The 211,210-nt window shown below is 72.7% G+C and carries 129 protein-coding genes, 1 tRNA gene, 1 rRNA gene, 1 pseudogene and 1 riboswitch; of the genes and pseudogenes, 39 read left to right on the forward strand and 93 right to left on the reverse strand.

Annotation, left to right across the window (positions count from 1 at the left end; translation table 11 throughout):
- Window positions 1–93 precede the first annotated feature (93 nt).
- Both ACZ6I1_RS14755 and ACZ6I1_RS14760 read right to left on the reverse strand, forming a co-directional pair.
- Window positions 94–897: an inositol monophosphatase family protein gene (locus ACZ6I1_RS14755; RefSeq protein ID WP_469287079.1), complete on the reverse strand. Its 804-nt coding sequence runs from the start codon at window positions 895–897 to the stop codon at window positions 94–96.
- Window positions 898–909: 12 nt separating this feature from the next.
- Window positions 910–2,073, reverse strand: a complete 1,164-nt coding sequence (locus tag ACZ6I1_RS14760) for a ferrochelatase (RefSeq protein WP_469287081.1) — start codon at window positions 2,071–2,073, stop codon at window positions 910–912.
- A 168-nt stretch (window positions 2,074–2,241) separates the two neighbouring features.
- Between ACZ6I1_RS14760 and ACZ6I1_RS14765 the strand changes: the two genes are divergently transcribed.
- Window positions 2,242–3,495 carry an MFS transporter gene (locus tag ACZ6I1_RS14765; RefSeq protein WP_469287083.1) on the forward strand — a complete coding sequence of 418 codons (1,254 nt, stop codon included), beginning with the start codon at window positions 2,242–2,244 and terminating at the stop codon, window positions 3,493–3,495.
- Window positions 3,449–4,774, forward strand: coding sequence for a D-arabinono-1,4-lactone oxidase (locus ACZ6I1_RS14770; RefSeq protein ID WP_469287085.1), 1,326 nt, complete (start codon window positions 3,449–3,451; stop codon window positions 4,772–4,774). The genes ACZ6I1_RS14765 and ACZ6I1_RS14770 overlap by 47 nt, the downstream gene beginning before the upstream one ends.
- A gap of 13 nt (window positions 4,775–4,787) precedes the next feature.
- Here the strand turns inward: ACZ6I1_RS14770 and ACZ6I1_RS14775 are convergent, their stop codons facing one another.
- Window positions 4,788–5,543, reverse strand: coding sequence for a hypothetical protein (locus tag ACZ6I1_RS14775; protein ID WP_469287087.1), 756 nt, complete (start codon window positions 5,541–5,543; stop codon window positions 4,788–4,790).
- A 495-nt stretch (window positions 5,544–6,038) separates the two neighbouring features.
- On the opposite strand from ACZ6I1_RS14775, the gene sepH reads away from it, so the two are divergent.
- On the forward strand, window positions 6,039–7,088 hold the full coding sequence (gene sepH / locus ACZ6I1_RS14780; protein ID WP_469287089.1) for a septation protein SepH: 1,050 nt from the start codon (window positions 6,039–6,041) through the stop codon (window positions 7,086–7,088).
- Between the two features lie 68 nt (window positions 7,089–7,156).
- On the opposite strand, the gene ACZ6I1_RS14785 is transcribed toward sepH, so the two are convergent.
- Window positions 7,157–8,002 carry a sulfurtransferase gene (locus ACZ6I1_RS14785; RefSeq protein WP_469287090.1) on the reverse strand — a complete coding sequence of 282 codons (846 nt, stop codon included), beginning with the start codon at window positions 8,000–8,002 and terminating at the stop codon, window positions 7,157–7,159.
- 171 nt (window positions 8,003–8,173) lie between these two features.
- Here ACZ6I1_RS14785 and ACZ6I1_RS14790 point away from each other — a divergent pair, with 171 nt between their 5' ends.
- Window positions 8,174–8,956 (forward strand): VOC family protein, encoded by a 783-nt coding sequence (locus tag ACZ6I1_RS14790; RefSeq protein WP_469287093.1) that lies wholly within the window; start codon window positions 8,174–8,176, stop codon window positions 8,954–8,956.
- 17 nt (window positions 8,957–8,973) lie between these two features.
- Here ACZ6I1_RS14790 and ACZ6I1_RS14795 read toward each other — a convergent pair whose 3' ends face one another.
- Complete coding sequence (locus tag ACZ6I1_RS14795) at window positions 8,974–9,432, reverse strand: type II 3-dehydroquinate dehydratase (RefSeq protein WP_469287095.1); 459 nt, start codon at window positions 9,430–9,432, stop codon at window positions 8,974–8,976.
- Between the two features lie 399 nt (window positions 9,433–9,831).
- Here ACZ6I1_RS14795 and ACZ6I1_RS14800 point away from each other — a divergent pair, with 399 nt between their 5' ends.
- On the forward strand, window positions 9,832–11,148 hold the full coding sequence (locus ACZ6I1_RS14800) for a helix-turn-helix transcriptional regulator (RefSeq protein WP_469287097.1): 1,317 nt from the start codon (window positions 9,832–9,834) through the stop codon (window positions 11,146–11,148).
- 66 nt (window positions 11,149–11,214) lie between these two features.
- Here the strand turns inward: ACZ6I1_RS14800 and ACZ6I1_RS14805 are convergent, their stop codons facing one another.
- Both ACZ6I1_RS14805 and ACZ6I1_RS14810 read right to left on the reverse strand, forming a co-directional pair.
- On the reverse strand, window positions 11,215–12,069 hold the full coding sequence (locus ACZ6I1_RS14805; RefSeq protein ID WP_469287100.1) for a metallophosphoesterase family protein: 855 nt from the start codon (window positions 12,067–12,069) through the stop codon (window positions 11,215–11,217).
- A 139-nt stretch (window positions 12,070–12,208) separates the two neighbouring features.
- Complete coding sequence (locus ACZ6I1_RS14810) at window positions 12,209–12,988, reverse strand: thioesterase II family protein (protein ID WP_469287102.1); 780 nt, start codon at window positions 12,986–12,988, stop codon at window positions 12,209–12,211.
- 203 nt (window positions 12,989–13,191) lie between these two features.
- Here ACZ6I1_RS14810 and ACZ6I1_RS14815 point away from each other — a divergent pair, with 203 nt between their 5' ends.
- The gene (locus ACZ6I1_RS14815) at window positions 13,192–13,389 is read left to right on the forward strand and encodes a ferredoxin (RefSeq protein ID WP_469287103.1); all 198 of its coding nucleotides are present in this window, start codon (window positions 13,192–13,194) and stop codon (window positions 13,387–13,389) included.
- Between the two features lie 7 nt (window positions 13,390–13,396).
- Here the strand turns inward: ACZ6I1_RS14815 and ACZ6I1_RS14820 are convergent, their stop codons facing one another.
- A complete protein-coding gene (locus tag ACZ6I1_RS14820) occupies window positions 13,397–14,647 on the reverse strand; it encodes a cytochrome P450 family protein (protein WP_469287105.1) in 1,251 nt (416 codons plus the stop codon).
- A gap of 137 nt (window positions 14,648–14,784) precedes the next feature.
- Window positions 14,785–15,531, reverse strand: coding sequence for a class I SAM-dependent methyltransferase (locus tag ACZ6I1_RS14825; protein WP_469287107.1), 747 nt, complete (start codon window positions 15,529–15,531; stop codon window positions 14,785–14,787).
- A 410-nt stretch (window positions 15,532–15,941) separates the two neighbouring features.
- Here ACZ6I1_RS14825 and mhpA point away from each other — a divergent pair, with 410 nt between their 5' ends.
- A complete protein-coding gene (gene mhpA / locus ACZ6I1_RS14830) occupies window positions 15,942–17,582 on the forward strand; it encodes a bifunctional 3-(3-hydroxy-phenyl)propionate/3-hydroxycinnamic acid hydroxylase MhpA (RefSeq protein ID WP_469287109.1) in 1,641 nt (546 codons plus the stop codon).
- A gap of 45 nt (window positions 17,583–17,627) precedes the next feature.
- Here mhpA and ACZ6I1_RS14835 read toward each other — a convergent pair whose 3' ends face one another.
- The 22 genes and pseudogenes from ACZ6I1_RS14835 to ACZ6I1_RS14940 form a co-directional block, all read right to left on the reverse strand.
- On the reverse strand, window positions 17,628–18,527 hold the full coding sequence (locus ACZ6I1_RS14835; RefSeq protein WP_469287110.1) for an ROK family protein: 900 nt from the start codon (window positions 18,525–18,527) through the stop codon (window positions 17,628–17,630).
- Window positions 18,528–18,541: 14 nt separating this feature from the next.
- Window positions 18,542–19,234 (reverse strand): HAD-IA family hydrolase, encoded by a 693-nt coding sequence (locus ACZ6I1_RS14840; protein ID WP_469287112.1) that lies wholly within the window; start codon window positions 19,232–19,234, stop codon window positions 18,542–18,544.
- A gap of 84 nt (window positions 19,235–19,318) precedes the next feature.
- Window positions 19,319–20,395 carry a Gfo/Idh/MocA family protein gene (locus ACZ6I1_RS14845; protein WP_469287114.1) on the reverse strand — a complete coding sequence of 359 codons (1,077 nt, stop codon included), beginning with the start codon at window positions 20,393–20,395 and terminating at the stop codon, window positions 19,319–19,321.
- Entirely contained in the window at window positions 20,392–21,552 is a 1,161-nt protein-coding gene (locus ACZ6I1_RS14850) for a DegT/DnrJ/EryC1/StrS family aminotransferase (protein WP_469287116.1), read from the reverse strand. Before ACZ6I1_RS14850 ends, ACZ6I1_RS14845 begins: the two co-directional genes overlap by 4 nt.
- 229 nt (window positions 21,553–21,781) lie before the next feature.
- Window positions 21,782–22,594 (reverse strand): shikimate dehydrogenase family protein, encoded by an 813-nt coding sequence (locus tag ACZ6I1_RS14855; RefSeq protein WP_469287118.1) that lies wholly within the window; start codon window positions 22,592–22,594, stop codon window positions 21,782–21,784.
- Complete coding sequence (locus tag ACZ6I1_RS14860) at window positions 22,591–23,895, reverse strand: 3-deoxy-7-phosphoheptulonate synthase (protein WP_469287120.1); 1,305 nt, start codon at window positions 23,893–23,895, stop codon at window positions 22,591–22,593. Before ACZ6I1_RS14860 ends, ACZ6I1_RS14855 begins: the two co-directional genes overlap by 4 nt.
- Window positions 23,892–24,965: a 3-dehydroquinate synthase family protein gene (locus tag ACZ6I1_RS14865; RefSeq protein ID WP_469287122.1), complete on the reverse strand. Its 1,074-nt coding sequence runs from the start codon at window positions 24,963–24,965 to the stop codon at window positions 23,892–23,894. The genes ACZ6I1_RS14860 and ACZ6I1_RS14865 overlap by 4 nt, the downstream gene beginning before the upstream one ends.
- A 6-nt stretch (window positions 24,966–24,971) precedes the next feature.
- Window positions 24,972–26,315: an NAD(P)/FAD-dependent oxidoreductase gene (locus tag ACZ6I1_RS14870; RefSeq protein ID WP_469287125.1), complete on the reverse strand. Its 1,344-nt coding sequence runs from the start codon at window positions 26,313–26,315 to the stop codon at window positions 24,972–24,974.
- Between the two features lie 87 nt (window positions 26,316–26,402).
- Window positions 26,403–27,179: an arylamine N-acetyltransferase gene (locus ACZ6I1_RS14875; RefSeq protein WP_469287127.1), complete on the reverse strand. Its 777-nt coding sequence runs from the start codon at window positions 27,177–27,179 to the stop codon at window positions 26,403–26,405.
- A gap of 14 nt (window positions 27,180–27,193) precedes the next feature.
- Window positions 27,194–37,831, reverse strand: coding sequence for a type I polyketide synthase (locus tag ACZ6I1_RS14880; RefSeq protein ID WP_469287129.1), 10,638 nt, complete (start codon window positions 37,829–37,831; stop codon window positions 27,194–27,196).
- Window positions 37,832–37,881: 50 nt separating this feature from the next.
- A pseudogene (locus ACZ6I1_RS14885) lies at window positions 37,882–43,380 on the reverse strand (type I polyketide synthase); the annotation flags it as partial.
- Window positions 43,381–43,501: 121 nt separating this feature from the next.
- Window positions 43,502–54,340: a type I polyketide synthase gene (locus ACZ6I1_RS14890; RefSeq protein WP_469287131.1), complete on the reverse strand. Its 10,839-nt coding sequence runs from the start codon at window positions 54,338–54,340 to the stop codon at window positions 43,502–43,504.
- Window positions 54,341–54,377: 37 nt separating this feature from the next.
- Window positions 54,378–65,075: a type I polyketide synthase gene (locus ACZ6I1_RS14895; RefSeq protein ID WP_469287133.1), complete on the reverse strand. Its 10,698-nt coding sequence runs from the start codon at window positions 65,073–65,075 to the stop codon at window positions 54,378–54,380.
- 30 nt (window positions 65,076–65,105) lie between these two features.
- On the reverse strand, window positions 65,106–82,124 hold the full coding sequence (locus ACZ6I1_RS14900; RefSeq protein WP_469287135.1) for a type I polyketide synthase: 17,019 nt from the start codon (window positions 82,122–82,124) through the stop codon (window positions 65,106–65,108).
- A gap of 75 nt (window positions 82,125–82,199) precedes the next feature.
- The gene (locus ACZ6I1_RS14905; RefSeq protein ID WP_469287136.1) at window positions 82,200–83,393 is read right to left on the reverse strand and encodes a cytochrome P450; all 1,194 of its coding nucleotides are present in this window, start codon (window positions 83,391–83,393) and stop codon (window positions 82,200–82,202) included.
- 52 nt (window positions 83,394–83,445) lie between these two features.
- The gene (locus ACZ6I1_RS14910; protein ID WP_469287138.1) at window positions 83,446–84,072 is read right to left on the reverse strand and encodes an FMN-dependent NADH-azoreductase; all 627 of its coding nucleotides are present in this window, start codon (window positions 84,070–84,072) and stop codon (window positions 83,446–83,448) included.
- A gap of 340 nt (window positions 84,073–84,412) precedes the next feature.
- Entirely contained in the window at window positions 84,413–85,399 is a 987-nt protein-coding gene (locus tag ACZ6I1_RS14915; protein ID WP_469287141.1) for a Gfo/Idh/MocA family protein, read from the reverse strand.
- Window positions 85,396–86,358, reverse strand: coding sequence for a Gfo/Idh/MocA family protein (locus tag ACZ6I1_RS14920; protein ID WP_469287143.1), 963 nt, complete (start codon window positions 86,356–86,358; stop codon window positions 85,396–85,398). Before ACZ6I1_RS14920 ends, ACZ6I1_RS14915 begins: the two co-directional genes overlap by 4 nt.
- A gap of 217 nt (window positions 86,359–86,575) precedes the next feature.
- Entirely contained in the window at window positions 86,576–87,226 is a 651-nt protein-coding gene (locus tag ACZ6I1_RS14925) for a thymidine kinase (protein ID WP_469287145.1), read from the reverse strand.
- Between the two features lie 81 nt (window positions 87,227–87,307).
- On the reverse strand, window positions 87,308–88,513 hold the full coding sequence (locus ACZ6I1_RS14930; RefSeq protein WP_469287147.1) for an alkaline phosphatase family protein: 1,206 nt from the start codon (window positions 88,511–88,513) through the stop codon (window positions 87,308–87,310).
- Entirely contained in the window at window positions 88,513–89,112 is a 600-nt protein-coding gene (locus ACZ6I1_RS14935) for a DUF5998 family protein (RefSeq protein WP_069924106.1), read from the reverse strand. The genes ACZ6I1_RS14930 and ACZ6I1_RS14935 overlap by 1 nt, the downstream gene beginning before the upstream one ends.
- 52 nt (window positions 89,113–89,164) lie before the next feature.
- On the reverse strand, window positions 89,165–91,969 hold the full coding sequence (locus tag ACZ6I1_RS14940) for a bifunctional acetate--CoA ligase family protein/GNAT family N-acetyltransferase (protein ID WP_469287150.1): 2,805 nt from the start codon (window positions 91,967–91,969) through the stop codon (window positions 89,165–89,167).
- Between the two features lie 184 nt (window positions 91,970–92,153).
- Between ACZ6I1_RS14940 and ACZ6I1_RS14945 the strand changes: the two genes are divergently transcribed.
- The gene (locus ACZ6I1_RS14945; RefSeq protein ID WP_362052369.1) at window positions 92,154–92,435 is read left to right on the forward strand and encodes an HPr family phosphocarrier protein; all 282 of its coding nucleotides are present in this window, start codon (window positions 92,154–92,156) and stop codon (window positions 92,433–92,435) included.
- A 264-nt stretch (window positions 92,436–92,699) separates the two neighbouring features.
- On the opposite strand, the gene ACZ6I1_RS14950 is transcribed toward ACZ6I1_RS14945, so the two are convergent.
- From ACZ6I1_RS14950 to ACZ6I1_RS14965, 4 genes are all read right to left on the reverse strand, one after another.
- The gene (locus ACZ6I1_RS14950) at window positions 92,700–93,377 is read right to left on the reverse strand and encodes a GntR family transcriptional regulator (RefSeq protein ID WP_469287152.1); all 678 of its coding nucleotides are present in this window, start codon (window positions 93,375–93,377) and stop codon (window positions 92,700–92,702) included.
- 201 nt (window positions 93,378–93,578) lie between these two features.
- Entirely contained in the window at window positions 93,579–94,376 is a 798-nt protein-coding gene (locus ACZ6I1_RS14955; protein WP_469287153.1) for a M23 family metallopeptidase, read from the reverse strand.
- 12 nt (window positions 94,377–94,388) lie between these two features.
- Window positions 94,389–94,548, reverse strand: a riboswitch (cyclic di-AMP (ydaO/yuaA leader).
- Window positions 94,549–94,754: 206 nt separating this feature from the next.
- Window positions 94,755–96,122 carry a M16 family metallopeptidase gene (locus ACZ6I1_RS14960; RefSeq protein ID WP_469287309.1) on the reverse strand — a complete coding sequence of 456 codons (1,368 nt, stop codon included), beginning with the start codon at window positions 96,120–96,122 and terminating at the stop codon, window positions 94,755–94,757.
- Window positions 96,123–96,142: 20 nt separating this feature from the next.
- Complete coding sequence (locus ACZ6I1_RS14965) at window positions 96,143–97,492, reverse strand: M16 family metallopeptidase (protein WP_469287155.1); 1,350 nt, start codon at window positions 97,490–97,492, stop codon at window positions 96,143–96,145.
- A 193-nt stretch (window positions 97,493–97,685) separates the two neighbouring features.
- On the opposite strand from ACZ6I1_RS14965, the gene ACZ6I1_RS14970 reads away from it, so the two are divergent.
- Window positions 97,686–100,142 carry a DNA gyrase/topoisomerase IV subunit A gene (locus ACZ6I1_RS14970; RefSeq protein WP_469287157.1) on the forward strand — a complete coding sequence of 819 codons (2,457 nt, stop codon included), beginning with the start codon at window positions 97,686–97,688 and terminating at the stop codon, window positions 100,140–100,142.
- Window positions 100,143–100,251: 109 nt separating this feature from the next.
- Window positions 100,252–102,306: a restriction endonuclease gene (locus tag ACZ6I1_RS14975; RefSeq protein WP_469287159.1), complete on the forward strand. Its 2,055-nt coding sequence runs from the start codon at window positions 100,252–100,254 to the stop codon at window positions 102,304–102,306.
- On the opposite strand, the gene ACZ6I1_RS14980 is transcribed toward ACZ6I1_RS14975, so the two are convergent.
- Both ACZ6I1_RS14980 and ACZ6I1_RS14985 read right to left on the reverse strand, forming a co-directional pair.
- The gene (locus ACZ6I1_RS14980) at window positions 102,303–103,436 is read right to left on the reverse strand and encodes a CobW family GTP-binding protein (protein WP_469287161.1); all 1,134 of its coding nucleotides are present in this window, start codon (window positions 103,434–103,436) and stop codon (window positions 102,303–102,305) included. The two genes, ACZ6I1_RS14975 and ACZ6I1_RS14980, sit on opposite strands and share 4 nt — an antisense overlap.
- A 14-nt stretch (window positions 103,437–103,450) precedes the next feature.
- Window positions 103,451–104,605 (reverse strand): citrate synthase/methylcitrate synthase, encoded by a 1,155-nt coding sequence (locus ACZ6I1_RS14985; RefSeq protein ID WP_469287163.1) that lies wholly within the window; start codon window positions 104,603–104,605, stop codon window positions 103,451–103,453.
- A gap of 70 nt (window positions 104,606–104,675) precedes the next feature.
- On the opposite strand from ACZ6I1_RS14985, the gene ACZ6I1_RS14990 reads away from it, so the two are divergent.
- From ACZ6I1_RS14990 to ACZ6I1_RS15000, 3 genes are all read left to right on the forward strand, one after another.
- Window positions 104,676–105,902, forward strand: coding sequence for a citrate synthase (locus ACZ6I1_RS14990; RefSeq protein ID WP_469287165.1), 1,227 nt, complete (start codon window positions 104,676–104,678; stop codon window positions 105,900–105,902).
- A 120-nt stretch (window positions 105,903–106,022) separates the two neighbouring features.
- Window positions 106,023–107,639, forward strand: coding sequence for a sensor histidine kinase (locus ACZ6I1_RS14995; protein WP_469287167.1), 1,617 nt, complete (start codon window positions 106,023–106,025; stop codon window positions 107,637–107,639).
- On the forward strand, window positions 107,636–108,334 hold the full coding sequence (locus ACZ6I1_RS15000; RefSeq protein WP_469287170.1) for a response regulator: 699 nt from the start codon (window positions 107,636–107,638) through the stop codon (window positions 108,332–108,334). The genes ACZ6I1_RS14995 and ACZ6I1_RS15000 overlap by 4 nt, the downstream gene beginning before the upstream one ends.
- A 17-nt stretch (window positions 108,335–108,351) precedes the next feature.
- Here the strand turns inward: ACZ6I1_RS15000 and ACZ6I1_RS15005 are convergent, their stop codons facing one another.
- From ACZ6I1_RS15005 to ACZ6I1_RS15015, 3 genes are all read right to left on the reverse strand, one after another.
- Window positions 108,352–109,944, reverse strand: coding sequence for a solute symporter family protein (locus ACZ6I1_RS15005; protein ID WP_469287171.1), 1,593 nt, complete (start codon window positions 109,942–109,944; stop codon window positions 108,352–108,354).
- Window positions 109,941–110,426, reverse strand: coding sequence for a DUF485 domain-containing protein (locus tag ACZ6I1_RS15010; protein ID WP_469287173.1), 486 nt, complete (start codon window positions 110,424–110,426; stop codon window positions 109,941–109,943). Before ACZ6I1_RS15010 ends, ACZ6I1_RS15005 begins: the two co-directional genes overlap by 4 nt.
- Before the next feature lie 144 nt (window positions 110,427–110,570).
- On the reverse strand, window positions 110,571–112,691 hold the full coding sequence (locus tag ACZ6I1_RS15015) for a DNA gyrase/topoisomerase IV subunit B (protein WP_469287175.1): 2,121 nt from the start codon (window positions 112,689–112,691) through the stop codon (window positions 110,571–110,573).
- 448 nt (window positions 112,692–113,139) lie between these two features.
- Here ACZ6I1_RS15015 and ACZ6I1_RS15020 point away from each other — a divergent pair, with 448 nt between their 5' ends.
- A complete protein-coding gene (locus ACZ6I1_RS15020; protein WP_030028922.1) occupies window positions 113,140–113,373 on the forward strand; it encodes a DUF7455 domain-containing protein in 234 nt (77 codons plus the stop codon).
- 123 nt (window positions 113,374–113,496) lie between these two features.
- Here the strand turns inward: ACZ6I1_RS15020 and ACZ6I1_RS15025 are convergent, their stop codons facing one another.
- The 7 genes from ACZ6I1_RS15025 to ACZ6I1_RS15055 form a co-directional block, all read right to left on the reverse strand.
- Complete coding sequence (locus tag ACZ6I1_RS15025) at window positions 113,497–114,432, reverse strand: S1 family peptidase (RefSeq protein WP_469287177.1); 936 nt, start codon at window positions 114,430–114,432, stop codon at window positions 113,497–113,499.
- Between the two features lie 112 nt (window positions 114,433–114,544).
- Complete coding sequence (locus tag ACZ6I1_RS15030) at window positions 114,545–116,128, reverse strand: RNA polymerase sigma factor (RefSeq protein ID WP_469287178.1); 1,584 nt, start codon at window positions 116,126–116,128, stop codon at window positions 114,545–114,547.
- Window positions 116,129–116,511: 383 nt separating this feature from the next.
- Complete coding sequence (locus ACZ6I1_RS15035; RefSeq protein ID WP_469287179.1) at window positions 116,512–117,453, reverse strand: FadR/GntR family transcriptional regulator; 942 nt, start codon at window positions 117,451–117,453, stop codon at window positions 116,512–116,514.
- 136 nt (window positions 117,454–117,589) lie between these two features.
- The gene (locus tag ACZ6I1_RS15040; protein ID WP_469287181.1) at window positions 117,590–119,449 is read right to left on the reverse strand and encodes an ATP-binding cassette domain-containing protein; all 1,860 of its coding nucleotides are present in this window, start codon (window positions 119,447–119,449) and stop codon (window positions 117,590–117,592) included.
- A gap of 170 nt (window positions 119,450–119,619) precedes the next feature.
- On the reverse strand, window positions 119,620–120,366 hold the full coding sequence (locus ACZ6I1_RS15045; protein ID WP_446594517.1) for an NUDIX hydrolase: 747 nt from the start codon (window positions 120,364–120,366) through the stop codon (window positions 119,620–119,622).
- Between the two features lie 102 nt (window positions 120,367–120,468).
- A complete protein-coding gene (locus ACZ6I1_RS15050) occupies window positions 120,469–122,457 on the reverse strand; it encodes a glycogen debranching N-terminal domain-containing protein (RefSeq protein WP_469287183.1) in 1,989 nt (662 codons plus the stop codon).
- A 209-nt stretch (window positions 122,458–122,666) separates the two neighbouring features.
- Window positions 122,667–123,929, reverse strand: coding sequence for a DUF4192 domain-containing protein (locus ACZ6I1_RS15055; RefSeq protein ID WP_469287185.1), 1,263 nt, complete (start codon window positions 123,927–123,929; stop codon window positions 122,667–122,669).
- Between the two features lie 123 nt (window positions 123,930–124,052).
- Here ACZ6I1_RS15055 and ACZ6I1_RS15060 point away from each other — a divergent pair, with 123 nt between their 5' ends.
- Both ACZ6I1_RS15060 and ACZ6I1_RS15065 read left to right on the forward strand, forming a co-directional pair.
- On the forward strand, window positions 124,053–126,212 hold the full coding sequence (locus ACZ6I1_RS15060) for a RecQ family ATP-dependent DNA helicase (RefSeq protein WP_469287187.1): 2,160 nt from the start codon (window positions 124,053–124,055) through the stop codon (window positions 126,210–126,212).
- A gap of 215 nt (window positions 126,213–126,427) precedes the next feature.
- On the forward strand, window positions 126,428–127,057 hold the full coding sequence (locus ACZ6I1_RS15065; protein WP_469287188.1) for a hypothetical protein: 630 nt from the start codon (window positions 126,428–126,430) through the stop codon (window positions 127,055–127,057).
- Window positions 127,058–127,148: 91 nt separating this feature from the next.
- Here the strand turns inward: ACZ6I1_RS15065 and ACZ6I1_RS15070 are convergent, their stop codons facing one another.
- Entirely contained in the window at window positions 127,149–127,799 is a 651-nt protein-coding gene (locus ACZ6I1_RS15070; protein WP_469287311.1) for a hypothetical protein, read from the reverse strand.
- A gap of 76 nt (window positions 127,800–127,875) precedes the next feature.
- On the reverse strand, window positions 127,876–128,586 hold the full coding sequence (locus ACZ6I1_RS15075) for a ribonuclease HII (RefSeq protein ID WP_469287191.1): 711 nt from the start codon (window positions 128,584–128,586) through the stop codon (window positions 127,876–127,878).
- A gap of 662 nt (window positions 128,587–129,248) precedes the next feature.
- Here ACZ6I1_RS15075 and ACZ6I1_RS15080 point away from each other — a divergent pair.
- The gene (locus ACZ6I1_RS15080; protein ID WP_469287193.1) at window positions 129,249–130,802 is read left to right on the forward strand and encodes an MFS transporter; all 1,554 of its coding nucleotides are present in this window, start codon (window positions 129,249–129,251) and stop codon (window positions 130,800–130,802) included.
- A 69-nt stretch (window positions 130,803–130,871) separates the two neighbouring features.
- Here the strand turns inward: ACZ6I1_RS15080 and ACZ6I1_RS15085 are convergent, their stop codons facing one another.
- From ACZ6I1_RS15085 to nrdR, 7 genes are all read right to left on the reverse strand, one after another.
- Complete coding sequence (locus ACZ6I1_RS15085; protein WP_469287195.1) at window positions 130,872–132,566, reverse strand: DUF4153 domain-containing protein; 1,695 nt, start codon at window positions 132,564–132,566, stop codon at window positions 130,872–130,874.
- 181 nt (window positions 132,567–132,747) lie between these two features.
- On the reverse strand, window positions 132,748–133,665 hold the full coding sequence (locus tag ACZ6I1_RS15090; RefSeq protein WP_469287197.1) for an ADP-ribosylglycohydrolase family protein: 918 nt from the start codon (window positions 133,663–133,665) through the stop codon (window positions 132,748–132,750).
- 11 nt (window positions 133,666–133,676) lie between these two features.
- Window positions 133,677–134,336, reverse strand: coding sequence for a histidine phosphatase family protein (locus ACZ6I1_RS15095; RefSeq protein ID WP_469287200.1), 660 nt, complete (start codon window positions 134,334–134,336; stop codon window positions 133,677–133,679).
- Between the two features lie 83 nt (window positions 134,337–134,419).
- Window positions 134,420–135,025 carry a YdbC family protein gene (locus ACZ6I1_RS15100; RefSeq protein ID WP_469287202.1) on the reverse strand — a complete coding sequence of 202 codons (606 nt, stop codon included), beginning with the start codon at window positions 135,023–135,025 and terminating at the stop codon, window positions 134,420–134,422.
- A gap of 32 nt (window positions 135,026–135,057) precedes the next feature.
- Window positions 135,058–135,900 carry an arylamine N-acetyltransferase family protein gene (locus ACZ6I1_RS15105; RefSeq protein WP_469287204.1) on the reverse strand — a complete coding sequence of 281 codons (843 nt, stop codon included), beginning with the start codon at window positions 135,898–135,900 and terminating at the stop codon, window positions 135,058–135,060.
- A gap of 187 nt (window positions 135,901–136,087) precedes the next feature.
- Window positions 136,088–138,979 (reverse strand): vitamin B12-dependent ribonucleotide reductase, encoded by a 2,892-nt coding sequence (locus tag ACZ6I1_RS15110; protein ID WP_469287206.1) that lies wholly within the window; start codon window positions 138,977–138,979, stop codon window positions 136,088–136,090.
- Between the two features lie 140 nt (window positions 138,980–139,119).
- Entirely contained in the window at window positions 139,120–139,632 is a 513-nt protein-coding gene (gene nrdR, locus ACZ6I1_RS15115; RefSeq protein ID WP_469287208.1) for a transcriptional regulator NrdR, read from the reverse strand.
- Between the two features lie 472 nt (window positions 139,633–140,104).
- Here nrdR and lexA point away from each other — a divergent pair, with 472 nt between their 5' ends.
- Window positions 140,105–140,896, forward strand: a complete 792-nt coding sequence (lexA, locus tag ACZ6I1_RS15120; RefSeq protein WP_469287211.1) for a transcriptional repressor LexA — start codon at window positions 140,105–140,107, stop codon at window positions 140,894–140,896.
- A 110-nt stretch (window positions 140,897–141,006) separates the two neighbouring features.
- Here the strand turns inward: lexA and ACZ6I1_RS15125 are convergent, their stop codons facing one another.
- The 5 genes from ACZ6I1_RS15125 to ACZ6I1_RS15145 form a co-directional block, all read right to left on the reverse strand.
- Window positions 141,007–142,977 (reverse strand): ATP-dependent DNA helicase, encoded by a 1,971-nt coding sequence (locus tag ACZ6I1_RS15125; protein ID WP_469287213.1) that lies wholly within the window; start codon window positions 142,975–142,977, stop codon window positions 141,007–141,009.
- A gap of 52 nt (window positions 142,978–143,029) precedes the next feature.
- Window positions 143,030–144,940, reverse strand: coding sequence for an IucA/IucC family protein (locus tag ACZ6I1_RS15130; protein WP_469287215.1), 1,911 nt, complete (start codon window positions 144,938–144,940; stop codon window positions 143,030–143,032).
- A 98-nt stretch (window positions 144,941–145,038) separates the two neighbouring features.
- Window positions 145,039–145,737: a GNAT family N-acetyltransferase gene (locus tag ACZ6I1_RS15135; protein WP_469287217.1), complete on the reverse strand. Its 699-nt coding sequence runs from the start codon at window positions 145,735–145,737 to the stop codon at window positions 145,039–145,041.
- A gap of 30 nt (window positions 145,738–145,767) precedes the next feature.
- Window positions 145,768–147,756, reverse strand: coding sequence for an IucA/IucC family protein (locus ACZ6I1_RS15140; protein WP_469287313.1), 1,989 nt, complete (start codon window positions 147,754–147,756; stop codon window positions 145,768–145,770).
- Window positions 147,757–148,638: 882 nt separating this feature from the next.
- Entirely contained in the window at window positions 148,639–149,952 is a 1,314-nt protein-coding gene (locus ACZ6I1_RS15145) for a diaminobutyrate--2-oxoglutarate transaminase family protein (RefSeq protein ID WP_469287219.1), read from the reverse strand.
- 349 nt (window positions 149,953–150,301) lie between these two features.
- Here ACZ6I1_RS15145 and ACZ6I1_RS15150 point away from each other — a divergent pair, with 349 nt between their 5' ends.
- On the forward strand, window positions 150,302–151,471 hold the full coding sequence (locus tag ACZ6I1_RS15150; RefSeq protein ID WP_469287221.1) for a trypsin-like serine peptidase: 1,170 nt from the start codon (window positions 150,302–150,304) through the stop codon (window positions 151,469–151,471).
- A gap of 85 nt (window positions 151,472–151,556) precedes the next feature.
- Here the strand turns inward: ACZ6I1_RS15150 and hflX are convergent, their stop codons facing one another.
- From hflX to miaA, 6 genes are all read right to left on the reverse strand, one after another.
- A complete protein-coding gene (hflX, locus tag ACZ6I1_RS15155; RefSeq protein ID WP_469287223.1) occupies window positions 151,557–153,062 on the reverse strand; it encodes a GTPase HflX in 1,506 nt (501 codons plus the stop codon).
- 104 nt (window positions 153,063–153,166) lie between these two features.
- Window positions 153,167–154,606, reverse strand: coding sequence for a M1 family metallopeptidase (locus ACZ6I1_RS15160; protein ID WP_469287226.1), 1,440 nt, complete (start codon window positions 154,604–154,606; stop codon window positions 153,167–153,169).
- 113 nt (window positions 154,607–154,719) lie between these two features.
- Complete coding sequence (locus ACZ6I1_RS15165; protein ID WP_469287228.1) at window positions 154,720–156,864, reverse strand: RelA/SpoT family protein; 2,145 nt, start codon at window positions 156,862–156,864, stop codon at window positions 154,720–154,722.
- Between the two features lie 140 nt (window positions 156,865–157,004).
- A complete protein-coding gene (gene dapF, locus ACZ6I1_RS15170) occupies window positions 157,005–157,880 on the reverse strand; it encodes a diaminopimelate epimerase (protein ID WP_469287230.1) in 876 nt (291 codons plus the stop codon).
- 34 nt (window positions 157,881–157,914) lie between these two features.
- A complete protein-coding gene (locus tag ACZ6I1_RS15175; RefSeq protein WP_469287315.1) occupies window positions 157,915–158,496 on the reverse strand; it encodes a hypothetical protein in 582 nt (193 codons plus the stop codon).
- Window positions 158,497–158,628: 132 nt separating this feature from the next.
- Window positions 158,629–159,567, reverse strand: a complete 939-nt coding sequence (gene miaA / locus ACZ6I1_RS15180) for a tRNA (adenosine(37)-N6)-dimethylallyltransferase MiaA (RefSeq protein ID WP_469287232.1) — start codon at window positions 159,565–159,567, stop codon at window positions 158,629–158,631.
- A 256-nt stretch (window positions 159,568–159,823) separates the two neighbouring features.
- Here miaA and ACZ6I1_RS15185 point away from each other — a divergent pair, with 256 nt between their 5' ends.
- Both ACZ6I1_RS15185 and ACZ6I1_RS15190 read left to right on the forward strand, forming a co-directional pair.
- The gene (locus ACZ6I1_RS15185) at window positions 159,824–159,982 is read left to right on the forward strand and encodes a gliding motility protein (RefSeq protein WP_469287234.1); all 159 of its coding nucleotides are present in this window, start codon (window positions 159,824–159,826) and stop codon (window positions 159,980–159,982) included.
- Window positions 159,983–160,005: 23 nt separating this feature from the next.
- Window positions 160,006–160,248: an antitoxin gene (locus ACZ6I1_RS15190; protein ID WP_469287236.1), complete on the forward strand. Its 243-nt coding sequence runs from the start codon at window positions 160,006–160,008 to the stop codon at window positions 160,246–160,248.
- 93 nt (window positions 160,249–160,341) lie between these two features.
- Here ACZ6I1_RS15190 and ACZ6I1_RS15195 read toward each other — a convergent pair whose 3' ends face one another.
- Window positions 160,342–161,061, reverse strand: coding sequence for a class III extradiol dioxygenase subunit B-like domain-containing protein (locus tag ACZ6I1_RS15195; protein ID WP_469287238.1), 720 nt, complete (start codon window positions 161,059–161,061; stop codon window positions 160,342–160,344).
- Between the two features lie 34 nt (window positions 161,062–161,095).
- Entirely contained in the window at window positions 161,096–162,613 is a 1,518-nt protein-coding gene (gene miaB / locus ACZ6I1_RS15200; RefSeq protein ID WP_469287240.1) for a tRNA (N6-isopentenyl adenosine(37)-C2)-methylthiotransferase MiaB, read from the reverse strand.
- Between the two features lie 106 nt (window positions 162,614–162,719).
- Here miaB and ACZ6I1_RS15205 point away from each other — a divergent pair, with 106 nt between their 5' ends.
- Window positions 162,720–163,715, forward strand: coding sequence for a TAXI family TRAP transporter solute-binding subunit (locus ACZ6I1_RS15205; RefSeq protein ID WP_469287242.1), 996 nt, complete (start codon window positions 162,720–162,722; stop codon window positions 163,713–163,715).
- Window positions 163,716–163,782: 67 nt separating this feature from the next.
- Here ACZ6I1_RS15205 and ACZ6I1_RS15210 read toward each other — a convergent pair whose 3' ends face one another.
- Both ACZ6I1_RS15210 and ACZ6I1_RS15215 read right to left on the reverse strand, forming a co-directional pair.
- Window positions 163,783–164,748 (reverse strand): ROK family protein, encoded by a 966-nt coding sequence (locus ACZ6I1_RS15210; RefSeq protein ID WP_469287317.1) that lies wholly within the window; start codon window positions 164,746–164,748, stop codon window positions 163,783–163,785.
- Window positions 164,749–164,807: 59 nt separating this feature from the next.
- Window positions 164,808–165,878 carry a LacI family DNA-binding transcriptional regulator gene (locus ACZ6I1_RS15215; RefSeq protein WP_469287244.1) on the reverse strand — a complete coding sequence of 357 codons (1,071 nt, stop codon included), beginning with the start codon at window positions 165,876–165,878 and terminating at the stop codon, window positions 164,808–164,810.
- 258 nt (window positions 165,879–166,136) lie between these two features.
- Between ACZ6I1_RS15215 and ACZ6I1_RS15220 the strand changes: the two genes are divergently transcribed.
- Window positions 166,137–167,390 carry a glycoside hydrolase 5 family protein gene (locus ACZ6I1_RS15220; RefSeq protein ID WP_469287246.1) on the forward strand — a complete coding sequence of 418 codons (1,254 nt, stop codon included), beginning with the start codon at window positions 166,137–166,139 and terminating at the stop codon, window positions 167,388–167,390.
- Between the two features lie 25 nt (window positions 167,391–167,415).
- The gene (locus tag ACZ6I1_RS15225) at window positions 167,416–169,605 is read left to right on the forward strand and encodes an endo-beta-N-acetylglucosaminidase (RefSeq protein WP_469287248.1); all 2,190 of its coding nucleotides are present in this window, start codon (window positions 167,416–167,418) and stop codon (window positions 169,603–169,605) included.
- A gap of 10 nt (window positions 169,606–169,615) precedes the next feature.
- On the opposite strand, the gene ACZ6I1_RS15230 is transcribed toward ACZ6I1_RS15225, so the two are convergent.
- Together ACZ6I1_RS15230 and ACZ6I1_RS15235 are read right to left on the reverse strand one after the other, a co-directional pair.
- Complete coding sequence (locus tag ACZ6I1_RS15230) at window positions 169,616–171,028, reverse strand: sensor histidine kinase (protein ID WP_469287251.1); 1,413 nt, start codon at window positions 171,026–171,028, stop codon at window positions 169,616–169,618.
- Window positions 171,029–171,040: 12 nt separating this feature from the next.
- Window positions 171,041–171,745, reverse strand: coding sequence for a response regulator transcription factor (locus tag ACZ6I1_RS15235; RefSeq protein WP_469287253.1), 705 nt, complete (start codon window positions 171,743–171,745; stop codon window positions 171,041–171,043).
- A gap of 270 nt (window positions 171,746–172,015) precedes the next feature.
- On the opposite strand from ACZ6I1_RS15235, the gene ACZ6I1_RS15240 reads away from it, so the two are divergent.
- The 8 genes from ACZ6I1_RS15240 (at window position 172,016) to ACZ6I1_RS15275 (ending at window position 178,316) form a co-directional block, all read left to right on the forward strand.
- Window positions 172,016–172,801: an amino acid ABC transporter ATP-binding protein gene (locus ACZ6I1_RS15240; RefSeq protein WP_384215979.1), complete on the forward strand. Its 786-nt coding sequence runs from the start codon at window positions 172,016–172,018 to the stop codon at window positions 172,799–172,801.
- Between the two features lie 144 nt (window positions 172,802–172,945).
- Complete coding sequence (locus ACZ6I1_RS15245; protein ID WP_469287255.1) at window positions 172,946–173,794, forward strand: glutamate ABC transporter substrate-binding protein; 849 nt, start codon at window positions 172,946–172,948, stop codon at window positions 173,792–173,794.
- Window positions 173,795–173,877: 83 nt separating this feature from the next.
- Window positions 173,878–174,552, forward strand: a complete 675-nt coding sequence (locus tag ACZ6I1_RS15250; protein ID WP_469287257.1) for an amino acid ABC transporter permease — start codon at window positions 173,878–173,880, stop codon at window positions 174,550–174,552.
- A complete protein-coding gene (locus tag ACZ6I1_RS15255) occupies window positions 174,549–175,442 on the forward strand; it encodes an amino acid ABC transporter permease (protein WP_469287259.1) in 894 nt (297 codons plus the stop codon). The genes ACZ6I1_RS15250 and ACZ6I1_RS15255 overlap by 4 nt, the downstream gene beginning before the upstream one ends.
- A 154-nt stretch (window positions 175,443–175,596) precedes the next feature.
- On the forward strand, window positions 175,597–177,177 hold the full coding sequence (locus ACZ6I1_RS15260; RefSeq protein ID WP_469287261.1) for an FAD-dependent monooxygenase: 1,581 nt from the start codon (window positions 175,597–175,599) through the stop codon (window positions 177,175–177,177).
- A 33-nt stretch (window positions 177,178–177,210) separates the two neighbouring features.
- Window positions 177,211–177,297 (forward strand): putative leader peptide, encoded by an 87-nt coding sequence (locus ACZ6I1_RS15265; protein WP_351045220.1) that lies wholly within the window; start codon window positions 177,211–177,213, stop codon window positions 177,295–177,297.
- A 78-nt stretch (window positions 177,298–177,375) separates the two neighbouring features.
- Window positions 177,376–177,927 (forward strand): cupin domain-containing protein, encoded by a 552-nt coding sequence (locus ACZ6I1_RS15270; protein ID WP_469287262.1) that lies wholly within the window; start codon window positions 177,376–177,378, stop codon window positions 177,925–177,927.
- The gene (locus ACZ6I1_RS15275; RefSeq protein ID WP_469287264.1) at window positions 177,924–178,316 is read left to right on the forward strand and encodes a rhodanese-like domain-containing protein; all 393 of its coding nucleotides are present in this window, start codon (window positions 177,924–177,926) and stop codon (window positions 178,314–178,316) included. The genes ACZ6I1_RS15270 and ACZ6I1_RS15275 overlap by 4 nt, the downstream gene beginning before the upstream one ends.
- A gap of 84 nt (window positions 178,317–178,400) precedes the next feature.
- Here the strand turns inward: ACZ6I1_RS15275 and recX are convergent, their stop codons facing one another.
- Both recX and recA read right to left on the reverse strand, forming a co-directional pair.
- Window positions 178,401–178,964 carry a recombination regulator RecX gene (gene recX, locus ACZ6I1_RS15280; protein WP_469287266.1) on the reverse strand — a complete coding sequence of 188 codons (564 nt, stop codon included), beginning with the start codon at window positions 178,962–178,964 and terminating at the stop codon, window positions 178,401–178,403.
- A gap of 3 nt (window positions 178,965–178,967) precedes the next feature.
- Window positions 178,968–180,080 carry a recombinase RecA gene (gene recA, locus ACZ6I1_RS15285; RefSeq protein WP_469287268.1) on the reverse strand — a complete coding sequence of 371 codons (1,113 nt, stop codon included), beginning with the start codon at window positions 180,078–180,080 and terminating at the stop codon, window positions 178,968–178,970.
- 186 nt (window positions 180,081–180,266) lie between these two features.
- Between recA and ACZ6I1_RS15290 the strand changes: the two genes are divergently transcribed.
- A complete protein-coding gene (locus ACZ6I1_RS15290) occupies window positions 180,267–180,857 on the forward strand; it encodes a GNAT family N-acetyltransferase (RefSeq protein ID WP_469287270.1) in 591 nt (196 codons plus the stop codon).
- Window positions 180,858–180,931: 74 nt separating this feature from the next.
- Complete coding sequence (locus ACZ6I1_RS15295) at window positions 180,932–181,687, forward strand: Clp protease N-terminal domain-containing protein (protein ID WP_469287271.1); 756 nt, start codon at window positions 180,932–180,934, stop codon at window positions 181,685–181,687.
- Here the strand turns inward: ACZ6I1_RS15295 and ACZ6I1_RS15300 are convergent.
- Entirely contained in the window at window positions 181,641–182,729 is a 1,089-nt protein-coding gene (locus ACZ6I1_RS15300) for an AI-2E family transporter (RefSeq protein ID WP_469287319.1), read from the reverse strand. The two genes, ACZ6I1_RS15295 and ACZ6I1_RS15300, sit on opposite strands and share 47 nt — an antisense overlap.
- 341 nt (window positions 182,730–183,070) lie before the next feature.
- Entirely contained in the window at window positions 183,071–183,265 is a 195-nt protein-coding gene (locus tag ACZ6I1_RS15305) for a DUF3046 domain-containing protein (RefSeq protein WP_469287274.1), read from the reverse strand.
- Between the two features lie 81 nt (window positions 183,266–183,346).
- On the opposite strand from ACZ6I1_RS15305, the gene ACZ6I1_RS15310 reads away from it, so the two are divergent.
- Window positions 183,347–184,333 (forward strand): hypothetical protein, encoded by a 987-nt coding sequence (locus tag ACZ6I1_RS15310; RefSeq protein WP_469287275.1) that lies wholly within the window; start codon window positions 183,347–183,349, stop codon window positions 184,331–184,333.
- Here the strand turns inward: ACZ6I1_RS15310 and ACZ6I1_RS15315 are convergent.
- The 3 genes from ACZ6I1_RS15315 to ACZ6I1_RS15325 all read right to left on the reverse strand — a co-directional run bounded on the left by ACZ6I1_RS15315 (window position 184,302) and on the right by ACZ6I1_RS15325 (window position 186,265).
- Window positions 184,302–184,610, reverse strand: coding sequence for an AzlD domain-containing protein (locus ACZ6I1_RS15315; RefSeq protein ID WP_469287277.1), 309 nt, complete (start codon window positions 184,608–184,610; stop codon window positions 184,302–184,304). The two genes, ACZ6I1_RS15310 and ACZ6I1_RS15315, sit on opposite strands and share 32 nt — an antisense overlap.
- On the reverse strand, window positions 184,607–185,314 hold the full coding sequence (locus ACZ6I1_RS15320) for an AzlC family ABC transporter permease (protein ID WP_469287279.1): 708 nt from the start codon (window positions 185,312–185,314) through the stop codon (window positions 184,607–184,609). The genes ACZ6I1_RS15315 and ACZ6I1_RS15320 overlap by 4 nt, the downstream gene beginning before the upstream one ends.
- Before the next feature lie 114 nt (window positions 185,315–185,428).
- Window positions 185,429–186,265 (reverse strand): AraC family transcriptional regulator, encoded by an 837-nt coding sequence (locus ACZ6I1_RS15325; RefSeq protein WP_469287282.1) that lies wholly within the window; start codon window positions 186,263–186,265, stop codon window positions 185,429–185,431.
- Between the two features lie 80 nt (window positions 186,266–186,345).
- On the opposite strand from ACZ6I1_RS15325, the gene ACZ6I1_RS15330 reads away from it, so the two are divergent.
- A complete protein-coding gene (locus tag ACZ6I1_RS15330) occupies window positions 186,346–190,935 on the forward strand; it encodes an ATP-dependent helicase (protein WP_469287283.1) in 4,590 nt (1,529 codons plus the stop codon).
- Here the strand turns inward: ACZ6I1_RS15330 and ACZ6I1_RS15335 are convergent, their stop codons facing one another.
- Complete coding sequence (locus ACZ6I1_RS15335; protein WP_469287285.1) at window positions 190,936–191,643, reverse strand: NADPH-dependent F420 reductase; 708 nt, start codon at window positions 191,641–191,643, stop codon at window positions 190,936–190,938.
- Window positions 191,644–191,924: 281 nt separating this feature from the next.
- On the opposite strand from ACZ6I1_RS15335, the gene ACZ6I1_RS15340 reads away from it, so the two are divergent.
- Together ACZ6I1_RS15340 and ACZ6I1_RS15345 are read left to right on the forward strand one after the other, a co-directional pair.
- On the forward strand, window positions 191,925–192,719 hold the full coding sequence (locus ACZ6I1_RS15340; protein ID WP_469287287.1) for an Fpg/Nei family DNA glycosylase: 795 nt from the start codon (window positions 191,925–191,927) through the stop codon (window positions 192,717–192,719).
- A gap of 36 nt (window positions 192,720–192,755) precedes the next feature.
- Entirely contained in the window at window positions 192,756–193,526 is a 771-nt protein-coding gene (locus ACZ6I1_RS15345) for an SDR family NAD(P)-dependent oxidoreductase (protein ID WP_469287289.1), read from the forward strand.
- On the opposite strand, the gene ACZ6I1_RS15350 is transcribed toward ACZ6I1_RS15345, so the two are convergent.
- The 9 genes from ACZ6I1_RS15350 to ACZ6I1_RS15390 all read right to left on the reverse strand — a co-directional run bounded on the left by ACZ6I1_RS15350 (window position 193,474) and on the right by ACZ6I1_RS15390 (window position 207,864).
- Window positions 193,474–193,767: a hypothetical protein gene (locus ACZ6I1_RS15350; RefSeq protein ID WP_469287291.1), complete on the reverse strand. Its 294-nt coding sequence runs from the start codon at window positions 193,765–193,767 to the stop codon at window positions 193,474–193,476. The two genes, ACZ6I1_RS15345 and ACZ6I1_RS15350, sit on opposite strands and share 53 nt — an antisense overlap.
- Window positions 193,768–193,961: 194 nt before the next feature.
- Entirely contained in the window at window positions 193,962–194,342 is a 381-nt protein-coding gene (locus tag ACZ6I1_RS15355) for a helix-turn-helix domain-containing protein (RefSeq protein WP_069922226.1), read from the reverse strand.
- Window positions 194,343–194,451: 109 nt separating this feature from the next.
- Window positions 194,452–195,009 carry a CinA family protein gene (locus ACZ6I1_RS15360; RefSeq protein WP_469287294.1) on the reverse strand — a complete coding sequence of 186 codons (558 nt, stop codon included), beginning with the start codon at window positions 195,007–195,009 and terminating at the stop codon, window positions 194,452–194,454.
- Window positions 195,006–195,662, reverse strand: a complete 657-nt coding sequence (gene pgsA, locus ACZ6I1_RS15365) for a CDP-diacylglycerol--glycerol-3-phosphate 3-phosphatidyltransferase (RefSeq protein ID WP_469287295.1) — start codon at window positions 195,660–195,662, stop codon at window positions 195,006–195,008. Before pgsA ends, ACZ6I1_RS15360 begins: the two co-directional genes overlap by 4 nt.
- The gene (rimO, locus tag ACZ6I1_RS15370) at window positions 195,659–197,167 is read right to left on the reverse strand and encodes a 30S ribosomal protein S12 methylthiotransferase RimO (protein ID WP_469287296.1); all 1,509 of its coding nucleotides are present in this window, start codon (window positions 197,165–197,167) and stop codon (window positions 195,659–195,661) included. The genes pgsA and rimO overlap by 4 nt, the downstream gene beginning before the upstream one ends.
- Before the next feature lie 137 nt (window positions 197,168–197,304).
- Window positions 197,305–198,201: a helix-turn-helix domain-containing protein gene (locus tag ACZ6I1_RS15375; protein WP_469287298.1), complete on the reverse strand. Its 897-nt coding sequence runs from the start codon at window positions 198,199–198,201 to the stop codon at window positions 197,305–197,307.
- A gap of 244 nt (window positions 198,202–198,445) precedes the next feature.
- Window positions 198,446–201,250, reverse strand: a complete 2,805-nt coding sequence (locus ACZ6I1_RS15380; protein WP_469287300.1) for an FtsK/SpoIIIE family DNA translocase — start codon at window positions 201,248–201,250, stop codon at window positions 198,446–198,448.
- A gap of 127 nt (window positions 201,251–201,377) precedes the next feature.
- Complete coding sequence (locus ACZ6I1_RS15385; RefSeq protein WP_446594636.1) at window positions 201,378–202,058, reverse strand: response regulator; 681 nt, start codon at window positions 202,056–202,058, stop codon at window positions 201,378–201,380.
- Window positions 202,059–202,332: 274 nt separating this feature from the next.
- Window positions 202,333–207,864, reverse strand: a complete 5,532-nt coding sequence (locus tag ACZ6I1_RS15390; protein WP_469287303.1) for a HAMP domain-containing protein — start codon at window positions 207,862–207,864, stop codon at window positions 202,333–202,335.
- 166 nt (window positions 207,865–208,030) lie between these two features.
- Between ACZ6I1_RS15390 and ACZ6I1_RS15395 the strand changes: the two genes are divergently transcribed.
- Complete coding sequence (locus ACZ6I1_RS15395; RefSeq protein ID WP_469287305.1) at window positions 208,031–210,613, forward strand: SpoIIE family protein phosphatase; 2,583 nt, start codon at window positions 208,031–208,033, stop codon at window positions 210,611–210,613.
- Window positions 210,614–210,634: 21 nt separating this feature from the next.
- Here the strand turns inward: ACZ6I1_RS15395 and ACZ6I1_RS15400 are convergent, their stop codons facing one another.
- The 3 genes from ACZ6I1_RS15400 to rrf all read right to left on the reverse strand — a co-directional run.
- Window positions 210,635–210,856: a hypothetical protein gene (locus ACZ6I1_RS15400; RefSeq protein ID WP_469287307.1), complete on the reverse strand. Its 222-nt coding sequence runs from the start codon at window positions 210,854–210,856 to the stop codon at window positions 210,635–210,637.
- Between the two features lie 180 nt (window positions 210,857–211,036).
- A tRNA-Thr gene (locus tag ACZ6I1_RS15405) sits at window positions 211,037–211,112 on the reverse strand.
- A gap of 5 nt (window positions 211,113–211,117) precedes the next feature.
- Window positions 211,118–211,210, reverse strand: a 5S ribosomal RNA gene (gene rrf, locus ACZ6I1_RS15410); the annotation flags it as partial.

Genomic DNA, 211,210 nt, shown 5'->3' on the forward strand with positions numbered 1-211,210 from the left:
AGGCGGGCGGCGTTGCTCCGGAGCGCACAGGCCCGTGCCCGGGCGTACCGCACCCGGAAGAACTCGCTCTCCTCGCCCTGCACGAGCAGCCGGTCAGTCGTGCCAGGCCCCCGCCTCGTCCAGCAGCGGCTGCAGTGAGGCGAACACCGCGGGCGAGGCCGCGAGGACGAGCTCGCCCGAGGCCGGCTCCCCCGGCCGGCCGCCGGTCCGGGCCCCCGCCTCCCGGGCGATCAGGTCGCCCGCCGCCAGGTCCCAGGGGTTCAGCCCGCGCTCGTAGTACCCGTCGAGCCGGCCGGCGGCCACGTCGCACAGGTCCAGCGCCGCCGAGCCGCCCCGGCGGATGTCCCGCACCAGCGGAATGATCCCCGCCACGACCTCGGCCTGGCGGGCCCGCCGCGTCTGGACGTAGGCGAAACCGGTCCCCAGCAGCGCCTGGTCCAGCGGCGCCGCCGGACGGCAGGCGAGGCGCACCTCGCCCAGCCAGGCGCCGCCGCCGAGCACCGCGTGGTACGTCTCCCCGCGCATCGGCGCCGCGACGACGCCCACCACGGTCTCGCCCTCGTACTCGGCCGCGATGGACACGCCCCAGCTCGGCAGCCCGTAGAGGTAGTTCACGGTCCCGTCCAGCGGGTCGACGACCCACCGCACCCCGCTCGTCCCGGGTCTGTCCGCGCCCTCCTCGCCCAGCAGCCCGTCCTCCGGCCGCCGCTCGGCGAGGATGCCGGTGATCAGCTTCTCGGCCGCGATGTCCATCTCGGTCACCACGTCGATCGGGCTGCTCTTCGTCGCGGCCACCGCCAGATCGGCCGGCCGGCCGTCGCGCAGCAGGGCTCCGGCCTGCCGGGCGGCCTCCAGGGCCACGTCCAGCAGTTCGGCCTTCAGGTCGTCGGAGATCAAGGTTCCTCTTCCCTACGCGTACGGACTGTCGGCGCCCGCGGCCGCGGGCCGCGGTGTCCGCCCCGGGCAGCAGCCCACGGCGCACACGTCATGGCTCTGCCCCAGCATGCCGACCCAGCACTCTTCGGGGGTTTCGCCGCGTTCCCTGGCGGCCCGCTCCAGGACGAGCTCCCGTACGGCCTCGGCGAGGTCCGCGCCGACGGTCGCGGAGCGCGCGACGGGCAGGCCCAGTTCGGCGGCCTTGGCGGTGGCCTCGGTGTCGAGGTCGTAGAGGACCTCCATGTGGTCGGAGACGAAGCCGATGGGCACCATGACCACGGCCGGTGCGCCCGCCGCGTGCAGGGCCTCCAGGTGGTCGCAGATGTCCGGCTCGAGCCAGGGGATGTGCGGGGCGCCGCTGCGGGACTGGTAGACGAGCTGCCAGGGGTGGGCGTTGCCCCCGGTCCGCACGGCCACCTCGTCCGCGATGACCTCGGCGACGTCGAGGTGCTGCTTGACGTACGCGCCGCCCTCGCCGCCCTCGGTGTGGTCCTCGACGGGCCCGGACGTATCGGCGGCGGCCGTCGGGATGGAGTGGGTGGTGAAGGCCAGATGGGCGCCGGCCCGGGTCTCCTCGGGCAGCGTGTCCAGGGCGGCGATCACCCCTTCGATCATGGGGTCGAGGAAGGCGGGGTGGTTGAAGTAGTGCCGCAGCTTGTCCACGCGCGGCAGTTCCAGCCCTTCGGCCTCCAGGGCGGCCAGCGCGTCGGCGAGGTTCTCGCGGTACTGGCGGCAGCCCGAGTACGAGGCGTACGCGCTGGTCGTGAGCACGGCGATCCGGCGGCGGCCGTCGGCGACCATCTCGCGCATCACGTCGGTCAGGTACGGAGCCCAGTTCCGGTTGCCCCAGTAGACCGGGAGGTCCAGCCCGTGCCGGGCGAAGTCCTTGCGCAGCGCGTCCAGCAGGGCGCGGTTCTGCGCGTTGATCGGGCTGACCCCGCCGAAGCCGAAGTAGTGCCCGCCGACCTCCTTGAGCCGCTCGCGCGGGATGCCGCGCCCGCGCGTGACGTTCTCCAGGAAGGGCACGACGTCGTCGGGTCCCTCGGGCCCCCCGAAGGAGAGCAGCAGGAGGGCGTCGTACGGGGCGGCGAGGCCTTCGGCCCTGGGCCGGGCGGCGGCGGGGAGCTGGTCTGACATGCCTCGAATCCTGCCACCCGGCTTCCGTGCGCGGGAATCGGCCCGGCCCGGGACCCGGCCCCAGCAGAGGTAAGGTAACCCTAAGTTCCCACGTCGGGAGCGTTCCCCGTGCGGGTGCCATGGCCCCGGCCGTAACCTGTATGGGCCGATGATCCTTACGGAGGGCCCTTGCCCAGTCCCTATCGCGCCATCTTCGCGGTCCCCGGCACCAAGGGGTTCAGCGCTGCCGGCCTCATAGGCAGGCTGCCGATATCCATGGTCGGGGTCGGCATCCTCACGATGATCTCCGAGATCACCGGCCGCTACGCGATGGCGAGCGCCCTCACCGGCACCCTCGCCCTGGCCGCGGCCGTGATCGGCCCGCAGGTCTCGCGGCTGGTCGACCAGTACGGCCAGCGGCGGGTGCTGCGCCCCGCCACCCTGGTCTCCGTGGCCGCGGTCGCCGGGCTGCTGGTCGCCGCCGCGAACGGCTGGCCCGACTGGACCCTCTTCGTGTTCGCCGCGATCGCCGGCTGCGTGCCGAGCGTGGGCTCGATGATCCGCGCGCGGTGGACCGTGATCTACCAGGACTCCCCGCGCGAACTGCACACGGCGTACTCCTTCGAGTCCGTGGTCGACGAGGTGTGCTTCATCTTCGGCCCGATCATCGCCATCGGCCTGTCCACCACCTGGTTCCCCGAGGCCGGTCCGCTGATCGCCGCCGGCTGCCTGCTGGTGGGCGTCTGGCTGCTCACCGCGCAGCGCGCCACCGAGCCCCCGGCCCACCCGCGCAGCGCACACGGGGGCCACACCTCGGCCCTGCGCTCCCCCGGCCTGCAGGTGCTGACGCTCACCTTCGTGGCGACCGGCGCGATCTTCGGCTCCATCGACGTGTCGACCCTGGCCTTCGCCGAGGAGCAGGGGCACAAGTCCTGGGCCAGCTTCATCCTGGCGATCTGGGCGGCGGGGTCCTGTATCGCCGGAATCGTCTTCGGCCTGCTCCATCTCAAGGGCCGGACCGAACTCCGCTGGATACTGGGCATATGTGCGATGGCCGTGAGTATGATCCCCCTCCTACTGGCCGGGAACCTTCCGTTTCTGGCCGTGGCGCTCTTCGTCTCGGGCCTCGCCATCGCTCCCACGATGATCACCACGATGGCCCTGATCGAGGCGCACGTACCACGCGCGAAGCTGACCGAGGGCATGACCTGGATCAGCACCGGCCTCGCGGTCGGCATCGCGATCGGCTCGTCGGCGACCGGTCTGGTCATCGACGCGGCGGGCGCGCAGCGCGGGTTCGTCGTCTCCGTCGCGTCGGGGGTGGCCGCGGCGGCGGTGGCGTTCGCGGGATTCCGCAGGCTGACGAAGCCGGCGCAAGGGGAGGAGCCAACCACCGATGGGGACGGCGACAGCAGGGCAGAAAAGCCAGACCGCGTGGCGTAACTGGGCGGGCAACGTCTCCGCCACGCCCGCGCGGACGGTGACCCCGGCCTCGGTCGGGGAGCTCCAGGAGGCGGTCCGCCGGGCCGCCGGACAGGGCCTGCGCGTGAAGGCGGTCGGCACCGGCCACTCCTTCACCGCGGCCGCGGCCACCGACGGGGTGCTCGTACGCCCCCAGGCGCTGGCCGGGATCCGGTCGATCGACCGCGCCGCCGGCACGGTCACGGTGGCGGCGGGCACGGTCCTCAAGGACCTGAACACGGCCCTGGCCCGGGAAGGCCTGTCGCTCACGAACATGGGCGACATCATGGAGCAGACGGTCTCCGGCGCCACCAGCACGGGCACCCACGGCACCGGCCGCGATTCGGCCTCCATCGCCGCCCAGATCCGCGGCCTGGAGCTGGTCACGGCCGACGGACAGCTGCTGGCCTGCTCCGAGGAGGAACGTCCCGAGGTCTTCGCGGCGGCCCGGCTCGGCATCGGGGCCCTCGGCATCGTCACCTCGCTCACCTTCGCCGTGGAGCCGCTGTTCTTCCTGACCGCCCGTGAGGAGCCCATGGGCTTCGACCGGGTGACGGCCGAGTTCGACCAGCACGTCGCGGAGAACGAGCACTTCGAGTTCTACTGGTTCCCGCACACCGGCAACTGCAACACCAAGCGCAACAACCGCAGCCAGGGCCCCGCGGCCCCGCCGGGGCCGGTGAGCGCCTGGATCGAGGACGAGCTGCTGTCCAACGGGGTCTTCCAGGCGGCCAATTCGCTGGGCCGCGCGGTCCCGGCCACCATCCCCGCCATCGCCCGCGTGGCCAGCCGCGCGCTGTCGGCGCGCACGTACACGGACATCCCGTACAAGGTGTTCACCACCCCGCGCCGGGTCCGGTTCGTGGAGATGGAGTACGCACTCCCCCGCGAGCAGCTGGTCGAGGCCCTGCGGGAGCTCCGGGCCATGGTCGAGCGCTCCGGGCTGCGCGTCAGCTTCCCCGTGGAAGTGCGCACGGCTCCGGCGGACGACATCACGCTGTCCACCGCATCGGGCCGCGAGACGGCGTACATCGCGGTGCACATGTACCGGGGGACGCCTTACCAGGCCTACTTCACGGCGGCCGAGCGCATCTTCACCGCGCACGGCGGCCGGCCTCACTGGGGCAAGGTGCACACGCGGGACGCGGAGTACCTCGCCGGGGTCTACCCGCGCTTCGCCGAGTTCACGGCGCTGCGCGACCGGCTGGACCCGGACCGGGTGTTCGGCAACGACTACCTGCGGCGGGTCCTGGGCGACTGACCCCGTCACGGCATCAGGGAGCGCTCTGCTGCTGCCCGGACGGCGTCGGCGCGTCCGGGCTCGGGGGCGGCGTCGGGGTGGGCGTGGGAGTCGGGGTGGGCGTGGGGGTCGGCGTCGGGGTGGGCTTCGGAGGGGACGGACGGGGCGTCGGGTCCCCGGAGTCCGAGGGGCTCGGACCGGGGTCCGGGCCGCGGCTCCCGCCGCCGGGCGTGGCCGAGGGGTCCGGGTCGGTCCCGGAGCCGGGGGTCCGTCCGCCCTTCTCTCCGCTGCCCGGCTCCTTGCGGGGCGTGGCGGGCCGGTGGTCGGGCGCCTTGCGGGTGCCCCCGGAGAGGATCGTTCCGCCGTCCGCGCTGACCGAGGTGCCGGCGATCGCCTCGTAGCCCCCGAGGCCGCCCAGGGCGAGCGCGAAGGCTGCGCCGGCGGCCACGGCCGTGCGCTTCCAGCCCCGTACGCGGGTGCCGTGCACGGTGGCCTCGCCGAACCCCTCCGCGTGCACGGTCTCGCCGGGCAGCGGTGACCGGCGGGACCCGGGGCGGGCGGTCTCGCGCAGCTGGTCGGCGGTGCGCCGGAAGAAGTGCTGGATGACGGGGCCGCCGGCGGTGGCGACGACGCTGACCACACCGGCGCCCAGGATGGTCCCGTACACGCCCATCTTCGAGGCGAGGAGGGCCGCCGCGACGGTGGCGAGCGAGCTGCCGGCCACCTGAGCGGCGCTCAGGTCGAGCTTCTTCTTCTCCGGTTCGACGTCGTGCGTCGTCTTCTGACCCATCGCCATCCCCTGTGTGTCCTGCCTCTCCCGCGCCGGAAGCCTTCAGCAGTTACCGACACCCGAGCGAAACGATTAGTTCCGTTTCTGTGGATTATGTGAAGCAAGACACCCGGAAACGGACACGGGTGCAGATGGAGCCCGCCGGAGGGCATGCCAACTCCCGCCGACCGGGAGAACTTCGGCGGCGCGGCGGTCCACCCAGGTGGCCCGAATGGAGTACTGTGACGAGCCCTGGGGTCGTCCTTCCTTACGGATGTCCGGACTCGGGAGAGGGGGCCGATTGATGGAAAACGGCACTCAAAGACCGGTGATGCCGCGGTATCGCACGGGTTCCTGCTGCGCACAGTAATCGTTCGGTCACTGTGTGTGCCCAACAGGTAACCGTGCCATAACGGCGATCAAGGGCGCATGCCCGACACGCCGGTTTAACTCGGCAAGGTTGTGGCAGGCTGCACCCGGGCAGGCCACACTCGACTAGCGGAAGCAGCGACGCACGTGACGTCGGCAGGCACCACCCGGGAGGTCCCCATGCCCGAACTGCGTGTCGTGGCCGTCTCAAATGACGGCACACGACTGGTGCTCAAGGCTGGGGACAGCACGGAGTACACGCTTCCGATCGACGAACGGCTGCGGGCCGCCGTGCGCAACGACCGCGCGCGCCTGAACCAGATCGAGATCGAGGTGGAGAGCCACCTCCGCCCCCGCGACATCCAGGCCCGCATACGGGCCGGTGCCTCCGCGGAGGAGGTCGCCCAACTCGCCGGCATCCCCGTCGACCGCGTACGCCGCTTCGAGGGACCGGTGCTCGCCGAGCGCGCGTTCATGGCCGAGCGCGCCCGCAAGACGCCGGTGCGCCGTCCCGGTGAGAACACCGGACCCCAGCTCGGCGAGGCCGTGCAGGAGCGGCTCACCCTGCGCGGGGCCGAGAAGGAATCCGTGCAGTGGGACTCCTGGCGCCGCGACGACGGCACCTGGGAGGTCCTCCTCGTCTACCGGGTCGCGAGTGAGACGCACTCCGCGAGCTGGACGTACGACCCGCCGCGCCGGCTGGTCGTGGCCGTGGACGACGAGGCGCGCTCGCTGATCGGCGAGTCCGACGACCTGCCCGCCACGCCGGAACCCAGCTTCCCCTTCGTGCCGAGGATCGCGCGGCTGCCGCGCGACCGGCCGCTGGACCGTGCCCTCGACCGCCAGTTGGAGCGGCCGGTCGCCCCCCAGCCGGATCCGGAGGAGGAGCGGGACACGCTGACCAGCCTGCTGGAGGCGGTTCCGAACTTCCGCGGCGACATGGTCGTCCCGGACCGGACCGAACCTCCGGCGGAGGAGGCCGAGGCGGAGGAACCGCCGGCTCCGGCCGCCTCGGCGGGCGCGGGCTCCGCGTACGCCGACGTCCTCATGCCCCGGACCGTGGCCGGCCACCGCGACCGGCTGACGGGAACCACCGACCGGCAGGCCGAGGCGGACGGAGTCCGTCCGGGCCGCCGCGCGGCGGTGCCCAGCTGGGACGAGATCGTCTTCGGCACCCGCCGCAAGAAGCAGGAGTAGCGCGCGGCCGCCCCGGACGGGACCTTCGGGCCCTTCCGGGGCGGACCGGCGCGAACGGGCTCCGGCCGCTACTGCGGCAGCGGGCCCGTGGCCACCGGGCGGTCCGGGTCGGAGGACCACTCCGACCAGCTGCCCGCGTAAAGGTCGGAGGGGATGCCCGCCACCTCCAGGGCCAGCACCTCATGGGCGCCGGAAACGCCCGAGCCGCAGTACACGCCGACCGGGGTGTCCCCCGAGACGCCGAGCGCGGCGAAGCGGGCCCGCAGCGCCTCCGCCGGCAGGAAACGGCCGTCCGGACCCACGTTCTCCGTGGTCGGCGCCGAGAGCGCACCCGGGATGTGGCCGGCGACCGGGTCGATCGGCTCGACCTCCCCGCGGTACCGCTCCCCCGCACGCGCGTCCAGGAGCACCCCCGCACGCGCCCGTGCGGCCGCTCCGTCCGCGTCGAGCAGCCCGACAGCTCCAGGAGTTGGCTTGAAATCGCCCTCCGGAGGAGTCACCCGGTCAGCCGACACGTCACCTCCTGCTGACGTCCACGCGGCCAGGCCGCCGTCCAGCACCCGTACGTCCTCGTGCCCCGTCCAGCGCAACAGCCACCACGCCCGGGCGGCGGCCCACCCCTGGCCGCCGTCGTACACGACCACCGGGACGTCCGCGGAGACCCCGGCCCGCCGCATCACCGCCCCGAAGGCCTCCGGGTCCGGCAGCGGGTGGCGCCCGCCCGACCCCGCCGGACCTGCCAGTTCGCGGTCGAGGTCGACGTACACCGCGCCGGGCAGGTGGCCCGCCTCGTACGCGGGGCGCTGGTCGGGGCCGCCCAGCTGCCATCGGACGTCCAGCAGCACGGGAGGCCGGGAACCGGCCAGCTCGCTCATGAGTTCGGCGGCGGAGAGGATCGTTGTTGTCGCATTCATACGGGCCATCTTCCTCCCCGCCGGACACCCCCGTAACAAGACCGTCACCGGCCGGGCACCCTGATCCGGTCACTCTCCCCCGGACCCCGAAAGTCCGGCCCGGTCGGGGCGCGGCGAGGCCCCCCGAGTGGAAGCATCAGCAGCGGAAGCGGCACGACGGAGGAGCGGTACATGACCGAGGCAGCGGAAGCAACGCGGCGCACGCCCGGCACCCCTTGCTGGGTGAGCCTCATGGTGCACGGTCTCGGCACCACCGAGGACTTCTACGCCGATCTGTTCGGCTGGGAGTACGTACCGGGCCCCGAGCAGCTCGGCCCGTACGTCCGGGCCCTGTTGGACGGACGGGAGGTGGCCGGCATCGGCGAGATGCCGCCGGACCGCCACCTCCCGGTCGCCTGGACCACGTACCTGGCCACGGACGACGCCGACGCCACCGCCGAGACGATCCGCTCCTGCGGCGGCACCGTCGCGGTGGGTCCGCTGGACGCGGGCATCGCGGGCCGGGTGGCGATCTGCTCCGACCCGCTGGGTGCGATCTTCGGGCTGTGGCAGGCGCAGAGCCACATGGGCACGCGGCTGCACGGCGCCCCCGGCACTCCGGTCTGGAACGAGCTGGTCACCCAGGACACCTCGGCGGTCGCCAAGTTCTACGAGCACGTCTTCGGCCACGAGGCGCAGACGCACTCCACCGCCTCGGACGACTTCGACTACGTGACCCTGCTCCTGGAGGGCCGCCCGGTGGCCGCCGTGCACGGTGTCGGCCGGTCGCTGCCGCACGACCGGGGCCCGCACTGGATGGCGTACTTCGAGGTCGAGGACACCGACGCGGCCGCCGTCCGGGTCCGCGACCTGGGCGGCCGGGTCCTGGAGCCGCCCCGCGAGGGGCTCACCGGGCGGGTGGCCACGGTCGCGGACCCCGAGGGCGCGGTCTTCGCGCTCGTACGGTCGCGGTAGCGGTCGCGGTCGCGGCACTAGGCGACGGGGGTGCGGGGCTCCGCCGCCGACAGGTGCATCAGTGCCTGGGCGGCCAGTCGGTAGCCGAAGGCTCCGAGACCGACGACCACACCGCTGGCCAGCGGGGCGATCACCGACTCGTGCCGGAACTGCTCGCGGGCCCAGACGTTGCTGAGGTGCACCTCGATCCAGGGCGGTGCATAGCTGGCCAGGGCGTCGCGCAGGCTCCATCCGGCGATCATCAGGGCACCGGGATTGACGATCGCGCCGACCGTGGTGTCGTGGTGCTCGTGGATCGCGCGGACGAGGTCCCCTTCCGAGTCGTGCTGGACGGAGCGGACCTCCCACCCCTTGACGCCCACCTCCTCGGCGACCGCCTTCTCGATGTCGGACAGCGTGTCCGTGCCGTATATCTCCGGCTCGCGCCGCCCCAGAATTCCCAGATTGGGACCGTTCAAGAGAAGTACGACACTCAAGGGGACACCTCGCTGTTCACACCGCCGGCGAATTCCGATCCCTGGCCATGGTGTCGGTGCCGCCGGTGATGCGCCATCATCAGAATTGATAGTTCCAGCGGCATCTTTCGAAGAAGTGCTGCACGCCTGCTCGAAACCCGCTCGGGCCGCACTGGAGATCGCCTGCACGCCCCGTCCGTCCCGGTCCCGGGAGATCCGGCGCCGGCCCCGTGCGCGCAGGGGTCCGCGGGAGCCGGCCCGCATGGCGTCAACCGGCGGGGGGCGTACGGCAGTCGGCCGTATCCCGATCTCCTCTCGAGGGGTTCCTGAGGACCCGCCACCTAGGCTCCCCCGAGAACTCTGCCGGTACCACCACAGGAACGACGCGGCGTGATTGATGATCCCCTGACAGGAGATGTGATGCTCGATTCCCTGTTCCGCTTGGAGCTGCCGCTCGCCTTTTCCACCATTGGAGCTTGTGGCAATGCCACGTGTGAGACCGTCAGACTCGCTGCGCTCTCCTCTTCGGCCTGGTCGCGCGGCGAACTCACGGAGGCGCTGCGCCTGGCGGACACGGCTGCCCAGGGGGATCCCGAATGCGGCGGGGCCTGCACAGGACCGGCGACGGTCTGGTACTCCTCCTTGCTGGTCGCCATCCGCGAGCTCGTGTCCGGGGCGCGGGCGCTCGCCCGCATCGAGGAGCTGACGGTCGGCGCCGAGGACGCCGGCGGACTCGTGGCGGCTTCGCTGATCTGCGCCGGGGACCTCGCCCTGGCGCAGGGAGACGTCAACTCCGCTGTCGGTTCGGTGGGCAGGGGCATTCACCAGGCGCAGCAGGCCGGCCTCCACGGCCTGCTTCCCGACGCGCACACGGTGATGGCGCTCAGCGCACTGCGGCAGGGCAACATGAGCCTGAGCCTCGAATTCGTGGATCAGCTGCGGGACGACGCCCTGCTCGGCCGGACGACGGACCGGCCCAGCCAGTACGCCTGGGCCGCGGCCCAGCTCCTGGAGGTCCAGGGCGGTGCGAAGAGCGCTGCTCATTTCATCGTGGGCATCGTGACGGACGACCAGCTCCTGCTGGAGCTGCTGGCCTCGCAGCCGGCCGCGGCCGCCTGGCTCGTCCGGGCCACGCGGGAGCTGGGCGACGCGTCGCTCGCCCGGCGGGTGGCGTCCGAGGCTTCCTCGCTCGCCGCGCGCAACCCCGGGCTCCGCTCGGTGGAAGCGGCGGCGGTCCACGCCGGCGGGCTGCTCGAGGACCAGCCCGAGCGACTCGTCGCCGCGGCCGAGTCGCACCTGGACCCGTGGGCCGGCGCGTCCGCCTGGGAAGACGCCGGGAAGCTCCTTGCCGCCCTGAGCCAGGAACGCGATCGGGCGGTCGAGATACTCGAACGGGCCGTGGACGGGTACACGAACGCCGGGGCCCCGCGCGATGCCCGCAGGGTCGTGAGCAAACTCCGCTCGCTCGGTGTGCGGCGCGGCCGCTATCCGCGCTACGTCAGCCAGGACGGTGTGAACACCGGCTCGCTGACCGAGACCGAAGCCGCCGTGGCCGAGCTGGTGAGCCACGGGTTCACCAACTCCCAGGTCGGCGAGCACCTGTTCATATCCGGTCACACCGTGGCGTTCCACCTGAAGAAGATCTTCCGGAAGCTGAACGTGGCGTCCCGTGTCGAGCTGACGCGTGCCTGGAGCCGTATCTCGGACGGGGCCGCCGAGCCCGCGTCCATGGGTTAGGGGGTCATCCGCCGGCCGGGCCCGCCTGCGGGGTCCGGTCGGCTTCGCCGTGGGGCGGTGACCCGGTCACGGGGCCTCCACCGGAAGGATGCGGCGCAGCTTTCCCGGTGGTCCCGGGCGCTTGCGCCACTCGCGGGGGTATCCCACGGAGACCTCCTCGAAGCGGACGCCCTCGTGGTAGGTGGTCCGCGGGATGTGGAGGTGGCCGTAGACCATGGCGGCCACGCGGAACCTGCGGTGCCAGTCGGCGGTCAGCCGGGTCCCGCACCACATGGCGAACTCCGGGTACCACAGGACGTCGGTCGGATGCCGGTGGAGCGGGTAGTGGTTGACGAGGACGGTCGGCAGGTCGGCGGGGATTTCGGAGAGCCTGCGCTCGGTCTCGGCGACCCTGGCCCGGCACCAGGCCTCGCGGCTCGGGTAGGGGTCGGGGTGCAGCACGTACTCGTCCTGGCAGACGACTCCGGTGCTGTGCGCGTAGGCCAGTCCCTGCTCCTTGGTGGTGCAGCCGTCCGGCAGGAAGGAGTAGTCGTACAGCAGGAACAGCGGAGCCACGGCCACGGGGCCGCCCGGGCCCTCCCAGACGGGGTAGGGGTCTTCGGGGGTGGTGACGTCCAGTTCGCGGCACAGCTCGACCAGGTGCTCGTAGCGTGCGACGCCGCGCAGGGTGACGGTGTCGCTCGGGTGGCTCCACAGTTCGTGGTTTCCGGGGACCCAGACGACCTTGCGGAAACGGCTCGCGAGGGTCTTCAGGCACCAGCGGACGTCGGCCACGGTCTCCGCCACGTCCCCGGCCACCAGGAGCCAGTCGTCGTCCGACTCGGGTGCCAGCCGCTCGACCAGGGCGCGGTTCTCGGCGTAGTTGAGGTGGAGGTCGCTGATGGCCAGCAGCTGTCCGGCACCGCCGGAGGTCCTGGTCATCGCTCGCTCCCTTCAGCGCTCACGCGTCGCGGCGGACTGGACGTCATACATCTCTCCTCCTGGCACTCGTCGAGTGCCGGCCGAGCCCTCCGCTCGAGGGCGACCACAAGTTCTCCCACCGGGGCGGGCGGTGGGGGCGTCAGGTCCGTCCGGTGGCGCCGGCAGCCTGCCGGTCCAGCCGCTCCGCCAGCAGTTCGACCACGCGTGCGCTCTGGTCGACGAGGTAGAAGTGGCCTCCCGGCAGTACGTGCAGGTCCGTCGGTCCGGTGGTGTGGTCCTGCCAGGCCGCCGCTTCGTCGATCGAGACCCGGGGGTCGGCGTCTCCGGTGATCACCGTCACCGGGCAGTCCACCTTCCGGCCGGGAACGTGCCGGTAGGTCTCGACCGCCCGGTAGTCGCTGCGGATCGCCGGCATGATCATTTCCAGCAGTTCGGGATCGGTCAGCATGGCCGAGCTGGTGCCGCTCAGCTTCCGGAGCTCGGCGATCATCTGATCGTCCGACTCCATGTGGATCCGCTCCTCACGCTCGCAGGAGGGCGCCCGCCGGCCGGAGGTGAAGAGGCGTACGGGAGAGGGCAGGCCGGCGTCCTGCATGCGCAGCGCGACCTCGTACGCGAGGACGGCTCCCATGCTGTGTCCGAACAGCGCCAGGGGCCGGTCGTCGAGCCGGCGCACGGCCTCGAATATCTGATCGGCCAGGTGCGGCAGGCTGGGGATGTTCGGCTCGTGGCGCCGGTCCTGACGGCCCGGGTACTGGATCGCCAGCACCTCCACCGCGGGGGCGAGCGCCCTGGACATCGGGAAGTAGAAGCTCGCCGATCCGCCGGCATGCGGCAGGCACACCAGGCGGACCGCGCTGTTCGGCGCCGGGTGGGACCGGCGCACCCATTTTTCGACATGCTCCGCTGTGTGGGGCACGAACAGAATTCCTTCCGGGAATCGCCCTCGGTGCTGCTGTTCCACCGCGGGTCGAGCAAGAATCGATGGCGGGATCCGCACCGACCCCGATACTTCCCCTGTCTTTTCAGGAGCGTAGGACAGGCGCGACGGGCCGGACATCCCCCGACCTGATAGGTCGCCCCGAACCGCTCGGGCCGCCATTGCCGCAGGAGGCAACCACCATGAGGATCACCGCGGACACCGACAAGTGCATCGGTGCGGGCCAGTGCCTGTTCACCGAGCCGGACCTGTTCGACCAGAACGAGGTGGACGGCAGGGTCGTGGTGCTGAATGCCGAGCCCGACGGCGAACTCCTGGCGCAGAAGGCCCGTGAGGCCGTCTACCTCTGCCCGAGCCGCGCGCTGTCGCTGGCCGAATGAGCGGTGCTCAGCCGAGCCGCAGCGGGAGTTCGGCGACCGCGGTGAACCCGGTCCGCAGCACCCACGGGATCTCCTCCCGCGGCACGGCGAGGGACAGGTCCGGGAAGCGGGTGAACAGCGCGTGCAGCGCCACCTCCGCCTCCTGGAGGGCCAGCGGCGCGCCGAGGCAGTAGTGGGCCCCCTGTCCGAACCCGAGGTGGCCCGTCCCGGTCTCCCGGCCGATGTCCATCCGCTCGGGAGCGTCGAACTGGCGGGGGTCGGTGTTCGCGGAAAGGATCAGCGGCAGGACCGGCGCGCCGGCCGGGATCCGCACGCCGCCCAGCTCGACGTCCTCGGCCGGGTACCGGGGGTTCCCGAACTGGGTGGGCCCCAGGCGCATGAGCTCAAGCACCGCCTGCGGCCACCGGGACGGGTCCTCGCGCAGCAGCGCGAGCTGGTCCGGGTTCTGGAGCAGGGCCAGCACCGAGTTGCCGATCAGGTTCATCGTCGTCTCGTGCCCGGCGAGCACGAGGGCGAAGACCAGCTTGACCATCTCCCGGTCGGTGAGGCGGTCGCCGTCGTCCTCCTGGGCCTGCACCAGTGCGGTGATCAGGTCGTCACGCGGCTCGGCGCGACGCTTGGCGATCACGTCGAACATGTGGTCCGCGCACTGGCGGAAGACGGTCGGGAGCTTCTCGACGTGCTCCAGCGGCGCCATCAGGACGCGCCCCCACCGGTACCAGTCCGCACGGTCGGCCTCGTCGATCCCGACCAGCTCGCAGATCACGGTGGCGGGCAGCGGGAAGCAGAACGCCGCCATCAGGTCGACCGGGGCGCCGCCGCGTCCCGCCTCGGCCATCGCGTCGAGGAGGGTCGCGGTGACCTCCTCGACCCGCGGGCGCAGCCTGGCGACGCGGCGGGCGGTGAACGCCCGGGAGACCAGCCTGCGCAGCCTCAGGTGGTCGGCGCCGTCGATTTCGATCAGCTTGCCGGAGAGGTAGTCGACCACGTCGGTGGGGATGTCGAGCTTCTTCATGACGGTGAACCGGCTGCCCGAGCCGGGCACCGAGGCCGGGTTGTTGAGGAACAGCGGGTCGGTGAGGACCCGGCGCACGTCGTCGTAGCGGGTGACCAGCCACATCGGCGGCCCGCCCATCATCGAGCCGGTCAGTACCGGCGCCTGCTCGCGCATCCGCGCGTGCCCGGCGAACGGGTCGGCTACCAGGTCCGGCGAAAACAGGTCGACCTGGGCGGCCGGGTTCTCGGCGGTGGCGGTCATGGATCTACCCTTCGTGTCGAAGACGGAGCGGGGCCGGGGGACGGCCGCGCGGCCGGCTGCCGAAGGAGCAGCCGGCCGCGTGGAAGCCCGTGCGCGGGACGGGCCGGTGGGCTGGCAGCGGCGTCGCTGCCGCGGTGCTAGCCGGCGCGGACGGCCGTGAGCTGCCAGACGGGGGCCTTGATCTCGCCCTCCAGCTCCTCCTCGGGCCACTTGAAGGCCGGGTCGAAGGCGACCGGCGCGTCGGGGGCGCCCTCGGCGGGCTTCACGCCGAGCATCGCCCGGATCCCCTCGTGGGTGAGGGTGGTGTCGTACTCGGCCAGGTGCAGCGAGGTGATCTCGAACTTCTCACCGACGTTCTCGCGGAGGTTCTGCTCGGTGACCCGCTGCACGGTCGGGAACGGCGCGTGCGCCTCCGCGGCGAAGACCCACAGGTGCAGCTTCGCACCGGGCTTGGTGGCACGGTGCAGCGCGGCGATGTAGTCGCGCTGGCCCTGCTCGTTCAGGCAGTGGTACAGCGCGCTGTCCACGACGGTGTCGAAGCGGCCCTCGAAGCCCTCCAGGCTGGTGGCGTCGGCGACGGTGAACTCCACGTCGACCCCCTGGGCCTTGGCGCGCTTCGAGGCCTCCTGGACGGCGGTCTTCGCCGCGTCGATGCCGGTGACCTTGTGACCGCGCGAGGCGAGGAAGATGGAGTTGCCGCCGAGGCCGCAGCCGATGTCGAGGACGTCACCGCTGATCTCGCCCGCGTCCTCCAGCGCGATCAGGACCGGCTGCGGACCGCCGATGTCCCACGGCGCCGGGGGGCCGACGCGGGTTTCTCCCTTGTAGCTCTCGTAAAAGGCGTCCAGGTCGAGATTTTCCACGGAAACCTGATTTCCGGTCACACGAGCCTCCAGCGAATTGTTCAACGAGAATGATTTTCGGCATCCGGCCGCGCTGACATATTGTCGGTCACGGGAATGCTCTCAGCCCGGCAGCGGTGGCCCGCGCGCCTTGCATTGTCCTTCCACACGCTAGGACAGGCACCGCCGGGCGGACATCCCCCGATCTGATAGGCCGTACGCGAATCCGGCGGGCCCTTAGGGCATGGAAGACCGGCTGAACATCCCTCAACCTGGTAGTAATTCCCGTTCCTTGACACGCCGCGAAGTGCCGCAATATTATTCTGGCAATTTTCCAGCGTGGCGGAATTCAGCCTTCAAACAGCGCGGACCTGTGAAGTCTTCCCTGACGCCGTTTTTCGAAGTGCACACTGATCTGCCCACGGCATGCGACGAGGGGCACGATGCCAACCATGCGAACGAACGACACGTACGCGAATCCGACGGACACGGACGTCGTCATCGTGGGCAACGGGCCGATCGGTGCCGTGCTCTCGGTGCTGCTCGCCCAGCGCGGCTGGCGGGTGACGGTGCTCGAACGCCGGCCCCGGCCCTACCGGCTTCCCCGGGCGACCAGTTTCGACGGGGAGACCGCGCGGCTGCTGGCCGGCACCGGGATCGGCCCGGACCTCGGCGGGGTCACCGAGCCGGCGAACGGCTACCAGTGGCAGACCGCGGCCGGAGCGGTCCTGCTGGACATCGGCTTCACCACGGCCGGCCCCTACGGCTGGCCGGACGCCAACACGATGCACCAGCCGGCCCTGGAGGACCTGATCGCGGCCAGGGTCGCGGCGCTCCCCGGCATCACGGTGCTGCGCGGGCACGAGGTCGTGGGGATCACCGACGGCCCGGACCGGGTGGAGGTGACGGCGGTCACCGACGACGAATCGACCCGGGTCTTCTCCGCGAGGTGGGTCGTGGGCTGCGACGGCGCCAACAGCTTCGTGCGCGACCACCTCGACGTCTCCGTCACGGACCTCGGGTTCTCCTACGAGTGGCTGCTGTGCGACGTCGAACTGCACGAGCCGCGCGAGTTCACCCCCAGCAACGTGCAGATCTGCGATCCGGCCAGGCCCACCACCGTGGTGGCCAGCGGACCGGGGCGCCGGCGCTGGGAGTTCATGCGGCTGCCGGGCGAGAGCGCGGCCGAGCTCAACCGGGACGACACGGCCTGGCGGCTGCTGGCGCCGTTCGGCGTCACCCCGCAGACGGCCACCCTGCTGCGCAGCACCACGTACATATTCCAGGCCCGTTGGGCGGATCAGTGGCGCGTGGGCCACGTCCTGCTGGCGGGCGACGCGGCCCACCTCATGCCGCCCTTCGCGGGGCAGGGCATGTGCTCCGGCATCCGGGACGTCGTCAACCTGGCGTGGAAGCTGGACCTGACGCTGCGCGGCCTCGCCGACGAGTCCCTGCTGGACAGCTACACCGAGGAGCGCCGCGCGCAGGCCAAGGAGGCGATCTTGGCTTCGGTCCAGCTGGGCCGGGTGATCTGCGTGACGGACCCGGCGGCGGCCGCCGAACGGGATGCCACGGTGCTCGCCAACCGGCGCGGCCGGCCGGCGGCCCGGCCGGAGCCGGCGAAGCCGCTCTCGGGCGGGCTGTTGCACCGGCCGTCGGGCACGGAGGCGGCCGAGCCGCCCGCGGGTGCCGTCGTACCGCAGGGGCGCGTGGGCGGGACGGGCGGCAGCGGGCTCTTCGACGAGGTCGTCGGCCGCGGTTTCGTCCTGCTGACCACCGAAGACCCGCAGACCGTGCTCGACGAGGAGCGGCTCTCGTTCCTGGCCGGGCTGGGGGCCCATGTGGTGCGGCTGCTGCCGCGCGGGCAGGCGCCGCAGGACCGCGGCCCGTCCGGTGTCCTCGGTGTGGTGGACCTGGACGACGTCTACGTGCCGTACCTGGCGCGGTACGGGGCGACGTCCCTGCTCGTCCGTCCGGACTACCACGTCTTCGGTGCCGCGAGCGGCCCGGGCGGCGCCGGAGCGCTGGTCGACGACCTGCGGGACCGGCTGCGTGCCGCGGTGCCGGCCGGTGCGGTGCACCGGGCCGGCTGACGGGTCCGACGGGGCGGGTCCGACGGGTCGGGTCCGACGGGTCGGTCAGGACGCGACCAGTCGGGCGAGCGACACCGCCCCGCGCAGCGACGACAGGCCGCCCAGCGCTGCCGGTTCCACCGGCAGCGGGGGCTGGCCGGGGCGGGCCAGCTCGGCGAGGCGGTCCGACACCATGGCGACGAGGCCGGGGATGCCGGCCGCGAAGCCGCCGCCGATCAGGACCAGCCGCGGGTGGACCAGTTCCTGGACCCCGGACACCGCGGCGGCCAGGGCCCGGCACGTCCCGTCGACCGCGGTGACGGCCCAGGGCTCCGCGTCGCCGAGCGCCCGCCGCAGTTCCTCGAAGGTGGCGGGCGCTCCGCGCAGTCGGGCCGCGCGGCTCAGGGTGGCCGGTCCCGAGGCGATCGCCTGGAGGCATCCGCGGCGGCCGCAGACGCACCGCGCACCGTCCATGTCGACGATCACGTGTCCGATCTCGAACGAGCCGCGGCCGAGCCCGGGGCAGAGTGCGCCCTGCAGGACGAGGCCGCCGCCGATGCCGGTGCCGACCCCGAGGTAGAGCAGGTCCTCGCAGCCCGATGCCTCCGCCTCCGCGAGGGCGCCGAGGTCGCCGTCGTCGGCCCAGGCCACGGCCGCCTCGGGGAACAGCGCACGCAGCGACTCGTCCAGAGCGAGGCCGTTCCACTCGGGACGGCTGGGCCAGGCCGTGATCCGGCCGTCGGGTCCGGCCGTCCCGGGCATCGCGACGCCCACCGCCCGCAGGGGCGCTTGCAGCCGGGTGCGCAACTCGTCGACGTGCCGGGCGAGTTGCGCCAGGTCCCGGGCTGCGCTGTGCCGCGGGTCCCAGCGGAACGAGGACTCCTCGACACACTCCGCGCCGGCCTCGACCCGGAAGGCGACCTTGGTGCCCCCGATGTCGACACCGAGGTGATGTGCCTGCTCCACGGTCTCGGACGGCCTCAGCCGCGGGGCACGGAAGGGCACAGGGCCAGCAGGTCGGCGGGGCGGTGCAGGACGGCGCCGGGCCGGGCTGCCAGGAGCTCCTCCTCGTCGTCCACTTCGGCCCACAGCGCGGCGGCCGAGGCCACGCCGGCGCCCTTGGCGCTGGCGAGGTCGGTCGGTGCGTCACCGACCATGATGGCCGCCTCGGCCGGCATCCCCAGCAGGTGCAGCGCGTGCTCCACGATGTCCGGGGCGGGCTTCGGGTTGGCGACCTCGTCCGAGCCGATGACGTGGTCGAAGAAGGGCAGCAGGCCCAGCGTTTCGAGCAGGGAGCGGGCCCGCGGCCCGCTCTTGCCGGTGGCCACCGCGAGCTTGTAGCCCCGCGCGCGGAGGGTCAGCAGCAGCTCGGAAATGCCGTCGAAGACCGGGACGCGGGGCGCGAGCCGGTAGCTCTCGCGGACGAACGGCTCCTCCATCTCCAGCGGGAGGTCCATGATCCGCATGATGTCCGGGAAGTAGCGCCCCTGGTGGCGCCGGTACTCCTCGAACGGAGCCGGGCCGTCACCGACGACCTCCTTGTAGGCGATGGCGAACGCCTCCTCCATCACCGCGAAACTGTCGACGATGACGCCGTCCAGGTCGAAGATCACGGCGCGCCTGGCCGGCGGCAGCGTCCCCGCCGGCGATCGCCCTACCGTTGTGACTGTCATGTGATGCCCATTCCGTACGTCTGGTCGTTCTCATGGAGCCGGTGATCGCACCGGCTTTCCCGCACTGGTGCCGTGGTCACGGCACTAGGCGGGCACGGCACTGCGGGCGCGCACGGAGCGCGCCGACGCGTAGAAGTCCTCGATGACGCGGACCGTCGTACGGGCCTCGCGGATGGACCTGCCGCGGTTGGCGGGATCGGCCAGGATGGCGGCGAGGCCGTCCAGCTGGCGCCGGTACTCGTTGCCGATCGGCTCGTCGGGCACCGGGACGGACGTGGTGGTGCCCTCGCGGGTCAGCGTCAGCACCGACTGGGGCTGGCGGTTGGGGCTGAAGCCGAAGGTGCACTTGAGTTCGGCGGTTCCGTTGCTGCCCACCACCTGGATCGTGGACACGTCCCGGGCCTCGTGCGAGGCCCAGCTGGCGTGCAGGGCGACGGAGACGCCGTCCTCGCGGACGAAGAAGCCCCGGGCGGTGTCCTCGACGTCGCCGCCGGCGTCGGCGGCGGGCTGGTCCTGCCGCCATGCCGCGCTCCAGGAACCGATGTTCACGAAGTCGTTCGCCGTGACGCCGACGACCTGGGTGAAGCGGGACGGGCCGAGCAGGGAGGCGAGCGTGTCGAGCAGGTGCCATCCGAGGTCGAACAGCACGCCGCCGCCGGCCTTGCTGCGCTGCGTGAACCAGCCGCCGGCCTTGGGGATTCCGCGCGCCCGGACCCAGGACAGGTCCACGTGGCGGACGTGACCGAGGTCCGGTACCAGCTGCGCCAGGGCTCCCACGTCGCTGCGGTAGGGGGCGGCGCTGCCTGCGAGCAGCATGGCGCCGCCGCCGCGTTCCGCGGCTGCCAGGGTGTCGGCCTCGTCGGAGGTCAGGCACACCGGCTTCTCCAGGAACACGGAGATGCCCTTGCCGAGCAGGGCCGCGGCCACTTCGGCGTGCAGGAAGTTGGGTACGGCGACGACGGCGAGGTCGACCGATCCGGGGGTCAGCGCGTCCACCGTCGGGTGGACGGGAATGCCCAGCGTCCGGTCGAACGCGGCGCGTGCGGCCGGTTCGGTGTCGGTGACGGCCACCACCTCGAAGTCGGCGTGCTCGCGCAGCAGGGGGAGCCAGAGCTCCCGTCCCGCCCAGCCGAGCCCGACGATGGCCACCCGGACGCTCATGCGGTGCTCACCGCGTCGGCGATGATCTCGGCGGTGCGGTGCATGTCTTCCTCGCTCGCGAGCAGCGTGCGGTGGTGCAGCCAGATGCAGTCCTGGCTGATGGCCTCGGAGTGGGGGCAGCGCTCGGCGAGCTCGTCCGGGGTGGCGTCGGGTGCGCCGATCTCCCAGAAGGCGTCGGTGCGGTAGATCGCGCGGAACCCTGCGAACGCCGGCAGGCCGGCCTCCACGAGACGGTCCACGAGGGCGTTGCGGTCGTCCTCCGCCAGGCCGGGGACACGGAACATCGCCATGTAGTGCGAGGGGACGTCGGTGCGCTCGTCGCCCCGCTGCGGGACCACTCCGTCGATCGACTCGAGGAGCTTGGAGAGCAGGGCCCAGCGCTCGTGGCGGACCGCTATCTGGCCGTCGAGGCGGCGCAGCTGCGCCCGCAGCACCGCGGCGGAGAACTCGTTGAGGCGCAGGTTCGAGCCGGCGATCGCATGGCGGTAGCGGCGGTCGGTGCGGGGCCGTCCGCAGCTGTGCCGCAGGAAGGCGTTCTCGTACATCGCCGAGTCCGGGAAGAGGACGGCGCCGCCTTCGCCGGCGGTCATCAGCTTGCCGTTCTGGAAACTGAACGCGGCGACCGAACCGAGCTCGCCGACCCGCTTGCCCTGCCAGCGGGCGCCGTGGGCGTGCGCGGCGTCCTGGAGCAGCGGGACGCCCGTGTCGGCGGAGAGCTTGCCGAGGGCGTCCATGTCCGCCAGGAAGCCCGCCATGTGCACCGGCATGATCGCCCGGGTCCGCGAGGTCACGGCGGCGGCGGCCGATGCCACGTCGATGGAGTAGGTGTCCGGGTCCACGTCCACCGGGACCGCGACCGCGCCGAGCCGCTGCGCCGCCTGGGAGGACGAGATGAAGGTGAAGGCCGGGACGATGACCTCGGAGCCCGGACCGACGCCCATGACCTGGAGGGCGAGTTCCAGTGCGTGGGTTCCGTTCGTGACCGCGAGGGCGTGGGCGGCACCGTGGTGCTCGGCGAACTCCTGCTCGAAGGAGTCGACTTCGGTTCCGCCCATCCGCCACCACTGGCCCTGCTCGAGTGCGCGGACCAGCCCTTCGCGCTCGTTCTCGTCAAACTGAGGCCACTGGGGGAATTCCGGCGCCTGTCGCACGTTCATGTTTCTCCAAAGAAATGGATCTGACTCGACGCGAGGTGCGAAGCGGGCGGGGCAGCGTGCCACAGAGAAATACGCGCGCGCACGAGCACGTGACGTCGAGATCGCGGAAGAGGCGCACACTCCGCCCCGTGCAGCGTCATGTGCAGTCAGAAAGAGTTGAATTACGGGTCCAATGTAGAGGTTCTACCCGAGGCCCCGCACCCCTAGATTCGGTAGTCGCACGGGTAATTCAGCGCAGATCGAAGAAAACTCGATAGGAATTCAGTTGCCCCTCGAGCATGTGAATGCCGTGGTGGACGGGATGTCCCAGTGCGGCCGCTGCACGGAGGAGCCGCGTCTCACGGGGTTTCATGACGATGTCGGCCACCACGGTGTCCGCCGGCAGCGAGTCCAAGGGGAACGGGAACGGATCTCCCCCGTGCATGCCGAGCGGTGTGGCGTTCACGGCGATGTCGACGTCCCGCAGGCGCGGTTCGTCCAGGGCGCACACCCGGCCCGGCCAGTGCGCGTCCAGGCGGGCGACCAGGGCGCCGAGTTTCGCGGCGTCGCAGTCGTACACCGCCAGCCGGTCGGCACCGGCCGTCAGGAGCGCGGCGGCGATGGCACTGCCCGCCCCGCCGGCGCCGACGAGCGCCGCACGGCGGCCGCGAGGGTCGTGCCCGGCGCCGAGGAGGCCCGACACGAAGCCCGAGCCGTCGAAGTTCTCGGCGAGCCAGCTGCCGTCGGCTTCCCGGCGCATCACATTGGCGCTTCCGACGATGTCCACGGTCGGGCCGCAGCGGTCGGCCAGCCGGCGGACGGCGACCTTGTGGGGAACGGTGATGAACATGCCGTCGAGGTTCTCCACCCGCTGCAGCCCGCGCACGACGTGCTCGAGGTTCTCCGGGCGGGCGTGCACCGGGACGACCACCGCGTCGATCTGCAGGCTCGCGAAGATCGGACGCATCAGCGCGGGTGCCTGGACCTGGGCGACGGGGTCCCCCAGGACGGCGTACAGACGGGTGGTGCCCGTGATGGGGATGCCGTGAGCGCGTCCGGTCATCGCAGCGCCGCCTTGGCGTCCGCGTCGATGTGCGCCTCGATGTGCGCCTCGCTGCCGAGGGCGCCGCGTGCCGACAACCGGGCGACGCCGTAGGCGAGTTGTATCGACTGCTCCGCGTTGAGGCGGGGATCGCAGGCCGTGCGGTAGCGGGCCGGCAGGTCGGCTTCGGTCACTCCTCCCGAAGGACCTCCGAGGCATTCCGTGACGTCATCTCCGGTCACCTCGACGTGGATGCCGCCGGGGTGGGTGCCCAGCCGCCGGTGGACTTCGAAGAATCCGGCGATCTCGTCGGCTATGTGCCGGACGTCGCGCGTCTTGTACCCGTTGGCCGAGGTGAAGGTGTTGCCGTGCATCGGGTCGCACTGCCAGATCACCTGGTGACCGGTCGCGGTGACCTTCTCCACGATCGCCGGCAGGACGTCACGGACCTGTGTGTGCCCCATGCGGCTGACCAGGGTCAGCCGGCCGGGTTCGTGGTGCGGGTCGAGCCGGCGCACGTACGCGGCGGCCGTCTCGGGGCTGGTGCCCGGACCGATCTTGAGGCCGATCGGGTTGGAGAGCAGTTCCGCGAACGCGATGTGCGCGCCGTCGAGCTGACGGGTGCGCTCACCGATCCACAGGAAGTGCCCCAGCCCGCTGGACAGCCGGCGTTCGGGCCCCGTGGCGTCCACCCGCAGCAGGGACTTCTCGTAGTCGAGCAGGAGCGCCTCGTGGCTGACGTAGACCTCGTCGAAGGAACGGACCAGCGCCATCGCACCCGCGGCGTCGGCGTAGGCCCGCAGCATCCGGTGGGGATCGGGCGTCCGGGCCGCGAGCGTGGGCTCGACGGAGTTGACCATGTCGCCGCGGTAGACGGGCAGGCCCTGTGCGTCGACCGCCTGGGAGCGGGGCTTGGCGTACTGGCCGGCCATCCGGGCGATCTTGACGACGGGGAGTCCGGTGCCGCGGGCGAGCACCGCGGCCATGTCCACGAGCGTGCGCAGGTTGGCCCGCAGGTGGGCACCGGTGTTCCCGGCGAAGGTCTCGGCGCAGTCGCCGCCCTGGAGCAGGAAGGCCTCCCCGCGCGCGACCGCGGCGAGGCGGCCGCTCAGCCGTGCCGTCTCGGCCTGCGCCACGATGGGCTCGGCCCGGCTCAGCGATTCCACCGCGTCTCTGGCCCGTTGCGGGTCCGGCCAGGCCGGCTGCTGCGCGGCAGGCCTGGCCAGCGCTTCCTCCAGCCTGCCGAACAGCAGGCGGTCCGCCGGGAGGGCGGCACCGGCCGATCCGTCGAGATCGGCCGGCCACTGCGTCACACGCGTCATTTCTGCACCACATCGGTCGTGGAGGCTCCGGGCGCGGCGGCGCCGACGAGGTCGGCCGTCCGTGCTCGGGGCATCCGGTCAAGGACCCGCGCGACCACCTGTGGGGGCACGTCGCTCACCAGTTCCGCGCCCTTCGGGCCGTCCAGAACGAATCCGAGTCCGGTCATCGCCTTCTTGTCGTGCCGCATCAGATCGATGAGGGCGGCGGGTTCGGTCTCGAGGGGCAGGGCCGTGGGGAGGCCGTAATACCGGACGACGTCCAGGTGCTCCTCCACCCGTGCCTCGCCGATACGGCCCAGGGCGCCTGCGAGCCGGCCCGCGAAGACCGTCCCGATGGCCACCGCCTCGCCGTGGCGCAGCGCGAAGCCGGTGGCCTTCTCCAGGGCGTGGCCCAGCGTGTGGCCGTAGTTGAGCAGGTGCCGCAGTCCGGTGTCCCGCTCGTCCTGTTCCACGATGCCGGCCTTGAGGGTCACGCTGGCGGTGATCTGCTCCTCCAGTGGCAGTCCGCGCAGGTCCGGTGCGCCGATGAAGTGGCAGCGGGCGATCTCGCCGAGTCCGTTCAGCATTTCCCGGCGCGGCAGGGTGGACAGGTAGTCGGTGTCGCACAGCACCGCGCTGGGCTGCCAGTACGTGCCGACCAGGTTCTTGCCGGCCGGCAGGTTCACCGCCGTCTTCCCGCCGACGCTGGCGTCCACCTGCGCGAGCAGCGTGGTGGGCAGGTGGATCACGGGGACGCCCCGGTGGTAGAGCGCCGCCGCCAGCCCGACCACGTCGGTGGTCGTGCCGCCTCCGCAGGAGACGACGACGTCGGACCGGGTGAGCCCGAAGCGTACGAACTCACCGCACAGCGCCTCCACCGTGGCGAGGGTCTTGTCCTGTTCGCCGTCCCGGGCCGGCAGCAGCAGGGTCTCGACACCGGTCTCGGGCACCCATTCCTCCGGGCGGGCAGACACGACGACGGCCCGTCTGGCGCCCAGCCGTTGGATGATCTCGGCGAGCGAGGTGCGCACCCCCGGGCCGATGAGCACGTCGTACGCATGGTCTTTGAGCCGCAGAGGAATGGAAGCCATCACGTCCTACCGACCTGCCGTCGCCCGGTAGACGCGCGCCGCGGCCCGCTCCTTACGGTCGAATGCGTCCAGCTGGGGGTAGGCCGGGCAGCCGTACACGCGCTTGAACGGCGCGAACGTGTCCCACTCGGTCCGCCTCCGCATCTCTTGTGCCATGGGGTTGTGCTCACTCCAGAAGTCGCCGCCGATCAGGCGGATCACGTACTTCTCCAGGGCTTCCCGCGCCGTGGAGCGGGCGGCGTCGGCCGCCACCGACACCAGCTCGCCCTCGTAGTAGGCGTGGATGAGCCGGATGTAGGTGTCGTAACCGGTCTTGAAGAAGTTGGAATAGGTTTCGAACAGGCGGGCCTCGGACGCGGGATCGGCCAGCGCCGCCCCGATCGTCTCGGCCGCGCGGACGGCGGTGGCGGTTGCCACCAGCACGCCGCCGGAGAACATGGGGTCACCGAAACAGCCGGCGTCTCCGACCATGGCCCAGCCGGGACCGGTGACGGTGTCCGAGTGGTAGCAGTAGTCGGTTTCGACCTTGAGGTCGGTGGTGGGGCGGGTACCGGTCAGGCGCGCGGTGATCCGCGGGATCCTGGCCACGTGCTCCTCGAACGCCTTCTCGGACGTCGTCCCGCGCAGCACGTCGCGCGGCATGACGGTGCCCACGCTGATGGCGTCCTTGGACAGCGGGATCGCCCAGACCCAGCCGTCGTCGTGGGCGCCGACCTGGATGTCCCCCTCGACACCGAGGTTGTGGCTCTCGTCGAGTCCCTCGTAGTGCCGGTACACGGCCACCATGCGGAGCTTCTCGAGGGTCTTGCGGAGCCCGAAGCGGTGGGCGATCCGGCCCGCCCGACCGCTCGCGTCGACGACGTAGGCCGACCGCACCTCGTGGTCCTGGCCCTCGCGCTGGTAGCGGACGCCCACCATGCGGTCGCCGTCCATGAGCAGCTCGGTGACGTTCGCCCCGAAGAGGACCTTCGCCCCGGCTGACGCAGCCTGTTCGGTGAGCATTTTGTCGAACTTGGCGCGTTCGACCTGGAATGCACTTTGGTGCCGGCCCTCGCCCTGCTTGGTGAAGTCCGCGCGGAAGACGCCCTCGAAGAACTTCGTCTCGGTGGGGTCGATGAACTCGCCGCCGAACTTGGGGACGTACCCCTGGGCCTCCACTGCCTCGCGCAGGCCGATCTGCTCGAACAGGCCCATCATGTACGGCAGCAGGGACTCGCCTATGTGGAAGCGGGGGAACTCGTCCTTCTCGAGCAGCACCACGGAGTGTCCCTGCCGGGCGAGCACCAGGGCACTCACCGCGCCGGCAGGTCCTCCGCCGATCACAACTACGTCAGCCGTTTCTCTTTCCATCGTCGTTCTCCCTTTCGTGTTCCGACTCGTTCGAATGTCATTCGTGCTGAGCGGTGGTACGTGTGGGGGGTGGGAGTTGCGGGGATGTCAGCCGAGCGGGCCGGACAGAATGCCGGTGATCAGCATCCGGTGCTCGTCGTCATCCATGATCGTGCGCACCTGTTCGCGGCCGTCGCGGACCGTCAGGTACCGTCGCTGTTTCATGACGACCTGACCGTTCTCGAGGGTCCGACCGCACAGGACTTCTTTGTCGTCGTGTTTTTCCGGGTCCGACAGGATGCCGCGGAAGCTGTCTTCCAGTTCCTTCCAGTCGTCCCATTCCCGGGCTTTCGTGGTGAAGGTGTAGACGACGCTCCACCGGGTGACCGCTCCGCGGCGCTGCAGAGCGATCTCGGAACCCTGGTCGACCAGCCGGAACTGGCTGCCGTACTGGGACTGCACCGCGTCGGTGACCAGCAGCGGCTCCGTGTAGGAGGGGCCGGGGTAGCCGACGTCCACGAGCCATTCGTCGCCGTCCAGGGCCACGCGGTTGAACATGTGCTCCACGCCGAGCCCGAAGGTGTCCCAGCCCAGGGCGGTGCTGCCCGCGATCAGCGTGACGTCGTAGCCCAGCTCGCGGAGCAGCCTGTGGAACATCCGGTTCAGGTGGTAACACGCGCCGCCCTGCCCGTCGATGACGGTCTTCTCGAACAGGGCGTCCTCGTCGAGGTCGACGATGGCCACTCCGTCGCTGAGGTCGTAGGCGAAGCTGTTGTACGGAAGTGCCATGAGGTGGCTCTTGTGGAGCTTGCGCAACGTCGCGATGTCCACACCGGTTTCGCCCTCGCAGCCGATGCGCCGGAGGTACCTGTTCACGTCGAACATGTCATCACCTTCTTTCAGACGGAGATCGCTACGGGGTGTGCGGCCTGGTCGCCGCACATCAGCTCGTGCAGGTACCCGGCGAGCAGTCCGGGCGTCGGGTAGTCGAAGACGAGGTTCGGGGAGAGCTTCGTCTCGGTGATGTTGCGGAGCCGGTTGCGGAGTTCGATGGCGGTCAGGGAGTCGAAGCCGATCTCGAAGAGCCCCTGGTCCGCGTCGAAGTGGTACGTCGGGCTGTATCCCAGGACGGCGGCCACCTGGGCCCGTACCAGGTCCAGCAGGACCTGCGCCTGCTCGGGGGCGGTCAGTCCGGCGAGCCGTTCGGTCAGCCGGCGGGGATCCTCACCGGTGCCCGCCGCCTGTACCAGCTGCCGTCCTGCCCGTACCAGGCCGCGCAGCAGGTGCGGGACTCCCCCGCCGGCCGCGGCCTGGGTGCGCAGGGTCCGCAGGTCCAGCTTGGCCGGTACCAGTTGTGCGTGACTCGATCCGGAAGCGGCGTCGAAGAGTTCCATGCCCTCCGCCGGGGTGATCGGCAGCAGGCCGCCGCGCCGGTTCATGCGGTTCCTGGTGAGGTCGTCGATGTGTTCCGCCATGCCGTTGCTCTGCTCCCACAGGCCCCAGGCCAGTGAGAGACCCGGCAGGCCGGCGGCCCGGCGGTCGGCCATCAGCCCGTCCAGGAAGGCGTTCGCCGCCGCGTAGCTGCCGCTGCCGGCGCCCATGAAGACGGCCGAGACGGACGAGTAGACGATGAAGGCGTCGAGGTCGAGGCCGCGGGTCAGCTCGTCGAGGTGGCGTACCGCGTCGACCTTCGGCGCGAACACCCTCGCCAGGCGCTCCGGGGTCAGCATCCCGATCACGCCGTCGTCCGTGACACCGGCGGTGTGCACGACACCGGTCAGGCGGTGCTCGGCCGGCACGGAGGCCAGCAGGGCCTCGACCTGGCCGCGGTCGGACACGTCGCAGGCGACCGCGGACACGGCAGCGCCCTGTTCGGTGAGGTCGGCGACGAGTTCGGCCATGCCCTCGGCGTCGGGACCGCGGCGGCTGGCCAGCAGCAGGTGCCGGACCCCGTGCCGTGCGACCAGGTGGCGTGCCACCAGGCCGCCCAGCGAACCGGCTCCCGAGACGAGGACGGTGCCCTCCGGCCCGAACACGGCCGGAGCGTCGGGGGCTTGGTCGGCGACCCGGGCGAGCCGGGGTACGGACAGGGTCGTTCCGCGCACGGCGATCTGCGGTTCGCCGCTGGCCAGCACCGCTGCCAGCACCTGTTCCAGGTCGCCTTCGGCGGCGGGGTCGGTGTCCAGCAGGATGATCCGGTCGGGGTTCTCCGCCTGGGCGGCACGGACCAGACCCCACACCGCCGAACCGGCGGGGTCGCTGACCGCACCGTCACCGGCGGGCACCGCGCCCCGGGTCGCGACGACCAGCCGCGACTCCTCCAGCCCGGTTCCGGCCAGCCAGCACTGCACGACGTCGAGCACCCGGCAGGCGAGGCCCAGTACCGCGTCCTCATCGCCGGCGCTGGTGCCGATGGCTTCCATGACGGCCAGCGCGGGGGCCGCTGCGCCCGTTTCCACGTCGTCGGCCAGCGTCGCCACCTGTTCCGCGGTGGCCACGGCCACCCACGACGGCGAAGGCTCCGTCCGCCGGGTCAGGGGCAGTTCGTTCCACTGCACGTGGAACAGCGCGTCGGCGCCTGCCGTGGCCGCGGCCGTCTCCAGCTGCTCGGTGGACACCACGCGGCCCACGAGCGAGTCCATCGTGACGACGAGGCCGCCGGCCTCGTCCGCCGCCTGGAACGACATCGCGTCGTCCTCGTTGCGTGCGATGCGCACGCGCAGCACCGAGGCACCGGCCGCGTGCAGCTCGAGCCCGTTCCATGCGAACGGCAGCTGCAGTTCCTGGTCGTCGTCCCCGCCGTCCGCGTTGCCGTCGGCGGCCGCCGCGGCAGCGGTCAGCATGGCCGAGTGCAGGGCCGCGTCCAGCAGCGCGGGGTGGATGCCGAACCGGTCGGCTTCCTTGCGGTGGTCCTCGGGCAGGGCGACCTCGGCGAAGAGTTCCTCGCCCCGGCGCCATACCGCCTGTACGCCCTTGAACGCGGGGCCGTACCCGTACCCGACCTCGGCGAGCCGGCCGTAGCCGCTGCTGATGTCCACCTGCCGTGCGTCGGCCGGGGGCCAGGCGGCGAAGTCGAATCCGGAGCCGCTGCCGTTCGCCCGGACGGTGACGGCCAGCATGCCGGTGGCGTGCCGGGTCCACGCGTCCGCGCCGCCCTCGCCACTGGCGTCCTCACGCTGGGAGTAGACGTCCACGGTGCGCGAGCCGGTCTCACCCGGGCCGCCCACCACGACCTGGACGCGCACGCCGCCGTGCTCGGGCACCACCAGCGGCGCCTCGATGACCAGCTCTTCCAGCACACCGCACCCGGCTTCGTCACCGGCGCGCACGGCGAGCTCCACGAGCCCGGTACCCGGGACCAGCACCACGCCGCGCACGCGGTGGTCGGCGAGCCACGGGTGTGTCCGCAGCGACAGGCGGGAGGTGAAGATGAACCCGTCGGAGTGCGGCAGCTGCACCACCGCGCCGAGCATCGGGTGATCGGCCCCGGCGAGGCCCAGCGAGGCCGCGTCGGTGGGCTGCCCGGCCGGCTTGAGCCAGTAGTGCTGGTGGTCGAAGGCGTAGGTCGGCAGGTCCACGCGCCGGGAGGCCGCCCCCTGCGGCAGGACACCGCTCCAGTCCACGGCCACGCCGCGGACGAACAGCTCGGCCATCGAGGCGAGGAGCCGGCGCGGGCCGCCGTCCTCGCGCCGCAGCGAGCCCGTCACCAGGGCCTCGGTACCGGCGGCGTCGACGGTCTCGGTGATCGGCTGGACCAGCACCGGGTGGGCGCTGACCTCGACGAACACGCCGTGGCCCTGGCCCAGCAGAGCGGTCACGGCCGGGCCGAAGCCGACCTGCGCACGCAGGTTCCGGTACCAGTAGCCGGCGTCGAGTACGCCGGCGTCCTGGATCCAGGCCCCGGTGACGGTCGAGTAGAAGGGGACCTTCGGCGCCTGCGCGCCGACCCCGGCCAGTTCCTCGGCGAGCGCGTCGTGGATGTCCTCGACGTGCCGGGTGTGCGAGGCGTAGTCCACCGCGACGCGGCGTACGCGGACGCCTTCGCCCGACAGGGCCTCCAGGGCCTCGTCCAAGGCCTCGGCGTCACCGGCGATGACCACCGACGACGGGCCGTTGACGGCGGCCACCTCGACGCGGTCGGCCCACGGCTGGATCCGCGCGACCGCTTCTTCGGCGCTCAGTGCGACGGAGGCCATGCCACCGCGTCCGGCGAGCTCCGAGGCGATGACCTGGCTGCGCAGCGCGACCACGCGCGCCGCGTCCTCCAGCGAGAGGGCTCCGGCCACGCACGCGGCGGCGATCTCGCCCTGGGAGTGGCCGAGCACCGCGTCCGGCTTGACGCCCACGGACTGCCACACCGCTGCCAGGCCGACCATCACGGCGAAGCTCGCGGGCTGGAGTACGTCGACCCGCTCCATCAGCTCGGGCTCGGTGTCACCGCGCAGGACGTCGATCAGCGACCAGTCCACCCACGGCTCCAGCGCAGCCGCACACTCCGCGATGCGCTCCGCGAAGACCGGCGAAGAGTCGAGGAGTTCACGACCCATGCCCGCCCACTGGGAGCCCTGGCCCGGGAACACCCACACGACCTTGCCCGGCGTACCCGAACCGGTGGCGCCGGATACGACGCCGGGCGCGTCCTCGCCCCGGGCCAGCGCTTCCAGCCCGGCCAGGGCCTCCTGGTCGGAGTCGGCGACGATGACCGCGCGCTCGCCGAAGACGGCACGGCCCGATACCAGCGCCCCCGCCATGTCCGCCAGGGACACCTCGTCGGTGTCCTCGAGGAACGCCGCCAGCCGGCCGGCCTGACCGGCCAGGGACGCGGCGCTGCGCGCCGACACCACCAGCGGGACGACACCCGAAGGCGCCGGCTCCGCCGTCGCGGACTCCGCCTCCTGCGGGGCCTCCTCCAGGATCAGGTGCGCGTTCGTTCCGCTGATACCGAACGAGGAGACACCGGCCCGGCGCGGGCGGCCGTTCCGCGGCCATTCCCGGGCCTCGGTCAGCAGTTCCACCGCGCCCGCCGACCAGTCGACCTGACTCGTCGGCTCGTCCACGTGCAGCGTCGGGGGCATGACGCCGTGGCGCAGCGCCTGCACCATCTTGATCACGCTGGCCACACCGGCCGCGGCCTGCGAGTGACCGATGTTCGACTTCAACGAGCCCAGCCAGAGCGGCTGCTCCGGGTCCCGGTCCCGCCCGTACGTGGCGAGCAGCGCCTGCGCCTCGATCGGGTCGCCCAGGGCCGTACCCGTGCCGTGGCCCTCGACCACGTCCACATCGGCCGGGGTGAGGCCCGCGCTGTCCAGCGCCCGGCGGATCACCCGCTGCTGCGACGGGCCGTTCGGGGCGGTCAGGCCGTTCGACGCGCCGTCCTGGTTGACGGCGCTGCCCCGCAGCACCGCCAGGACGCGGTGGCCGCGCTCGCGCGCCACCGACAGGCGTTCCAGCGCCACGATGCCGACGCCCTCGGCCCAGCCGGTGCCGTCGGCGCCGTCGGCGTAGGACTTGCAGCGCCCGTCAGCGGCCAGGCCGCGCTGGCGGGAGAACTCCACGAAGGTGCCGGGGGACGCCATGACCGTCGCGCCGCCGGCGAGCGCCATGGAGCATTCGCCCTGCCGCAGTGCCTGCGCCGCGAGGTGCATGGCCACGAGCGAGGAGGAACAGGCGGTGTCGATGGTGACGGCCGGGCCTTCGAAACCGAAGACGTACGAGACGCGGCCGGATGCCACGCTTGCCGCGGACGCCGTCGCCGCGAAGCCCTCCAGCTCCGGCGCCTCGCCGGCGCCGGCCCCGTAGCCCTGGCTGGAGACACCGGAGAACACTCCGACGTCGGTGCCCTTCAGCGTGGCCGGGTCGATCCCGGCCTGCTCCATGGCCTCCCAGGAGGCCTCCAGCAGCACGCGCTGCTGGGGGTCCATGGCGAGGGCCTCACGCGGCGAGATCCCGAAGAACGCCGGGTCGAAGAGCCCCGCTCCCTCCAGGAAGCCGCCCTGACTGGTGTACGAGGTACCCGAGCTGTCGGGGTCGGAGTCGAACAGGCCGTCCAGGTCCCAGCCGCGGTCGTCGGGGAAGGACGACATGCCCTCACGGCCTTCGGACACCAGCTGCCACAGGCCGTCGGGATCCGTCACTCCGCCCGGCAGGCGGCACGCCATGCCGACGATCGCGATGGGTTCTTCGGGGTCCGCGACGGCGGCCGTGGCCGGGGCGGGGGTGCTCGCCACCGTGTCGCCGAGCTCGTCCCGCAGGTAGCGGGCGAGCGCGAGCGGGGTCGGGTAGTCGAAGACGAGGGTGGCGGGAAGCTTGAGACCGGTCTCCTCGCGGAGCCGGTTGCGCAGTTCCACCGAGATGAGCGAGTCGAACCCGGCGTCCTTGAACGCCGTTTCCGCTCCGACACCGCCGGGCCCGGTGTGCCCGAGCACGAGCGCGACCTGGGCACGCACCAGGTCGAGGAGCAGTGCCTCCTGCTCTGCCGCGCCGAGCCCGGCCAGGCGGCGGACCAGCCCGCCGTCCCCGGCGGACGCCGTCCGCGCGAGCTGCCGGCCCACTCGTACCAGGCCGCGCATCAGGGGCGGGACGCCGGCACCGGCCGCCGCGTCGGCCCGTACGCTGCGCAGGTCCAGCTTGACCGGCACCACCAGCGCCTGGCCGGACGCCACAGCGGCATCGAACAGGTCCATGCCCTCGGTGGCGGAGATCGCCTGCACACCACCGCGGCTCATACGGGCCTGGTCGGCTCCGCTGAGGTGGGCGGTCATGCCGTTGATCTGCTCCCACAGGCCCCAGGCCAGCGAGAGACCCGGCAGCCCGGCAGCCCGGCGGCCGGCCACCAGGCCGTCGAGGAAGGCGTTCGCGGCGCCGTAGTTGCCCTGGCCGGCGGATCCGAACACGCCCGAGGCGGACGAGAACACGACGAACGCGTCGAGGTCCAGGCCACGGGTCAGCTCGTCCAGGTGCCGTACGGCGTCCACCTTCGGAGCGAACACCTTCGCCAGCCGCTCGGGCGTCTGCGCGGCGATCACACCGTCGTCCAGCACACCGGCGGTGTGCACGACTCCGGTCAGGGGCTGCTCGGCCGGGACCGAGGCCAGCAGAGCCTCGACCTGGGCGCGATCGGACACGTCACAGGCCGCCACCGACACGGCGGCACCCTGCCCGGTCAGCTCGGCGACCAGGTTCTCCATGCCCTCGGCGTCCGCACCGCGACGGCTGGCCAGCACCAGGCTGCGTACGCCGTGCCGCGAGACCAGGTGCCGGGCGACGAGCGCACCCAGCGAGCCGGCGCCCGTGACCAGGACCGTGCCGTCCGGTCCGAAGACCGCCGGGACCTCGGACGCCTGAGCGGCGGTGCGGGCGAGCCGGGGGACGGTGAGGGCCGCTGCGCGCACCGCCACCTGCGGCTCGTCGCAGGCCAGTACCGCGCCCAGAACGGTTTCGATGCCGTCGGCGCAGGCCGGGTCGGCGTCGGCCAGGACGATCCGGTCGGGGTTCTCGGCCTGCGCGGCACGCACCAGACCCCACACCGCCGAACCGGCCGGGTCGCTCACCGCGCCGTCACCGGCGGGCACCGCACCGCGGGTCACCACGACCAGCCGCGACTCCTCCAGCCCCGAGGCGGACAGCCATGCCTGGACCACACCCAACACGCGGGAGGACAGGGCCAGTACGGCGTCTTCGCCGTCGCCGCCGACCGCGTCCAGCAGCGCCACCGCCGGGGCTTCCGCGCTGTCGGCGAGAGCCTCCACGTCGGCGGCGGTGGTCACCGTCACCCACGACGGCGACTCCTGCACGCCCTGCGCCGCGGCCGGCTCGGTCCATTCCACCTGGAACAGCGAGTTGGCGGTCGCGGTGTCCGCCGCCGTCTCCAACTGCTCGGTGGACACCGGCCGGGACACCAGCGAGTCCAGCGTGACGACCAGGCCGCCGGCCTCGTCGGCCGCGACCAGCGAGACGGCGCCGGGACCGCCGGGCGCCATGCGCACCCGCAGTGCCGTGGCACCCGCGGCGTGCAGTTCCAGCCCGTTCCACGCGAAGGGCAGGACCGGCTTCCCGGCGTCCTCGGCCGCCGTGGCGGTTGCCGCGCCGAACATGCCGGTGTGCAGGGCCGCGTCCAGCAGCGCCGGGTGGAGGCCGTAGCGGGCGGCGTCCTTGCGCTGCTCCTCGGGCAGGGCCGCCTCGGCGAAGAGTTCCTCGCCGCGCCGCCACACCGCCCGCAGGCCCTGGAAGACCGGGCCGTAGCCGTAGCCGCTCTCGACCAGGCCGGCATAGAAGTCCCCGACCTCGACCGGCTGGGCACCCGGCGGGGGCCAGGCGGTGAAGTCGAATCCGGCGGCGCTGCCGCCGGCCTGACCGGTGGCGGACAGCATGCCGGTGGCGTGCCGCGCCCACACGTCCTCGCCGGCCTCGCCGGCGACGTCCTCGCGCTGGGAGTACACGTCGACGGTGCGCGAGCCGTTCGCACCCGCGGCGCCGACCGCGACCAGTACCCGTACGCCGCCCTGCTCGGGCACCACCAGCGGCGCCTCGATCACCAGCTCTTCCAGGACACCGCATCCGACCTCGTCGCCGGCGCGCACGGCCAGCTCCACCAGCCCGGTGCCCGCGACGAGCACCACGCCGCCGACCCTGTGGTCGGCCAGCCAGGGGTGCGTGCGCAGCGACAGGCGGGAGGTGAACACCAGCCCGTCGGACTGCGGCAGGCGCACCACCGCGCCCAGCAGCGGGTGGTCGGCGGTGGCCTGCCCCAGCGACGCGGCGTCGGTGGCCTGCGCGGCCGGCTCGAGCCAGTAGTGCCGGTGGTCGAAGGCATAGGTCGGCAGGTCCGCCCACGCGGGTCCCGCCGCCTGCGGCAGTACGCCGCTCCAGTCCACGGCCACGCCGCGGACGAACAGCTCGGCCATGGAGGCCAGCAGCGTCTGCTCCCCCGGGCGGCCGTCGCGCAGGGCGGCGATGCAGGTGACGTCGGTGTCCGCGGCGCCGGCCGTCTCCTCCACGAGGCCGGTGAGGGCCGCGCCGGGGCCCATCTCCACGAACAGGGTGCCGCCGTACTCGACGGCGGCGGCGATCCCTTCGGCGAACCGCACGGGCCGGCGCACGTGTCCGGCCCAGTACTGCGGGTCGGCGAGCTCACCGGGCGCGGCCAGCCGCCCGGTCACGTTGGAGACCACCGGAATGACCGGCGTCTGCCAGGCGACGTCGGCCAGCTCGGCGGCGAACTCGGCGAGCATCGGCTCCATCCGCAGCGAATGGAACGCGTGCGAGACCGCCAGCCGCTTCGTCTTGTGTCCGCGCTCCCGCATCCGGTCGGCGGCGGCGAGGACCACCTCCTCCTCACCGGAGAGCACGACGGAGGACGGGCCGTTGACCGCCGCGATCTCCACGCCCTCACCGAGCAGCCCGGCGACTTCTTCCTCGGTGGCCGCCACCGCGACCATCGCCCCGCCCGGCGGCAGCGCCTGCATCAGCCGGCCGCGGGCCGCGACCACGCGCGCCGCGTCCTGGAGCGACAGCGCGCCCGCCGCGTAGGCCGCGGTGATCTCGCCGATCGAGTGCCCGATGACGACGTCGGGCCGCACACCCCAGGACTCGACCAGCCGGAACAGGGCGCTCTCCACGGCGAAGAGGCCCGCCTGCGTGAACACCGTCTGGTTGAGGAGTTCGGCGCTGCCGTTCACCTTGCCCAGGACCACGTCCCGTACCGGGTGGTCGATCCACCCGGCCAGATGCGCGTCCAGCTGCTCACACGCCTCGTCGAACGCCTTCGCGAACACCGGGTACCGGTCGTACAGCTCCTGGCCCATGCCCACGCGCTGCGAGCCCTGGCCGGGGAACACCCACACGACCTTGCCCGGCGCCGCCGAGCCGGCCGCGCTGCCGGTCACCACGCCGGGCGCGTTCTCGCCGCGCTCCAGCGCCCGCAGCCCGTACAGGGCCTCCTCGTCCGAACCGGCGAGGACCACCGCGCGTTCACCCAGCAGCGCACGGCCCGACAGCAGCGCCCCGCCGAGGCCCGCCAGGGACACCCCGCCGGCGGCGGATTCCACGTACGACGCCAGGCGTCCGGCCTGACCCGCGAGCGAACCGGCGCTGCGCGCCGACACCACCAGCGGTACGACCCCGGCGGGAGCCTGCTCTTCGGAGGCGGGCTCCGACTCCTCGGCCGGGGCTTCCTCCAGGATCACGTGCGCGTTCGTGCCGCTGACGCCGAACGAGGACACGCCGGCGCGGCGCGGGCGGCCGCTGTCCGGCCACTCCCGGGCCTCGGTCAGCAGCTCCACCGCGCCCTCGGACCAGTCCACCTGGGTGGTGGGCTTCTCCACGTGCAGTGTGGGCGGCATGACGCCGTGCCGTATCGCCTGCACCATCTTGATCACGCCGGCCACGCCCGCGGCGGCCTGCGTGTGACCGATGTTCGACTTCAGGGAGCCCAGCCACAGCGGCCGCTCCGGCTCCCGGCCCTGGCCGTACGTCGCGAGCAGCGCCTGCGCCTCGATGGGGTCGCCGAGGGCCGTACCGGTGCCGTGGGCCTCGACGATGTCGACGTCCGCCGGGACCAGTCCGGCGTTGGCCAGCGCCTTGCGGATGACGCGCTGCTGCGAGGGACCGTTCGGGGCGGTCAGGCCGTTGGAGGCGCCGTCCTGGTTGACGGCGCTGCTCCGCAGTACGGCCAGCACCTGGTGGCCGCGCTCGCGCGCCACGGACAGCCGCTCGAGGACGACCACGCCGACGCCTTCGGCCCAGCCGGTGCCGTCCGCGCCGTCCGCGAACGCCCTGCAGCGTCCGTCGCCGGCCAGCACCCGCTGCCGGGAGAAGGCCACGAAGGTGCCGGGCGTGGCCATCACCGTCGCGCCGCCGGCGAGCGCCATGGAGCACTCGCCCTGCCGCAGTGCCTGCGCGGCGAGGTGCATCGTCACCAGCGAGGAGGAACAGGCGGTGTCGACGGTGACGGCCGGGCCTTCCAGGCCCAGTACGTACGACACGCGGCCCGAGGCCACGCTCGATGCTCCGCCGGTGCCCGCGAAGCCCTCCAGCTCCGGCGGAATGGCACCGACGCCGGCCCCGTAGCCCTGGGTGAACACCCCGGAGAACACTCCGACGTCGGTGCCCTTCAGGGAGACGGGGTCGATGCCGGCGCCTTCCAGCGCCTCCCAGGAGGTTTCCAGCAGCAGCCGCTGCTGCGGATCCATCACGATCGCTTCGCGCGGCGAGATCCCGAAGAACCCCGCGTCGAACAGCCCCGCACCCTGAAGGAATCCGCCCTGATCGGTGGAGGACGTACCCGCGTGGTCGGGGTCCGGGTCGAACAGCCCCTCCAGGTCCCAGCCACGGTCTTCGGGGAAGGACGACATCGCGTCGCGGCCCTCGGACACCAAGCGCCACAAGTCCTCCGGCCCCGTCACGCCGCCCGGGAACCGGCACGCCATGCCGACGATCGCGATCGGCTCGTCAGCGTGGCGCGAGCCCTGCTGACGCAGGGTGTGCAACTCGGTCGTGACGCGCTTGAGGTACTTGAGGAGTTTTTCGTCCGTGGCCATTCTTTAGTCCTTACGAAGGTTTGATGGAACCGCAAAGCATTGAACTGGTTTCAGATGAGCCCGAATTCACCGTCGATGAAGTCGAAGATTTCATCGGCGGACGCGGATTCCAGTTGCTCCGCCACCGTGGAGGCGTCCGTCGCCTCGAGCACTCCGTTGCACCTAGCCACCAAACCCTGAAGGCGAAGGGCGATACTAGATTTCTGGTCGAGGGGCAGACCAGTGATCAGCGCCTCGACGTCCTCGATCTTCGCGGTCACGCGGGAAAGCACGTCGTCGCTGGTCCCGAGCTCGTCGCGGAGGTAGCGGGCGATGGTCAGCGGGGTGGGGTAGTCGAAGACCAGCGTGGCCGGAAGCTTCAGACCGGTCGCCTCCCGCAGCCGGTTGCGCAGTTCCACCGAGGTGAGCGAGTCGAACCCGGCGTCCTTGAACGCCATGTCCGCCCGGACGCTTTCCGCTCCGGCGTGCCCGAGCACGACCGCGACCTGGGAACGCACCAGATCGAGGAGCAGTTCTTCCTGTTCTGCGGCGCCGAGCCCGGCCAGGCGATCGGCCAGCCCGCCGTCCGTGGCGGACGCCGCGCGGGCCACCTGCCGGCCGGCCCGTACCAGGCCCCGCATCAGGTGCGGGACTCCCGCACCGGCCGCGGCCTGGGTGCGCAGCGTCCGCAGGTCCAGGTTGACCGGCACCAGCAGCGTCTGCCCGGACCGGGCGGCGGCATCGAACAGTTCCATGCCCTCCGCCGCGGTCATCGCGAGGACGCCACCGCGGCTCGCGCGCGCCTGGTCGGCTCCGCCCAGGTGGGCGGTCATGCCGGTGGCCTGCTCCCACAGGCCCCAGGCCAGCGACTGGCCGGGCAGGCCGGCCGCGCGGCGGACGGCCATCAGTCCGTCGAGGTAGGCGTTGGCGGCGCCGTAGTTGCCCTGGCCGGCGGATCCGAAGACGCCCGAGGCGGACGAGAACACGACGAACGCGTCGAGGTCCAGGCCGCGGGTCAGCTCGTCCAGGTGCCGTACGGCGTCCACCTTCGGAGCGAACACCTTTGCCAGCCGCTCGGGCGTCTGCGCGGCGATCACACCGTCGTCCAGCACACCGGCGGTGTGCACGACTCCGGTCAGGGGCTGCTCGGCCGGGATCGAAGCCAGCAGGGCCTGGACCTGGGCGCGGTCGGACACGTCACAGGCCACCGCCGACACGGCGGCACCGTGCTCGGTCAGCTCGGCGACCAGGTTCTCCATACCGTCGGCACCGGGGCCCTTGCGGCTGGCCAGTACGAGGCTCCGTACGCCGTGCCGGGTGACGAGGTGGCGGGCCACGAGGGCGCCCAGGGCGCCGGCGCCGGAGACCAGCACGGTCCCTTCCGGCCCGAACACCGCCCGTCCGTCGGCAACCTCGCCGCCGGCGCCGGCCCGGACGAGCCGGGGGACGGTGAGGGCCGCGGCGCGTACCGCCACGTGCGGTTCGCCGCAGGCCAGCACCTCGCCCAGAACCGCTTCCGCTCCTTCACCGGAGGCCGGGTCGGTGTCGATGAGGATGATCCGGTCCGGGTTCTCGGCCTGCGCGGCGCGGACGAGACCCCACACCGCCGATCCTGCCGGGTCGGTCACGGTGCCGTCGCCGGCGGGGACGGCGCCCCGGGTCGCCACGACCAGCTGCGACTCCTCCAGCCCGCTCGCGGACAGCCAGGCCTGGACCACCCCCAACACGCGGGAGGTCAGCGCCAGTACGGCGTTCTCGTCGTCGGCGCTGCCCACGGCCTCCAGGAGCGCCGCCGTGGGCACCACGCTTTCGGCGAGGGCCGCCACGTCGTCGGCCGTGGCCACCGGCACCCACCACGGGGCATCCTGCGCCCCCTCGACCGGGGGCAGCCCGGTCCACTCGACTCCGAACAGGGAGTCGGCGAGCTTCGCGTCCGCTGCCGTCTCCAACTGGCCTGCGGCGACTGGCCGGGAGACCACCGAGTCCGCCGTCAGGACGAGCCCGCCCGTCGGGTCGGCGGCCTCCACCGACACCGCGTCCGGACCCACCGGAGCCAGCCGCACCCGCAGCGCCGAAGCACCCACGGCATGCAGCACCAGCCCGCTCCAGTCCAACGGCAGCCGCACCGACTCCGCGATCGCGTCGGAGTCCGTCCCCGCGTGCAGGGCCGCATCCAGCAGCGCCGGATGGACACCGAACTTCCCGGCCTCCTTGCGCTGCTCCTCGGACAGCGCGACCTCGGCGAAGACCTCCTCGCCGCGGCGCCACACCGCCCGCACACCCTGGAACGCCGGACCGTAGCCGTAACCGGCCTCGGCCAGACCGGCGTAGAACTCCCCGACCTCAACCGGCTGCGCACCGGCCGGCGGCCAGGCAGCGAAGTCGAACCCGGAACCACCCGTGTCACCGGACGACTCCGACAGCACACCCGTCGCATGCCGCGTCCACACGTCCCCGCCGGCCGCGTCCTCACGCAGCGAGTACACCTCCACCGTGCGCGATCCGGACTCACCCGGACCACCCACCGCGACCTGGACCCGCACACCACCCTGCTCCGGCACCACCAACGGCGCCTCGACCACCAGCTCTTCGAGGAAGCCATGGCCGAACTCATCACCGGCGCGCACCGCGAGGTCGGCGTACACCGCACCGGGGACGACGACAGCACCGCCGATCGCGTGATCGGCGAGCCAGGGGTGCGTGCGCAGCGAGAGCCGCGAGGTGAAGACCAGCCCGTCGGACTGCGGCAGTTGCACCGCCGCGCCCAGCAGCGGGTGGTCGGCCGCGGCCAGTCCGAGCGAGGCGGCGTCGGTGGCGGATTCGCCCGGCTTGAGCCAGTAGTGCTGGTGGTCGAAGGCGTAGGTCGGCAGGTCCACGCGCGCCGATGCCTGCGGCCGTACGTGGTTCCAGTCGAGCGCGATGCCCCGGACGAACAGCTCGGCCATCGAGGCCAGCAGCCGTCGCAGACCGCCGTCCTCACGCCGCAGCGAACCGGTCACCACCGCATCCGTCTCGGTGGCGTCGGCGGTCTCGGTGATCGGCTGGACCAGCACCGGGTGGGCACTGACCTCCACGAATACGCCGTGGCCCTGCCGCATCAGGTCGGCGACGGCGGGGCCGAAGCCCACCTGGCCGCGCAGGTTGCGGTACCAGTAGCCGCCGTCGAGCACGCCGGCGTCCTCGATCCACGTGCCGGTGACGGTCGAGTAGAACGGCAGCTTCGGCGCCAGAGCAGTCACTCCGGCCAGGGTCTCGGCGAGCGCCTCGCGGATGTCCTCGACGTGCCAGGTGTGGGAGGCGTAGTCCACGGCGACGCGGCGTACGCGGACACCGTCGCCGGACAGGGCCTCCAGGGCCTCGTCCAGCGCCTCGGCGTCACCGGCGATGACCACGGACGACGGCCCGTTGACCGCGGCCACCTCGACGCGGTCGGCCCACGGCTGGATCCGCGCGACCGCTTCGGCCTCGTCGAGTGCGACCGAGGCCATACCGCCGCGCCCGGCCAGGTCCTTGGCGATGGCCTGGCTGCGCAGCGCGACCACGCGCGCCGCGTCCTCCAGCGAGAGGGCTCCGGCCACGCACGCGGCGGCGATCTCGCCCTGCGAGTGACCCAGCACCGCGTCCGGCTTGACGCCCACGGACTGCCACACCGCTGCCAGGCCGACCATCACGGCGAAGCTCGCCGGCTGGAGTACGTCGACCCGCTCCATCAGCTCGGGCTCGGTCTCACCGCGCAGCACCGCCATCAGCGACCAGTCGATCCACGGCTCCAGCGCAGCCGCACACTCCGCGATGCGCTCCGCGAAGACCGGGGAAGAGTCGAGGAGTTCACGGCCCATGCCCGCCCACTGGGAGCCCTGGCCCGGGAACACCCACACGACCTTGCCCGGGGAACCGGCACTGCCGGACACCACACCAGGCGCGTCCTCGCCGCGGGCCAGCGCCCGCAGCCCGTACAGGGCCTCGTCACGCGAACCGGCGACGACCACCGCGCGGTCACCGAAGACCGCGCGCTCCGACACCAGCGCCCCGGCCACGTCCGCGAGGGAGACGCCCTCGGCGCCTTCGAGGAACTCCGCCAGCCGCTCCGCCTGGCCGGCGAGGGAACCGGCGCTGCGCGCCGACACCACCAACGGCAGCTCTCCGGTGTGGGCCTGGGGCTGCTCCGCCTCTTCGGTGTCCGTCACCGGCTCCTCGGGTGCCTCTTCGAGGATGAGGTGCGCGTTCGTTCCGCTGATGCCGAACGAGGAGACGCCGGCCCGGCGCGGGCGGTCGCCGCGCGGCCATTCCCGGGCCTCGGTCAGCAGCTCGATCGCGCCCTCGGACCAGTCCACCTTCGTCGACGGCTCGTCCACGTGCAGGGTCGCCGGGAGCACCCCGTGCCGCAGCGCCTGCACCATCTTGATCACACCGGCCACACCGGCAGCCGCTTGCGTGTGGCCGAGGTTCGACTTCGAGGAACCCAGCCACAGCGGGTTCTGGGGGTCCCGGTCACGTCCGTACGTGGCGAGCAGCGCCTGCGCCTCGATGGGGTCGCCCAGGGTCGTACCGGTGCCGTGGCCCTCCACCGCGTCCACGTCGGACGGCGAAAGCCCGGCGTTGGCCAGTGCCTTGCGGATCACCCGCTGCTGCGAGGGCCCGTTCGGGGCGGTCAGGCCGTTGGAGGCGCCGTCCTGGTTCAGGGCGCTGCCGCGCATCACGGCCAGGACCCGGTGGCCGCGTTCCCGCGCCACCGACAGCCGCTCCAGCAGCACCACGCCGACGCCTTCGGACAGCCCCATGCCGTCCGCGCCGTCCGCGTACGCCTTGCACCGTCCGTCGCCGGCGAGGCCGCGCTGCCGGGAGAACGCCATGAAGGTGCCGGGTGTGGCCATCACCATCACACCGCCGGCCAGCGCCAGCGAGCAGTCGCCCTGCCGCAGCGCCTGCGCGGCGAGGTGCATCGCGACCAGCGACGAAGAACATCCGGTGTCCACCGACACCGCAGGACCCTCGAAACCGAATACGTACGAGACGCGGCCGGACGCCACGCTCGACGCCGTGGCCGCGCCCGCGAAGGCCTCCAGCTCCGGCGCGACCGCACCGCCGCCGGTTCCGTATCCCTGGTTGGACACGCCGGAGAACACTCCGACGTCGCTGCCCTTCAGGGAGGTGGGGTCGATTCCGGCGCCTTCCAGCGCCTCCCAGGAGGTCTCCAGCAGCAGCCGCTGCTGGGGGTCCATGGCGAGGGCCTCACGCGGCGAGATCCCGAAGAACCCGGCGTCGAAGAGGCCCGCCTCGTGGACGAATCCGCCCTGGCTGGTGTAGGAGGTGCCGGCGCTGTCGGGGTCCGGGTCGATCAGCGCCTCCAGGTCCCAGTGACGGTTGTCGGGGAACTCGGAGACGGTGTCGCGTCCGTCGACCACCAGCTTCCACAGGTCCTCGGGCGAGGACACACCACCGGGGTACCGGCACGCCATGGAGACGATGGCGATGGGCTCCCGCGCCTGGTCCTCGACCTCGCGCAGCCGCTTGCGGGCATCGCGGGCGTCGGCGATGGCCCTCTTGAGGTAGTCGCGGAGTTGTACCTCGTCAGCCACTGAATTCAGCTCCCAGGAAATCGATGTGTGCGTTGCTGTGGGTGGTGGTGGTCCCGCACCGTCCTGCGGGCCGTACGGCCGGGCCCACCCGGGCCCGGCCGTACGGTCCGGCTCAGCTGTCGAGCCGGTCGAAGATCGCGAACAGGTCCTCGTCACTGGCGGTTTCGAGGTCCTGGTCGGACGCTTCCGCGGTTCCCGCGGCCCCGGGACCGCCTGCCGCTTCGGCTGCCTTCAGCAGTTCCCGCAGGCGTACGGCGATCCGGTCGCGGGCCTCCGCGTCGGAGGCCGCGGACGCGATGGCCGCGTCCAGACCGGCGAGGCCGGCCAGTACCGAGTCGGCGGGAGACGCCTTGTCGACCGCGAGTTCGTCGCACAGGTGGCGGGCGAGCGCGATCGGGGTGGGGTAGTCGAAGACCAGCGTGGCCGGAAGCTTCAGGCCGGTCGCCTCACGCATCCGGTTGCGCAGTTCCACCGAGGTGAGCGAGTCGAATCCGGCGTCCTTGAACGCCGTCTCCGCCCGGACCCCGTCCAGCCCGGCGTGCCCGAGCACGACCGCGATCTGAGCACGGACCAGGTCGAGGAGCAGCGCCTCCTGCGCTGCCGCATCGAGCCCGGCCAGCCGGTCGGTCAGCTGCCGGCGCTCGTCGCCGGCGACGACCGCCTGCGCCTGCTGGCGGCCGGCTCGCACCAGGCCGCGCAGCAGGTGCGGAACCCCGCCGCTGGCCGCCGCGTCCGCACGCGCGGCCCGCACGTCCAGCTTGACCGGCACCAGCAGCGCCTGACCGGACCCCAGGGCCGCACCGAAGAGCTCCATGCCCTCGGTGGACGTGAGTGCCGTGATTCCCCCGCGTCCCTCACGCCGGCTCATCTGAGCCTTGGTGAGGTCGTCGATGGTGTCCCCCAGGTTGGTGGCCGTCTGCCACGGGCCCCAGGCCAGCGACAGACCCGGCAGGCCTGCGGCCCGACGGTGTGCCATCAACCCGTCCAGGAAAGCATTCGCCGCGGCGTATCCGCCACTACCAGCTCCCATAAAGACAGACGATGCGGAGGAGTAGACGATGAAGGCGTCGAGGTCCATGCCGCGGGTCAGCTCGTCGAGGTGCTGCACCGCGTTGACCTTCGGCGCGTACACCGCTGCCAGCCGCTCCGGGGTCAGCGCCCCGATCACGCCGGCGTCGAACACACCGGCGGTGTGCACGACTCCGGTCAGGGGGTGCTCGGCCGGGACGGAGGCCAGCAGGGCCTCGACCTGGCCGCGGTCGGACACGTCACAGGCCACCGCCGACACGGCGGCACCGTGCTCGGTCAGTTCGGCGACGAGTTCCGCCACACCCTCGGCGTCCGGACCCCGACGGCTGGCCAGCATCAGATGCCGTACGCCCTGCCGGGTGACCAGGTGCCGGGCGGCCAGTGCGCCCAGCGAACCGCCACCCGACACCAGGACCGTGCCGTCCGGCCCGAAGACCGTGGCGCCGTCCTGCTCCTCGCCGGTGACCCGGACGAGCCGGGGGACGGTGAGGGTCGCTGCGCGCACCGCGATCTGCGGCTCGCCGCCGGCGAGCACCTCACCCAGAACGGATTCGATTCCGTCGGCGGAGGCCGGGTCGGCGTCGACCAGGACGATCCGGTCGGGGTTCTCCGACTGGGCGGCACGGACCAGACCCCACACCGCCGATCCGGCCGGGTCGCTGACCGTGCCGTCACCGGCGGGCACCGCGCCGCGGGTCAGCACGATCAGCCGCGATTCCTCCAGCCCGGTTCCGGCCAGCCAGGCCTGGACGACGGCCAGTACGCGGGAGGACAGGGCCAGTACGGCGTCCTCGGTGTCATCGCCGACGGCGTCCAGCACGGCTGCCGCCGGCACGCCGAGGCCCGATGCCACGTCGTCGGCCAGGGCCGCCACCTCGTCCGCCGTGGCCACCGGCACCCACCAGGGCGCAGGGTCCACCCCGGTGGCCGGGGGCAGCTCGGTCCATTCCACGCCGAACATGGAGGAGCGGCTCTCGTCCGCCGCGGCGGCATCCAGCTGCTCCACGGACACCGGCCGGGACACGAGCGAGTCCATGGTCACCACCAGGGCGCCGGCCGCGTCGGCGGCCTCGACCGACAGCGCGTCCGGACCGGCCGGGGCGACCCGTACCCGCAGGGCCGAGGCACCGGCGGCGTGCAGGACCATGCCGTTCCACGCGAACGCCAGGACCGCCTCGCGGGGTTCTGCGTCCGCCGCGCCCGCCGCGGTACCGGCGGTGCCGGCCTGCAGGGCCGCGTCCAGCAGCGCCGGGTGGATACCGAACTTCTCGGCCTCCTTGCGGTGTTCCTCGGGGAGGGCGACCTCGGCGAAGACCTCGTCGCCCCGGCGCCATACGGCCCGCACGCCCTGGAAGGCCGGACCGTAGTCGAATCCGCTCTCGACCAGGTCGGCGTAGAGGTTCCCGACCTCGACCGGCTGTGCACCGGCCGGAGGCCAGGCAGTGAAGTCGAAGCCGGTGCCGCGCGTCTGGGCCGACGCCGACAGCTGGCCCGTGGCGTGCCGCGTCCACACGTCCGCGTCACCCTCGCCCATGGCGTCTTCGCGCTGGGAGTACACCTCCACCGGGCGCGAGCCGTTCGCGCCGGGACCGCCGACGGCGACCTGGACGCGTACGCCGCCCTGCTCGGGTACCACCAGCGGTGCCTCGATCACCAGCTCTTCCAGCACACCGCATCCGGCTTCGTCACCGGCGCGTACGGCGAGCTCCAGCAGCCCGGTGCCCGGCAGGAGCACCACGCCGCCGATCGCGTGATCGGCCAGCCAGGGGTGCGTCCGCAGCGACAGCCGCGAGGTGAAGACCAGGCCGTCGGACTGCGGCAGGCGCACGACGGCACCAAGGAGCGGGTGGTCGGCTCCGGCCAGTCCCAGCGAGGCGGCGTCGGTGGCGGACTCGCCCGGCTCCAGCCAGTAGTGCTGGTGGTCGAAGGCGTACGTCGGCAGGTCCACGGGCGCCGATGCCTGCGGCAGTACGTGGTTCCAGTCGAGCGCGATACCGCGGACGAACAGCTCGGCCATCGAGGCGAGGAGCCGGCGCAGGCCGCCGTCCTCGCGCCGCAGCGAACCGGTCACCACCGCTTCGGTGTCGGTGGTGTCGGCGGTCTCGATGATCGGCTGGACGAGCACGGGGTGGGCGCTGACCTCGACGAACACGCCGTGGCCCTGCTCGAGAAGCCCTGCGACGGCCGGGCCGAAGCCCACCTGGCCGCGCAGGTTCCGGTACCAGTAGTCCCCGTCGAGTACACCGGCGTCCTCGATCCACGTGCCGGTGACCGTCGAGTAGAACGGCACCTTCGGCGCCAGCGCGTCGACCCCCTCGAGGGCCTCGGCGAGGGCTTCGCGAATGTCCTCGACGTGCCGGGTGTGCGAGGCGTAGTCCACCGCGACGCGGCGCACCCGGACACCCTCGCCGGACAGGGCCTCCAGGGCCTCGTCCAGGGCCTCGGCGTCACCGGCGATGACCACGGAGGACGGCCCGTTGACCGCGGCGACCTCGACCCGGTCGGCCCACGGCTGGATCCGCGCGACGGCCTCCTCGGCGCTGAGCGCGACGGAGGCCATACCGCCCCGCCCGGCCAGGTCCTTGGCGATGGCCTGGCTGCGCAGCGCGACCACGCGCGCCGCGTCCTGGAGCGACAGCGCACCCGAGACGCAGGCGGCGGCGATCTCGCCCTGGGAGTGGCCCAGCACGGCATCGGGTTCGACGCCCACGGACTGCCACACCGCTGCCAGGCCGACCATCACGGCGAAGCTCGCGGGCTGGAGTACGTCGACCCGCTCCATCAGCTCGGGGTGGGTGTCACCGCGGAGCACCGCCATCAGCGACCAGTCGGTCCACGGCTCGAGCGCGGCCGCGCATTCCGCGATGCGTTCCGCGAAGACCGGCGAGGACTGGAGGAGTTCACGGCCCATGCCCGCCCACTGCGAACCCTGGCCCGGGAACACCCACACGACCTTGCCCGGCGTACCGGAACCCGCGCTGCCGATCACGACACCGGGCGCGGTCTCGCCCTGCGCCAGGGCCCGCAGCCCCGGCAGGGCTTCCTCGGCCGAGTCGGCCACGATGACCGCACGCTCACCGAAGACGGCACGGCCCGTGACGAGGGTCCCGGCCACGTCCGTCAGGGACACCCCGTCGGTGTTCTCGACGAACGCTGCCAGGCGTCCGGCCTGACCGGCCAGGGACGCGGCGCTGCGCGCCGACACCACCAGCGGGACGACACCCGCGGGCGCCTGCTCCGCCGTCGCGGGCTCCGCCTCCTGCGGGGCCTCTTCCAGGATCAGGTGTGCGTTCGTTCCGCTGATGCCGAACGAGGAGACGCCGGCCCGGCGGGGACGGCCGTTCTGCGGCCATTCCCGGGCCTCGGTCAGCAGCTCGATGGCGCCCTCGGACCAGTCCACCTGGGTCGTGGGCTCGTCCGCGTGCAGGGTGGGCGGCATGACGCCGTGGCGCAGCGCCTGCACCATCTTGATGACACCGGCCACACCGGCCGCGGCCTGCGAGTGACCGATGTTCGACTTCAGCGAGCCCAGCCAGAGCGGCTGCTCCGGGTCCCGGTCCCGCCCGTAGGTGGCGAGGAGGGCCTGCGCCTCGATGGGGTCGCCCAGGGCCGTACCCGTGCCGTGGCCTTCCACCACATCGATGTCGGCCGGGGAGAGTCCGGCACTGTCCAGCGCCTTGCGGATCACCCGCTGCTGCGAGGGCCCGTTCGGGGCGGTCAGGCCGTTGGAGGCGCCGTCCTGGTTGACGGCGCTGCCCCGCAGCACCGCCAGGACGCGGTGGCCGCGCTCGCGCGCCACCGACAGCCGCTCCAGCAGCACCACGCCGACGCCCTCGGACAGCACCGTGCCGTCCGCGCCGTCCGCGTACGCCTTGCACCGCCCGTCGGAGGCGAGGCCCCGCTGGCGGGAGAAGGCGGTGAAGCCGCCGGGCGAGGCCATGACCATGGCGCCGCCGGCGAGGGCCATGGAGCACTCGCCCTGGCGCAGTGCCTGCGCCGCGAGGTGCATCGCCACGAGCGAGGACGAGCAGGCGGTGTCGACGGTGACGGCCGGTCCCTCGAGGCCGAGGACGTACGACACACGGCCGGACGCCACGCTCGAAACCGACCCGGTGACGGCGAAGCCCTCCAGTTCCGGCGCGTCGGCACCGACTCCGTAGCCCTGGCCGGACACGCCGGAGAACACTCCGACGTCGGTGCCCTTCAGGGAGTTCGGGTCGATGCCGGCGCCTTCCAGCGCCTCCCAGGACGTCTCCAGCAGCAGCCGCTGCTGGGGGTCCATGGCGAGGGCCTCACGCGGCGAGATCCCGAAGAAGCCGGCGTCGAAGAGGCCCGCGTCGTGGAGGAAGCCGCCCTTGCTGGTGTACGAGGTACCCGCGTTCTCGGGGTCCGCGTCGAACAGGCCGTCCAGGTCCCAGCCGCGGTCCTCGGGGAAGGACGACACCGCGTCCCGGCGTTCGGACACCAGCCGCCACAGGTCCTCCGGCCCGGCCACGCCGCCCGGCAGGCGGCAGGCCATGCCGACGATCGCGAGCGGTTCACCCTCGTCGGCCGCCACGGCCGCGGATGCCACCCGTGCGGGCGCCGCCGGCGCGGGCGCCACGTCGCCGAACTCCTCGCGCAGGTAGCGGGCGAGGGCCAGCGGGGTGGGGTAGTCGAAGACGAGGGTGGCGGGGAGCTTCAGGCCGGTCGCCTCACGGAGGCGGTTGCGCAGTTCCACGGAGGTGAGCGAGTCGAAGCCGACGTCCTTGAACGCCATCTCCGGACGGACACCCTCCGGTCCGGCGTGGCCGAGTACGACCGCGGCCTGCGCACGCACCACGTCGAGCAGCAGTGCGTCCTGTTCGGCCGAGGTGAGCCCGGCCAGGCGGCCGGCGAGCCCGCCGTCCGTGGCGGAGGCCGCCCGCGCGACCTGCCGGCCCGCCTTCACCATGCCCCGGAGCAGGTGCGGGACCGCCCCGCCGGCTCCGGCCTGGCTGCGCAGCGTCCGCAGGTCCAGCTTGATCGGCACCAGCAGCGCCCGGTCCGCGTGCAGGGCCGCGTCGAACAGGTCCATGCCCTCGGCCGCCGTGATCTCCAGCACGCCGCTGCGGCTCGCACGAGCCTGGTCGACGTCGCCGAGGTGGGCGGCCATGCCGAGGGTCCGCTCCCACAGGCCCCAGGCGAGCGAGATGCCCGGCAGGCCCGCCGCCCAACGACGGGCCATCAGGCCGTCGAGGAAGGCGTTCGCCGCCGCGTAGTTGCCCTGCGCGCCGCCTCCGAACACTCCGGCGACGGACGAGTAGACGATGAAGGCGTCGAGGTCGAGGCCGCGGGTCAGCTCGTCGAGGTGGCGTACCGCGTCCACCTTCGGCGCGAACACGCCGGCCAGCCGCTCCGGGGTCAGCGCCCCGATCACGCCGTCGTCGAACACGCCGGCGGTGTGGATCACACCGGTCAGGCGGTGCTCGGCCGGGAGGGAGGCCAGCAGCGCCTCGATCTGGCCGCGGTCGGACACGTCACAGGCCGCCACCGACACGGCGGCACCCTGCTCGGTGAGCTCGGCGACGAGCTCCTGCGCACCTTCGGCGTCCGGACCCCGACGGCTGGCCAGCACCAGGTGCCGGACCCCGTGCCGGGTGACGAGGTGACGGGCGACGAGAGCGCCCAGGGCTCCGGTACCGCCGGTGACCAGGACGGTGCCTTCCGGCCGGAACACGGCGGGGGCATCCGGGACCTCACCGCCGGCCCGGACGAGCCGGGGGACGTGGAGAGCCGTTCCGCGGACGGCGACCTGCGGCTCGCCGCAGGCCAGCACCGCGCCCAGCAGCGGCTCCACATCGCCTTCGGCGGCGGTAGCGGCGTCGGCGTCGGCGTCGATCAGGACGATCCGGTCGGGGTTCTCGGCCTGCGCGGCACGCACCAGACCCCATACCGCCGCTCCGGCCGGGTCGCTCACCGCGCCGTCACCGGCGGGCACCGCACCGCGGGTCAGCACGACCAGCTGCGACTCCTCCAGCTCGCTCGCGGTGAGCCACGTCTGCAGCATCTCCAGCACGTGGGAGGACAGGGCCAGTACGGCGTCGTCGGCGTCACCGCCGAGTGCTTCCAGGACGGCGACCGCCGGCGCTCCGCCGTTGCCGGCCAGGGCGGCGATGTCGTCCACCGTGGCCACCGGCACCCACTGCGGCGAGGGCTGCGGCCCTTCGGCGGCGGACAGCTCGGTCCACTCCACCCCGAACAGCGAATCGGCGACCATCGTGTCCGCCGCCGTCTCCAGCTGCTCTGCGGACACCGGCCGGGACACCAGCGAGTCCATCGTCACCACGAGGCCGCCGGCCGCGTCGGCGGCCTCGACCGACAGCGCGTCCGGACCGGCCGGGGCGACCCGTACCCGCAGGGCCGAGGCACCGGCGGCGTGCAGGACCAGGCCGTTCCACGCGAACGCCAGGACCGCTTCCCCGGATCCGTCCTCGGTCGTGCCCGCCCGGGTGACGAAGGTGCCGGCCTGCAGGGCGGCGTCCAGCAGCGCCGGGTGGATTCCGAACTTCTCGGCCTCCTTGCGCTGCTCCTCGGGCAGGGCGACCTCGGCGAAGACCTCCTCGCCGCGGCGCCATACGGCACGAAGCCCCTGGAAGGCCGGACCGTAGCCGAAGCCGCTCTCGGCCAGCTCGGCGTAGAAGTCCCCGACCTCGACCGGCTGCGCACCGGCCGGGGGCCACGCGGCGAAGTCGAACGTCTGCCCCGTCGCGTGTGCGGGCGCGGGGGCCAGCATGCCGGTGGCGTGCCGCGTCCAGGCGTCCGCGCCGCCCTCGTCGAGGACGTCCTCGCGCTGGGAGTACACCTCCACCGTGCGCGAGCCGTTCGTACCCGGACCGCCGACGGCGACCTGGACGCGTATGCCGCCGTGCTCGGGCACGACCAGCGGTGCCTCGATCACCAGCTCTTCGAGGACGCCGCACCCTGCTTCGTCGCCGGCGCGTACGGCGAGCTCCAGCAGCCCGGTGCCCGGCAGGAGCACCACGCCGCCGATCGCGTGATCGGCCAGCCAGGGGTGGGTCCGCAGCGACAGCCGCGAGGTGAAGACCAGGCCGTCGGACTGCGGCAGGCGCACGACGGCACCCAGGAGCGGGTGGTCGGCGGTGGCCTGTCCCAGCGAGGCGGCGTCGGTGGCGGACTCGCCCGGCGCGAGCCAGTAGTGCTGGTGGTCGAAGGCGTACGTCGGCAGGTCCACGCGCCGGGAGGCCGACGCCTGCGGAAGTACCTGGTTCCAGTCGAGCGCGATACCGCGGACGAACAGCTCGGCCATCGAGGCGAGCAGCCGGCGCAGACCGCCGTCCTCACGCCGCAGCGAACCCGTCACCACCGCCTCGGTACCGGCGGCGTCGACGGTCTCGGTGATCGGCTGGACCAGCACCGGGTGGGCACTGACCTCGACGAACACGCCGTGGCCCTGCTCGAGAAGCCCTGCGACGGCCGGGCCGAAGCCCACCTGGCCGCGCAGGTTCCGGTACCAGTAGTCCCCGTCGAGTACGCCGGCGTCCTCGATCCACGTGCCGGTGACCGTCGAGTAGAACGGCACCTTCGGCGCCAGCGCGTCGACCCCCGCGAGCGTCTCGGCGAGGGCTTCGCGGATGTCCTCGACGTGCCGGGTGTGGGAGGCGTAGTCCACGGCGACGCGGCGCACGCGGACACCGTCGCCGGACAGGGCCTCCAGGGCCTCGTCCAGGGCCTCGGCGTCACCGGCGATGACCACGGAGGACGGCCCGTTGACCGCGGCCACCTCCACCCGGTCGGCCCACCGCTCCAGACGCGCGACCGCTTCGGCCTCGTCGAGTGCGACGGAGGCCATACCGCCCCGCCCGGCCAGGTCCTTGGCGATGGCCTGGCTCCGCAGCGCGACCACGCGCGCCGCGTCCTCCAGCGACAGGGCACCCGCCACGCACGCGGCAGCGATCTCACCCTGCGAGTGACCCAGCACCGCATCGGGCTTGACACCGACCGACTGCCACACCGCTGCCAGGCCGACCATCACGGCGAAGCTCGCGGGCTGAAGTACGTCGACCCGCTCCATCAGCTCGGGCTCGGTCTCACCGCGCAGTACGTCGATCAGCGACCAGTCCACCCACGGTTCGAGCGCGGCCGCGCACTCGGCGATGCGCTCCGCGAAGACCGGGGAGGAGTCGAGGAGTTCACGGCCCATGCCCGCCCACTGCGAACCCTGACCCGGGAACACCCACACGACCTTGCCCGGTTTGCTCGAGCCGGCCGCGCTGCCGGTCACGACACCGGCCGCGTTCTCGCCGCGTGCCAGCGCCCGCAGACCGTGGAGGGCCTCTTCGTTCGTACCCGCGACGACCACGGCGCGGTCGGTCAGCAGCGCACGGTCGGAGACCAGTGCTCCGGCCACGTCCGCGAGGGACCCCTCATCGGAGCCCTCGACGAACGCGGCCAGCCGCCCGGCCTGACCGGCCAGGGACGCGGCGCTGCGCGCCGACACCACCAGCGGGACGACACCCGCGGGCGCCTGCTCCTCGGAGACGGGCTCCGCCGCCTCCTGCGGCGGTGCCTCTTCCAGGATGAGGTGCGCGTTCGTTCCGCTGACGCCGAAGGCGGAGACGCCGGCCCGGCGCGGGCGGCCGTTCTGCGGCCACTCCCGGGCCTCGGTCAGCAGTTCCACCGCGCCGGCGGACCAGTCGACCTGGGGGGTGGGTGCGTCCACGTGCAGGGTCGCGGGCAGGATTCCGTGCCGCAGCGCCTGCACCATCTTGATGACACCGGCGACGCCCGCGGCGGCCTGGGTGTGTCCGAGGTTGGACTTGAGGGAGCCGAGCCACAGCGGCTGCTCCGGGTTCCGGTCGCGCCCGTACGTGGCGAGGAGTGCCTGCGCCTCGATGGGGTCGCCCAGGGTCGTACCGGTGCCGTGCGCCTCCACCGCGTCCACGTCGGACGGGGAAAGCCCGGCCCCGGACAGCGCCTTGCGGATCACCCGCTGCTGCGACGGGCCGTTCGGGGCGGTCAGGCCGTTCGACGCGCCGTCCTGGTTGACGGCGCTGCCCCGCAGCACGGCGAGGACCCGGTGGCCGCGCTCGCGCGCCACCGACAGCCGCTCCAGTACCACGACGCCGGCGCCTTCGGCCCAGCCGGTGCCGTCAGCCGAGGAGGAGAACGCCTTGCAGCGTCCGTCGGCGGCCAGGCCGCGCTGGCGGGAGAACTCCACGAAGGCGGCGGGCGTGGCCATCACCGTCGCGCCGCCGGCGAGCGCCATCGAGCACTCGCCCTGCCGCAGCGCCTGCGCCGCCAGGTGCATCGCGACCAGCGAGGAGGAGCAGGCGGTGTCGACGGTGACCGCCGGGCCCTCGAGGCCGAGGACGTACGACACGCGGCCGGACGCCACGCTCGACAGTGTGCCGGTGACCCCGAAGCCCTCGGCCTCCGGTGCGTCGGCACCGGCCCCGTAGCCCTGAGTGGACGTCCCGGAGAAGACTCCGACGTCGCTGCCCTTCAGGGAGAGCGGGTCGATGCCGGCAGCCTCCAGTGCCTCCCAGGAAGCCTCCAGCAGAAGGCGCTGCTGGGGGTCCATGGCGAGGGCCTCACGCGGCGAGATCCCGAAGAACCCGGCGTCGAACTGCGCTGCCTCGTGGAGGAACCCGCCCTTGCTGGTGTACGAGGTACCCGCGTTCTCGGGGTCCGCGTCGAACAGGCCCTCCAGGTCCCAGCCGCGGTCCTCGGGGAAGGACGACACCGCGTCCCGGCCCTCGGCCACCAGCCGCCACAAGTCCTCCGGCCCCGCCACGCCGCCCGGCAAACGGCACGCCATGCCGACGATCGCGATCGGCTCGCGGGAAGCGCCGAGGAGCTGGCGGTTCTGCTTCTTCAGCGAACCGACTTCTTCCAGCGACTTCCTTAGCGCCTCGACGACCTTTTCATACGACGCACTCACTTAACTGCCCCAATCATTTAGCGGTTTCGAAGGATCTTCAGTCGCCGAGCGCCATGTGAACGAGATCGTCGACGCCCAGCTCGGCGATCGCCCTTTCGTCGTCGGCCTCGTCCGTAGCGCCGATTTCCAGATCGCCGTCGCCGAGGGCGACCAGCTTGACCAGGGCATCCATCAATCCGGCTTCCCGGAACCGGGCCAGCGGGAGGGATACGAGTGCGTTACGCAGCCGTTCCTCGTCCACGTCCATGTCATTCGCGTGGTTGTCCGGGAGCAATTCGTGGTGCAGGTGGCGGGCGAGTGCCATCGGGGTGGGGTAGTCGAAGATCAGCGTGGCCGGAAGCTTCAGTCCGGTCGCCTCGCACAGCCCGTTGCGCAGGGCCACCGAGGTGAGCGAATCGAATCCCGCTTCCTTGAACGCCGTCTCCGCCCCGACACCGTCCGGCCCGGCGTGCCCGAGCACGACCGCGGCCTGGGCACGCACCAGGTCGATGAGCAGTTCTTCCTGTTCTGCCGCGGTGAGCCCGGCCAGGCGACGGATCAGGCCGCCGTCCGTGGCGGTGGCCGCCCGCGCGACCTGACGGCCGGCCCGTACCAGGCCGCGCAGCAGGTGCGGGAGTTCCCCGCCTGCTGCCGCCTGGGTGCGGAGCTTCCGCAGGTCCAGCTTGATCGGCACCAGCAGCGCCTGGCCGGATGCGACGGCGGCGTCGAAGAGTTCCGTGCCTTCCGCCGCCGTCAGTCGCAGGCCGCCCTGGTCGGCGGTCTGCTGCCACTGGCCCCAGGCCAGCGACTGGCCGGGCAGTCCGGCCGCGCGGCGGACGGCCATCAGTCCGTCGAGGTAGGCGTTGGCGGCGCCGTAGTTGCCCTGGCCGGCGGTTCCGAAGACGCCCGAGGCGGACGAGAACACGACGAACGCGTCGAGGTCCATGCCGCGGGTCAGCTCGTCCAAGTGCCGTACGGCGTCCACCTTCGGAGCGAAAGCCGTCCGCAGCTGCTCCGGGGTGAGCGCGGCGATCACGCCGTCGTCCAGCACTCCGGCGGTGTGTACGACTCCGGTGAGGGGGTGCTCGGCCGGGACCGAGGCCAGCAGGGCCTCGACCTGGGCGCGGTCGGACACGTCGCACGCCGCCACCGACACGACCGCGCCCTGTGCGGTGAGTTCGGCGACCAGGTCCTGGGCGCCTTCGGCGTCCGGGCCCCGGCGGCCGGCGAGCACGAGGCTCCGTACGCCGTGCCGGGTGACGAGGTGGCGGGCCACCAGGGCACCCAGGGTGCCGGTACCGCCCGTGATCAGGACCGTGCCGTCCGGCCGGAACGCCGTCGGGGGAACCTCGGCGACCTCGCCGGTGACCCTGACGAGCCGCGGGGCGGAGAGAGCGGTTCCGCGTACCGCGATCTGCGGCTCGCCGCTGGCCAGCACCGGGCTCAGTACGAGCTCCAGATTGCCTTCGGCAGCGGGGTCGGTGTCGAGCAGGATGATCCGGTCCGGGTTTTCGACCTGCGCGGCGCGGACGAGACCCCACACCGCCGATCCTGCCGGATCGGTCACGGTGCCGTCGCCGGCGGGGACGGCGCCCCGGGTTGCCACGACCAGCTGCGACTGCTCCAGACCGCTCGCGGACAGCCAGGCCTGCACGACCGCCAACACGCGGGAGGTGGTCGCCAGTACGACGTCGTCGGCGTCGCCGCCGGCCGCTTCCAGCAGCGCCACTGCGGGAACGTCGGCGCTCTCGGCGAGGGCCGCCACGTCGTCGGGCGTGGCCACCGGCACCCACCACGGGGACGGCTCGGCCACGTCGGCCGGGGGCAGCTCGGTCCACTCCACCCCGTACAGCGAGTTGGCGACCGCCGTGTCCGCCGCCGTCTCCAACTGGCCTGCGGCGACTGGCCGGGAGACCACCGAGTCCACCGTCAGGACCAGCCCGCCCGTCGGGTCGGCGGCCTCCACCGACACCGCGTCCGGACCCACCGGAGCCAACCGCACCCGCAGCGCCGAAGCACCCACGGCATGCAGCACCAGCCCACTCCAGTCCAACGGCAGCCGCACCGACTCCGCGATCGCGTCGGAGTCCATCCCCGCGTGCAGGGCCGCATCCAGCAGCGCCGGATGGACACCGAACTTCCCGGCCTCCTTGCGCTGCTCCTCGGACAGCGCAACCTCGGCGAACACCTCCTCGCCGCGGCGCCACACCGCCCGCACACCCTGGAACGCCGGACCGTAGCCGTAACCGGCCTCGGCCAGACCGGCGTAGAACTCCCCTACCTCAACCGGCTGCGCACCAGCCGGCGGCCAGGCAGCGAAATCAAAACCGGAACCACCCGTGACACCGGACGACTCCGACAGCACACCCGTCGCATGCCGCGCCCACACGTCCCCGCCGGCCGCGTCCTCACGCAGCGAGTACACCTCCACCGTGCGCGATCCGGACTCACCCGGACCACCCACCGCGACCTGGACCCGCACACCACCCTGCTCCGGCACCACCAACGGCGCCTCGACCACCAGCTCTTCGAGCACACCGCATCCGGCCTCGTCGCCGGCCCGAACGGCCAGTTCCACCAGCGCGGTGCCCGGGAGGAGGACGACGCCGCCGACCGTGTGATCGGCCAGCCACGCGTGCGACCGCAGCGAAAGCCGCGAGGTGAAGACCAGCCCGTCGGACTGGGGCAGCTGCACCACGGCACCCAGCAGCGGGTGGTCGGCGGTCACCTGCCCCAGCGAGGCGGCGTCGGTCGCCGACTCGGCCAACTGGAGCCAGTAGTGCTGGTGGTCGAAGGCGTACGTCGGCAGGTCCACGCGAGCCGATGCCTGCGGCAGTACGTGGTTCCAGTCGAGCGCGATACCGCGGACGAACAGCTCGGCCATCGAGGCCAGCAGCCGTCGCAGACCGCCGTCCTCGCGCCGCAGCGAGCCCGTCACCAGGGCATCGGTGCCCGTGCTGTCGACGGTCTCGGCGATCGGCTGGACCAGCACCGGGTGGGCACTGACCTCGACGAACACGCCGTGGCCCTGGCCCAGCAGCTCCGCCACGGCCGGGCCGAAGCCCACCTGCGCACGGAGGTTCCGGTACCAGTAGCCGCCGTCGAGCACCCCCGCGTCAGACACCCAACCGCCTGTCACGGTCGAGTAGAACGGCACCTTAGGGGCCAGCGCATCGATCCCCGCGAGCGTCTCGGCGAGGGCTTCGCGGATGTCCTCCACGTGCCGGGTGTGGGAGGCGTAGTCCACGGCGACGCGGCGTACGCGGACACCGTCGCCGGACAGGGCTTCCAGGGCCTCGTCCAGTGCCTCGGCGTCACCGGCGATGACCACCGACGACGGCCCGTTGACGGCGGCCACCTCGACCCGGTCGGCCCAGCGTTCCAGACGCGCGACCGCTTCGGTCTCATTCAGGGCGACGGAGGCCATACCACCACGCCCGGCCAGGTCCTTGGCGATGGCCTGGCTGCGCAGCGCGACCACGCGCGCCGCGTCCTCCAGCGACAGGGCACCCGCCACACACGCGGCGGCGATCTCACCCTGCGAGTGACCCAGCACCGCGTCCGGCTTGACACCGACCGACTGCCACACCGCCGCCAGACCCACCATCACCGCGAAGCTCGCCGGCTGGAGCACGTCGACCCGCTCCATCAGCTCGGGCTCGGTGTCACCGCGCAGTACGTCGATCAGCGACCAGTCCACCCACGGTTCGAGCGCGGCCGCGCACTCGGCGATCCGCTCCGCGAAGACCGGGGAGGAGTCGAGGAGTTCACGGCCCATGCCCGCCCACTGCGAACCCTGGCCCGGGAACACCCACACGACCTTGCCCGGGGAACCCGCGCTGCCGATCACGACACCGGGCGCGGTCTCGCCCTGCGCCAGGGCCCGGAGCCTCGTCAGGGCTTCCTCGGCCGAGTCGGCGACGACCACCGCGCGCTCACCGAAGACCGCGCGGCTCGACACCAGCGCCCCGGCCACGTCCGCGAGGGAGACGCCCTCGGCGCCTTCGAGGAACGTCGCCAGCCGCTCCGCCTGACCGGCGACGGAGGCGGCGCTGCGCGCCGACACCACCAGCGGGACGACACCCGCGGGCGCCTCCCCCGTGACGGGCTCCGCCGCCTCCGGCGGCGCCTCCTCGAGGATGAGGTGTGCGTTCGTTCCGCTGATGCCGAACGAGGAGACGCCGGCCCGGCGCGGGTGTCCGGACCGCGGCCATTCCCGGGCCTCGGTCAGCAGCTCGATGGCGCCCTCGGACCAGTCCACCTTCGTCGAGGGCTCGTCCGCGTGCAGGGTGGCGGGCATGACGCCGTGGCGCAGCGCCTGCACCATCTTGATGACTCCGGCGACACCGGCCGCGGCCTGGGTGTGACCGATGTTCGACTTCAACGAACCGAGCCAGAGCGGCTGCTCCGGGTTCCGGTCCCGCCCGTACGTGGCAAGGAGGGCTTGCGCCTCGATGGGGTCGCCCAGGGCCGTACCCGTGCCGTGGCCCTCGACCACGTCCACATCGGCCGGGGTGAGGCCCGCGCTGTCCAGCGCCCGGCGGATCACTCGCTGCTGCGAGGGACCGTTCGGGGCGGTCAGGCCGTTGGAGGCGCCGTCCTGGTTGACGGCGCTGCCGCGCAGCACCGCCAGGACGCGGTGGCCGCGCTCGCGCGCCACCGACAGCCGTTCGAGGACCACCAGGGCGACGCCCTCGGACAGCACCGTGCCGTCCGCGCCGTCCCCGTACGCCTTGACCCGCCCGTCGCCGGCCAGGCCGCGCTGCCGCGACATGCCGAGGACGCCGATCGGGGAGCCCATCACGGCGACACCGCCGGCGAGCGCCATGGAGCACTCGCCCTGGCGCAGTGCCTGCGCCGCGAGGTGCATCGCCACGAGCGACGAGGAGCAGGCGGTGTCCACCGTGACCGCCGGGCCCTCGAAGCCGAAGGTGTACGAGACGCGGCCGGAGGCCACGCTGCCCGCCGTGGCGGTGGTGACGAAGCCTTCGAGTTCCGCCGGCATGTCGGTGAGGGACTCGAGGTAGTCGTGGATGGAGACGCCGGAGAAGACGCCGATGTTGCCGCCCTGGGCGGTGGTGGGGTCGATGCCCGCCCGTTCCAGCGCCTCCCAGGAGGTTTCCAGCAGCAGCCGCTGCTGCGGGTCCATGGCGAGGGCCTCGTTCGGCGAGATGCCGAAGAAGCCGGCGTCGAACTGTGCGGCCTCGTGGAGGAATCCGCCCTTGCTGGTGTACGAGGTGCCCGCGCTGTCCGGGTTCGGGTCGTAGAGGCCCTCCAGGTCCCAGCCGCGGTCCTCGGGGAAGGTCGTCATGCCTTCGCGGCGCTCCTGCACCAACCGCCACAGGTCCTCGGGACCCGCGACGCCGCCGGGCAGCCGGCAGGCCATCCCGACGATGGCGATGGGCTCGTCGGGGTCCGCGACGACGGTGACGGCCGCGGCGGGGCTGCCCTCGGCCGCCTCGCCGAGCTCCTCGCGCAGGTGCCGGGCGAGGACCACCGGGGTGGGGTAGTCGAAGATCAGCGTGGCGGGCAGCTTGACGCCGGTCGCGGCGCTGAGCCGGTTCCGCAGCTCGACCGCGGTCAGGGAGTCGAACCCGATGTCGCTGAATCCGCGGGTGCCCTGCGCCAGTTCGGGGCCGCTGAAGCCCAGTACGGCGCTCGCCTCGTCCTGGACGATGGTCAGCAGGATGCTCTCCTGCTCGGCCGGGGCCAGCCCGGCGAGGCGGCGGACCAGTCCGCTGCTGTCGCCGGCCGCGGCCCGCGCCAGGCGGCGGCCCGCACGGACCAGGCCGCGCAGCAGGTGCGGGACTCCCCCGCCGGCCGCCGCCTGGCTCCGCATGGTCTTCAGGTCCAGCTTGATCGGCACGAGCAGTGCCTGGTCGGCGTGCAGGCCGATGTCGAGGATGTGGAGGCCTTCGGCCGGGGTCATCGCCAGGACGCCACCGCGGCTCATACGGGCCTGGTCGACGGCGCTGAGGTGGGCGGTCAGGCCGTTGGTCTGCTCCCACAGGCCCCAGGCGAGCGAGAGGCCCGGCAGGCCCGCCGCGCGGCGGACGGCCATCAGTCCGTCGAGGAAGGCGTTCGCCGCCGCGTAGTTGCCCTGTCCGGCGGACCCCATGAGCGAGGCGGCGGACGAGAACACGACGAACGCGTCGAGGTCCAGGCCGCGGGTCAGCTCGTCGAGGTGGCGTACGGCGTCCACCTTCGGCGCGAACACTCCGGCAAGCCGCTCCGGGGTGAGGGTGGCGATCACGCCGTCGTCCAGCACACCGGCCATGTGGACCACACCGGTCAGGGGGTGCTCGGCCGGGACCGAGGCCAGCAGGGCCTCGACCTGGCCGCGGTCGGACACGTCGCAGGCGACGACCGACACGGCGGCGCCCTGCCCGGTCAGCTCGGCGACCAGGTCCGCGGCGCCCTCGGCGTCCGGGCCGCGGCGGCCGGCGAGCAGGAGGTGCCGGACCCCGTGCCGGGTCACCAGGTGGCGGGCCACCAGCGCGCCCAGGGCGCCGGTGCCACCGGTGACCAGGACGGTCCCTTCGGCGCCGAACACCGCGGGGACCTCGGGCACGTCACCGCCGGCGCGGACGAGCCGGGGGGCGGAGAGGGTCGTTCCGCGGACGGCGACCTGCGGCTCACCGCCGGCCAGGACCGGGCCCAGCACGGTGCGCAGTACGGATTCCGGCGCGTCGCCGGAGGCCGGGTCGGTGTCGATGAGGATGATCCGGTCGGGGTTCTCGGCCTGGGCGGCGCGGACCAGACCCCACACCGCCGATCCGGCCGGGTCGGTCACGGTGCCGTCGCCGGCGGGGACGGCGCCGCGGGTCAGCACGACCAGCTGCGACTCCTCCAGACCGGTCCCGGACAGCCAGGCCTGGACGACCTCCAGCACGCGGGAGGTGGCTGCCAGTACGGCGTCCTCTCCGTCGGTGCCGGCCACCGCCTGCAGGACGGCGACCGCCGGGACTCCCGCGCTCCCGGCCAGGGCCTCGACGTCGCCGGCGCCGGACACCGGCACCCACATCGGCGTCGGCTGCGCGCCCTGGGGCGCGGACAGCTCGGTCCACTCGACGCCGAACAGCGCGTCGCGGCTCTCGTCGCCCGCCGCGGCGCCCAGCTGGTCGGCGGACACGGGCAGGGAGACCAGCGAGTCCATGGTCAGGACCATGTCGCCGGTCTCGTCGGCGGCCTGGAACGACAGCGCGTCGGGGCCGCACGGGGCGATCCGTACGCGCAGTGCCGAGGCGCCCACCGCGTGCAGGACGAGGCCGTTCCACGCGAACGGCAGGACCTGGCGGTCGTCGTCCGGGTTGGCGAAGGCGTTGGTGTGCAGGGCGGCGTCCAGCAGTGCCGGGTGCATGCCGTACTTGCCGGCCTCGTCCCGCTGTTCCTCGGGCAGGACGGCCTCGGCGAAGACCTCGTCACCGCGCCGCCACACCGCCCGCAGGCCCTGGAACGCCGAACCGTACGCGTAGCCGCGCTCGAGCAGGTCGGTGTAGAAGGTCGCGATCTCGATCGGCTCGGCGCCCTGCGGCGGCCACGCGGCGAAGTCGAACCGCTCCGCCGTGGCGCGGGTCGTCGACGACTCCGCCAGGAGTCCGGTGGCGTGCCGCGTCCATTCGTTCGTACCGCTCTCGCCGTCGGCGTCCTCGCGCTGGGAGTACACGTCCACCGAGCGCGAGCCGGTCGCGTTCGGGGCGCCGACCGCGACCTGCAGCCGCACGCCGCCCTGTTCGGGCAGCACCAGCGGCGCCTCGATCACCAGTTCTTCCAGGACGCCGTAGCCGAACTCGTCGCCGGCCCGCACGGCGAGGTCGACGTACATCGTGCCGGGGATGATCACGACGCCGCCGATGGCGTGACCGGCCAGCCACGGGTGCGTGCGCAGCGACAGCCGCGAGGTGAAGACCAGCCCGTCGGACTGCGGCAGCTGCACCACCGCGCCCAGCAGCGGGTGATCGGCTCCGGTCAGGCCCAGCGAGGCCGCGTCCGTGGCCGATCCGGCCATCTCGATCCAGTAGTGCTGGTGGTCGAAGGCGTACGTCGGCAGGTCCACGCGTGCCGACGCCGCGCCGGCGGGCAGCACGTGGGCCCAGTCCACGGCCACGCCGCGGACGAACAGCTCGGCCATCGAGGCCAGCAGCCGTCGCAGGCCGCCGTCCTGGCGTCGCAGCGAGCCGGTCACGACCACGTCGGTGTCGGTGGTGTCGACGGTCTCGTTGATCGGCTGGACCAGCACCGGGTGGGCGCTGACCTCGACGAACACGCCGTGGCCCTGGGCGAGCAGGTCGGCGACGGCCGGGCCGAAGCCGACCTGGCCGCGCAGGTTGCGGTACCAGTACGCGGCGTCGAGTACGCCGGCTTCCTCGACCCAGGTGCCGGTGACGGTGGAGTAGAACGGCAGCTTCGGCGCCTGCGCGCCGATCCCGGCCAGTGCTTCGGCGAGCGCGTCGCGGATGTCCTCGACGTGCCGGGTGTGCGAGGCGTAGTCGACGGCCACGCGCCGGATCCGGACGCCCTGGTCCTCCAGCGCGTCCAGGGCGTCGTCGAGGGCCTCGGCGTCACCGGCGATGACCACGGAGGACGGGCCGTTGACGGCGGCGACCTCCACGCGGTCCGCCCAGCGTTCCAGGCGGGCGACGGCCTCGGCCTCGCTCAGCGCGACGGACGCCATGCCGCCGCGCCCGGCGAGCTGCTGGGCGATGGCCTGGCTGCGCAGGGCGACCACGCGCGCCGCGTCGTCCAGGGACAGCGCCCCGGCGACACAGGCGGCGGCGATCTCGCCCTGGGAGTGGCCGAGCACCGCGTCGGGCTCGACGCCCACGGACTGCCACACCGCGGCCAGGCCGACCATCACGGCGAAGCTGGCGGGCTGCAGGACGTCGACCCGGTCCAGCAGCTCGGGCTCGGCGTCGCCGCGCAGGACGTCGATCAGCGACCAGTCCACCCACCGCTCGAGCGCGGCCGCGCACGCGGCGATGCGCTCGGCGAAGACCGGGGAGGAGTCCAGGAGTTCGCGGCCCATGCCGGCCCACTGCGAGCCCTGGCCGGGGAACACCCACACGACCTTGCCCGGGGTGCCCGAACCGGTCACCACACCGGCCGCGTTCTCGCCGCGGGCCAGCGCCTGCAGCCCGGCCAGTGCCTCGTCGTTCGAGCCCGCGAGCACCACCGCGCGCTCGCCGAGCACGGCGCGGCCCGACACCAGCGTTCCGGCGATGTCCGCGAGCGGCACCTCGTCGGCGCCCTCGACGAACTCCGCCAGCCGTCCGGCCTGGGCGGCCAGCGAAGCGGCCGTCCCCGCCGACACCACGAGCGGCACCACACCGGCGGGCTGCGCCTCGTCCGTGACGGGCTGCGCCTCCTGGGCGGGCGCCTCCTCCAGGATCATGTGCGCGTTCGTGCCGCTGGCTCCGAAAGCGGAGACGCCGGCGCGGCGCGGACGGCCGTTGTCCGGCCATTCCCGCGCCTCGGTCAGCAGCTCCACGGCGCCCGCGGACCAGTCGACCTGGGGGGTGGGCGCGTCTATGTTCCGGGTGGCCGGGAGGGTTTTGTGGCGCAGCGCCTGGACCATGTTGATCACGGCGGCGACGCCGGACGCGGCCTGGGTGTGTCCGATGACGGACTTGACCGATCCGAGCCACAGCGGCTGCTGCGGGTCACGGCCCTGGCCGTAGGTGGCGAGCAGCGCCTGCGCCTCGATCGGGTCGCCGAGCACGGTGCCCGTGCCGTGGCCCTCGACGGCGTCCACGTCGGCCGGGGAGAGGCCGGCGCTGTCCAGCGCCTTGCGGATGACCCGCTGCTGCGACGGTCCGTTCGGGGCGGTCAGGCCGTTGGAGGCGCCGTCCTGGTTCACGGCGCTGCCGCGGATGACGGCCAGCACCTGGTGGCCGCGCTCCTGCGCCACCGACAGCCGCTCCAGGAGGACCACGCCCACGCCCTCGGCCCAGCCGGAGCCGTCGGCGCCGGCGGCGTAGGACTTGCAGCGGCCGTCGAAGGCGAGGGCGCGCTGTCGTGCGAAGCCGACGAAGCCGCCGGGCGTCGCCATCACCGTCGAGCCGCCCGCGAGCGCCATGGAGCATTCGCCCCGGCGCAGTGCCTGAGCGGCGAGGTGGATGGCGACGAGCGAGGAGGAGCACATGGTATCGACCGTCACCGCGGGGCCTTCGAGCCCGAGGGTGTAGGAGACGCGGCCGGAGGCGACGCCTCCGGCGGTGCCCAGGGCGCGTTCCAGGCTGAGGTAGCCCTCGAAACCGCTGAGGTCCGGTGCGTAGTCCTGGTGCACGACTCCGGCGAACACGCCGATGTCGCTGCCCCGCACCGAGTGGGGGTCGATGCCGGCCCGCTCGAAGGTCTCCCAGGACACCTCGAGCAGCTGGCGCTGCTGGGGGTCCATGGCGAGGGCCTCGCGCGGCGAGATGCCGAAGAACCCGGCGTCGAACTGGGCCGCGTCGTGCAGGAACGCGCCTTCCCGTACGTACGTCGTACCGGGGTTGTCGGGATCCGGGTGGTAGAGGCCCTCGACGTCCCAGCCGCGGTCCTCGGGGAACGTGGAGTAGACGTCGGCGCCCTCGGACACCACCCGCCAGAAGTCCTCCGGTCCGCGGATCCCGCCGGCGTACCGGCAGGCCATGGACACGATCGCGATGGGCTCCGAGGCTGCCGCGACGAGTGTGCTGTTCTCCTGCTGAAGCCGGGCGTTCTCCTTCAGCGAGGCACGCAGTGCCTCAACGACCTGCTGGTCGGGCGCCGACATATCCATCCTCCACGATTCGTTCACAGGCGATCAGCTCGTCTTGCCCAGGGCCCGTTGCACCAGGTCGGCAACGTCCATGGCATCGATCAGTTCCACGTCGGCGGCGGCCGCCGACGGTTCCGCTTCCAGGGCGTCCGCATCCGCGTCCGCGCCGGTCTCGGCCAGGCCGAGGAGGGTGTCCAGTACGCCGGCCTCCTTGAACCGGGCGAACGGCACGGACGCCAGGACCTGCCGGAGTTCTTCCTCCCGCTCGTCCAGGCCGTCGTCGGTCTCCCGCAGGAGCTCGGAGCGCAGGTAGCCGACCAGCGCTTCCGGCGTGGGGTAGTCGAAGATCAGCGTCGCGGGCAGGCGCAGTCCGGTGGCCGCGTTCAGGCTGTTGCGCAGGTTGACGGCGGCGAGCGAGTCGAAGCCGACCTCCTGGAACGCCTGGCGCGGGCCGATGCCCTCCGCGCCGCTGTGGCCGAGGACCGTCGAGGCGTGGCCGCGGACCAGGCGGAGCAGGATGCGGTTCTGCTCGGCTTCCGCGACCGCCCGCAGGGAGTCCGCGAGGGACGAGGCGGCCTCGCTGTTCTCGCCGTCGCCCTGCAGGGCCTGAAGCGCTTGCCTCGCCTCGGGCAGATCGGCGAACAGGGGGCTGGTGCGGACCGAGGTGAACGCGGGAATGAACGCGCCCCAGTCCATGTCGGCGACGGCCACGAACTTCTCGTTGCCCTGTACCGCCTGCACCATCGCCGTCACCGCCAGCTGCGGGCCCATGGGAAGGACACCGCGGCGGCGCAGCTGTGCGAGGGCTGCCTCGTCCATGCCCACGCCGATCTGGTCGAGGGCTCCCCAGGCGATCGACGTCGCCCGCAGTCCGCGGGCGCGGCGCCACTCGATCAGGGCGTCGAGGACGGCGTTCGCCGCTCCGGACGGGCCCTGGCCGCCGCCGCCCCACACGCCGGCGATCGAGGAGAACACGACGAACGCGTCGAGCGGCGTGCTCTCGAACAGCTCGTCGAGCCATACGGCCGTGTCCACCTTGGCGGCGAACACCTCGGCGAGGTCGTCCACGCCGGTGTCGTCGATGGAGCTGGTCTGCTGGATGTCGGCGGCGTGCACCACGGCCGTGAGCGGCCGCTCCGCGTCCGTCGCGGACACCAGCTGTGCGAGCGCGTCCCGGTCGGTGTCCTCGCAGGACTCCACCGTGGTGGCCAGGCCCAGCCCCGCCAGTTCGGCGCGCAGTTCGGGCACGCTCCGGTCGGGTGCGTGCGCGGTGGTCGTGATGACGAGGCGGTCGGCGCCGGCCTGGGCGAGCCAGAGCGAGACGTGCTTGCCGAGTCCTTCGGCGCCGCCGGTCACCAGGACCGTGCCCCGCGGGTGCCAGCCGGTGTCTCCGGTGGAGTCCGGTACGGGCTTGCGCACCAGCCGTCGGGTGTAGACGCCCGAGCGCCGGACCGCGAGCTGGTCCTCACCGGCGGCGGAGTTGAGCACTCCGAGCAGGTACTGGGCCGTGCGCGGGTCGTTGGTGACGGGCAGGTCGACCAGACCGCCCCAGCGGTCGAGCCGTTCCAGCGCGGCCGCGCGGCCGAGGCCCCACAGCGACGCCTGCGCCGGTGAGGCGAGGGTGTCGTGGATGCCGATGTTCACGGCGCCCCTGGTCAGGCACCAGAGGGGCTGCGCGGCGTTGTTGTCGCCCAGGGCCTGGATCAGCGCGAGCGTGGGCGCCGTGGCCGCGGTGGGGTCCTGCGGACCGGTTCCGGTCTGCTGGTCCATGGCGAGCAGGGACAGCACGCCGGTCAGGTCGTGTTCGGCCAGGATCGCGGCCAGCCGCTCGGCGAGCTGCTTGCGGGTGCGGTCGCCCTCGCCGACCTCCAGCAGGACGGTGCCGAGTCCGAGACCGGTCAGCTCGTCCAGGAGGGCGTCGGCCGCACTGCCGTCCGGGCGTCCGGACGGTACGACGACCAGCCAGCGGCCGCCCGGTACGCCGGCCGCTTCGTGGTCGAGCGGCTGCCAGGTGACGTGGTAGCGCAGCTTCTCCGCCGTCGACCTCTCGCGGCGCTTGCCCCGCCACTGCGCCAGTACGGGCACGACGGTGTTCAGGGCGCTGCGCTCGTCGGTCGACGCCATCTCGAGCAGCGCGCCGAGGGAGTCCAGGTCGGCCTGCTCGACCGCGGTCCAGAAGTCGGAGTCCGCGCCTTCGGCCGCATCTGCGGCTTCGGCGGCCCCTTCCGCCTCCTGCAGCCAGTAGCGCTGGCGGTCGAAGGCGTAGGTCGGCAGGTCCACGCGCCGGGAGGCCCCCGTCTGCGGCAGCATCCCGTTCCAGTCGAGCGCGATACCGCGGACGAACAGTTCGGCCATCGAGGCGAGCAGCCGTCGCGGGCCGCCGTCCTGGCGCCGCAGCGAACCGGTCACCACCGCGTCGGTCTCGGTGGCGTCGGCGGTCTCGGTGATCGGCTGGACCAGCACCGGGTGGGCACTGACCTCCACGAACACGCCGTGGCCCTGGCCCATCAGCTCGGCCACGGCGGGACCGAAGCCCACCTGGCCGCGCAGGTTGCGGTACCAGTAGTCGCCGTCGAGCACGCCGGCGTCCGCCACCCAGCCGCCGGTCGCGGTGGAGTAGAAGGGCACCTTCGGCGCCTGCGCGCCGATCCCGGCCAGTGCTTCGGCCAGGGTGTCGCGGACGTCCTCGACGTGCCGGGTGTGCGAGGCGTAGTCCACCGCGACGCGGCGCACCCGGACGCCTTCGCCCGACAGGGCCTCCAGGGCCTCGTCCAGGGCCTCGGCGTCACCGGCGATGACCACCGACGCCGGGCCGTTGACCGCGGCGACTTCGACCCGGTCCGCCCACCGCTCCAGACGGGCGACGGCCTCGTCCGCGCTGAGCGCGACGGACGCCATGCCGCCCCGCCCGGCCAGGTCCTTCGCGATGACCTGGCTGCGCAGGGCCACCACGCGCGCCGCGTCGTCCAGGGACAGCGCCCCGGCGACACAGGCGGCGGCGATCTCGCCCTGGGAGTGGCCGAGCACCGCGCCCGGCTCGACGCCCACGGACTGCCACACCGCTGCCAGGCCCACCATCACGGCGAAGCTGGCCGGCTGGAGTACGTCGACCCGCTCGATGAGCTCGGGTTCGCTCTCGCCGCGCAGGACGTCGATCAGGTCCCAGTCGACCCACGGCTCCAGTGCGGCGGCGCATGCGGCGATGCGCTCGGCGAAGACCGGGGAGGAGTCGAGGAGTTCGCGGCCCATGCCCGCCCACTGGGAGCCCTGGCCGGGGAACACCCACACGACCTTGCCCGGCTTGCCCGACGCGGCGCTGCCGGACACCACACCGGGTGCGCTCTCGCCCCGGGCCAGCGCCTGCAGTCCTGCCAGCGCCTCCTCGTCGGAGCCGGCCACCACGACCGCGCGCTCACCCAGCACCGCACGGCTCGACAGCAGCGATCCGGCCACGTCCGCCAGGGACACCCCGTCGGTGTTCTCGACGAACGCCGCCAGCCGCCCGGCCTGACCGGCCAGGGAAGCGGCGCTGCGCGCCGACACCACCAGCGGGACGACACCCGCGGGCGCCGGCTCCGCCGGGACGGGCTCCGCCTCCTGCGGCGGTGCCTCCTCCAGGATCAGGTGCGCGTTCGTTCCGCTGGCTCCGAAGGAGGAGACCGCGGCCCGGCGCGGGCGGCCGTGCTGCGGCCACGCGCGGGCCTCCGTCAGCAGCTCCACCGCGCCGGCGGACCAGTCGACCTGGCTCGTGGGCTCGTCCACGTGGAGCGTGGCGGGCATGATGCCGTGCTGCATGGCCATGACCATCTTGATCACACCGGCCACGCCGGCTGCCGCCTGGGTGTGACCGATGTTGGACTTCAGCGAGCCGAGCCACAGCGGCCGTTCCGGGTCGCGGCCCTGGCCGTACGTGGCGAGCAGCGCCTGCGCTTCGATCGGGTCGCCCAGGGCCGTACCGGTTCCGTGGGCCTCCACGACGTCGACGTCCGCCGGAGTGAGTCCGGCCGTGTCCAGTGCCCGGCGGATCACCCGCTGCTGCGAGGGCCCGTTCGGGGCGGTCAGACCGTTGGAGGCGCCGTCCTGGTTGACGGCGCTGCCGCGCAGCACCGCCAGGACCCGGTGACCGCGCTCACGCGCCACCGACAGCCGCTCCAGCACCACCACGCCGACGCCCTCGGCCCAGCCGGTGCCGTCCGCCTCCGAGGAGAACGCCTTGCAGCGCCCGTCGGCGGACAGGCCCCGCTGCCGCGAGAACTCCATGAAGGCGTCCGGACTGGCCATGACCGTCGCACCGCCGGCGAGCGCCATCGAGCACTCGCCCTGCCGCAGTGCCTGCGCCGCCAGGTGCATCGCGACCAGCGACGAGGAGCACGCCGTGTCGACGGTGACCGCCGGTCCCTCGAATCCGAACACGTACGAGACGCGGCCCGAGGCCACGCTGGCCGCCGTACCGGTCATGAGGTAGCCCTGGACGTCTTCGGGGACCTGGTGGAGGCGGGTCACGTAGTCGTGGTGGACGATTCCCGTGAAGACGCCGATGTCACGGCCCCTGACGGACAGCGGGTCGATGCCCGCCCGTTCCAGCGCCTCCCAGGAGGTCTCCAGCAGCAGCCGCTGCTGGGGATCCATGGCGAGGGCCTCGCGCGGGGAGATCCCGAAGAGCCCGGCGTCGAACTGCGCGGCCTCGTGGAGGAATCCGCCCGAGCGGGTGTAGCTGGTACCCGGGTGGGCGGGGTCCGGGTGGTAGAGGCCCTCGAGGTCCCAGTCGCGGTCGAGGGGGAAGCCGGACACCGCGTCGCGCTGCTCGGCCACCAGCTTCCACAGTTCCTCGGGGCTGTCGGCTCCGCCCGGCAGGCGCGTGCTCATCGCGACGATCGCGATGGGCTCGTCGGAGACCGGCGCCGCCGTGGGCGCGGTGGGCACCGTGACGCCCTCACCGAGCAGTTCGGCCCGCAGGTAGTCCGCGAGAACGGCCGGTGTCGGGTAGTCGAAGACCAGCGTGCTGGGCAGGTTCACCCCGGTGAGGTCGCGCAGGCGGTTGCAGAACTTCACCGCGCTGAGGGAGTCGAAGCCGAGGCTCTTGAAGGACTGCTCCGCGTCGAAGCCGTCGGCGTCGCGGTGGCCGAGTACGACCGCCGTGGTCTCCTGGACCATGTCCGCCAGGACCTGGTGCTGCTCCGCGGCGGACAGTCCCGCCAGCCGGCCGGCGATCGCCTCGCCCGCTCCTTCGCTGCGCGACACCACGCGCCGGGTGACGGCGGCGGACGGCGTCTGCGCGTCGGCAGCCGCGGCCACGGGCCCGGCCGGTGCGCCGGCGCTCTCCGCCGCGCCCTCGTGGGGCGGGGCGGCCAGGGTCAGCGGGCCGAGGAGCGCGACCGGTTCGCCGGTGGCGTCCGCGAGCTCGAGCAGGTGGCGGCCGTCCGCGTCCGGCGTGATCCGCAGCCGCAGCGAGGCGGCGCCTTCCGCGTACACGGCCAGACCGGTGGACGCGGACAGGTCACGGTCGGCGACACGGTGTCCGGCCGTCGGCGGGTTGCCGGCGGTACGGGAGTCCAGGACGCGCAGTGCCGTGTCGAGGAGCGCCGGGTGGAGCGTGAACTCGGAGGCCTCATCGGCTAGTTCGTCCGGGAGGGCGAGCTCCGCGAAGATCTGCCCGTCCTGCTGCCACACCCGGTGCGCCCCCGGCAGGAGCGCGCCACCGTCGGCGGGCAGCGGCCAGGTCCGCAGGTCGAAGGCCGGCTGCGGCATTCCGGGAACCAGCACGGCTCGTGCGTGGCAGGTCCAGGGCGCCCGCTCCGGGTCGAGGGGCCGCGTGTGGACGCGGGCCCGGCGCCGGCCGTCGGGGCCGGGGCCGTCCACCGACACCCGTACCTGGGCGTTTCCGTGCTCCGGCACCGTCAAAGGCGCCTCGACGACGATCTGTTCGACGCTTCCGCAGGCCACCTCGTCGGCGGCCCGGACGATCATCTCCAGGAGCGCGGCGGCCGGGATCCTGGTCGTGCCGTCCGCGGTCACCCGGCCGGGGAACCGGCTCAGGCTGCGGGGCGACAGCTGCCCGGTGAGCACGACGCCGTGGTCGCCGTGGTCGCCGTCGTCGCCCGGCATGTCGATGACGGTGCCGAGCAGCGGGTGCCGGGCACTGGAGGCGCCGAGCGCTTCCGCGCCGCCGGCCGGGGTCTCGTCGGACTCGACCCAGTACCGCTGGTGCTGGAACGCGTAGGTGGGCAGGTCGGTTCCGGCCGCCGTGGCCGGGCGGCCGAGGACGGTCGCCCAGTCCAGGGCCACACCGCGTACGTGCAGTGCGGCGAGGGCGGTCACGACGTCGGCGGCCTCCGCGCCGTTCTTGCGCAGGGTGGCGATGCAGCTCTGCTCCGGCGCGCCGAGCGTGCCGAGCGCCATCGCCGCGAGGGCGCCCCCGGGGCCGATCTCGAGGAACGTCGTCGCTCCCTGGCCGCTCAGCGAGGTGACCGCGTCGCTGAACCGCACGGCGCTGCGTACCTGGTCGACCCAGTACGCGGGGCTGCTCAGCTGCCCCTCCCCGACGAGCTCGCCCGTCAGGGTGGACACGACCGGAAGGACACCCGGCCGGTACGAGAGGCTTTCCGCGACCGTGCGGAACTCGTCGAGCATGGGCTCCATGAGCTGGGAGTGGAAGGCGTGGCTGACCTGCAGCCTGCGCGTCTTGCGCCCCTGGCCCGCCAGTTCCCCGGCGAGGGCGAGCACGGCGTCCTCGACGCCGGAGAGCACCAGCGCGTCGGGGCCGTTCACGGCGGCGACGCACACCGCACCGTTCGCCCGCTCCAGCAGGGGCGCGACGTCGGCCTCGGTCGCCTGGACGGCGACCATGGCGCCGCCTTCGGGCAGGGCCTGCATCAACCGGCCGCGCGCGGCGACCAGTTTGCCGGCCTCGTCCAGGGTGAGCACGCCGGAGACGTGCGCGGCGGTGATCTCGCCGATCGAGTGGCCGGCGAGGAGGTCCGGTCGGACCCCCCAGGACTCGAAGAGCCGGAACAGCGCGGTCTCCAGGGCGAACAGGGCGCCCTGCGTGTACATGGTCCGGTCGAGCAGTTCGCTGTCGGGCGTGCCGGGGGCGGCGAACACCACCTCGCGCAGCGGGCGCGCCCCGTGGTCGCGCAGGTGCTCTTCCACGGCGGCGCACGCGGCGGCGAAGGCCTCGCGGAAGACCGGGTGGGTCGCGGCGAGTTCGCGGCCCATGCCGGCCCACTGGCTGCCCTGGCCCGTGAAGAGGAGGGCCAGCTTGCCCGGGGCCGGGGTGCCGGAGACGACCGCGGGGGCGGCGTCACCGCGTCCGAAGGCGCTCAGGTCAGCGGTGAGCTGTTCCCGGTCGGAGGCCAGGACGACGGCACGGTGGTCGAGCTGGGCACGCGTGGTGGCCAGGGCGTGCGCGGCGTCGGTGAGGCGCAGGCCGGGCCGGTCGTCGAGGAAGCGGGCGAGCCGCTCGGCCTGGCCGCGCAGTGCGGCCGGGGTCCGCGCCGATACGGGGACCGGTACGGGGACGCCCGCGGGCCCGGGTGCCGGCAGGGGCTCCGGCTCCGGCGTGACCGGCTGCTGGGGGGCCTCTTCGAGGACGACGTGCGCGTTGGTGCCGCCGATGCCGAAGGAGGACACGCCGGCCCGGCGGGGCCGGCCGTTCCTCGGCCAGTCGCGGGCCTCGGTCAGCAGTTCCACGGCGCCCGCGGACCAGTCGACGTGGGTCGAGGGACGGTCCACGTGCAGCGTCTTGGGCAGGACGTCGTGCCGCATGGCCATGACCATCTTGATCACGCCCGCGACACCCGCCGCACCCTGGGTGTGCCCGATGTTCGACTTCACGGAACCGAGCCACAGCGGCTCGTCGCCCTGCCGGTCCTGGCCGTAGGTCGCCAGGAGCGCCTCGGCCTCGATCGGGTCGCCCAGCGTCGTACCCGTGCCGTGCGCCTCCACCACGTCCACGTCGGACGGGGCGAGCCCGGCACCGGCCAGGGCCTTGCGGATCACCCGCTGCTGCGCGGGACCGTTCGGCGCGGTCAGGCCGTTCGACGCGCCGTCCTGGTTCACGGCCGAGCCGCGGACCACGGCCAGCACCTGGTGGCCCCGGCGCCGGGCGTCCGACAGCCGCTCCACCAGGAGCAGCCCGGCGCCCTCGGACCAGCCGGTGCCGTCCGCGCCGTCCGCGAAGGCCTTGCACCGGCCGTCGGGGGCCAGTCCGCGCTGCCGGGAGAACTCGACGAACGTCTCCACGGTGCCCATCACCATCACACCGCCGGCCAGTGCCATCGAGCACTCGCCCCGGTTCAGCGCCTGCGCCGCCAGGTGCAGGGCCACCAGCGAGGAGGAGCAGGCCGTGTCGACGGTGAGGGCGGGACCCTCGAAGCCGAGGTGGTAGGCGATGCGGCCGGAGGTGACGCTGCCCGAACCGCCGGTGAGGCGGAATCCCTCGACGCCGGACGCCTGGTGCATCCGCATGCTGTAGTCGTGGCTGTTGACTCCGACGAACACGCCGACGTCTTCTCCGGCGAGCGTGGTCGGGTCGATCGCGGCCCGCTCGAACGCCTCCCAGGACGTTTCCAGCAGCAGCCGCTGCTGCGGGTCCATGGCGAGGGCCTCGTTCGGCGAGATGCCGAAGAACGCGGCGTCGAACCCGGCGGCGTCATCGAGGAACGCGCCGTGGCGTACGTACGTGGTGCCGGCGTGGTCGGGATCCTCGTGGAAGAGCCGGTCGATGTCCCAGCCCCGGTCGTCGGGGAACTCGGTGACGACGTCGATCCCGTCGGCCACCACGCGCCACAGGTCCTCCGGGCTGTTCACGCCGCCGGGGAAGCGGCATGCCATCGCCACGATCGCGATCGGCTCGTCCTCCGTCGCGACGGTGGCGACCGGCGCGGAGGGTCGCTCCGACGTGCCGCCGAAGAGCTTGGTGCGCAGGTGCTCGGCGAGCGTCGTCGGCTTCGGATAGTCGAAGATCATCACCGGGGAGAGGGTGAGCCCGGTCGCGGCGGCGAGCCGGTTGCGCAGCTCCACCGCCATCAGGGAGTCGAATCCGGCCTCCTTGAAGGTCCGGTCGGCATGGACGGCGTCGGCGGTGGCGTGTCCGAGCACCTCGGCCGCGTTCCGCCGTACCAGCTCGACCAGGGCCTCGGTCTGCTCGGCGTCGCCCAGACCGGCGATGCGCTCCCGCAGGGACGCGGGCCCGGACGGAGCGGCGGCACGTGCCGCCGGCCGCGGCGACGGGGCCAGACCCCGCAGCAGCGGCGGGACCGGAGCGTCGGCCGCCGCGGCCCGCAGAGCGGACACGTCGAACTTCGCCGCCACCAGGGCGGCGGCGGTGCCCGCGTCGGTGCCGCCCAGGGCGGCGTCCAGGAGGGCCATTCCCTCGGTGCCGGAGAGGCCGCTCATCCCGATGCGCTTGTTGCGTCGCAGGTCGGCGGCGCTCAGGTGCTCGGTCATGAAGCTGACCGTCGCCCAGTAGCCCCAGGCGAGGGAGACGGCCGGCAGACCGAGGCCGTGCCTCCGGCGTGCCAGCGCGTCCAGCCAGGCGTTGGCCGCGGCGTAGTTGGCCTGTCCGGGGTTGCCCAGCACGCCCGCGGCCGAGGAGAACAGCACGAACGCGGCGAGGTCCAGGTCGCGGGTCAGCTCGTGCAGGTGCAGCGCCGCGTCCACCTTCGGCCGCAGCACGGTGTCGACGCGTTCCGGGGTCAGCTCGGTGAGCACCCCGTCGTCGAGGACACCGGCGGAGTGCACCACGGCGGTGAGCGGGTGCTCGGCAGGTATCTCCCGCAGGAGCGCCTCGAGTTGGGAGCGGTCGGCCGTGTCGCACGCGGCGATGGTGACGGACGCGCCCAGCGCGGTCAGCTCTTCGTGGAGTTCCGGGGCATGGCCGCGGCGGCCGGCGAGGACCAGGTGCCTGATGCCGTACGCGGTGACCAGGTGCCGTGCGGTCATCGCACCCAGCGTTCCGGTGCCACCGGTGATCAGTACGGTGCCTTCGGTGTCGAGCGGGCGGGGGTGCTGCCCGGCGCCGGGAACCGCTCCGCCCGGCGGGACGGCCACGCGGGCCAGCCGGGGCACCTCCGCCACGCCGCCGCGCACCCTCATCTGGGGTTCGCCGCTCAGTACCACGCCCGGCAGGGCGGACCGGGAGGCGTCGTCGAGGTCGGCCAGCACGATCCGGTCCGGGTGCTCCGACTGCGCCGAGCGCACCAGGCCCCATACCGCTGCCGCGTCGAGGTCGGCGTCGCAGTCTCCGGTGACCACGGCCAACCGGGTCTCGGCGAGGGCCGGTTCGGCCAGCCAGGCCTGGAGTACGGCCAGTGCCGCGTTGACCGAGGCGCGGGGGTCGGCGTTCGCCGCGGCGCTGCCGGCCTCGACCTCGTACAGCAGGACGCCGGGCGCCGGGGCGGCCGTTCGGGCCGAGGCGGCGACGTCCTCGGCGGTGGCGACGGGCACGATGTCGAGGGGCCGCTCCACGGCGGGAAGCGCACACGGGGTCCAGTCGACGCGGAACAGGGCGTCGTGCGTCAACGCTCCGGTGATCCCAGCCTGTTCGGGTGAGAACGGAGTTCCGCGGACGGCTTGGACGGCCATGACGGGCTGCCCCGTCGGGTCGGTCAGCTGCAGACCGGTGCCCTCGGTCGACGTTCCGCCCTCGCGCACGTGCAGCGCGGTGGCGCCGGATGCCAGCAGGGAGACACCGGTCCACACGGACGGGAGCATGCCGTCGGAGAGGACCGTGCGGACGGCGGCGTCCAGCAGGGCGGGGTGCACGCCGTAGCGGCCCGCATCACGGAGGGCGGTACCGTCCAGGGCGACTTCGGTGGCGGGCCCGGTGCTCGGGGGCATCACGCCGGTGGCGGTGGGAGCCAGCGCACCGTGCGCGTGGCGCGTCCACGGCGCGTCCAGAGGGGCGTCCGCGGCGCGGGAGTAGATCTCCACCGAACGCCGTCGTGCCCCGTCGGGCTCGCCGACGGCCACCTGGATGCTGCGGCTGCCGCGCTGCGGCATGACCACGGGCGCGTCGACGGTCAGTTCGTCGAGTACGGGGGCGGCCACCAGGTCACCGAGCCGGATCGACAGCTCGACCAGGGCTGCGTTCGGTACCACGACGGAGTCGGACACCTGGTGGTCCGCGAGCCAGGGGTGCGAGCGGAGCGACCAGCTCGACGTGGCCATGAGGCCGGCCGAGTCCGGCATGCCGACGACCGCGCCCAGCAGCGGGTGACCGGCCGCGGCGAGTCCCAGCGACGCGGCGTCCGTGGCCGACTCGGCCGCCTGGAGCCAGTAGTGCCGGTGCTCGAAGGCGTAGGTCGGCAGGTCCACGCGGGCGTCGGTGGCGCCGGCCGGCAGAACACCCTTCCAGTCCACGGCCACGCCGCGGACGAACAGCTCGGCCATCGAGACCAGCAGCCGTCGCAGACCGCCGTCCTCACGCCGCAGCGAACCCGTCACCACCGCCTCGGTACCGGCGGCGTCGACGGTCTCGGTGATCGGCTGGACCAGCACCGGGTGGGCACTGACCTCCACGAACACGCCATGGCCCTGCTCGACGAGGCCCGCGACGGCCGGGCCGAAGCCCACCTGGCCGCGCAGGTTGCGGTACCAGTAGCCGCCGTCGAGTACACCGGCCTCCTCGATCCACGTGCCGGTGACCGTCGAGTAGAACGGCACCTTCGGGGCCAGCGCATCGATCCCCGCGAGCGTCTCGGCGAGGGCCTCGCGGATGTCCTCCACGTGCCGGGTGTGGGAGGCGTAGTCCACGGCGACGCGGCGCACGCGGACACCGTCGCCGGACAGGGCCTCCAGGGCCTCGTCCAGCGCCTCGGCGTCACCGGCGATGACCACGGACGACGGCCCGTTGACCGCGGCCACCTCCACGCGGTCGGCCCACCGCTCCAGACGCGCGACCGCTTCGGCCTCGCTCAGCGCGACCGAGGCCATACCGCCCCGCCCGGCCAGGTCCTTGGCGATCGCCTGGCTGCGCAGCGCCACCACACGCGCCGCATCCTCCAGCGACAGGGCACCCGCCACACACGCGGCAGCGATCTCACCCTGCGAGTGACCCAGCACCGCGTCCGGCTTGACGCCCACGGACTGCCACACCGCCGCCAGACCCACCATCACCGCGAAGCTCGCGGGCTGGAGCACGTCGACCCGCTCCATCAGCTCGGGCTCGGTCTCACCCCGCAGCACCGCCATCAGCGACCAGTCCACCCACGGCTCCAGCGCAGCCGCACACTCCGCGATCCGCTCCGCGAAGACCGGGGAGGAGTCGAGGAGTTCACGGCCCATGCCCGCCCACTGCGAACCCTGACCCGGGAACACCCACACGACCTTGCCCGGGGAACCGGAGCCGCCGGACACCACACCAGGCGCGCTCTCGCCCTGCGCCAGGGCCCGGAGCCTCGTCAGCGCTTCCTCGGCCGAGTCGGCGACGACCACCGCGCGCTCACCGAAGACCGCGCGGGTCGACACGAGCGCTCCGGCCACGTCCGCCAGGGACACCCCGTCGGTGTTCTCGACGAACGCCGCCAGCCGGCCGGCCTGACCGGCCAGGGAACCGGCGGTCCCCGCCGTCACGACCAGCGGCACGGCCCCGGCGGACGCCACCGGCTGCTGCGCCTCTTCAGCGGGCGCCTCTTCCAGGATGAGGTGCGCGTTCGTCCCGCTCACGCCGAACGAGGAGACGCCGGCCCGGCGCGGACGGCCGTTCCTCGGCCACTCCCGCGCCTCGGTCAGCAGCTCCACCGCTCCCGCCGACCAGTCCACCTGCGTCGTGGGCGCGTCCACGTGCAGCGTCGCCGGCAGCATGCCGTGCCGCAGCGCCTGCACCATCTTGATCACACCGGCCACGCCCGCGGCGGCCTGCGTGTGACCGATGTTCGACTTCAACGAGCCCAGCCACAGCGGCCGCTCCGGCTCCCGGCCCTGGCCGTACGTGGCCACCAGCGCCTGTGCCTCGATCGGGTCGCCCAAGGACGTACCGGTCCCGTGGGCCTCGACCACGTCCACGTCCGCCGGGACCAGTCCGGCGCCGGCCAGCGCCCGGCGGATCACCTGCTGCTGCGACAGCCCGTTCGGCGCGGTCAGCCCGTTGGAGGCGCCGTCCTGGTTCACGGCGCTGCCCCGGAGCACGGCGAGGACCCGGTGGCCGCGCTCGCGCGCCACCGACAGCCGCTCCAGCACCACGACGCCGACGCCCTCGGCCCAGCCGGTGCCGTCCGCGCCGTCGGCGAAGGCCTTGCAGCGCCCGTCAGCGGCCAGAGCGCGCTGCCGGGAGAACTCCACGAAGTGGCCCGGCGTGGCCATCACCGACACGCCGCCGGCCAGCGCCATGGAGCACTCGCCCTGCCGCAGTGCCTGCGCGGCGAGGTGCATCGCGACCAGCGACGAGGAGCAGGCCGTGTCCACCGACACCGCCGGGCCCTCGAGGCCGAGCACGTAGGAGACGCGGCCGGACGCCACGCTCGGCGCCAGTCCCGTGGTCGTGAAGCCTTCCAGCTCCGGTGCGGCCGCAGCGGCGCCGGTGCCGTATCCCTGGCCGAACAGCCCGGAGAACACCCCGACGTCGGCGCCCTTCAGCGCGAACGGGTCGATGCCCGCTCGTTCCAGTGCCTCCCAGGAGGTCTCCAGCAGCAGCCGCTGCTGCGGGTCCATGGCGAGGGCCTCACGCGGCGAGATCCCGAAGAAGCCGGCGTCGAAGAGGCCCGCCTCGTGGAGGAACCCGCCCCGATCGGTGTAGGAGGTGCCCACACGGTCCGGATCCGGGTCGAAGAGGCCCTCCAGGTCCCAGCCGCGGTCGTCGGGGAAGGACGACAGGGCGTCCCGGCCCTCCGACACCAGCCGCCACAGGTCCTCCGGCCCGGCCACGCCGCCCGGCAGCCGGCACGCCATGCCCACGATCGCGATCGGCTCATCGGGGTCGGCCGCCATGGCCGGCTCCGCCTCGGCCCGGGTGATGCCGAGGACCTCGGCCCGCAGGCAGGCCGCCAGCGCCGCCGGAGTGGGGTGGTCGAAGACGACGGTGGTGGCCAGGCGCAGTCCGGTGCTCTCCGACAGCCGGTTGCGCAACTGGACGATCGCCATCGAGGTGAAGCCCATGTCGCGGAACGCGCGGTCGGACGGCACCAGTTCAGGTCCGGTCTGCTGCAGCACGGCGGCGGCCTGGGTACGGACCAGGTCCTCGAGCCGCGCCAGCTGCGCGCGCTCGTCCAGCCCGGCCAGGCGGTCGCGCAGGGCTGCCGTGACGGCCGTGTCGGGCTTGCTCTGCCCCGCCGGGTCGTCGGCCAAGGCGCGCAGGACCGCAGGGACTTCGTCCGTGCCGGCGGTCGGTGCGGCCACGTTCAGGGCCAGCAGCGCGGGGTGGTCCGTCGTGATGACGACGTCGAACGCGGAGAGGAGCAGCCTGCGCAGCCGAGTGGTCTCGTCGTCCGCCGCGTCGCGGCCGCCGGGCCACGCGCCCCAGGCGAGGAAGGAGCCGGGCTGGTTCCGCAGCCGCCGGTTGCGGACGACCGCATCGGCCAGGACGCCGTCGACGGCCTCCGCCGGGTGGCCGGACGCGCCCAGCAGCGCGGCGAGGTCGGAGACCACGACGAAGGCGGCGAGCTCGGCGTCGGCGGTCATGTCGTCCAGCCGCAGGGCGAGTTCGAGGTCATCGGCCGCGTGGACCACTGCGGTGACCGGGCGCGGCAGGTCGGCCAGCGCGGCCCGCAGCGGCTCCGGGTCCGCTCCGTCGGCGGTCACCCGGATGGCGCCGGTCCCGGCGGGACCCTGTCCGGCGTCGGCGCCGGATGCGGTCGCGCCGTTACCGGCGGGGGAGGTGACGAGCAGCAGGTTCTGCGCGCCGTGGGCCGTGGCCAGCCGGTGGGCGATCGCCGCGCCGTGCTCGGTGTCCGCTCCGGTGACCACCACGGTGCCCGTGGCGCCCGGCCAGGGTTCCGGCTGCGGCGCGTCGACGACGGGCAGGCGGTGCAGCCGGGGGACCAGCAGGGCGTCCGACCGCACCGCGAGCTGCGGCTCGCCGCACGCGAGCGCGGCCGGCAGGACGTCCGGGCCCAGGCCGGCCGCGACGTCGATCTCGAGGTCGATAAGGGTGAGCGCTGCCGGACGGTCCTCCTGGATGGACCGGACGACGGCCCAGACCGGAGCGTCGGCGAGGTTCTGCGCCCGGTCCCCCGCGGCGGCGGCGACCGCGCCGCGCGTGAGGACCACCAGGCGGGAAGCCTCCGACTCGGGGCGCACCAGCCAGTCCTGGACCTGCTCCGCCAAGAGCCGGGCGTTGGCGCGTCCCGCGGCGATCGGATCCTGCGTGTCCGCGGGAACCGACGGCGGAACGAGGACCGTCACCTCGGCTGCCGCATCCCCCTCGGCCACCGCGGCGTGCACCGACGCGAGGTCGGGGTACTGGCGCACCGCGGCTCCGGCCGTTCGCAGGGCGGTGACCACTGCGGCCGCCGAGGCGCCCGCACCGGCCACCGCCCAGGTACGGGCCCCGGAGGCGGCGCCCTGCGGCGCTGCGGCGGGAATCCAGTCGAGGGTCAGCAGCCCGTCGTGGTGTCCGGTGGCCGCGTACCGCAGCCGGCCCGGCTGCTCGGCCAGCAGGCGCCGCTGGGTCTTGCCCGATGCGGTCCGGGGTATGGAGGTGACCTCGCGGACCTGCTCCGGCACCTTGTAGGCGGACAGCTGTTCGCGGCACCGGTTGACCAGCGCCGCCGTGTCGAATCCGGCGGGGCCTGGGATGACGTAGGCGACCGGCACCTCGCCGAGCGTGTCGTGCGGCGCGCCGGCGACCGCGGCATCGGCGACGCCCTCGACCGTGCGCAGTACCGCCTCGACTTCCTCGGGGTGGATGTTCTCCCCGCCCCGGATGACGAGTTCCTTGATCCGGCCGCAGATGGTGAAGTAGCCGGCGTCGTCACGCCGGGCCAGGTCGCCGGTCCGGTACCAGCCGTCCTGCAGCGCCGCGGCGGTGGCCTCCGGGCTGTTGTGGTAGCCGACCATGACGTTCGGTCCGCTGACCCACACCTCCCCCTCCTGGCCCGCGGGGACGTCGAGTCCGGTGGCGGGGTCGACGACGCGGACCCCGACGCCCGGCACGGGCAGGCCGCAGGATCCGTCGACGCGGGCGCCGTCCGGCGGGTTGATGGTGATGGCGCCGCAGGTCTCGGTGCTGCCGTAGGCATCGACCAGCGGGACCCCGAAGACCTCTCCGAAGTCATGGCGCAGCCGCGATCCGGTGACGGCGCCGCCGACCAGGCCGATCCGGAGGGACGGTGCGGAGAATCCGTTCTGCTGAGCGGCCGTCACCAGGTGGTGGTAGGTGGTGGGGACACCGGCCAGGAAGGTGGCGCCGCCCTCGCGGAGGGCCGTGATCACGTCCTCGGCGGAACTCCCGTCCATGAGGCGGGCGGTGGCGCCGACCACGGTCACGGACAGCACGCACGCGATGTGCGAGAGGCTGTGGAACAGCGGGAGGGGCCACAGGACGCGGTCCTGCTCCGTCAGCCCCGGGATCGGCACGTAGCAGGAGGCCACGGACCACAGGCAGTTGCGCTGCGTGGACAGGACGCCCTTGGGCCGGCCGGTCGTCCCCGACGTGTAGAACATCCAGGCCACGTCGTCGAGGCCGAGGTCGTCCCGGGCCGGCCCGGACGGCTCGCTGACGGCGAGCTCGTCGTACGAGTGGGCGCCCGCCCGCGCCGGTGCATCGCCCGTCACCAGCAGCGTGATGCCGGCCGCGACGGCGGAGGAGCCCCGGAGCCGCTCCGCCTGCACGGGATCGGTGATGACCACCGTGGCCCCGCTGTCGGTGAGCAGGTACTCCAGCTCGGCCAGGGCCGAGGCGGGGTTGAGCGGCACCCCGATCCCGCAGGCGCGGACGATCGCCAGGTAGCTCTCCACCGTGGACACGGTGTTGCCGAGGCAGATGGCGACCCGGTCTCCGCGCTGGACACCGAGGTCCGCCAGGTGTCCGGCGAGCCGGCGCGTCCGCGCCTCCAGGTCACCGTAGGTGACGGCCCGCCGGTCATCCTCGAAAGCGACCTTGCCGGGGAAGCGGGTCGCGTTCTCCATGACTGCGACAGGAAGTGGCTTGATCAGGTCGGTGCGCACTATGCCGCAGTTCCTTTCGAGAAAAACGAGGAAGAATTACCAGGAGACGGGCAGGCTCTTCAGCCCGAAGACGGAGCCCTTGAGGCTGAGCGGCACGTCGTCGAAATCGACGGCCAGCCGCAGGTCGGGGAACTCCCGCAGGAGGGCCGACAGTCCGACGCGCAGGGCGACGCGCGCCAGGTTCTGGCCCAGGCACTGGTGGACGCCGTAGCCGAACGACATGTGGCCGGAGGTGTCGCGGTCGATGTCCAGCTTCGCGGGGCACTCGAACTTGGCCGGGTCGCGGTTGGCCGCGGGCAGCGACACGGTGACGGTGTCGCCCTTCTTGACCAGCTCACCGTTCAGCTCGACGTCTTCCGTCGCGGTGCGGAAGATCTCGTACTGGTTGATGGTGATGTAGCGGAGGAGTTCCTCGACCGCGCCGTCGAGCTTGGACGGGTCCGCGCGGAGCTCCGCCATCTGGTCCTCGTGGTGCAGCAGGGCGAAGGCGCTCACGGCCAGGGCCGGCCCCGTGGTCCCGAAGCCCGCGAACAGCAGCAGGGCGACCATGTTGCACAGCTCTTCGTCGGTCAGCTGCCCGTCGGTGATGAGGCGGCTGAGGATGTCGTCCTCAGGCTGCTTCCGCTTCCGCTCGATGAGCTCGAAGAAGTAGGTGAGCGCCTGCTCGTAGGCCGGGCCGACCTCCTCCATCTTCGATTCCGGGTTGTGCAGGATCTTCGGGGCGTGCGCGAACCGGTCCCGCTCCTCGTAGGGCAGGCCGATCACCTCGCACACCACCTTCAGTGCGAGCGGCTCGGCGAAGTCCTCCACCAGATCGGCGGTTCCCCCGTGCTCGCGCATGGCCTTGATCTGCTCGTCGGCCATGACCTCGACGCGCGACGTCATCTGGCTCGCCCGGCGGCCGGTGAACTCGCCCGTCAGCAGACGCCGGTACCGGGTCTGGTTGGGCGGGTCCATGTAGATGAACATCCCCGGGATCTCCGGGGAGTTCGGCGTCAGCTCGCCCCAGTGCGTCGTCGGGAAGTGACAGGTTTCCATGGTGTGGCTGAACCGCGGGTCACTGAGGACCTTGCGGGCCAGCTCGTGGCTGGTGGTGAGCCAGCCGACGTGCTCGTCGGGGTAGACCATTCTCGCGAGCGGACGTTCTTCACGCAGCGAGTCGAATATCGCAGGAGGATCGAACTGATGGGTCCGCGCCCAATGGTCCTCGAAGGAAATTGCGTCGCTCATGGAATCCTTCTCACTCGAGATTGTGTCAGTAGCCCCGTAGACCCCACCGGGCCTATTCGGCCAGCTTCTTGAGGGTCTCGTACGCGGTCGCCAGGGAGGCTTCGGCCAGCGGCTTGAACTGCTCCATCTGCGGAACGGACGCGGCCATCGTCAGCTCGGCGGTCACGAACGTCAGGTCCTCTCCGAGACCGACCGACTCCAGAACGGCCCGCAGGTAGGGCTCCTGGAAGTCGAAGGACTCGCGGGGGGTGCCGGGCGCGTACGAACCGCCGCGCGCCTGGATGACCACGACCGACTTCCCGCTGAGCGGGCTGGTCTTCCCCGGCATGGACATGTGCGCCGGGTGGACGACACGGTCCAGCCACGCCTTGAAGGTCGACGGGATGGAGAAGTTGTGCATGGGAACGCCCAGGACCACGACCGACGCCGCGAGCAGCTCGTTGGTGATCGCCTCGGTGAGCTCCCGCTCCTGCTCGCTCTGGCCGTGGTCACCGTCCGGGTAGACGAGGGACTGGTGCACGGGGTGCGTGATGTGCGGAATCGGGTGGGCCACGACGTCGCGGTAGGTGTATCCGCCGCCGGGGTGGCCGGCACGCCACTCCTCGGCGAAGTAGGCCGACAGCTTTCGCGATACGGATTCAGTGCCGATGCTCGAGTCAATGTGCAGGAGGTGCGACATCCCGGAGTCCCCTTACCGATTGAAGAAGAAATGTAGGTCTACGCGTCCCGCGACAGTTCTTCGATTCGTCGAATTCGTCGCGACGGTGCGGTCTTCGATCCTCTGAACCCACACTAGATCCGGCCATGTCGGCACGGCATCCCTCAGCCTGGTAGGGACTGGCCGGTAAGGCCGCTCACTTCGAGCTCCTCGATAGCGGATCTCGAGTCGTTCCGGGAAATTCCTTCAGAACAGCGGGAATTCGACACCGCTGAACGCGCGAGCCGCCGCCGCTCCGGAAAGCGGCGGCGGCTCGACGGGCCTGGCCGAACGGTCAGGCCGAAAGGCCGGGCTCGTTCGGTCAGGCAGAGGCCAGGTCGACCGGCTGGCCCGTCTGCACCGATGCGCGCGCCGCCCGGATGATCCGCAGCGTACGGACCCCGGCTGCGCCGTCCGGTCCGGCGCCCCGTCCCTCGCCGGCGGCGGCGACGAACGCGGCGAGCATGACCGCGTCCAGGTCGCCCCCGCCGGCCTCCCACCGCTCACTGCCCGAGGCGGCGTCGAACACGCCGAGCAGCCGCGGGCGGGCGTTGAACTCCGCGCTCGCCCGTTCGCCGATGAAGGTCATGGCCGGTCCGCCCGCCGCCGACTGGTTCGCCGAATGTCTCCAACTGCAGTCGATGGAGACGACCGTCCCGCTCGCGTAGCGCACGGAGACGAGCGCCGCGCTCTCGACGCCGGGCTCCCCACTCAGGACGCTGTTCGCCTGCGCGTACACCTGCTCCGCCGGCTCCCCGCCGAGCACCGCGTCCACCATGTCGAGGAGGACCGCCGCGTTGGCGCCCAGCGCCCCGCCGTCCTCCGGCTTCCCGGTCGCAGGGCTGTTGTACGACCCGTGAATGGTCGTCAGCCTGCCGAGGGGCTCCCCCTCGGCGAGCCCGTCGCGTACGGCGGTGAACGCGGGGCTGAAGCAGACCGGTGAGGCGAGCGTCAGCCGTACCCCGGCGTCCTCACAGGCGCGCACCATGGCCTGGGCGTCCGCCTCCGTGGCCGCCATCGGCTGCTCGCACAGCACGTGCGCCCCGGCCCCGGCGGCCCGCTCGACCAGTTCGCGCCGGCGGGCGACCTCGCTCGTGACCACCACCGCCTCGGGGCGCAGCGCGAACACCTCGTCCCAGCTGCCCGCGTACGGCACGTCCAGCTCGGCGGCCATGGCCTGGCCCCGGGCCGGATCGCCCGGCGAACCGCCCGGGTCCGCGATGATCAGGTCGACCCCGGGCATGTCGCGCAACAGCCGGGCGTACGCCGCGGCGCGCTCCTGGGCGAACGACAACACGGCGACCTTCATGCGGCGACCCCCTGCGCGGTCAGTTCCACGGCACGTCCTGTCCACGCGGACTCCGCCGCGGCTTGGGTGATGCGGATGGCGGCCAGTCCGTCCCGCGGCCCCAGCCGCGGCTCGGGACCGCCCGTGAACCCCTGGGCGAACTCGCGGATCATGGACACGAACGGGGTTTCCCCGAAGTGCCCGAAGTCCGTGCCGGTACCGCCGAACACCTGGATCTCCTGGGGCCATTCGGAGTCGTAGAGCACCGTCCCGCCCGTACCGGAGACGTGACACGTGAGGCGGTAGGGGGGCACCGGCGTCGCCATCCACCGGCTGACGACCTGGCTGATGGCGCCACTGGCGTGGGTGAGCACGACGGTTCCGATCGCGACGGCTCCGGTGGGGGCCGGTGCGGCGATCTCCCCCTGGTAGTAGGCGTGCACCCGCACGACGTCCCCGAAGACCCAGTAGGCCAGGTCGACTCCGTGCAGCATCTGATCGGTCACGATCCCGCCCGTCCGGGCGGGCGCGTTGCCGGTCCAGGGCCGCGGGTGGTAGCCGGCCACGGTGAACCGGGCGACCGTGCCCGTGCCCACGCGGCCTTCCGCCACCAGTTCGTGGAGGCGGCCGTACGCGGGGGCGAACCGCACGTTGTGGGTCGGGTAGAGCCGTACGCCGGCCCGCTCCGCGGCGGCGACGATCTCCTCGGCCTCGGCGGTGCTGCTCGCCAGCGGCTTCTCGCACACCACGCCCACACCCGCGGCGATGGCCTTCATGGCGATCTCGTGGTGGGTGCTCGTCGGGGTGCAGATGTCCACGACGTCCGCGCCGTCGAGCGCTTCCTCGAGGGAACCGACCACCGTGGCACCGAATTCGCGGGCGAGCTCCTCGGCCCGGCCGTCGGTGGAGTGGACGCGCACGGACGCCCCGACCGTGGTCCACGCGTCCAGGTGGAAGCGTGCGATCAGTCCCGCGCCCATCAGTGCTACTTCAAGTTGCCGCATGGCATCCCCAGCCTTTCTTCCCGATCGCCCTGACAGACGACCCGGCTACGGGAGCCGTCGGCCGGACACAGGCCCGGCACGGCGGCCGACGCCCAGCACGTCTGAAGTCCGACCAGTCTCGCCCGCGGGGCGCGCCGGGACCATCACCAGCGTGGGTAGTCGTCCCGGCCGGGCGCTGCTTCGGGGAGGCCGGTCAGACGTGGTTGACCGGCAGGACGTCCGGGGAGAGGGCGCCCGCGTGGGCCGCGGTCGAGGTCATGCGGCGGCGGTGGTGGCGGCGGCAGAGGACCTCGTAGCCGATCTCCCCCGCGGGGCGGTTCACGTCGCCGACGACCACCTGGGCGCCTTCGACGACCATCTCGCCGTCTATGGTCCGGGCGTTGTGGGTGGCCCGGGCTCCGCACCAGCACAGGGCTTCCACCTGGAGCTGTTCGATCCGGTCCGCCAGCTCGATCAGCCGCTGCGAGCCGGGGAACAGCTTGGTGCGGAAGTCCGTCGTGATGCCGAAGGCGAAGACGTCCATGTCGAGGTCGTCCACGATGCGCGCCAGCTGGTCGATCTGCTCCGGGGCCAGGAACTGCGCCTCGTCCACGATCACGTAGTCGGCCTTGCCGCCCTTGGACAGCTGGCTCACCAGGTACCCGTACAGGTCCATGCCCTCGGTCGCCTCGACCGCCTCCGTCACCAGGCCGAGCCGGGACGAGAGCTTGCCCTGCCCCGCGCGGTCGTCCCGCGTGAAGATCACGCCCACCAGGCCGCGCGCCGAGCGGTTGTGGGTGATTTGCAGAGCCAGAGTGCTCTTTCCGCAGTCCATCGTTCCGGAGAAGAACACCAGCTCGGGCATGGGAAGTACGGGACCTTTCCGGTCGTGGCGGCGGGGGAGGTGGAACGCTGTGGAAGGGAGGGAGGGAGGGAGAGCTGGCGGTCAGGTGCGGATCTCGAGCAGCGGGACGAGCTGCTCGGCCGCGGTCATGGAGCCGTGCATGCCGACGAGGGAGGACTCGTTGGGCTCGTTGCGGGAAGCGGTGATCGCCGCATCGGTCTGGGCGGCCGCGACCACGTCGCCAATCCGGCGGAGCACGCGCTCGTCACACTCGCCGGGGGGCCCGAACCAGCCCAGTTCCAGGGCCTCTTCGCGGCTCGCGACCCAGAACCGGTCGCCGAGCACCTCGCGCCACACCGTCAGCACGTCGGCCTCGGCGCCCGGCACCGCGTAGACGTGCCGGGCCCGGCCCTCGCCGCCGAGCAGGGCCACGCCCGCGCCCAGCTCCCAGTCCTCGTCGAAGTCGATCCGGGAGTCCTCGTCGAAGGGGACGTCGACCATGCCGTGGTCCGAGGTCACGTACAGGGCGGTACGGGGCGGCAGTTGCTCGGCGAGGCGCTGGACGAGCCGGTCGACCAGCATCAGCTGGCCGCGCCAGGCGTCGGAGTCCACGCCGTGGCGGTGGCCGGCGCCGTCGAGCTCGCTGAAGTACGTGTACACGAGCGAGCGGTCGCCGGCGGCGAGCTGGATCGCCGCGAGGTCCATCCGCTCCTCGCCGGTCATCCGCCCGTGGAAGGTGCCGCCGGACAGCGCGATCTTGGTGAGCGGGGTGGTCTGGAACGCGGGCGAGGACACCTGCGCGGTGTGCACCCCGGCCTTGTCGGCCTGCTGGAAGACGGTCGGGTACGGCTGCCAGGGCTTCGGCGAGGTCCACGGCTGCCAGCGGAGCTGGTTCATCAGCTCGCCGGTGGCCGGATTGCGCACGGCGTAGCCGGGCAGCCCGTGCCGCGCGGGCGGCAGACCGGTGCCGACCGAGGCCAGCGAGGTGGCGGTGGTCGCCGGGAAGCCCGCGGTGACCGGGCGGCCGGTGCCGCCGCGCGAGCTGCCGAGCAGGGAGGTCAGGTACGGGGCCTCGTCCGGGTGGGCCTTGATCTGCTCCCAGCCCATGCCGTCGACCAGGAACACGCAGTTCCGGTCGGCGGGGGTCAGCTCCGCGATGGCGGCGGAGTAGCCGGGGACGCCCTGGCCGGCCGCGAGGGTGGGCAGCAGGTCGGCGAGCGAGCCCGTGCCGTACTCGGGGACGGGCGCGGTCGCGAGATCGAGCAGCTCCGGCTCGTCCTGCCAGTTCTGCGCCGCGGGGTAGGCCATCAGCGTGCGGAAGGAGAGGACGTGGCCGCCGTGGCCTCGGAGAGCGCCTGCGCGAAGACCAGCGTCTGGCGCACCGCCTCCGGGCCGTCGCCCGCCTCGCTGACCCGCAGGCTGAGGTCGTCGGCGGTGGAGTTGCCGGTGTAGCCGTGGTCGGAGTCGCAGTTCGGGTCGCCGCAGGCGGCCGGCTCCAGGTCGATCCGGGAGACCGCGCCCCAGCCGATGGTCAGGACGACCTCGCGGGGCAGCGTGCCGGGCGTGTAGGACTCCGGGTTGGCGACGACGCGGCTGAGCACCACGGAGGAGATGCTGGAGAGCTTGACCGACTCGGTGGAGGTGGTGGCGTACGGGGACGGGGACCCGGCGTCCGCGGCCTGCTCGTCGGTGTGGCTGACGATGAAGCGGTTGCCGGTCAGGACCAGCACCGTGACGTGGCGGCGGACCTCGTTGGAGTCGAAGGTCGTCTCCTGGTGGACCAGGTACGACGAAATCGGCTCGCCGCCCACCGCGGCCTCCACGGCCTCGGCCACGAGGGCCGGGTAGTAGCCGCTGCGCTCGATCGCCGTGCGCAGCCCCTGGGTCGTCGTACCGGATTTCGCCATGAGGTCCATCCTAAGGCCCGTACGGGGCATCCCGGCCGCCGCCCGGATCCGCTCAGTAACTGGGAAGCGTCCGCGGGCCGAGATCGCCGCGGGCGGGCGGATGCGCGACACGGACGGTGGCGCTCAGCACGGAGAGCCCTTCGGTGGCGACGACCACGGGCTCCAGGGAGACCGCGACCACCTCGGGGTGGTCGTCCACGAGCCGGGACAGCCGCAGGAGCAGCTCCTCCAGGGCGGCGGTGTCGACGGGGTCGCTGCCGCGCCAGCCGAAGAGGAGGGGGGCGGTCCGGATGGACCGGATCAGTCCGGCGGCGTCCCGGTCGGTGGCCGGGACCAGGCGGTGGGCGGTGTCCCCGAGCAGTTCGGAGGCGACGCCGGCCAGCCCGAAGGAGAGGACGGCGCCGGCGGCCGGGTCGATGACGGAGCGGACGACCGTGTCGACCCCGCGGGGCACCATCGTCTGGACCACCGGCTGGAGCTCCGCCGGCTTCCCGAGCAGCGCGGTGAGGTCCGCGTACGAGCGCCTCAGCTCGGCCTCGTCCCTGAGGTCGAGCCGTACGCCGCCCAGGTCCGCGCGGTGGCGCAGGTGCGGGGCGGTGGTCTTGAGGGCGACCGGGTAGCCGAGGATCCCGGCGGCGCGGACCGCCGCGTCGGGGCTGGGTGCGGGCAGGGCCGGCAGGACGAGGATCCCGTACCGCGCGAGCAGCTCGCGGGCGTCCCACTCGGCCAGCGTGAGCACGGCTCCGCCGTCGACGTCGGCCAGCAGCCGCGCCAGCTGGGCGGCGGCACCGGGCTCGTCGATGTCCTCGAACTCGGGGACGTGCCCGGCCTCGGCGTTGGCCCGCCGCCACTGCCCGTACCGGACGGCCTCGGCGAGGGCCTTCACGGCCCGCTCGGCGGCGGGATAGCTCGGGATCGTGGTGCCGGGCCCCCGCTCTGCCCGGTCCGGCGCCTCGACGGGCGGCGCGGCGGGGTCGCCGGGCAGCGGCGCCGGCGGCCCGTACGGCGTCACGGGGCCGGGGTCGGGGGCGGAGCCGCCGGACAGGGCCTCGGCCAGTTCGCCGAGTTCGACGTGGACGACCGCCACCGGCTTGCCCGCGTGCCCGGCCGCCGCTGCGCGCAGCGCATCGGCGAGGTCGTCCGCGGGATCCTGCTCGTTGACCCACGGGATCGCGGTCACCACGACCGCGTCGTTGTCGTCGGAGGCCAGCGCCGCGGACAGCGCCGTACGGAAGTCCTCGGGCGAGGCCGCGGTGGTCAGGTCGATCGGCGGCAGCGGCCGCAGGCCCTGGGTCAGGCAGGCGTCGTAGGTGAGGACACCGAGGGACTCGGAGTTTCCGAGGATCGCGACGCGCGGTCCGGCGGGCAGCGGCTGCGAGGCCAGCAGCAGCCCGGCGTCCACCAGCTCCGTCACCGTGTCGACGCGGATCACGCCCGCCTGCCGCAGCAGGTCGGAGACGGTGGCGTCCGGCAGCCTGGTGTCCGGGACCACGTGTCCGGCGGGGGTGTGGCGGCCGCCCTTGGCGACGACCACCGGCTTGACGGCTGCCGTCCGCCGGGCGAGGCGGGTGAACTTGCGCGGGTTGCCCAGGGTTTCCAGGTAGAGCAGCGCGACGTCGGTGGCCTCGTCGTCGTACCAGTACTGGAGGATGTCGTTGCCGGAGACGTCGGCGCGGTTGCCGGCGGAGACGAAGGAGGACAGTCCCTCGCCGCGGCGCAGCAGGGCGGAGAGCAGGGCGATGCCGATCGCCCCGGACTGCGTGAACAGGCCCGTCCGGCCGCGCATAGGCATCGGCGCCGGCGTCAGCGAGGCGTTGAGTTCCACCTCCGGCGCGGTGTTGATCACCCCGTAGGCGTTCGGGCCGATCAGCCGCATCCCGTACGAGCGGACCTGGCGCACGAGTTCGCGCTGGCGGGCGAGTCCGGCCGGGCCACTCTCCCCGTACCCGGCGGAGAGCACCACGAGCCCCTGCACCCCGTGTTCGCCGCAGGCCGCGACCACCTCGGGGACGCGGTCCGCCGGAACCGCGATCACCGCCAGGTCGACGGGTGCGCCGATGGCCTCGATCGTGCGGTAGGCCCGTACGCCGTCGAGCAGGTCGCGCGTGACCTCCTCGTTGACGGCGTAGAGGTGGCCGTGGAAGCCGCTGTCGCGCAGGTTGCGCAGGGTGGCGGCGCCCACGCCGGCGCCGGAGCGGCTGACTCCGATCACCGCGACCGATCCGGGGGCGAGCAGCCGCTGTACCGAGCGGGCCTCGGCGCGCTGTTCGCGGGCGCGCTGGACGGCGAGGGATTCGGCGGTCGGTTCGAGGTCGAGGGTGAGGTGGACGGAGCCGTCCTCGAAGCTGCGCTTCTGCTGGTAGCCGACGTCCGTGAACACCTTGATCATTTTGGTGTTGGCGGGCAGCACCTCGGCGGCGAACCGGCGGATGCCGCGCTCCCGGGCCACCGCGCCGATGTGTTCGAGGAGGGCGGAGGCCACCCCGCGGCCCTGGTGGGCGTCCTGGACCAGGAAGGCGACCTCGGCCTCGTCGGAGGGACCGGAGGCGGGCCGTCCGTCGGCGCCGATGCGGTCGTAGCGGACCGTGCCGATGAACTCCCCGCCGATGGTCGCCGCGAGGCCGACCCGGTCCACGTAGTCGTGGTGCGTGAACCGGTGCACGTCGCGGTCGGAGAGCCGGGGGTAAGGGGCGAAGAAGCGGTAGTACTTCGACTCGTCCGAGACCTGCTCGTAAAAACTGACCAGTCGGCCCGCGTCGGCGGGGGTGATGGGCCTGATCCGGGCGGTGCCGCCGTCGCGCAGGACGACGTCCGCCTCCCAGTGGGCCGGGTACGAGGGGTCCGACTCGGTGGTCATGGGCCTACCTTACGGCCGGAAACCGCCTGGCAGCGTGCGCGCGGCGCATCGGGCACACTGGGGCAAAACGATGCAAGCTGGGGAAGGTCGAACGGCGGAGGATCCGGACCGAAGGCCGGTCGGAGCATTCCGGGCGTCGTGAGAGACTGGTCTAGACAACCGTTAGCACCTGAAGGGCATCACCATGGCAGAGCGCCGCGTCAACGTCGGCTGGGCCGAGGGCCTGCACGCTCGTCCCGCCTCGATCTTCGTCCGTGCGACGACCGCCTCCGGCGTCCCGGTGACCATCGCCAAGGCCGGTGGCGACCCCGTCAACGCCGCTTCCATGCTGGCGGTTCTGGGCCTGGGCGCCCAGGGCGGCGAGGAGATCGTCCTCGCGTCCGACGCCGAAGGCGCCGAGGTGGCGCTGGACCGCCTCGCGAAGCTGGTCGCCGAGGGGCTCGAGGAGCTCCCCGAGACCGTCTGACCCTTCGGGTTCGACACCTCCGTCGACCGTCACACCGCAGCGACCCACACGGTCCGCTCGGCCCGCACGCGAAAGCCGCGGCCCCCGCCATCCGGGGCGCCGCGGCTTTCGCGTGGACGCACGTCTACGCACATGTACGCGGGTGAATTCGACGCCTCGGGAATTCGGCGCACAATTCAGCCCGCCGGGGCCGAACCGATCACGAAAAAGGGCGGCAGCGGCGCACGAATACCGCTCCTTCCGTCCCTTTGTATACGGGCCCTGTTAATGACGGCCGCTCGGCATGTTTACGGCAGGTTGCGAAGTGCTCACGGCCACCCGCACCCGCAGCCGGTGCGCGCCCGCCGCCCGGTCGGCGTGGAGGGCCGCCAGCGTCCGCGCCCGCTCCGCGTCCCCCCGCGCCACCGCGTCCACGATCGCCCCGTGCTCCGCCCAGGAGTCCACCGGCCGGGCCGGCGCCTCCACCACGTACATCCACGCCAGCTTGTGCCGCATCTGCGTGAGCAGCGCGATCAGGCCCGGGCTCCCGGAGGCCTGCGCGAGCGTCTCGTGAAACCAGCCGCCCAGGGAGCGCAAGTCCTCGCCCTGGCCCCGCCTGGCCCGCTCCTGACCCAGCCTGACCAGCCCGCGGAGCACTTTCAGGTGGGCCTCGGTGCGCCGCCGGGCCGCCCTGGCGGCCGCCAGGGGCTCCAGCAGCATCCGCACCTCGAGGAGGTCGGCGGCCTCCTGCTCGGTCGGCTCGGCCACACAGGCGCCCGCGTGGCGCCGGGTGGTCACGAACCCCTCGGACTCCAGGGTCCGCAGCGCCTCGCGCACGGGGACCCGCGACACTCCGTACCGGCGGGCCAGCACCTCCTCGGTCAGCCTGCCGCCCGGCTCGAAGACCCCGGAGACGATGTCGTCGCGGATCGCTGTGCATACCGCGTGCGCGGGAATACGCAAGACCGGACCTCCGCTATTTCCGATATTCAACCGCCATGCCAATGCCGCGCACATCAAAGCCGCGCATGCGCGTGCTGCGACTCTATTGCAACACACGATAATTTCCGAGAGCGGCCGGAAATGACAAACATGTTTCCGGTGGAGCAGCACGAAGGCCCCGGCTCGGGGAGCCGGGGCCTTCGGTGAAGCGCTGGGGTGCGGTCAGAGGCTGACGCCGTGCGAGCGCAGGTACGCGATCGGGTCGATGTCCGAGCCGTAGTCGGCACCGGTGCGAGCCTCGAAGTGCAGGTGCGGGCCGCTGGAGTTGCCCGTGGAGCCCGAGAGGCCGATCTGCTGGCCCGGGGTGACCTGCTGGCCGACGGAGACGCTCAGCGAGGACAGGTGCCCGTACTGGGTGTACGTACCGTCGTTGTGCTTGATCACGACGTTGTTGCCGTAGGCGCCGCCCCAGCCGGCCTCGACCACGACGCCGACGCCCACCGCGCGGACAGAGGTGCCGGAGGCGGCGTGGAAGTCGATGCCCGTGTGGCTGCCGGAGGACCACATGCCGCCGCCCGCCTTGTACTGCGTGCTGACGTACGAGCTGTCGAGCGGGGAGACGAAGGTGTTGAGGCGCTTGCGCTCCTCCTCGCGGGCGGCGCGCTCGGCGGCCTCGCGCTCCGCCTTCGCCTTGGCCTCGGCGAGGCGCTTGGCCTCGGCGGCCCGCTGCTTCGCGTCGGCCTCGGCCTGCGCCTTGGCGGCGGCGTGCTCGGCGGCACGCCGCTGGGACGCGGCCTGGTCCTCGATGTCGCCCGCGAGATCGTCGGAGACGACGACCGCGCCGAGCGCGTTGTCCGGGGCGGAGTGGGTGTTGCCGTTGTCCGCGGCGAAGGCCGGGGCGGCGAGGGAGCCGACGACACCAGTGGTGGCGAGGGCCGCTATGCCGGCGTAGCCGGCGGTCTTGCGGCTCAGACGACTGGAACCACGGTGCTTACCGGCGGCACGACTGCCAAACGCCATGAAGGGGCTGATCCTTTCCTTCCCTCTCGCCTACCGGGTTAGCTGACGGGTTCGGAGCAGGAAGGTCTCCTACGGACCTCCTCTTGCGAGGCGGTCCGATTCACCCCAGGGACTGATGTGGGCCCCCGGCTCCCCAGGCTCGCGCCTGACGGGGACTCGGCGATCGCTGCCCGGTGCCGCGGATGCGGCGGGTACAACTGACGGACAGCACGGGTGACGCTAGGCGGATCATCAGTCAATCGCCAAACAGACACGCCCTTTTGTTGCGTACGCCACACCACATAAAAGCAACCTCTCCACTAAACGGACAAAAGGGGCCCCGGCGGACAAGCCCGCCGAGGCCCCTCGCCGTGCGGCCGTTCGGCCGCACGGAGGCCGTCAGTTGGTGACGACGCTCACCGGTCCGATCCCCAAGGCCCGCACCGGCTCCTCGATCTGCGCCGCGTCACCCACCAGCACGGTGACCAGGCGGTCCGCCGGGAAGGCCTTCACGACCGCCGAAGTCGCCTCCACCGTGCCGGTTTCGGCGAGCTGCGCGTACAACTGCGCCTGGTAGTCGTCCGGGAGCTCCTGCTCGACCTGGTCGGCCAGGGTGCCCGCGACGGAGGCCGCCGTCTCGAACTTCAGCGGGGCCACGCCCACCAAGTTCTGCACCGCCACGTCCCGTTCGGTCTCGGTCAGGCCGCCCTCCGCCAGCGTGCGCAGCACCTTCCAGAGGTCGTCGAGCGCCGGGGCGGTGTTCGGGGTGTCCACCGAGCCGCTGATGGCCAGCATCGAGGCTCCCCTGCCGTCGGCGGTGGAGCGCAGCACCTGGCCGAAGGCGCGCACGCCGTAGGTGTACCCCTTCTCCTCGCGCAGCACCTTGTCCAGGCGGGAGGTCAGGGTGCCGCCCAGGCAGTACGTGCCGAGCACCTGGGCCGCCCAGACCCGGTCGTGCCGGTCCGGTCCGATCCGGCCGATCAGCAGCTGCGTCTGGACGGCGCCGGGCCGGTCCACGATGACCACGCGGCCCGTGTCGTCGGCGGTCACCGGAGGCACCGGGAGCGGCTCGGCGGTGTCGCCCGTCCACGTGCCCAGGGTGTCCGCGAGGACCGCGTCCAGGTCGATGCCGGTCAGGTCGCCGACGACCACCGCGGTGGCGGTGGCGGGGCGTACGTGGGCCTCGTAGAAGGCGCGTACGGCCGCGGAGTCGATCCGGGCGACCGTCTCCTCGGTGCCCTGGCGCGGGCGGGACATGCGCAGGGTGGCCGGAAAGAGCTCCTTGGAGAGCTGCTTGGCGGCGCGGCGCTGCGGGTTGGCCAGCTCGTGCGGGATCTCGTCGAGCCGGTTGCGCACCAGCCGGTCGACCTCGGCGTCGGCGAAGGCCGGCGCGCGCAGGGCCTCGGCGAGCAGGCCGAGGGCCTTGGGCAGCCGGGAGGCCGGGACCTCCAGGGAGACGCGCAGGCCCGGGTGGTCGGCGTGCGCGTCGAGGGTGGCGCCGCAGCGCTCCAGCTCGGCCGCGAACTCCTCGGCGGAGTGCTTGTCGGTGCCCTCGGACAGGGCGCGGGCCATGATCGTCGCCACGCCGTCCAGGCCCTCGGGCTCGGCGTCCAGCGGGGCGGCGAGGTTGACCTCGACCGCGATCACCTGCTGTCCCGGGCGGTGGCAGCGCAGCAGGGTCAGGCCGTTGGACAGCACCGAGCGGTCGGGGGCCGGGAAGGCCCACGGCTGCGGTTCCCCGGCCTGCGGGCGCGGGTGGAAGGTCATCGTGACGGCTGCGGTGTCGCTCACTGCTCCGCCCCCTCGTTCTCGTCGTCGTTCTCGGCGGACTCGTCGGAGCCGGCCAGCGGCTCGTAGACCAGCACCGCGCGGTTGTCCGGGCGCAGCCGGGCCGCGGCCACGGCCTGCACCTCCTCGGCGGTCACGTCGAGGACGCGCTGCACGGCGGTCAGGGCCAGCTGCGGGTCGCCGAAGAGCACCGCGAAGCGGCACAGCTCGTCGGCCCGGCCCGCGACCGTGCTCAGCCGGTCCAGCCACTCGCGCTCGAGCTGCGCCTGGGCGCGCTCCATCTCCTCGGCCGTCGGGCCCTCGGCGGCGAACCGCGCGAGCTCCTCGTCCACGGCCGCCTCGATGTCGGGGACCTCGACCCCGCCGGAGGTCTTGACGTCCAGCCAGCCCAGCGAGGGCGCCCCGGCCAGCCGCAGCATGCCGAACCCGGCCGCGACGGCCGTCTGGTCGCGGCGCACCAGGCGGTTGTGGAGCCGCGAGGACTCGCCGCCGCCCAGCACGGTCAGCGCCACGTCCGCGGCGTCGCACTCGCGGGTGCCGTCGTGCGGGAGCCGGTAGGCGGCCATCAGCGCACGCGCCGGGACCTCCTCGACGACCTCCTCGCGCAGCTCGCGGCCGATGACCTCGGGCAGCGAACCGTCCCGGGGCGGCTGCTTGCCGTCGTGCGAGGGGATGGTGCCGAAGTACTTCTCGACCCAGGCGAGCGTGCGCTGCGGGTCGATGTCGCCGACGATCGACAGCACCGCGTTGTTGGGTGCGTAGTACGTACGGAAGAAGGTGCGCGCGTCCTCCAGGGAGGCGGCGTCCAGATCGGCCATGGAGCCGATCGGCGTGTGGTGGTACGGGTGGCCCTCGGGGTAGGCGAGGGCGGTCAGCTTCTCGAACGCGGTGCCGTACGGGACGTTGTCGTACCGCTGGCGGCGCTCGTTCTTGACGACGTCGCGCTGGTTCTCCATGGACTCCTCGTCCAGGGCAGCCAGCAGCGAACCCATCCGGTCCGCCTCCAGCCACAGCGCGAGCTCCAGCTGGTGGGTCGGCATCGTCTCGAAGTAGTTGGTGCGCTCGAAGCTGGTGGTGCCGTTGAGGGAGCCTCCGGCCCCCTGGACCAGCTCGAAGTGCCCGTTGCCCGGTACGTTCGCCGAGCCCTGGAACATCAGGTGCTCGAAGAGGTGAGCCAGGCCGGTACGCCCCTTGACTTCGTGACGCGAGCCGACGTCGTACCAGAGGCAGACCGCGGCGACCGGGGTCAGGTGGTCCTCGGAGAGCACCACGCGCAGGCCGTTGGCCAGCCGGTGCTCGGTCGCTGTCAGGCCGCCGGAGCCGGCCTGGGCTGTGGCCGTGTGACCCATGGGCATGTGGTCCCTTCGATACGCGATGCAGAGATTTCCGTCAGACCTGCCACTGTATGCAAGCGCGTCGACGACCGGATAAGTTCCCGGGTCACCCCCCGGGGTCGGAGTCCGGGTTGTCGGTGCCTCGGGCCACAATGGTCCGCGTCAGACCCCCCAGCACACTCATTCTTGGTTAAGGAGCCGCGCAGCGATGGCCCGCCGCAGCACGAAGACCCCGCCGCCGGAGGATTTCGAGGAGAAGATCCTCGACATCGACGTCGTCGACGAAATGCAGGGCTCCTTCCTCGAGTACGCGTACTCGGTGATCTACTCCCGTGCCCTGCCCGACGCCCGCGACGGCATGAAGCCGGTGCACCGCCGCATCGTGTACCAGATGAACGAGATGGGTCTGCGCCCCGACCGCGGCTACGTGAAGTGCGCCCGTGTCGTCGGCGAGGTCATGGGCAAGCTCCACCCCCACGGCGACGCGTCGATCTACGACGCCCTCGTGCGCATGGCCCAGCCCTTCTCGATGCGGCTTCCGCTGGTCGACGGCCACGGCAACTTCGGTTCCCTCGGCAACGACGACCCGCCGGCCGCGATGCGTTACACCGAGTGCAAGATGGCCGACGCCACGTCACTGATGACGGAGTCGATCGACGAGGACACCGTCGACTTCACCGCCAACTACGACGGCCAGGAGCGGGAGCCCGTCGCACTGCCCGCCGCCTACCCGAACCTGCTGGTCAACGGCGCGTCCGGGATCGCGGTCGGCATGGCCACGAACATGCCCCCGCACAACCTCGGCGAGGTCATCGCGGCCGCCCGCCACCTGATCCGCTACCCGCACGCGGACCTGGAGGCGCTGATGCGCTTCGTCCCGGGTCCCGACCTGCCCACCGGCGGCCGGATCGTCGGCCTCTCGGGGATCAAGGACGCGTACGAGAACGGCCGCGGCACCTTCAAGATCCGCGCGACGGTGGCGGTGGAGAACGTGACGGCGCGCCGCAAGGGCCTGGTCGTCACAGAACTGCCCTTCACGGTCGGCCCCGAGAAGGTCATCGCGAAGATCAAGGACCTGGTCGGCTCGAAGAAGCTCCAGGGCATCGCGGACGTCAAGGACCTCACCGACCGCTCGCACGGCCTGCGCCTGGTCATCGAGATCAAGAACGGCTTCCACCCGGAGGCCGTGCTCGAGCAGCTGTACAAGCTGACGCCGATGGAGGAGTCCTTCGGCATCAACAACGTGGCCCTCGTCGACGGGCAGCCCCTCACGCTCGGCCTCAAGGAGCTGCTGGAGGTCTACCTCGACCACCGCTTCGAGGTCGTCCGGCGGCGCAGCGAGTTCCGCCGCGGCAAGCGCCGCGACCGTCTGCACCTGGTCGAGGGCCTGCTGGTGGCGCTCCTCGACATCGACGAGGTGATCCGCCTCATCCGGGACAGCGACAACTCCGCCCAGGCCAAGGAACGCCTCATCGAGCACTTCTCGCTGAGCGAGATCCAGACCCAGTACATCCTGGACACGCCGCTGCGCCGGCTCACCCGCTTCGACCGCATCGAGCTGGAGTCCGAGCGCGACCGGCTGACCGGCGAGATCGACGAGCTGACCGGGATCCTGGACTCCGACACCGAGCTGCGCAAGCTGGTCTCCTCGGAACTGGCGGCGGTCGCCAAGAAGTTCGGCACCGAGCGCCGCACGGTCCTGCTGGAGTCGGCGGGCACGGCGGTCGGGGCGGTCCCGCTGGAGGTCGCGGACGACCCCTGCCGCGTGCTGCTGTCCTCCACGGGCCTGCTGGCGCGCACCGTGACCGGCGAGGCGCTGCCCGAGGAGGAGGGCGGCCCCCGCGCCAAGCACGACCTGATCGTCTCGCAGGTCGCCGCGACCGCCCGCGCCGACGTGGGCGCGGTCACCTCGTACGGGCGGCTGCTGCGGTTGTCGGTGATCGACCTGCCGCAGCTGCCGGACACGCACTCCGCGCCGAACCTGGCGGGCGGGGCCCCGGTCTCGGAGTTCCTCTCCGGACTGGAGGCGGACGAGAAGCTGATCTGTCTGACCTCGCTGGACGAGGCCTCGCAGGGCCTGGCCCTGGGCACCGAGCAGGGCGTGGTCAAGCGCGTCGTCCCCGACTACCCGGCCAACAAGGACGAGCTGGAGGTCATCACCCTCAAGGAGGGCGACCGGATCGTCGGCGCGGTCGAGCTGCGCACGGGCGAGGAGGACCTGGTCTTCCTCACCGACGACGCCCAGCTGCTGCGCTACCCGGCCTCGCAGGTGCGCCCGCAGGGTCGCCCGGCGGGCGGGATGGCGGGCATCAAGCTGTCCGAGAACGCCAAGGTGATCCACTTCTCGGCCGTCGACCCGGCCCGGGACGCGATGGTGTTCACCGTCGCGGGTTCGCACGGGACGCTGGACGACTCGGTGCTGTCCGGGAAGCTGACCCCCTTCGACCAGTACCCGCGCAAGGGCCGCGCCACCGGCGGCGTGCGCTGCCAGCGGTTCCTGAAGGGCGAGGACGTGCTGGTGCTGGCCTGGGCGGGCAACGCGCCGGTCCGGGCGGCGACGGCGAACGGCACTCCGGCCGAGCTGCCGGCCGTGGACCCGCGCCGCGACGGCTCGGGTACCGCGCTGCCCGCGTCCGTCGCGGCCCTGGCCGGGGGCGCGCTCTAGGACGGACGTCGCCCTTGGGGCGGTACGCCCCACGGGGGACGTACCGCCCCAAGGGCGACTAGTGTTTTCCCTCTTGGCACTGGTGGGTGGGGCGGGGAGAACAGAGCTGATGAGTCGTCGCTCGGGCGGAGTGATCGGGGACTGGGCGGAGGCCCAGCGCCGGATGCAGCAGACGCAGCTGATCCAGCAGCGGGAGGCGGAGCGCCGGCGGCGGGAGCAGCGGGCCGCCGACCGGCAGTACCGCGAGGCCGAGGCCCGGCGGCGTACGGAGCAGATCGAGGCGGAAGTCGCCGCCCTGCAGGGCCTGCTGGCCGCGGGGTGCCGGGCACCGGCGTTCCGGATGGCCGGGCTGGTCCGGTCCGAGCAGCTCGAAGCCTTCGATCCGGGCACGCTGGCGCATCCCGTACCGATGCCGCAGCTGCACCAGTTCCAGCAGCAGAGCGCGGGCTGGACCCTCGGCTCGAACCGGCGGGCCCAGGCGGAGCGCGAGGCACACGCACGGTACGCGCAGGCCTGGCAGGCCGCGCACGCCGCCGAGGCGCGGCGGCAGCAGCAGCTGGCGGCGTACCGGCAGCAGTACGACCGCTGGGCCGCGGAACAGCTGGCGGGGATCCGCGCCCACAACTCCGGCCTGACCGCGCTCGCCGGGGCCCTGCGCAGGGGCGACGCCGAGGCCGTGGTGGAGTACTTCTCGGCCGCCCTGTACGCGTCCACGGCCTGGCCCGAGCAGTTGCCGCGGCAGGTGGTGGCCGCGTACGACCCGGGAGCGCGCCAGTTGGTACTGGACTGGGAGCTGCCGGGGTACGAGGTGGTCCCGGAGACCAAGTCGGTGCGGTACGTGCCGAGCACGGGCCAGGACAAGGAGACCGCCCGGCCGGCCACGCAGCGGCGTGCGGTCTACCGGGACCTGCTGGCGCAGTGCGTACTGCTGGTGGTGCACGAGCTGTACGCGGCGGACGAGTTCGGCGCCCTGGACTCGGTGGTGGTCAACGGCTTCGTGGACGGCCACGATCCGGTGACGGGCCGGGAGGCACAGCTCGTGCTCGCCACCCTGTCGGCGGCCCGGTCGGCCTTCGAGGGGCTGCGGCTGGAGCAGGTCAGCGCGGTGGACTGCCTGGTGGAGGGGTTGCGCGGGCAGCTGTCGGCGCGGCCCGACCGGCTGACCGCGGTACGGGCCGGGCGCAGGCCCGACGAGGTCGGCGGCGGGGTCGTCAGCCACGGCGGGCACGCGGGCGGCGACCAGGACGAGCCGGATCTCTTCGAGATGGACCCGATCGCCTTCGAGAACCTGGTGGCGGAGCTCTTCCGGGCGATGGGCATGGAGGCGCTGACCACCCAGCGGTCGGGCGACGGCGGGGTGGACATCGAGGCGAACGACCCGTCCCCGATCACGGGCGGCCGGATCGTGGTGCAGGTCAAGCGCTACCGGAACACCGTGTCGCCCACGGCGGTGCGGGATCTGTACGGCACGGTCCAGGACAAGGGGGCGAACAAGGGGGTGCTGGTCACCACCGCGTCCTTCGGGCCGGGGTCGTACACCTTTGCCAACGGCAAGCCGCTGGAGTTGGTTCCCGGCGCCAGGCTCGTGGAGCTGCTGCACCAGTACGGGCTGCGGGGCCGTCTGGGCGGCGCCCCCGCGGACATCCCGGCCCAGCGGGCACCGGAGCCCTCCCCCTCCCCGGACCACAACGTGCTCGGCATGTCCTGGTCGGGGGCGGTCGCGCTCGACGTGTGCGCCCTGGTCTGCACGGGCAGCCGGGTGCTGAGCGAGGACCACTTCGTCTTCTTCAACAACCCGCGGACGCCCGACGGTTCGGTGCGGACCCGGGCCCACACGGCGCCCGACAAGGCCGCGCTCGAGGTCACCTTCGAGGCCCTGCCCCGCGAGGCCGACCGGCTGGTCCTGGTGGCCGCGATCGACCCGGAGGCCGATCCGCACGCCGACCTCGCCGGTTTCACGGACGCCCGGATCCGCCTCCTCGACGCGGCCGGCTCGGAGCTCGGGCAGCTGGAGGTCTCCGACGGCCGGGCCGGCGAGACCGCCCTCGTCCTCGGGTCCTTCCGGCACCGGGCCAACGGCGACTGGGACTTCGTCATGGGCGGCAAGGGCTACCGGGGCGGCCTGGAGGACCTGCTGCGCGAGTACGGCGTCGAGGTCGCCTAGGCGTCCGGAGCCCAGCTCTCCGACTCCGGCTCCGGCTCCGTCACCAGCTCCGGCTCCGGCTCCGACTCCGGCACTGGCTCCGGCTCCGCGGGCTGGGCCACGTACCGCAGTACCCCCCACATGCTCTCGGGGCCGAGCTCGTGCGGTGCCTCCTCGCGGCAGGCCCCCAGTTCGCGCAGCAGGCCCGGGCCGTCGGTGCCGGAGCCGATCAGGACCAGCTGCGTCAGCCGGGGCTCGCCCCGCCCCCAGGGCCCCGGGGCGAAGCGGAGGAACCGGCCGACCGCGTGGACCTCGTACCTCTCCTGGTGCCCGGGTACGCCGAAGTGGACGAAGCCCTTGATCCGGTACAGCCCGGCCGGGCGGCGGTCGAGGAAGTCGATGAACCGGCGCGGCGAGAGGGGCTGCTCGGAGACGAACTCGAGGCTCTCGTACGCCGCATGGGCGTGGGAGCAGTCGTCGTGGTCGTGGTCCCCGGACTCCGCGAGCAGGTCCTCGAAAGAGAGCTGTCCGCGGGTCTCGGTCCACGGCCGCCGGTCGAAGAGCAGCTCGGGGTCGATCCGCCCGTGGTCGGCGCCGACGACCGGGGTGCCCGGGGCGCACGCGGCGGCCACCAGGCCCTCGATCCGGGCCCGTTCCGCGGCGTCCACCCGGTCGGTCTTGTTGAGGACGACCAGGTCCGCGACGGCGAGGTGCCGGTCGGTCTCCGGGTGCCGGGCCCGGGTCGCCTCGAACTCCGCCGCGTCCACGACCTCCACCATCCCGCCGTAGCGGATGGCGGGATTCTCGCTGGCCATGAGCATCCGGATCATCTCCTGCGGCTCGGCCAGCCCGCTCGCCTCGATGACGATCACGTCGATGCGGTGCTCGGGGCCTGCGAGCTTCGCCAGGTAGGCGTCGAGCTCGCTGCCGTCGACGGCGCAGCACAGGCAGCCGCCGCCGAGGGAGACCATCGAGTCGCCCACCTGGCCGGCCACGGACATGGCGTCGATCTCGATCGACCCGAAATCGTTGACGACGACCCCGATCCGGGTGCCGGCACGGTGCGCGAGGAGGTGGTTGAGCACGGTGGTCTTGCCGGATCCGAGGAATCCGGCGAGGACGACGACGGGGATGGGCTGCCTGCTGTTCACCCGGCCGATCGTAGTCAGGCCGGCGCGGGGACCGGCTGGGGCGGGGTGGGCCCGGTGTACCGGGCGGCGGGCCGAATGATCTTCGAGTCGGTGGCCTGCTCCAGGACGTTCGCGCTCCAGCCCACGACGCGGGCCGCGCAGAAGGTGGGGGTGAACATCTCGCGCGGCAGCCCGCACAGTTCCATGACCACGCCCGCGTAGAACTCCACGTTGGTGTGCAGTTCCCGGCCCGGCTTGAGTTCGGCGAGGATCTGCTCGACCTGGCGCTCGACCTCGACGGCGAACTCCACCAGGGGCCCGCCGAACCCGCGGGCGATGTCCCGCAGCATCCGCGAGCGGGGGTCCTCGGTGCGGTAGACGGGGTGGCCGAAGCCCATGATCCGCTCCCCCGCCAGGACCCGCTCGCGGATCCACGGGCCGATCCGGTCCACGGTGCCGATGGCGTCCAGCGTGTCCAGGGCCCGGCTCGGGGCGCCGCCGTGCAGCGGGCCGGAGAGCGCGCCGATCGCACCGGTCAGGCAGGCCGCCACGTCGGCGCCGGTGGAGGCGATGACGCGGGCGGTGAAGGTGGAGGCGTTGAATCCGTGGTCGATGGTGGAGATCAGGTACCGCTCTATCGCACGGGCCTTGACGGGGTCCGGGTCCTGGCCGGTCAGCATGTACAGGTAGTTGGCGGCGTACGGGAGGTCCTCGCGCGGCTCCACCGGCTCCAGCCCCTGCCCCAGCCGGTGCAGCGCGGTCAGCAGGGTCGGGACGGCGGCGCATGCGGCCAGCGCGTCGGCGGCCCGGCGGGCCGGGTCGAGGTCGTAGACCGGGCGGAATCCGGCGGACGCGCCGAGCAGCGAGAGCGCGGTCCGCAGTCCGGCGAGCGGGCCGGAGAGCGCGGAGGCCCGGGCGAGGGCGGGGAGGGCGTCGCGGACGTCGGCGGGCAGCCGGCGCAACGGGGCGATCTCGGCGGCGAAGGCGGCGCGCCGGGCGGAGTCGGCGGGCAGGGCGCCGCGGAACATCAGGTGCCACACGTCCTCGAAGCTGCGGCTCCCGGCGAGCTCGACGGCCGAGTACTGGCGGTAGTGGTAGAAGCCCTCACGGCCCCGGACGTCACCGAGCTCGGTCTCGGTGACCACGACTCCCGCAAGACCGCGGGGCACTGCAACGGTGGTGGTGTTCATGCACCGACCATCGATGATTGAGAGAATCCTTGTCAATATTGATTCAATCAATCTATGTAGGCTGTCGTGCATGAACGAAGAGCGACGGCTCACCACCCGCCAGGCCGCCGAACTGCTCGGGGTGAAACCCGCGACCGTGTACGCGTACGTCAGCCGGGGCCAGCTCACCAGCCGGCGCGACCAGGTCGGCCGGGGCAGCACCTTCGACGCCGCCGAGGTGGAGGAGCTCGCCCGGCGCAGCCGCCGCGAGGCGGCGGCCCCGCCCGCCGGGGAGCTCTCCGTACGCACCGCCCTCACGCTCATAGAGTCCGACCGCTACTACTTCCGGGGCGTGGACGCCGTGGCCCTGGCCTCGCGGTACCGCTACGAGGAGGTGGCCGAGTGGCTCTGGACGGGGAGCGTCGCCCCCGGGGCGCGGTTCACCGCTCCCCCGGAGCCGCTCGCCGCGGCCCGCCGGGCGGTGGCGGCCCTGCCCGAGCACAGCGGGCCGGTCGACCGGCTGCGGGTGGCGGTCGCCGCCGCCGCGGTCGCGGACCCGCTGCGCTTCGACCTGTCCGAGGAGGCCGTCCTGGGCTCCGCGCGCTGTCTGATCCCCACCCTGGTCGGCGCCCTGCCGGTGCGGGGCCCGGCCCGGTGGGCCGGGGACCCGCGCATCGCCCGGCAGCTGTGGGCGCGGCTCACCGGGCAGGAGCCCGATCCGGACGCGCTGGCCGTCCTCGACCTGGCGCTGGCGCTGCTGGTCGACCACGACCTGGCCGCCTCCACCCTGGCCGTACGGGTCGCCGCGTCGGCACGGGCCCATCCGTACGCGGCGGTGTCGGCCGGCCTCGGGGCGCTGGAGGGCTCGCTGCACGGCGCGGCCGGACGGCTCGCGCACCGGATGCTGGTGGAGGTGCTGGAGCGGGGCGGGGCCGCGCCCGTGGTGGCGGAGTACCTGCGGGCCGGACGCCGGGTCCCGGGGCTCGGACACCGGCTGTACCAGGGCGAGGACCCCCGGGCAGGGGCGCTGTTCGACCGGCTGGAGGGCCTGCCGCAGGCGGCTCCCGCGCTGGCCGCGGCCCGCGAGGTGGCCGCGGTGATGGGCCGGCAGGGCGGGCTGCACGCGAACGTGGACCTGGCGCTGGCGGTGCTGACGGTGTCGTGTGGGATGGCGGCGGAGGCCGGGGAGACGGTCTTCGCGGTGGCGCGCACGGCGGGCTGGATCGCGCACGCGCTGGAGGAGTACCAGGAGCGTCCCCTGCGGATGCGGCCGAGCGGCCAGTACCAGGGGCCGCGCCCGCCCCAGCCGATGCCGTGACGGACGCGGCTCCCCGGCCGTGCGGGCGCCCGGGGAACCCCGCGCGCCGGGTCGGAGACGTCCTCGCCGCCGCCGTCGGCGAGGAGTGACAGGCAGCAGGGGGGTCTACCGTTGCTCCTCATGCGGTTCCTCCTCATGAGCGCTCGGCGCCTCGGGCTGCCCAGACGGGCCGTCTCCCAGATCCTGCTGACCCAGCTGGCCATCGCCGCCGGGGTCGTCGTGCTGGCCACCGGGCTGTTCCTGGCGCCGCTGAGCGCGCAGCTCGACGACCAGGCCATGCGGCGCGCCCTGGCCATCGCCCAGAGCGCCGCTGCCGACCCCTCGCTGTCCGCCGGCCTCCTGGCCTCGGGCCCGTCGGCGGACAGCCCCGTACAGGCCTCGGCCGAGCGGATCCGCCGGGCCACCGGCGCCGAGTACGTGGTCGTCCTCGACCTGGACGGCATCCGCCGCTCGCACCCCACCCCCGACCGCATCGGGCTGCGCGTCTCCACCGATCCCAGCGATGCCCTGGCGGGCCGCGAGGTCATGGAGATCGACGAGGGCACCCTGGGCCGCTCGGCCCGCGGCAAAGTGCCGCTCCTGGCCGCCGACGGCGAGATCGTCGGCGCCGTCTCGGTCGGCATCGCCTACGACAGCGTCCAGGACCGGCTGCTCGGCGCCATCCCCGGCCTGCTGGCCTACGCGGGCGGGGCCCTCGCGGCGGGCGCACTCGCCGCCTACCTGCTGTCACGCAGGATCCACCGGCAGACCCGGGACCTCGCCTTCTCCGACATCGCCGGCCTGCTCGCCGAGCGCGAGGCGATGCTGCACTCCATCCGCGAAGGCGTGATCGCCCTCGACCGGGAGGGCCGGATCCGGCTGGTCAACGACGAGGCCGCCCGCCTGCTCGGCCTCACGCCGGACTCCGCCGCCTCCCTCGCCGGGCGTCCGCTGGACGACGTACTGGGCGCGGGGCGCACCGCCGACGTCCTGTCGGGCCGCGTCACCGGCCGGGACCTGGTCACCGTCCAGGGCTCGCGCGTCCTGGTCGCCAACCGGATGCCCACCGAGGACGGCGGCGCCGTCGCCACGCTGCGCGACCGCACCGAGCTCGAGCGCCTGGGCCGCGAGCTGGACTCCACCCGGGGCCTCATCGACGCCCTGCGCGCCCAGGACCACGAGCACGCGAACCGCCTCCACACCCTCCTGGGCCTGCTGGAGCTGGGCCTGCACCAGGAGGCCGCGGAGTTCGTCACGGAGGTCGTCGGGGTGCACCGCACCACCGCCGAACAGGTCACGGAGAAGGTGCGCGACCCTCTGCTCGCAGCCCTCCTCGTGGGCAAGGCGACCGTCGCGGCCGAGCGCGGCGTCCCCCTGCGGCTGGCAGGGAGCAGCTTCCTCCCCGACCGTGTGGTCGATCCCGGAGGCCTCGTCACCATCCTCGGCAACCTGGTGGACAACGCCCTGGACGCCGCCGCCGGCTCGACGGCGCCCCTGGTCGAGGTGGAACTGAGCGCCGAGGGCCGCACCGCCGTGCTGCGGGTGCGCGACAGCGGCCCCGGCGTCCCCGCCGCCCGCCGCGAGGAGATCTTCACGGAGGGCTGGTCCACCAAGCAGCCCGAGGCCCACCGCGAGCGCGGGCTCGGCCTGGCCCTCGTACGCCGTCTCGCGGAACGGCAGGGCGGCAGCGCACGGGCCGGCGAGGCAGCGGACGGAGGGGCGGAGTTCTCCGTCGTACTCCCGGAGGCCCTGAGATGAACGAGACCCCGATCCGCGTATTGGTCGTCGACGACGACATGCGCGTTGCCCGGATCAACGCGGCGTACGTGGCGAAGGTTCCCGGTTTCCTGGTCGCGTCCCAGGCCCATTCGGCGGCCGAGGCCCTCGACTTCCTCACCACCCACCCGGTCGACCTCGTCCTCCTCGACCACTACCTCCCCGACGAGAACGGCCTGGACCTGGTGCGCCGCCTGCGCCAACGCGGCCTGCGCACCGACGTGATCATGGTGACGGCCGCCCGTGACCTGGCCACCGTCCAGGCCGCCATGCGCCTCGGCGCCCTCCAGTACCTGGTCAAACCCTTCACCTTCGCCGGCCTGCGCACGAAGCTGGAGGCGTACGGGTCGCTGCGGCGCACCCTGGAAACCGGCGGCGAGGCCGAACAGGCCGAGGTGGACCGGATCTTCGGTGCCCTGGCCACCGCCGGGTCCCCGAACGACCTCCCCAAGGGCCACTCCGCCACCACCGCGGAGGTGGTCCGCCAGGTCCTGCTCGCGGCCGGAGGCCCGCTGTCCACCCAGCAGATCGCCGAGCGCGCGGGCATCAGCCGCCAGACCGCCCAGCGCTACCTGAAGCTGCTGGACCGTACGGGCCGGGTCACGCTCGCCCTGCGCTACGGCGAGACCGGCCGCCCCGAACACCGCTACACCTGGCGCCCGTCCGACGCCTCCTGAACGCGCTCAGACGGCGCTCAGACCGCGCCGGCCCCGGTCAGCGAACGGACCTCGGTCTCCGCGTGCTTGCGCTCGTCCGCCTCCTCACCCGAGGCGACGGTGCCGAGCCAGCCCGCCAGGAAACCCAGCGGGATCGAGACGATGCCCGGGTTCTGCAAGGGGAAGACCTGGAAGTCCACGCCGGGGAAGAGCGATTCGGGACTCCCCGAGACCACGGGCGAGAGGACGACCAGCAGGACCGCCGGGACCAGACCCCCGTACACCGCCCAGACGGCTCCCCGCGTGGTGAAGTCCCGCCAGAAGAGCGAGTACAGCAGCACCGGCAGATTGGCCGAGGCGGCCACCGCGAAGGCCAGCCCCACCAGGAAGGCGACGTTGAGGTTCTGCGCGAGCAGTCCCAGCGCGATGGCGACCGCCCCGATCCCGACCGCCGCGGCCCGGGCCACGGACACCTCGCTGCGCTGCCTGGCGCGCCGCCGCTTGAGCGAGGCGTACAGGTCGTGCGCGACGGAGGCCGAGGACGCGAGGGTGATCCCGGCGACCACGGCCAGGATGGTGGCGAAGGCGATGGCGGCCACGAAGGCGAACAGCACCGCGCCCCCGGTGGAACCCGCGCCGCCGCCGAGGAAGGCCGCGAGCAGCGGAACGGCCGTGTTCCCCGAGGCGTTGGAGGCCCGCACCTGGTCCGGGCCCAGCAGGGCGGCCGCCCCGAAGCCGAGCACGATGGTCATCAGGTAGAAGCCGCCGATCAGCGCGATCGCCCAGACCACCGACCGGCGGGCGGCCCGGGCCGTGGGAACGGTGTAGAAGCGCGACAGGATGTGCGGCAGCCCGGCCGTGCCCAGCACCAGCGCGAGGCCGAGGCTGATGAAGTCGAAGCGGGCCGTCCAGTCCCCGCCGTACTTGAGGCCGGGGCTCAGGAAGCGCAGCCCGTGCCCGCTGCGGTCGGCGGCGGTGGTGAGCAGCTGGTCGACGTTCCCGTGGAAGCGCAGGAGCACGAGCACGGTCAGGGTGATCGCCCCGCCCATCAGCAGCACGGCCTTCACGATCTGGATCCAGGTGGTGGCCCGCATTCCGCCGAAGGACACGTAGACCACCATCAGGGCGCCCACGCCGATCACCGTGAGCGTCCGCGCCGTGGCGGTCGAACTCCCCAGCAGCAGGCCGACCAGGCTGCCGGCGCCCACCATCTGCGCGACGAGGTAGAGCACCGAGACGACCACCGAGGAGGTTCCCGCCGCGATGCGCACGGGGCGCTCGCTCATGCGGGCGGCGACCACGTCGGCGAGGGTGAAGCGCCCGCAGTTGCGGACGAGTTCGGCGACCAGGAAGAGCACCACCAGCCAGGCGACGAGGAACCCGACCGAATACAGCATTCCGTCGTAGCCGAAGAGGGCGATCAGTCCGGAGATGCCGAGGAAGGAGGCGGCGGACATGTAGTCGCCCGCGATGGCGAAACCGTTCTCCATCGGGGAGAACAGTCGCCCGCCCGCGTAGAACTCCTCAGCCGAACCGTGCCGGTTGCGGCTGACCCACGTGGTGATGCCCAGGGTCACCGCGATGAACGCGCTGAACAGGACCAGCGCGAGGGTCTGGTGCTCGGTGGTCACCGGCCGGCCCCCTTCGCCCGGTTCCGCTCCTGGCCGCGCTCCTGCTCGAAGACGGTCCAGCGCAGGTCGAGCGCGGCCCGGTCCCGGCGCAGCCGCGCGTGCCGGGCGTAGGCCCAGGTCAGCAGGAAGGTGCTGAGGAACTGGCCGAGCCCCGCCAGCATGGCCACGTTCACCGCGCCCGCCACGGGCCGGGCCATCAGGCCGGGCGCTGCGGTGGCGGCGATCACGTAGGCGACGTACCAGAGGAAGAAACCGGCGGTCGCGGGGACGACGAACCTGCGGTAGCGGCTGCGGACCTCCTGGAAGGCGGCGCTGCGCTGCACTTCGAGGTAGATGTCGGATGCGCCCTGCGCGGGGTGGCCGGCGGGGGCCGGGTGGGGCGCGGAGGGGTCCGCTCCCTCGCCCCAGCCGACGGCCAGCGCGTCGTACCAGGGGTCGTCCAGCCGGATCGTTCCGGCATCACGACCTGCGTGCTTGTCCACCGAACTCTCCTTGTCCGCTGCCGCATTGGCCGCGTGCTCACAAGGATGTGCTCAATGGTCGCTTTCCGGACTGATGTCCCGTCGCTCTTCACTCCTTCAGGTGATGGAGCGAAGAGCGACGGTGTGCGAGGCGTGCCCGCCGGGTCAGGCGTCGATGCGCGAGCGGTCCAGGGTGGCCGCGGAGCTGGTGATGAACTCCTTGCGCGGGGCCACCTCGTTGCCCATGAGCAGGTCGAAGACCGTCTCGGCGGAGTCGAGGTCGCCGATGTTGATCCTGCGCAGGGTCCGGAAGCGGGGATCCATGGTGGTCTCCGCCAGCTGGTCCGCGTCCATCTCGCCGAGGCCCTTGTAGCGCTGGATGGAGTCCTTGTACCGGATGTTCTTGCGCTGGTACTCGAGCAGGGTCTGGCGCAGCTCGTTGTCCGAGTACGTGTAGACGTACTTGTCCTGGCCCTTCTTCGGCTGGACCAGCTCGATCCGGTGCAGCGGCGGCACCGCCGCGAACACCCGGCCCGCCTCGACCATGGGCCGCATGTACCGCTGGAAGAGCGTGAGCAGCAGGCAGCGGATGTGCGCGCCGTCCACATCGGCGTCGACGAGGAGGACGATCTTCCCGTACCGGGCGGCGTCGAGGTCGAAGGTCCGGCCCGAGCCGGCTCCTATGACCTGGATGATCGCCCCGCACTCGGCGTTCTTGAGCATGTCCGAAACCGAGGACTTCTGGACGTTGAGGATCTTGCCGCGGATGGGCAGGAGCGCCTGGAACTCGGAATTGCGGGCGAGCTTCGCCGTGCCGAGGGCCGAGTCGCCCTCGACGATGAAGAGCTCGCTGCGGTCCACGTCGTCGCTGCGGCAGTCGGCGAGCTTGGCGGGCAGCGAGGAGGACTCGAGCGCCGTCTTGCGGCGCTGCGCCTCCTTGTGCTGGCGCGCCGCGATCCGGGTCCGGGCCGCCGCGACGATCTTCTCCATCACCGAGCGCGCCTGCTGCTTGTCGTCGCGCTTGGTGGAGGTCAGGAAGGCCTTGAGCTCCTTGGCGACGACGGCGGCGACGATCCGGGTCGCGGCCGAGGTGCCGAGGACCTCCTTGGTCTGGCCCTCGAACTGGGGCTCGGCGAGGCGGACGGTGACGACGGCCGTCATGCCCTCCATCGCGTCGTCCTTGACCACGTCGTCCTCGGCGACGCGCAGCAGCTTCGCCGAGCGCAGCACCTCGTTCACGGTCTTGGTGACCGAGCGCTCGAAGCCGGAGACGTGGGTGCCGCCCTTGGGGGTGGCGATGATGTTCACGAAGGACTTGACGTTGGTCTCGTACCCGGTGCCCCAGCGCAGGGCGATGTCCACGCCGAGCTCCCGGGTGACCTCGGTGGGCGTCATGTGGCCGCGGTCGTCGAGGACCGGGACGGTCTCCTTGAAGGTGCCCGTGCCGGTCAGGCGCAGTACGTCGCAGACGGCCTTGTCCTGGGCGAGGTACTCGCAGAACTCGCTGATGCCTCCGTCGAAGCGGAAGATCTCCTCGGTCTTGCCGGCCCCGTCGATGCCCCGCTCGTCGCGGACGACCAGGGTCAGGCCGGGGACGAGGAAGGCGGTCTGGCGGGCGCGCTGGTAGAGCGTCTCCAGGTTGAGCCGGGCGTCCTTCAGGAAGATCTGCCGGTCGGCCCAGTAGCGGACCCGGGTGCCGGTCTTCCCCTTGGCGATCCGCTTGACCTTGCGCAGGCCGTTCGCGGGGTCGAAGGGGCTGTCGGGACCCTGCTCGGTGAACATCCCGGGGACGCCGCGGCGGAAGCTGATCGCGTGCGTGGAGCTGCCGCGGTCCACCTCCACGTCCAGCCGGGCGGAGAGGGCGTTGACCACGGAGGCACCGACGCCGTGCAGGCCGCCGGAGGCCGCGTACGATCCGCCGCCGAACTTGCCTCCGGCGTGCAGCTTGGTCATGACGACCTCGACGCCGGACAGGCCGGTCTTGGGCTCGACGTCCACGGGGATGCCGCGGCCGTTGTCGCGGACCTCCACGGAGGCGTCCTCGTGCAGGATCACCTCGATGTAGTCGCAGTACCCGCCCAGGGCCTCGTCGACGGAATTGTCGATGATCTCCCAGAGGCAGTGCATCAGGCCCCGGCTGTCGGTCGAGCCGATATACATGCCGGGGCGCTTGCGGACGGCCTCCAGCCCTTCGAGGACGAGCAGGTGCCGCGCGGTGTAGTTGGAACCGTCCCGGTCTGCTCCGGACAGCAGCGCGCTGGAAGGCACGGACGTGTCGGCGGTCACGCAGTTCGCTCCTCGCTGAATTTCTTTTCTGGCCCGCTGGGGCGCAGGGGTGGCTCGGGTGCCGGTCGAAGGGTACCGAGGCCAGGTAGAGCCGATGCAACGCCACCCTCGCGCGTTCCTCAGCCTAGTCCAGATCCGCACGAACGTTCGATCCCCCGTGGGGGTGAAGGAAACATCACGTTCCCTTCCGCGCATGAACCATTTAGTGTTCGGGCACGTCCTCATGAACAACCTGGCGCTCCCGCTGGGGGAGGATGGAACTGCGACAAGCGCACGACTGACAACGCGAAACCGTAAAGCAACGCAATACGGCTCCTTCGCCGCCAACCGGCAACAGCCGGCCAGCTTCGGAAGGAAGTTTCGAGGAAAAGCCGCGAGCGGGAACGTTTTCGGCCTGGTTGGATGTTGACCCTGGTACGACAGCTCGTCGAGCTAGAGAAGAGGCGACGTGACTACTGTTCTGACACCCGCGACCCCGCTGACGGCCGCTGACCGATGCGACCGTTGCGGCGCCCAGGCATATCTGCGCGTCGTCCTGCTGAGCGGCGGTGAACTGCTCTTCTGCGCCCACCACGGTCGCAAGTTCGAGCCGGAACTCAAGAAGATCGCCGCGGAAATACAGGATGAGACCGAGCGGCTTACGTCCGCTCCGGCTGCCCATGCCGAACCCGAGGACCGCTGACACAGCCTGTTCCTCGCATCCGACGAGCCAGGACCGGCCAGGCCGGTCGACGGGCGGCACTCCTGCGACCCAGGGGTGCCGCCCGTCCTCATACCCGGACCCGATCGGGGGCGTACGGGCCGCCTACGCGCCCCGCTCTGCACGATGCCCCGCCACGGGCCCTGCACCCGCTCCGTACGCCCTCGCGGCCTGGGGCGGGGAGTCCTGGACCCCTGCCGGCTGCGCGGCGCTCTCCGGGGCCGTCACGAAGTCGACCAGGGGGGCGATGCGCGTGTACACCCCCGGGCTGTCGGCCCGCCCGCAGCCGCGTCCCCACGACACCAGGCCGATGAGCCGCCCCTGGGCGACCAGCGGTCCCCCGCTGTCGCCCTGGCAGGCGTCCTTGCCCCCGTCGCCGTCGCCCGCGCACACCATCGATTCCGCCCGGTACTGCCCGTTCGCGTCCCCGGGGTAGGCCCGCCCGCAGGTCTCGTCGGACAGCACGCTCACCCGCGCGGCGCGCAGCGCGTACGCGTAGTCACCAAAACCGCTGGTGTCGCCCCAGCCGTACACGACCGCCTGGGTCCCCGGCGCGTAGGCGGCGTGCCCCGCCCCGGCCAGCGGGAGGACGTAGTGCGCCGGAAGGGATTCCGCCAGGTCCAGGACGGCGAGGTCGCCGGCGTTGCTGACCGGGTCGTAATCCGGGTTCACCCGCGCCCCGCGCACCGCGATCTCCCGGCCGTCGCTCGCCCGCAACTCCGTCCGTCCCGCGATCACCCGGAAGTCGCCGACCGACTCGACGGGTCCGCCCAGCACGTCCCGGCCCAGGCAGTGGGCCGCCGTCACCACCTTCGCCGGGGCCACGACGACGCCCCCGCAGAACTGCCCGCCCCGCGTACCCCCGAACCGGTCACGGCTGGCGAGGGCCACGACCCAGGGGCTGTCGCCGACCTTGACCGGCTTGCCGCCGATCACCACGCTGTCGGCGGCCGCGTGCGGCGCCTGGGCCAGTGGTGCCGCGGCCGCTCCCGCCGCCAGGGTCAGCGCTCCCGCCAGGGCGCGGGCAATGGGACGACGCATGAGGTCTCCTGACTCCGAGTGTGCGTGACTCCACCCAGAGTGGGATGCCTGATGGCCGTGCGCACCCCCGCGGCCCCCGGCGCCGGTACGCTCGCGCCGCCGGCCCGGCCGGTCAGTCGAGGTAGTCGCGCAGCACCTGCGAACGCGAGGGGTGGCGCAGCTTCGACATGGTCTTGGACTCGATCTGGCGGATGCGCTCACGGGTGACCCCGTAGACCTTGCCGATCTCGTCGAGGGTCTTCGGCTGGCCGTCCGTGAGGCCGAAGCGCATGGAGACCACACCGGCCTCGCGCTCGCTGAGGGTGTCGAGCACCGAGTGCAGCTGCTCCTGCAGGAGCGTGAAGCTCACCGCGTCGGCCGGGACGACGGCCTCGGAGTCCTCGATGAGGTCGCCGAACTCGCTGTCGCCGTCCTCGCCGAGCGGGGTGTGCAGGGAGATCGGCTCGCGGCCGTACTTCTGGACCTCGATGACCTTCTCGGGGGTCATGTCGAGTTCCTTGGCCAGCTCCTCCGGGGTGGGCTCGCGGCCCAGGTCCTGGAGCATCTGGCGCTGCACGCGGGCGAGCTTGTTGATGACCTCGACCATGTGCACGGGGATGCGGATGGTGCGGGCCTGGTCGGCCATGGCGCGCGTGATCGCCTGGCGGATCCACCAGGTCGCGTACGTGGAGAACTTGTAGCCCTTGGTGTAGTCGAACTTCTCCACGGCGCGGATCAGGCCCAGGTTGCCCTCCTGGATCAGGTCCAGGAAGAGCATGCCGCGGCCGGTGTAGCGCTTGGCGAGGGAGACCACGAGGCGGAGGTTGGCCTCCAGCAGGTGGTTCTTCGCGCGGCGGCCGTCCTCCGCGATGATCTCCAGCTCGCGCTTGAGCTTGGGCGCCAGCTTGTCGGAGTTCGCCAGCTTGTCCTCGGCGAACAGACCCGCCTCGATGCGCTTGGCGAGCTCGACCTCCTGCTCGGCGTTGAGGAGGGGGACCTTGCCGATCTGCTTGAGGTAGTCCTTGACGGGGTCGGCCGTGGCGCCGGCGACGACCACCTGCTGGGCGGGGGCGTCGTCCTCGTCGTCGGAGATGACGAAGCCCTTGTTCTCGCCGCCCTCGTCCTCTTCCTCGGTCTCCGCCTTGGCCGCGTCGGGACCCTCGTCCGGGGTCTCCTCGTCGCCGGCCTCGTCGGCGTCCTTCTTGGCGGCGGTCTTCTTCGCTGCGGTCTTCTTGGCCGCGGTCTTCTTGGCGGGCGCGGCCTTCTTCGCCGCCGTCTTCTTGGCCGCCGTCTTCTTCGCGGCGGGCTCGGTTCCGGGCTCCTCCGCGAGGACGTCCGTGGTCTCCGGGTCCGCCGCGTCGGCCGCAGGGGCCGCGGCGGCGGTGGCCGCCGTCTTCGCCGCCGCCTTCTTGGCAACGGGCTCGGTGGCCGTCCGCTTGGCCGGGCTCTTCGCTGCGACGCTCTTGCGGGTGGTGCGCTTGGGCGACTCCGCGGCACTGACCATCAGCGTCACACCCTCTTCCTCGAGGATCTGGTTGAGGCTGCGCAGAACATTCTTCCACTGGGTCGCAGGAATCTGGTCAGCCTCGAAGGCCCGACGCACGTCATCGCCGGCGATCTGCCCCTCGGCCTTGCCCCGCTCGATGAGCGCCATCACAGACTCGGACTCGGCGATCTCCGGCGGGAGCGTACGGGATGTGCTGGCCGACACGAACAACCTCTCGGAACGATGGGAACGGCTTCCGACCCCGGGCCTGGTGGTGCTGGACCGGAGCCGACGACCACCGACTGGGGATGGGCCGGGGGCGCGGGCAGGGGCCGGGGAGCTGCACAGCACCCGCAAGGGCTGCTGTCTTCCCTCCGTCGGCCATCACCTCTTAAGTCATCGCGTGACCTCGCAGAGCGTTACGCCCAATCTTCGTGGCCCGAGTCACACCCCGTATGCGCCAATGCCGGTCATAGGGTCATACGCGCGGTTCCTGCCGGGCGGGAATGCGGCACCGCACGCCGGTGTCGCCGGACCCTCCCCCGGACTCCGTCCGGAGGACCCCAGGGCCCGGCGACACGTCGTGCACCCCCGCGCCCCCGCGCGTTCGCCCGTCAGTGCTCGCGCGGGGCGGGGACCACGCGCTCGACCTCCGGATGCACCGTCAGGAGCTGGCGCATGGCGTTCTCGGCACCCGTCGCGTCACCGGCGGCGAGGGCCTCGACCATCCGCGCGTGGTGCGCGACGCAGGTCTCGCTGGGGCGGTCGCACGCGGTGACCGGGCTGCCGGAGACCTGGAGCGCGGAGGAGACGATGCCGGAGAGGTGCTCGAGCATGCGGTTGCCCGCGACCTGGATGAGGAGCGCGTGGAACTCGTTGTCGGCGCGGCCGAAGGTGATCACGTCACCCTGGCCGAGGGCGTGGCCCATGATCTCGACCATGTCGGCGAGGCGCTGCTGGATGTCCGGGCGTCCGTGCCCGGCGGCGAGGCGGGCGGCGAGCGGCTCGATGGTCCAGCGGAGCTCGTTGAGCTCGCGGCGCTGGTCGTCGCGCTGGGGGCCGAAGGCCCGCCACTCGATGATGTCGGGGTCGAGCAGGTTCCAGTCGGCGACCGGGCGGACCCGGGTGCCGACGTTCGGGCGGGCGCTGACGAGGCCCTTGGCCTCCAGGACCCGCAGCGACTCGCGGACGACGGTCCGGGAGACCTCGAAGCGCTGGCCGATCTCCTCGGGGACCAGCGGGCGGTCCGCCCCGAGGTCACCGGAGACGATCATCTGGCCGAGCTGCTGGACGAGTTGGCCGTGCAGTCCGCGGCCGCGGCTGCCGGCCGCGCGGCGGCCGACGCGGCTCAACTCGACGTCGGCGCCGTCCCAGTGGGGCGCTGCGACGCGGTCGGACCCGGGGGCCTCCGCATAGGGGTAGCGGTCGAGTTCGCCCGGGCCGGCGAGGCCGGAGTCGGCATGGCGGGCGGCGGTCATCATGGTGTGCGCAAGGGTACTCACGAATCCTTTGTCGGCCGTGTCTCCATCACCCTTGAGGTCTTTGGTGAAAAGCACACGAAAGGGTGATCGGTGCCACCTGCGCAATTGACGACTTATCGTAAAGAACCGGGCCTTTTACGGGGAGTTGCGGTCCGCATCACGCGAGGTGGACTCCAACGGTCCCGTACGGGCTTTCTGCGCTCCGGAACGATCACCAACGGACTCGACTGCGCAGTCCGGTGAACCCATAGGCGCACAACAGGACCATCAGCGACAACACCAGAGCGGTGCCGACGGGTTGGGCCATCACCCGCAAGGCCCCCAGGACCAGGCGGTCCGCTTCCGGCGGCCACTGCACCCAGGTCAGGCTCCGCAGCCGCGGCCCGAGTCCGGTGACCGGGTACGCGGACGAACCCTCCAGCACCTTGCGCACCAGCGGCACCACCATCACCGGCACGGCGAGTACCGCGGCCAGCCCGGCGGTGGCGGACCGGAAGACGCCGGAGGCCAGGACGCCGGCCCAGGCGCAGCCGATGAGCAGCCCTGCCCAACTCGCGGCCGGGGACAGCCATTCCACCGGGGTGCGCAGCGGTCCGCGGTCGAAGACGAGGGCGAGCGCGGCGGCGTCGGCCACCACCACCAGGGCGCCCAGCAGGAGGGCGAGGACGGCGCAGACGCCGAGTTTGGCGGTGAGCAGTCCCATCCGGCGGGGCACGGTGCCGCGGTCGGCGGCGAGCGCGGGGTAGCGATACTCCTCGCCGAAGGCCAGGGCCCCGAGCAGGCCCGCCCCGAGGGCGGCGGGCGGCAGCGGCAGCAGCTCGGGCCAGGCCGCGAGCAGCCGGTTCTGCGGGGTGTGCCCGGCCCGTGCCAGGACGAGGGCGGTCAGGACGGAGACGACGGCGACGAGCGCGGTGGTGAGGACCGGCGTGGCGGTTCCGAAGACCCGCAGCAGCTCGTAGCGCAGCGGCCGCATGGGTCCGCCGACGCGGCGCACCGCCGACGCCGGCCGACGGGACCGCGCTCGCCGGGACCGCCCGCCCCAGCCCGCGCCCTCTCCCGTTCCCGCGCCGCCGTCAGCCGATCCGCCGGCCGCGCCGCCGGAATGGGTGCCGGAAGCCGCGCCGGGAGGTGCGCCGGGAGGTGCGCCGGAATCCGTGTCGGCGGCGGCCCGGGCGTGCGGGACCGGCGACGTGGTAGCTCCGGCGTCTCCGGTCTCGTCGGCGAGCCGGTGGACCAGCACGCCGTGCTTGAACGCCGTCTCGCCCACCTCCGCGCAGCTGCTGCCGTACACCGACAGGCGGCTGCCGCTCTCCTCCACGATCTCCACCGCGCGCTGGGCGGCCCGGGCCTCCCGGCCCAGTACGTCGGCCAGCCGGGCCGCGTGCGGGGTGCGCACGGCGACCCGCGGCCGCAGCCGGGTCCGGGCGAACTCGGCGGCGTCCTGGTCGGCGACGAGCCGCCCCGCCTCGACGCTGACCACCCGGTCGGCGTTGCGGACGGCCTCCTTGGCGTCGTGGGTGGTGAAGAGCACCGCTCCGCCGAGGGAGGCGTGGCCGCGCAGCAGCCCGTAGAGCCAGCCGCTGTCGCGCGGCGAGAGGCCGGCGGCGGGCTCGTCCAGCAGCAGGGTGCAGGGGTCGGCGAGCAGTGCCGCGGCCAGCGCGACCCGCCGTTCCATGCCCAGCGAGAGCGAGCCGAGCCGCTGGTCCCGCAGGCCCGCGATCCCGACGACCTCGAGCATGGTGTCGGCCCGGGAGGCCGGGACCCCGGCGGCGGCGCAGAGCATCCGCAGCTGGTTGCGTACGGTGCGCGCGGGGTTGCCGGGTACATCGCCGAGCAGCACGCCGACCTCACGGCCGGGATGCGGGATCCGGTGCAGCGGGCGACCGCGGAAGTAGGTGACGCCGCGGCCCGGTTCGAGTTCGAGCATGAGCCGCAGTGCGGTGGTCTTGCCCGATCCCGGCTCACCGAGCAGGGCGGTCACGCTCCCCGGGCGGACCTCGAAGGTGAGGTCGTCCACGAGGGGCGGGGCGTCGGGACGGGGGGTGCTGGTGAGTCCGATGGCCTGGAGCATCGCTTCTCTCGCGGGGGGTGAGACCGCTCTGCGGCAGCGTGAGTACCGCAAGCAAGATAACGCGATATGTCCGATTTACGACGCAACCGGTCCGTGGGGATGTCGATGGTGCCGCCCGGCCGGGGCAGCGCGCCGGGGCCGTGCCGGCGGCCGGGGCCGGTGTCGCGGCGTCAGACCTCCGGACGCAGCATCGGCGGGTTGAGCAGGGTGGCCCCACCGGCGCGGAACAGCTGCGCGGGACGGCCGCCCTGACGGGTCGTCGTCCCTCCGGCCGGCACCAGGAACCCGGGGGTCCCGGTGACCTTGCGGTGGAAGTTCCGCGGGTCGAGGGCCACGCCCCAGACCGCCTCGTAGACCCGGCGCAGCTCGCCGACGGTGAACGCGGGCGGGCAGAAGGCGGTGGCCAGCGAGGAGTACTCGATCTTCGAACGGGCCCGCTCGACGCCGTCGGCGAGGATCCGCGCGTGGTCGAAGGCGAGTCCGGCGGAGGTCTGCTCCTCGGATGCCAGCAGTTCGTCGACGGGAGCCCACCGGGCGCTGTTGGCGTCCCCGCCCGCACGGGGCGCCGGCAGGTCGGGGGCCAGCACCAGGTGCGCCACGCTGACCACGCGCATGCGGGGGTCGCGCTTCGGGTCACCGTAGGTGGCGAGCTGTTCGAGATGGGCCCCGTTCCCCGCGCCCGGCACGGCGGGGTCGTGGGCGCACAGGCCGGTCTCCTCGGAGAGTTCCCGGGCCGCGGCCGCTGCGAGGTCCTCGTCTCCGCGCACGAATCCGCCGGGCAGCGCCCAGCGCCCCTGGAACGGCTGCTCACCCCTCCGGACGACCAGCGCACACAGCGCGTGGCGCCGCACGGTGAGCACGACCAGGTCGACGGTGACGGCAAAGGGCGGAAAGGCCGACGGGTCGTAGGGCGACATGCCGCGATCATAGTCGTCTGCCTGACGATAAACAGCGCTTTGGTGACCTTGAAGACGCTGTTCTGCGGACCGGGGCTGTCCGGCCTGACCGGCAACTCACCCTTAACCGCCCAGTTGGAGCGCATCGGCGGCCTCCTCCACCATGCCGAGGCCGAGCCGGCTGATCCGGACGGCGAAGGGCTCCCCCGCAACGCGCAGGCCGGCGAGGCGCAGCGCCCCGAGCGGCGCGCCGGGAAGCGGGGCGAGCGCGACCGTGCCCGCGGGGGCGTCGGGGCGGATTCCGGCGAGGGCCGTCAGGACGTGGACCCCGGCCGCGGCGGCCACCGCGGCCGGGCGGCACGCCGCCGGGTGCGGGAGCGGGGCGCTGCGGGCGACGCGCTGCTCGGCCGCGAACATCTCCGGCAGCCGGTATCCGAAGCCTTCCGCCGCGTCCAGGAGGCCGCGGAGCAGCCCCGCGGCTTCTTTCTCGAACCCCGCCTGGGCCAGTCCGGCCACTGCCACGGCGCTCTCGTACGCGCGGACCGCGCCGGAGCGGTGGCCGAAGGGGTTGTGTCCGGGCTCCCTGGCGGCCATGCTCCGCAGCCCCCATCCGCAGTCCATGGCGGGAGCCCCGAGCAGCCGGGCCACCTGCTCGGTGCGGGCCCGGTCCAGGAGTCCGGCCGCCAGCCGGCCACCACCGAGGAGGCCGGTGTCGAGCAGGTGGGCGGCGGCCCCCGTGAGCCGGGGCAGCGGCCGGCCGTCGGGGTGCAGGGCCGCCGCGGGCCTGCCCCCGTCCGGGCCGTCGATCCAGAAGTCGGCCCGGAACCGCTCCCGCAGCGCGGCCGCCCACTGCCGCCATTCCTCGGCGCCGGGCCGCCCGCACGCGGCGAGCAGATCGGCTCCGAGCAGGGCGGCCCGGTGAGCGTGGGCCTGGGTCTCGCAGCGTCGGGGCCCGGGGTCGGGATCGGCCAGGAAACCGTCGTCGCCCAAGGCGCCCCGCAGCCAGCCGAGGCACCGCTCCGCGGCGGGGAGCAGCCGGGCCACCTCCTCCTCCGGCATTCCCCAGAGCCGGGCCTCGGCGAGCACCGCGGGGAAGGCCAGGGTCGCCTCCGTACCGGTGCAGCCGGGCGGGAGCTGGGGGCCCGCCCCCCGCAGCGGGCCGGGGATCTTCCCCGCGTCGGGGCCGCTCCCCCCGCTCTGGTTGCGGGCCAGGATCCGCAAGGTGGCTTCCGCCAGTCCGGTCCCGAGCGGCAGCGCCATCCGCGCGGCCCACAGGGACTCCGCCGGGGCCAGGCCCAGCCGCCACGGCACTCCCGCGGCCACGAAGGCGTCGCCCGGTTCCCCGGGATCTCTCAGCAGCAGCGCCCCGAGGTCCTCGACGCTGGTGCGGAACCACGCCTCGACTCTCGGATCGTCCCCTTCGGCCCGGGCGTCGGCGAGCGGATTCGCCACCTGCCCGGCGGGCGCCCGCGCGATCCGGTCCTGCGTGGTCCTCAGCTCGATGGTGCGCGACTCGCCGGGGCCCAGTTCGAGCTGCCAGCGCAACAGCCCGGACGAGGCCAGCGCGTCGTCGGGCGGTGGCTCGGCGGTGGTGACGGCCTGCGCCGCGCCGGTGCTCCACCGCAGTCCGGCCGCATGCACCGCGGCGGGGAGCTCCGGACCGGGACTCCCGGCGGCCACGGCGGCCAGTTCCGCCAGGTCCGTGCCGAGCAGTACCTCCACCGGCAGCCGGACCGGCCGGGTCGCGAAGCTGCGCAGGGTGATCCGCTCGGTGCCGTCCGCGTGCCGGACCCGTTCCACTCCGACGTCCGGGTCGGGGCCGGGCTCGGCCCCGGTGCGCACCGTCGCGGTGAAGGACGCCCGGTCGGCGCCGAGGCTGCGGCCCTGGACGGCCACCGGGTCCCGCCCGCCGACGCGGAGCACGCAACGCGAGAGCAGACGGCGCCCGGAACGGTAGATCCCGTCGATCCCGCGCCCCGTCAGCTGGCCGTGTTCCGGTGAGATGACCAGACAGGGCGCGGCGACGCAGATGACGGCGCCGTGGACGGGCGGCAGCTCGGGCCTGCGGGCGGCAGGCACGCCGGGTGGTCGGAGAGGTGCGGGGTGAGACATGCGTCGCCTTGTCTGCGCTCCGGTCGGTTCAGCTGGGCGGCAGCGCGGCCGGGCCCCCGCCACCCTCCTGGGGAACGCCCTCACCCCCGCCCGGGTCACGGGCCGCGGCGCAGGCCGCGCCCGCCCGGGACGGGCCCGCCGCCTCACCACGGTGCCGACGGAGCTCCGGATGCGCCGCAGCAGGGAGCCGCACGGCAGTCGGCGCGGGCTCACTGTCCGCTCCCCGCGGTGCGGCGGGACTCGCGGCTCGGAGCCGGCTTTCCCCGGCGGCCGGGAGGACGCGAACCTGCGGGGCGGCGCCCCCGCCGGGGCTCGCGGCGTCGCCGCTCCTCCCGCAGGCACTGCCGCAGCCCCTCGGGGTCGATGCCCTCGTTGCAGGCGTGGTGCAGCAGCTGGGCGAAGCGGTAGTCGGCGTCCGCCCGCAGCGCCAGGCCGAGGGCGATCCGGGCGGTCGGCTCGTCCCCGAGGGACCAGGAGACCCAGCCGGCCAGGGTGAGCGGAGCCGCCGCGTGCTCGCCATAGGCGCCGACGCAGCGCCGGGCGAGGGCCCGCCACAGCCGCAGCGCGGGGCCTGCCTCCTCGTCCTCCATCCACTCGGCCGCGATGTCCCGGATCTCGCGGTCCTGGAGGCCCAGGATCAGCGCGGCCGCCTCGTCGTGGTCGAGCAGCGCGTCGTCCCGGTCGTCGGCGGGGGTTCCCTCGAGGGGTGGGGCGAGCGTGATCCGCCGCATCAGCGACCGGGCCAGTGCGAGGGTCTCGGCGCCGACCTCCTCCCGGGTGGCCCCGTCGAGGATCTTCGGTACGAGGGCGGCGGCCGCCCGGTCCAGGGCGCGCTCCATCTCCGCGGCCACGGCTCCGCCCAGGGGCGCCAGCCGGCCTTCGATCTCCTTGAGCGAGCCCCTGACCTGGAGGCCGGCGAAAGTGGCCGCGGCGGCCATCACCGAGGTGCCGACCGCGGCCAGCGGACTGCCCTCGGCCGGACAGCAGCGCTGGTCGGGGCACACGTAGGACCAGAAGCGGCCCGCCGAGAGGCACAAGGCCTCGAGCACGGGCACGTCCAGGGCGCCGCAGGCCAGCCTGATGCGCTGGGCGAGCGGCCGCAGCCGCGTCATCACCCGCTGACCGCTCTCCCCGCCCTGCGGTTCCTGACACAGGAAGACGACGATTCCCTCGGGCTTGCCCCCGCGCCGCTCGCAGCCGCGGATCAGGCAGTCGGCGACTTGGCGCGCGGTCTCCTCCCATTCCGCGGGAGAGGCCGGGATGCCGACGCGGAGCCGGCCGCCGAAGCGGCCGCCCTCGCCGTGCACGGCGACCATGACGAGGGAGTCGGTGGGGTGGAAGCCGAGCATGTAGGGCAGCGCGTCGGCCAGCTCGGCCGGGCTGCGCAGGGTGATCCGGGGGTCGGTGCTGGATCCGGCGGTGCTGGTGGACGGCCGGTCGGACGGGGTGCGTGATGCGTTGTGGTTCGTCATGCCCCGAAGGTCCCGCGCAAGATCCGATCGCGAAAGGCCTGTGGATAACCAATTCAATTTTCAACATCCACAGGTTCAGAGCGGCATTGGCGCGATGTCCGAGGCATCGGGTTGCATGGGGGCATGAACGCAGACCTGAGGTCCTCGGCCGACTCCGTACTCGCCCGCCTCGTGGGCGACCCCACGGGCACGGCTCGCCTGCGCGAGGACCAGTGGCGGGCGATCGAAGCGCTCGTCGCGCACAAGCGCCGGGCGCTGGTGGTGCAGCGCACGGGCTGGGGCAAGTCCGCGGTGTACTTCGTCGCCACCTCGCTGCTGCGGGCGAGCGGCGCCGGACAAACCGTGATCGTCTCCCCTCTCCTCGCGCTGATGCGCAATCAGGTCGAGGCCGCCGCCCGCGCCGGGATCCGCGCCCGCACCATCAACTCCGCCAACCCCGAAGAGTGGGAGGGCATCCAGGCCGAGGTCGCCGCGGGCGAGGTGGACGTCCTGCTGGTGAGCCCGGAGCGGCTCAACAACCCCGAATTCCGCGACCAGGTCCTTCCCAAGCTCTCCGCCGCGACCGGCCTCCTCGTCGTGGACGAGGCCCATTGCATCTCCGACTGGGGGCACGACTTCCGACCGGACTACCGCCGGCTGCGCACCATGCTGGCCGATCTCCCTCCGGGCGTCCCGGTGCTGGCCACGACCGCCACGGCCAATGCCCGCGTGACAGCCGACGTCGCCGAGCAGCTCGGTACCGGAGCCGGCACCGACGCGCTCGTCCTGCGCGGCCCGCTGGACCGCGAGAGCCTCAGCCTGGCCGTCCTCACGCTGCCGGACGCGGCGCACCGGCTGGCCTGGCTCGCCGACCACCTCGGCGACCTGCCGGGCTCCGGAATCATCTACACGCTGACGGTCGCGGCGGCCGAGGAGGTCACCGCGTACCTGCGCCACCGCGGGCACACGGTGTCCTCGTACACCGGCAAGACGGAGAACGCCGACCGGCAGCAGGCCGAGGACGACCTCCAGGCCAACCGGGTCAAGGCGTTGGTGGCCACCTCGGCCCTGGGCATGGGCTTCGACAAGCCCGATCTCGGCTTCGTCGTGCACCTGGGCTCCCCCTCCTCCCCCATTGCCTACTACCAGCAGGTCGGGCGCGCCGGCCGCGGTGTGGAGCACGCGGAGGTCCTGCTCCTGCCCGGCCGGGAGGACGAGGCGATCTGGCAGTACTTCGCCTCGGTGGCCTTCCCGCCCGAGGAGCAGGTGCGCCGCACGCTGGACGTGCTCGCCCAGGCGGGCCGCCCGCTGTCGCTGCCCGCCCTCGAGCCTCTGGTCGACCTGCGCCGCACCCGGCTGGAGACGATGCTCAAGGTGCTGGATGTGGACGGCGCCGTGCACCGGGTCAAGGGCGGCTGGACCTCGACGGGCGAGCCCTGGGCGTACGACGCCGAGCGCTATGCGTGGGTGGCCCGTCAACGGGCCGCGGAACAGCAGGCCATGCGCGACTACGCAGCGGCCACCGAGTGCCGGATGGAGTTCCTGCGCCGCCAGCTCGACGACGAGGAGGCCGCCCCCTGCGGCCGCTGCGACAACTGCGCCGGTGCCCGGTTCACGGCGGACGTGTCCACCGCCGCGCTGGACACCGCCCGCGGTGAACTCGGCCGCCCGGGTGTGGAGCTGGAGCCGCGCAAGATGTGGCCGACCGGGCTCGCGGCGGTCGGCGTGGACCTCAAGGGCCGTATTCCGGCGGGTGAACAGGCCTCCACGGGACGGGCGCTGGGCCGGCTGTCGGACATCGGCTGGGGCAACCGGCTGCGGCCGATGCTCGCCCCGCAGAGCCCCGACCAGCCGATTCCGGACGACGTGGCCCAGGCTGTGGTGGCCGTCCTCGCCGACTGGGCGCGCGGCCCCGGCGGATGGGCCTCGGGGGCCCCGGACGCACCGGCCAGGCCGGTGGGCGTGGTCGCGCTGCCCTCACGCAGCCGCCCCCAGCTGGTCGGTTCACTGGCCGCGCGCATCGCGGAGGTCGGGCGGCTGCCTCTGCTCGGGACGCTCGCGTACACGGACCAGGTCCCCGAGTACGGCCTGCCCTCCTCCAACAGCGCCCAGCGGGTGAGGGGACTCCACCAGGCCTTGAGCGTGCCCCCGGACTTGGCCGCGACGCTGACCCAGGCAGCAGGACCGGTGCTCCTCGTGGACGACCGCGCGGAGAGCGGGTGGACCCTTGCCGTGGCCGCCCGGCTGCTCCGTCGGGCAGGCGCGAAGGGGGTGTTCCCGCTGGTGCTGGCCCTTCAGCCATAGCCGGATGCGTCAGCCGCGGCCTGACGGGGCAAGGATATGAACGGCATACCGGCGAATTCCGGTCGGCGTCGCCAATTGCTCGTTGCCGCATGGTTGCTGGCCACGCGAGAATTGGAGCGATCCCGCCCGGCTTCCCGGCACCCTCCTGGGCCGTGCTGCGGCGCGCCCACACTCCAGCCGTGCCCGCCTGCGGGCGCGTACCCGAAGGGAGGACCGTGACCTTCGGATTCGCCCCGCCCTCGACCACGTCTTTGACAACGGCCACCGGCGGCGCCAGCCGGCACGGCCGGCTGCTGGAACCCGCAGAGTGGACGGCGGCGGGCATTCCCCTGCTCCGCAGTCCGCGCGAGGTCGTCAGCGGGCTGCATTCCCGGCACAGCCCCGTGCCGTCGACGGCGGTCATCGCCGTTCTCGGCCCGGAGGAGCAGCTGGTGGCGAGCGCCTCCTTCGTGCAGCGGTCGGCCTCGGCCGACGGCTGGGAGTACCGCAACGCCCTGCTGTCGCGGCTGCGCCGGGTCATCCCGCACGATCTGCGGCGCCGGACGCCGGTGCGCACGGCGGTGCTGCTCTACTGCCGCGAGGGCGACGAGCGGTGGACCGAGGAGGACGGAGCCTGGATGTGGGGTCTGCGGGACGCCTGCACCCTGCACGGGCTGCGCTGCGGCGCGTACATCACGCTGACCCGCGGCGGCTGGCAGGTACTGGGCGAGGGCCGGGGCGGCCGGCGGCCCAGCTCGGACTCACGGCCTCAGCGGCTCGGCGACACGGTGGCCGAGTTCGCCCCGATCGCCCTGCACACCGGCGGCGGCGCGGCCGAGGCTCAGCGCCGGACCGCCGCCCGCTGACCCTCGTACGGTGCGTCGGCCGTCGGGCTTCTGCGGGGCCGGCCCACGGCCCGCCCCGCTCCACCCCTCGCCCGTGTCGGGATACGGGACGTCAGACGCCCGCACCCAGCACGGAGTTGATCTGCTGCGGGTCGCCGCACACGATGAGCAGTGCACCGGCCCGCGTGAGCGCGACCGGCAGGGAGCCGGCGACCGTGTCGACCGCTCCGCCGTTGACGGCGAAGACCACGACGGGACGGCCTGCGGCGCGCTGGACCTGGGAGGCGTCCGCGTAGAAGACGTCGTCCCCGGCGTCGTGCAGGGCCCAGTAGGCGGCCTCGCCGAAGGACAGCTCGTGAGCGGCCCACGGGTGCGGGTCGCCGGTGGTGAGCACCAGGATGTCGCCGGGCGCGCGCCCGGTGTCGAGCAGCAGGTCCACGGCCTCTTCGGCCGCGTCGAGCGCGCCGTCGGGGGAGGCCGGGATCAGCTGGATCTGCGGCACCGACGCCGAGACGGACGGCGCTGCGGGGGCTGCGGGAACGGGTCCGGGGGTGGCCTGCTGCGGCGCGCGCTGCGCGGGCGGGGCGGGCCTGAGGGCACCGCCCGCGCGGCCGGCCGCTGCGGGGGAAGGACCGGGGCGTCCGGGCCGCGGTACGGCTACGGGACGCGGACCAGGTACGGGGCGGGGGGTCTGCGCGGTGCGGCTCGCTGCCGGGGTGACGCGGGGACCCTGGGCACTCTCGTGAATCTGAGGCTCCTCGATGGCGTGGTGAGAGGCGTGAGGTGGTGTGTATCAAACACCGGTACGAAACGTACCGGCCGTGGGCACGTGGGTGCGATCAGAAATCGAAGCCGAGTTGGCCTCCGTTTTCCAGCTCCATCGACTCCTCGCTGCGGCGCACCTTCTTGAGGTGGCGCCACCGGGGAAGCGCGTCGAGGTAGGACCACGAGAGCCGGTGGTAGGGAGTGGGCCCCAGCTCCTCCAGCGCCGCCCGGTGTACGGGCGAGGGATATCCGGCGTTGAGGGCGAAGGCGAATTCCTCGAAGCCTCCGGCCGGTCCGCCGATCTCCGCCATCATGCGGTCGCGCCGGACCTTGGCTATGACCGAGGCCGCCGCGACGGCGACGCACGACTGGTCGCCCTTGATCACCGTGCGGACCTGCCAGGGCGCGCCGAGGTAGTCGTGTTTGCCGTCGAGGATGACCGCGTCGGGCCGTACCGGCAGGGCCTCGAGGGCGCGCTCCGCCGCGAGCCGCAGGGCGGCGGTCATGCCCAGCTCGTCGATCTCCTCCGGGGAGGCGTGTCCGAGGGCGTGGGCCGTGACCCAGGCCTCCAGGACGTCGACGAGGGCGTCGCGTCGCTTGGGGGTGAGGAGTTTGGAGTCGGTGAGTCCGGCGGGCGGCCGGCGCAGACCGGTGATCGCCGCGCACACGGTGACGGGACCGGCCCAGGCCCCTCGTCCGACTTCGTCGACCCCGGCGATGACCTTGGCGCCGGTGGTTGCACGGAGGGAGCGTTCGACGGTGTGGGTGGGTGCTTCGTACGGCATGGCGCGAGCAAGGTTACGCCGCCCCGCGCCGCCTGCACACCCCGCCCCTGGTCGGGCCCGGCTCGGGCCGCCCGGCCGGTCCCCGATCCGCCCCACGGCCGAGGCCCCGGCCGATCCCCCGGCCGCCTCCGCGACCACCCCCGCGTCCGACGTCACACCTGTTCCACGCCCGTTCCCACGCCCGGCCCCTGCCCGGTCCGACGCTGCGACATTCGCATCGCGCTGCGGCGACACCACCACACCGATCACCCCGACGAAACCCCGGCCCTCCTTCGCGACCGCACACCCATGCGCCGCGCGCGGGCAGCGCCGTAGCGGGCATCCACGACGACCCAGTGCCGCCCCGCCGATTCCGCCACCCACCGCCTCCCTGCTCAGCAGCCGGGCCCGAGGCACACACTCCGGACCGGACGGCTCCGCCACCGGCCGGCACCCTTCTCGTCGCACTCGTGAAGGAGCGACCGCGAGACCGGCCGACACGACTGCGCCCCGCCCTCCCCAACTCCGTCCCGAGAATCGTCCGTTCGGGTTCAGGCGCGGCCATGCGCCGCGCGTACGACCGATTTCCGCCACGGTGAATGCTCGCGTCCACCGCGTTTCGGCTCGTAACGTGGTCCACAAGTGAACGAATGCGTCCACTGTTTCACTTAGGGGGATCCTCAGTGACACGTTCTCAGCTCGCCACAGACCGAATACCGGGCGCGGCCCACCGGGAGGGGCGCCCCGGAATCGCGCTCACCGTGATCGCCGCCTGCCAGCTCATGGTCGTTCTCGACGCGACGATCGTGAACATCGCCCTCCCGCACATCCAGACCGCCCTCGACTTCAGCACCACCGATCTTTCCTGGGTGCTGAGCGCCTACACGCTCACCTTCGGCGGACTGCTCCTGCTCGGCGGCCGGGCCGGTGACATCCTGGGCCGGCGCCGGGTGTTCATGGCCGGCATCCTGCTCTTCACCCTGGCCTCCCTCCTCGGCGGCTTCGCCCAGGAACCGTGGCAGCTGCTCGCCGCCCGCGCCCTCCAGGGGGTCGGCGGCGCCATCGCCTCCCCGACCTCGCTCGCGCTGATCACGACGACTTTCCCGGAAGGGCCCGAGCGGAACCGCGCCTTCGGGGTGTTCGCCGCCGTCTCCGCGGGCGGCGGCGCCATCGGCCTGCTGGCGGGCGGGATGCTGACCGAGTGGCTCGACTGGCGCTGGGTCCTCTTCGTCAACGTACCGATCGGCGTGCTGATCGCGGTCCTCACCCCGCTCTACATCACCGAGTCCGAGCGCCACCCCGGCCGTTTCGACATCGCCGGTGCCGTGACCTCCACCGGCGGCATGGCCTCGCTCGTCTACGGCTTCATCCGCGCCTCGGAAGACGGCTGGCGCGATCCGCTCACCCTCGGCTCGTTCGCGGCGGCCGTGGTCCTGCTCGGGCTCTTCGTCGCCGTCGAGTCCCGGGCCCGTGAACCGATCATCCCGCTCCGCATGTTCGCCGACCGCAACCGGGCCGGCACCTACCTGATCATGCTCAGCCTCGCCGCGGCGATGTTCGGCATGTTCTTCTTCATCGTCCAGTTCGTGCAGAACGTGCTGGGCTTCACCCCGATCGAGTCCGGGCTCGGCTTCCTTCCCGTGACCGTCGCCATCGTCACGGCCGCGGGCCTCTCGCAGCGCTTCCTGCCCCGCTTCGGCCCCAAGCCGTTCATGGTGTCCGGCTCCGCCCTCGTCGGCGTGGGGCTCGGCTGGCTCACCCTCATCCGCACCGATTCCTCGTACGCGGCCGGGGTGCTCGGGCCGATGCTGCTGTTCGGATTCGGCATGGGCCTCAACTTCGTGACGCTCACCCTGACCGCCGTCTCCGGGGTGTCGCAGAAGGAAGCGGGCGCGGCCTCCGGACTGCTCAACGCCAGCCAGCAGGTCGGTGGTTCCCTGGGCCTGTCCATCCTGGTCACCGTTTTCGGTACGGCCGCCCGCACTGAGGCCGACCAGCAGGTTCCCGCCTTCATGGCCACGGCGGAGCCCGGCCAGGCGGCCGCCTTCCAGGAGACCGGGCAGCTGCCCGACCCGTGGGGCGACCTCGTGCTCACGCAGGGCATCTCCACCGCGTTCGGCGCCGCCGTGGCGATGGCGGGAGTCGCCCTGGCCACCGCGCTGCTGGTGATCCGGGTGCGCAAGAGCGACCTGGAGGCCCTCAACGGCGCGGCCCCCAAGGGGGGTCCGGCGGCGTGAGCGGCCGGACGTACGAGGGGCCCGGGCGCGGGGACGATCCCGCGCCCGGGCCCTCGTACGAGAGGGGATCTAGAACTCGCTCCGGCTGCCGAAGGCGCCCAGACGCGAGCAGACCTCGTACGTGGCCGTCACCGGCCGTTCGCGCAGGATCTGCCGGGCCCGGTGCTCACCCAGGCTCATCGCGTACCAGGGGACGTCCCCGGCCCGGGAGATCTCCTTGGCGATCCCGCGCAGGGCGCAGGAGCGCCGGGGCTCGGGCAGCCGGTCAAGGGCCGGCACGGCGTCCGCCGACAGGCTCTGGAAGTAGGCCAGGTCGATCTTGCCGTCCGCCGCGAAGCGGGCCACGTTGCGCTCGGCGACCATCCCGTCCGGGGACAGCAGGCCGAAGGCCAGGACGCCGGCCGCCGCACTCCCGGCGACCGCGCGCGGCAGCCAGCGGGCGCCGAACACCCCGGCCGCCATGATCAGTACGAGGACCAGGCCCAGCCACATCTCCATCGCGGTCACCGACACCCGCAGGATGGTCAGCCCGTACGCGTCCACGTAGAGGTCCATGCGGCGCAGCGCGGAGGCGACGACGACCAGCGTCAGCGCGCACAGCACGCCGAGGACGCTGCGGACGAAGCGGCGGTCGCCGGCGCCGGAGCGCGGGGCCCAGCGCAGGGCCAGCGCGATCACGGCGAGGGTGAAGAGGGTGGCCCAGAGCAGCTGCCAGAAGCCCTGGCGGGCGTACTCGGCGTAGGTGAGGCCGGTGCTCTTGAGGACCTTGTCGTAGCCGCCGAACAGGACGGCCAGCTGTACGGCGTTGAAGCCGGCGAAGAGCAGGTTGAGCACGACGAGCGGAAGGGCCCATTCGAGACGGGACCTCGGCTTGCCGGGGGCCACCTTGATCCGGTCCCACCGCAGCGGGGCGGCGGCGGCGCGGGCGGCGGCCAGCGCGAGGAAGGCCCCGAAGAGGAAGAGGACGATCCGGATGGGTCCGTCCTCGATGGAGATGTCGGGCGTCAGCCCGCCCAGCAGATCGGCGAAGGCCGCGTCGGCGGAGGCGAACAGCGTGCCGAAGAGCAGCAGGAGGACAGCCGCCACGACCACGGCCTTGACCACGGGCAGCCAGCGGTCCTTGCTGACACCGCCGCGCGAGCGCAGGCCCGCCCAGGCCCAGCCGAGCCCGGACACGGCGGCCTCGAAGACACCGAGGGGGCTGAGCAGGACGCCCGGCCAGGTGCGGCTGCCGTGCAGGGCCAGGGCGCCGAGCAGGAGGGCGGAGAGGATCGCGAGGGTGGACGGCCAGGCCGAGTCGCGCAGGGCGGGTACGGCGAGGAGGGCGAGGCAGCCGATCGCCCAGACCAGGGTCCAGGGGCGGGCGGTACGCCGGGCCGCGCGGGCGGCGGCGTACGCGGCGACCACGGCGGGCACGACGGCCAGCAGCAGGCCGGGGCCGATGCCGTCGCCGAGGAGCAGGGCGGCCGAGAGGCCGGTGACCAGCGTCGCGGCGAGGGTCACGGTCCCGATAGGGGCGGCTTCGGCGGGCCGCAGCGCCACGACCCACGCGGGCGGCGCGGCCGCCGCGGCCCGGGCCGCGGCGGTCCGCTGCCACGCCTGCTGCCGTTGCCAGGCATGCCAGGCGGCGGCGTCCGCCGGGATTCCGGTTCCCGTCGGTGGTGCGGCCGCGGCCGGTGGCGCCTGTTCGGCGGCCGGCCTGTCGGCCGCTGCCCCCTCGGCCCGGTCCGCGGCCTTGTCCACCCCGTCGGCGTTCTCTGACATCGGGTCCCCTCCCCTGTCGGCCGCCCCGGATTCCGGATGGGGCGGCGGAGCGGACAGAGTAGGCCGGTGTCAGGCGGTTTTGAACAGGCTCAAAAGACTCCTGTGGCAGGACCGTGACAATCGGAACGGGGTCTTTCGCCGCGCCTTCCACCCCGCCCGGGACGCCGGGGCCGGACACCCCCTAACGCGCCGCCGTCTCCGGGAGCCAGGCGGGCAGCGCCTCGGTGCGCGCCAGCCACGCGGCGGGCAGCACCTCGTCGCCGCGGGCGCCCAGCACCCCGCCGACGATCGCGCAGGTGGTGTCGACGTCGCCGCCCACCTGCGCGGTGGTCCAGAACGCCCGCTCGTAGTCGTCCAGCGACCGCGCCGCCGACCACAGCGCGAAGGGCACCGTGTCATGGGCGCTCGTACGCCGCCCGCAGCCCAGTACCGCCGCGACCGTGGTCGCGTCGCCGTAGTCCAGCATGTCCCGCGCCCGGCGGATTCCGGCGCCCACGGCACTGCGCGGCACCAGGGCGATCACCCCGTCCAGCAGGTCGGCGGCCTTCGGCGGCCCGGCCGGGGCCGCCGCGAGCGCGGCCGCCGCGGCGACGGCCATGGCCCCGCAGACCGCCTCGCGGTGCTGGTGGGTGGTGTAGGCGGAGATCTCCGCCTGGTGCGTGGCCTGCTCGGGGTCGTCCGCGTACCAGGCGCCCAGCGGGGCGATCCGCATGGCGGCTCCGTTGCCCCAGGAGCCCTGGCCGTTGAACAGCTCGGCGGCGAGCGTGCGCCAGTCCTGGCCCTCCCGGACCAGGCGCAGCATGCGGTTCACGGCGGGCCCGTAGCCCCGGTCGAAGTCGTGGTGGTGGGCGAAGGAGCTCGCCAGCGCGTCCTGGTCGATGCGTCCGTGCTCGGCGAGCACGGCCACGACCGAGCAGGCCATCTCGGTGTCGTCGGTCCACTGCCACGTGCCGGTGCCGGCGGGCAGTTCGCGCCGCTTGAGGAGCGGGTAGTTGACGGGGACGAAGTACTGGGAGCCCAGGGCGTCCCCCAGGGCCAGCCCACGGAGGCTGGACAGGGCGCGTGCGTAGCGCCGTTCGGGAGTGGAATCAGGGGTCATCGCGGGTCACTCTAGCCGTCCAGGTCGTAGGGCTCGGGTGTGGTCCACCGCTCAAACGGGCGGTCCAGCCGATACCGGCCGTCCGGGCCTAGCACGAGCGTCCGGAATTCGCCGTTGCCCGGATTGGACAGGGCCTCGAACTCGGCGACCGACCAGTGGAACCACCTCATGCAGAACAGCCTCATGGTCAGCCCGTGCGTCACCAGCAGGACGTTCTGCGGATGGTCCGGGGCCTCGAAGCTGCGGTAGAGGCTTTCCAGGAAGGCCCCGACCCGGTCGTACACGTCGGCGCCCGACTCGCCCTGCGCGAAGCGGTAGAAGAAGTGCCCGTAGGCGTCCCGGTACGCCTTCTGGAGGCGGACGTCGTCCCGGTCCTGCCAGTTTCCCCAGTCCTGCTCGCGCAGTCGCGGCTCCTCGCGCATCCGGACCCGCGTCGGGTCCAGCCGCAGCTCCCGGAAGGTCTGCAGGGTCCGGCGGTACGGGGAGACGTAGGCGCTGATCGTCTCGTCGCCGAAGAGCCGGCGCAGCCGTTCGCCGACCGCCGCGGCCTGCTCGCGCCCGGTCGCGGTCAGCCGCAGGGCGTGGTCGGGCTCGCGTTCGTACACCGAGTCGTCGGCATTGCCCTCGGATTCCCCGTGCCGGACGAGGACGATGCGCCGTGGTCGAACCATTCCACGACCCTATTCGGCCATCGCCGGGCGGGCCGACCGGGCACGCCGGTCGGCCGGCCCGATCGTCGTACGGTCAGACCGGTTCAGACCGTCCAGGAGGGTTCGAGGTCGACGACGTCGCCGGTCAGGGCCTCGACATCGGCCTGGATCTGGGCGCGCAGGGAGAGCCGCTCGACCCGCTCCTGCCGGTACTTGCCGTGCTCGGCCGCCGCCTGCCACATCGACAGCACCAGGAACTCCCGGCCCGGGGCCTCCCCGAAGAGGCCGCGGATCATCCCGGGCGAACCCGCCATGGCGGGGTTCCACACCTTCTCCTGCATGAGGGCGAAGTGGTCGACGCGGCCCTCACGGACCCGGGTGTGCGCGACCCGGACCACGTCGGCATCGGTGAAGCGCGGCTCGAAGCCGGTCTTCACGTCGAAGCGGTGGTCGAAGAGGGTGACGCGCAGATCGGTGTACGTGCCGTTCTGCGCGGCAGCCAGCCGGTCGTGGCTCCGGGCCATGAAGGAGTCGTAGAAGGACCGGCTCTCCCAGAACGCGAAGACATGCGCGACCCCCTGCCGGCCCCGGCTCCAGCCGCCGCCCTGCCCCCGGAATCCCGGCTCGCCCGGCAGCCCCGCCCATTTGCGCTGCCCCCGTTCGAACCCGCGTCGGTCCGTCACCGTGCAGCGAATCCACTTGACCAGCACGGCGCCATCGTACGGTCCCGGCGCGGCCCCGGTCAGTCCCCAGCGCGGTGGATCCGTACCAGTTCGGCCGCATCCCGCTCGGGCAACCGAAGGCCGAACTCCCGGGCGATTACGCCGAGCAGCGCCTCCGGACCGACGGCTTCCCGCTCCTCCCGCCCGTCGGGGTGGAGCCGGACGAGCTCCCGCCCGGTCAGCGTCCGGCGGACGTCTTCGCCCGGGTGCTGGACGATGACCCGCCCGATGAAGGCGGAGCGGGGGTGCGTGGAGCTGTAGTGGTTGAGCAGGACGTAGTCGACGGGGTGGTACCGCTGGGGGGAGAACGCGTACAGGTCGCGCCAGGTTCCCCCGCGCAGGAAGCACAGCACGAGGACGCCGTCCGCCTCCTCCCGGACGCGGTACGTCCACCGCCCCTGCCGCACCTCGGCCCCGGGGTGGGCCAGCGGGACGGGCTCGCGGGGGCCCTGGGAGCCGAACCCGGCGTCGCACAGCCAGGGTTGTCCCCCGGCCGTGACGACGAGGACGGCGTGCGTCACCGGGGTCAGGGCGTCACCACGGGTGCGGTTGCGGGCACCCCGACCCGAGACCTCGAAGCCGATCCGCTCCAGGGCGGCGGCCAGCAGCGAGTTCTGCTCGTAGCAGTAGCCGCCGCGGCGGGCGTGCACGAGCTTGTCCTCCAGCGCCTTGACGTCCAGCGCGACGGGGCGGCCGAGCACGACGTCCAGACTCTCGAAGGTGATGGCGCCGGTGTGGGCCCGGTGCACTGCGTACAACGTCTCGAGGTCCGGCCGGAGTTCCCGGCCCCCGCCCCCGGTCCCGCCCCCGATACCGATCCGCGCCAGATACGCGTCCAGGTCCAGCTCGTCACCGCTCCACATGGCTCCCCATCTCCCCGTCTGCCCTCGTGCCGTTCCCGTCGTCCGCTTCGTCGCGTCGTCGCTTCGTCGCGTCGTCGCGTCGTCCGCAGCACTCGCACCATGATCGCGGGCCCGAGAACGCCCGAGGCGGGCAGGTCCCCCTCGGGGACCTGCCCGCCTCAGCGGATCACGGCATCAGCCGGACGTGTCAGCTGCAGCCGCTGGTGGAGCCGCAGCCCTCGCAGATGTAGCAGGAGCCGGCGCGCTGCATCTTCGTACCGCAGGAGAAGCAGAGCGGGGCGTCGGCGGAGACGCCGAGCTGCATCTCGACCAGTTCGGCGTTGCTGTGCGCCGTCTTCGGAGCCGGGACCGCCACGGCGGCCTCTACCTGCTTCGGAGCCGACGGCACCGCGGCGAGCGGGGCCGACTGCGCCAGGGCCTCGGTGTCCAGCTCGTCCTCGAGGGGCTCGTAGGAGCCGGTCTCCAGGTGGCGCTGGCGCTCCTCGGCGGTGTGGATGCCGAGGGCCGAGCGGGTCTCGAAGGGCAGGAAGTCCAGCGCCAGGCGGCGGAAGATGTAGTCGACGATCGACTGCGCCATCCGCACGTCCGGGTCGTCCGTCATGCCGGCCGGCTCGAAGCGCATGTTGGTGAACTTCGAGACGTAGGTCTCCAGCGGCACGCCGTACTGCAGACCGACCGAGACGGCGATCGAGAAGGCGTCCATCATGCCCGCGAGGGTCGAGCCCTGCTTGGACATCTTCAGGAAGACCTCGCCCAGACCGTCGTCCGGGTAGGAGTTCGCGGTCATGTAGCCCTCGGCGCCGCCCACCGTGAAGGAGGTGGTGATGCCCGGGCGGCCCTTGGGGAGGCGCTTGCGGACGGGACGGTACTCGATGACCTTCTCGACGGCGGCGCGGATGGTCTCCTCCGTCTTGGCGGTGACCTCCTCCTTCTCCTCCTCCTTCTTCTTGGCGGAGAGGGGCTGGCCGACCTTGCAGTTGTCGCGGTAGATCGCGAGCGCCTTGACGCCCAGCTTCCACGCCTCGAAGTAGATCTCCTCGATCTCCTCGACGGTCGCCGACTCCGGCATGTTGACCGTCTTGGAGATCGCGCCGGAGATCCAGGGCTGGATCGCCGCCATCATGCGGACGTGGCCCATCGCGGAGATGGAGCGCTCGCCCATGGCGCAGTCGAAGACCTCGTAGTGCTCGGGCTTCAGGCCCGGCGCGTCGACGACCACACCATGCTCGGCGATGTGGGAGACGATCGCCTCGATCTGCTCTTCCTGGTAGCCCATGCGGCGCAGGGCCTGCGGGACGGTGCCGTTGACGATCTGCATCGAGCCGCCGCCGACGAGCTTCTTGAACTTGACCAGGGCCAGGTCCGGCTCGACACCGGTGGTGTCGCAGGACATCGCGAGACCGATGGTGCCGGTCGGCGCCAGGACGGAGGCCTGGGAGTTGCGGAAGCCGTTCTTCTCGCCGAGGCGCAGGACGTCCTGCCAGGCCTCGGTCGCCGCCGCCCAGATCGCGTTGTCCAGGTCCTCGGTGCGCGGCGCGACGGCGTTGGCGTCGGCGTGCTGCTTCATGACGCGCTTGTGCGACTCGGCGTTGCGGGCGTAGCCGTCGTACGGGCCGACGATGGCGGCCAGCTCGGCGGAGCGCTTGTACGCGGTACCGGTCATCAGCGAGGTGATCGACGCGGCGAGGGTGCGGCCGCCGTCCGAGTCGTACGCGTGGCCGGTGGCCATCAGCAGGGCGCCGAGGTTGGCGTAGCCGATGCCCAGCTGGCGGAAGGCGCGGGTGTTCTCGCCGATCTTCTGCGTCGGGAAGTCCGCGAAGCAGATGGAGATGTCCATCGCGGTGATGACGAGCTCGACGACCTTGGCGAAGCGCTCGGCGTCGAAGGACTGGTTGCCCTTGCCGTCGTCGTTGAGGAACTTCATCAGGTTGAGCGAGGCGAGGTTGCAGGACGTGTTGTCCAGGTGCATGTACTCGCTGCAGGGGTTGGACGCGGTGATGCGGCCGGACTCGGGGCAGGTGTGCCATTTGTTGATCACACCGTCGTACTGGATGCCCGGGTCGGCGCAGGCCCACGCGGCCTCGGCGAGCTTGCGGAAGAGCGCCTTGGCGTCGACCTCCTCGATGACCTCGCCGGTCATGCGGGCACGCAGGCCGAACTTGGTGCCGTTCTCGACGGCCGTCATGAACTCGTCGTTCACGCGGACGGAGTTGTTGGCGTTCTGGTACTGGACGGACGTGATGTCGTCGCCGCCCAGGTCCATGTCGAAGCCCGCGTCGCGCAGGGCGCGGATCTTCTCCTCTTCCTTCACCTTGGTCTCGATGAAGGCCTCGACGTCGGGGTGGTCCACGTCCAGGACGACCATCTTAGCCGCGCGGCGGGTGGCGCCGCCCGACTTGATCGTTCCTGCGGACGCGTCGGCGCCGCGCATGAAGGAGACCGGTCCGGAGGCATTGCCGCCGGAGGAGAGGAGCTCCTTGGAGGAGCGGATGCGGGAGAGGTTCAGGCCGGCGCCGGAGCCGCCCTTGAAGATCATGCCCTCTTCCTTGTACCAGTCGAGGATCGACTCCATGGAGTCGTCGACGGCCAGGATGAAGCAGGCGGAGACCTGCTGCGGCTGGGGCGTGCCGACGTTGAACCACACCGGGGAGTTGAAGCTGAAGATCTGGTGCAGGAGCGCGTAGGTCAGCTCGTGCTCGAAGATCTCCGCGTCGGCGGGCGAGGAGAAGTAGTCGAAGTCCTCGCCGGCCTTCGTGTACGTCTTCACGATCCGGTCGATCAGCTGCTTCAGACCGGTCTCGCGCTGCGGGGTGCCGACCGCGCCGCGGAAGTACTTGCTGGTGACGATGTTGACCGCGTTCACCGACCAGAAGTCGGGGAACTCGACGCCGCGCTGCTCGAAGTTGACCGAGCCGTCGCGCCAGTTGGTCATGACGACGTCACGACGCTCCCAGCTCACCTCGTCGTAAGGATGCACGCCGGGGGTGGTGTGGATGCGCTCGATACGCAGGCCGCCCTTGGCGGCCTTGGTCCCCTTGGCGCGGGAACCACGTGCCGAGCTGCTCGCCGTCTCTGTCATGCCGCCTCCCAATGCGGGCAAAACGCCCTAAAGTGCCAGCGCTATTCCGCGGCACGGTGCTGTGTATCCGTATCTACGTCTCTTCGCTCGACTGACCGGCCACACCGCGGCGCGCAAGCGCAGCGGCGAGGGCCGTCCGGTCAGTCGGCGGCGGAGGCGGGCACGGGGACCGAACCGGTCCCACCGGGCCCGCACTCTTCGGGGTGAGGCCGCTGCTCGCGCAGTTCCGCGATGGCGGTCTCGAAGTCTTCAAGGGTGTCGAACGCTTTGTACACGGACGCGAACCGCAGGTACGCGACCAGGTCGAGCTCCTGCAACGGGCCGAGTATGGCCAGACCCACGTCGTGGGTGGTCAGCTCGGCGCTCCCGGTGGCGCGCACCGCCTCCTCGACCCGCTGGCCGAGCTTGGCGAGGGCGTCCTCGGTGACCGGCCGCCCCTGGCACGCCTTGCGCACGCCGGAGATGACCTTGGTACGGCTGAAGGGTTCGGTCACCCCGCTGCGCTTGATCACCATCAGCGAGGCCGTCTCCACCGTCGTGAAGCGACGGGAGCAGTCGGGGCACTGACGGCGCCGGCGGATCGACGTGCCGTCGTCCGTGGTGCGGCTGTCGACGACGCGGCTGTCGGGGTGCCTGCAGAAGGGGCAGTGCATGGTTCCCTCACCCTCCCTCTTGGCACGACCGAATCACCTCACGAGACCCCTCAACGGCAGAGACGAGCTCTGCCGGGGGCTGGTGAAGCAGCCTCCAGCATATGCGATCCCGGGAGCCTCGATGGACTCGAGGACCACAACTTCTGGGTGGCTGCGCTCATCCAACCACTAGATCTTGGGTTGCGGTGGATTTACCCGACTCCGCGTGTCGCAGCGTCCGATAGGCGGATACGGGGTCTTCCGGTGCCACACTGGGCCCGGGCCCGGCGGGTCGCGACCCGACCGGGAAGGGTACCGTAAGCAGCGGATGCCGAGCCGAACCGGCGTTCGGCGAACCGCTCGCCCATACACCGCTTGATTTACCTGCGCGGGACGATCTGCGATTTTTCACTCGAACGTGTGTTTGGCGCAACCTTTCGAAAGCTACTACCGTTGTCCAGCTAGGGAGAACATTTCGAGAGGGGCCGACGACGTGACCACGACCGCAGACAGTGCCGCCATCACTGCCCAGAACCGCTCCCAGAGCCGACTTGAGCCGGTGCATGCCATGAACGACGCACACCTGAACCCGGAGGCGGAGCCCGTACGCCCCGCACGCTCGCTGCCAGGTCGACCTCCAGGCATCCGCGCCGACAGCTCCGGGCTCACGGACCGGCAGCGGAGGGTCATCGAGGTCATTCGCGACTCCGTGCAGCGGCGGGGCTACCCGCCGTCGATGCGGGAGATCGGCCAGGCGGTCGGCCTGTCCAGCACGTCGTCGGTCGCCCACCAGCTGATGGCCCTGGAGCGGAAGGGCTTCCTGCGCCGCGACCCGCACCGCCCCCGGGCGTATGAGGTGCGCGGTTCCGACCAGCCCAGCTCGCAGCCCACGGACACCACCGGCAAGCCCGCCGCTTCCTACGTTCCCCTGGTCGGCCGGATCGCGGCCGGCGGCCCGATCCTCGCCGAGGAGTCGGTCGAGGACGTGTTCCCGCTCCCCCGCCAGCTCGTCGGTGACGGCGAGCTCTTCGTCCTCAAGGTCGTCGGCGACTCGATGATCGAGGCCGCCATCTGCGACGGCGACTGGGTCACGGTCCGTCGCCAGCCGGTCGCGGAGAACGGCGACATCGTCGCCGCGATGCTGGACGGCGAAGCCACCGTCAAGCGCTTCAAGCGCGAGGACGGGCACGTCTGGCTCCTCCCGCACAACTCCGCCTACCAGCCGATCCCCGGCGACGAGGCGACCATCCTCGGCAAGGTCGTCGCCGTACTGCGGCGGGTCTGACCCCGCCGCCTCCATCCAGCCCCCGGGACCCACTGCGCCGGTCCCGGGGGTTGCCGTTTTTCGCGGCCGGACCGCCGGCGCTCGCGCTCCCGGCTCCCGGCTCCCGGGAACTACTTCCCGTCGGCCTTGGCGGACGCGTCGATGGCGGCCAGTGAGCGGCGGGCCTGGTTCCGGTCCGTGGTGTACCAGAAGTCCGGCAGCGTGGCCCTGAGGAAGGTGCCGTACCGGGCCGTGGCCAAGCGGGGATCCAGGACCGCGACCACGCCCCGGTCGCCCGTGGCCCGCACGAGCCGGCCCGCGCCCTGGGCCATCAGCAGCGCGGCGTGCGTGGCCGCCACGGCCATGAACCCGTTGCCGCCGTGCTCCTCGACCGACTTCTGCCGGGCGCTCATCAAGGGGTCGTCGGGACGCGGGAACGGGATCCTGTCCATCACCACCAGCTGACAGCTGGGGCCGGGCACGTCCACGCCCTGCCACAGCGACAGCGTCCCGAACAGGCACGTTTGGGGGTCGGCGGCGAAGGCCTTGATCAGTTCGCCGAGCGTCTCCTCGCCCTGGAGCAGGATCGGGTTGTCGAGCCGGCCGCGCAGCTCCTCGGCGGCCGCCTTGGCGCCGCGCATGGAGGAGAAGAGCCCGAGGGTGCGGCCGCCGGCCGCCTCGATCAGCTCGGCGAGCTCGTCCATCATGTCGCCGCGGGTGCCCTCGCGGCCCGGCGTGGCCAGGTGCTTGGCGACGTAGAGGATGCCCTGCTTCGGGTAGTCGAAGGGCGAGCCGACGTCCAGGCCCTTCCAGACCGGAGCGTCATCCCCCTCGACCCCCTCGGGGGACAGCCCCAGCGACGCCGCGACGCCGTTGAAGTCACCGCCCAGCTTGAGGGTGGCCGAGGTCAGCACCACGGAGCGGTCCTCGAAGAGCTTTTCGCGCAGCAGGCCCGACACCGACAGCGGGGCGACCCGCAGCGTCGCACCGAAGCGGTCGTGACGCTCGTACCAGACGACGTCGTATTCGGAACCGTTGGTGATCCGCTCCGCCACCCCGTGGATGCTCTCGACCGCGGCGAGGGCCTGCTTGCGGACGGCGTCCTCGTCGTGGACGGACTTGTCGCGGGTCGCGCCGATCGCCGAGATCACATTGCGCGCGGCGTCCCGCAGGGCCATCAGCGCGTAGCCGAGATCCTCGGGAACCTCCTCCAGCCGGCCGGGGAGCGCCAGCTCCATGACCCGCTCGAAAGACTCCGCGGCGGTCTGCAGGGAGTCGGCCGTCTTCTCGTCGACCAGCTTGGCCGCCCGCTTCACGGCCCGGTTGACCTGCCCGGGGGTGAGCTCGCCGGTGGCGACTCCGGTCACCCGGGAGACCAGCTCGTGGGCCTCGTCCACGATCAGCACCTCGTGCTGCGGCAGCACCGGAGCGCCCTCGATGGCGTCGATGGCGAGCAGGGCGTGGTTGGTGACGACCACGTCCGCGAGCTTGGCCCGCTCGCGGGCCGCCTCGGCGAAGCACTCGGCCCCGTACGCGCACTTCGTCGCGCCCAGGCACTCGCGGGAGGACACGGAGATCTGCGACCAGGCCTTGTCCGAGACGCCCGGCGTGAGGTCGTCGCGGTCGCCGGTCTCCGTTTCGTCCGCCCAGTCGCGCAGGCGCAGCAGGTCCTTGCCGAGCTTGCTGGTGGGGGTGGCCGCTTCGAACTGGTCGAAGAGGCCCTCCTCCTCGTCCTGGGGAGCGCCCTCGTGCAGGCGGTGCAGGCACAGGTAGTTGGAGCGGCCCTTGAGCATGGCGAACTGCGGGCGGCGGCGCAGCTGCGGGTGCAGTGCCTCCACCGTCCGGGGCAGGTCGCGCTCGACGAGCTGCCGCTGGAGCGCGAGGGTCGCCGTGGCCACGACCACGCGCTCGCCGTGGGCGAGGGCCGGCACCAGGTAGCCGAGGGACTTTCCGGTGCCGGTGCCGGCCTGGATGAGCCGGTGGGAGTTGTCGTCGATCGCATCGGCGACGGCTTCGGCCATGGCCACCTGGCCGGGGCGCTCCGTACCGCCGACGGCGGAGACGGCGGCGTGCAGCAGGTCGGGGAGGGAGGGCTTCGTCATAGCACTGCCAACCCTACGGGGCCCCACCGACAGCAACCGCCCCGGCGAGGATTCATGGCCGGTACAAGGGGTTGGGGACGGTGCCGTGCACGACGGCGTGCGGTCGGGTGGGGCGGTCGCGGTAGCCGTCCTCGTACAGCCGGTTCCGGTTCAGGCAGAGCCGTCCGATGCGCTCGCCGAGCAGGTCGAAGAGCTCGTAGCGGTCCTTCAGCTCGGGGAACCGGGCCTGGTGGCGGATGATCTCCGCCCGTACGAGGGACCAGAACTCGTTCTCCGGGACACCGAGGCGGTCCTCACACAGGGCCGAGAGGTAGCGGAAGACGCCGACGAAGAGCCCGGAGTGGATGAACTGGGGCAGGAAGTCGGCGGGCTCGGTGAGCAGGACCGCGCGGACCTCGTCGGGCAGGGAGTCCAGCTCGGGGAGCGGTTCGGCGGTGATGTTGATGTCGTCCACGAAGTCCTTGACCGCGAGCCGGACCGGGACCTCGTGTTCGTCGAAGATCACGATGGCGTTCTCGCCGTGCGGGGAGAAGACGGTGCCGTAGCGGTAGAGGAAGTGGAGGAGCGGGGGCAGCAGGGCGGCGAAGAGGCGCTGCAGCCAGACGGTCGGGGCCAGTCCGGACCGGGCGACGAGTTCGGCGGTGAAGGACCGGCCGCGGGGGTCGGTGTGGAGGAGGGAGGCGAGGGTGCGGGCGCGCTCGCCGGGTGCGAGGCGTCCGGTGAGGGGCTCGCGCCAGATCGCCCCGAGGAGCTCCTTGTACTGGTAGGGGACCTCGGGGAGCGCCTCGTAGACGGGGTGGCGGACGGTGACGGAGGCGACCTCGCCCAGCAGGATGACCCCGCATTCCTCGCGCAGGAAGGGGTCGGCGTCGCGGAGGGAGTGGATCCATGCGGTGACGGCGGGGGCGGCGAGGGTGAGGTCGCTGGGCAGGCCGCGCCAGACCATGGTGTTGAAGACGGAGAGCGGGAGCTTGACGCTGTGCCGGTCGGGGCGGGTGAGGTTGAGGAAGGTACGGATCGACTGCTGGGGCAGGCGCACGTCGGGATCGGCGGGGAGCGGTACGAGGGCGCCGGAGGCGAGGGCCGGGGCGAAGAGCGGGAGGACGACCTCGTCCCACTGCCAGGGGTGGACCGGCAGGTAGAGGTAGTGGAGGGGGTCCAGGCCGCGGTCGCGCAGGGCCTGGTCGAAGCCGGCCCGGGTGACGGGGTCGAGCTCGGCGGCGTAGAGCCGGGCGGGATCCTCCAGGCCGGCGGTCCCGCGGTAGGAGGCGAGCGAGGTGTGGGCGGCGAGCCAGGGCAGTCGCTGACGGGTACGGGCCTCCGGTGCCCAGGCCGCGGTGTCGGAGGAGGAGAGCCCGATGCGGCCCTTGTTGAGGACGAGCCAGGGGTGACCGGTCTGGTGGCCTTCGAGGAGGGCGTATTCGAGGTCGGCGAGGACGTCGGCGGTGAGCGCGGCGTGTTCGATCCGGGCGTCGGCGGCGAGGGTGGCGCTGAGCTCGCGGACGAGGTGGCCGAGGGTGGCTCCGTCGAGACCGAGGAGCGTACGGGAGCGGACGAGGAAGGCGTACGGATCCCCGAAGGCGGTCGGCGGCTGCGGGGAGGGCGCCGGCGCGGTGCAGGGTGAGGGGGTTGTGGAGGGTGAAGGTGGTTCGGAGGGTGACGGCGGTGTGAGGGTGATCGTGTCGGGGGTGACGTGCCAGCTGCCGTACGAGCGGCGGCGGGCGCGGAAGCCGAGGACGCTGCCGTCGTCCAGGGTCAGGCTCCACGCGTCACCGGCGGCGGCCGGGACGGGGACGGGGCTGATGATCTCCTCGTAGGCGAACTCGGAGAGCATCTTGGCGAGCAGGCGGCGGGCGGCGGAGTCCCACGTCGCGGAGGTGAGTTCCGGCGGCGTGCAGGGGTGTTGGGGCGACGGGGGCAGCGGGGATTCTGCGGAGTCGGGGGCTGCGGGGAAATTCGGCACGGGACTCCTCGGAGATCGGGAACTTTGCTGCGTGACGCAGAGTTTTCGAAGGGAGAGGTGCGAAGCGGCGAGGACGGTCGGGGCGCGCGGGGCGGCACTCAGAGGAGATTGCGCAGCGCCCGCTCCCGGATCATCAGGGCGGCACGCTTCTCGGGAAGGTCGATTTCGGTGTAACAGCGGAAGCCAGAGCTCAGGAAGGCCGATACGGAGGGGGTGTTGCGGATGTCCGGTTCCGCGATGACACGTGTGCAGCGGGGGCGGTTGCCGAGGACGAGGTCGGCGACGGCGCGCAGCAGGGTGGTGCCCAGGCCGCGGCCGCGGTTCGTGCCGTCTCCGATGAGCAGGTGGATACCCGTGTCGTGGGGGCGCGCCGGGTAGTGGCGGGAGATCGGGTCGAGGTCGGCCCGGTAGATCTCCCAGTAGCTCATCGGTGTGCCCTCGAGAAGGCCCAGGCAGGGGATGCTGCGGCCGTCCCCTTCGAGTTGGGCCTGCAGGTGGGCTGCGGTGACCTCGGCGGGACCGGCGAGTTCCCAATAGGCGGCCACGTCGGGGTCGTTCATCCAGCCGGTGAGGAGCTCCAGGTCGCGGCCCGGTCGTACGGGTTCGAGGCGGAATGCTCCGGCAGGGGTGTGGGTGCTGCCCCAGGTGGCCGGGGAGTCGAGGAGGTCGGCTTCGGCGAGCAGCGGCAACAGTCCGGTGGGGAGCCCCAGTTCGATGGTGTCGTCGAGGGTGCGGACCGTGCCGGTGGCGTGGGTGGTGGAGCCGGCGGACTCGGCGGGGGCATCTGTGGTGGGCATCGGGTTCTTCCCCGCGTCGGTTCCGACGCGTCAGTCGTGAAGGGGGTTGGTGATGGTGACGTAGACGGACTGGGTGTCGACGGGTCCCACGAGTTCGTCGAGGCCGCCCAGGCGGGTGAGCAGGTTCGCCTTGCAGCGCAGGGTGGGCGAGTCGAGCAGCTTCGCCGGGAGCGGGCCGAGGCCTGCGGCCTTGCCGAGGAAGCGGCGGAAGGCGGCGAGGAGCACGCGTTCGTCGGCGAGCCGCTGGGAACCGAAGGACCCGATCAGGCCGAGCACGTTGTTGATGCCGAGGTAATAGGCGAAGCGTTCGTCGGTGACGGTGTCGGAGACGAAGGTGTCGCTGCGGCTGCCGATGCCGGGGAGCCGGTGCTCCAGTTCCGCGCGGTGGGACTCGCGGAAGTAGTAGCCCTGGTTGTCGCGGTAGCGGCCGCCGACCGGCCAGCCGGCCGGGTCGAGGAGGACCAGGGTGTTCTGCTGGTGTGCTTCGAGGGCGATGCCGGCGAGCGCGTCGAAGGCGAGGACCGGTAGGACCACGTGGTCGAGGTAGCGCAGGAACCACTCGGCGGCGACGGCGGAGGTGGTGTGTCCGGTGGCGGCGGCGAGGCCGGAGACGATCTCGGCGAGCCGGGAGCTCATGGCGGTCCGGCCGGGCCATGGGCGGGGAGCGGTGAGAGCGGCGATGCAGACGGCGTCGTCGCCTGAGCGGAAGGGGTTGTGGCGCAGCAGGGCGTCGAGTCCGGGGACGGGGGTGCCGTCCGGGGAGTCGACGGCGACCCAGGCGGGGTCGCGGACGATGTCGAAGCCGGGGTGGGCCGCCTGCCACTGCTCGGCGAGACCGGTGCGCAGCAGCCGGTGCACTTCGACACCGCGATGGAGCTCCTTGCGGAGGTTCTCGCGGCGGGAGTTGGTGATGCGCAGGCCCAGGGACAGCTTGAGCATCGCCGGCGAGCCGGGGCGGTGGACGGTGCGGACGGAGGAGGTGGGATACCAGGGGGCGCCGTAGGGGCCCAGGTCGTGCAGGAGTCCGGCGTCGCGGAGGGCGGCGACGGCGGGGCGCTCGAGCAGGTCGCGGGCCTGCCAGGGGTGAAGGGGAAGGGGGGTGGCGCCGTCGGGAAGCGGGAGTCCGGGGGCGAGTCGGCCCAGGAGCTGGACGGCGGATACGGGGCGGCCGCGCTCGGTCCAGGCGGATTCGGTGGCGAGGGCGGAGGGTTCGATGGCGAACCAGTGCAGGGGGAAGGAGCCGTGGAGTTCGGGTGAGTAACGGCGTGCTTCGGTCTCGGAGAGTCCTTCGCGGCTCTTCGGGTCCGGCTGGAGGGGGTGACCGAGGAGGAGGGACTGTTCGGCGGTCAGGAAGCGGTCCACGCCGATGGCGGCGGGGGCGGCCGGGCGTTCGCGCCGGTCGGTGATGAACTCCGCGGTACGGCGGACCGAGTCGGCGACCCGGCCGACGAGGTCGGCGCTGCCGCGGAGCGCGCCGGAGCGTTCGGTGATGCCGGTGCCGGTGCCGGTGCTTGGGAGCGTGCCCTCCCGGGCGAGGAGTGCGGCCAGGGTGACGGCGTCCACGGCCCGGGCGGTCGCGGGGGCGCCGGCCAGCCAGGCGGGGCCGAAGCGGTGCCAGCCCGTGGCGGACCAGTACCGGACGGGCACGAGCAGGGTCGTACCGGATGCGGGGAGGGGGATGCGCAACGGAGTCCCGGCGGGGCCGTCGGGCCGTCGGATGGCGGCTTCGCGGACCCAGCACCGGAGCAGGTTCTCCACCGCCGCGGCCTCGGCGGCGACGGCCGGGTCCGGGTGGTCCAGCAGGTCGGGCCAGGCGATCGGCGCCTGACCGGCGGAAAGGGCCCAACTGGTCCGGGGCCGGGGCGTGCCGTCCTTCTGCCGTGGCACGGTGGCCGCTGCCCCGACGCCGGCCGCGTGGGGCTGCTGGCGCGGCGCTCCGGTGGGAGCAGCCGGGACGCCCGCCTGCGGGTGCTCCGGCGGGCCGGCAAGCCCTGGCGGTGCGGGAGGCGACGGGGACACGGGAGGCAGGAGCCTGGGCGCGGAATCGGACGCGGCGTGAGCCTCGGACGGGCCCTGAACCGGAGCCTGGGGCTGCGCCTGGGCCTGGTTCGGGGCGTGGGCCTGGGCCTGGCTCAGGGCGTGGGCGGCGTCCGTGGCCTGGGACCGGTCGCCGTCCATGGCCTCGGACTGGCCGGTGTCCGTGGCCTGGGACCGGTCGCCGTCCATGGCCTCGGACTGGCCGGCGCGCATGGCCTGGGACCGGGCCGTACCGAGGGCCGGGTCCGGAGACTGGGCTGGGCCCTGGTTCTGGGTCGGGGCCTCCGCGGGGTCCAGGGCCTGCGCCGGGGCCGGGGCCTGGATGGGGGCGTGCTCTCCGGCCGGGCCGACAGCGGGGGCCTGAGTCGAGCCCGGCGCGGGGGCTTGGGTCGGGGCCTGGCCCTGAGCCGGCGCCGGCCCCTGGGCGGGGTCCGGGGTCTGCGCCGGGGCCAAGCCCAAGGCCTGGTTCCGGTTCGAGCCTTGAGCCTCGGCCGCGCCTAGAGCGGGCGCCTGGGACTGGGGCTGGCCCGACGTCGGGGACTGGGCCGGGCCCAGGGCCGGGGCGTGGGGCTGGAGCTGGCCCGACGCCGGGGCTTGAGCCTCGGCCGGGCCCAGGGCCGGGGCCTGGGGCTGGGCCGACGTCGGGGCTTGAGCCTCGGCCGGGCTCAGGGCCGGGGCGTGGGACTGGGGCTGGCCCGACGCCGGGGCTTGGGCTTGGGGCTGGGCCGGCGCCGGAGGCTGGGCCGGGTCCAGCGCTGGGGGCTGGGTCGGGCCCAGGGTGGGGGGTGCGCTCAAGGCCGGGGGGTGGGTGGGGGGCGGGGTGGGGTGGTGGGGGTCGGGCATCGGGGGTCCTCGGGGTGCTGGTCAGTGGGTCCGGCGGGCGGCGGCCGGGATGGCGTCGGCCAGGCGGTCGAGGACCGCCGCGGCCTGCTCGTCGGTCAGGGTCAGTGGGGGCAGCAGGCGGACGACCGTGTTGTGGCGGCCGCCGAGTTCGACGATCAGGCCCCGGTCCAGGCATTCCTGGCGGACGGCGTTGGCGAGGGCCGGTGCGGCGGTCCCGGTGTCGGGGTCGACGAGTTCGACGCCGATCATCAGGCCGCGGCCGCGTACGTCTCCGATGCAGGCGTGGGCGGCGGCCAGGCCGCGCAGGGCCGTCAGCATCCGCTCGCCCAGGGCGGCCGCCCGCTCGGCGAGCCGGTTCTCGCGGACGAAGGCGAGCGTGGCCGTGCCGGCGGCCATGGCGAGCTGGTTGCCGCGGAAGGTGCCCGCGTGCGCACCCGGGGTCCACACGTCCAGGCCCGCCCGGTACACGATCACCGCGAGCGGCAGGCTGCCGCCGATCGCCTTGGACAGGACCATCACGTCGGGAACCACCCCGGCGTGGTCGACTCCCCAGAAGGCGCCGGTCCGGCCCACACCCGTCTGCACCTCGTCCGCGATCAGGGGGATCCCTCGGGCGGCGGTGATCTCCCGCATCCTGCGCAGCCAGGCGTCCGGGGCCGGGATGACCCCGCCCTCGCCCTGTACGGGTTCGAGGATCATCCCGGCCGGGGCGGGCACCCCGCCCTTGGGATCGTCCAGCAGGTTCTCCGTCCAGCGGGCGCCGAGTTCGGCTCCTTCGGCGCCGCCGACTCCGAACGGGCAGCGGTGGTCCTGCGGGTACGGCAGCCGGGTCACCCGTACGTCATGGGCTCCGCCCGAGGCGTCCAGGGCTCCGGCGGTCATCCCGTGGTAGGCCCCGGTGAAGGCCAGCAGTCCGCAGCGGCCGGTCGCGGTGCGGACGAGCTTGAGGGCGGCCTCCACGGCGTCGGTGCCGGCCGGTCCGCAGAACTGGATGCGGGCGTCGGCGGCCAGTTCCGGCGGCAGGTTCGCGAACAGCTCCGTGGTGAAGGCGTCCTTGACCGGGGTGGCGAGGTCCAGCACGTGCAGCGGCGCGCCGGAGTCGAGGACTCCGCGCACGGCCTGGAGGACGACCGGGTGGTTGTGCCCGAGGGCCAGGGTCCCCGCCCCGGAGAGGCAGTCGAGGTAGCGGCGTCCGTCGGCTCCCTCGATGGTCAGCCCGCGGGCCCGCACCGGGACGATGGGCAGTGAGCGCGCGTACGTCCGGGCGGCGGACTCCCGCTGTGCCTGCCTGCGCAGGATGCCGTCGGCGAGGACCGGTCCGCCGGCGCCCGGCAACCGGCCTCCCTGCGGCGGAACGTGTGGAGGCGCCTGAGGTGGCGTCAACTGTGCAGCAGCAGCAGCGGCAGCGGCGGCCGCGGCCGCCGCCGGCTCGGTCAAAGCCACGAGTGTCGGTCCTCCCGCACGGAGTGCTCTTCCGGATTGCGCCCCGAACACGAGCGCTGCCCGCCCATCCCCCGTACGTACCAACGACGCTGACGACGACGGATCACGGGTGGGCCGAAGATCCTTGCCGGCCGGGCGGAGAGAACGCGGAACCGCTGCCCCGGGCTGTGCCGTCCCCCACCTCGGCGGCATAGTGGGGTGCTGCACTCCACGCCTCGAATCCACCTGGGGGACGAACGACATGCGACCGAACCGACCGGTCACCGCGATCCTGTGCGCGGTCGCGCTCACGCTGACCGCCGCCGCCTGCGGGCCGGGCGACGAGGAGGCCGGCGGCGACGCCAAGCCGACCGTGGCGGCGAGCCTTCCGGGCACGGACGGGATCAAGATCCCGGACCAGCTCAAGGACAAGCTCAAGGAGCACGGCATCGACCTGGAGAAGTGGAAGGGGGGTGAGTGGAAGAACTGGAAGAAGGAGGACTGGCTCCGCGAGGCGGGCGACTACATCAACCCGATCATCGAGGACCTGTGGGACCCGGACCGCATGCGTGACGCGGAGCAGCCGAAGCAGCCGTCCGTGGACCCGGACGCGGGCAAGGACCAGGGCGTCACCGACCCGACCCCTGCGCCGGTGACGGCCAAGGCGGCGAACCCGCCCTACCACCAGAGCGTTCCCGAGGCCGGCAAGGTCTTCTTCGACGGGCCCGAGGGTTCGATGGTCTGCTCGGCGACCGTGGTCAAGGACCCGGCCCACCCCGGCAAGTCCAACCTGGTCTGGACGGCGGGCCACTGCGTGCACGCGGGCAAGTCCGGCGGCTGGTACCGCAACATCGCCTTCGTCCCGTCGTACAACAACGCGGGCAAGCCCGCGGCGCAGCTCAAGGGCGCGCCGCGCGAGCAGGTGGCCCCGTACGGCGTCTGGTGGAGCGACTGGGCGCAGACCTCCGACCAGTGGATCGCGACCGGCGGTCCGACCGGCGGCGCGGGTGCCCCGTACGACTTCGCGGTGCTGCACGTGACCCCCGAGAAGGGCAGCGGCAAGTCGCTGGAGGAGACGGTCGGTTCGGCGCTCCCGGTGGAGTTCGCCGCTCCCGCGGTGCCGAAGGTCGCGAGCATCACGGCCACCGGCTACCCGGCGGCCGCTCCGTTCGACGGGCAGAAGGCCTACCAGTGCACGGGCAAGCCGGGCCGGCTGTCGCTGAGCGCGAACGACCCGGTGATGTACCGCATCGGCTGCACCATGACGGGCGGTTCCTCCGGCGGTGGCTGGGTCGCGGCGGGCGCCGACGGCAAGCCGGCGCTGGTGTCGAACACGTCGATCGGCCCGGCCAAGGCGGGCTGGCTGGCCGGACCGCGGCTGGGTCCGGAGGCGAAGGGCATCTTCGACGCCGTGAGCGGCAAGTTCAAGTAGGTTCCCCCACCACCGCGCATGTGAAAGGACCGGGCTCCCTGCGTCGCAGGGGGCCCGGTCCTTTTACATGGGTGCGCGCGTCAGGTCACCGCTTGGCGAGCGCGTACGGAGCCAGGTCCGCGGCCAGTTCCTGGTGGACCCGCACCTTGAGCAGGGTGCCCTCCGGGGTGTGCTCCTCGGAGAGGACCTCGCCCTCGGCGTGTGCCTTGGCGACCAGGGAGCCGAGGGTGTACGGCACCAGGGCCTCCACCTCGACCTCGGGCCGCGGCAGCTCGGAGTCGATGAGCGCGAGGAGTTCCTCGATGCCCATGCCCGTGCGCGCCGAGACGGCGATGGAGTGCCGTTCGATGCGCAGCAGCCGCTGGAGGACGAGCGGGTCCGCTGCGTCCGCCTTGTTGATCACCACGATCTCGGGCACGTTCACCGCGCCGACCTCGCGGATGACCTCGCGGACCGCCGCCAGCTGCTCCTCCGGCGCCGGGTGCGAGCCGTCCACGATGTGCAGGATGAGGTCGGAGTCGCCGACCTCCTCCATCGTGGAGCGGAACGCCTCGACGAGGTGGTGAGGCAGGTGCCGGACGAAGCCGACGGTGTCGGCCAGGGTGTAGATCCGGCCGCTGGGCGTCTCGGCCCGGCGCACGGTCGGGTCGAGGGTGGCGAACAGTGCGTTCTCCACCAGCACGCCCGCGCCCGTGAGGCGGTTGAGCAGCGAGGACTTGCCGGCGTTGGTGTAACCGGCGATGGCGACCGAGGGGACCTTGTTGCGGCGTCGTTCCTGCCGCTTGATGTCGCGGCCGGTCTTCATGTCCGCGATTTCCCGGCGCATCTTCGCCATCTTCTCGCGGATCCGTCGCCGGTCCGTCTCGATCTTGGTCTCACCGGGGCCTCGGGTGGCCATGCCGCCACCGCCGCCGCCACCCATCTGCCGGGACAGCGAGGCACCCCAGCCGCGCAGGCGCGGAAGCATGTACTGCATCTGCGCGAGTGCGACCTGCGCCTTGCCCTCTCGGGACTTGGCGTGCTGGGCGAAGATGTCCAGGATGAGGGCGGTCCGGTCGACCACCTTCACCTTGACGACGTCCTCGAGGGCGATGAGCTGGCCGGGGCTGAGCTCGCCGTCGCAGACGACGGTGTCGGCACCGCTCTCCATGACGATGTCACGCAGTTCGCGCGCCTTGCCGGAGCCGATGAAGGTGGCCGGGTCCGGCTTGTCGCGGCGCTGGATCACGCCGTCGAGGACGAGGGCACCTGCCGTCTCGGCGAGTGCGGCGAGCTCCGCGAGGGAGTTCTCCGCATCGGTCACCGTGCCGGAGGTCCAGACACCGACGAGGACGACCCGCTCCAGGCGGAGCTGGCGGTACTCGACTTCGGTGACGTCTTCGAGCTCGGTGGAGAGGCCGGCCACGCGGCGCAGTGCCGCGCGCTCGGAGCGTTCGAACTGCTCGCCGTCGCGGTCCGTGTCGATCTCGTGGCTCCAGGCGACGTCCTCTTCCATCAGGGCATCGGCCCGAAGGCTCTCGGTGAAGCTCTGCGACTCGCGCACGTCCTGTGCGTCCCGCGCGTCCTGGGAAGGGGAAGAAGAGGAGGTCATTGGATCCTTACGTCGATTCGGATAACTGTCACGTCCAACGTGTCACACCGCCGGGGGATTCCCCGAACGGCCCTGTCGATGGTGACATGCCCGTTCCCGCCGGGTCACACGCTTTTCCCGCTCCACTCGGGGTGGCCGGGCATCTCCGGGGTCGTCGTCCCGTACAGCCAGGGCTCCAGGAAGGCGGTCAGGTCCCGTCCGGCCTCCTGGGAGGCGAGGCGTACGAAGTCCGCCGTGCCCGCGACCCCGTCCTTGTGCTCGGCCACCCAGCGGCGTTCGAGGCGGTCGAAGGCCCGGGTGCCGATCTCCTGGCGCAGGGCGTAGAGGATCAGCGCGGACCCGTCGTAGACGACGGGCCGGAACAGGCCGATCTTCTCGCCGGGTGCGGCCGCCTTGGGGGCGGCCGGGGGGCCGCCCGCGGCCCGCCACTGGTCGGAGCGCTGGTAGGCCTCGTGCATGCGCCGTTCCAGGGAGTACGTGCCGAGGCTGTCCGCGTACAGGGCTTCGTACCAGGTGGCGTGTCCCTCGTTGAGCCACAGGTCGGACCAGGTGCGCGGGGCGACGCTGTCACCGAACCACTGGTGGGCGAGCTCGTGGACCATCACGGATTCGACGTACCACTCGGGGTAGCCCTCGCCCGAGAACAGGCCGTGCTCGAAGAGCGAAAGGGTCTGCGTCTCCAGTTCGAAGCCGGTGGTCGCCCGCGCGATCAGCACGCCGTAGTTCTCGAAGGGGTAGCGGCCGACACGCTCCTCCATCCAGGCGATGTGGCCGGCGGTCTTTTTCAGCCACGGCTCCAGCTTCTTGCGGTCGGCGGCGGGCACCACGTCGCGCAGCGGCAGTCCGTGCGGTCCGGTGCTGTGGACGACGGCGGAGCGTCCGACGGAGACCTGGGCGAGTTCGGTGGCCATCGGGTGCCGGGTCCGGTACGTCCACGTCTTGGCGGCGCCTTTGCGCTGGGCGGCTGCCACCGGTACTCCGTTGGTGACGACGGTGAGCGCTTCGGGGGCCGTGACGCGGAAGGTGAAGAACGCCTTGTCGGCGGGGTGGTCGTTGCAGGGGAAGACCCGGTGGGCGGCGTCGGCCTGGTTGGCCATGGCCAGGCCGTCCTCGGTGGGCACCCAGCCGCCGTCCTCGCGCCCGCGCGGGTCGCTGGTGTGCCGGACGGTGATGTGCAGCGGTACGTGGGCGGCGACGGGGCGGGCGGGCGTCAGGACGAGGTCCTCCGCCACGCTCTCGAACCGGGCCGGCTCGCCGTTGACCTCGGCGGACGCCACCTTTCCGTGGGTGAAGTCCAGGTTGATCCGCTCCAGCGGCTGCAGGGCCCGGGCGTCGATGACGGTGACGGCGTCGAGGGGCGTGCGGTTGTCCTTGTACGTGAAGGAGAGGTCGTAAGAGAGCACGTCGTACCCGGGGTTCCCGAGCTCGGGGAACAGCCGGTCGCCGATGCCCAGCGGTCGCGGCGGGGGCAGTACGGCGGCGACGAGGGTGAGGGAGGCCGCGGCGAGCAGGGCGGCGCGCAGGCGGGGGGAGGTGAGCTGCATCCACCACCGCATATCAGCGTCCGCCGCACGGCCGGGTACGGCGCGCGACGGGTCCACCCGAACGGGACCTTCCGGCGCGGGCCCGGGCTAAAGGGCCGCCGTCCCGTGTCCCCCTAGGCGCGGCTCACGTCGTACACGCCGGGCACGTTCCGCATCGCGCGCATCAGGGCGGGCAGTCCGGCCGCGTCGGGCAGCTGAAGGGTGTAGGTGTGCCGGACCCGCTGTTCCACGGGGGGTTCGACGGTCGCGGAGACGACCTCGACTCCCTCGCGGGCGATGGCCTCGGTCAGGTCGGCCAGCAGATGGGGGCGGCCGAACGATTCGGCGAGGAGCGTGACCCGGCAGTCCGCCGTGGCCCGCCAGTGCACGGCGACGGAGGTGCGCCCCACGGCCCGCATCTGGGCGACCGCGGCGCAGTGGATGCGGTGCACGGTGACGGCGCCTCCCCGGACCACGAACCCGGCGACGGCGTCCGGCGGCACCGGGGTGCAGCAGCCGGCGAGCCGTACGGGGGCGTTCGGCAGGTCGGCGACCGCGTTGGCGCCGCCGCCGCGGGCCCCGACCACCGAGAGCGGTGCCCGGGCGGCCGTGGTGGTGGCCATCGCCCGGTCGGGGTGGGCTTCGAGCCAGCTGCTGATGGCGATCCGGGCGGCGGGGGTCTTCGCGTGGTCCAGCCACTCGGCGGCGGGGCCCGAGGAGGCGTCCTGCGCGAGGAGCAGCTGCACGGTGTCGCCGTCGGACAGCGGGGAGGACAGGGAGGTGAGGCGCCCGTTGACGCGGGCGCCGATACAGCCGTGGGCCGCCTCGCCGTGCTGGGCGTAGGCGGCGTCGATGCAGCTGGCCCCGGCCGGCAGGCCGAGCGTTCCGCCGTCGGCCCGGAAGACGGTGATCTCCCGGTCCTGGGCCAGTTCGGCGCGCAGGACGCTCCAGAAGGTGTCGGGGTCGGGCGCGGACTGCTGCCAGTCGAGCAGCCGCGACAGCCAGCCGGGGCGGGTGGGGTCCACGCGCTCCTCGTACGGGTCCGCCGCGGCGTCCGGGGCCCCGGAACCGGCGGCGGAGGCGTTGGACGCGGCGGAGGCGGCGGGCGCGCCGGTCGCAGCGGGCGCGGTGGCGTACGGATTGCCGAGCGCGACCACGCCCGCCTCGGCCACGCGGTGCATCTGCCGGGTCCGCACGATGACCTCGGCCACGTGGCCGTCGGGGGTGGCGACGGCGGTGTGCAGCGACTGGTAGAGGTTGAACTTGGGAGTGGCGATGAAGTCCTTGAACTCCGAGACGACCGGGGTGAAGCAGGTGTGCAGCTCGCCCAGCACGGCGTAGCAGTCGGCGTTCTCGCCGACGAGGACGAGGATGCGGCCGAAGTCGGAGCCGCGCAGCTCGCCGCGGGTGAGGGCGATCCGGTGCACGGAGACGAAGTGCCGCGGACGGACCTGCACTTCGGCGGTGATGCCCGCCTCGCGCAGGACGGTCCGTACGGAGTCGGCGATGGCGGGCAGCGGGTCGCGCTCCCCGGCATGGGCCGCGATGAGCGCGCGGGTGCGCTCGTACTCCTCGGGGTGCAGGATCGCGAAGACGAGGTCTTCCAGCTCGGTCTTGAGGGCCTGGACGCCGAGGCGTTCGGCGAGCGGGATGAGGACGTCGCGGGTGACCTTGGCGATGCGGGCCTGTTTTTCGGGGCGCATCACGCCGAGGGTGCGCATGTTGTGCAGCCGGTCGGCGAGTTTGATGGACATCACGCGCACGTCGTTGCCGGTGGCCACGAGCATCTTGCGGAAGGTCTCGGGTTCGGCGGCGGCGCCGTAGTCGATCTTCTCCACCTTGGTGACGCCGTCGACGATGAAGCGGACCTCGTCGCCGAACTCCTCGCCGACCTGATCGAGGGTCACGTCGGTGTCCTCGACGGTGTCGTGGAGGAGCGAGGCCGTCAACGTGGTGGTTTCCGCGCCGAGTTCCGCCAGGATCAGGGTGACGGCGAGCGGATGTGTGATGTACGGCTCACCGCTCTTGCGCATCTGGCCGCGGTGCGAGGTCTCCGCGAGCAGGTACGCACGCCGCAGAACGGACAGATCGGCGTCCGGATGGTGGGCGCGGTGCGCCTCGGCTACGTGGCCGATGGCGTCCGGGAGCCGGTCGCGGGATGTCGGCCCGAGCAGGGCCGCGCGCCCCAGCCGGCGCAGATCGAGCCTGGTCCGGCCGCGTCTGCGGAGCTCAGGGGGCGCTTCGGGGTGTGCTTCGGGGTTCGTGGCCTCTGCACTCATGGGCACCTCCGGCGGCTTCGACCGGCGGTGGTGGGCATGGGGTGAGCCCTCAGGGCCGGTGCCTGATGTTACCGACCCCACCACGTGGCGCAGTCCACCTCTCGCTCAGCGTGAAATGGATCACCCATTAGAGGGAAGCTTCAGGCGAAAGCCGTTTCGGTGAGCCAGGCCGCCTCGAACTCGCCCGCGGCGACGATCACGGCCGGTCCGGTCATGTCGATCTGCCCGTCGGGGTGCTCGGTGATGACCAGGGTTCCGCCGGGGAGGTCGACGGTGTAGGTGGCGGGCGCGCCGGTGGCGGCGGGGTCGGCGCCGTCGCGGCGGATGGCGGCGACGGCGACGGCGCAGGCGCCGGTGCCGCAGGAGCGGGTTTCGCCGGAGCCGCGCTCGTGTACGCGCATGGCGACGTGGCGGGGGCCGCGGTCGACGACGAACTCGACGTTGACGCCGGTCGGGTAGGCGGACGCGGGGCTGAACGGCGGGGCGGTGTACAGGTTCCCGGCGTCGTCGAGGCTGTCGACGAAGGCCACGGCGTGCGGGTTGCCCATGTTCACGTTGCGCGCGGGCCAGCTGCGCTCGCCGACGGAGACGGTGACCTCGCCCTCGGGGAGGACCGCCCGGCCCATCGCGACGGTGACGTCGCCGCTCTTGTCGAGGTGGACGTGCTTGACGCCGCCCCGGGTGGCGATCGCGAGGTCGCCGGCCTCGGCGTGGCCGGCGTGCTCGAGGTAGCGGGCGAAGACGCGGACGCCGTTGCCGCACATCTCGGCGATGGAGCCGTCGCTGTTGCGGTAGTCCATGAACCACTCCGCCTCGCCGGCCAGGTGCGCGGCGTCGGGGTGGGCGGCGGACCGGACCACGTGCAGGACGCCGTCGCCGCCGATCCCGGCCCGCCGGTCGCACAGCTTCGCGACGGCGGACGCGGGCAGCTCGATGGCGTTGTCCGGGTCCGGAATGATCACGAAGTCGTTCTCGGTGCCGTGGCCCTTGAGGAAGGAGAGGCTGTTGTGCGTCACCCGCTCATGGTACCGATCCGCTGGTCGCGGGCCTTCAGCGGAGCCGCGCCACCCGGTACACGGCGAGGGCTACGAGGGCCAGCGCGGCCACGGCGTACAGCGCGGCCACGCGCCAGTCGGGGCGGCGGCCGCTGCCCCGGGCCGGGAGCCCGGGCCAGGTGTAGCCGACGCGGCGGGCGGCCATCATGCCCCAGCCGCCGGCGCAGCAGCTGATGAGGAAGCCGAGCATGGCGACCACGGCTCCGCCGTCGCCGAACTCGAAGGCGAGGGGGAAGGCGAACATGAGCGAGCCGGCGGCGGCGAGCATCACGATCGGGGCGATCTGCCACAGGCGCAGGCGGCGCTGCGGGCGCAGTTCCACTTCGAACTCGGGCCCGCCCACGGCCATGTCCGCGGTGTCGGGTGCGTCCGGGCCGTCGGGCGTCAGCCGCGCGGGGTCGGCGGGCAGCCCGAGCCCGGCAGCCTCGGTTTCCGGAGCGGTTCCGCTTCCGGCTCCGCTTCCGGTCTCGCTACCCGTTCCGGTTCCGGATCCGGTTCCGTCCAGCCGGTCGAGAAGCTTCGGGTCCGCTTCCCGCCGGGTGTTGCCCTGCCCGGTGTCACGAGGGCCGGCCTCCATCGCCACGCGCCCTCCCCACTCGGACCCAGTACGCCGCCATGCACTGGCGGTGACCGCACCGCCAGAAGTTTGATGATGGCACGCCGCCGACCCCCCGACGGGCGCCCGGGGCGTCCCGATGCCATCACGTGATCAGGCTGTAACCGCTCGTTCGACCAACGTCTGCGCGATCCCGGGGAGTTCCCCCCGGTCGGCGGCGGCTCCGCTGAGCCAGTGCACCCGCGGGTCGCGGCGGAACCACGAATCCTGCCGCCGGGCGAACCGCTTCGTGGCGCGGACCGTCTCGGCCCTGGCCTCGTCCTCGGTGCACTCCCCGGCGAGCGCGGCGAGCACCTGCTGGTAGCCGAGCGCCCTGGAGGCGGTGATTCCGTCGCGGAGTCCCCGGGCCTCGAGGGCGCGGACCTCCTCCACCAGCCCGTCCTCCCACATCCGGTCCACGCGCAGCGCGATCCGCTCGTCGAGTTCCGGGCGGGCCACGTCCACGCCGATCTGCACGGTGTCGTAGACGGACTCGTGGCCGGGCAGGTTGGCGGTGAAGGGGCGGCCGGTGATCTCGATGACCTCCAGGGCGCGGACGATCCTGCGCCCGTTGCTGGGCAGGATCGCCTGGGCGGCGGCCGGATCGGACGCGGCGAGGCGGGCGTGCAGGGCGCCGGGACCGCGCAGGGCCAGCTCCTCCTCCAGGCGGGCGCGGACCGCAGGATCGGTGCCGGGAAACTCCATGGCGTCCAGGGCCCCGCGCACGTACAGGCCGGATCCGCCGACGAGGACGGGCGTACGGCCCTCGGCGAGGAGTTTGTCGATCTCGATGCGGGCCAGGCGCTGGTACTCGGCGACGTTGGCGGTCTCGGTGATGTCCCAGATGTCGAGGAGGTGGTGCGGGACCCCGCCTCGTTCCGCGGTCGTCAGTTTGGCGGTGCCGATGTCCATCCCCCGGTACAGCTGCATGGAGTCGGCGTTGACGACTTCGCCGTCGAAATGACGGGCCAGGGCGACGCCCAGATCGGACTTTCCGGCCGCGGTGGGTCCGACGACGGCGATGACCCGCGGGGCGGGGGCTGCTTTCCTCACCGCCCCAGTCTCGCAAACCCTGCGGCGTGTACCCGATCGGGTGAGGTGACGGGCCGGTGACGGGGTCGTTGCCCTGGCGAGGTTCCGGCCGGAGTGCGCCCGACGGCGCGCCGGGCGGCGCGTCCGGCGCAGGCCGGTCCGGCCAAGGCGGAACTTCACTCACACGAGTAACGTTATGGGAGTAGACATGGGCGTTTTTGATCGGTTTTTTCGTCGTAAGGACGAGGTTGCGGCCAAGGAGGTCGCTGCCGAGGCCGTGACGACGGAGTCCGCCACGGCCGGCGAGGCCGAGGCCGAGCCCGAGCCCGAGCCCGCTGGTGCGGAGGCTCCCGCGGCGGAAGCCGTGGAGATCCCGAAGCAGCAGTCGGCCGAGGTGGCCGTGGACAGCGGAACCGGCGAGGGCGCCCGTACGTAGCGACCGCCAATGGAAGGTGTCCCATGGGCCTGCTGGACAATCTGAAGGCCAAGCTCGCTCCGGCGAAGGAAAAGGTCGGCGACCTCGCCCAGAAGAACGAGGGCAGGATCACCGAGGGTCTGGACAAGGTGGCGAAGGCCGTGGACTCCAAGACCCACGGCAAGTACAGCGACCGGATCACGAGCGGCACGGGCAAGGCGAAGGACGCCCTGGGCAAGATCGCGCACAAGGACGCCGGCGGGCCGACGCCGCCGGCCGCTTCCTGACGCGGTACCGGAGAGGGGCGCGGGACCGGCCACGGCCGGTCCCGCGCCCCTCTCCGTCGTTCTCGGCCTGCACGGCCAGGGGCCGCCGGGCGCCTAGGACCAGGCGGCGACGAAGTAGCCGACCCCGTACGGTGCGTCCTCGTACAGCAGGCGCCCGTCGAGCCCGGCGCCCTCGGCGGCGCCCGCCAGCACCTGCCAGGGGGCCCGTCCGGCGGCCAGCAGCTCGGCCGCGAGTTCCGCGTCGAGGGCGGCGAGCGCGGCCGTGTCGGCGGAGCCCAGCGCCCGGGCGGCGGCCGCGTCGAAGGCGGCGGCGCGTTCGTCGAGGTAACCGGGGGCCTTCAGGGTCCGGCAGGCGCTGCCGTCACCCATCACGAGCAGTGCGACGCGCCCCTCGCGCGCCGCCAGCTCCCGGCCGGTCTCCAGGCACCGCCCGGTGTCCAGCGGTTCCGCGACGCCGAGCCCCTCGACGGGGGCGGCCCCCCAGCGTGCGTGGCGCAGCAGCCAGGCGCCCACGGCGAGCGAGGGCGGCAGCGGGCGCCGCCCTCCGTGGCCGTCACCCTCTCGTTCGCCGAGCTGTACGTCGGCCTCGACGCCGAATCCGCGGAAGGTGCCCCGGGCACCCTGCGGGTACGACCCGAGGTGGTCCTGGTCGGCGGCCCCGACCACGACGAGCAGGTCGGGCCGGGAAGCGGCGAGCACCGCGATCGCGTCGGAGCAGGCGGTGCGGGCGTCGCCGAGTTCGGCGGCGGCCCCCGCTGCGACCTCCGGCACGAGCAGCGGCGGGGCGGGACAGACGGCAGCGGCTACGAGCATGATCCGCAGCCTAGCCGCCGCCCGCGGCCTTTGGTCAGTCGATGGCGCAGCCCGAGGTGGCGGCGGGCAGCGGGGCCGGGACGCCCAGGGTCGGGATGCCGAGCATCACTCCGGCGGGCTGGGCCGGAGCGGCGTTGCGCTTCTCCCAGGCGTCGCCGGCGCGGGTGCGGCGCACGTGCTGCGTCGGGCCCTCGGCCAGCAGGTGGTGCGGGGCGGCGTAGGTGATGTCCACGGTGACCACGTCGCCCGGCCGGACCTCCGCGTCCGGCTTCGTGAAGTGGACCAGGCGGTTGTCGGCGGCGCGGCCCGACAGGCGGTGGGTGGCGCCGTCCTTGCGGCCCTCGCCCTCCGCGACCATGACCTCCAGCGTGCGGCCGACCTGCTTCTTGTTCTCCTCCCAGGAGATCTCCTCCTGGAGGGCGACCAGGCGCATGTAGCGGTCCTGCACGACCTCCTTGGGGATCTGCCCCTCCATGTCGGCGGCGGGGGTGCCGGGCCGCTTGGAGTACTGGAAGGTGAAGGCGCTCGCGAAGCGGGCCTCGCGCACCACGTGCATCGTCTGCTGGAAGTCCTCCTCCGTCTCACCGGGGAAGCCCACGATGATGTCGGTGGAGATCGCGGCGTGCGGGATCGCGGCGCGGACCTTCTCGATGATCCCGAGGAAACGCTCCTGCCGGTACGACCGGCGCATCGCCTTGAGGATCGGGTCCGAACCGGACTGCAGGGGCATGTGCAGCTGCGGCATCACGTTGGGGGTCTCGGCCATCGCCGCGATCACGTCGTCCGTGAAGTCGCGCGGGTGCGGCGAGGTGAAGCGGACCCGCTCCAGGCCCTCGATCTGCCCGCAGGCGCGCAGCAGCTTGCTGAAGGCCTCGCGGTCACCGAGGTCGGAGCCGTACGCGTTGACGTTCTGGCCGAGCAGGGTGATCTCGGAGACGCCCTCGGCGACCAGGGCCTCCACCTCGGCGAGGATGTCGCCGGGACGGCGGTCCTCCTCCTTGCCGCGCAGCGCCGGGACGATGCAGAAGGTGCAGGTGTTGTTGCAGCCGACGGAGATCGAGACCCAGGCGGCGTACGCGGACTCGCGGCGGGTCGGCAGCGTCGAGGGGAACGCCTCCAGCGACTCGGCGATCTCGATCTGCGCCTCTTCCTGGATGCGGGCGCGCTCCAGCAGCACGGGCAGCTTGCCGATGTTGTGCGTACCGAAGACGACGTCGACCCAGGGGGCCCGCTCGACGATCGTGTCGCGGTCCTTCTGGGCGAGGCAGCCGCCGACGGCGATCTGCATGCCGGGCCGCTTGGTCTTCATCGGGGCGAGCCGGCCGAGGTTGCCGTACAGCTTGTTGTCGGCGTTCTCGCGGACCGCGCAGGTGTTGAAGACCACGACGTCGGCGTCGCCGTCGGAGCCCTCGGGCGCGCGGACGTAGCCGGCGTCCTCCAGCAGACCGGAGAGCCGCTCGGAGTCGTGCACGTTCATCTGGCACCCGTAGGTGCGCACCTCGTATGTTCCCTTGACGTCCACTGCCGTGCTCCGGTCGCTGCTGCTGGTCATGGAACAAGGGTAGGCGGTACCCGGAGGCCCTCCGGCCGCCGTGGGCGGGAGCGGGCCGCGGGCCCGCGCCGTGACAGGACGGCGGGCGGGTGGCAGGATCGCGCCCATGCCTCACGTACCGCCCCGGATCAGCAGGCGCCACGCCCTGCGGGCCCTGGTGGCCGTACTCGCCCTGCTCGGCGTCCTGGTCTGGTGGCTGAAGCCCTTCGGGGAGCCCGAGCTCAAGGGTGAGCTGACGTTCAGCACGGGCGTCAGGACCGGGGTCTACCACCGCTACGGGGAGCTGCTGGAGCAGCAGCTCCGGCAGGACATGCCCGGGGTGAAGGTCCGGCTGGAGACCAGCGAGGGCTCGCAGCAGAACCTGCAGCGGGTGGCCGCCGGGCAGGCGGACTTCACGGTGTCGACGGCGGACGCGGTGGCCAAGTACCGGCAGGACGGGAAGCCCGGGGCCGACTCCCTGCGCGGCTGCGCCCGGCTCTACGACGACTACGTGCAGCTGGTGGTGCCGGCCGGGTCCCCGGTGCAGTCGGCCCGGGACCTGCGCGGCAAGCGGGTGGCGATCGGCCAGCCGGGTTCCGGGGTGCGGCTGATCTCGGAGCGGCTGCTGACGGCGGCGCTGCTGGATCCGGTGCGGGACATCACCCCGGTGTCCATCGGTATCGACACCATGCCGGCCGAGCTGGAGGCGGGGCGGATCGACGCCTTCTTCTGGTCGGGCGGGCTGCCGACGAACGCGGTGCGCGAGCTGTCGGAGCGGTTCGACATCAGGCTCGTGCAGCTCGGCGACCTGGTGGAGCAGTTGCAGGGGAGCGGGAGCCCGGCGCGCTACTACCGGGCGGCGGTGATGCCGCAGGACGCGTACGCGCGGGCGCGCAACACCAGCGCGGTGGCGACCCTGGCCGTCCCGAACCTGCTGGTGACCACGGAGGGCACGGATCCCGAGCTGACGGAGCGGTTCACGCGGACGGTCATCCTCAGCCGCGACCGCATCGGGCGCGAGGTGCACGCGGCGCAGCTGGTGGACCTGCGGACCGCGATCTACACCGATCCCCTGGACCTGCACGAGGGCGCACGGCGCTACTACCGCTCGGTCAAGCCCTGACCCCGGCCTTCCCGGCGGGCAGGCGCCGCTTCGGACGCGCTGGACGCGCTGGACGTGCTGGACGCGCTCATCCGGCGGTCGGCGGGGCCGTCGGCGTGGCGCTCTGGGGCAGCAGCATGGTGGCCGCGGCGGCCGCGCCGATGAGGCCGGCGTGCGTGCCCAGGCTCGCCGGGACCACCGCCAGCTCCCGTACGAAGGACAGCGTGGCGTAGTCGGCCAGATGGCTGCGGATCGGGGCGAAGAGGGTTTCCCCGGAGGCGGCGACGCCGCCTCCGATGACCGCGATGTCCGTCTCGACCAGGGTCGCGGTGGCCGCGATGGCCGCCGCGAGGGCGCGGCCCGCGCGGTCGAAGGCGGCCCGTGCGACCGGATCGCCGGCCTCGGCGGCCGCGGCCACGCCCGCCGCCGTGGCGTCGCCGCCGGGCACGGCCGGGGTCCAGCCCTGGGCGCGGGCCCAGTCGGCGATGGCGGTGCCCGAGGCGATCGACTCGACGCAGCCGCGGCCGCCGCAGACGCAGGGGTCGCCGTCGAAGGCCACGCTGATGTGGCCGATGTGGCCTGCGTTGCCGGTGGGGCCCGGGTGGAGCTGGTTGTTCAGGACGAGGCCGCCGCCGACGCCCGTCGAGACCACCATGCACAGGGCGTTGGCGTGGCCCCGGGCGGCGCCCAGCCAGTGTTCCGCCGCGGTCATCGCCACGCCGTCACCGACCAGCACGGCCGGTACGGCCGCCCCGCGTGCCGCGAGCTGCGCCGTGATCCGGGCCTGGACGGGGAAGTCCCGCCAGGCCCCGATGTTGACCGGGCTGACCGTCCCCCGTGAGGAGTCCACCGGGCCCGCGCTGCCGATTCCGCAGCGGACCGCCGAAGACCAGAGCGGGTCGCCGGACAGGTCGGTGATGACCTCGGTGACCGCCGCCATCACGGCGTCCGCGTCCCCGCCGCGCGGGGTCGGGCGGCGGGTCGTGGCCGTCATCGTGCCGTCGGGGTGCACCAGCGCCCCGGCGATCTTCGTCCCGCCGATGTCGATCGCCACGGTCGGGCCCGCGGCCGAGGCGCCGGCCCGCGGCGTGGGGAAGGGGGCGGTGGGAGTGGTCACGGTGGCGGCTCCAGGAAGGGGTCAGGATCAGTATGCGCCGCCGGCGGCGCCGTACTCTCGCGGGGCTCCAGCCGCGGCTGCTCGCTCGTGCGCACTGCGGGCGGCCGGCCCGCGAGGACGGCGAGGAGTTCCTCGGCGGCGAGCCGGCCGAAGGCCGCGGTGTCCCGTACGAGCGCGGTGAGCCGCGGGTGGGTGACGCGGCACAGCGCGGAGTCGTCCCAGGCCACCATGGAGAGCCGGCCGGGGACGGGGATGCCCAGTTCGGCGGCGACCGCGATCCCGGCGACGGCCATCACGTCGTTGTCGTAGACGAGCGCGGTGGGGGGAGCGGGCTCCGCGAGGACCCGGCGGGTGGCCGCCGCGCCCGCGGCGTCGGAGTAGTCGGTGACCACGGAGCGGACCCGGTCGGCGCCGAGCCCCCGCAGCGCGGCCTCGGTGCGCAGCGCCTCGATGCGGCGGGCGGTGTGGGCGAGCTCGGGGAGCCCGGCGACGTGGACGATCCGGCGGTGGCCGAGCCCGTGGAGGTGGTCCAGGATCCGGGTCATCGCCCCGGCGTCGTCGGCCCGCACCGAGGAGACGGCGGCCTTGGCCCGGGTGAGGTCCCCCTCGCCCACCATGACCGCGGGCAGGCCCAGCCGGCCGAGCAGTTCCGGGCGCGGATCGTGCGTGCGGGGGTCGACGACGAGCACGCCGTCGACGCGCCGCTCGGCCCACCAGCGGCGGTAGACGGCGCACTCGGCGTCGAGGTCCTCGACGACCTGGAAGAGCAGGGCGGTCCGGGCGGCGGACAGGGCCTCCTGGATGCCGGATACGAGCTGGAGGAAGAAGGACTCGACGCCGAGCGTGTGCGCGGGCCGCGCGAGGACCAGTCCGACGGCTCCGGAGCGTTCGCCGGACAGGGCGCGGGCGGCGCTGTTGGGTTGCCAGCCGAGCTCCTCGGCGACGCGCCGGATCCGGGCACGGGTCTCCTGGGAGACGCCCGGCCGGTCGTTGAGCGCGAAGGACACGGCGCTCTCCGACACCCCGGCGCGGCGGGCGATGTCCTTGATGGTGGGTCTGCGGACCATGCCTGCCTCATCCTTGCGACTTCGGTAAACCCCTGTGCCGCGGACCGAAGGAATACCGTTGCCCATTTCCTTTTGCTTCGCCGCGGCCGGCCCCGGCTAAAGCGCATTAGTTCCCACAGCTTCGGGTGGCCGGAACCTCGCTGTCAACAGGGCTGAAGCGCATAAGTACCCCCGTCCGTGGCCCTGTTGACTTTCCCCGTGCGCAACGGCAGGTTGTGGCTCGCCCGGTGAATTCCTCCAGAACTCCAGGGACGCCCAGTGCACGCAGACGCGCTCCGTTTCGGCGCCAACTACACGCCCGCCCGGGGCTGGTTCCACCACTGGCTGGACTTCGACCTCGACGAGGTCAGGGCCGATCTCGACTCGATCGCCGGACTCGGGCTGGACCACGTCCGGGTGTTCCCGCTGTGGCCGGTGTTCCAGCCGAACCGGACGCTGATCCGGCCGCGCGCGGTGGAGCAGCTCGTCGCGCTCGCCGACGCGGCCGCCGAGCGCGGGCTCGACGTCGCGGTGGACGGGCTGCAAGGGCACCTGTCGAGCTTCGACTTCCTGCCCGCCTGGACCCGGACCTGGCACCGGCGCAGCCTCTTCGCCGACCCGGAGGTGGCCGGCGGCCAGGAGGAATACCTGCGCACGCTGGCCGCGGCCCTGGCGGACCGGCCCAACTTCCTGGGCATGACCGTCGGGAACGAGTTCAACCAGTTCTCCGACGATCCGCACCCCGACCCCGACCGGATCACCCGGGAGCAGGCCGACCGCTGGCTGGAGCGGATGCTCGCCGCCTGTGGGGCGGGCGCGCCCGGCCGGTTCCACCTGCACGCCGCGTACGACGCCGCCTGGTACCGGGACGGGCACCCCTTCACCGCCGCCCAGGCCGCGCGGCTGGGCGCGGCGACCGCCGTGCACTCCTGGGTGTTCAACGGCACCGCGCAGCGCCACGGCCCGGCGGGGACGGCGACCGAGCACCACGCCGCGTACCTGATCGAGCTGTCCAAGGCCTGGGCGCTGGACCCGCACCGCCCGGTGTGGCTCCAGGAGGTCGGCGCGCCCGCCCCGCTGATCGGGCCGGAGCGGGCGGCCGCCTTCACCGAGGCCACCGTTGCCAATGCCCTGGACTGCCCGGACCTGTGGGGCGTGACCTGGTGGTGCTCGCACGACGTCTCCCGGGAGCTGGCGGACTTCCCGGAGCTGGAATACGGCCTCGGCCTGCTCACCAACGACCGCCGTCCCAAGCCCGCCGGAGCCGCCGTCGCCCGGATCGCCGCGGCCTGGCGCGGCCGAGAGCACCGTCCGGCCGTACGGTCCACCGCGCTGGTGGTGGACGTCGGCGGGGCGGAGGCGGCTCCCCGGCGCTCGGTGTGCGCGCCGGGCGGCGCGTTCTTCGAGGCGTGGGCGGCGCTCACCGCGGAAGGGGTCAGGCCCGCGGTGGTGCTGGCCGAGCTCGCCGAGGACCCCGCGCACCTGTCCGCGCGCGGCATCACCGAGGTGCTGCGCGTGCCCGACCTGACGTGACCGACGCCCCATCCGGAGGAGCCGCATGTCCGAGAGCGATGCGTTACGAGACGAAGCGACACCCCACGCCACGATCCGGCCCGCAGCGCTACGCCCCGCAGCGACAAGACCGGACCGGCGCACGGTCCTGGCCGCCGCGACCGCGGTCGGGGCCGCCGCCCTGTCGGCCGTTCCCGCCCCGGCGCCGGCCGCCGCCGCGGAGGCACCGGCGACCGCGGCAGCCCCGCCCGCCGAGGCCGCCCCGCCCGCCGAGGCCACCCCCGCCGACCTGGCCCCGTACGCCTCCTACTGGTTCCCCGACTCCCTCCCCCACGGCGCCCCCGGCCCCGGCATCGTGTGGCGCTCCCTCAAGCGGTGGAGCCCGCAGCGCGATCCCGATCTCGCCCACAACGCCGCGACCGTGCCGCTCGCGCCGCGCTTCACCCCGGTCCCGCCGCACCCGGGCGCCCGCACCGGCCAGGCCCGGATCGCCTCCCTCGTCTCCTTCGGACCCACCGCGCAGAACCCCTCCCAGGGTTCGGCCACCGCCGACTACTACGCGCTGACGCACTGGGCGTACATCGACGAGCTGGTCTTCTGGGGCGGCTCCTCCGGCGAGGGCATCGTGCTCGCCCCGAACGCGCCCGTGGTCGACGCGGCGCACCGCAACGGGGTACGGGTCCTGGGCAACGTGTTCCTGCCGCCCGCGGCCTACGGCGGCGACCTCCGCTGGACCCGCGACCTGGTCCAGCGGGATTCCGTGGGCCGTTTCCCGATCGCCGAGCAGCTGGTGCGGGTGGCGACGGCGTACGGTTTCGACGGCTGGTTCGTCAACGCCGAGACCGAGGGCGGGGACAGCGAACTCGCTTCCCTGATGCGGCGGTTCCTGCGCGCGCTGCGGACGGCCGGCGAACCGCACGGGCTGCGCATCACGTGGTACGACGCCATGAACACCACCGGTCGGGTCGGCTGGCAGGGCGCGCTCAACGAGCTGAACCAGGAGTTCTTCGAGGACCGGGCCGGCCGGGTCGCGGACACGATGTTCGTGGACTTCCGCTGGACCCCGCAGACCCTGGCCGCGTCCGGGGCGCTCGCGGACCGGCTGGGCCGTTCCCGCCACGAGCTGTGGGCGGCCGTGGACACCGAGTCCCACGGCTGGAACTCAGCCGTCCGCTGGGACGCGATCATCCCGCGCGCACGCGACCACGTCGTCAGTTACGGCTTCTACCGGCCCGAGTGGACCCGCAACCACCTCACCGACCGCTCCCCCGGCGCCTTCCACCGCGCCGACGACCGGTTCTGGACGGGCGCGTCCCTCGATCCGTCCCGCCCGGCGCCCGAGGACACCTGGCGGGCCCCGGCCACGGCCGTCGCCGACCGGTCCACGGTCGCCGCGCTGCCCTTCGCCTGTTCCTTCAACACCGGGCACGGGGAGCGCTGGTACGAGGACGGCGAGGTCGTCTCCGACACCCCGTGGAACCATCTGGGGCTCCAGGACCGGCTGCCGGGCCGCCGCTGGGTCGTGGACACCGCCGGGCAGCGGCCCGCCGTGACCCTGGACTTCGCGCGTGCCTGGCGCGGCGGCTCCAGCCTGCTCGTCGCCGGTCACCTCTCCGCCGCGGCCGCCGTCGGGCTGCACGCGACGCGCCTTCCCCTGAGCCGTTCCACGGTCCTCGAGCTGGTGCACGCGACCGAGTCCGGCCCGGTGGCCGTGGAGGTCGGGGTGGCCGTGCGCGAGCCGGCGGCTCCGGGCGAGCCGGTCCCGTACACCTGGCTCCGTGCGGAGACCCTCGGCGGCGGGCGGGCCTGGCGCCGGACCCGGGTCGGGCTGTCGGCCCTGGCGGGGAAGACCGCATACGGACTTGCCGTACGGATCACGGGTCTCGGGAAGACGGCCGTGGCGTGGCGGCTCGGGTCCTTGTCGGTACGCGACACCGCCGCCGGTCGGCGCCCGGCGTCTCCTGCCGCCCTGACCGTGGACGCCTCGGCCCGCCACGAGGACCAGGCCCGGCTGCGCCTGTCGTGGCGACGGGCGGCCGGTCCGGTCCGGCACTACACGGTGTCCCGGGTCCTGCCCGGCGGCATCCGCCGCTTCCTCGGCGGCACCTGCGGCGCCGCCCTGTACCTGCCTGCCGTCCGGCGGGCGGGCCGGGAGCGGGCGGCGGTCTTCGAGGTGCGGGCCGTGGACGAGCTGTATGCGGCCTCCGCCCCGGCCCGCACCACGATGACCTGGTAGGAGCCGCGGCTCAGGACGTGTGCGGGTCGGTGCGCGGTACCGCCACCGTCACCCGCAGCCCGTGCGGAGGGTTCTTCTCGTACGAGAGGGACCCGCCGCCCGCGGCGAGCAGGGCCCGGGAGATCGACAGGCCGAGCCCGGAGCCCTTGATGTTCTGGTGCCGTCCGCTGCGCCAGAACCGGTCGCCGATGCGGAGCAGCTCGTCCTCGGTCAGGCCGGGGCCGCGGTCGGCGACGACCACGCGGACGGTGCGCTCGAAGACGGAGACCGACACCTCGACTTCCTCACCCGTCGGGGTGAATTTCAGCGCGTTGTCGATGACGGCGTCGAGCGCGCTGGACAGGGCGATGGGGTCGGCCCAGCCGGTGACGGCGGACCGGCCCGTCCCGGTGAGCCGTACGCCCTTCTCCTCGGCGTACGGGCGCCAGGCGGCGACCCGCTCGGCGGCCAGCGCCCCGATGTCGGTGAGGCTGATCTCGGCGGAGGCGTGCTCGGCCAGCGCCAGGTCCAGCAGGTCGTCCAGGACCTGGGTCAGGCGCTTGCCCTCGGCGCGTACGGAGGCGATCTCCTCGTTTCCCTCGGGGAGTTCGAGGGCGAGCAGCTCGATCCGCAGGAGCAGCGCGGCGAGCGGGTTGCGCAGCTGGTGGGAGGCGTCCGCGACGAACGCCCGCTGCTGCTCCAGTACCTCTTCGACGTTGTCGGCCATCTCGTTGAACGAATGGGCCAGGCGCTGGAGTTCCGGCGGCCCGCCGGCGGCCGCGACCCGCGAGTTCATCCGTCCGGTGGCGATGCCGTGGGCGGCCGCGTCCAGGGTCTGCACGGGCTTGAGGACCCAGCTGGTGAGGCGCAGCGCGGCGCCGAAGGCCACCAGCATGGCGGCGGCGAGCCCGCCCGCGATGAGCAGCCAGCCGCGCAGGATCCGGCCCCGCATCAGGTCGGTGGGCGATTCGGTGGCGACGACGGCGACCACGTCCCCGTCGAGGACCACCGGAGAGGCGACGAGGAGTCTGCCGTCGGTCTGCCAGGGCCAGACCTGGCCGGGATCGTGGCTGCGCCGCCCGGCCAGTGCCTCCTGGAAGGCGCGGCGGCCCTCACCGGACTCGGGGAGCTGCCACCAGCCGGGGGCCCGGGCCATGGCGTTGTCGTCGCGGTAGAAGATGCCGACGCGGATGCCGTACAGCTCCTGGTAGCGAGCGAGTTCGTGCTGGAGGGTCGCGATGCGCTCGTCGGCGCCGCTGGATCCGGAGCCCTCGGCGTTGACGACGAACTGGGCCAGGGCGGCGAAGCGGGCACTGTCGTCGATGCGGTCGACGACCACCCGCTGCTGCTGTCCGGCGGCCAGGCTGACGGCGAGCGGGAAGCCGAGCGCGAGGAGCGTGCCCGCCATCAGGATGACGAGCAGGGGGAGCAGCCTGGCGCGCACGGAGCCCGTTCCTCAGGGAGCGGTCGGGGCGACGAGCCGGTAGCCCACCCCGCGGACGGTCTCGATGAGTGCGGGCATGCGCAGCTTGGAGCGCAGCGAGGCGACGTGGACCTCCAGCGTGCGCCCCGTCCCCTCCCAGCTGGTGCGCCACACCTCGCTGATGATCTGCTCGCGGCGGAAGACGACACCGGGCCGCTGCGCGAGCAGGGCCAGCAGGTCGAACTCCTTGCGGGTGAGCGGCACATCGGTGCCGTCCACACTGACCCGGCGGTTGGGCAGCTCGATGCTGACGGAGCCGAGCCGGACCGTGGTTGGCGCCCCGGTGCCGGTGGCGGCGGCCTCCTCGGAGGCGCCGGTGCGCCGGGCGACCGCGTGGATGCGGGCCAGGAGTTCACCGGTGTCGTAGGGCTTGACGACGTAGTCGTCGGCGCCCATGTTCAGGCCGTGGATGCGGGAGCGCACGTCGGCCCGCGCGGTGACCATGATGACGGGCGTGGCGGTGCGCTTGCGGATCTTGCCGCACACCTCGTAGCCGTCCTGGTCGGGCAGTCCCAGGTCGAGCAGGACGACACCGAAGGGCGGGGCTCCGGCGGGCAGCAGGGCCTGGAGGGCCTCTTCGCCGTTGCGGGCATGGGTGACCTGGAAGCCGTGCCGGGTGAGGATCGCGGACAGGGCGGCGGCGACGTGGTCGTCGTCCTCGACGAGCAGCAGTCTCATGTCGTCCCCCTCTCCTCTTGTCGTCTTTTCGGTGTTCGGCTTGTGTTCAGGGCCACCTTGCATCCACGCTGATGAAGACTCCCACGTCAAGGGGGTTCCGGCCCGGCGCGCCATCCGTTATCCACCCGGTACGAGGGGATTCGGCGGGGCGCACGGAGCGTATCCGAGCGAGGCCGGATCGTTATGCTCAATTCTCCCTCAGATGTGATGACGGTGTGGACAGCACGTCACTACTGTCCTCCCAACCGAGGAGGACGGAGCTAGAGGCCGATGAGCGGAGTATCAGTGACCAAGGATGTTCAGGACGCGGCCGGTGCCGCGGACGACCTGGTCGTACTGAGCAACGTCAACAAGCACTTCGGCGCGCTGCACGTGCTTCAGGACATCGATCTGAGCATTGCCCGCGGTGAGGTCGTCGTGGTGATCGGTCCTTCGGGATCGGGCAAGTCCACGCTGTGCCGGACGATCAACCGGCTGGAAACCATCGACTCGGGCACCATCACGCTCGACGGCAAGGAGCTGCCCTCGGAGGGCAGGGAACTCGCCCGGCTGCGCGCCGACGTCGGCATGGTGTTCCAGTCGTTCAACCTCTTCGCGCACAAGACGGTGCTCCAGAACGTCATGCTGGGCCAGCTCAAGGTCCGCAAGACGGACCAGGCGGCCGCCCATGCGAAGGCCGTGGCCCTGCTGGACCGGGTGGGTGTCGGCTCGCAGGCCGACAAGTACCCGGCGCAGCTCTCCGGCGGCCAGCAGCAGCGCGTGGCGATCGCCCGTGCGCTGGCGATGGAGCCGAAGGTGATGCTGTTCGACGAGCCGACCTCGGCGCTCGACCCGGAGATGATCAACGAGGTGCTGGAGGTCATGCAGCAGCTCGCCCGTGAGGGGATGACCATGGTGGTCGTCACGCACGAGATGGGCTTCGCCCGCTCTGCGGCCAATCGGGTCGTCTTCATGGCCGACGGAAAGATCGTCGAAGAGGCCGCGCCCGAGCAGTTCTTCAGCAACCCGCGCAGTGACCGCGCCAAGGACTTCCTGTCGAAGATCCTGCACCACTGAGGGTCTCGTCTGGTAGTCATCCGTATGCGGATCACCGCCCAGGGGGTCCCCCCGGACGAAGTCTGGGGGAGGTTCCTGTCGGCCGTGCGTGCGCCGTCAGCGTCGCTCGTCGTTCAACAACGTCTCATCCGAGGGAAGTTCACCATGAAGGTTTTCAAGGCCGGTGCGGCCGCGGCCGTCGCCGTTGCTCTTGCCCTGACCGCTACCGCGTGTGGCGGCAACAGTGACAAGACCACCGACACCGGTGCCACCGGTGGCGGCAAGGACAAGATCGTCATCGGCATCAAGTTCGACCAGCCGGGTCTCGGTCTGAAGACCCCGGACGGCAAGTACACGGGCTTCGACGTCGACGTCGCCACGTACGTGGCCAAGGAGCTCGGCTACGAGCCGAACCAGATCGAGTTCAAGCAGGCCATCAGCTCCGAGCGCGAGAACCTGATCGCCAACGGCGACGTGAAGTTCATCGTCGCGACCTACTCGATCAACGACAAGCGCAAGGAGAAGGTCGACTTCGCCGGCCCGTACTTCCTCGCGCACCAGGACCTGCTGGTCCGTGCCGACGACACGTCCATCACCAAGGCCGAGGACCTGAACAAGAAGAAGCTCTGCTCGGTCACCGGCTCCACCTCGGCGCAGAACGTCAAGACGAAGCTGGCCCCCGAGGCCGACCTTCTTGAGCAGGGCGGCTACTCCGAGTGCCTCACCGGCCTGGAGAACAAGAAGGTCGACGCCCTGACCACGGACGACTCGATCCTGGCCGGCTACGCCGCGCAGGACAAGAACAAGGGCAAGTTCAAGCTGGTCGGGCTGAGCCTGAGCAACGAGAACTACGGCATCGGCCTGAAGAAGGGCGACACCGAGCTCCAGACCAAGATCAACGCCGCACTGAAGAAGATGGTCGCGGACGGCTCTTGGGAGGCGGCCGTGAAGAAGAACCTCGGCCCGGCCAACTACAAGAACGAGCCTGCCCCGCAGATCACCGAAGGCAGCTGATTCATCGGTGAGGTGCGTCGCCGCCCGCCTGCCACGGGCGGCGGCGCACCTCACCGGCCATCCTGGGGAGAGCGCAGGGCATCGTGTTCGATTTTCTTGAGTCCGGGCAGTACGACCTGCTCGGAGCCTTCTGGGTGACGGTTCAGCTCACCCTCTACTCGGCGGCCGGATCCCTGATCTGGGGCACCGTCCTGGTCGGGATGCGGGTCAGCCCGGTCCCGCTGCTGCGGGGCTTCGGTACCGTATACGTCAACGCGGTGCGCAACACCCCGCTGACCGTGGTGATCATCGCCTGCTCGCTGGGCCTCAGTCAGACCCTCGGCATCGACCTGGGCGGAACCACCTTCAAGGAGACCGGCTTCCGGCTCGCGGTCCTCGGGCTGACGGCCTACACCGGCACCTTTGTCTGCGAGGCCTTGCGCTCCGGTATCAACACCGTGCCCGTCGGCCAGGCCGAGGCAGCCCGCGCTCTGGGACTGAGCTTCTTCCAGGTGCTCACCCTGATCGTGCTCCCCCAGGCCTTCCGGGCGGTCATCGCACCGCTCACCAACGTACTGATCGCCCTCACCAAGAACACCACGGTGGCGGCGGCCATCGGCGTGGCCGAGGCGGCCCTGCTGATGAAGGAAATGGTCGAGAACGAGGCCGACGCGCTCTTCGCGGTCTTCGGGGTCTTTGCCCTCGGCTTCCTCGTGCTGACCCTGCCCACCGGCCTGATTCTGGGCTGGGTGGCCAAGCGAGTGGCGGTGAAGCGATGACCTCCGTGCTGTACGACGCACCGGGCCCCAAGGCCAAGGGGCGCAACTGGCTCTACAGCGGCATCTTCGTCGTGCTGTTCGGCCTCGTCCTGTGGTGGGCGCTGTCCCTCATGGCCGAGAACAACCAGCTCGACGCCGAGAAGTGGAGCCCCTTCGTCACCGACGGCCAGATCTGGTCCACCTTCCTGATCCCCGGCCTGCTGGAGACCCTCAAGGCCGGCGCGATCGCCATGGTGATCGCCCTCCCCCTGGGCGCCCTGCTCGGTATCGGCCGACTGTCCGACCATGCCTGGGTGCGGATCCCTGTCGGCGCCGTCGTCGAATTCTTCCGCGCCATCCCGGTGCTGATGCTGATGCTGTTCGGCTTCGCCTTCTACGTGCAGTTCACGGGCGTCTCCTCCGACCAGCGTCCGCTGTACGCGGTGGTCACCGGCCTGGTCCTGTACAACGCGGCCGTCATCGCCGAGATCGTCCGGGCGGGTGTGCTGTCGCTGCCCTCCGGCCAGACCGACGCGGCCAAGGCGATCGGCATGCGCAAGGGCCAGACCATGGCCTACGTGCTGATCCCGCAGGCCGTCACGGCGATGCTGCCGGCGCTGGTCAGCCAGCTCGTGGTGATCCTGAAGGACACCGCACTGGGCGGCGCGGTGCTGGGCCTCGGCGAGCTGATGTCGATGAACCGGCAGATCTCCGCGAACTACAGCAACACCATCGCGACGCTCGTCGTGATCGCGCTGATCTACATCGTGGTGAACTTCGCCCTCACCACCTTCGCCTCCTGGCTCGAGGGCCGGCTGCGGAAGTCGAAGAAGGGCACCGGCGCGGTCGTCGCCGGTGACGTGGCCGAGGTCGACGCGGGCGGCGCCGCCGGCGTGGGCGAGGCTCCCTGACACCGGGTCAGTACACTGGCGTGACACGTGTGGTGCGGCGGAACTCTTTCCGCCGCACCACACGGCTTTGCCACGGCCTGCGTCACTTGACGCAGGCACCTCCAGTGGGTTGCATACGTTCTGTGATCACATACCGGACATCGGGAGCCGCGTCATGGACCCGGTGATCGTCGTCGGCGCGGGGCCCGTCGGGCTGTCCCTGGCCCTCGCCCTGGCCGGCCAGGGCGTGCCCTCCGTCGTGCTCGACGAAGGGCCCGGCAAGGACGAGCCGCGCCCGGCGCGTACGGTCGTCCTGCACGCCGACACCGCGGCCATGGTGCACCGGCTGGGCTGCAGGACGCTGCGCGACGAGGGGGCGTACTTCGCGGCCTGGCGCACCATGCGCCGCAGCCGTCCCGCCCAGCGGATCACCTTCGATGACGGCCCCGCCCCTCTGCACCTGCCGCAGCACGCCCTGGCGCGCGGGCTGCGGGACGCCGCCACCGCGCACCCGCTCGTCCAGCTGGTCACCGAGAGCCGGCTGGATTCCGTGGAGCAGGACCGCCACGGGGTCACCGCGCACACCCAGGGCGCCGAGACCACGTGGTGGCGCGGCAGTTACCTGGTCGGCTGCGACGGCGCCCGGTCCACCGTGCGCAAGCTGCTCGGCATCCGCTTTCCCGGCCGCACCGCCGTGGAGCGGCACGCCGTGGCCGCCCTGCGCACCGAATTGCCCTGGCCCGGCGAGGCCCTGCTGCACCGCAATCCGCCTCAGGAGGTCACCTCGCGGCCGCTGCCCGACGGGGTGTGGCGGCTGGACTGGCTGCTCCCGGCCCGCGGCGAACTCGTCACTCCCGATGCGCTGGTGACCCTCGTACGGGACACCCTCGCGGTGTGGTGCGGGGGCTCGACTCCCCCGTACGACCTCCTCGACACCGGGGTCCACACGCTGCACCACCGGCTCGCGCGGCGCTGGCGCGACGGCCGCGCCTTCCTCGCCGGGGACGCCGCCCACCTGCTGGGCGCCCTCGGCACCCAGGGGGTCGAGGAAGGACTCCGGGACGCGGAGAACCTGGCGTGGAAGCTGTCGCTGGCCTGGCACCAGGGAGCCTCCGAGGCGCTGCTCGACAGCTACGAGGGGGAACGGCGCACGGCGGTCGCCGCACGGTTGCGCGCCGCCGATCAGGCGATGCCGGCGCTGCGGTCCGGGGGCGCCCTGCGCACCTACCTGCCCGGTTCCGCGCGGTCCGCCGAGTCCCTCCTGACCGACGGTCACCTCGGTCGGGGGCCGCTGGGCGCGGCGCCGTCGTACGCCCCTCCGGTGGCCGTACGGGAGGTCCCGACGGCCACGGAACCGGGCGGTCCGGTGGCGAACGTGCCGGTGACCGCTCCCGACGGGTCGACCGTGCCGCTGCGGGACCTGCTGGGGCAGGGCCGGCTGCTGGTGGTCCTGGTCGCGCCGGGCACGGGGGTCTGGGACCGGCGCCACTGGCTGGGTGCCGGGCTGATGCCGCGTCTGGCGGCCGCGGTCAGCGCGCTGCCCGTCCGCACCGATCTGCTGGTCGCGGACGGCTATCCGGGGGCCCCGGCGCACACCGTCCTGCTGGTCCGGCCGGACGGGCACCTGGCGGCGACCTTCGCGGGGGTGCGTCCGGCGGAGCTGTACGAGGCGGCGGACGCGGTCCGGGCGGGCGCGCCCGCGGCCCGGGTGCCGGCGCCGTCCGCCGCCACGCCGCCGGCCGTGGTGATCGATTGACCCGCTCGCGGCGGTCGTGGTTCACTCGCGGACATGACCGGCCATGACGTACGCCTGTGGCGGAGGGTCCATATGGACTTGCTCCGCTACGCGGGCTGCGTGTGTCGTCCTTCCTGCTGATTCGCCCTTCCCTCCGCGCGCCCCGTGCCGTCACCGGCCTGCGCGCACTTCCGCGAACCCAGGAACGGTCCCTCTTTCATGTCTGCACCCTCTGCGCAGCCGGTATCCGCGTACACCTCCGAGCCCGTGCCGGCCGGCGGCCCGACGGCCGCCGAGCTCCTCCGCTTCGCCTTGCACACCGCCACCGATCCCGAGGTCGTGTCCTCGCTGCCGCTCGACCCGGAGGGCCGCACCTGGGTCCGGCTGGACGGGCCGTCCGGCAGTGAGGCGTGGCTGATCGGCTGGCCGCCGGGGACGGGCACCGGCTGGCACGACCACGCCGAGTCGCGGGGGGCGTTCGCCACCGCCCGCGGCCGGCTCACCGAGCACGCGCTGGCCGTACGGCTGCCCGCGGAGGGCTGGCAGTCGCTGGAGCTCGCGCCCGGAGTGGACCGCAGCCGCAGCCTGGGCGCGGGCACCGGGCGGGCGTTCGGGGAGCACCACGTACACGAGGTCTTCAACGCATCCGGGGCGGAGCACGCGGTCTCGGTCCACGTGTACTACCCGCCGCTTCCCCTGATCCGGCGGTACAGCCGCAGCGGCCCCGTCCTCACCCTGGAGCACGTCGAGCGTCCGGCGGACTGGCAGTGAGCGCGCCGACCGGCATCGACGAGCTGCTGGAGCGGGTCCGCTCGGGCTACACCCGCGTCGGCCCGCACGAGGCGTACGCCGTGTCCCGTGCCGGGGCCCTGCTGGTGGACATCCGCTACCAGGCCCTGCGGGACCGGGACGGTCTGATCCCGGGTGCGCTGGTGGTGGAGCGCAACGAACTGGAGTGGCGCTTGGACCCCTTGAGCAGCCATCGCGTCCCCGAGGCCGACAGCCATGACCTCCAGGTGGTGGTGATCTGCAACGAGGGGTACGCCTCCAGCCTCGCCGCGGCCTCCCTGCACACCCTGGGCCTGCACCGCGCGACGGACCTGACCGGCGGCTTCCAGGCCTGGAAGGCGGCGGGCCTCCCGGTGACCGACCCGTCCTGACCGAGTCCTGATCCCCGCCCTGACCGAGTCCTGACCCCCGTCCTGACCCACCTGGTGCCGCAGCCCCGGGGCGGGGGCCGGCCCCTACCCCGGGTGGTCGAGGTCCTCGGTGTCCTCGCCCTCCGCCTCCAGCGCGCGGCGGACCACGCGCAGGGCCATGCCCTCGGGGTATCCCTTGCGGGCGAGCATTCCGGCGAGGCGCCGGATCCGCTTGTCGCGCTCCAGGCCCCGGGTGGCGCGGAGCTTGCGCTCCACGAGCTCGCGGGCGGTCTGCTCCTCCTGGTCGGAGTCCAGCAGTTCCAGGGCCTCCTCCACGAGGGTGGCGTGCACCCCCTTGGTCCGGAGTTCCTGCGCGAGGGCCCGGCGGGCCAGGCCCCGGCCGCGGTGCCGGGACTCGACCCAGGCCCCGGCGAAGGCGGCGTCGTCGATCAGGCCCACCTCCTCGTACCGGGAGAGGACCTGCTGCGACACCTCCTCGGGGATGCCCCGCTTGTGCAGGGCATCCGCGAGCTGGCGCCGGGTGCGCGGGCTCCCCGTGAGCAGGCGCAGGCAGATGGCCCGCGCCTGCTCCTCGGGGCTCTGGGGCGGCAGTTCCTGGCGGCCTTCACGACCGCCCTGTTCCCTGCCGCCCCTTTCCTGCTCCCGCACGGGTCAGCTCTTGGCCACGGCGGCCTTGGCCGTCGTCTTTGCCTTCGACGCGGGCGCGGGCGCGGGGACGGCCGCGGCCTCGGCGGGCGCGGCGGCGGCAGCGTCCGCGGCGGCGTCCTTGCGGACCCCCACGCCCAGCTTCTCCTTGATCTTCCGCTCGATCTCGTTGGCGAGGTCCGGGTTGTCCTTCAGGAAGTTGCGGGCGTTCTCCTTGCCCTGGCCGAGCTGGTCGCCCTCGTACGTGTACCAGGCGCCGGCCTTGCGCACGAAGCCGTGCTCCACGCCCATGTCGATCAGGCCGCCCTCGCGGCTGATGCCCTGGCCGTAGAGGATGTCGAACTCGGCCTGCTTGAAGGGCGGCGCGACCTTGTTCTTGACGACCTTGACGCGGGTGCGGTTGCCGACCGCGTCCGTGCCGTCCTTCAGGGTCTCGATGCGGCGGATGTCGAGGCGCACGGAGGCGTAGAACTTCAGCGCGCGGCCACCGGTCGTGGTCTCCGGCGAGCCGAACATCACACCGATCTTCTCGCGGAGCTGGTTGATGAAGATCGCGGTGGTCTTGGACTGGTTGAGCGCACCGGTGATCTTCCGGAGTGCCTGGCTCATCAGGCGGGCCTGGAGACCCACGTGCGAGTCGCCCATCTCGCCCTCGATCTCGGCGCGCGGCACCAGGGCCGCCACGGAGTCGATGACGATCAGGTCGAGGGCACCGGAGCGGACGAGCATGTCCACGATCTCCAGCGCCTGCTCGCCGGTGTCCGGCTGCGACAGGATGAGGTTGTCGGTGTCGACGCCGAGGGCCTTCGCGTACTCGGGGTCGAGCGCGTGCTCGGCATCCACGAAGGCGACGGTGCCGCCGGCCTTCTGCGCGTTGGCCACGGCGTGCAGGGTCAAGGTCGTCTTACCGGAGGACTCCGGCCCGTACACCTCGATCACACGGCCGCGGGGCAGCCCGCCCACGCCGAGGGCGATGTCCAGCGCGGTCGACCCGGTGGGGATGACCTCGATGGGGTCGTTCGGCTTGTCGCCGAGGCGCATGACCGCACCCTTGCCGAATTGCCGTTCAATCTGTGCGAGCGCGGCGTCGAGAGCCTTCTCGCGGTCGGTGCCTGCCATGGGTTCCACCCGGTTTGCTTGAGTCGATCGCTTCACGCCATTGACGCTAATGCCTGCCACTGACAATGCGCCTCCACGACCGGTTCGGCTGTGGATAACTCATCAGAATGGATGTTCGATTTCCCTGTCAAGCGCACCACGCCGACGCGCGGGGCGCGCGCCGCACCCTCCTGCCATCGTGGTGCCATGACCATCGAAGTACGCCCGGCTTCCGTCTTCGAGGACGTCCGCACCCTGGTCGGACCGAAGTCGCCCGGGGCCAACGTCTGCTGGTGCCTGAGCTACCGGATCCCCTCCAAGCTCAACAACGAACTGCGCGGACCGGCCCGCGGCGAGTACGTCGCCGACCTGTGCCGCAGGCAGCCCCCTCCGGGGGTGATCGCCTACGACGGCGACGAGCCCGTCGGCTGGGCCGCCGTGGCACCGCGTGCGGACACCTCCTTCGCGCACAGCCGCAAGATCCCGCACGTCGACGACCTGCCGGTGTGGTCCCTGTGGTGCATCCGGGTGCGCCCGGGCCACCGCAAGAAGGGGATCTCGCACGCCCTCATCGCGGGCGCCGTCGAGTTCGCCCGCGCCCACGGCGCACCGGCGGTCGAGGCCTACCCCCTCGACAACGGCGACGCCAAGGTCGACCTGACGATGGCGTACGCCGGGCTCCGCAAGAACTTCGAGCGCGCCGGGTTCACCCACGCCGCCGACACCACCTCCGTACTGGCGGGCCATCCCCGCGTCCTGATGCGGCTCGACCTGGGCGGCGGTCCGGCCGCCTCGTGACCCGGCGCACAACCCGCCCCTGAGTGACAACCACGGGTTGACACCCCCGCGACTGTCAACCTAGGGTTGCATCCATGACGAACCCTTCCGTGGAACCCGTTCGCATGACCAATCCGGTCCGCCTCGACGACCTGATCGAGGCCATCAAGAAGGTCCACACCGACACCCTGGAGCAGCTCAGCGGCGCCGTCGTCGCCGCCGAGCACCTGGGCGACGTGGCCGACCACCTCATCGGCCACTTCGTCGACCAGGCCCGCCGCTCCGGTGCCTCGTGGACCGACATCGGCCGCAGCATGGGCGTCACCCGCCAGGCCGCCCAGAAGCGCTTCGTGCCCAAGGCCGACAAGGAGGGCGACGCCGGCCTCGACCCCGAAGCGGGCTTCGGCCGGTTCACCCCCCGGGCCCGCAACGTGGTGATGGCCTCCCAGAACGAGGCCCGCGCGGCGGGCAGCACCGAGATCCGCACCGAGCACCTCGTCCTCGGCCTGCTCGCCGAGCCCGAGGGCCTCGCGGCGTACGCGCTGACCGCCCAGGGCGTCGCGGCCGACGCGGTACGCGCCGCGGCCACCGCCGCCCTGCCCCCGGCAGCGGCGGACGTCCCCGACCTCATCCCCTTCGACGCATCCGCGAAGAAGACCCTGGAGCTCACCTTCCGCGAAGCCCTGCGCCTCGGCCACGGCTACGTGGGCACGGAGCACATCCTGCTCGCGCTCCTGGAGCAGGAGCACGGCGAGGGCCTGCTGACCGGCCTGGGCGTGGACAAGGACGCCGTCGAGACCGCCGTCACCGAAGCCGTGGCAGCCGTACTCGGCGGCGAGGCCGGGAAGTAGAGTCGTCCGCGTCCCGCGTCAGCTCGTACCGCTTCACGTACGCGCCGAGGAACGCCTGCAGCGTGGCGACGGCCGGGATCGCGATGAGCGCCCCGACCGCGCCCAGCAGGGCGGTGCCCGCGACGACCGAGCCGAAGGCCACCGCCGGATGGATGTCGACGGTCTTCGAGGTCAGCTTCGGCTGCAGCACGTAGTTCTCGAACTGCTGGTAGATCACCACGAATCCCAGGACGTACAGCGCGTACCAGGGATTGACCGCGAAGGCGATCAGCATCGGCAGCGCGCCCGCCAGGTACGTGCCGATGGTGGGGATGAACTGGGATACCAGTCCCACCCACACGGCGAGGGCCGGCGCGTACGGCACTTCGAGGATCACCAGCAGGATGTAGTGCGCGATGCCGGAGATCAGCGCCATCAGCCCGCGCGAGTAGAGGTAGCCGCCCGTCTTGGCGACGGCGATCTCCCAGGCGCGCAGCACCTCGGACTGCTTCGCGGGCGGCAGTACGGAGCACAGCGCGCGCCGCAGCCGCGGCCCGTCGGCGGCGAAGTAGAAGGAGAACAGCCCGATCGTCAGCAGCTTGAAGAGTCCGCCGAGCACGGTGGCGGACACGTCGAGCACGCCGCTCGCACTGTTCTGCACGTACTTGCGCAGCCAGTCGGAGCGCAGCAGGCTGTCCTGGATCTCCAGCCGGGACAGCTCGGTGCGGAAGGTGGCGTTGATCGAGTTGATCACCGAGTCGAGGTAGCGCGGGAAGCCCTCCACCATCTCGATGATCTGCCCGGCGAGCATCGAGCCGAGCAGCGTGAGGAACCCCGCGGCGGCGACGAACACCCCGAGGAACACCAGGAAGGTGGCGATCCCGCGGCGCATGCCGCGGGCAGCCATCCGGGACACCGCGGGTTCGATCGCGAGCGCGAGGAAGAACGCGATCAGGATGTTGACGAGCAGCCCGATCAGCTGGTGGAAGGCCCAGCTGCCGAGCTGGAAGCAGGCGACGAGGGCCAGTACGAGGACCACGGCGCGCGGCAGCCAGCGCGGCATCCGTGCGTCGTCCCCGCCGGGGCGCCCGGCGGTCGGGGGACTCCCGGCCGCCCCGGCGAAACCGCCCTCCGGGCTCGCGGGCCCGGCCTCGTCGGCCGGCCCTGCCGGGCCCACGGGCGGCGTCCCGGGCCCGGACGCGGCGGGGTCGGCCGGCCGCGGCTGCGCCGCCCCGCGGGCGTCTGCGGGCTGATCGGTCGTCGTCTCATCACTGGCTGCCACGCCGCCAAGTCTGTCCCACCGGCGGCCCGTACCGCGAAGCAGCCTCGCGCCCCCGGCCCGCGGGCGCGCCGCGCACGGCGAAGGAGCGGCCGTGCCGGGGGCGACAGAGCCCCCGCCGGGCGTCAGCGCAGCGAGGCCGGCACGTCCATCGCCGCACAGACCGCGCGCCACACGTCCTTGGCCTCCCAGCCGGCGTCCAGCGCCTGGTGGACGGTCCGGCCGCCCAGCTCGGCCATGACGTGGTCCCGCGCGAAGGACTCGGCGTAACCCGCACCGAAGTGCTCGGCCATCCGCTCCCAGAAAATCGTCAACCGCATGCCCCAAGTATCCCGCCCCGGGAGAGTGCACCGGCCGCGATCGTCCCTCGCCGCCCCTGCGCCGCGTCCTAACGTGCAGGCATGCCCGGAGACGACGCTTCCCCGCTGACCCCGCGCCCGGCCCCGCTGCCCCCGCTGCCCCCGCTGGCCCGCGCCGAGCAGTTCATCTGGCTCACGGCGCGGGTGCTGGAGCAGCGGCGGTTCGCGTTCCACTTCCTCGGAGGCGACGCCGACCCGGTGGACACCGCCCTCGGCTCCTACCTCAACGGCGACGGCGGCTACGGGCACGCACTCGACCCGGATCTGCGCGGCCCGCTCAGCCAGCCCCTGCACACCGCCCACGCGCTGCGCGTCCTGGATGGCCTGGGCCGCTGCGCCGGGCAGCGCATCGAGCGGCTCTGCCGCCACCTGACCCGCGTCTCCACCCCGGAGGGCGCCCTTCCGGTGGTCGCGCCGGCCCCGCGCGGCTATCCGGCCGCCCCGTACCACCCGACGTACGACGACCCGCCGGGCGAGTTGCTCACCACCGGGCCGGTCGTCGGGCTGCTGCACCGCAACCGGGTCTGGCACGCCTGGCTCTTCCGCGCCACGGACTTCTGCTGGGACCGGATCGAGAGCATGCGCCACGGCCATCCGTACGAGGTCCAGAGCGCGGTGGCCTTCCTCGACGGCGTCCCGGACCGGGCCCGCGCCGCCGCGGTGGCGGACCGGCTGGGGCGGCTGGTGCGGGAGGGGAACCTCGTGGTGCTGGACCCGTGGCGGCGCTCGCAGCACCCGCTGTTCCCCGGCTACGCGCCGGGCGAGCACCTGTACGCGTACGACTACGCGCGCCGTCCTGAGTCGCTGGCCCGCAGCTGGTTCACCGACCGGGAGATGGCCCGCGCGCTGGACTTCCTGGCCGCCGAGCAGCAGCCGGACGGGGGCTGGCCGGTGCGCCGCCGGGCCTGGGCGCCGGGCAGCTCGCTGGAGCGGCGGCCGATCGCCACGCTGGAGGCCCTGCTGACGCTGCGCGCGTACGGGCGCCTGCCCGCCGGGGTCAGCCCCCGAGGGCCCGTACCCCCGCGGTGACGACGACGGCGGCCGCCACCACGAGCAGGAACGGTGCGCGGAGCAGCAGGGCGAGCCCGGCGGCGGCGAGGCCGGCGGCGCGGGCGTCGAGTACGAGTGCGCTGCCGGTGCTGAAGGTCTGCTGGGCGGTGAGCGCGGCCAGGAGCGCGACGGGCAGGAGGGCGGCGAGCCGGCGTACGAGGGGCCGTTCCAGGGCCCCGGCCGGGACGAGCAGCCCGGCGAGTTTGACGGCGTAGCAGCCGAGGACGGTCAGTCCGATGGCGATCCAGACGTTCACGGTCGGCGTCCCTTCATCCACAGCACGGCGGGCGCGGCCAGCGCGGCGATCAGCACGGGCACCCCGGCGGGCAGCACGGGCAGGAATCCCAGCCCGAGGACGAGCGCGAGGGCGGCCACGGCCCGCTCGGTGGCGGTCTTGAGCATCGGCGCGAGGAGCGCGAGGAACACGGCGGGCCCGGCGGCGTCCAGCCCCCACGCGGCGGTGTCCCCGATGGCCTCGGCGCCGAGCGCCCCGAGCAGGGTGGTCAGGTTCCACAGGACGTAGAGGGTGAGCCCGGTGACGGTGAAGCCGAGCCGGGCGGACTTGCGGTCCGGCTGGGCCAGCGCGACGGCGGTGGTCTCGTCGATGACCCAGTGCGCGGCGAGGGGCCTTACGGCGCGCGGCAGCGCGAGCAGCTGCGACAGCCGCAGCCCGTAGAAGGCGTTCCGCGTTCCGAGGAAGAACGCCCCGGCGGCGGCGGTGAACGGGTTGCCGCCGGCCGCCAGCGCCCCGACCAGCGCGAACTGCGAAGCGCCGGTGAAGACGAGCAGGCTCAGCACGCACGCCTGCAGCACGCTGACGCCGGCGCCCGCGGCGGTCACCCCGAACGCGAAGCCGGACAGGCCGACGGCCACTCCCACCCCGAGCGCGTCCCGTACGACGGCGGCGCGCGGCCGTCCGGTCGTCACCGGGTCCTTCCGTGTCTCTGCCTCTGGGGCCATTCGCTGCTCTCCCACGCCCCGACGCTATGCGGGGCTGGGCCGAGCGGTCTTGTACGTTCTTGCGCGCCCCCGACCCGCGCCCGACCAGCCCCAGGCCAGCGGCCTGACCCGCAGCTAACCCGCCGCCCGCTCCCGCCGGTAGGCCCCCGGCGGGACGCCCACGATGCGGGTGAAGTGCCGGTTGAGGTGCGGCTGGTCGCTGAAGCCCACGGCGACGGCCGCCTCCGCGGGCGGGGTCCCCGCGTCGAGCAGCCGGCGCGCCCGCCGGACCCGGGCGTCGGTCAGCCAGGTGTGCGGCGGCATGCCGTACCGCTCCCGGAAGGCCCTCAGCAGGGCGAAGGGGCTCGTCCCCAGCTCCGCCGCGAGCTGTTCCAGCGACGGCGGGGCGGCCATCCGGTCCTCCAGCACGGCCCGGGCCCGCTCGGCATCGGCGCCGCCCGCGCGGCGGGCCGTACGGGCGGGCAGCGGGCCCGCATGGCGGTTGAGCATCCGCGCCACGACCCCCCGCAGCAGGGTGTCGGCGGCCAGCGCGTTGCCGGCCTCGGCGGCCCGGTGGACCTCGGCGATCGCCCGGGAGCCCTGCGCGTCGGCGACCGTGTCGGCGGTGAAGCCGGGGGTCCCGCGCAGCGTGCCGATCTCCTCGGCGACCTCGGTGATCAGGTCGCGGGAGGGGTACAGGGTGGCGTAGGCCCAGCCCTCGGGCGCCCCCGCCCGCGCGGTGTGCGCCACCTCGGGGTTGATCAGGACCACGCTGCCCGGCCCGGCGCGCACGGTGCCGCCGGGGAGGCCGATCTCCTCGATGCCGCCGGTGACCGCCGCGATGACGTACCCCTCGTGGGCGTGGCGCGGGAAGGTGTGGCGCACGTAGTGGGCGCGCAGCAGGTCCAGGCCGGGCAGTTCCGGGTACTGCCAGTGCCGGGCCCATTCCCGGCGCCCCTCGTCCGTCCCCATCACCCCATTCTGCGCCCGGCCGGACGGAGGTGTTCGCGCAGGTCCGGCCCGTTGTCAGTGCCGGGGTGCACGATGGGGGCATGTCCGGCTCCGCGCTCGCCTCGTTCTCCCCCGCGACCCGCTCCTGGTTCACGGGGGCCTTCCGTACGCCCACCTCCGCGCAGGAGGGTGCCTGGCGGGCGATCGGGCAGGGCTCCGACGTGCTGGTCGTGGCGCCCACCGGCTCGGGCAAGACGCTGGCCGCCTTCCTGGCCGCCCTCGACCGGCTGGCCTCGGCCCCGCCCCCGGCCGAGGCGCGCAAGCGCTGCCGCGTGCTGTACGTGTCCCCGCTGAAGGCCCTGGCGGTGGACGTGGAGCGCAACCTGCGCAGCCCGCTGACCGGGATCCGCCAGGAGTCCGTGCGCCTCGGCCTGCCCGAGCCGGAGATCCGGGTCGGGATCCGCTCGGGCGACACCCCGCCCGCCGAGCGCCGGGCGCTGGTCACCCGCCCGCCGGACATCCTCATCACCACGCCCGAGTCGCTGTTCCTGATGCTGACCTCGGCCGCCCGGGACGCCCTCGCCGGGATCGAAACCGTGATCCTGGACGAGGTGCACGCCGTGGCCGGGACCAAGCGCGGCGCGCACCTGGCCCTGTCCCTGGAGCGGCTGGACGAGCTGCTGCCGCGCCCGGCGCGCCGCATCGGGCTGTCGGCGACGGTCCGGCCGGTGGACGAGGTGGCCCGGTACCTCGCGCCGCGCGGCCGGGTGGAGATCGTGCAGCCGCCGTCGGCCAAGGAATTCGACCTGTCGGTGGTCGTTCCCGTGCAGGACATGGGGGAGTTGGGCGGCTCGCCCGCCACCGAGGGCCGCGAGGGCGGGGACAAGCCCTCCATCTGGCCGCACGTGGAGGAGCGCATCGCGGATCTGGTGCAGGCGCACCGCTCCACGATCGTGTTCGCCAACTCCCGCCGCCTCGCCGAGCGGCTGTGCAACCGGCTCAACGAGATCGCGTACGAGCGCGCCATGGGCGAGAAGCTCCCCGAGGGCGCTCCCCCGGCGGAGGTCATGGCCCAGTCGGGCGCCGCCCACGGCGCTCCGCCGCTGCTGGCCCGGGCGCACCACGGCTCGGTGTCCAAGGAGCAGCGGGCCCTGGTGGAGGAGGATCTGAAGGCGGGCCGGCTGCCCGCCGTGGTGGCCACCTCCAGCCTGGAGCTGGGCATCGACATGGGCGCGGTGGACCTGGTGGTGCAGGTGGAGTCCCCGCCCTCGGTGGCGTCCGGGCTGCAGCGGGTGGGCCGCGCGGGGCACCAGGTGGGCGCGGTCTCCACCGGTGTCGTCTTCCCCAAGTACCGGGGCGACCTGGTGCAGGCGGCCGTGGTCACGGAGCGGATGCGCACCGGCTCCATCGAGTCCCTGCGCATCCCGTCGAACCCGCTGGACGTGCTGGCGCAGCAGCTGGTCGCGATGGTCGCGATGGACACCTGGCAGCTGGACGACCTCCTTGCGCTGGTGCGCCGGGCGGCGCCCTTCGCCGCGCTGCCGGAGTCGGCGTTCACCGCGGTGCTGGACATGCTGGCGGGCCGCTATCCCTCGGACGCGTTCGCCGAGCTCAGGCCGCGGGTGGTGTGGGACCGCGTGGCCGGGACGATCACCGGCCGGCCGGGCGCCCAGCGCCTCGCGGTGACCTCCGGCGGCACCATCCCCGACCGCGGCCTCTTCGGCGTCTTCCTCGCCGGGTCGGACCCGAAGAAGGGCGGCGGCCGGGTCGGCGAGCTCGACGAGGAGATGGTCTACGAGTCCCGCGTGGGGGACGTGTTCACCCTGGGCACCACCTCGTGGCGGATCGAGGACATCACCCGCGACCGGGTCCTGGTGACCCCGGCGCCCGGGGTGCCGGGCCGGCTGCCCTTCTGGAAGGGCGACCAGCTGGGCCGCCCCCTCGAACTGGGCCGGGCGGTCGGCGCGTTCCTGCGCGAGCTGGGCGCGCTCGGCGACGAGGACGCCCGGCTGCGGCTGCTGGCGGCCGGCCTGGACGCGTGGGCCGCGGAGAACGTACTGGCGTACCTGGCCGAACAGCGCGAGGCCTGCGGCCACGTGCCGGACGACCGGACCATCGTGGTCGAGCGGTTCCGTGACGAGCTCGGCGACTGGCGGGTCGTCGTCCACTCCCCCTTCGGCGCCCAGGTGCACGCCCCGTGGGCGCTGGCGCTGGGCGCCCGCCTCGCCGAGAAGTACGGCATGGACGCACAGGTCGTGCACGCCGACGACGGGATCGTGCTGCGCCTGCCGGATGCCGACCTGCTCTCCATGGACCTGCTGGACCACGACCCCACGGTCCCGGCCCCGTTCGAGTTCGACGACGAACAGGCCCCGCTCGGTGCGGCCGACGTCGCCTTCGACCACGGTGACGTCAACCAGCTGGTCACCGACCAGGTCGGCGGCTCGGCCCTGTTCGCCTCCCGTTTCCGCGAGTGCGCGGCCCGCGCCCTGCTGCTGCCGCGCCGCAGCCCGGGCAAGCGCACCCCGCTGTGGCAGCAGCGCCAGCGCGCTTCGCAACTGCTCCAGGTGGCCTCGGAGTTCGGTTCGTTCCCGATCGTGCTGGAAGCCGTACGCGAATGCCTGCAGGACGTCTTCGACGTGCCCGGCCTGACCGAGCTGATGGCCGACATCGAGGCCCGCCGGGTCCGCCTGGTCGAGGTGACCACACCCGAGCCCTCGCCCTTCGCCCGTTCCCTCCTGTTCGGTTACGTCGCCCAGTTCCTCTACGAGGGCGACTCACCCCTCGCCGAGCGCAGGGCGGCCGCCCTGTCGCTGGACTCCCGGCTGCTGGCCGAACTGCTGGGCCAGGCGGAGCTGCGCGAACTGCTCGACGCGCAGGCGCTGGAGGAGCTGGAGCGGGAGCTGCAGTGGCTCACCGAGGACCGGCGGGCCAAGGACGCCGAGTCGGTGGCGGACCTGCTGCGCATGCTGGGGCCACTGACGGAGGCCGAGCTGGCCGAGCGCGGGGCGGAGCCCTCCTGGGCTGCCGAGCTGTCCTCGGCGCGCCGGGCCATCCGGGTCCGGATCGGCGGCGCGGACCACTGGGCGGCGATCGAGGACGCCGGCCGGCTGCGCGACGCGCTGGGCACGGCCCTCCCGGTCGGTGTCCCCGAGGCCTTCACCGAGCCGGTCAAGGATCCGCTGGGCGACCTCCTGGCCCGGTACGCCCGCACGCACGGCCCGTTCACCACGGCGGCCGTCGCCGCCCGCTTCGGTCTGGGCCCGGCCGTCACCGAGGGCGCCCTGCACCGGCTGGCGGCGGCCGGCCGGGTGGTCGAGGGCGAGTTCCATCCGGCGGGCATCGGCCAGGAGTGGTGCGACGCGACGGTGCTGCGCAGGCTCCGCCGCCGTTCGCTGGCCGCGCTGCGCCAGGAGCTGGAACCGGTCCCGCCGGCGTCGCTGGCCACCTTCCTGCCGCAGTGGCAGCACCTGGGCGGCGCCCTGCGCGGCATCGACGGCCTGGCCCGGGCCGTCGAGCAGCTCCAGGGCGCCCCGGTCCCCGCTTCGGCGCTGGAGTGCCTGATCCTTCCGTCCCGGGTCAGCGGCTATTCCCCCGGCCTGCTGGACGAACTGACCACGGCGGGCGAGGTGGTCTGGGCGGGCGCCGGCGCCCTGCCGGGCAAGGACGGCTGGGTCTCCCTGTACCTGGCGGACGCCGCTCCGCTGCTCCTGCCCCCGCCGCACCCGCTGGAGCTCGGCCCCGTCCACCAGGCGGTGCTGGAGTCCCTGTCGGGCGGATACGGCCTCTTCTTCCGCCAGATCGCCGAATCGGTGCGGGCCGCGTTCCCCGAGACCTCCGACCTCGCGCTGTCGGAGGCGGTGTGGGACCTGGCGTGGTCGGGCCGGCTCACCAACGACACCCTGAGCCCGCTGCGGGCCCTGCTCGGCTCGGGCCGCACGGCCGGCTCCACAGCCCACCGGGCCCGGCGCACGGTCCCGCGCGGGCGGTACGGCACGCTCAGCGCGACCGTGTCCCGTACGGGCCCGCCCACGGTCTCGGGCCGCTGGTCGCTCCTCCCGTCGCAGGCCCCCGATCCGACCCACCGGGCCCACGCCCTCGCCAGGACCCTGCTGGACCGGCACGGGGTGGTGACCCGTGGTGCGGTCGCCGCGGAGGGGGTGGAAGGCGGCTTCAGCGCGGTCTACCGCGTCCTGTCGGCCTTCGAGGACAGCGGCCAGGCCCGCCGGGGCTATGTGGTCGAGGGGCTCGGCGCGGCCCAGTTCGCGATGGACGGCGCGGTGGACCGGCTGCGGACCGCCGAGCGGACCCCGCCCCCGCTGGCGGCGGTGGTCCTGGCCGCCGCCGATCCGGCGAACGCGTACGGGGCGGCCCTGCCCTGGCCGGAGCCCCCGGCCGGGGCCGCGCACAAGCCGGGCCGCAAGGCGGGCTCCCTGGTGGTCCTGGTCGACGGCGAGCTCATCCTGTACCTGGAGCGCGGCGGCAAAACCCTCCTGGCCTGGCCGGAGCCCGGCGATCCGCGCCTGGAGGCGGCCGTCGCGGCCGTGGCCGCCGCCTCCCGCGCGGGGACGCTGCCGGCGCTGACGGTGGAGCGCATCAACGCCTCCCCGTCGCTGACCTCGCCGCTGGGCCGGGCCCTCGAGGAAGCCGGGTTCCACGCCACCCCGAGGGGGCTGCGGCTGCGGAACTGATCAGCGGATCACCTTCATCCCGAAGCGGGCGCCCCCGAGTGCGAACTGGATCGCGCTGTGCAGGTGGGAGTACATCTCCATGCCCCGGGAGGAGACGATCGGGCCGAGGTCGAGGACGTCCTGCCAGCCGTAGGCCCGCAGCACCTCGGTGACCTGCTGCTTGGCTTCGGCGTCCTCGCCCGCGATGAACATCGTGTGGTCGCCGCCGCCGACGGACCGCGGGTTCACGACGGTCTCCTGCTCCTGGGTGACGCCCGCCTTCACGATCCTGGCCGCCGGTACGGCCCGCTGGATCTGCTCCCCCAGGCTGTCGTGGTCCACCGGGTCGATGGCCGGCATGACGCCCCACGGGGTGGGCCAGGGGTGGGCCCGTTCCGGGTTGTAGATGAACGGGACGGCGTAGTCCATGACGGTCTTGTCGGCCAGGTGCTCGGCGATGCCGCTCAGGACCCGTACGGCATTGGCCCCGTCGATCCCGTTGATGACGAAGTCGGCGCCGGACGCGGCGTCACCGAAGTTCATGAGCTCGATGGCCGGGTAGTCGGCGACCCACTGCCCGAAGGGCTCGATGCCCATGAAGCCGGGCCCGCTCCGCCCGAGCGTGGCCTCCGAGTCCCGCGTGCCCATGACCACCTCGTGGCCGAGCTCCAGGAGCCGGGCGGCGTGGGCGCGGCCACCGCCGCCGGTGCCGAGGACTGCGATCTTCATGCGGAGGCTCCGTTCTCCTGTGCGGTGCACGTGTGAACCGCACCCGGGAAGGAGCCTGACCACCGTCACCGGAAAAGCCCGCAGGACCCGCCGACACGGCCCGAACCGGAGCAAGCGGATCGCCGAAGTGGCGGAGGGGCCCGTCCCCGAGCACGGGCGGGAGGGCCCGGCCCCGGGCCGCCGCGGCGCCGGCCTGCGCGCTGGACCCGGCGCCGGCCTCCGCGCGGGCCTCCGCCCCGGCCTCCGCCCGCCTGAAGCCACCCCGGCGGGACAATGGCGGCATGCCCGAAGGAGACAGCGTCCGGCGCGCGGCCACCCGCCTCCACAGCGCCCTGGCCGGCAAGCCCCTGACCCGCAGCGACCTGCGCGTCCCCCGCTTCGCCACGGCCGACCTCACCGGCCGCACCACCCTCGACGTCACCCCGCGCGGCAAGCACCTCCTCGCCCGCTTCGAGGGCGGCCTCACCCTGCACAGCCACCTCCGCATGGACGGCGCCTGGCACGTCTTCCCCACGGGCGCGAAGTGGCACGGCGGCCCCGCCCACGAGATCCGCGCGATCCTCGGCACCGCCGAAGACACCGCGGTCGGCTACCGCCTGCCCGTCCTTGAACTGATCCGCACCGCCGACGAGGACCGGGCCGTGGGCCATCTCGGCCCCGACCTCCTCGGCCCCGACTGGGACCCGGACCGGGCCGCCGCCAACCTCCTCGCCGCCCCCGAGCGCCCCCTCGGCGAGGCCCTGCTCGACCAGCGCAACCTCGCCGGGATCGGCAACATCTACAAAGCCGAGCTCTGCTTCCTGGCCCGCGTCACCCCCTGGACCCCGGTCGGCACGCTCCCCGAAACCACCCTGCCCCGCCTCGCCGCCGCGGCCCACCGCCTCCTGGCCGCGAACACCGGCGACCGGCCCGGCCCCCGCAACACCACCGGCAGCCGCCGCCGCGGCCAGGACCTCTTCGTGTACGGCCGCACCCACCGCCCCTGCCTGCGCTGCGGCACCCCCATCCGCGAGGCCCCGCAGGACGGCCGCCCCACGTACTGGTGCCCCCGCTGCCAATCCGGCCCGACCGGCTAGTTGACGGCCCGTCAGATACGCTCGTACGGTCCCGGCATGCCCACACCCACAGCCTCCTACGACCTCACCGGCCGCACCGCCCTGATCACCGGCGCGGCGAGCGGCATAGGCCGCGCCACCGCCCTCCTGCTGGCCGCGGCGGGCGCGCACGTGCACTGCGCGGACCGCGACGCCCAGGGCCTCGCCGAAACGGCCGCCCTCGTGGCCGGGGCGGGCGGCGCCGCCACCGTCCACGCCCTCGACGTCACCGACCGGACCGCCCTGCGGGCCGCCGTCACCGCCGCGGGCCCCCTCGACATCGCCGCGGCCATCGCCGGGGTCATGCACACCAGCAGCGTCCTGGAGACCACCGACGAGGACCTCGACCGGATCCTGGACATCAACTTCAAGGGCGTCCTGCGCACCTGCCAGGAAGCGGCCCGCGCCATGATCGCGGCGGGCCGTCCCGGTTCGATCGTCACGATGGCCTCCGGGGCCGTGGACGCCGCCCAGCCAGGTCTGCTCTGCTACAGCGCGGCCAAGGCCGCCGTCGTCCAGCTCACCAAGACCCTCGCCACCGAGGCCGGCCCGCACGGCATCCGGGTCAATGCCGTCGCCCCCGGCTGGATCCGCACGCCGATGACCGGCCGGCACGGCGCCGAGGCCCAGGAGCGGACCGAGGCGGTGATGGTCCGCATGTCCCCGCTGCGCCGGGTCGGCGAGCCCGAGGACATCGCGCAGGCCGTGCTCTACCTGGCCTCGGACGCCTCGTCCTTCATGACGGGCCAGATCCTCCGCCCGAACGGCGGAGTATCGATGCCCTGGTAACCCCATGAGCCCCGGCGGCTCCGGCGGCTCCGGCGGCCCCGGCGGCTCCGGCGGCTCCCGCAGCCCTGCGTCGCACCGGCCCCGGCACACAGTGCACCGGCAGCAGCCCCAGTCCCCAGCCCCCCACGGCCACCGCGCCCTCCACGGGCCCGGACTCCGCGGGCGCCAGGGCGAGGCGCAGCACGGCCCACCACCACACCAGGCCCAGCGCCCATGCGAGGGCTGTCAGCAACGGCCGCACGGCTACCTCCCTGGGGTCCCCCCGGACGGAGATGCGGGGAGGGCCGGAGCCCGTACCGGACCGGGACCATCGTCGCGCACCCGCCCCGGGCCCGCACCCAGAACCGCGCCCGCGCCCGGAACGGCCGGGAGCCCCGGCCGGTGCCTGACGCACCGGCCGGGGCTCCGGCCACACTCATACGCTCACGTACTCGCTCACGCGGCTACGACATTCACCGCTTCCGCAGGCGCCTTGATGGTCACCCGCTCCGGTCCGGCCGTGACCGAAGCCATGGAGACCGAATTGAGCATCGGGCGGACCGGTACGCTCACCGGTTCGCTTGCCGCGGCCGACTGTGCCAGCTCGGCCAGCGACAGTTCATCGCTGACTTCGCGCATCAGCTCGGACATCCGTACGTCCAACGCGTCGCAGATCGCGGAGAGCAGCTCGGAGGATGCCTCCTTCTGCCCCCGCTCCACCTCGGAGAGATAGCCGAGCGAAACTCGGGCCGACGAGGAGACTTCGCGCAGAGTACGGCCCTGGCGCTGGCGCTGCCGACGCAGCACGTCACCCAGCAGGCGACGGAGCAGAATCATCGGTGGCTCCCTCCTCTGACCGTGTAGCCGCATCCTTCACGCCCCACCGTACCGCCTCGCGCCGCGGCCGTGCGGGGAGCGATGTCGTGTTCACTCAGGGCTGCAAACATCAAATCCCCCCGTTCTGTTCCGTATCCTGCCCCCGCGCATTCTCACGGAGTTGGCTTGAGAGAAGTTCGAGCACTGTGCGTGCACTCTCCCTACGGATTTCCGCACGGGAGCCGTTCAACCTCAGCCGGGCCGTTTTCCTGATGTCAGGCCCCTCCACGGCGACGAAAACCGTGCCCACCGGCTGCCCGTCCTGCGGGTCGGGTCCGGCCACTCCGGTGGTGGCGATTCCCCACGAAGCGCCCATCACGCCCCGCACCCCGGCCGCCATCTCCGCCGCGACCTGCGCGTTCACCGCGCCTTCGGCCGCCAGTAGCCCGGCGTCCACGCCCAGGACCCGGTGCTTGAGCTCCGTCGCGTACGCCGTGACCGAGCCGCGGAAGGAACGCGAGGCTCCTGGGACGGCGGTGAGCTCGGCGGCGACCATGCCGCCGGTCAGTGACTCGGCGACGGCGAGGGTCTGGTCACGCTCCGCGAGCAGGCGCAACACCTCCGCAGCGGCTCCGGCCGCTCCCGACGCTTCCACCGCCTCTGGAGAATCCCCCGACCCGTGCGTCACCGCGCGGCCCGCTCCTCGGCGAGGCCCCTGCGGCGCAGGACGACGGCCTGCCGGATGTAGTCCAAACCGGTGACGACGGTCAGCACGACGGCGACGGCCATCACCCAGAAGCGCAGGGTGGCCAGCGGGCCGGTCAGCGCGAGCACGTACATGCCCACGGCCGTGCCCTGCGCCAGGGTCTTCAGCTTGCCGCCCCGGCTGGCCGGAATCACTCCGTAGCGGATCACCCAGAAGCGCAGGAGCGTGATCCCGAGCTCCCGTCCCAGGATCACCCCGGTCACCCACCACGGCAGGTCGCCGAGCCAGGAGAGGCAGATGAGCGCCGACCCCATGATCGCCTTGTCGGCGATGGGGTCGGCGATCTTGCCGAAGTCCGTGACCAGGTTGTACGTCCGGGCCAGGTGTCCGTCGAAGATGTCCGTGATCATGGCGACGGCGAACGCCGCCCACGCCCAGGCCCGCCAGGCGGGGTCGTAGCCGCCCTCGGCGAGCAGCAGGAAGACGAAGCCCGGCACCAGCACGAGCCGGATCATCGTGAGGATGTTGGCGATGTTCCACAGGCTGGCCTGATTGACCGCCGCGGCTCCCAGCTTCGCGCCGGGCGCGGGCCGGCGGCCGGTCCCGCCCGCCGCAGATGCCGGGACTCCGGTCATCCGGCCGCCTCCTCAAGATCCGTGCCCAGGGGCTCGGCCACCAGGTCCACACCCAGGGTGCCGACCACCTTCGCCGTGACGATACGCCCGGGGACCAGCCCCGTGCCGTCCGTGAAGACGACCTGCCCGTCGGTCTCGGGGGCCTGGTGGGCGGCGCGCCCGTAGGCACCCTCGCCGTCCTCGGCCTCGTCGAGCGGCACGACCGTCTCGACCAGTACCTCCAGCGTCTCTCCGATCCGCTCCTCCGCGCGCTGCGAGGTGAGCTCCTCGGCGAGCCGCTGCATGTGGGCCAGCCGCTCGGCGATGGTGTCCTCGTCCAGCTTGTTGTCGTACGTGACGGCCTCGGTGCCGTCCTCGTCGGAGTAGCCGAAGACACCGATGGCGTCGAGGCGCGCGTGGGTGAGGAAACGCTCCAGCTCGGCGAAGTCCGACTCCGTCTCGCCGGGGAAGCCGACGATGAAGTTGGACCGGACGCCGGCCTGCGGGGCCTTGCTGCGGATGGTGTCGAGCAGCTCCAGGAACCGGTCGGTGTCACCGAAGCGGCGCATGGCGCGCAGCACGTCGGGGGCCGAGTGCTGGAAGGACAGGTCGAAGTACGGCACGACCTTGGGGGTCGAGGTCAGGACGTCGATCAGGCCGGGCCGCATTTCGGCGGGCTGGAGGTAGCTGACGCGGACGCGCTCGATGCCGTCGACCGCGGCCAGCTCCGGCAGCAGGGTCTCCAGCAGGCGGATGTCGCCGAGGTCCTTGCCGTACGAGGTGTTGTTCTCGGAGACCAGCATGATCTCCTTGACGCCCTGCTCGGCGAGCCAGCGGGTCTCGCCCAGCACGTCGCTGGGGCGGCGGGAGATGAACGAGCCGCGGAAGGACGGGATGGCGCAGAAGGAGCAGCGCCGGTCGCAGCCGGAGGCCAGCTTGACCGAGGCGACGGGGCTCTTGTCGAGGCGGCGGCGCAGCGGCGCGCGCGGCCCGGAGGCGGGCGCGAGACCGTCCGGCAGGTCGGCGGGGGCCTCGGCCGGTTCCTCGGCGGGCGCCGACTGGGCGTGGCCGGGCAGCGCGACCGCGGCGCTCTGGCGCTCCGCCGGGCTGATCGGCAGCAGCTGGCGCCGGTCGCGCGGGGTGTGGGCCTCCACGCTGCCGCCCGCCAGGATGGTCTGGAGGCGGTTGGAGATGTCGGAGTAGTCGTCGAAGCCGAGCACTCCGTCCGCCTCGGGGAGCGCTTCGGCGAGTTCCTTGCCGTAGCGCTCGGCCATGCAGCCGACGGCGACGACGGCCTGCGTCCTGCCGTGATCCTTCAGATCGTTGGCTTCGAGCAGGGCGTCTACGGAGTCCTTTTTGGCGGCTTCGACGAATCCGCAGGTGTTGACGACGGCAACGTCCGCATCGGCGGCGTCCTCGACGAGCTCCCAGCCATCCGCCGCCAAGCGGCCTGCGAGCTCCTCCGAGTCCACCTCGTTACGGGCGCAGCCAAGAGTGACAAGGGCGACGGTACGGCGTTCGGGCATGGACTCAAGACTACTTCGTCCCGGCGCCGGCCCTCGCCTGCCGTCCCCTCACAGCAAGATCCCCGGGGCCTGCGGCAAGTGCCGCACGGCGCACCGGGGATCCGGATCAAGAGGTTCCGCCCTAGGGCCGCCTCGGGTCAGCCCGCCTGGGGCTGTTCCTCGAGGGGGTCCTCCTTGGTGTATGTGAGACGTTCCACCTGGCCCGGCTGGAAGTCCTCCTTGATCTCCTTGCCGTTCACGAAGAGCTTCACGGCCCCGGCGTCGCCGAGCACGAGGTCGACGGACTCCTTGTCCGTGAAGGTCTTGGACTCGCCCTGGGCCAGGGTGCCGTCGAAGAGCAGCCGGCCGTTGTGGTCCTTGGCCGAGATCCAGCTCTCGCCGGTGTCGGCCGTCAGGACGACCGTGACGAGGTCCTTGGGCGCGGCGGCGATCGCACTGTCGGAGGGCTCCGGCTTGGGTGCCGGCGGGGTCTGCTGGGGCTGCGCGGCCGGCTTTCCGGCGCTCTGCTTGGGCGCGGGCTTCGGAGCGGCGGAACCTTCCGCCACCGGCTTCTTGTCCTTGTCGTCGCCGCCGCTGAAGGCGGTGAACCCCACGAAGCCGATCACGGCGACGATGGCGGCGACCATGGCGGCGGTCCAGTTGGGCCGCTGCCGCTCGGGGCGGAGGCGCTCGGCCTCGAACATCGGCGCGGCGGGGGTGGGTGCCGGCCGGCCGCCGTGGGCCGCGTCGTAGCTCTCGACCAGGGGTACCGGATCGAGGTGGACGGCGCGGGCGAGCGTACGGATGTGGCCGCGGGCGTAGACATCGCCGCCGCAGCGCGTGAAGTCGTCCTCTTCGATCGCGTGCACGATCGGGATGCGCACGCGGGTGCTGGAGCTGACCTCGTCGACGGTGAGCCCGGCGGCGATCCGGGCCTTCTTGAGAGCCGTCCCGATGGACGGTCCTTCGACGGAACGTTCGACGATGCGGTCCTCGGACCGGTCGTCGGTCGAAGGCCGCTCTTCTTCGGGGGAGTTGGCGTTGCCGATGGACACGAGGGCGCCTTTCGAGCGTGTAGCCACCTGCTGGATGTCCAGTCTAGGGGGGTGACGAAAGGGTGGAGCAACCGGAGGGTGCACTTCCTACGCCATCCGAATGGCGAGGAAGGTTCCGCCCGGTGCGGCGGCACTGCGCCGTACACGTACCGAGCGCGTGCCGCCTCCTCCCTTCAACTGGACGCGAGCCGAAGGGAAACGGTTGCCCGCGATATCGCCCGTATTTCCCGGCGGGCCGGCGGCCTCACGCCGGGGCCTCCCCGCGGATGACGGCGAGTACCGCGTCGAGCTCGTCGGCCTTCAGCAGCACGTCGCGGGCCTTGGAGCCCTCGCTCGGTCCGACGATTCCGCGCGACTCCATCAGGTCCATGAGCCGGCCGGCCTTCGCGAAGCCCACCCGCAGCTTGCGCTGGAGCATCGAGGTGGAGCCGAACTGGGTGGAGACGACCAGCTCGGCCGCCTGGCACAGCAGGTCCAGGTCGTCGCCGATCTCCTCGTCGATCTCCTTCTTCTGCTTCTGGCCGACGGTGACGTCGTCCCGGAAGACGGGCGCCATCTGGTCCTTGCAGTGCTGCACGATCCCGGCGATCTCGTCCTCGGTGACGAAGGCGCCCTGGAGGCGGACCGGCTTGTTCGCGCCCATCGGCAGGAACAGCCCGTCACCCTTGCCGATCAGCTTCTCGGCGCCCGGCTGGTCCAGGATGACCCGGCTGTCGGCGAGCGAGGAGGTGGCGAACGCCAGCCGCGAGGGCACGTTCGCCTTGATCAGACCGGTGACCACGTCCACCGACGGCCGCTGGGTCGCCAGCACCAGGTGGATGCCGGCCGCACGGGCCAGCTGGGTGATGCGGACGATCGAGTCCTCCACGTCGCGCGGGGCCACCATCATCAGGTCGGCCAGCTCGTCGACGATCACGAGCAGGTACGGGTACGGGCTGAGCTCGCGCTCGCTGCCCGGCGGCAGTGTGATCTTGCCGTCCCGGATGGCCTGGTTGAAGTCGTCGATGTGCCGGAAGCCGAAGGCGGCCAGGTCGTCGTAGCGCAGGTCCATCTCGCGCACGACCCACTGGAGCGCCTCGGCGGCCCGCTTGGGGTTGGTGATGATCGGCGTGATCAGGTGCGGGATGCCCTCGTACGCCGTCAGCTCGACGCGCTTGGGGTCCACCAGCACCATCCGGACGTCCTCCGGGGTCGCCCGGACCATGATCGAGGTGATCAGGCAGTTGATGCAGGAGGACTTTCCGGAGCCGGTGGCACCGGCGACCAGCACGTGCGGCATCTTCGCGAGGTTGGCCATGACGTAGCCGCCCTCCACGTCCTTGCCCAGCGCGACCAGCATCGGGTGGTCGTCCTCGGCCGCGTCCGCCAGCCGCAGGACGTCGCCCAGGTTGACCATCTCGCGGTCGGTGTTCGGGATCTCGATGCCGACGGCGGACTTGCCCGGGATCGGGCTGATGATCCGCACGTCGGGCGAGGCCACGGCGTACGCGATGTTCTTCGCCAGCGCCGTGATCCGCTCGACCTTCACCGCCGCGCCGAGGGTCACCTCGTAGCGGGTGACCGTCGGGCCCCGGGTGAAGCCGGTGACCTGCGCGTCGACCTTGAACTCGGTGAACACGTTCGTCAGCGAGGCGACCACCGCGTCGTTGGCGGCGCTGCGGGTCTTGCCCGGCCCGCCCCGCTCGAGCAGGTCCAGCGAGGGCAGCGCGTACGTGATGTCCCCGCGCAGCTGGAGCTGCTCGGCGCGCGGCGGCAGGGCCTGGGTCTGCGGCGGGGCCTTGGTCAGGTCCGGTACCGCCAGCGTCCCCGAGGCCGCGGCGGTGGTGTCCTGCGGGCCCCCGACCGGCCCGTCCGGCCCATCCGGCCCGTCCGCTGCCGCTGCTGCCGGGCGCGGTACGGGACGTCCCTCGCGGGCGGGCGGCACCGGAGCGGTGACCTCCACGCCCTCGCGCTCGACGGAGATCCCCTGGGTGAGGTCGGCGACCAGCGGGGAGGGCGGCAGCCCGCCGTAGACCACCCCGTCCAGCGCGGCGGCGGCCGCCGCGGCCACGTCGACGGCGTCCATCTCGCGGTCCATGGCCGGCCGGGACGCGGACCGCCGCGGCCTGCGCCGCCGGGCCAGAGCCTCCTCCTCGGCGGCGTCCACCGGGCCGGCGGGGTCCTGCCCGGCTGCGGTGCGGGCCCGCCACCGCTCCGGATCGTGCCGGTCGGCGGCGCCCGCCGCGCCCTCGGGCTGCCCGTACCCCTCGTCGTATTCGTTCGGCGCGATGATCCCGAGCTTGATCCCGAGCCGCCGCAGCCGCTCCGGGATCGCGTTGACCGGGGTGGCGGTGACCACGAGCAGCCCGAAGACCGTCAGCAGCACCAGCATCGGCACGGCCAGCGGCGCGCCCATGGTGAAGATCAGCGGCTTGGAGGCGCCCCAGCCGATCAGCCCGCCCGCGTTCTGCATGGCGGTGGTGCCCTCGTCGCGGCCGGGCGCTCCGCAGGCGATGTGGACCAGTCCCAGCACCCCGATGACCAGGGCGGAGAGCCCGACGCCGATGCGGCCGTTGGCGTCGGTCTGCTCGGGATGGCGGATGAAACGTACCGCCATGACGCCGAGCAGGATCGGCACGAGCAGATCCAGTCGTCCGAAGAGACCCGTGATCAGCATGGTGACCAGATCCCCGACGGGACCGCTCAGGTTCGACCAGGTTCCGGCGGCGACGATCAGCGCGAGGGCGAGCAGCAGCAGCGCCACGCCGTCCTTGCGGTGGGCCGGGTCGAGGTTCCTGGCACCCTGGCCGATCCCGCGGAAGACGGCGCCGACCGCGTGCGCGCAGCCGAGCCACAGGGCCCGCACCAGCCGCACCACACCCCCGGTCGGGGACGGCGCCGGCTTGGGCGCGGTCTTCTTGACCGGGGCGCGGCGGGCGGCCGCGGCCTTCTTCGCGGGAGGCTTGCGCGCGGGAGCCGCCTTCTTCGCCGGCGCCGAGGTACGGCCGGTGCGGCCCTTCGCGGTGCCCGCGGTGCTCGGGGAACCCTTGCCGGACGTACGTGAGGCCATGGGCCCGAGATTACCGGTGTCCACGCCAGTGGACACGCGTGCCCACCCCTTCACCCGTTCGTGTCGCCCGATCCGGAGGCGCTTTGACGCACCGCCAGACCTGACGCACCGCCAGGCGGGGCTCCGCTCAGCCCTGAACCGGCAGTACGGCGCCCCCGCCGGCCCCCGGCTCCAGCGCGTCCAGCGCCCGCCGCAGCCCGGTGAGCTTGCGCTCCAGGTGGGCCGCGGTCGCCACCACCGCCGCCTCGGCCGAATCCTCGCCGAGCTGCTTGGTCAGCGCCTCGGCCTGCTCCTCGACCGCGGCGAGCCGCGCGGAGAGCTCGGCCAGCAGGCCGGCCGTCTCCTTGCTGCCGTCCACGCCGTTCGAACCGCCGCCCTCCAGCTGGAGGCGCAGCAGCGCCGCCTGCTCGCGCAGCTGGCAGTTCTTCGTATACAGCTCCACGAAGACCGAGACCTTGGCCCGCAGCACCCACGGGTCGAAGGGCTTGGAGATGTAGTCCACCGCACCGGCCGCGTACCCGCGGAAGGTGTGGTGCGGACCGTGGTTGATCGCGGTGAGGAAGATGATGGGGATGTCCCGGGTCCGCTCCCGCCGCTTGATGTGCGCGGCCGTTTCGAATCCGTCCATTCCCGGCATCTGCACATCCAGCAGGATGACCGCGAAATCGTCCGTCAGCAGCGCCTTGAGCGCTTCCTCCCCCGACGACGCCCTGACCAGTGTCTGATCGAGCGCGGAGAGGATGGCCTCCAGCGCCAGCAGATTCTCCGGCCGGTCGTCGACCAGGAGGATCTTGGCCTTCTGCACCATGCCCTGTCCTCCTCGCCCCGGCATGGGGCCTCCCCGGCTCCGGGCGCCGGCCTGTGCGCCGGGCCCCGCCCCAGAGGACGGCATCCTTGCGCCGTCCGTCCTTGTGCCGGTCATCGTAGCCCCAGTCCCGAGATCGCCACACCCTGTCACCAAGATGTCACTGTGCACGAAGCAGAAACGCGGTGGGAGAGCTGAAGGTTCCCCGTTCACGGCCCTCCCACACCGCATCGGGCACAGTACGTCGGCAATCGTTGTCAGCCCGCTCGCCCGGTGATCACTTCCCGCGCATCCACTGCTCCATCACCGACAGGAGGTAGTCGGGGTCGACCGGCTTGGTGACGTAGTCGGAAGCACCGGAGTCGATCGCCTTCTCCCGGTCCCCCTTCATCGCCTTCGCCGTCAGCGCGATGATCGGCAGCCCAGCGAACTGCGGCATCCGCCGGATCGCCGAGGTCGTGGCGTACCCGTCCATCTCCGGCATCATGATGTCCATCAACACGACCGTCACATCGTCGTGCTGCTCCAGGACCTCGATGCCCTCCCGGCCGTTCTCCGCGTACAGCACCGCCAGCCCGTGCTGCTCCAGCACGCTGGTCAGGGCGAAGACGTTGCGCACGTCGTCATCCACGATGAGCACCTTCTCGCCGTGGAAGTCGTACGTCCGGGGCGCCGCCGGGAGCTCCTCCTGCGCGCTGCCCCAGCCGTCCTCGGCCCCCGCCGCCCCGGGCTGCCCCGGCACGGCCGTACGCGGCTCCAGGTCGCTCAGCGCCTTGCGCCGGCGCCGGAACAGCGCGGCCCCGCCCTGGCCCGGCTCGGCGCCCGGGAGCCCCGAGCGCTCCGCCCGCGCCGGAGCGGGCTGCGCCGGGGCCATCGGCGCGGGAGACGCCGGAGCCGCCGGCAGCGCGGGCCGTGCCTCCTCGGCGGGCCTGCGGTACATCTCGGCGCGGCCGCCGCCCGGCGTGGGCGGCGCGTACCCCTGCGGCGGCAGCTCGCTCGGGTGCAGCGGCAGGTACAGCGTGAAGGTGGAACCGCGGCCGGGCTCGCTGGCCGCGTGGATCTCCCCGCCCAGCAGCCGGGCGATCTCCCGGCTGATGGACAGGCCCAGACCCGTGCCCCCGTACTTGCGGCTGGTCGTCCCGTCGGCCTGCTTGAACGCCTCGAAGATCACCAGCATCTTGCTCGCGGCGATCCCGATCCCGGTGTCGGTCACCGAGAACGCGATCAGGTCGGCGTCCGCCTCCCGCAGCGATCCGGCCTCGAGCAGCTGCTCCCGGATCGCCGTCGGCACATCCGCCCCGGCCGGGCGGATCACCAGTTCCACCGCCCCCGTGTCGGTGAACTTCACCGCGTTGGACAGCAGGTTGCGCAGCACCTGCAGCAGCCGCTGCTCGTCGGTGTGCAGGGTGGCCGGCAGCTCCGGGGAGACCCGCACCGAGAAGTCGAGCCCCTTCTCCGCCGTCAGCGGCCGGAAGGTGGCCTCCACGTAGTCCACGAGCTGGACCAGCGCGATCCGCGTCGGGGAGACGTCCATCTTCCCCGCCTCGACCTTCGACAGGTCGAGGATGTCGTTGATCAGCTGGAGCAGGTCCGAACCGGCACCGTGGATGGTCTCGGCGAACTCCACCTGCTTGCCCGACAGGTTCTCGTCGGCGTTGTCGGCGAGCAGCTTGGCCAGGATCAGCAGCGAGTTGAGCGGGGTCCGCAGCTCGTGCGACATGTTCGCGAGGAACTCGGACTTGTAGCGCATGGAGACCGCGAGCTGCTCGGCGCGCTCCTCCAAGACCTGCCGGGCCTCCTCGATCTCGGTGTTCTTCACCTCGATGTCCCGGTTCTGCTGGGCCAGCAGCTCGGCCTTCTCCTCCAGCTCCGCGTTCGCGGCCTGCAGGGCCTTCTGCCGGTTCTCCAACTCGTCGGAGCGCTCGCGCAGCTGCTCGGTCATCTCCTGAGACTGCTTCAGCAGCATCTCCGTCTTGGAGTTGACGCTGATGGTGTTGACGCTCGTACCGATCATCTCGGCGATCTGGCTGAGGAAGTCCTTCTGGATCTGCGTGAACGGCGTGAAGGACGCCAGCTCGATGACGCCGAGCACCTTCCCCTCGAAGAGCACCGGCAGCACGATCACGTGCGCCGGCGGCGCCTCGCCGAGCCCCGAGGAGATCTTCAGGTAGCCGGGCGGGGTGTTCTCGACCAGGATCGTCCGCTTCTCCTCGGCGACCGTCCCGATCAGCCCCTCCCCCGGCCGGAAGGAGGTGGGCATCTGGCTTCCGGCATAGGCGTAACTGCCGCGCATCCGCAGCTCGTACGAGCCCTCCGCGCCGCCGTCCGTCCCGATCTCGGTGCTCCCGCCGGTCGGCAGGGCCAGGTAGAACGCACCGTGCTGCGCCGAGACCACCGGAGTCAGCTCGCTCATGATCAGCGAAGCCACGTCGTCGAGCTCCCGGCGGCCCTGCATCAGCGCGGAGATCCGTGCCAGGTTGCCCTTGAGCCAGTCCTGCTCCTTGTTGGCCAAGGTGGTGTCGCGCAGGTTGACGATCATCGTGTTGATGTTGTCCTGCAGGACCTGGATCTCGCCCGCCGCGTCCACGTCGACCTTCAGGCTGAGGTCGCCGCGGGTCACCGCGGTGGCCACGGCCGCGATCGCGCGCACCTGCCGGGTGAGGTTCCCGGCCATCTCGTTCACGGACTCCGTCAGGTCCCGCCAGGTGCCGTCGACGTCCCGGACCCGGGCCTGGCCGCCCAGGATGCCCTCGGTACCCACCTCGCGGGCCACCCGCGTCACCTGGTCCGCGAACGAGGACAGCTGGTCGACCATCGTGTTGATGGTCGTCTTGAGCTCGAGGATCTCACCGCGCGCGTCGATGTCGATCTTCTTGGTCATATCGCCCTTGGCGATGGCGGTCGTGACCATGGCGATCTGCCGCACCTGACCGGTGAGGTTCGACGCCATGAAGTTCACCGAATCGGTCAGGTCCTTCCACGTCCCCGAGACACCCGGTACGTGCGCCTGACCGCCCAGGCGGCCCTCCGTACCCACCTCGCGGGCCACGCGCGTGACCTCGTCGGCGAACGACGACAGGGTCTTCACCATCGTGTTGACCGTGTCCGCGAGCTGCGCGACCTCGCCGCGCGCCTCCACGGTGACCTTCTTGGTCAGGTCGCCGTTGGCCACCGCCGCCGAGACCTGCGCGATCCCGCGCACCTGGGCCGTCAGGTTCCCGGCCATGGTGTTGACGTTGTCGCTGAGGTCCTTCCAGATGCCGGTCACCCCGCGCACCCGGGCCTGACCGCCCAGGATGCCCTCGGTACCCACCTCGCGCGCCACCCGCGTCACCTGCTCCGCGAACGACGACAGCTGGTCCACCATCGTGTTCACGGTGGTGACGAGTTCGAGGATCTCGCCCTTCGCGTCGACGGTGATCTTCTTGGACAGGTCGCCCATGGCCACCGCCGTGGTCACCTCGGCGATGTTGCGCACCTGCGACGTCAGGTTGTTGGCCATGAAGTTGACGGACTGGGTCAGGTCCTTCCAGGTGCCGGAGACGCCCTTCACCTCGGCCTGGCCGCCGAGGATGCCCTCGGTACCCACCTCGCGGGCCACCCGGGTCACCTGCTCCGCGAAGTTCGAGAGCTGGTCGACCATCGTGTTGAGGGTGTTCTTCAGCTCCAGGATCTCGCCCCGGGCGTCCACGTCGATCTTCTGCGACAGGTCACCGCGCGCCACCGCCGTGGCGACCTGCGCGATGTTGCGCACCTGCGAGGTCAGGTTCCCGGCCATGCCGTTCACGGAATCCGTCAGGTCCCGCCACACACCCGCCACGCCCGGCACCTGCGCCTGACCGCCGAGCCGCCCCTCGGTGCCCACGTCCCGGGCCACCCGGGTCACCTGCTCCGCGAAGGCCGAGAGCTGGTCCACCATCGTGTTGATGGTGTTCTTCAGCTCCAGGATCTCGCCCCGCGCGTCCACGTCGATCTTCTGCGACAGGTCACCGCGCGCCACCGCCGTGGTCACCTGGGCGATCTGGCGCACCTGCGAGGTCAGGTTCCCGGCCATGAAGTTGACGGAGTCGGTGAGCTCCTTCCAGGTGCCGGACACCCCCTCGACCCGGGCCTGGCCGCCGAGCCGGCCCTCCGTGCCCACGTCCCGCGCCATCCGCGTGACCTGGTCGGCGAACGAGGACAGCTGGTCCACCATCGTGTTCACGGTGTTCTTCAGCTGGAGCATCTCGCCGGAGACGTCCACGGTGACCTTCTGCGACAGGTCGCCGTTGGCCACCGCCGTCGTCACCTGCGCGATGTTGCGGACCTGACCGGTGAGGTTGCGGAAGGCGGTGTTCACCGAGTCGGTGAGGTCCTTCCAGGTACCGGCGGCCCCGGGCACCTGCGCCTGGCCGCCCAGCTCGCCCTCGACGCCGACCTCACGGGCCACGCGCGTCACTTCCGCACCGAAGGACTGGAGCTGGTCCACCATCGTGTTGACGGTGTTCTTCAACTCCAGCATCTCGCCGGCCACGTTGACCGTGACCTTCTGCGACAGATCGCCGTTGGCCACGGCGGTCGTCACCTGCGCGATGTCGCGCACCTGCGTGGTCAGGTTGCGGAAGACCGTGTTCACCGAGTCGGTGAGGTCCTTCCACGTCCCCGCCGCCCCCGGCACCTGCGCCTGCCCGCCGAGCAGGCCCTTGGCGCCGACCTCGCTGGCCACGCGCGTGACCTCGTCCGCGAAGGTCCGCAGGGTCTCCGTCATCTGATTGATCGTTTCGGCCAGCTGCGCGACCTCGCCGCGCGCGCTCACCCGTACCTTCTGCGACAGGTCACCGTTCGCGACCGCCGTCGTCACCTGCGCGATACCGCGCACCTGGGCCGTCAGGTTGCCCGCCATGGTGTTGACGGAGTCGGTCAGGTCCTTCCACACACCGGCGACCCCGGGCACCTTCGCCTGACCGCCCAGCTCACCCTCCGTACCCACCTCGCGGGCGACGCGGGTCACCTCGGAGGAGAAGGAGGACAGCTGGTCCACCATGGTGTTCACGGTGTTCTTCAGCTGGAGCATCTCGCCGGCCACGTGCACGGTGACCTTGCGCGACAGATCGCCCTTCGCGACCGCCGTCGTGACGAGAGCGATGTCACGCACCTGAGCGGTGAGCCGGTACGCCATCGTGTTGACGGAGTCGGTCAGATCCTTCCAAGAACCGGACATTCCGCGCACTTGGGCCTGGCCGCCGAGCTTGCCCTCGGTACCCACCTCCAGCGCCACGCGCGTCACCTCGTCGGTGAACGCGGACAGCTGGTCGACCAGGTTGTTGACCGTGCGCCCGACCTTCAGGAACTCCCCGCGCAGCGGATGCCCCACCCCGTCCGAGGCCTGGGTCCGCAGATCCATCCGCTGGTCCAGATCACCCTCGGCGACCGCCGACAGCACCCGGCCCACCTCGGACACCGGCCGGGCGAGATCGTCCACCAACTGGTTGGACGCGTCGATCGCGGCCGCCCAGGAGCCCTCACAGGCACCGGTTTCCAGCCGTTCGCTCAGCTTGCCCTCGCGGCCCACCATCCTGCGGACCCGCGACAGCTCCCCGGTCAGGTGCAGATTGCGGTCGGCGACCTCGTTGTAGACGGCGGCGATCTCCGCCATCACGCCCTCGCCGGAGACCGTCAGCCGCTTGCGGAAGTTCCCGTCCCGCATCGACACCAGGGCCGTGAGCAGCCGGTTCAGAGCGGCGGTATCGACCTCGGTCGTGCCGCCGCGCCGGGACCGCCCGCCTTTCGGCCGCGTTCCCGTACGCCGCACCGCTGCGCCAGACTCCACCGTGTCCCTCCCGAAAGGGTCGACCGCTGTTCCGCCGGGCTACGAGTGTCCCCACCCGGCTCTTCAAGCCTGCCCAGTGTTTCACCCTGGCCGAACCCGGCCATAACACTTCGGCACCATCGCACACCCGCCGTACCCTGCGGGTGGAATCCCCGACGACGGCACCATGCCGACCGCGAAGGTAAGTAACCTGGCACTCGATGTCCAACCGCGTCGAAGGAGACTCGTGATCACGGCACGGGCGGCTGCCAGTTTCGATCCTCTCGGGCGCTCGGTCGCCGCCGCCCGCGCGTTCGTCCGCGACACCCTGCAGGGCTGGGGCTTCGCGGACATCGTCGACGACGCGGTGGTGCTCACCAGCGAGCTCGTCACCAATGCCGTGGTCCATGCCGGAACCCGCGCCGAGGTCCTGTGCCTGCGCTCCGGCGACGGCGTGCGCGTCGAGGTCGCCGACCGCTATCCGGAGCGCGAGCTCCCGCTCCAGCACCCCGGCGAGCGCCCGTACGCCGACCCCGACCGCGAGAACGGCCGCGGCCTGATGCTCTGCGCCGCCCTCGCCACCCGCTGGGGCGTCGAGTACACCGCCACGCACAAGCACGTGTGGTTCCGCCTCGACCTCCCGGACCGTCCGGTCGGTACCCGATCCGCGGGCCCCGTCGTGCCCGACCAGCTGCTTCCCCTCGCCGACAGCCGGGTCCGCGTCGCCGTCCTCCAGATCGACGCCGCCGGAGCCGTCTCCGCCTGGAACGAGGACGCCGAGCACATCTTCGGCTACCCCGCCGAGAAGGTCGTCGGCCGTGCGCTCGCCGAGCTCGCCGCCTGGCCGCAGACCCCCGGCACCGGCACCGGCATCGCCGAGGCACTGAGCCTGTCCCGCTGGGAGGGCAGCTACGGAATCCGCGGCTCCGACGGCCGCGTCATCCCCGTTTACGCCTCCCACCTCCGGGTACGCGACGCCCATGGCGAACCCTCCATCGTCTGTCTCCTCGTCCACGACGACGAGCGCGCCCTCCTGCAGACCCCCGTACGGATCCCCGCCGACGGCGGCCAGCTCACCGAGCCCCGCCCCGCGGACCCCTTCGAGGTCTTCATCGGCTCGCCCGCCCCCGACGACCTCGACGGCCTCCTCCAGCGCACCGTCGAGCGGGCCCGCGACCTCCTCGACGCCGACGCCGCCTTCCTCCTCCTCGCCACCGACGACGAGACGGAGCTGGAGGTCCGCGCCACCACCGGCCTGCCCTCCACCCGACAGCGCTTCGCCCGCGTCCCCGTCGAGGCCGGCACCAACCGGTACGGATCGGCCCGCATGCCCGCCGTCCACGACGACCTCGCCGCAGTTCCCGGAGCCGTCCCGCTGCTGGAGTCCACCGGCATGCGGTCCGTGGTGACCGTCCCCCTCAAGGTCGAGGGCCGGCTCACCGGCTCCCTCGGCGTCGCCGCCGAGGTCCCCGGCCGCTATTCCAACGAGGAGGCCCTGCGCCTCCAGTTCGCCGCCGACCGCATCGCACTCGCCGTCGAGTCCGCCCGCCTGGGCGAGCTCGAGCGCCTTCGCCGCGGCTCGCTGTCCTTCCTCGTCGAGGCCTCCGACCTGCTGGCCGGCACCCTCGACCGGGACCAGACCCTGGCCCTCATGGCCCAGATGACGGTCCCCACCCTCGCGACCTGGTGCGCCGTGTACACCATCGCCGACCAGTCCTCGGATCCGTACCTCTCCTACGTGCTGCACGAGGACGAGGAGCGCATCGACGGCCTGAAGGCCCTGCTCTCCCGGGTGAGCCCGCCCGAACCGGTCCGCGGGGCCGGCTCCCGCCCCTGGCCGGAAACGGCGCTGGCCGTCGGCGGGGAGACGGTCGTCCTCCCGCTGATGGCCCGCAACCGCGTGATCGGGATGCTCACCCTCGGCAAGCCCAGCGAGGAGCACTTCCGCCAGGAGATCCTCGAACTCGCGGAGGACCTTTCCCGCCGGGCCGCCCTCGCCCTCGACAATGCCCGCCTGTATTCCGAGCGGACCGCGATCAGCCGCTCCCTCCAGCGCAGCCTGCTGCCGCCCGGCTCCCCGGCGATCCCCGGTATGGAGGTCGAGGTCATCTACCGCGCGGCCGGCGAGGGAAACGAGGTGGGCGGCGACTTCTACGACGTCTTCCCGATCCGCGACGGCGCGTACGGCTTCGCCATCGGCGATGTCTGCGGTACGGGCCCGGAGGCGGCAGCGGTCACGGGTCTGGCCCGCCACGCCCTGCGGCTGCTGGCCCGCGAGGGCCTGGGCGGCCCCGCCGTCCTCGAACGCCTCAACGCGGCGATCCTCGACGAGGGTGCCCGCAGCCGCTTCCTCACCCTCCTGTACGGAGAGCTCCATCCGCAGCCGGACGGCGGCGCCCTGATGAAGGTCGTCTGCGCCGGCCATCCGCTGCCGCTGCGCCTGCGTCCGAACGGCGAGGTGCTCCCGGCCGCCGACCCCCAGCCCTTGCTGGGCGTGATCGACGACCTGGAGCTGTACGAGCAGACGCTGACCCTCGACCCGGGCGATGTCCTGCTCTGCGTCACCGACGGTGTGACCGAACGCCGCGAGGGCGCCCGCATGCTCGGCGACGACGGCCTCGCGGAGGTCCTCACCACGTGCACGGGCCTCACCGCGGGGGCGGTCGCCTCCCGTGTCCTGCGCGCGGTGGAACGCTTCGCGGCGGAGCCTGCCTCGGACGACATGGCCATCCTGGCGTTCCGTGTCCCGCAGCAGCGCGTGGGCGACTGACCGCGCCCCGGCCCTTTCAGCTCACCGCCGGGGCCGCGTCGACAGGATCATGAACGACGGGGCCGCCATCTGCGGGACCCAGGCACGTCGATCGTTGCCGGCGCGGGGGACGACGGCATGTGCCGGTTCCGGCGCTGTGAGCGGCCTGGCGGAGACCGGGGAAGTGGGGCAGGAGCCGTCGGCTTCCGGCTCCCAGGCCGTCACGATCTTCAGTACCAGGCGTCGGATCCTTGCGATGCTCATGAGGGGCTCCTTCCGCAGCTCGAGGGCTCGGACTGCGGATGAGGCGAGGAGGCCGTCTGCCTCCTGGTCCGTCATCCGTGATCCCATTGCGCCTCGTGCCGCGCCCCTGGTCACGACCCGGAAAGTCGGGACTTGACAAACGCAAAAAGGCCCCCGCCACGAGGCGGGGGCCTTTTTCTTTGGAGCCCTTTAACGGAATCGAACCGTTGACCTTCTCCTTACCATGGAGACGCTCTACCGACTGAGCTAAAAGGGCGGGTTGTTCGGCGGCGTCCTACTCTCCCACAGGGTCCCCCCTGCAGTACCATCGGCGCTGAAAGGCTTAGCTTCCGGGTTCGGAATGTAACCGGGCGT

This window comes from Streptomyces sp. NPDC046303, from assembly GCF_055588085.1.

What these genes read in the sequence shown, in the direction of transcription:
- ACZ6I1_RS14760 (WP_469287081.1), bottom strand. Translation starts at nt 2,073, where the DNA reads ATGTCAGACCAGCTCCCCGCCGCCGCCCGGCCCAGGGCCGAAGGCCTC.
- ACZ6I1_RS14770 (WP_469287085.1), top strand. Translation starts at nt 3,449, where the DNA reads ATGGGGACGGCGACAGCAGGGCAGAAAAGCCAGACCGCGTGGCGTAAC.
- ACZ6I1_RS14775 (WP_469287087.1), bottom strand. Translation starts at nt 5,543, where the DNA reads ATGGGTCAGAAGACGACGCACGACGTCGAACCGGAGAAGAAGAAGCTC.
- ACZ6I1_RS14785 (WP_469287090.1), bottom strand. Translation starts at nt 8,002, where the DNA reads ATGAATGCGACAACAACGATCCTCTCCGCCGCCGAACTCATGAGCGAG.
- ACZ6I1_RS14790 (WP_469287093.1), top strand. Translation starts at nt 8,174, where the DNA reads ATGACCGAGGCAGCGGAAGCAACGCGGCGCACGCCCGGCACCCCTTGC.
- ACZ6I1_RS14800 (WP_469287097.1), top strand. Translation starts at nt 9,832, where the DNA reads ATGCTCGATTCCCTGTTCCGCTTGGAGCTGCCGCTCGCCTTTTCCACC.
- ACZ6I1_RS14805 (WP_469287100.1), bottom strand. Translation starts at nt 12,069, where the DNA reads ATGACCAGGACCTCCGGCGGTGCCGGACAGCTGCTGGCCATCAGCGAC.
- ACZ6I1_RS14815 (WP_469287103.1), top strand. Translation starts at nt 13,192, where the DNA reads ATGAGGATCACCGCGGACACCGACAAGTGCATCGGTGCGGGCCAGTGC.
- ACZ6I1_RS14820 (WP_469287105.1), bottom strand. Translation starts at nt 14,647, where the DNA reads ATGACCGCCACCGCCGAGAACCCGGCCGCCCAGGTCGACCTGTTTTCG.
- mhpA (WP_469287109.1), top strand. Translation starts at nt 15,942, where the DNA reads ATGCGAACGAACGACACGTACGCGAATCCGACGGACACGGACGTCGTC.
- ACZ6I1_RS14840 (WP_469287112.1), bottom strand. Translation starts at nt 19,234, where the DNA reads ATGACAGTCACAACGGTAGGGCGATCGCCGGCGGGGACGCTGCCGCCG.
- ACZ6I1_RS14845 (WP_469287114.1), bottom strand. Translation starts at nt 20,395, where the DNA reads ATGAGCGTCCGGGTGGCCATCGTCGGGCTCGGCTGGGCGGGACGGGAG.
- ACZ6I1_RS14850 (WP_469287116.1), bottom strand. Translation starts at nt 21,552, where the DNA reads ATGAACGTGCGACAGGCGCCGGAATTCCCCCAGTGGCCTCAGTTTGAC.
- ACZ6I1_RS14855 (WP_469287118.1), bottom strand. Translation starts at nt 22,594, where the DNA reads ATGACCGGACGCGCTCACGGCATCCCCATCACGGGCACCACCCGTCTG.
- ACZ6I1_RS14860 (WP_469287120.1), bottom strand. Translation starts at nt 23,895, where the DNA reads ATGACGCGTGTGACGCAGTGGCCGGCCGATCTCGACGGATCGGCCGGT.
- ACZ6I1_RS14865 (WP_469287122.1), bottom strand. Translation starts at nt 24,965, where the DNA reads ATGGCTTCCATTCCTCTGCGGCTCAAAGACCATGCGTACGACGTGCTC.
- ACZ6I1_RS14870 (WP_469287125.1), bottom strand. Translation starts at nt 26,315, where the DNA reads ATGGAAAGAGAAACGGCTGACGTAGTTGTGATCGGCGGAGGACCTGCC.
- ACZ6I1_RS14875 (WP_469287127.1), bottom strand. Translation starts at nt 27,179, where the DNA reads ATGTTCGACGTGAACAGGTACCTCCGGCGCATCGGCTGCGAGGGCGAA.
- ACZ6I1_RS14880 (WP_469287129.1), bottom strand. Translation starts at nt 37,831, where the DNA reads ATGGCCACGGACGAAAAACTCCTCAAGTACCTCAAGCGCGTCACGACC.
- ACZ6I1_RS14895 (WP_469287133.1), bottom strand. Translation starts at nt 65,075, where the DNA reads ATGTCGGCGCCCGACCAGCAGGTCGTTGAGGCACTGCGTGCCTCGCTG.
- ACZ6I1_RS14900 (WP_469287135.1), bottom strand. Translation starts at nt 82,124, where the DNA reads ATGGAGAACGCGACCCGCTTCCCCGGCAAGGTCGCTTTCGAGGATGAC.
- ACZ6I1_RS14905 (WP_469287136.1), bottom strand. Translation starts at nt 83,393, where the DNA reads ATGAGCGACGCAATTTCCTTCGAGGACCATTGGGCGCGGACCCATCAG.
- ACZ6I1_RS14910 (WP_469287138.1), bottom strand. Translation starts at nt 84,072, where the DNA reads ATGTCGCACCTCCTGCACATTGACTCGAGCATCGGCACTGAATCCGTA.
- ACZ6I1_RS14915 (WP_469287141.1), bottom strand. Translation starts at nt 85,399, where the DNA reads ATGAAGGTCGCCGTGTTGTCGTTCGCCCAGGAGCGCGCCGCGGCGTAC.
- ACZ6I1_RS14920 (WP_469287143.1), bottom strand. Translation starts at nt 86,358, where the DNA reads ATGGGCGCGGGACTGATCGCACGCTTCCACCTGGACGCGTGGACCACG.
- ACZ6I1_RS14925 (WP_469287145.1), bottom strand. Translation starts at nt 87,226, where the DNA reads ATGCCCGAGCTGGTGTTCTTCTCCGGAACGATGGACTGCGGAAAGAGC.
- ACZ6I1_RS14930 (WP_469287147.1), bottom strand. Translation starts at nt 88,513, where the DNA reads ATGGCCTACCCCGCGGCGCAGAACTGGCAGGACGAGCCGGAGCTGCTC.
- ACZ6I1_RS14935 (WP_069924106.1), bottom strand. Translation starts at nt 89,112, where the DNA reads ATGGCGAAATCCGGTACGACGACCCAGGGGCTGCGCACGGCGATCGAG.
- ACZ6I1_RS14940 (WP_469287150.1), bottom strand. Translation starts at nt 91,969, where the DNA reads ATGACCACCGAGTCGGACCCCTCGTACCCGGCCCACTGGGAGGCGGAC.
- ACZ6I1_RS14945 (WP_362052369.1), top strand. Translation starts at nt 92,154, where the DNA reads ATGGCAGAGCGCCGCGTCAACGTCGGCTGGGCCGAGGGCCTGCACGCT.
- ACZ6I1_RS14955 (WP_469287153.1), bottom strand. Translation starts at nt 94,376, where the DNA reads ATGGCGTTTGGCAGTCGTGCCGCCGGTAAGCACCGTGGTTCCAGTCGT.
- ACZ6I1_RS14960 (WP_469287309.1), bottom strand. Translation starts at nt 96,122, where the DNA reads ATGACCTTCCACCCGCGCCCGCAGGCCGGGGAACCGCAGCCGTGGGCC.
- ACZ6I1_RS14965 (WP_469287155.1), bottom strand. Translation starts at nt 97,492, where the DNA reads ATGGGTCACACGGCCACAGCCCAGGCCGGCTCCGGCGGCCTGACAGCG.
- ACZ6I1_RS14970 (WP_469287157.1), top strand. Translation starts at nt 97,686, where the DNA reads ATGGCCCGCCGCAGCACGAAGACCCCGCCGCCGGAGGATTTCGAGGAG.
- ACZ6I1_RS14975 (WP_469287159.1), top strand. Translation starts at nt 100,252, where the DNA reads ATGAGTCGTCGCTCGGGCGGAGTGATCGGGGACTGGGCGGAGGCCCAG.
- ACZ6I1_RS14985 (WP_469287163.1), bottom strand. Translation starts at nt 104,605, where the DNA reads ATGAACACCACCACCGTTGCAGTGCCCCGCGGTCTTGCGGGAGTCGTG.
- ACZ6I1_RS14990 (WP_469287165.1), top strand. Translation starts at nt 104,676, where the DNA reads ATGAACGAAGAGCGACGGCTCACCACCCGCCAGGCCGCCGAACTGCTC.
- ACZ6I1_RS14995 (WP_469287167.1), top strand. Translation starts at nt 106,023, where the DNA reads ATGCGGTTCCTCCTCATGAGCGCTCGGCGCCTCGGGCTGCCCAGACGG.
- ACZ6I1_RS15000 (WP_469287170.1), top strand. Translation starts at nt 107,636, where the DNA reads ATGAACGAGACCCCGATCCGCGTATTGGTCGTCGACGACGACATGCGC.
- ACZ6I1_RS15025 (WP_469287177.1), bottom strand. Translation starts at nt 114,432, where the DNA reads ATGCGTCGTCCCATTGCCCGCGCCCTGGCGGGAGCGCTGACCCTGGCG.
- ACZ6I1_RS15040 (WP_469287181.1), bottom strand. Translation starts at nt 119,449, where the DNA reads ATGCTCCAGGCCATCGGACTCACCAGCACCCCCCGTCCCGACGCCCCG.
- ACZ6I1_RS15045 (WP_446594517.1), bottom strand. Translation starts at nt 120,366, where the DNA reads ATGTCGCCCTACGACCCGTCGGCCTTTCCGCCCTTTGCCGTCACCGTC.
- ACZ6I1_RS15050 (WP_469287183.1), bottom strand. Translation starts at nt 122,457, where the DNA reads ATGTCTCACCCCGCACCTCTCCGACCACCCGGCGTGCCTGCCGCCCGC.
- ACZ6I1_RS15055 (WP_469287185.1), bottom strand. Translation starts at nt 123,929, where the DNA reads ATGACGAACCACAACGCATCACGCACCCCGTCCGACCGGCCGTCCACC.
- ACZ6I1_RS15060 (WP_469287187.1), top strand. Translation starts at nt 124,053, where the DNA reads ATGAACGCAGACCTGAGGTCCTCGGCCGACTCCGTACTCGCCCGCCTC.
- ACZ6I1_RS15075 (WP_469287191.1), bottom strand. Translation starts at nt 128,586, where the DNA reads ATGCCGTACGAAGCACCCACCCACACCGTCGAACGCTCCCTCCGTGCA.
- ACZ6I1_RS15085 (WP_469287195.1), bottom strand. Translation starts at nt 132,566, where the DNA reads ATGTCAGAGAACGCCGACGGGGTGGACAAGGCCGCGGACCGGGCCGAG.
- ACZ6I1_RS15090 (WP_469287197.1), bottom strand. Translation starts at nt 133,665, where the DNA reads ATGACCCCTGATTCCACTCCCGAACGGCGCTACGCACGCGCCCTGTCC.
- ACZ6I1_RS15095 (WP_469287200.1), bottom strand. Translation starts at nt 134,336, where the DNA reads ATGGTTCGACCACGGCGCATCGTCCTCGTCCGGCACGGGGAATCCGAG.
- ACZ6I1_RS15105 (WP_469287204.1), bottom strand. Translation starts at nt 135,900, where the DNA reads ATGTGGAGCGGTGACGAGCTGGACCTGGACGCGTATCTGGCGCGGATC.
- ACZ6I1_RS15110 (WP_469287206.1), bottom strand. Translation starts at nt 138,979, where the DNA reads ATGACAGAGACGGCGAGCAGCTCGGCACGTGGTTCCCGCGCCAAGGGG.
- nrdR (WP_469287208.1), bottom strand. Translation starts at nt 139,632, where the DNA reads ATGCACTGCCCCTTCTGCAGGCACCCCGACAGCCGCGTCGTCGACAGC.
- ACZ6I1_RS15125 (WP_469287213.1), bottom strand. Translation starts at nt 142,977, where the DNA reads ATGACGAAGCCCTCCCTCCCCGACCTGCTGCACGCCGCCGTCTCCGCC.
- ACZ6I1_RS15135 (WP_469287217.1), bottom strand. Translation starts at nt 145,737, where the DNA reads ATGCCCACCACAGATGCCCCCGCCGAGTCCGCCGGCTCCACCACCCAC.
- ACZ6I1_RS15150 (WP_469287221.1), top strand. Translation starts at nt 150,302, where the DNA reads ATGCGACCGAACCGACCGGTCACCGCGATCCTGTGCGCGGTCGCGCTC.
- hflX (WP_469287223.1), bottom strand. Translation starts at nt 153,062, where the DNA reads ATGACCTCCTCTTCTTCCCCTTCCCAGGACGCGCGGGACGCACAGGAC.
- ACZ6I1_RS15160 (WP_469287226.1), bottom strand. Translation starts at nt 154,606, where the DNA reads ATGCAGCTCACCTCCCCCCGCCTGCGCGCCGCCCTGCTCGCCGCGGCC.
- ACZ6I1_RS15165 (WP_469287228.1), bottom strand. Translation starts at nt 156,864, where the DNA reads ATGAGTGCAGAGGCCACGAACCCCGAAGCACACCCCGAAGCGCCCCCT.
- ACZ6I1_RS15175 (WP_469287315.1), bottom strand. Translation starts at nt 158,496, where the DNA reads ATGGAGGCCGGCCCTCGTGACACCGGGCAGGGCAACACCCGGCGGGAA.
- ACZ6I1_RS15190 (WP_469287236.1), top strand. Translation starts at nt 160,006, where the DNA reads ATGGGCCTGCTGGACAATCTGAAGGCCAAGCTCGCTCCGGCGAAGGAA.
- ACZ6I1_RS15195 (WP_469287238.1), bottom strand. Translation starts at nt 161,061, where the DNA reads ATGCTCGTAGCCGCTGCCGTCTGTCCCGCCCCGCCGCTGCTCGTGCCG.
- miaB (WP_469287240.1), bottom strand. Translation starts at nt 162,613, where the DNA reads ATGACCAGCAGCAGCGACCGGAGCACGGCAGTGGACGTCAAGGGAACA.
- ACZ6I1_RS15205 (WP_469287242.1), top strand. Translation starts at nt 162,720, where the DNA reads ATGCCTCACGTACCGCCCCGGATCAGCAGGCGCCACGCCCTGCGGGCC.
- ACZ6I1_RS15215 (WP_469287244.1), bottom strand. Translation starts at nt 165,878, where the DNA reads ATGGTCCGCAGACCCACCATCAAGGACATCGCCCGCCGCGCCGGGGTG.
- ACZ6I1_RS15225 (WP_469287248.1), top strand. Translation starts at nt 167,416, where the DNA reads ATGTCCGAGAGCGATGCGTTACGAGACGAAGCGACACCCCACGCCACG.
- ACZ6I1_RS15235 (WP_469287253.1), bottom strand. Translation starts at nt 171,745, where the DNA reads ATGAGACTGCTGCTCGTCGAGGACGACGACCACGTCGCCGCCGCCCTG.
- ACZ6I1_RS15240 (WP_384215979.1), top strand. Translation starts at nt 172,016, where the DNA reads ATGAGCGGAGTATCAGTGACCAAGGATGTTCAGGACGCGGCCGGTGCC.
- ACZ6I1_RS15245 (WP_469287255.1), top strand. Translation starts at nt 172,946, where the DNA reads ATGAAGGTTTTCAAGGCCGGTGCGGCCGCGGCCGTCGCCGTTGCTCTT.
- ACZ6I1_RS15255 (WP_469287259.1), top strand. Translation starts at nt 174,549, where the DNA reads ATGACCTCCGTGCTGTACGACGCACCGGGCCCCAAGGCCAAGGGGCGC.
- ACZ6I1_RS15260 (WP_469287261.1), top strand. Translation starts at nt 175,597, where the DNA reads ATGGACCCGGTGATCGTCGTCGGCGCGGGGCCCGTCGGGCTGTCCCTG.
- ACZ6I1_RS15265 (WP_351045220.1), top strand. Translation starts at nt 177,211, where the DNA reads ATGACCGGCCATGACGTACGCCTGTGGCGGAGGGTCCATATGGACTTG.
- ACZ6I1_RS15270 (WP_469287262.1), top strand. Translation starts at nt 177,376, where the DNA reads ATGTCTGCACCCTCTGCGCAGCCGGTATCCGCGTACACCTCCGAGCCC.
- recA (WP_469287268.1), bottom strand. Translation starts at nt 180,080, where the DNA reads ATGGCAGGCACCGACCGCGAGAAGGCTCTCGACGCCGCGCTCGCACAG.
- ACZ6I1_RS15290 (WP_469287270.1), top strand. Translation starts at nt 180,267, where the DNA reads ATGACCATCGAAGTACGCCCGGCTTCCGTCTTCGAGGACGTCCGCACC.
- ACZ6I1_RS15295 (WP_469287271.1), top strand. Translation starts at nt 180,932, where the DNA reads ATGACGAACCCTTCCGTGGAACCCGTTCGCATGACCAATCCGGTCCGC.
- ACZ6I1_RS15300 (WP_469287319.1), bottom strand. Translation starts at nt 182,729, where the DNA reads ATGCCGCGCTGGCTGCCGCGCGCCGTGGTCCTCGTACTGGCCCTCGTC.
- ACZ6I1_RS15305 (WP_469287274.1), bottom strand. Translation starts at nt 183,265, where the DNA reads ATGCGGTTGACGATTTTCTGGGAGCGGATGGCCGAGCACTTCGGTGCG.
- ACZ6I1_RS15310 (WP_469287275.1), top strand. Translation starts at nt 183,347, where the DNA reads ATGCCCGGAGACGACGCTTCCCCGCTGACCCCGCGCCCGGCCCCGCTG.
- ACZ6I1_RS15320 (WP_469287279.1), bottom strand. Translation starts at nt 185,314, where the DNA reads ATGGCCCCAGAGGCAGAGACACGGAAGGACCCGGTGACGACCGGACGG.
- ACZ6I1_RS15325 (WP_469287282.1), bottom strand. Translation starts at nt 186,265, where the DNA reads ATGGGGACGGACGAGGGGCGCCGGGAATGGGCCCGGCACTGGCAGTAC.
- ACZ6I1_RS15330 (WP_469287283.1), top strand. Translation starts at nt 186,346, where the DNA reads ATGTCCGGCTCCGCGCTCGCCTCGTTCTCCCCCGCGACCCGCTCCTGG.
- ACZ6I1_RS15335 (WP_469287285.1), bottom strand. Translation starts at nt 191,643, where the DNA reads ATGAAGATCGCAGTCCTCGGCACCGGCGGCGGTGGCCGCGCCCACGCC.
- ACZ6I1_RS15340 (WP_469287287.1), top strand. Translation starts at nt 191,925, where the DNA reads ATGCCCGAAGGAGACAGCGTCCGGCGCGCGGCCACCCGCCTCCACAGC.
- ACZ6I1_RS15345 (WP_469287289.1), top strand. Translation starts at nt 192,756, where the DNA reads ATGCCCACACCCACAGCCTCCTACGACCTCACCGGCCGCACCGCCCTG.
- ACZ6I1_RS15355 (WP_069922226.1), bottom strand. Translation starts at nt 194,342, where the DNA reads ATGATTCTGCTCCGTCGCCTGCTGGGTGACGTGCTGCGTCGGCAGCGC.
- pgsA (WP_469287295.1), bottom strand. Translation starts at nt 195,662, where the DNA reads ATGACCGGAGTCCCGGCATCTGCGGCGGGCGGGACCGGCCGCCGGCCC.
- rimO (WP_469287296.1), bottom strand. Translation starts at nt 197,167, where the DNA reads ATGCCCGAACGCCGTACCGTCGCCCTTGTCACTCTTGGCTGCGCCCGT.
- ACZ6I1_RS15380 (WP_469287300.1), bottom strand. Translation starts at nt 201,250, where the DNA reads ATGGCCTCACGTACGTCCGGCAAGGGTTCCCCGAGCACCGCGGGCACC.
- ACZ6I1_RS15385 (WP_446594636.1), bottom strand. Translation starts at nt 202,058, where the DNA reads ATGGTGCAGAAGGCCAAGATCCTCCTGGTCGACGACCGGCCGGAGAAT.
- ACZ6I1_RS15395 (WP_469287305.1), top strand. Translation starts at nt 208,031, where the DNA reads ATGCCGACCGCGAAGGTAAGTAACCTGGCACTCGATGTCCAACCGCGT.
- ACZ6I1_RS15400 (WP_469287307.1), bottom strand. Translation starts at nt 210,856, where the DNA reads ATGAGCATCGCAAGGATCCGACGCCTGGTACTGAAGATCGTGACGGCC.